The sequence below is a fragment of the Caulobacter sp. FWC26 genome, from assembly GCF_002742645.2.
Lineage (GTDB): Bacteria > Pseudomonadota > Alphaproteobacteria > Caulobacterales > Caulobacteraceae > Caulobacter.
In genome coordinates, this window is the sequence record NZ_CP033873.1 from 1 (window position 1) to 225026 (window position 225026).

The following is a 225026-nucleotide window of genomic DNA, read 5'->3' on the forward strand; positions in this document are numbered from 1 at the left end:
CGAGTGTCACGTCGCTACATTCTCACGCCTCGCCAGCGCGAGTGCTTGTCCGAGGCCCGGAAGGGAAAGACCGCCGCCCAGATCGCCCACAAGCTCGGCATCTCCGAGCACACCGCCAACAGCTATCTTTCGGAGGCCTATCGCCGGCTTGGCGCGCGCAATCGCGCCCACGCCGTCGCCCTGGCGGTCAGCCTCGGCGAGATCTGACGCCGCATCTGGCCAGCGTCGTTCGGCGCCGCGCGATCGTGGCGAGAAAATTCTGAGGTCGTGACGCTGCGCCTCGTCAAACGCTGCTCGCAAACCCATGATCCTGAGCCGGGCGGGAGCAGCACGTGAAGGACAACGCTGACGACGAGGGCCGCGCCGGGCGGGTCGGCCGCCATGTGGGCGCCAGGGTGCGCTTGCGGCGCAAGCTGTTGGGCCGCTCCCAGGCCCGGCTGGGTCAGGCGCTCGGCGTCAGTTTCCAGCAGGTCCAGAAATACGAGCGCGGAACAAACCAGCTCAGCGCGGCCAAACTGCAGGCCCTGGCCGAAGCGCTCGATACGCCGATCAGCTATTTCTTCGAGGGACTGGGCCAGGCGCGGGACGTCCGTCCGGAGCCTGACCGGAGCGCCAGCGCACAGGAGTTCCTGCTCGAACCCGAGGGCGCGGACTGGGCGCGCGCCATCATGGCCATCAAGTCCCCGGCGCTGCGCCGCAAGATCCTCAATCTGATCGAGGCGATGGCGCTGGCGGAATGATCGTCGGGGGCGTTTGTTACGCTCAAGTCCCGTGGGTTCTTACCCGCGAAATCCTCCAGATTGCGGCGCAAACAGAGGCTGTGCACGGTTTGCGGGTCAACCGCGAGGACCTGGCCATGCGAACGCCCACCTTCCCATCGCGCCCCTCCCCTCGCCTGCTGCGCCTCCTGCTTCTTGTCGGGGTCCTGGCGCTGGCCGCCGAGCCGGCGTTGGCGGCCGGCGGCGGGGGCGCGGCCATGCCCTGGGACGACAAACTGAGCGCCGTCGCCGATTCCATCACCGGGCCGGTGGCCAAGGCGATCGGCGTGATCGCCATCGCTTTGACGGGTCTGGGCGTGGCCTTTTCCGAGGGCGGCTCCTGGGTCCGGCGCGGACTCAGCGTGATCTTCGGCCTTTCGATCGCCTTCACCGCGTCCTCCTTCGCCCTGTCGTTCTTCAACTTCACCGGCGGGGCGGGGTTCTAGGATGGAGCGCATCGAGGGCTTCGAGATCGATTTCCATGGCGCCCTGGCCGAGCCGATCACCCTGGGCGGCGTCCCGCGCGGTCCGGCGGTGTTGATCGGCACCCTGACGGCGATCCTGGCCCTGGGTCTGCAGGCGCCGCTGATCGGGGTTCCACTCGGTCTTGGCCTCTGGGCGGGCGCATACGCCCTGGCCCGTCAGGACCCCTACGTCTTCGACATCCTCCGCCGGCACGTGCGCCAGCCGGCCTGGTTCGAGGCCTGAGGCGGACGCTATGCTGTTCCTCGGAGAGTACCGTCACAAGTCCAGCCGCCTATTCGACCACCTGCCCTGGGCGTTGCTGATCGCGCCGGGCGTGGTGCTCAACAAGGATGGGGCGTTCCAGCAAACCCTGACTTTCCGCGGCCCGGACCTGGCCAGCGCCACCGACATCGGCCTGGTGGCCGCCCGCGCCCAGATCAACAATGCCCTGCGCCGGCTCGGCTCGCGCTGGTGCGTCCATGTCGAGGCGGTCCGCTCGCCCTCGCGGGCCTATCCGGCGACAGCCTGTCCCGACCCCGTCAGCCACCTGGTCGATGAGGAGCGGCGGCTCGATTTCGAAGCCGAGACCGCTCACTTCGAAAGCCGCTATTTCCTGACCCTGACCTTCCTGCCGCCGGAGGCGGCGGTGGGGACCGTGCGCAGCCTGCTGGTGGAGAACCTGCCGGACGGCAAGGGTTCGGCCTCGCTCTATCGCGCCGCCCTGGAGGAGTTCCGCGCCGCGGTGTCGAGCTTGCGCGACATTCTCGCCGGGGTGCTGCCGATGGTGCGGCCGCTCGACGACGCCGAGACCCTGACCTATCTGCATGCCTGCGTGTCCACCAAGGTCCATCGGGTCGCCTCGCCGCCGGTTCCGGCCTATCTCGACGCCTTCCTCACCGACGATGATCTGCAGGGCGGTCTCTATCCGCGGCTGGGCCAGCACTACCTGCGAACCCTGTCGGTGCGCGCCTATCCGGCCGCCTCCTGGCCCGGAATCCTCGACCAGCTCAATGGCCTTGGCCTGTCCTATCGCTGGGTCACCCGTTTCCTGCCGCTGGACAAGGAGGACGCGCGCAAGGCCGTGACCACCTTGCGCAAGCGCTGGTTCGCCAAGCGCAAGGGCGTCCTGGCGCTGCTGAAGGAGGCCATCACCCGCGAGCCGTCCGTACTGGAGGATCCGGATGCGGCCCAGAAGGCCCAGGACGCCGACGCGGCCCTGGCGGTGCTCGGTGATGATCTGGCGGCCCTGGGCTATGTCACGCCCACCATCACCCTGATGGATCCCGACCCCGACGTCTTGGCCGCCCAGGTCCGCCAGGTCGAGAGCATCGTCAACCGCGCCGGCTTCGTGGCCAAGGTCGAAGACCTCAATGCCGTCGAGGCCTGGTTGGGAAGCCTTCCGGGCCAGGCCTATGCCGATCAGCGCCGGCCGCTGGTCAGCACCCTCAACCTTTGCGACCTGTTGCCGGTCTCGGCGATCTGGCCGGGCCCCGACCATAATCGCCACCTCAGCGGCGAATGCGCCAAGCGCGGCTTTGCGGGTCGCCAGCCGCCGCTGATGCACGCCCTGACCGGGGCGGCCACGCCTTTCCGGCTGGATCTCCATCAGGGCGATGTCGGCCACACCCTGATCGCCGGCCCGACCGGGGCGGGCAAATCGGTGCTGCTCAACATGCTGGCGCTGCAGTGGCGACGCTATCCCGAGGCGCAGGTGCGCATCTTCGACCGGGGCGCCAGCGCCCGGGCCGCGACCCTGCTGGTCGGCGGCGATTGGCATGACCTGTCCGCCGGGTCGGCCCTGGCTTTCCAGCCGCTGGCCGATATCGACCAGGCCGAGGAGCGGGTCTGGGCTCAGGGCTGGATCGAGGACCTGCTGGCCGCCGGCGGGGTCCAGATCGATCCGGCCGCGCGCGAGAGCGTCTGGACGGCGCTGCGAAGCGTGGCGGCTGGTCCGCGCGAACAGCGGACCCTGACGGTCCTGGCCGCCACCCTGCAGGACAGGACGCTGAAGGCGGCGCTGGCCCCCTTCACCCTGGCCGGACCGCACGGCCGCCTTCTGGACGCGGCCAGCGCCAACCTGAGGACCAGCGACTGGCAGGCCTTCGAACTGGGCGAGATCCTGGCCAGCCGCGCGGCCGCCGGCCCGGTGCTGACCTATCTCTTCCATCTTCTGGCGCGCGACTTCGATGGTCGGCCCACCTTGTTGGTGCTCGACGAGGCCTGGCTGCTGCTGGAATCGACCGCCTTCGCCGCCAAGATCCGCGAGTGGCTCCTGACCCTGCGCAAACGCAATGTCGCGGTGCTGTTCGCCACCCCGAGCCTCAAGGCGGTGCTGGACTCCAGCGTCGCTGCGGCGCTGATCGAGGGCTGTCCAACCCGGATCTTCCTGCCCAATCCCGACGCCCGCTCGGCCGAGTTGGCCAAGGCCTACGCCGCCTTCGGCCTCAACACCCAGCAGGTGGCGATCATCGCCGGCGCCAGCCCCAAGCGCGAGTACTACTATCAGAGCGTGGCCGGAAACCGCCTGTTCGAGCTGGGGCTTGGTCCGGTAGCGCTGGCCGCGGCCGGCTCGGCCTCGCCCGGCGACCAGGCGCTGATCTCCCGGCTGTTGGCCGAGCACGGCCGCGACGGGTTCGCGTCGGCCTTCTACCGCGCCAAGGGCTTGGCCGAGGTCGCCGATTTCCTGGCCGAGACGCGCCATGCAGCCTGATCCACGCCTGGGGCCCTGGGGGCGGCTGCCGGCCGCCTGGACGGCTAGCCCCCGCCGGCGGCGGCTCGCCTTCGTCGCCCTTTTGCTGCCGGGCGCGGTCATGGCCGTGAGCGGCGCCCAGATCCTGCAGAGCCCGCCGATGCTCGCGGTCGGCGTCGGCTGGCTGGCGGCCGCCACCGCCGTGCGCTGGGCGTCGGAACCGCGCTTCCTGGCCCGCGAGGCCGAGGACGACGAGCCCGTCGAACCCCAAGAGGAGACCGCCTCATGACCCCGACCCGTCGCCGCCTCCTGGCCTTAGTCCCGTTCGCCCTGGGGCCGGTGCTGTCGAACGCCATGGTCGCACCGGCCTGGGGCCAGGTCACCGTCTACGACCCGGCGGCCGTCGCCCAGATGATCAGGCAGGTCAGCCAGGGCCTGCAGCAGATCCAGTCCCTGCAGGCGCAACTGACCAACTCCGAGCGCATGCTGCAAAGCCTGGGGCTGGACGTCACCGGCCCGCTGCGCGACATCGCTGGTCAGGCCACGGCCCTGCTCCGCCAGGCCCAAGGCCTGGGCTATTCGGCCGCCGATCTCAGTCGCGATTTCGCCGCCCTCTATCCGGGCGATCTGGCCGGCCTGACGCCCGCGGCCCTGGCCGACAAGCTGCGCGCCTGGGGACAGGCCAGTCGCCAGACCCTGCAAGAAGCCCTTCAAGTCCAAAATCAGATCGCCCAGGCCCAGGGCGCGACGGCCAACGCGGTGGGCGCGGCGGTGGACGCCTCCCAGGCGGCCTCGGGGCAGACCGCCGCCGTGCAGGCCACCAACCAACTGCTGGCGGCCCTCTCCACCCAGCTGACGCAGTTGCAGACGCTGCTGATCACCCAAGGGCGCCAGGCTCAGACCTATGAGGCCGAACGGCGCGCGCTCGTCAGTAAGGGCGAAGCCGACCGTCAACGCGCGTCGGTGCTTCCCGCCCCGCCCTCGCCCAGCCCCCGGACCAGCTTCTGATGCGTCTCCTCCCTGCTCCCCGTCTGCTCTCGCTCGTTGGGCTCCTCGCCCTGGCCAGTTGCGAACAGCACGCCCCCGCTGGCCCCCAGGCCGTGGGCTGCACCGCCGAGGAGATGCGAACCCGCCAAGCCCGCACGCCGGCCTGCCAGGCGCAGTTCCAGGCGCTTCTGGACAAGGCCGAGGCCGATCGCCAACGCGCCTCGGCGATCAAGCCGGCGGCGCCCGCCCCATCCCGTGACCGGTTCTGAGACCGGCGATGTCGACCGCCTCGCCCGCCGCCATCGACGACCTGCTCGACCGCTACACCACCCAGGTCGGTTCGGGGTTTGGCCTGATCCAGGGCGACGTGCAGACCACGTTCGGCATCCTGATGATCATCAGTCTGGGCCTGTCGGCCCTGCTCTGGGCGCTGGACGAGCACCAGAACATTCCCGCCGCCCTGGTGCGCAAGATTCTGCTGTTCGGGTTCTTCGCCTGGCTGATCTCGGGCTGGAAGACCCTGGCCCTGACCGTGGTCAACGGCTTTGCCGCCCTGGGCCTGAAGGCCGGCGGCGGCGCCTTGACCGTCGGCGAGCTGATGCAGCCGTCCAAGGTGGCCATCGACGGCCTGAAGGTGGCCTTCGACCTGCTCAAATATATAGGCCGCCTGGCCAGCGAGGGCATGGGGGTGGGCTTCTTCACCCACATCGACGCGATCCTGATCACCGCGGTCGTGGCCATCGGCGTCATCCTGGCCTTCATGGTGCTGGCCGTCGAAATCGCCGTCACCATCGTCGAGTTCTACATCGTCACCCTGATCGGCTTCGTCACGGTGCCGTTCGGGATCCTGACCCAGACGGCGTTCATGTCCGAACGCGCCATCGGCTACGTGGTCTCGGTCGGGGCCAAGGTCATGGCCCTGGCCCTGGTCGTGTCGATCGGCGAGCAGATCTTCGCCGGCTACACCGTCTCGGCCGAACCCACCTGGGCCGAGTCCTGCGGCCTGCTGCTGGCCGCGCTGCTGATCGTCATGCTGGCCTTCAAGGTTCCGGCGATCGCCGCGGCCCAGATCACCGGGGGTCCCCAACTGAGCGCCGGCTCGGCCGCCGCCGGAGCGGTCGGCCTGGCCGCCACCATCGGGGGCCTGGCCCTGGCCGGCCGCTGGGCCATGGGCGCGGGGGCCGCGGCCGGCTCGACCTCGGCGGCGCGCTCGGCGTCGCGCCTGCCCAGCGCCGGAGCGACCGGCGGGGGCGGCGCGTCGGGGGGCGGCGGCGCCAACACAAGTCCGCCCGGCGGCGCGGGCCAGACCGGGGCCGGACGGCGGGCCGCCGCGACCGGCGCGGTCGTTCGGCGGGCTCGAAAGACCTATGGGCCCGGAACCGCGGCCGCCCCCGGCGGGGCCAGCGATCCTCCGACCGGGACCGGCGCCGCCGAACCGGCGCCGCCCGAGGCCGAGGAACCCGATCCGCCCCCCGCCCCCAACCCTTGAGGCAAGCCCATGCCATCCAACGCCTTCCGGCGTCCGCAGGACCGCTACGGCGACTCCACCCCGGTCGAGACGCCCTACCAGCGGGCAGGCCAGGTTCATGACGATCGTGACGGCGCCAAGCTCGTACAGGCCCGTAACTGGCGGCTGATGGCCTTCGGATGCCTGGCCTTGGCGACGATCAGCACCTCGTCGTTTCTCTACGTCCAACTGCGGCGGCCGATCGCGACCTATGCCATTCCGTTCGACCGCTACGGCAGGCCCGGCCGCGTGGAACTGGTCGACCGCGCCTACAAGCCCGACGACGCCATCAAGGCCAGCTTCGTCGCCGATTTCGTCCAGCGCGTGCGCTCCAAGAGCACCGACCTCGTGGTGCTGCGGGAAAACTGGGCCCACGCCACGCGCATGACCAACCAGGCCGCTCGCGCCAGCCTCGTCCAGTACGGCCAGGACCATGACCCCGCCGCGCGCCTGGGCCAGGAGGCGGTCGCCGTCGAGATCGCCTCGGTGCTGCCGCGCAGCCCCACGACCTTCCAGGTCCAGTGGCGCGAGACGACCTACCTGCAGGGCGTGGCCGGACCGCCGGTGCGCTGGACGGGCTTGTTCAGCCTGGCGGCTCGGGCGCCCACGACCGAGGACGAGCTGCTCGACAACCCCCGGGGCCTGGAGATCACCAGCTTTCAGTGGAGTCGCGACCTATGACATCGTCATCCTTTCAAAGGACCCGCGGCCTTGCCCTTCTGGCGCTTCTGGCTTGCGCGCCGCTGGCGGCGGCGTCCGCCGCGCCTGACCGTCCCGCCATCTTGCCGCCCGCCCCAGCGAGCCGGGCGGCCCCGCCTCCCAAGCCGGCATCATCGTCCGCGACGCTGTCGACGCCCTCGACGCCTCCGACGCCGGTAACGACAAGCGCGGCCAGGACGGCGCCCGAGGCGACCCGTTCACCGTCCGCGCGCCGCCCGCGCCCTCGTCGCCCGCGTCCGCTCAGCCAGCCGCTGGCCACCCTGCAGCGGGCCAATGCCGAGGCGCGCGAGGGTCCGGCCAGCGGTGTGTTCGTCAACGCCGCGCTCTATCATCCGTTCGAGCCGGGGCGGCTCTACGCCATCCACACCAGTCCGCGCTTTCTGACCGCCATCGCCCTGCGGCCGGGCGAGAAACTGATCGCCAAGGCCGCCGGCGACACCGTGCGATGGGTGCTTGGCGAGACCGAAGCCGGGGCGGGCGAGACCTTGCAGGTGATCGTGCTGGTCAAGCCGATGCGCGGCGGCCTGCGCACCAACCTCGTGCTGACCACCGACCAGCGCACCTATCTGATCGATGCGGTTTCGACCGACAGCGGCGCCTATACCAGCGTCCTGTCCTGGACCTATCCGCAGGAAGAAGCGCGGGCGCGAGCCCAGGAGGCGTCCCAGCGCGGCCAACAGGTCCTCCCCGTCCAGGTCGCCGCGCCGGTCGAGCAACTCGACTTCCGCTATGCGATCACCGCGCTGAAGGGCCGGCCGCCCGCCTGGACCCCCGTCCGGGTCTTCAACGACGGCGCCAAGACCTATATCGAGTTCCCGCCCGACCTGGCGGTACGCGAGGCGCCGCCGCTCTTCCTGCTGGACGCCGACGATCAGCCGCAACTGGTCAATACGCGGCTGGCCGGCCGCTATCTCGTCGTCGATCGCCTGATCGACCGAGCCGAACTGCGCCTGGGCGACAAGCGTCCGGCGGTCGTTCGGCTGACCCGGCAGGGCGTCCGGCCATGAGCGCCGATCCCGCCGGTCCCGATCGCCCGCCACAGCCCCAGCCCAAGCGATCGAACGACGGGGTTCTGGTCGCGCCGCGCAGGCCAATCACTCGCTATCGCCCAGTGGTCATCGCCGCGGGGGTGGCGGGCGTGGTGCTCGTGGTGGGCGCCGGCTTTATCGTCGGACTGGGCCAGGGCCAGGCCCGGCGCAACCCAGAGCCGCCGCCCGCGCGTCCGGCCGAGGGCCCCACGCCGGTCGAAGACCGTCTGCCGGCGCGCTACGACGATCCCGCCGCCCTCCCCCCACCCCGAGGCGCGGCCGCGCCAGGGAGCGTGGCGGCTCCGCTGCCGGCCTCGACATCGCCGCCGCCCGTGTCGCCCGAGGTCGAGCGCGCCAGACGCGAAGCCTTGGCCGCGCGCGCCTCGCCGCCGTTCTTCGCCGGGACGGCCGACGCTGCGCGGGGCGCCAGGCCAACCCAGCCGGTCGGCCTGGCGCCGGAAGGGGTCTCGCCGGGCGGGGGTCTCGCCAAGACGTCCAGCGTCGCGGCGCCGGGACCCGCTTCGGCCCGGGAACAGTTCATCGCCGCGGCCGCCGCGCGCGGACCGCAGGCGCCGATCCTGGCCAGGCCACCGCTGTCGCCTTACGAAATCAAGGCCGGGGCGCTGATCGCCGCAGCCCTGATCACCGGCATCAACTCCGACCTGCCGGGCCCGGTGATCGCCCAGGTCACCGAGCCGGTGTTCGATCATCTGACCGGGCGCCATGTGCTGATCCCGCAGGGCGCGCGGCTGCTGGGCCGCTACGACAGCCAGGTCGGCTATGGCCAGGACCGGGTGCTGGTGGTCTGGACCCAACTGGTCTTTCCGAACGGCCTCAGTCTCGACCTGGGCGCCATGGTGGGACTGGACGCCGCCGGGGCCAGCGGCCTGACCGGCAAGACCGACCGGCATCTGCCGGTCCTGGCGCGGGCGATCGGTCTTTCCACCCTGATTTCGGTCGGCGGGGCGGCCGCCCAGAACAGCGCTGGCCGGCGCGACGACCGGGTGGTGTTGCAGGATGTCGGCGGGGGCGTCGCCGCCGCGGCGAGCCAGACCGGGCAGAGACTTGTCGAGCGGGACCTGCAGCGCCCGCCCACCTTGCGCATCGCGCCCGGCCAGCTGGTCCGGGTGCTGATCGATCGCGACCTGATCCTGCCGCCGCCAGCGTCTCCATCGCCTTGAATTGGCGAAGCAACTGACGAGTGTCCGATTCCCATGCAGATCAAGGGTCTTTATTCGCTTGAGGCGGGTGTTTCGCCGTTCACCTTTATTAGTTGGGCGGCTGGAATCGCGATCTTATCGGCGGCGCCATGAAGACCGCTCATGATCTTGCATACCAGGCTGAATACCAGAAGCGCCTTCGCGCCCAGGCCCGTGCGGCCGGCAAGGCGCAGCTGAACGGCATGGTCGGCAAACGCTTCATCGAAATGCTTGACGCGATGAAGGCCGAGCAGGGCTTCGCCAATCGGATGGACGCCCTCGAGCACGTGTTCGAGGTCTTCTTCGAGCGGGGCGACGATGAAAGGAAACACGCCGTGAGCGCATAGAAAAACCCGGCTCGCTGTAACGCGCCGGGTTCTCCAGGTCATTCGCTAGACGGGACGGCAATCCCGACCGAGCTCCTAGTTCCTGCTCTTTCTAACCGAATCACCGACATCGCTGCAATCCAAAAACGCGCGTTCGCGCGACGGGAACCTGTGTGCCTGCGGCCTCCCCAAGGAGGAGCAGAAGATGCAGACCGTCTCGAACGGGATAGGAGACGTGCGCCGTCAGGCCGACGCCCAGTGGGCGGCCGCCCGGCTCGCCGCCACCTATCAAGGCCTTCCGGAGGGGATCTCCAAGGCCATGCTGCTTGACCGGTTCGAGCGCGCCGCGCCCCGCCTGGGGTACGGCGACGGCCTCGTGCGCCTGATCCGCGCCCTGGTGCGGGTGACCGCCGAGCAGGACTGGACGGGCCGCACCCATCCCCTGGCCTGGCCCTCCAACGATGCGCTCTGCGAAGAGCTGCAGCGCTCGCGCAGCTGCGTCCAGGGCCTGATCCGCCTCGCCGTCCGCGCCGGTCTCGTCCATATGAAGGACAGCGGCAATGGCAAGCGCTGGGGCTATCGCGACGAGCGCGGCGTCATCGTCGAGGCCTTCGGTTTCGACCTGGCCCCCATGGCCGCCCGCTGGGACGAGTTCGCCGATCACGCCGCCGCCCGCGGCCTGGAACAGGCCCAGCGCCGGCATCTCAAGCGCAAGCTCGGCGAGATCCGTCGCGAGATCCGCACGGTCTGCGCCGATGCTGTCTACCGCGGCTTTACGACCTACGACTGGGCCGGGGCCGTCGACCTGGCCCTCGGCCGCCTGCCCCGCACCCCCAGCCTCGCCGAGCTCGCGGCGCTGCATGAGACGTTCCAGGCGTTGTTGGCGGCCGTGGACGCGGCCTGGGTCAGGGCTCGGAAATCCGATGAATCTGAGCCCAGGGGCTTCTCGGACGAAGCCCATAAAGAACCTACAACCCAGCCTAGATCCGCAGGAGCAACGTATTCTTCTCTTCGACAAGAGGTAGTCGAGCCCGCCGCGCCCCGGCCCGAACGCGCTGTGGCCGCTGAACGTCCCGAGGTGGAGGCGGCGATCAGCGAGGAGATCATCCCGCTGTCCCTGGTGCTTGAGGCCATCCCGGAACTGGCCGACTTCCTGGAGGACCCGGCCGCCGCCCAGTGGGAGGACCTGGTCGACGCCGTCGGTCGGGCCGCGCCGCTGATGGGGATCAATCTTTCGGCCGTGCGCGAAGCCCGCGACGCCATGGGCAAGAACCGGGCGGCCATCGCGCTGGCCACCGTTCTGGCCCGCTGGAAGGATGGTGAGATCCGCAGTTCGGCCGGCGGCTATCTGCGCGCCATGTGCGAACGCGAACGGTTCGGTGGGCTGAAGTTGCTGCCCAGCCTCTACGGCCTGAAGGAACGCTCGGACCCGCCGAGACCTCACGCCAGGCGCACGGGCCGGGCCGAGTAGCATGACGGGGGGCGCTGTGCGCGACAGCGGCGATTTTGGGCAGGCCTTGGACGCGGGGCCACGCTGGAGCGGGAGGCAGGGACCGGTGGGGCGGCCGCGTTCAGGCGGCCGAGGAGTATCCGGCCATGTCCCTGCGCGCCATCGTCCGCCGCCTGGGCGGCGACCTCTATGACGGAGGCCGCCGCGCCAACATCCCCGCCCCGGGCCACAGCCGGCGCGACCGATCGGTGTCGCTGCTCGAACACGATGGGCGCGTGGTCGTCCACACCTTCGGCGATGGCGACTGGCGGGAGGTGCGCGACCACCTTCGCAGTCTCGGACTGCTGGACGAGGCGGGGCCGGCGCGGTTGGCCCAGGCGGCGGTCGAGGCCGCCGCCGATCAGGGGCGGTTGGCGCGGCGTGAGACCGCCACGCGCCTGTGGAACGAGGGGCGCACGCTGGCCGGCACGGTCTCGGCCCGCCACTGCCGCGGTCGGGGTGTTCTGGGGCAATTGCCGGGGCCGCAGGCCCTGCGCCATCATCCCGCCGCCCCGCTTTCGGTCTATCGACCGACCAGCTCGACCCGCCCGGCGCTGATGGCCGGGGTGCTCGACGCGGCCGGGACGATCACCGCCGTCGAACTGACCTATCTGACGCCCGGCGGACGCCGGGCTTTCGACCTGGCGCTGCCGCGCAAGACCGTGGGCCTGGTCCCGGCCGGAAGCGCCGTGCGGCTCGATCCCGCCGCGCCGGACATGCTGGTGGCCGAAGGGGTGTTCACCGCCCTGGCGGCCCGGCGACGATTTGCGCTGCCGGCCTGGGCGCTGCTCTCGACCTCGAACCTTCGGCGCTGGCGGCCGCCCCCGCTCGTTCGTTCGGTGCTGATCGCGGGTGATCGCGGGACCGACGGCGAGGCCTCGGCCCAGCGCTTGGCCGAGGGCCTGGCGGCCGAGGGGGTGGCCGCGCGGATCGTGCTGCCGCCGCCCGGCAGCGGCGATTGGGACGAGGCGGCCAGCGCCGGCGATTGAGAAAGGCAGGAGGCAGGGCTGGCGCGGGCGCGCCGAGGATCCGGGATGGGCCTGGCCCGGCGCGGGAGTTACGACATGACCAAGACCCGCACCAAGGCCGCCTCGGCCGCCGCCGCGCCCAAGATCGCCGAGCCGTTGTTGGTGACGCCTCCGAGCGCCAAGCTGCAGGACGGTGACTCGATCCGCGTCCGGCTCGGCGATCTGGGCCTGGCCCCCGAGAACCTGCGGTTCGACGAGCCGGTCGACGAGGACATCCCGCAGTTGGCCGACACCATCGGCGCGGCCGGGGTGCTGATCCCGCCGATCGTTCGGCCCGGGCGCAAGGATGAGGCCGCGTTCATGGCGCTGGACGGTCGCCGGCGTCGGATGGCCCTGCTACTGCGGCGCGAGCGTGGCGAAATCGACGACGACGATCTGATCACGTGCAAGGTGGCGGTGAGCAAGGCCGCTCAGGCCGCCGCCCTGGTGCTGCCCAATACCGAGCGCGCGCCTGTCCATACCGCCGCGGTGATCCTGGCGATCGGCAAGTTCCGCAAGGCCCGGATGGATACAGCGGCCATCGCCAAGGCCCTGGGCTACGACGTGGTGGAGATCCGTCGCCTCGAGGCGCTCGCTGGCGTTCACGCCAAGGTGCTCGACGCCTTTCGGGCCGGCCGCCTGACCCTCAAGCAGGTCAAGCTCTTCGCCCGCATCGACGACAAGGCCCAGCAGGGCCAACTCGCCCAGGCTGCGCTCGACGGCCATCTCCAGGACTACCAACTCCGGGCCCGCGTCGAGGGCGGTCGGGTTACGGTCCGGGACCCGCGCGTTCTTCTCGTCGGCATGGCCCGCTATGCGGCCGCCGGCGGCGTCTCGAGCAGCGACCTCTTCGGCGAAATGCCCGACGTGCTGCACGATCCGGACCTGCTGCAGCGCCTGTGGCAGGAACGGGCCGACGCTCTGGGAGAGAAGCTGGGCGGTCTGGGGCTCAGCGTGTTCACCGGGCCGGACGGCGGGGTGGCCGCCCCCGACGGCTTCGAGAGCCTGCCCTACGTCTATCACGGTGATCTGACCGAGGCGCAGAAGGCCGCGCGCGCAGGCGCCCGCGAGACGGTCGACGCGGCGGTCGCGCGGCTCAAGGCCTTGGCCCTCGACGGCGACGCGGCCCTGGAAGTGATGGTCGAGGTGATCGCCGCTTGGGCCGCACTGGCCGCCGCCGGACTGTCGCGGGGCGAGCTGGGCGCGATGATGCTATCGCCCAGCGCCGATCTTGGCCTCGAGGTCCGCTTCTTCCGCAAGGACGTCGAAGAGACGCCGGACGAGGAGGATGAGGACGATGTCGCGCCGGCGGCGCGCAGGATCGCCTCGGCCGAGCCGCCCGATGTCGCGCAGGCCAAGGTCAGCGTCGAACTTGACGGGGCTGGCCACAGCCTGCACGAGACGCGCACCGACATCGCCACCCGTGGCCTGATCCGCGATCTGGCCGACAATCCGGCCGCGGCGCTCACCGCGCTCCTGGCTCAACTCTTCAAGCTCGTGGCCCTGCGCGGGATCAATCGGGTCAGCGAGTCTGCTCTGGCCATCGAGGCGGCCGCCTACGCCCGCAGCGGCGCGCCGCCGATGCCGGCCCTGGATGGGGAGGTCTTCGAACGCCTGGCCGCACGACGCGAGGCCTACCTCGCTTCTGGCCTGCGGCCGATCGGCTTCGTCGACGGCTTGCCCCATGGCGAGAAGATGGCGCTTCTGGCCGAGTTGGTCGCGGTGTCTCTCGACCTGAAGGAGGTGCGCAACACCCTGATCCGGACGAGCGCCCGCGCCGAGGCCGTCGAGATCGCCGCGCTCTGCGACGCGGACCTGTCGGCCCACTGGTGCGCCGACGCCGCGTTCCTGGCCCTGCACTCCAAGAAGCAACTGCTGGCCATGCTGGCGGCGATGGAGGTCGAGGACGAACGAGCCGCCAGCCTGAAGAAGGACGACCTCGTCACCCTGGTCGGCGACGCGGCCGCCGAACGGCGCTGGGCGCCGTCCGCCCTGTCCTGGACGTCGGTCGAGGCGCAGATCGAGGCGGCCGATGACGATGCGGAGACGGCGGCCGGCGACGGCTCGGACCTCGGCGTCGCCGACGCGCAGGAGGTCTCCACGGCCAAGGCTGCAGCGACCGAAGTCGAACCGGGCGCTGAACACCGGGCTGATGAAGTCGAGGCTCAAGCGGCCGAGGGCCAGGTTCGTCCGATCGCGGCTTGACCGGGGCGAGCCCCCGCCGTCAGGGCGGGGGCTCGTGCTCTTCGGTTGGCCGCGAGCAGGGTTTTACCCCGTGTGGCCGCTCGGGTGACGCTCGTCATACAGAGCCTGGGCTGCTTCGACGTCCTGGCCATAACGCGCCGTCCATCTGTAGAGGGAGGCGAACGGCTCCTCCAGCGTGCGGCCAAGCGGCGTCACACGATATTCCACCGCCACGGGGGCGATGGATTTTACTTCTCGTTCCAAAATTCCGTTCCGTTCCAGACGCCGGAGCGCCTGGGTCAGCGCTTTCTGGGAGATGCCCGGAAGACTGCGCTTGAGCGAGTTGAAGCGCAAAGGCCCCTGACAGACCTGGGAGAGGATGAGGATCGACCATTTGTCGGCGATCTGATCGAGGAGAAGGCGGTTGCCGGTTTCGTGTCCAGTCTCGTGGCCAAGCGGCATCGCGGTTACCTCGACTATACTAGGGGGATTTCAGGTGCGTAATTGACTGTAGGTTTCCGTTGGATACCTGGGGCGGGTCTACATGCGGAGCATCGTCATGACCAGCCTTGTGAACAGCGCCATTTTCCATCCCTTAAAACTCAAGCACCTGCACCTTAAGAATCGCGTCGTCATGGCGCCGATGACACGCAATTTCGCCGTCGACGGTGTGCCGGGCGATGACGTGGCGCAATACTATCGCCGGCGCGCGGCCAACGAGGTCGCGCTCATCATCTCAGAGGGCACTGTGGTGGATCGGCCGCGGGCGCTCAACGACCCGCGCGTGCCGCTCTTCCATGGCGAAGACGCGCTGCGAGGCTGGAGGCATGTCGTGGACAATGTCCATGCGGCCGGCGGACTGATGGGACCACAGCTTTGGCATGTCGGCGCGTTCGCGGCCGCTCTGGAGGGCTCGCCCGCCGCCGATGAAATGGAAAGCCCGTCCGGACTGGCTGCGCCCGGCAAGCGGATCGGCAAGGTCATGACCGACGAGGATATCGCCGACACCATCGCTGCTTTCGGCAAGGCGGCCGGGGAGGCTCGGCGGCTCGGCTTCGATGTGGCGGCCGTTCATGGCGCGCATGGATATCTATTCGATCAGTTTTTCTGGGAGGCGACCAACAAGCGCGACGACCGATATGGCGGACGCTCGATCGGCGAACGAACCCTTTTCGCCGTGGAGGTCGTCCGCGCCATGCGCGAGGCGGTCGGACCCGACATGCCGCTGATTTTCCGCATCAGCCAGTTCAAGACCTTCCACTACGACGTCAAACTGGCTTCTACCCCTGACGAGCTTGCCCAATGGCTTGAGCCGCTCGTCGCAGCGGGCGTGGATGTGCTCGATTGCTCGCAGCGTCGGTTCTGGGAGCCCGAGTTTCCCGACCATGACGGCCCGAATGGTCTGAACCTTGCGGGATGGGCCAAGAAGTTGACCGGCGCGGTGACCATGAGCGTGGGGTCGGTCGGCCTTTCCGGAGATGTCATCGGGGCGCTGTTCGATGGCGAGGGATCGCAAACGACCAGCTTGGACGAACTGGAGCGCCGTTTGGAGCGCGGGGAGTTCGATCTCATTGGCGTCGCGCGTGCGGTGCTCAACGATCCCGAATGGGTCCGGAAGGTAAAGGCCGGCAACATGGCCCAGCTTCGCGACTTTGATCCGGCGTCCATGGCCGCGCTGTTCTGAGGCAATCGGACGGGTGTGAGGCAAGACCAGAGCGGATTTGCCCGCCTGAACTGAACGGGCTCTTGTCCCACGGACAGGGGCCCGTGCTTTTGGGCTGTGTTCGCAGGCCTTGCCTCCTCGGGGGGCCCTGGTGTCGCGCGTGAGAGGAGAAGAGAGGACCAAGGCCGGGCGAGCCCGCTGGGTCTGGAAGGAGGAGCCTTCCGCGGCGGGTGAGCAAGGCCCCGTCCATGACCGCTTCGTCCCTTTCTCGCCTGTCGCTGTTTTCCGCCGACACCAGCGACGCCGTCGCCAATCTGCTGGCCGCCGCCCGCGCCCTGGTCCCGCATCTCAACCGCTCGCGGCGTCTGGATCGCAAGCTGCTCGCCTCTGTGATGACCCTGGCCTTCGGGGCCGACGACGCCGAGGGCGCCTGGTCCTGGCGCGACGCCTACGACGCCTGCGAGGCCGCCCTGGTGCTGCAGGTTCGCCGGCTGTCGGCCCAGGTGGCGCGGCTGGAGGACGCGCCGGCCGAGATCTGCGCGCTGCTGGCGGGCCTGCACGGCCTCTGCCCCACCCAGACCCGACGTGACGACGAGCAAGTGGCGCTCGACCAGTTCTCGACTCCGCCACAGATCGCCGCCCTTGCGGCCCTGGCCGCCCAGGTTAGGACCGGCGACCGGGTGCTCGAACCCTCGGCCGGCACGGGTCTTCTGGCGATCCTGGCCGAGGCCTGCGGCGCGACCTTGACCCTCAACGAGCTCTCGCCCCAGCGCGGGGGTCTTCTGGACGGCCTCTTTGCGACCGCGCGACGCTCGCGCCACGACGCGGTCGAGCTAAAGGACCGCCTGTCCGGCGCGGGCGGCTTCGACGTGGTGCTGTGCAATCCGCCGTTCGGGCCCCTGGACGCGCATCTGCACGCCGCGCTCGACACCTTGGCCGAAGGCGGGCGTCTGGTCGCGATCGTTCCGTTACGTCTGCTCGAGGCCGAAGCGAAACTGGCCGGCCTTGCCCGGCGCGGCGCGATCGTCGGCCGCGTCGCCCTGCCCTCTCGCGCCTTCGCCGGCCAGGGGACGTCGGTAGAGACGGGGCTTTTGGTGCTCGACCGCGGTCCGGCCGCCCCGATCGCGCCGCTGTCGACCGGTGAAGACCTGTCCGACGTGGCCGTCCGGGTCGCCGCCTTGCCCGCGCGGCCCAGCGCCAAGCCGCGCGTCTTCCGCACCGTCGTCCAGCCGGCCGCCTTCATCCCGCGCGAACGCGCAGCCGCCGGACCTGGCCGGCGCTTGTCGCTGCTGGCCGAAACCCGCACCCTCGACTACGCGGTGATCGACTGGCGGGGCGAGGGCCACGACGTGGGCCTTTACCAGGCCTATCGCTTGGGCCGCATAGAGATCGCCGGGGCCGCGCCCCATCCCTCGCAACTGGTCGAGTCCGGGCCGATGGCCTCGGTCGCGCCGCCCGTTCCAACCTATCGGCCTGTCCTGCCGACGCGCCTGCTCGACGAGGGCTGTCTGTCGGACGCCCAGTTGGAAACGCTTGTCTATGCCGGCGAGGCCCACGCCCAGACTCTGCCGGGTCATTGGCGGATCGCCGCCGCCGCCCACCAGGCCGTGTGCGTCGACGCCGAGGCCGAGGATGCGGTGAGCTTCCGGCGCGGCTTTTTCCTGGGCGACGGCACCGGCTGCGGCAAGGGCCGTCAGATCGCCGGCGTCATCGCCGACAACATGGCCCAGGGACGTCTGCGCGCGGTGTGGCTCTCCAAGAACGACGCCCTGCTGGAGGACGACCGCCGCGACTGGAGCGCGATCGGCGGTCAGGGTCACGACATCGTTCCACAAAGCGGCTGGAAGCAGGGCGAGGCCATCCGCCTGGAGCGGGGCGTGCTCTATTCGACCTACGCGACGCTGCGCCAGCCGGCCCGGGGTGACCGACCCTCGCGCCTGGACCAGATCGTCACCTGGCTGGGCGTGGACTTCGACGGGGTCATTGTCTTCGACGAGGCCCACGCCATGGCCAACGCCGCCGGCGGCGGAAAGGGCGGGCGCGGTCCCAAGAAGGCCTCGCTGCAGGGCCAGGCGGGGCTGGCGCTGCAGAACCGCCTGCCCAACGCCCGGGTGCTCTATGTCTCGGCCACCGGCGCGACGACGCCGGAGAACCTGGCCTATGCTGGCCGCCTGGGTCTCTGGGGCGGGACCGAGGCGCCGTTCACCACCCGCGAGGCCTTCCTGGAGGCGGTCGAGGCCGGCGGGGTGGCGGTCATGGAGTTGATCGCGCGCGAACTGAAGGCGCTGGGGCTCTACATCGCCCGCTCACTGTCCTTCGACGGGGTCGAGTACGAGGCCCTGCCCCACGCCCTCACCCCCGACGACATCGTCATCTGGGACCGCTGGGCCGACGCCTACCAGCTCATCCACCGCAATCTTCGCCAGGCCTTGAAGGCGACCGGCGTCCTGGACGCCGACGGGGCCGCGCGCAGCGGCCAGGCCGCCTCGGCGGTGATGTCGGCGTTCGAAGGAACCAAGCTGCGCTTCTTCGGTCACCTCCTGGCCGGGCTCAAGGCGCCCAGCCTGATCGCGGCGATCCGCGCCGATCTGGCCGCCGGTCGCTCCAGCGTCGTTCAGGTGGTCAGCACCAACGAGGCGGTGATGGAACGGCGCCTGGCGCAGATCCCGCCCGAGGAATGGAACAATCTTGCTGTCGACCTCACGCCCAAGGACCAGGTCCTCGATTACCTGATGGCCGCCTTTCCGATCCAGGCGATGAGCGCCATCGACAACGACGACGGCTCGGTGAGCCTCGTGCCGATGGTCGAGGACGGTCGGCCCGTCTACAGCCAGGAAGCCCTGGCCCTGCGTGAACAGCTGGTGACGGAACTGGCCTGCCTGCCGGCCGCGCCGGGCGTGCTGGATGCGGTGCTCGACGCCCTGGGCCCGGACGTCGTCGCCGAGGTCACCGGCCGGGGTCGCCGGATCGTCCGGCGCGAGGACCGGCGGGTCGTCGAGCGGCGCGGCGCCTCGGCGGCGAAGGCCGAGACCGACGCCTTCATGGCGGGCAAGAAGCGGGTGCTGGTGTTCTCGGACGCCGGCGGCACGGGCCGCAGCTATCACGCCGACCTGTCGGCGGCCAACCAGCAGCGGCGTGTCCATTATCTGGTCGAGCCCGGCTGGCGCGCCGACGCGGCCATCCAGGGCCTGGGCCGCTCGCATCGCACCAACCAGGCCAGCGCGCCGCTGTTCAGGCCGGTCACGACCGACATCCATGGCGAAAAGCGCTTCCTGTCGACGATCGCGCGGCGTCTCGACAGTCTCGGGGCTCTGACCCGGGGCGAGCGGCGCACCGCCGGGGCCGGGCTCTTCCGGGCCGAGGACAATCTGGAAAGCCCGTTCGCCCATCGCGCCCTGCAAGCCTTCTATGTCGCCCTCCACCACGGCGAGGTGGCGGCGATGGACCGACCAGCGTTCGAAGCCAAGACGGGCTTGAGCCTGCTCGATGGCGACGGAAATCTTCGGGCCTCGGACGACCTGCCGCCGATGAACACCTTCCTCAACCGCCTTCTGGCCCTGCGCATCGCCGACCAGAACGACCTTTTTGCCGCCTTCGACGCGATCCTGGCTGGGATCCTGGAACGGGCGACGGCGTCGGGCGCGCTGGACCGGGGCGTGGAGGACATCGTCGCCGACGAACTGGTGGTGCTCGGCGAGGAGACGATCCGCACCGACGTCATGACGCGGGCCGAGACACGCTTGGCGCGCTTTTCGCTGCGCACCCGGCGAACCCTGTCCAGCGTCGAGGACGCCCTGGCCGGCCATGACCCGGCCGCCTTGCTCTACTGCGTCAATCGCAAGTCTGGCCGCGCGGCCCTGGTGGTCCAGGGCCTGACCACGACCGATGACGACGATCGGCTGACGCCCGCTGTGCGGCTCGTTCGGCCCGACAAGCGGTCCACCACGCCGCTGAAGGTCTTCGAGGAATCGGCCTGGGAGAGCGTCGACGCGGCGATGTGGTCGGCGGCCTGGCGCGCCGAGCTGGCCGCGGCCGATCCGTTCACCACCCGCGAGATCGTCCTGGTGACGGGACTCCTGTTGCCGGTGTGGTCGAGCCTGCCCAGTCGCCAGGCCAGCGTCCGCCGCATCAAGGCTCCCGATGGGCGCCGGTGGCTGGGCCGCGTGCTCGACCCGCTGCAGGTGCCGCCCCTGAAGCTGGCCCTGGGTTTGGGCGACGCGGCCCAGACCATCGGCGAGCCGCAGTTCGCGCTGCGGTCGGTGCTGCAGGACGGCGCCTCTCTAGCCCTGGCTGGCGGCCTGTGGCTTCGGCGGGCCAGGGTGATGGATCGCTGGCGCATCGAAGTCGTGGGGGCGGCCGCGCAGCGGCAGGCCTTCGTCAACCTCGGCTGCTTCGTGGAAATCATCGCCTACACCCCGCGCGTCTTCGTGCCGGTCGACAAGCCAGCGGTTCTGGGCGCGGTTCTGGCGCGCTGGCCAGCCCAGAGTCTGCTGCCGGCGGCGGCTTGAAAGGACGAGGCAGGGCGAGGGGGGCGAGCGATCCGGGCATGGGGTCCGGCGCCGTCAGATCGGAGGACGCCATGTCCGCCTCCCCTGCCCTCTCCCCCGTTCTCGCTGTTGATCCGGCTGGTTCCGCCGAGCCTGGCCTGGCCCTCCAGGAGGCGGCCGTCGCCGACGCCTTCTCCCGCTGGGCGCCGTCGCGCGAGCGCGTTCTGGACTTGGTCGCCCAGCTTGGCGCCGATGTCATGCAGGATGCCGAGATCGTGCACTTGCAGATGGCCGGCGACGACCGCGCCGAGAGTTTCGACCTGGCCCGGCGCCTGGTGGAGCGTTTCGGGGGTCTGGCCGGCGTGCTCGCCGCTGATCGCGCCGAACTGCGCCGCCACGTCGGCGAGGCCACCATCCTCAACTTCAAGATCCTGCGCGAGGCGGCCGGGCGCGTCAGCCTGGCGGCCCTGGCCTCGCGGCCGGTGCTGTCCTCGTTCGGGGCGGTCGCCGACTTCTTCCGCGCCAAGCTGCGCGGCGTGCCGCGAGAGGAATTCTGGGTGGCTTTCCTGGACAAGAAGAACCAGCTGATCCTCGCCGAGGTCATGAACGTGGGCACCGTCGATCACGCGCCGGTCTATCCGCGCGAGGTGCTGCGCCGGGCGCTGGAGGTTGGGGCCACGGCGCTGGTCCTGGCCCACAACCATCCCTCCGGCGATCCCGAGCCGTCGCGGCCGGACATCGGCATGACCAAGGTCATCGTCGAGGCCGGCAAGGTGCTGGGGGTGCTCGTGCACGATCACCTGATCATCGGTTCCGAGAAGATCGAAAGCTTCCGGGCCTTGGGCCTGCTGTAGGTCCTGAAAACGCCATCCCCCAAGATTCACGGGTGAATTTCGGGGAGATGCGTTCCCGACCGGATGCACCCATCCTCCCGACCTTTTGGCGGGCCGCTAGCGCGTCGGATCGCGCTGGGGGCCCGCCTTTCGGTTGCTGCGTTGCGTGGCGTTCAGGAGTGGGCCTGATGATCGATCGGCTTGGAACCGGCGAGCGTGTCTACCTTTCGATCAAGACCTACCTGCTCTCGGAAAGCGCCCTGCGACCCGGCGAGCGGATAGACGTCCCCGATCTGTCGCGACGGTTCGGGGCCAGCGCCACGCCGGTACGCGCCGCCCTGCACCGGCTGGTCGGGGAGCGGCTTCTAACGGCCCTGCAGGGCGAGGGCTTTCTCGTCCCCCGCCTGACCGAACCCGACCTCTCCGACCTCTATCAGTGGAACGCTGCTCTGCTGGTCAACGCGGCCCGGTCGGCGGGCGGGGAGCCGGCAATGCCACCGGAACCGCCGACCGGCGACGGTCCGATCGCCGCCCTTGAGGACCTCTTCGCCCGCCTGGCAGTGCGCAGCGGCAATGTCGAGGTCGAGTGGGCCGTGGCCGGCGCCAGCGACCGACTTCACCGACCGCGCTGCGCGGAACTGACCCTGATCCCCGAGTTCGAAGACGAAGCGCTAGAGTTACGGCGCCTTGCCGCCTCCGGCGCGTCGGGCGGCCTACGACAAGCGATCGTGGCCTATCATCGCCGGCGCCTGCGCCTGGTCCCGGCGATCGTTCGCAGCCTTCACGGCCTGAGCGATCGCGATCCGCGACGCCCGGCGGAATAATCGGAAAATCCTGGCGTTATTCCCTCGGAGTTCTCCACCTCCGGTCGCACCGTACAACCGTCACGGTGGGCGTGACTTGAGAAGGAGACCGTCATGGAACGGATCGAAGACCACATCGAAGACGCCCTGATCGACCTGGGCGCCGTCAGCGAAGAGACCAAGGGCCAGCAGGCCGAGATCCCCGAGTTCTCGCTGGACCGGGTCAAGACCGGCCTGTCGGCGGATTGACCGACGCCGTGGACCTGGCGGGCGATCGGCTTGCCAGGTCCATACCCTCGTCCGCCGCCGAAGGCGGCGTTCAATCACTTCTAGGGAGGGGTCAACATGGACCGTTCCGAACCTGAAATCCGCGAGCCGCTGATCGATCTGGGCGCCGCCGTCGTCGAGACGCGTGGCGGCCCGGCGACCATGCCCGAGCTCTCGCAAGAGCACGTGGTCGGAGGCCTGTCGGACGACTAGGCCCTGCTGGCGGGCTTGGCGGCCACGCGCTGTCAGGCTCGCCGAGCGACCGATTCTATAGCGACCCGGAAAAGGAGCGCAGTCGTGGAACTACCCCCTTCTGAGGAGTTCGAGGTCCTCATCGACCTCGGCGCGATCACCGTGGAGACGCGCGGCGGTCCGGATTTTATTCCCGAGTTCTCCTGCGAACGTCCGGTCGACGGCCTGGTGGAGGATTGAAGCCAGCGAAGGTGTGGCCGGTGTGCCATCCCAACGCAGCTCACACGCGCGATGGCTTACTTGATCGGACAAGATCTTGGCCTCTGCTTCGTGGCCGACCGGGCCGTTGCGCTCGACCTGCGGAGCGGACGCTACCGAGGCGTGGGTCCTCGGCGCGCCATGGCGCTCAAGAACGCCATGGAGTCCGGCGAAGGCCAGATGCTCATGGGTGAACTGCGCGCCGCCGGCTTGATCGGCATGGAGGAGTCCGTCACCGCTGAACCGGTGCCGTGGACAGCGCCCAAGCGCAGCGCCAGTGAAGAACAAAGCTTCGCACGCCCCTCCCCGATCCTAGCCCTTGAGGTGGCGTGGGAGGTGACCCGCACCTGGATCACGCTCCACGTCAAACCCTTCTCGTGGATCGTGGCCCAGCGACGGAAGCTACGGCTCGCCGGTCCGTCGGACGTCGCCGTCTCGCCTGACCGAGTGAGGGAACTGGCGCAACAATTCCTCCGGGTTCGACGCCTTGCGCCGATCGACCCGATCTGCCTTCTCGACTCTCTGGCGCTTGCGGCCTTCCTGGCGCGCCGAGGCGTAGATGTCGACGTGGTGCTGGCGGTCGATCTCAACCCGTTCGAGGCCCATGCCTGGGTGCAGCGAGGCGACTGGGCGCTGAATGAGACGGCCCATCGTGCCGGCATGCTAACCCCGATCCTGGTGATCTGATGGCCTATCTGATCCTGACCTGGCCGGGGCGACCACGACCGGGGAGCTACGACGCGATCTTGGCCAAGGCCTCCGATCAGGGGCTCGTGGTGGCGCACTCTGGCCGCTGCTGGACGCTGCTCGCCGACGGCCGCGAGCGTGTGGGCGCCTTAGGGAATGAGGGCCTAGTCCTTGGCGATCTGTTCCGTCGAGATGGCCACCGCGCAGGTCTCGACCGGATCGGTTGGCCTCCCGGCACCGCGGTGGAAGCCATTGGAAGGGATTTGGCGCGGGAATTCTGGGGCCGATATCTCGTGCTGGCCGCGGGCGAGGATGGAGGCGACCTGCGGTTCTTTCGCGATCCGTCAGGCGGCGTCCCGTGCCTGCATGCCAGAAGCGACGGCTATGATGTCGTGGCATCCGATATGGCGGCCAGCCTTGGTCTTGGTCTCTTCCAGCCGGAGATCGACTGGGCCTATGTCGCGCACCATGTCGCCTACAATGGCGCTCGATCCCAAAGAACCGGACTCGTCGGAGTGAACGAGCTGCTTCCTGGGCAGGTACTCGTCGTTTCCGGACAGAACGTGGAGATCACCTCCTACTGGCGCCCGGCGGACGTGTTGCGGCACAAGCCCTTCTCGGAGCCTCGACAAGCCGCTGAAGCCCTGTTCTCGGCGATCGAGCGCACGGTCGGCGCCCTCGCTGGCGTGGAATCCTCAATCGTCATCGAGCTTTCGGGAGGCATGGACTCGTCGATCATCGCCATGGCCCTGCGTCGCCGCGCTCGCACGTTTGCGGTCAACTGCGCGACCCAAGGACCCGAGGGGGACGAGCGCCGCTATGCGCGGCAGGTCGCCGATGCTGCGGGCTTTCCTTTGACCGAGCACGAACTGAACCCTGCGGACATCGATTTCACGCGACTGCCGGCGCCGTGGATGGCGCGGCCAGGCCGCACGACGGTGCTTCAGTCCGTGGATGCGGTGTTTGGCGAGGAAGGGCGGCGCGTCGCGGCCAGCGCCTTCTTCAACGGTACAGGCGGTGACAGCATCTTTTTCTACACCCAGTCCGCCGCGCCGGCCACCGACCGGCTGTTCGCTGAGGGTCCAGGGATGGGCTTCTTCGAGACGGTCGGGGACGTGGCTGATCTGACCGGCGCCAGCGTTTGGCGGGCGGGGTACGCCGCCATCAAACTCGCCCTAAAGGGCCGATCAGCCTACCAGCCCTCGGGTCACCCGGAGCTCATCGCGGAACGCTACCGGCCAGACGAGCCCGAGCCTCACCCTTGGCTCGAAGGGCTTGAGAAGGCCTCGCCTGGCCGGTTGCGACACATCCGAGGGATCGTCGCTGTCCATGGACATGTCGACGGTCACGATCGTAATCAGGTCGCCCCCGTCATCGCCGCCCACGCCGGTCAGCTCGTCCTCGAAGCTGTTCTCAAGACGCCGACCTGGATGTGGGTCGCCCAAGGGCGGGATCGCGCCATCGCACGGGAAGCCTATGCGGGCCTGCTTCCGCGGGACATCTATAACCGGCGATCCAAGGGGCGCATCAACCGCTTCATCACCGAGGCCTACGAGGCGAACCGATCGGTGATCCGAACGGTCCTGCATGATGGTGTCCTGGCGCGGCATGGGGTCATCAACCTGACCGCCGTCGACAAAATCCTGGCCGCGCCCCTTGTGCTCGACGACACTGCGTTCATGGGGCTGATCCGTCTCGTCGATGTCGAGCTATGGGCTCAGGGCTGGACACGGGCGATCGCCTGACTGGCGTCGCGGCGAGCCTTCATCTCTCGCCATCGCGCATACTGATCGGCTTTTTTCGGATCCGGATCGCTCTCCTCGAGGAGCCAGAACCGGAACCAGTCGAGGTTGCGCTGGTAGGTCGACAGCTTGTGCGCGGGCTGGGTCTTGTTGTGCGGTTCGTTGGGGAACACGTAAAGCTCCACCGGTGTCGTCGTCTGCGCCAGGCGCGCGAAGAGCTCGAAGCTGAGCCGATACTCCTGTTCAGGCAGTTGCATGAGCAGGGGCGCGTGGAGGCTGTCGGCGTTCATGGCGGGCGAAAGCAGCTTCCACCGCTGTGGTGTGTCCTCGGGCGCGCCAAGACCCCAGCTCTTGGCCAGGACGGCGTGATTGTCGCGACCAGGCGCCCCGTTCAGCCAGTAGTAGGCGGGCTCGATCTGGGTCGAGGCGATGGCCGTCGCCGCGAGGAGGTCGGTGTGGATCGCCACCCACATGGTCACTTCGCTGCCGAAGCTAAAGCCGCCCATCCCGACCTTGCGCGGATCGATGACCCCTTCATGGTCGAGCATGGCGATGGCCGACGAGATTGCTGACGTCGCCAGGCGGTAGTCCGCGGCTGCGTCATAACCCTCACCCGGCGGAGAGACCTTGTTGATGCAGAGGCTCGCGATCCCGGCCTGGGCGAGCAGGGCGAAAGGGTATTCGTCGCCGACACCGCCCCGAAGATACCCTTCGCACAGGTAGTAGTTGATGAAGAGCGGCGCGCGGCGCCCGGTCCGGCGAGGAGGTTCGAAGAACTGGCCGGTGACGTGGGTCCCGTCGGCAGTCATCCAGGAGAGCACGCGCGGCGCTACAGGCGGCTTGAGGCGCAGGGTCGCGTTGGGTTCGGCCAATGCGCGGTTTGCGCCGGTCTCGAGATTGATCGCGACCAGTCGAGGGGGCTGCTCTGGCGATTGCTCGACGCAGACCGCTTCGCTGACAGCGAGCGCGCAGGGCGTTGATGGCTCCCCGCCGCTCAGGAGGCCGGGGCTTTGGATCAATCGCTGAACCCGCTTCTGCGTCAGATCCCAAAGGTAGAGGGATTGGCGGCGGGCGGGATCGCCCATCGCGACGACCAACTGGTCGTGGCCGGGACGCCAGGCAGCCCAAATGGCTCGCCCCAACGGCCAGTTGTGAGGCGCCGACATCGGCGATTGATCTGCCCCCCGCACTGTCAGCGTTCCCGCCTTGATTTCGAAGGTCGCGCGAGGCGGCGGAAGCGCAGCGCTGTCGGCGGGGGACGTGTGGTCAAGCGCCACCGATTTGGTTGTCAGCGGCGTGGACGCCAGGAGGCCGGCGCGCTGAAACCACTTTCCCGTCAGCCGCTGGGCGGCCAGTCGGCCGTTGATCTCCACGGCCTCGAACAGGTTCTGCGCCGGGTCGACGGAAGCGTCTATTCTAACGCCCGCGTCGCGCGAGGCTCTTTCCGCAGCCAGAATGTCCGCGCGCGTCGCCCCGACCTCATAGGTCAGCCCCGAGCCATCGGCGTTGACGGAGATGGAAACGACGTCGGCGGCGTCCTTGGTTACGGCCTGGGGGACCCGGCCGTCGATCGATGCACGCCAGACTTGGACCTCGCCGTCTATCAGCGCGCGGTAGAACAGGCCTAGCCCATCGGCCGACCATTGCGCGGGTTCACCGTTTAGGGTGCCAGCATGCGTCCAGAGCGCCTGGCCACCATCCCCGATCAATCGAGGTCTGGCAGGGCCATGCAGGTCAGCAACCCACCAGGAAAGGTCCTTGCTGTTGCGATCCAGAGACGAGGCCTGTTGCCGAAAGGCGACCTGGCGACCATCCGGCGACAGGCTCAGGCTTGAGATGTCAACGATCTGCACCAGGTCTCGGATCGACACCTCGTCCCGAACGGGGGCCGCGGTGACCGCGACCCCCACGGCGAGCAGCGCCCACCTCACCATGACTTGGTCAACTGCACTGCGATGGCCCGGCCGATCGGGCTGGCATTGTCGCTGTCGAACCCGATGCCCGACGCCGAGGTTCTGAGATTGGCGAACGGCGGATCGCGGTCGAACAGGTTGCTGATCGCGATCGAGGCCTTGAGGTCCTTGTACGGGCCCTGTTGCTGATCGAAGCGGTATCCGAGGTTCAGGTCGATCGTCGTCCAGGCATTGATGTGCGTGTTCGGCGTCACGGTCTGGTTGGTGTAGCCGTCCGTGAAATTGGCGAAGGCGGCGAGATCGAAGTTTCCCCTGGTCCAGCCGGCGCGCGCCCGGGCGCGCAACCTGACTGGATTGCCGACGGTGCCAACGGTCTGCGCGCGCGGCGACAGCGCCGTGACAGCCTGCTTGACGTTCAGCACGTAGGTGGCCGCCAGCCCCAAGGAAATCTGCCCGATCGAGGTCTCGCGGCGGTAGTCGACGTCGATGTCGACACCGTCTTCGTTGACGATCGCCAAGTTCTGGACACGTGCGTCGACGATGACCTTCACGTCGGACGCGGGGATGTTGAACGGGTTCGAGAAGTACGGGCTGGCGTAGTAGTTGGCCACGACGTTGGCCGCGGGCGCGTCGGTGAGCAGGGCCGCATAGATCGGCCGGCTGATCAGGGCGTTGTAGATGTCGCCATTGATGCTGGCGATCCGGTCCCGATAGCGCACGTCGAAATAGGTCGCGGTCAGCTTCAGCCCCGGCGCCAAGGACGGCTTCCATTCGGCGGTCGTCGTCCAGGTTTTCGCGCGCTCGGGGCCAATGCCCGGCATGTTGCCGATCAGGGCGAGCACGACCGTGCTACCGGTCGGCGAGTTCGGATCGCTCAGCGGCGCGGGTTGGTAGAGCGTCGAGGACAGGCCTTGGCGCTGATCATTGAAACTCGGCGCCCGGAACGACGTGCCGTAGGCGGACTTCACGACCAGGCCTTCAACCGGCGACCAGTTCAAGCCGATCTTGGGATTTTGGGTGGTGCCGAAGTCGCTGTACCGCTCGATGCGGCCGGCGATCGAAAGGTCCAGCCGCCGTACGCCTGGAAGGGCATTGTCCTCACTGACCAGCGGCGCGAGCATTTCGGCGTAAGCCGCGTCGATGCGCCGGGGGCCGGGAAGGTCCAGCGGGCTCCTGACCGGCGCGGGCGTGCTCACATAGTTGTAGCTCGCGAACCGATAGCGCTCATCCCGGTGTTCCACACCGACGGCCAGACGCACCGTCCCGGCGGGAAGGTTGAAGAGCGGGCCATCGGCCTTGAAATCCGCCGACCAAGCTTCAAAAGCGCCCTTGTTCGAGGCGAACCCCCTCACCTGATCGATGGTGGCGGGATTAGTCGAGCCGGCGTCGCCGAACAGATTGTAAGCGGTCGCCGGATTGGTGTCGGCGATCGCGAGCCCGAGCCGGTAGGTGTTGAGGTAGTTCTTGGTGAGCGTGGCTTCGGCCTGGCGACCATAGCTGGCGCTCGCGGACAGGGTCCAGGGACCGATCCGGTGACGAACGCCGGCCAGGCCGTCATAAGCCCGCACATGGCCGTTGTAGACCTGCGCTCCGAGATCACGCACGAAGCTGTATTGCACGCGTACGGGCTGGCCTGTGCCGATCGGGTCCACGTAGAAGGGGTTAGCGCTGGTCACCGTCACCGCGCTTTGCGAGCCGGTCGAGGATCTCACCGAGAAGCGCCGGTCGGCCACGAGGACGCGAGAGAACACTTCCGTGTTCGAACCGATTTGCTGCTCGGCGTTGATGTAAAGCGCTTGGCGGGTCTGTCTGGGCAGCAGGTCGGTGTCGAGGCGACTGTCTTCCCGATTGGTGACGCCACGCAGGAGTTGCGACGGCCGCAAGCCGACCCCGTTTTGGCCGGCGGGAATGGCGAAGGTTTGCCCGCCCGCGATGATCGTGCCGGGGCTTGCGTAGATCGAGCGATAGTCCGCCCCGCCGAGCGCACGCAGGTCCGAGTTCGCGTAGGCGCGCTTGGACGAGGCGAGCGCATCGCGGCGCGCGACCTCATAGCCCAACACTAAGCTGCCGCTGCCCCAGCGCTTCCCGGCCAGAAGTCCGAACAGGCCCTCCTCGGCGCCGCCCTTGGCCCCGCCGACGCGCACCTGGGTGGATAGGCCGTCGAAATGATCGCGGAAGACGACGTTGACGACGCCGGCCACGGCGTCGGAGCCATAAAGGGCCGACGCACCATCGGCGAGCACCTCGATGCGATCGACCGCCAGCGCCGGGACCAGCGACAGGTCGGCGAAGACCCCGGTCCGGCCGCCCATGGGAGGGCGCGAGCCATCAAGTAGAACGAGTGTCGAACTCGCCCCGAGACCGCGTAGGTTCACGCCAGCTCCGAACGCCAGGTTGGCCCCGCTGCCGTTCCGCCCCGTGCCGACAACCGTACCTTCGTTGGGACCGCCGCCGTAGTTCTGCGGTAGCGATTGGATGATTTGCTGGGTGGTGGCGTAGCCGCTGGCTTCGATGTCGCGGCGGGTGATCGAAATCAGATTGGAGCCTACGGGACCTGCTCCACGGATCCGCGTGCCGGTGACGACGAGTTCCGACAGGGTGTCAGCGTCGCCGGCCTGGGGCTCCCCCGAGGCCGACGTGGTCGCCTCCGCGTCGGCGGGCTGGACCACGAGGTTGACGCCGACCGAGACGAGTTTCAGCCCAGAGCCCGACAGCAGGGCCGCATAGGCCTGGTCTGCCGTGTAGCGACCCTTCAGCGCCGGGGCGGTCTTGCCACGGGCGAGGCTGGTGGAGACGACGATCGGCCGGCCGCTGATGCGGGCGACCTCCGACAGGGCGGTGGCGAGCGGCTGGGCCTTCAGGTCGTAAGCTTGGTGCTCGGCCTGGAGCAGCGGTGGCGCGGCCAGAGCCGGCGCGGCGGCGGTGAGGACGACGGCGGCGACCGTGGCCATCAGGCCGCGGCGGAAAACGGAAGCGTGGCGATACATGAGGGCCCCCAGAACCCGGACCGCGCCTGTCGCGGTCGTTCGGGGGGCTTTGACGAGCTAGGTGCGCGTCACCTGAAGAAAAACTTTCATCGGAGTGTCGCGTGACCGTCAGGCGTCGGTGCGGGTCAGGATCAGGTCGCCGGCCGGAGCGCTGGACACGGTCAGACCCAGGGCGGCTGCCAGGGCTCGGGCCAGGCCGTCGGGATCGGTCACCTTGAGACCGCCGCTGACCTGCAGGCGGGCAAGCGCCGGGTCGGCCAGCCGGATCTTGCGGGCGCCATAGCGGTTGGCCTCGGCGATGACCTGGCCCAGCGGCGCGCCGTCGAACACCAGAAGGCCGGTCGGCCACTGGCGATCGCGCATCGGCGCCGGCATGGCCTCGCCCTGGCGACCGCCGGTCAGGATCAGGCGCTGGCCAGACTCGATCCGCGTCCGGGTCGGCCGCAGCATCCCGCGGCTTTCGGCCTGCACCGCGCCGCGCAGCGCGGAGATCTCGACGGCCTTGCCGTCCTGCCGGTTCAGGTCGAAGGCGGCGTGCTCGGCGATCACCCGGGCGCCGTCTGCTTCGATGTCGAGCGGGCGTTCTGACTCGACCCGTACTCGACCGCGCTCCAGCATCAGATGCGTGCGGGAGCCCCTGGTCGAGGCGGTCAGAACGGTGTCGGTGTCGAGCACCACGGTGAGGTCGGGGGCCAGATCGAGGGTGCGGATCTGCCCGGGCGCGGAGACGTATCGCTCGGCCGGCGTGGCGCTTGGAGCGGGCGCGCGGAGCGTCTGGGAGATCGCGATGGCGCCCAGGACGAGACCGGCGGCGGCCGTCCACCACACCGCCGGCGCGGGTCCCCGGCGCGAGGCGCTGGTGCGCAGGCGCAGGGCCGATAGCCTGGAGTGGCCCAAGATCTCCGACTCGTTGAAGCGCTGGACCAGTCGATCGTAGGTCGCCTGGCGCTGCGGATTGGCCCGCCAGGCGTCGAACTCCGCGCGCGCGGCCTCAGCGCCGGGCCCGCGCATGCGCGCGAACCAGCTGGCCGCTTCCTGGCGAAGGTGCTCGTCGTGCCCCACAGTCATCCGGTGATCTTAAGGCCGGCCGAGGTGGCGGTCGATGGCGGCGATCGCCGCGATCATGTACTTCTCGATGGAGCTGACGCTGAGGCCCATGTCGCGCGCGATCTCCGCATAGGGCTGTTCGTCGACGCGATGGCGCAGGTAGATTTCGCGCTCCTTCGGTTTCAGTTTCAGGACCGCGGCCTCGTGTCGCTCAAGCAATTGGCGGGCCTCGAGCATCAGGTGCGGATCGCCGTCGTTGGCCGCGTGAAGTTCGGGTTCCAGGACGGCGTGGGTGCGTTCGCGATGACCCGAGACGCTCTTGGCGCGGTCGCGAAGCAGGTTGCGGGCGATCCTGGCGAGATAGGCTTCAGGTTTCTGCAACGGCCGGCGGTCGGCCGCGCGCGTCAGCCTCAGGAAGGCCTCCTGGGTCAGGTCCAGGGCGTCTTCCCGGTTCGTCCGGCGACTGAGGAAGCGCATCAGGGCGGGCGCCTTGCGGCGGAAGAGCGCGTCGAGCTGGCGGCGGGTGTCGGTCTCGGCCTCGCCCAGGACCGGGTCGATCGTATCCATCGTCATCGGCGCAGGATCCCGCACCGATAATCGTCTGTCCGAAGTCTGCTCTCTGTTCGCCTAGTCACGTCCGCCTCCAGGAGAGGCGTCGGATCCGGCGGGGCCGGTTCCCTGAGACCAAGCTTGAGTGTGGAGCGGCCGTCATCGACGGCGCCGCCGGCGCAGCACACCGGTCGCGCCGGGGCGGAGCCGAACGCGAAGCGGTTGGTTCAAGCGAGGTTCTCACGCCTCGACGCCGCGCTTTCAGCGGCGTGGGTCGAGTCTAGAACGCGGTTCGGTCAGATGGCAAGGCGGGGGCGGCGGCGCCGACGGAGCGGCAAGCGGCTGGTTCGACCGTTGCAGGCCAGGTCGGCATGGGTTCAACTTCACCTTCGAGCCACCGTAGTCCCCGATCACATGGTCCAATCATTGTCCCGACCGACCGAGGCCACGCTGAAGCGCCTCTTCGCCATGTCGGGAAATCGCTGCGCCTTTCCCCGTTGCTCCACGCCGCTCGTGGAGGGCGACATTATGATCGGCGAGGTCTGCCACATCCGGGCGGCCAGCACTGGCGGACCGCGCTTTGACCCCCTGCAGAGCCCTGACGAGCGGCATGGGTCGGCCAATCTCATTCTCTTGTGTGCCAACCATCACACCGTGATCGACGACGACCTGATCGCCTACCCGGTCGACCGCTTGCTGGCGATGAAGGCCGATCACGAGCGGGGAACCCGGCTTCTGGATGACGAAACCGTGGCGCGGGCGGCGGCGGTGTTCTCGGTCGGACAGTCGGGTGGCATTACTGCCCACACCGTGACCGTCCACAACGCCACCTTCACCGCTGGCCAGGGCGCCGGGGTGCTGGCGCTGGCGGAGTTGTCCAGGACGCTGCTGGCGCCGGAGCTTGGGCGCATCCTTGCCCATCAGATCCATGCCCTGGATCGGGCGGCTGCCAATTTCGTGTCGGTCTCCTGCGGGCGCGAGGCGCTCGCCGACCATTGGGACATCTTCCGGCCGAGGCGACCGTCTCTCTATCCCGGTGCGAGCCAAGTTCGCGACCTGCCAGCTGAGGAGCTGGCCCTGCTGGCGGAATTCTATTCGCAGCTGGAGGACATCGAGGCCATGCTGGGCGGCTGGCGTCAGACCGGCGAGCCCTGGGACGTCAACGCCTGGAACGTCCTGATGCAGAAGACGGGCGCGTCGGTGACCGCCGGGGTCGCGGCCTCCGACCGGTTCTGCGCCGATCGCCTCTATGATCCCGTCGCCCCGGTGCTGGGCACGCTGGCCACCAGGGCTGAACACAGCCTGTCGAACATGAGACAGGGCTTGCAGGCCCATATCGACCGCTACCAGTCCGGCAAGGGGCTCTCGCCCCTGCCGCGCGGGCCACGCTATGCGCCGGCCGGCTGGGACCCCGCGCCAGATCCTGTCGATGTCGAGGGGCGATTGCGCGCGGCCTGGTGGGACTTCTTGAACGCCCGCCTTCCCTTGCGCGACCTACCCGTGGTGGTCAGCCTCCCCAGGGTGCTGGTCCACCTGACCCCGAAGGCGGCGATCCTCGATGGCGCGACCCTGGACCATGTGGCGGTCGACGGCGCGCGCGAGGTCCTGCAGCTGCCTGGGGTCGTCGGACGCGGCCAGAACACGCGCGTGTGGTGGGCGCATGGCGCCAGCGCCGGTGTCGGGATGGCCCTGCCCGAAACCACCTGGACCTCCTGCGTCTACCGATCGGGCGTGGTGGAGTGGGAGCTCAATCTTGGCGGACGCGGGAGCGAAGGCGCGCCGGCGACCGTGCCCCTGGACCTGGCCGAGGCGCTGATCGTCGACGCCCTTGATCGGGGGCTAGCCTTCTTGCGGACGCTGGGCCTGAACGGGCCGGTGCTGGGTACGGCGGTGCTCTACGGCATGGACCTGGCCCAGGTGGTCCTGACCGATCGACCCGGCCAGCGCTTCGCCGCCCAGAGCTTTCCCTGCCCTGCCGTCCTGCTTCCAGACGTCGCGGCCGGGGCGGCCGACCATCTCAAGCCGATCTTCGACTGGCTGTGGCTGGAGGCGGGCGCGCCGCTGGGGTCCCCGAACTTCGCCGCTGGTCGCTGGCGTGGTGCTCACACGCAGGGTCCGGGGAACGCGAGCGCCGCGCCGGGGCGTCGGCGACAGCCGGATGTTGAGAACACGTGAACCCGTGCGTCGGCGCCTTTAGCCCCGAGGGCTTGGACATGCGCGCCGGCCATCCGGCCATGGTGACAATCAGGTCCCGGCGCTTCGGCTCAGGGTCGTTATGTCGCAGGGCGCAACTATGGTCGCAATGGCGGGGGCGGCATTACCCGAGAAATCGGGGTAAGCAGGCGCGGCGAGAGGTTACGAGCCCAGCAGGCCCGCCAGCGCCGGCAGGAAGGGCGTGAGCACGGTCATATGGTCGGCCGCGGCGGTCACGAACCTCTGGTAGGCCGACAGGAAACCCGGTTGGCCCTGTGAGGCCTTCATCTCGCGCGTCAGGGCGATTAGCTGCTCTCGGGCGGCGGCGTCCTTGATCCCGGTGACAGCGTCCTCGATCTCGGCGAAGAGCTGGCTCTCGCCGGCGATGGTGTTGGTCGAGCTGTCCTGGGAGCCCTGGTTCAGGCGGGCGCCAGTTCCGGTGATGTCGCCGGTATTGAGGTTGCCGCCGTTCATCGCGCCGATATTGATGGTCATGGTCGCCGCTCGCTTTTGCTCGTCCGTCGTGAAGTTCAGTTCCGATCCGACCACCCCATTGGCCTCCAGCGCCATCGCCCAATCCAGGACGATGTCGCGGACGCGATCGACGACGCCGAAGGCGACGCTGCGGTGGACCTGCAGGCCCATAACCGGCAGGTTCATGGGAAGTGACATCTGCTGGTTTAACCGGGCGATCAGGTCTGGCGAGTAACGGAAGAACAGCGGGCCCGCGCCCTTTGTCAGCTCTTCGAGGCTGCTGATCGACTGGGTGACTGGCCACAAGCTGATCGACTCAATCACCCGAGGCGGCGCGCTGATGGGCATGTAGTCGCCGCGCACCGGATTTTGCGCCACTGGCGCGCCCCGGATGATCCTGTAGTCGGGATAGGCCTGACCTGGGCCGGTGTAGCCGCCCAACTCCTGCTCGGCCCAGGCCACGCCCTCCTGTAGCTGCAGCTTAAACGCGGCCAGCTTCACCTTGCGCAGCAACTGCGAGATCGGGGTCGCCTGGTCGAGGGCCTCGCGCTGCATCTGTTGGACCAAGCTGGCCATCGGGTCTCCGGATCGGCGGCCGGGCTCGGCCCGGCGGCGGGGTGGAAGGTGGCACGCGGCGGCGGGACTTGAACCCGCGACCTCCCTGCCCATAGTCTGGGGTGTCACCGCCCAACCTATGTCGAAAACAGGGGCTCTATCCTGGCTGAGCTACGCCGCGTCAGGTGAAGGGCTAGTCGTCGTCGACGTCGGACTTCACGAGTTTGAGTTTGGGCTTAGGCGCGCCCTTGCGGGCCGCCTTTGCCTTTTTGATCGCGCGGCGCTCCTCGATCTCGGCCAGCTTCTCCTCGGCGAAGGGCTGGGCCGCCTCGATCAGGCCGTCGAGATGGTAGACGTTGGTCTTGCTGCCGGTAGGGGTTTCGCGGCGCTCCTCGCGGCGGATCAGCCCCGCAGCCTCGAGTGCAGCGATGCGGCGCTGGACCGTGCGCGGATCGACGTTCATCGCCAGGGCGATCGTCCCCTTCGACGGGTAGGGCTTGCCGTCGGCGTTCCACCATTTGGACGCCAGATGCAGCAGGATGTTGACGTCCATGGCATCCAGGCCCAGCTGGCGCTGGTTCTCGATGATCACGCTGGGGAACACCGTCCAGCCGGCGTCCATCAGCGGCTTGGACCACTTCTTCTCGTTGGTGCGCAGGTCCGCTTCGGCGGACGGGCTCTTGTCCTTGGCGCTCATCGCTTCGGCTCCGTTTTCTTGAAACCGATATGAGCCCGAGATGGGCAGTTCGCAACTTAGAGGGGGAGGCGCTGGTGTCTCCCGCCTCTCGGGATCTGGGATAATACGACAGGGAATGTGGGCCTGAGGAGGGATGCAGGTTGACCGGCATCCTACATAGTCAGGCGCCAGAGTCCCCCGCCCGGGCGACACCAGGGCCTGGGGCGTGGGAGGCAGCAAGGTCGCCCGCGGGAGGCGCTAGCGCCCTGGGGGCATCGGAAATAGGCCCCCAAGTCCGCTGTGCGCACCGATTTAGACCCAATTTTCGGGGGCGTCGCCAGCACATTTGGCCGAGTTGAACTAAGGCTCGGGCGCTGCGCCCTGATCGGTTGCGGCTCGCCAGGGGCTCGCCTTTGCAGCGCAGCTATCGCCATACTGCGAATCGAGCGCGCCGCGGACGAACCGGCGCCGGTCTTTGGGGAGAACGGGGTGTATCTTGCTGAGCTTCGGATCCGAAATTTCCGCAAGCTCAAGGATGTGGCGCTTGAGTTCCAGCCGGGCCTAAACATCCTGGTGGGGCCCAACAACACAGGCAAGACCGCCGTGGTCGACGCGTTGCGCGCCTTGTTGGGCGGGATCGACGAGCCCTATCCGCGGATGACCACGGAGGACATTCATCGCCCCAAGGTCGGGGCGGCCGACGGCGACATCCTCTTCGAATACGTCTTCGCCAACCTGGATCTGGATGACGAGTCCGAGTTCATGCCCGCCATCCGGCCGGGCCGGGACGGCGCCATGCGCGCGCATTTCTCGGTCAGTTATGGCTCGGCCGACAAGACCGGGCGGCTGCAGGCCAAACGCTGGTGCGGCGAGCACAAGGAGAACGGACTGACCACGGAGATGGCCGATCATCTGCGCGGGGTCTATCTGCCAGCCCTGCGCTACGCCTCCCAGGGCCTCAAGCCCAGCCGGGGCAGCCAATTGGCCCGACTGCTGCACATTCTGGCTGATGACGACGGCCGCGCCGGCATCAATGACGCCTTGGTCGAGTTGGACACGGCGCTGAGGAAGCATCCGCCGATCCTCCAGACCCAGGCCGCCATCGCCGGCCGCCACGCCACGATGCTGGGCGAGCAGCTGGCCCAGGTGTTGGAAATCGGCCTCAGCGTCAGCGACTTCCAACGCCTCGCCGCGCGGCTTTCGATCTCGGTCGACGCGCTGGAACTCGATCAGAACGGTCTGGGCTTCAACAATCTGATCTTCATGGCCGTGGTGCTCAGCGAGATGGCCAGGAACACCGACGCGGCGTTCCGAGGTCTGATCATCGAGGAGCCCGAAGCCCACCTGCATCCCCAGCTGCAGGCGGTGCTCTTGCGCTATCTCACCGACATCCAGACCGCAGTGGAGGGCGAAAAGGCGGTTCAGATTTTCGTCACGAGCCATTCGCCCAACTTCGCCAGCATTGCCGAGCTGAAGACCTTGATCTGCCTGGTCGATCGCGGCGGCTTCGTCGAGCCCTTCCTTCCGAGGCGGGTGAACTTCGGCAAGGGAAAGCGCGAGAAGCTGGAGCGCTACCTCGACGTGACCCGCGCCGAAATCTTCTTCGCTCGTCGGATCATCTTCGTGGAGGGCGCGGCCGAGCTGATGCTGGTCAATGTCCTGGCCCAGAAGGCGGGCTTCAAGCTGCGTGATCATGGTGTCAGCGTCATCAGCGTGGAGGGGCTCAACTTCGACTGCTTCTTGCCCTTGTTCGGCGAACAGGCGCTGCGCGTGCCCGTCGCGATCGTCACGGACGCCGATCCCGTCGACGCCGACGGCGCGGCGCTCTATCCGGCCGTCGGTGACGCCGTAACCGTGTCGGCCAACACCGCCAAGATGCTGCAGAGCCAGGACGGTCTTGTGAAAATCTGCCATGGCCTGAAGACGCTCGAGTACGATCTGGCGCTGGAGCCTGAAAATGTCGCGACGATGCTGGCGGCGTTGACGGACATCCATCCGGGCATCGGGGCGGACCTGACCAAGACCGTGACGGCGCGGGACCCTGGCCAAGCGCGCGCAGAGGCGCTCTTCCGCGGCATGTTTGAGCGCCCACAGAACAACGTGCAGAAAGGCCGCTTCGGCCAAGCCCTGGCCCAGGCGTTCTTGGGCGAGGGCGCGACCTGCGCCGTTCCACAATATATCCGCGACGCCATCGAGCATGTTTGCCAGGTCGAGGTTGGATGACTGGGCTTTCAGGCGAGCAGCAAGCCGTCCTCACCGCCGACCTGCAGAGCTTGGCCGTTCTGGCCTGCGCTGGAAGCGGGAAGACCCGCACGGCCGTGCATCGGCTGCTGGAAGTGCGACGCCGGTTAGAACGGCCCCGGGGACGCGTGGCCCTGTTGTCCTTTTCAAACGTGGCGGTCGACACCTTCCGCAAGGACTACGCGGCCCTCTGCCAGGCCCGATCGATCTCGGCGCTGGGCCGCGTCGACATCGACACGATCGACGCCTTCATCACCGCCAATATCCTACGCCCACACGCCTATCGAGTGATGCAAGCACCACGGGCGGCCTTCCTGGTCAGCGGCTCGGAGCCGTTCCTGAAAGGCTTCACCCTCCCGCCGCCGGCCAAGGGCGCGCCGCCGATCAGCGTCAAGGACATCCACGTCAAGGTCGTGGGCCGTCAGTTCGTGTTCTATCTGGACCACTTCGGACATCAGCAGGAGCTCGATCGGACCGAGGCGAAGGCGCTGGTCGAACGGCTCGGGCGGGTCGGCGGTTACACCCACGAACTTGGCCGCTATTGGTGCTGCCGGGCCCTCGTGCAGGAGAAGCGACTGCGCGAGGTCTTCGCTCATCGCTACCCGCAGATCCTGGTCGACGAGGCCCAGGACATCGGCTCGGCTCAGCAGACGGTGCTGACCGCCTTGAGCACGGCGGGATCGGTTATCACCCTGATCGGCGATCCCAATCAGGGGATCTACGACTATGCCGGCGCCGACGGCGCGTACTTGAGGGGGCACAGCGCCAAACCCTACGCCTTGTCGACAAACTACCGATCGATCCCGGCCATCACCGCCGTTGCCCAGGCCTTGAGCGGGGTCGCCGGCGGCACCGATCGTGCGGGGCGACCGGCGCCATTCGGCGCCTACGCTGTCGCCTGCGATCCCGATCAGCTCGACCTTGTCATCGAGCAGTTTCGGCAGGCCGTGGAAACGAGCGGTCTGGACCCGGCCAAAAGCGCAGTCCTGTGCCGGGCCAGCAAGCTGGCCAACACCTTGTCGGGGGACACCGCGTCGGTCGGCGCCGGTGCGGTCCGGCTGATGGCGGCGGCGGCCACCGCGCGCGACGGCGTCGGCGACGTCCATCGCGCCTTCAAGCTGGCGGCGGAGGCCTTGGAGCAGTCGCTGCTCGATGATGCGCCCAGGGGCTTGGCGGTCCAGCTGTCCGACCCGGCGCGGCACGCTGATCTGCGCCCGGTTCGGCGCTTGGTATGGAAGTTCGCCCGATCACCGGTGGATGGCCTTCCCGGGGCAAGCTTGCAAGCCAACACTGAGTGGATCGTGCGCCTGCGCGAGGTGGTCGAGGCGCTGCTGGCCCAGATCGAAGCGGTAAGCGGGCTCAAAGCCGCCCCGAACTTGGCTATGCGGCTGGCGGCCAAGGCTCTGCCTGCCGCGCCGGTATCGACGCTCCGGCCCGCCGCCGCCAGGGCCCTTCGAGTCGACACGGTCCACGGCGCGAAGGGGGAGAGCCTCGACGCGGTGCTCTACATTGTCACGAAGGCTCACCTGGACGCGTTGCTCGCGGGCGTGGGAACCGAGGATGGAAGGATCGGCTATGTCGCCGTGACCCGGCCACGCGACCTCCTGTGGGTGGGCGTCCCTCAGAAGATCCTTCCGACCTATCGGGCAGCCCTAACGGCGGTCGGACTGCTTCCGCTGCCCGACGCGGGGACGCCCGTCCGGGCTTGATCGGATCGGGCGCGCGTGCGCCACTGGGATCTTCGACTTCAATGATGTGGCGCGCACCTTGGCCAGACTCCTGCTGCCTCTCAGCGACTACAATCGCGTTTACCAGGTGGTCCACGGCGTGATCCGCGACCTCGGCACGGCCGAACGGTCCTGCATCCATTTCGCCACCATGGGCGCGTACCTACTGAACAAGCATTACAAGGTTCCGGCTCGGGTCGTCGCCGGCGCCTTTGGCCTGTGCGTGAACGGCGGCGCTATACCCGACGTTGCGTTCTTCGGCCGTCAGGACGCGGGTTTGCTAAGTTCCGATGGGTCCGGATTCCACATGTGGATTCAAACTGAGACCCATCTGATCGACTTCATGGCCCCGATCTTCCCCGAGGCCTTCGCCGAGCACGGGGCCACCTTCGGGACGCCGCGCAAGATGCTCCAACGCCCGCTGGCCGAGGAAGCGGCGGCGCTCGCCAACCTGGCCACGCCCGGGGACTTCTACGCCATGCCCAATCTGGACCTGACGCAGGAACTGGCCGACGAGTTCTTCGACCGGGTGGTGAACGGGGACCTGATGAAAGTCGCCGACGCCTGGTTCGGCAAGCGCACCGGAAAGCAGAAGCCGTCGATCATGATGGGCGACAGCCACGGGCCGCCGATCCGCCTTTCTCTGCCTAGCACGATCGCGACCGGCGCCTGGTAGCGCGCGGCAGCGCCCGCGACGGCGCTTCGGTGACAGTTCCCTCGCGTTCACGCCCGCTCTGAGAACCGCTCGAAGGCGGTGAGGCGCCTGGGGGTGAGGCCTGGATCGTAGCCGTAGATCTCCTGGGTCAGGAAGAGTAGCTCGGCCTCGCGGTCGGAGTCGGCGACGTCGGTGAACCAGGCCTTGGGGCCGGCGGCCTCCTCGCCGTTCCAGCGGTAGCCGCGGGCCTTGAGCTTGTCCTTCATTTCGAAGGGCGAGCGTTCGGCGACGATCCGCCAGGCGGGCGCGCGGGCGGCTTCCAGCAGGTGGGCCAGGGCGGTGCGGCCGTCCTGGAGGGGGCGACCGAGGATTTCCAGCCCGGCCAGGCAGTCGTTCTCGGCCCGGTGGCCGTCGAAGAAGAAGCCGGCCTGGCCGGCGAGGTAAGAAAGCTTCGTCCCCTCGAACCCCTGCCCTTTCCAATCGACCTGGCTCATCGAGCAGGCCCAGCCCTTGTGCTTGAAGGCCTCGGACAGGCGTTCGGCGAACAGCCGGTCGAAAGCGGCGTTGTGGGCGATGATGATCACCGCCGAGGCGATGAAGGCGGCGACTTCGCCGGGATCGATCGCCTGGCCTTCGACCATGGCGTCGGTGATGCCGGTGATCTTGGTGATTTCCGGCGGGATGGGCTTGGATGGCTGGTTCAGGGCCACGAACGGGGCGTGGACGGCGCACAGGCGGCCCTCCGGATCATAGTCGAACGGCACCATGGCCAGCTCGAGGATCTCGTCCTTGCGGCCGTCCGTGCCTGTGGTCTCGGTGTCCAGATAGACGCCGCGCTTGAGCGTAGAGGGGGCGTCCGCCGGATGCAGGGTGCAGGTCTCGAACCGGCGCAGCAGGCGGTAGCGGCCGCTGGCTTCGAGCTGAGCGGCCATGGCCTCCAGGGTGGCGAGGTCGGGTTGATCTGGAGGGGGCGGCGCGGCGTCAGGCATGGGCGTCCGGGAGAATCGTCGGGTCATCCTGCCATACCGGCGGGGTTAAAGCGTGCGGCGCCGCCAACCAGGAGTTTAGACTTAGCTGTGTAGACGGCTGGTCCAACTCGAGTTGATGGATGGGAGGGAGCTTCGATGGCCGATATCGAGAAGGTGACGGACCTGACCAGCGACAAGTTGCTGGGCTATTTCGAGTCGATGAGATCCTGCTTCTACGTGAAGCTGGGCATGCTCACCTGGCTCGAGGGCGGCAATCTGGAAAAGCACCGGGCCCTTTCGGACGCGGCGTCATCGGTTGCCCTGGAACTGGGCGACAAGACCGCAGCTCGGACGATGGCGACAATCCAGGACAAGGTCGTCGAGAATTTGAAGGAAGACGCGGTCACGGCCTTGCTCGTCGCCGGATGGTCGGTGTTCGAGCTGGTCATCAAGGACCTGACGGCGCCGGACTATGCGACGCAGTCAACGATGCTGTCGCTGGACTTCCACAACGGCATTCTGGGCTTCACGCTCGCCGAGCGCGAAGAGATCACGCTCTTCTATCACCTGCGCAACGCCGTCGTGCACTACAACGGGGCCTATCATGCCTACAGGGTCGTGGACGCCACCTACGATGGCCAGCACTTCAAATCCGTCGGCCATTTCGGCGAGAAGATCGAGATGACGCTGGGTCTTGTGGTCAAGATCGTCAACGACTTGGAGAAGTACGCCATGAAGGCATGGGCCCACCTAGGCAGGCCCTAGGGTTTGGTCCACCTGGTCTTGGCCGGCGGGCTAGTCGCGCTTCAGCAGACCGCTGGACCGGCGCAGCACCTGGTCCAGGACGGCGAACAGCGTGGGCAGCACGATGGCGAACAGCCCGATCCACACCGCCGGCTTGACGGGAGCCAGGGCCGGAAAAGCCCGCACCACCTCGCCCACGGGAAGCCCGTCGAACCGGAAGCCGCCAGCCGCGAAGAACACGAGCCCGACGATCAGGCTGAAAGCGATGTTGGAAAGCACGGTGCGGCGCATGGTCCAACTCTAGCCTGTCGATCGGCTTTGGCTAGCCGGGCCGGCGCCGCCGAGCGTCCATGCGAGGTTGTGGCCTGCTGGCGATAGCCGTCATTGACCGTTGGCCACCGCCCGAAGGGTCTCAAGAAGCGACTCCGGAACTCTGAGCGCCACAGCCGGCGTGGCCGCGAGGATCAGGCGGGCATGGTCGGCGCTGGTCTCGACCTTGGCGGCGGCGGCCAGGATGGCCGGGCCATGCAGCCTTGGATTTTTGAGGGCGAAGGCGCCGCTCTCCACCCGTCTGCGCCAGAGGTCGGCCGAGGCCTTGCCGATCTGAGGCCCGACCACCTCGATGAAGGCGCTGACCTGGAGCCATTCCTGAACCCTCAGGCAGGCGGCGAGCAGCAGGTTCTCGTCCGGGAACGGGTCGGGGCCGAACAACACCGACAGCGCCGGAACCAACCCGTGCTCTTCGGCCACGCGGATCTCGAGTTCTCCAGGTCGCAGGGCCACGAAGGGGGTCAGAACGGCCGTGGCCGGATCGGCGGCCAGGCGTGTTCCCAGGTGCTCAAGGACGTCCCAGCGGCCTTCGGCTGCCGCGCGCATGGCGAACGAGGTCACCGCCACGCGGCCGGCGATGAACTGCGCCTTTTCCGATAGGTCCAGGACGAACGCCGCCCAAGGCGGCTCGGCGACGATGGCCGTCACCCGCTCCTCGGCCGCTGTGGGAAGCGCCACCTTGGCGGCGGTGTCTCGGCAATAGGGCGACAAGAGATCCAGGAAGGTCTCCAGATCGACCTGGCCGATGGCGTAGGACAGCGACTCGCGCAGTTCCATGCCTTCGAAATAGGGAGACACACCGTTCGCGCGGTGCTCGTCCAGGCGCGACTTGGCGCCCAGGTCGACCGCCAGGACCCGCTCGACCTGGCGCATCTGGTACCAGAGCAGCAGGGGCGTGATCCGGATTCCCGGCCAGGGTGGTGCGGGGATCGGCCCGCTGGCCACGCCATGGTCGGGGATATTCTGCGCGACGCCGCAGAGCATGCTCCACACCCACGCGGCCGCGCCGGCTACGCCGCGGAGCCGGTACTGCTTTTCGGGATCTTCGGGGTCGACTGTCTCGATCAGTTCGACGGCCCGCATGAGGCTCTTGCCCGCCGACACGGCTTGACCGAGGCGCAGCTGGACCACGGCGAGGTCGGCGTGCAGGGCGCCGGCCATGTCCCGCAAGGTCGGGCCGCGTTCGGCCGTGAGAGCCGCTTCGGAGAAGCGCATGGCAGCCAGCGGCAGGTCTCCGTCCTTGGCAGCGCCAACCGCCAGATCGCGCAGGATGTGGAAGCGTTCGACGACATCGGCGTCGACGGTCTGGGTCAGCACCTTCTCGAGAATCGGGGCGGCCTGGGCATGGTCGCCCGAGCGGATCATCAGCTTGGTGCGCTCTCGCTGAAGGCGGGGATGATCGGGGAAGCGTGGCTCGGCCGCGTCGAGAAGCGCCAGGGCCGCCTGAGGCTGTCTGGCATACTCGGCCAGCAGCACGACCCGGCTGCAGATGCACTCGACCACCAGGTCGGGCGCGTTCCAACTTTCGGCCATCGCCTGCAAGGTTTCGTAGCGTTCAGCGATCTTGGCCGGCGCGAAGCTCTCCAGATTCGATTCATGCACCCAGGCGGGTTGGACCAGACTGCGAAGGCCCGTGGACGGGTCGGCGAAGGCGGCCAAATAGTGGGCTCGCACCTGCGGAAGGGCCGTGTCCAGGACCCCAAAAATACCCTCCAACTCGCCGACCGACTCGACGTGGTGGGCGCGCCATAGGAACAGCATCTGGGCCTGGTCGTCGACGGGCGGCGTGCGACCGGCTTCGGGCGCATCGGCCACCGCCGTGCCCTCGAACCCTCTCACCAGGTCGAACCACTCCGCCACCGGCATTGGGTTGCCGGGTATCATGAGAACCGAATTGATGGCCGCCTTCCGGAACGGAGCGGCCTTGGCCTCCGGAGCGCCTTCCAGCTCCGCCAGGCAGCGGCGGTAGACCGCGAGAGCTTGAGCCGGCGGGCCGCCGCGCGCACAGAGTTTCAGCTGCGCCATCCGAACGAGCCACGAGACACGCGGTTTGTCGGGCAGGATCAGCCTGTTGAGGGTCAGGAACCGCAGGCCCAGGAGATGATCGGCGAGGATCCCTTGAGTTTCCCAGTTCGCCATGATCACGGCCGTCGCCAGGCCGGAAAGGGCTTCAGGGTCTTTGGCGATCAAGGCCGAGATCATCAGCTGGTCCAGCGTGCGCGGATCCAGGGGCCTGCGGCTGACCAGATCTCGGCTGACCGCGGCGTGAACGGCCAGGAGTTCGGCTCCCGACAGGGCGTTGGCGCCGCTCTGGGCCACCAGCGGCGAGACCCGCATGCGGTCTTGGCCCCGCCGTTCCACCCAGGGACCCAGCAGGATGTCCAGGGCCTCGCCGGGCAAGCTGATCTCCGGGGCGACGGCGGCGGTGGCCAGGGCAAGGCGACGGTCGAACCCGAGGCTGGGCACGGAGAGGCGATAGAGCAAGATCTTGGCGTGATCGGGCAGCTCGCGCACCAGGCGGGCGTGGATGGACGCCCGTTCGGCTTCGACGTCGTCGGTCGACGCACCCAGGCCCAGTCGGTCGTTCAGGTCCGCCGCCGGCCACCCCCGGCGCTTGAGGCCCTGGATGCGCGCGGCCACGAACTGGGGCTGTCCACCGCCGCAATAGAGGTGCGTGGGTGTGGCCCAGAGCTCGGGGGTGCCGCCTTCACGTGCGACATAGGCGGCCACGTCCGCTTCGGTGAAGTATGGCGCTTCGCGCACCGGATCACCGCCAGGGGCGAGCTGCTGAGCCAGGGTCGGCGGGGGCGGATTGTAGGCCGTCACCACCACACCGCCGTCGGCCAGTTGTGCTGCGTGCGCCAGACGGCGCAACGCCATGGCCGCGCGCGGGTCGAGGCCCGAGGGCAGGTCGTCGAGAATGAACCCGCCAAAATCAGGATCGAGCGTCAGGCGCTGGACCCGGCGCAGCCGGTCGGCGACCCGGTTCGACGCGGTCTTGGCGTCGAACTCGACCACCCACCAGCGACCATTGCGGCGGGCCGCCAGTTGCAGGGCCAGGCCCGTCTTGCCAAGGCCGCTGGCCCCTGTCAGCCAGAGGACGCCCGTGGCGGCCAGGCGCCGCGACAGGTCCTCGATCAGGTCCGCCCGCTCGACCACCAAGTCCTCGATGGGCAGCTCGCGCGCATCGATGGCGCCGTGGTCGGGTTCGACGGCCGGCGGCTGGCCCGTGCTCCATTGCGCGAGGGCTGCGTTGGAGACCCGCGAGGTGCCGGCCAGCTCGAGCAATTCATGGAGTTGGCCCCGGGTCACGGCGCGCTCGCCGTCCTGCGCGGCCAGGCGCATCAGATGCAGCACGACCCTGGGAGCGGCGTCGCGGCAGTCGCTGGGCGCAAGGCCAAAGCGCGCCCCGACATCGACCAGGGCTTCGGCGACAATGGTGTCCAGCGCGTCCAGGCGCGGCTCGCCGCAGGCGAAGCGGATCGGCTTTAGGAGCTTTTCGCGCACCTCTTCGTCGGAGGCCTTGGCCAGAAAATCCAGGAGATCGGGGTCAAGGTCGAGCGTGGCCAGAAGGCCGCGCAGCGGCGCGAGCGGTGCTTGCGCGGCGGCCTTTCGCCAGTAGTCCAGGCCCGGCGCGCCAAGGCCGAAAGGCGAACCCTGTTCGACGCCAGGCGGGGATGTCGTCAGGTAGATCATGTCCGTGGCGCGGCCGGGATTGGCCTTGGCCAGGCGCCAGAACCGGCTGAGCAGCGTGACCACGCCGCTCGATCGCAAGGTCACGGCGCCGGATCCCTCCGTGGACTTGACCTCGGCCCCGCTGAGCGCGTCGGCGGCGACCGTCATGTAGTCGCCGCCGCGCTCGACATGAAGGGTCGCGTCTGGTCCGAGGCGCGCCCAGGCCTGGGCCGTCGCGTAGAGCTGGTAAACATAGCCGCGAATGGCGTGCATGGCCTCGCGCGCCAGATCGACTTCGGGAATGCGCACCGGCTCGGGGTCTGCCACGCCGTTTCCTCTTCTCAAGCGAGCAAGGCTAGACCGAGTCGCCTTTGCGGGTCCTTTGGCGGACGCGCGCTTTTCCTGAGCGATCACTTGACGATGCTGGTCCGTCACTCGCGGACGTCGGCTTGCAGTGGCGGGCCAGCTGGGTCGGGCTTTTAGAGTTGGACTGACCGGGGCGGCCGCCAAGCCCCGAAATCGGCTGACCCGCAGTTGACTCTTCGCGCTGCTGGAATGAGAACATTTCACGAACACGGAGATTGCCATGCCGCCCCCACGCGTTGGACAGCGCGCGACCGCGCACGCCCCTAAACCCGAACGGATCATCAGCCGCATGACCGTCAAGCTGCGGCGCGTGCGCCAATACGGCGGCGCCGAGCCTGGCCGGACGCTGATGTTCACCTTCGAGGGCGGGACCCGGCGCGCCGAGCGCAGCCTCAATAGCTTCATCGACAAGGATCGCGTGCCCGAGTTCGAGGGCGAGGAGGCCTGGTTCGAGGTCGAGGAGGTCAGCGGCAAGCCTTGGGCCTTCTGGCGGGCGGTGAGACGGGTGGAGCCGCCGGGCGATGCCTGAACTGTCCGACCAGCAGCGGCGCCGGATGACCGAGCTTGACCCTCGGTTCGCCGCGCTGCGCCTGGTCGACGCCCTGGAACGGAAGATGGAGATCGTCTTTCGATGCACGGCCTGTGGGACCTCGCGCAGCTGGCGGCGCGACGTCATGCTGGGGCGGGCCCGGCCCTTGTTGGGCCTGACCATGGCGCAGATCCAGAAGCGCACCCCCTGCCCGCGCTGCGGCTATCGCATGCCCGCCATGGCGCCCAGCGGCGGCGTGCTCGAGCCAGGGGACTTGGCCGAGCAGTTCCGCTGGGAGGTGATCACCGCCCTGTCCGAGGCGGGCCTCAATCCCGCCGACTATGGCTATGGCTGGCGGCCGCCGGCGACGCGGGGCTGAGCCGGGATGGGCGAGGAGGGCTTGGGCCGCCGCGACGCTGGGCTCGTGGACGCCGGGCTTGTGGATGGGCAAAGGATCGGGATGATCGGTTGGCCGCCGGGTCCGGCTCGAACAGGGAGGCGCCGTGCTCTTGGACGATCATCGGGATGATCAGCAGGACGAGGCCGAGGCGCTGCTCGCGCGGATCATGATGATCCGGGACGACCTGAAGGCTGGCCGGCTGACGTGGGCCCAGGTCGAGGCCTATCGCCGTCTGGGCCGGACGGTCGAGCGGATCACCCGCCAGATGGACGCCGCGCCCGATCTTGAGACCGCCGACGCGCTCTGGCGGGAGGGGGTGAAGATCATCAGGACCTATCTGGCCGAGCACTTCGCGGCCCCGACCTGCCACTAGGGGCGTGGATCTGCTCCGGATTGAACGGTGGCGAGGGTTCGGCCAACCTGGCCTTAACAGCACGGTTTCGGAGCGAACGGTGGCGGAGACGGCGGCGCGGTACGTGGTGCGGTTCGACGATGACTTTCCCCTCGCCGACGTCGAGGCGCTCGCGGCCGAACTCATGGCCTCGGGTGTGTTGGCGCCGGGCTTCATCCCGCCGCCGGCCGGCCTCCTGAAGCCGGAGGCGATCGTCTACGCCAAGGACGAGCAGGGCTACGACACCGTCGTCCTTCCCGACCGTAACCTCGTCTCGCGCATGGCCCGGGTCGCCGAACAGGGCCACGCCGACCTCAAGGACCAGACAAGCCGCACCGCCCTGGCGTTGATGGCCTATTGCCAGGCGATGAACCTCGATTTCGAGCCGTCTCTCGCCTACCACGAGCTGGGCGTCGTCAGCGGCAACAGCCGCGCGCGCGAGGAGCTGGGGTGGTTTCGCGCGGCCGATCGCGGCGCGGCGCGCGATTGGGTGGCTCTGGCGGCGGGGCGCCAGGCGCGCGTCGATCTCGGCGGTCCGACCAAAGCGCCGCCGCACGACTTCGCCAAGGTCCTCGGGCGTTGGCGGCGCAACTATATCGTGGCGCTTCGAGTGGCCCGCCTCGAGTTATCGCCGCGACCGCCGATCGAGCGGCTCAAGGCGCTGGTCGAATGGATGTACGAGGACTTCATCTTCGCCGGTCCCGCCACCCTCTATGCGTCGATGTATTTCGGCCCCCGGGCTGAACGGGGCGGCCTCTTCAAACGCTTGCGGTCGAAAGATCCCGAGGCGCGTATCGCCGGCGTCCGCAGCGCCGCCTGGGACATGACCCACCTGAGCGACTTCGTTCGTCGGGTCGGCGCCGCCGAGGCCGAGAAGAGGCGCTATGTGTTCGCCAGCGGCGACCTTGGCCTCGTCCAGATCGCGACCTGTCTGTTTCTCGGGCCAGAACCGGCCGACGGATGGCCGAGCCTGTCTGAGGCCTTCGAGGCCTGGTGGCTCCCCAAGCAGGCGCAGCAGGCGGCCGCGGTGATCTTCGATTGCATCGATCGCCTTCGAGCCTCGGATCGCCCGCTGCCCAATCCGGCGCCGGATCTCGTCGGGCGCTTGATCGCGGACGGCGAGGCCTGGCTTCGCGCGGCGCCGGTCGACTAGAGGGGCGGCTCGGCCATCAGCGCCGCGTGGACGCGGCGCGAGAGGTCGTCATAGACCGCGCGGGCGGCAGGCTTTTGCTGGCTCCAGCGGAAGAAGCCGGCCAGGTCTTCGTTGGAGACCGGGACGGTCCACAGCACGCGCAGCCAGGCGACGGCCTCATCAAGGGCGTTCTTGTCGGGGCGATCGGTGGGAGCTTGGGTCCGCATGGTGGCTTCGATCCACGGGGAGGCGACCGCTGTGCGCGGCGTGGGGTATACGCACCCGCACGATGAGCCCAGGCGGTCGGCGGTTCAAGCCCGTGGAAGGGCCCGTCTTCGGCAGCGCAAGCTCGGCAACAGCGGTTGCGGCGCCTAGGGTGAAGCTGACATCGTTTGGGCATGTCGTACTTTGAACCCGAGACTTGGCGCCCCGCGACCCGCCAGGAGTTCCCGGACTATCTGGCGGAACGTCGGGCGCCTCGGCGCGACGACGAGCGCTCGGGCGATATCCTCGTCATCCGTAAGACTATTTCCCCCTTCGACCTCTACACCTACCTCAAGGCGCGATTTGGCGAGCCCAACGGGCTGATGACGCGGCTGGCCAGCGACGATTCCGACAACCTCTTCCACTGGGACTACCTGCTCTACGCTGGCGATCAGTTGCTGACCTTCACCGGCGCCACGCGCGAGGTGCATGTCAGCGTCGAGCGTCGGCTCGACGACGCCGAATGGCTGGCGTTCATCCGCAGGCTCCGGACCGACTTTGGCCGGGTTGGCCAGGACAAGGGCCGGGTGGCGGGCGAGCTGGAGAAATGGAGCGTTTTTCCCAACCGCTTCCTGGCCATCGCCAACCGATGCGCCGACCTCTTCCATGATCTTTCCGAGGCCCTCCCCAAGCTCCAGCGCGCGTTCGAGCGGGACGACGCCCGCCCCGGCCGGGAGGACTATGCCCGGCAGGCCGAGCGCCAGGCCGCGCTCGTCGCCAAGATCACCGCCGCGGCGCTGGAGCTGCCCATCCTCACGCCCGTGCTGTTCGAGTGCTTCCTGGGCCTGGTCGTCGGGCTCCTGGTCCGCCCGGAGGTCAAGGCCGATTTGGGTCGTTTCGACGCTTTCAGCCGGGGGCGGCTCAACGACAAGATCCTGTCGCTGCATGACCACTGCCGTGGCTTCGCGCGCGGCCTGTTGCCAGACAATGAGGCCCTGCAGCGCTTCTGGCCCGTGGTCGCCCGCCGCAACGATCTGATCCATGGCAACCTGGATCCAGTGCGAGACGCCGTCGAGATCGTCTATTTCGACCGCAAGCGGCCCCTGCACACCAGCGGCGGGGCCGGACACCGGTCCTACTGGGACAGCCTGATGGTGCAGTACCGACCTCAGCGGGTGATCGACGACTATCTGGCCATGCACCACGTGATCCACGAAATCCTGGAACACATGGAGCCGCAGGTTCGCGCCACGATCACAGCGGTCATGGGCGATACCCAGCCCGGCTGGGACCAGCGCCGCCGAAAGATCGGCTTGCTGTTTCCCGGCCATGTCGTCGGCGCCGTCATGCCGGGGCTGCGCTACGACAGTGAATTGCGTGCGCCGCGTGGGCGTTCGCGCACGGCTGCGGCGAAGGCGGTGGACTAGACAGCACGCTGGGCGCGTGGGCGTCCCGCCTGCGGCGGCCGGGCTCTAGGCGGCGGGGCCGCCCCGAGCCCCCTCCCCTCTCCGCCCATGTCGGTTCGGTCCAGGGTCTCGGCCCATGCGGGTTGCGATCCCTGACGCGGGGCGGTGGAGCGGTTGGGATGGTCCGGTCAGGCCGACGCGCCGGCCTCGGCGGTCAGCTGCGTCAGGCGCGCGTCGCAGACGGCGCGGACCAGATCGATCAGGGCCTCGGCCGTCTGTTTCAGGTCCTCGAGTTCGGCGGCGGTGATCTTGTAGGTCGCCTGATTGTAGCGGGCGTCGACATAGGCGCGCTTGAGCTTTTCGAACGGCTTGCGCATCGCCCGCGTCTCACGCGGCCAGGCGGCCGTCAGGGATGGGGCCTTGGCCTCGGCCTGGGCGCGCAGGAATTTGATGTTGTGCGAGCGCGGCGCGTAGAAGCCGGTCAGCAGCAGCACGGCGATATAGGCCGCTTCGACCGTCTGGTGCAGGTTGAAGGCGGCTTTGTGCGGATAGTCCTTCAGTTCGCCTTTCGACATCGCGTAGGTGGCGAGATCGAGCGAGGTCTCGATCGTGTCGAACACCTCCTTGTAGTGCCTCTGGCCGAGCGCCAGGGCCGCTTGCGGCGTCAGGGGCTTCAGCGGGCTGAAGGCGTGGCCGGGGGTCTCATAGAGGACGATCCCCTGCTCGATCACCTCGCGGAAGAAGTAGAGGCCCGCGTCCAGGCCCTGGTTGATGTCGTCGAGATCGTTGACCAGCAGGTTGACGATCCGGCCGATGGCCGGGTCGTGCAGGATCTTCTGCTCGGTCTCGAACCAGTAGTCGGCGATGTCGGTCAGCTTCTCGTCGCTGACCACGACCAGGATGTCGAAATCCGACAGGTAGCCGTTCTCGGGTTCGTCGACGAAGTCGCCGCGCGCATAGCTGCCGAACAGGATGATCTTGTAGATCTTGGCCCCGCGTCGCCAGCCCTGCGTGCCGCCGGCCACGGCCGCCTCGAACCCGCGCAGCAGGTGGCCGGTGATCGCCTCCAGCTCCTCTTGCTGGCGCTCGGGCAGATGATCGAGATTCGACTTCATGGGTAGGGAGTCTCGCCGAGCGGGCCTGGAGGGACAAGGTTTTTGCGGCGGTGGCGGGCGGTTTCCAGGGCTGCCATACCGCTGAGGGTCTGTTACGGATACGCGTAATCAGATGTCCAGTTTACGGATATATGTAAGTGGTTGGCTTGCGTCATCCCGAGTGATGAATTACGTATCTGCGTAATCGCAAGTTCCACTTACGGATATCCGTATGCGTGATCCCATTTTGTCGCCGATCGGGGCGGCCATTCGCGCCACGCGCCATCGGCGGGGCTTTGGCCAGGCCGACCTGGCTGCGCGCGTCGGCCGGCCCGTGCCGCGGATCTCCGAACTGGAGACCGACCTACTGCGCGAGCGCATCGGCCGCGACCGGCTGTCCCTGCTGGCCGAGGTCTGCGACGCCCTGGACCTGGCCCTGGTCGCCGTGCCGCGCGAGGCCCTGCCTCGGGTCGAGGCGGCGATCGAGGCTGCGCCGCGGCGCGCGGTCCATCCCCACCAGGCCTCAATGTTCGACGAGATGTTCGTCGACCTTTCGGACGATGACGCCCTGGCCGCCGAGGCCGCCGAAGTCGACGAGCCTTCGGACCGGCCCGGCTCGGATCGGGGGGACGGCTGATGGCCAAGCCGGCGGCCGTCCTGGGGGTGCATCTGTTCGACGTCGACGGCGTGGCCGTCCGCGTCGGGACCCTGTCGCGGGATGCGGTGGGGGCCACGGCCTTCACGCCCGACGAGGCCTATCTGCGCGATGCGGAGCGGCCGATCCTCAGCCTGAGCTGGCATGTGCCCGGAGATCCCGAGGCGACCCGCGCGCGCCTGGCCGCGCGCACCGACAAGATCGCCCTCTACGGCGGCCTGCCGCCCTGGTTCGAGGGAGTACTGCCCGAGGGGGCGCTGCGCGAACTGGTCGCCGCCGAGATGGGGCCTGGCGATCACGGCTCGTTCGACGTCATCACCCGCCTGGGAGCCGACCTGGCCGGCGCGGTGCTGGTCGTGCCCGAGAACGCCGAGGCCCTGGACACGGCCGGCCCCCTGGACCTGGCCCGGGTGGCTGGGTTCCGCGCGCCCGTGCCCAAGGGCTTCGTCAAGTTCTCCCTGGCCGGGGTGCAGCTGAAATTCACCTCCAGCCTGCGCAAGGACAAGTTCGCCGCCCCGGCCCGGGCCGGCGAGGGCCGCTACATCGTCAAGCTGGACAGCGAGAAGTACCCTCGCCTGCCCCAGGCCGAGTTCGCCGGCATGACCCTGGCCAGCCTGGCCGGCGTGCGCACTGCGCCGTTCTCGCTGATCGACCGGGCCGCCATCGCCGACGTGCCCGCCAACCTGATCGTCGGCGACCACGCCCTGGCCGTCGAGCGCTTCGACCGGCCCGGCGAGGGCCGGCGGATCCACATCGAGGACATGGCCCAGATCCTCGGCGCGGCCGGCGACCAGAAATACACCAAGGGCAACAGCGAGATGATCCTGCGGATGATCCAGCGCTTCAGCACCGACTGGCGCGACGACGTCCTGCAGGGCTTTCGCCGCCTGGTCGTCGATGTGATGCTAGGCAACGGCGACAACCATCTCAAGAACTGGTCGTTCATCTTCCCGGAACCGGGTCAGGTGCGGCTCTCGCCCGCCTACGACATCGTCCCCACCGTGCTCTATGGCGACACGACCCTGGCCCTGCCCTTCGCGGGCATTCGCCGCTTCTCGCGCCTGTCGCTGCACCAGTTCGATCGCGCCGCCTCGTATCTGCGCCTGGATCCGGCCTGGATCCGCAAGGAGGTCAAGATGACCGTACAGCGGGCGCTGGACCTGTGGCCCGCGGCGCTGGCCGACCTGCCCCTGGACCCCGCCGACCGTGACCGGCTGATCGGCCGCTGGGCCAACCTGACCCTGGTGGCCGAAGCCAGGGCTTGAGCAAAGCCGGGCGTTGAGAACGCGTGAACCACGCGCGCCGGCGCCTTTGGCCCGAGGGCTTGGACATAGCGCCGACCACCCGGCCGGGGACCGCCAAGATCGCCGGGCGGCGCGGTGAGTCTCTTGGGGGCGAGAGCTGCGTCGCGTCGGTCGATTTCGTCGGCTTGTGCGTCGATAGGTTGCAAATCCGGCTGGTGCAATACCCGATTTCTAGGGGGTTGGAAAAGGCCGGAGCCAGGGACTGGAGCGGGCGCGCCGATCGGGCGCGCTATGCGGAGGTTCCGCCATGTCATCGTCTGTCTCGACATCGTTGCCTGAGGGTTCGGGCTGGTCTGAGGTCCGGGTCGCAAGGCTCAAGGCCCTGTGGGCCGAGGGGCTGAGCGCCAGCCGCATCGCCGCTGTCCTTGGCGCGGTCAGCCGCAACGCCGTCATCGGCAAGATCCATCGCCTGGGCCTGGCCGGGCGCGTCCCGCCCGCGCCGCCCGGAGGCCGGGCCACCATACCGCCCCGGGTCCGGCGGCCGGGCAAGCGCCCCTCCCCGCCCCGGCCGCCAGCGGGTCCCAGGCCGCCCGGCGGCGCGCCGGCGCGCTCGGCGGCCAGGCCGCGCGCGACCGCCGTCCTGGTCGAGGCCGTCGGGCTGGCGGCCGACCTCTGCGCCCTGCCCCGCGGCGGCTGTCATTGGCCGCTGGGCGATCCCAAGCATCCCGACTTCAGCTTCTGCGGCCAGGCCGCGCCCAGGCCGCCGTACTGCGCGGCCCATCGGGCGCGGGCCTATCGCTGCGCCCCCGCGCCGGCAAGGGGCGGCCGGGTTCGGCGCGCGGCCTGAAGGCCGGCAAGCGTCCTGCGGCGCGGACCCGGCCCTTGGCTCGAACGACCTCGCCACCTCCCGGCGGCCGGCGCAAGGGACGCTGCGCTCAAAGCCCCTGCGCCGGCCGCTGGAAGGCGGCGCGGGGGGCGGTCGCGAGCCGAAGGGCTCGTTCCTCGACCCCAGACCGGGAGCCTTCCCATGACCTTCCAGCCCCCTCCCCTCTCCGCCCCCCTGACCGGCCGTCTGACCCCGCTCGAGGCCCAGGCCCTCGACCTGGACGATCCTCGCCCGCATCCGCCCGAGGACGCCCTCGTCCAACTGGGCCAGGCGCTGATGACCGAACTGCTCGACGTCGTCGGCGACACCGCCCTGCAGGACTTCCAGGGCGTACTCTGCGAGGCGCTGATCGGCGCCTTCCATTCGGCCTCCCAGCGCATCGATCGCGACGCTGATCGCGGCCGCGACGAGATCAATCGGCTGCTGCGCGACTTCGACGCCTCGGAGGTGGCCGACAGCGACCTGCAGGCGGCCATGGCGCGGACCCGGGCGGCCGACGTGGCCGTGCTGGCCGCCGACTTGGTGCGCGACGCCGCCGCCGAGGCCTATCGTGTGGCCACCGGCGAGGTCTGGACGCCCTGGCGCGGCAGCGTGCGGCCCTCGCGCGTCACCGCCGCCCAGGTCGAGGCCCGCGAGGCGATCCGGGCCATGAAGGCCCGCCGTCACCAGGCCGTCGATCCGGGCAGCGCCGTGGTGGCCTTCCGCGCCGCGCCGGGGGCCGACAGCGCCCTGGACGGCGGCCGGATCTTCGACGCCCTGAACTGGGCGCGGGCCACCTGGCCGGACATGGCCCTGGCCACCAGCGGCGCGCGCGGCGGCGAGAAGCTCGCCGTCTCCTGGGCCAAGCAGAAAGGCGTGCGCCTGGTCCTGGCCAAGGCCGATTTTGACCGCGACGGCCGGGCCGCGCCGTTCCGGGCCAACGAGGCGCTCCTGGCCCTGGAGCCCGTCTGCGTCCTGACCCTGGCGGCCAGCCTGCAACCACACCCCGAGGGCGAAGGCCGCCCCTTCGGGCCGGCGCTCAATCTCGCCCAGAAGGCCGCCGAGCGCGGCATCCGCTGCGTGCCGATCCGCGCGGGGCGGTGAGCGCGCGGCCGGCGCGGCGGCCTGCGCCGCGCCGGTCTGGTTCTGGCGGCCGGAATGAACCCGGAACGAACATCCAGATGTTGCGGCCGCCGCCTCGGACGCCACGACGCCTTGGGGTTGGCGATTCGTTCGTGCGACGGCTGTGCTGGGTGCACCGGACGACGGTTTCGGGGCGTCTGGCCGGTCCTGTGGCGCGCTCGGCGATCGGCTCGACGTTCCCCGTGACCCTTGGGGGAACGACCTTGCGCGCCCGGCCCGGTGACGCGGACCCTCGTCATGGGCGCAGGCTGGCGAGTGGCCGCGCGATGTCGTTGGCGGCGGAGGCGTGGCGGCGACCCGCAAAGCGCCCGCTTTCCCGAGGTTGGCGCAAGACCCCTGCCCCGCGGCGCATCCGTCGGTCGCGCCGTGTCCAGCACGAACCGGTCCGTCCTGGCCGGAGGGCCGACGGGTCTTGGCCCTCACCGCGATCGATCACGTCGTCCCTAGGGCGGGGCGGGCCGGGTCCAAGCCGACCTGGCCAAGGCCAGGCGCTCTGGCCGGACCCTCCGGCCTTCCTCCGCCTTGCTGCGTGCAGGCCGGCTTCCAGCCGTCGCGGGCTTGGGCCCGTCCCTGCGCCCCGCCCTCGCAGGGCCCGTGATCGCGGCGAGGGCCGCGGCCCGCCGGGGCTTCTCCCGGCGGGAGACGGAGAAAGACCATGCTGAACAAGGCTCAACTGATCGGCTTCACCGGCGCGGACAGCGAGATCCGCACCACGCTCAAGGGCAAGAAGTACGCGGTGCTGCGGGTCGCCACCAGCCGCTACACCAAGAAGGACAACGAGCGGCAGGACTTCACCACCTGGCACCAGGTCGAGATCTGGAGCCCGGGCACGGTCAAGTGGCTCGAAGGCCGGGTCCTGGCCAAGGGCTCCAAGGTCTATGTCGAGGGCGAAATCCGCAACGAGCGCTACACCGACAAGGACGGCAAGGAGCACTACTTCACCAAGATCGTCGTGGCTGGTCCCGGCCATGAGCTGAAGTCGCTCGATCGTCCCGAGACCAACCCCGAGGCCGAGCCCGAGCCGGGCGAGGAAGGCTGATCCGGCAGGCCCGCCCCGATCACGGGGCGGGCCATTGCGGTCACCGATCCCCCGATGATCCGCGGCGCCGGCCAGGATGGGCGGCCGGCGGCCGGGGTTTGTTGTCAATTGACAACAAGGGCGAGCGGCGCGCGGCGCATCGCTGGACGTCAGGCCTCTTCAGCGCCCTCGCCCGGCTCGTCCTCGTCCTCGTCCTCGTCCGACAGGTGCTCCTGGCAGAGGCGGCGGACCAGGGTTGTGGCGTCGTCGGCCGAGAGCGTCCGCTGCGTGCGCAGGACCTCGGCGAAGGCCGCCACGACGTCCCAGATCTTGCCCTTCAGGGCCTCGGCGATATCGACCTCGTAGTCTTCCAGTAGCCAGTCGTCGCCATGGCCGGCGATCTGCGCCAGGACGGTTCTGGCCAGATGATAGTCGACGACGGTGGCCTGGCGGGTTTCCGCCGCGGTGAGGGGAATGTCCCACAGGCTCGCGGCGTGGGTCTCGGCGACCCCGCCGGCCACGAACGCCCAGATCAGGACCTGCCGCGCCTTGACGGCGTCATAGGCGCCGGCCGCCTTCAGCGCGTCCCGGCGCGCCTCGTCCAGACTGATGGCGGCCGCCCCGAAGCCGCGGCCGGCCAGGGTCACCGCGTCGGCCAGCCTGACCGGCTGCTCTTCGTCGCCGATCGCGAAGACCGCGTGCGCGGCTTCGTGGATCGCGGCCAGGCGATCGTCTTCATCCTCGGTGCGAGGGCGTGGCGACATGGGATGCTCCTGGGTGAAAGGCGCGCGGCGTCTAGCGGCGAACGCGAGGGGGCGCAAGCCACGCCGCGTCACGCAAACCCCGAGCGCCGCAGCCGGGCGCTGCGTTTGTTGTCAATTGACAACAAGGCCCCGAACACGCCGAGCCCTTTGCCTCGGCGACCGTGTCGGGCGCACAATGGCGCGATGTCCAAGCGCGCGATTCGTAATCAAGAGTTCGACCTCTTCATCCCGCAGGTCGCGGACCTGGCGTGGAAAGACCAGCGCGAGCTGATGGAGCGGCCGTTCTTCTCGCTGGGCAAGCGCAAGCGTCTCAAGCCGATCGAGTATGTCAGCCCCGACGGCGACGTTTCCGTGCGGGTCAGCGCCAACCCCCAATTCGGCATCGCCACCATCTGGGACGCCGACATCCTGATCTGGGCCACCTCGCACCTGAACAAGCTGCGCGAGCGTGGCGACAACGACATTCCGCGCACCATCCACACCACCTCCTACGACCTGCTCAAGGCGATCCACCGCGACACCGGCGGCGCCGGCTATCGTGAACTGCAAGCGGCGCTGGAGCGGCTGCAGTCGACGACGATCGAGACGAGCCTGCGCGCGCCCAAGCGCAACAAGCGCGCCCAGTTTGGCTGGCTCGACGAGTGGCAGCTTGAATCCGATCCGGTCACCGGCGCGCCGCGCGGCCTGACCCTGACCCTGTCCAACTGGGTCTATGAGGGGTTGATGCGCGACCGGGCGCTGCTGACCCTGCATCCCGACTATTTCCTGCTGACCGGCGGGCTGGAGCGGGCCATCTACCGCATCGCTCGCAAGCACGCCGGCGACCAGCCGGCTGGTTGGACGTGCCGGGTCAAACTCCTGCACGAGAAGTCGGGCAGCGAGGGCCCGCTCAAGCAGTTCACCTACCTGCTCAAGAAGATCATCGCCGCCGACAGCCTGCCCGACTACGCCATGGCCCACGTCACGACCCGGGACGGGGAGGCGGCCGTCCACTTCATCCGGCGCGATGCAGCCGAGCGCGCCCGAATCAAGGCCGAGCTCGACGCCCTGGCCGAGGCTGATTCTCGGCGGGTCCGGGAGGACGAGCGCGCCGAAGCGATGGACGCACTGCTGGAACGCCGACGTCGACCGTCGGGGGATCGGTGACCTGTTCCTCGGGGGATCGGTGACCGGCCCTTCGGGGTAACGGTGACCGGGGTGACGGGGGATCGGTGACCGCTCGTTCTCGCAAAGCCTTGTGGCGTAAGGCCTCGCGCGCCTCTTCAGGCCGCTTAACCTTCTTAACTTGGTCCCATAACGATTTCTTCTAACGGCGGGCGGGGAGTCGTCGCCAGCGCGACGCGCCTCGAGCCTTTGAGGGCTCGACGCGACGCTTACGGGTTAAGGTTTTGTTTACGCTCTCAGCCGACAACTTTGCAAAATTCGTCTAGTCTCATCGAAATTTGCAAAGTGGAGGGGTGATGACCGCGACCGCCTTGGCGACCGAAGCCACCGGACCCGTGCTGCTCGACGCGCTGACCAATCTGACCACGCGGGCCGACGACGTGATCACCCGCCTGAGGGCGTCGGTGTTCGCGCCGGGGATCGAAAAGATCGTCGACACCCGCTTTCCCATCAGCAAGGCCGCCGAGATGGTTGGTAGGACCCCGGAGGCCATACGCCAGGCCGAGGCCGAGGGCCGTCTGCCCACGCCGCGTATGACCGACACCGGGCGCCGCGAGGGCTACAGCCTGGCCGAGGTCAACACCATGCGCGACCTGTTCGGCACCCGTCCGCGCCGAGCCGAGGGCGACCCGCCGATCGTGCTGGCGGTGCAGAACTTCAAGGGCGGCGTCGGCAAGTCCACCCTGACCTGCCACATCGCGCAGTATCTGGCGCTAAAGGGCTATCGCGTCGCGATTATCGACTGCGACAGTCAGGCCTCCTCGACGACGGTGTTCGGCTTCAATCCCGACATCGACATCGACGACGACCACACCCTGCTGCCGTTCTTCTGGCATGGCGGCGAGCCGACGCTCGACTATGCCATCCGCCCGACGGCCTGGACCGGCATCGACCTGATCCCGGCCAACCTGGGGCTCTACCAGGCCGAATACGAGGCCGCCGCGCGCATGAAGGGTAGGCCCGAACTGCTCGATCGCCTCCGCAATGGTATAGCTGGTATTGCCGACCGGTATGACGTGGTCCTGCTGGATCCGCCGCCGGCCCTGGGCATGATTTCGCTTGCGGTTCTGCGGGCGGCCAACGCCCTGCTGATCCCCACGCCGCCGTCCACCGTCGACTTCGCCTCGACCGCCCACTTCCTGCGGATGATCGTCGACACCGTCGGGTTGCTCGACCAGTACGGCCTCAGCAAGAACGGCTACGAGTTCTTGCGCGTGGTGACCACCAAGGTCGACGAGGCCAAGAGCGCCCATGTGCAGATCCGCGAGATGATGGCGGCGGTGTTCGGCGCGGACATGCTGACCAATTCGCTGCTCGACTCGGCCGAGATCGACAACGCCAACGTCCAGCTGCGCACCGTCTACGAGGTTTCCGGCGGCGGGCGGGTGCATGAGCGCTGCCGCAACAACCTCGACCGGCTCAACAGCGAGATCGAGATCCTGATCCGCAAGGCCTGGCCGAGCCATCGCGCCGAACTGCGCCGTCTGGGCGTCGGCTAGGGGAGGGGACCATGGCGTCGACCACGAGCAAGAACCGCAACATCCTGGGCAACCTGATCGGCGAGGCGCCGGCGCCGACGGCGGTCACCAATCCCCCGACGGCTACGGCGGCGGCGGTCGCGCCGGCCGCCGCGGCCGAGCTAGCGCCCGCCGCCATACCGCCGCGGGTCAACGACCGCATGATGGGGCTCTCGCGGCTGGCCTCGGGCGACTATGTCGAAAAGACCCTTCGGCTGGTCGATCCGGCGCGCTGCCGGATGTGGGCGCGTCATAACCGCAAGTACGCCCTGCTGACGCCGGAGAACTGCCAGGAGCTGCTGGAAGGCCTGCGCGCCCAGAACAAGCAGGAGTTCCCCGCCATTGTCCGCCGGGTCACCGATGATCCGGACTTCGATTTCGAGGTGATCGCCGGGGCGCGGCGCCACTGGGCGGTGTCCTATCTCCGCGACGTCGAACATCGCGAGATCAAGTATCTCGTCGAGGAGCGCGAGCTGGACGACGAACAGGCCTTCCGCCTGGCCGATGTCGAAAACCGCGCCCGTAACGATCTTTCCGACTATGAGCGGGCGGTTGACTATCTCGACGCGATCGAGCGCTATTACGGCGGCGTGGCCGTGCGCATGGCCGAGCGACTGGATGTCGACCGGGCCTGGCTTTCGCGCTTCCTGGACCTGGCCAAGCTGCCGCAGGACGTCGTGGCCGCGTTCGGGGATCTCCTGCAACTGCGCGAATCCCATGCCCGGCAGTTGAAGGCCTTCCTGCTCCAGGGACCCGAGAAGGGGCGGATCATCTCGGCGGCCAAGACCATCAGCGCCGACCAGCAGGCCCGGCGCGAGGCCGGCGAGCCCTATCTGGAGGCCCACAAGGTCGTGGCGGCTCTGAAGAACGCGGCGGTGGCCAAGGCGCCCGCGCCGCCGTCGCCACAGCCGCGCGTGGTGCGACAGGGCGAGGTGACCTTGTTCACGGTCAAGCCCAAGGGGCCCAAGCGGGCGGTCGTCGAGCTTGAGCTCGACGCGGGCGCGACCAACGCCGAGTTCATCGCCGCCCTGCAGGCCGAGATCGATCGGTTGCGCCCCAATCGCTGATCCTGGCGCAGGATCGTCAGACCAGCCCCGCCCGCCGACCCGGCGCGGCGGGGTTTTTCATGCGCGGGAGACGCCGGCGCGGTCACCATTCCTCCGATCTGGGACCGGGCGGGGCGGCGAGGCGGCCTTGTTGTCGATTGACAACAAGCGCCTCGAGCCGAAGGGCTCCGGGGCTCGGCCGGCCTGATCACGGCCGTGCGGGGCGTGTTGTCAATTGACAACAAAGGCCCCTGCGCGGGCCGCAGGGCACGGGGGATCAGTGACCGCGGGTTCCCACCACACCCTCGGGCGTCACCCTAATTCTGAGGGATTGCGCTGCGCGCGGCGACGGCGCCAGGCTTGGGCCATGCGCCTGGCTGATCGTCTTCTTCTGGCCGCCGCCGCCCCAGCGTTGCTGGCGCTGGGCGGTCTGCTGGTCGATGCGCCGCTGCTGCTGTTCAACACCTCGTCCAGCGAGCCGGTGGGCCTCTACCGCCGGGTCGCCGCCGCGCCGGCGCCGGGCGCGTTGATCGCCTTTCGACCGGTAGGCGCGGCCAAGGCCTATCTGCTGGGCGCGCAGCCGGGCCGGGCGCGCGGCAGCATCCTCAAGGGCGTGGCGGCCGGGGAGGGGGCCTTGGCCTGCGCCGGGTCGACGCTGAGCGTCGACGGGCGCGCCCTGGGCCCGATCGCGACGCGGGATGGTGCGGGGCGGCCCTTGCCGCGCTGGCGCGGGTGCCGACGCTTGGCGCGCGGCGAGTTCATCGTCTTCTCCGACCGCATCCCCAACAGTTTCGACAGCCGATACTACGGGCCGATCCAGGCCACGCAGATTCTCGGCGTCTACGCCCCTTTGTGGACGACGGGGGCATGAGGTCGTTCCGAGCGCTTGGCGGCCTTCTGGGCCTGCTCCTGGCGCTCGGCGGCGGGGTCTCGCGCGCCCAGCTCCTGGCCAGTCCCGCTGGCGACGACGTGGCGAGCGCCGTGGCCGCGCCGGGGGCGCGGGAAGCCATCGCCCGGGTGGCGGTCGCCGAGGCCGCCAACCAGGGCGACAGCGGCCTCCTGGCGGTCGTCTACACCATTCTCAACAGGGTGGCCGACGGACGCTGGGGGCGCAGCATCGACCAGGTGCTCAACGCCCGCGCCCAGTTCGAGCCGGTCTTGCGGGCAGGCGGCGACTGGCGCGGCCTGCCGGCCGCCAGCGCGGTGCAGCGGGCCCGTGTCGACACCCTCATCAACCTGGTGGTGGACGGGCGCGCGCCCGACCTCACCGGCGGGGCGCTCTACTTCCAGAATCCGCGCATCGTCGCCGACCGCGCCGCCTCAGGCCAGGTCTCGCCTCGGCTCGTTCATTTCGGGGGGCGCACGCCGAGCGCGGTGATCGGCGACCATGCGTTCTACCCGCCTCTGGAGCCGCCTCGCGCCGCGCCGGCGTCCGAGCCGGCGGCGATCTTCGTGCCCAGGTCGCCGGCGGGCGAGGCGGGCGCCGCCGAGGCGACGGACCCGCCGCGCCAGGCGGGCGTGCGGGGGATCTTCGTGCTGTCGGATGGGCGGACCGTCGAGAGCCGCCGATAGGGGAGGGACCCCAAGAGGCGGTGACCGCGGTTCTCACGGGCGTGGGGCCGCGCGCCTGTCGGCCGCGTCCCGCCGCGCCCATCGAAACGTCGTCTGGCGCGTGGGCCGGCCGTCCTGACGAGATCTCCATGAGATCTCGCCGCCGTCGTCTGGCGACGGCGTAGGCCGGCCTACTGAGCCTGGGGGCGACGTCGTCCCATCGTGTCACGGCGCCCCGCCGGTCAACGGCTGCGCCGTTCCCCTGCGCGGCCGCATGGCCGCTCCGGTGACAGGCGGGGACCCCGCCGTGTCCCGCCGGGTCAACGCCGCTCATCGGGAGCGGCCTGACGGAGGCTTTCACGATGTTCAAGCTGATCGACACGCTGATGCGGATGCTGGGCGGCGCACCGCGGGTTCGGCTTGGGGAGCCGGCCGACGGCCATGTGGAGGCCTACTGGGACCACGTGGACCGCCAGATTTGGCAGCAGGAAGAGGCCGAGTGGGTCGCCGCGCGCGCGGCGCGGGAGGCCGAGTGGAACGCCCTGCCCGAGGCCGAACGCGAGGCGGTCATCGCCTGGTGCGACGATCGCAACGCCGAGGGCAGGCTGGAGGATCACCGGTTCTACGCCCAGTGGCTGGCGCTGCGGATGCAGGGCTATGTCGGCGACTGAGGCGGGGGGCGTAAGGCCCCCCTTTTTGTCCCTGGACGTGGTGAGGCAGGACCGGGCGGTCCGCGCGCCCTGGCGGGCGATGCGCGGGCGGCCCTACGGATGGGCCGGCGCTCGCCGTCCTCCCGGGCGCTGGCGCCCGCCGATGGCGGTCTGCCTTGGCGCCCGTCGGCCTGGCGTCCAGCGGCGGGCCCGGCCGTCCTGACGAGATCTCCACGAGATCTCGCCGCCGTCGTCTGGCGACGGCGTAGGCCGGCCTACTGAGCCTGGTGGCGACGTCTTCCCATCGTGTCACGGACGACCCGAAGTCAACGGCTGCGCCGTTCCCCTCCACGCCCGCCTGGCGGGCGCTGCGGTGACTGCGGGACCCCGTCCGTGGCCCTCGGGTTCAACGTCGCTCACCCGGAGCGGCGGCCTGGAGATTTCACGATGTTCAAGCTGATTTTCAACCTGACCGCCCGCCCGGCGCGGCGCGCGCCCCTGGTCCTGACCGCGGCCGTGCCTGTCCTGGGTGATCGCGCCTTCGACCATCACGTCCGGGTGCGGGACGACCACTTCGAGACCCTTTACCTGGCTGAACACGGGCGGCAGGCTCGCGGATCACATGTTCTTCGACCAGTGGCAGGCGATCCGCAGGCGGGGCGCGGATCGCGACTGACCCGGGGGGCTTGGCCCCCCTTTTGTCGCCATCGACACGCCGCGCTCGCTCCCCGGCCCGGCGGTCGGGGCCTATCGGCGCCCCCGACCGGCTGGGCGCGGTCGCGTCCTCCGCAAGCTTAGCGACCGTGTCGCTGGACCGGGTCTTCGACCAGGTCGCCGCCGATCCGGACGGATCGGCGCTCGGGGCGCCGGCGTCGCCGGCGCAAGTAGGGCTGGCGCAGGGTGGGGCCGGGGGCGCGACCTGCGGCGCGCGGACCCGGACTGAAAGGCCGAGCGCGCTTGCCTCTCCGGGGCCGGCGCGGCGCGCCAGGCCCTGGTCGGCGCGCGTCTGGGGGAGGGCCCGGCCGGGCTGACACGATCGCCGCGCGATCGCGCCGCCGTCGTCCGGCGACGGCGTAGCCCGGCCTACTGAGCCTGGGGGCGCCTCTTCCCATCGCACCCTGTCACCCGAGCCCGTCAACCCGCTGACGCGGGTTCCCCTTGGGCGCGCGGCGCGCGCCCTGCGGTGACTGGCCGGGACCCGACAGGGGCAGGGGGGCAAGGCGCTCGCTGGGAGCGTCGTTCGGAGATCAGATCCATGACCTTCTCACAGACGGAAAAGCGTGTTGTCGCGATCGGGATCAAGCTGTCGATCGTCCTCGGTTTTGTGGCCTGCCTGGGCCTCGTCGGCTCATGGTTCATGGGCCGACCGATCGGACCCAAGGTGATGGCGGGCTGCGGCTGCGGGCTGTCCTTGGCCCTGGTCTCGGCGCTGTATCTGGGCGTCTGCCAGTTCGTCATCGACGCTTGCGGCAAGAGGGAGGGGGCGTGAGCCCCCTTTTTGCGCCGGTGTCGCCAGGTGCGGTCCCCGGGGGCGCGACCTGCGGCGCGCGGACCCGGACTGACAGGTCGCGCTCGCTTGCCTCCACGGCCCTGGCGCGAACGCGCAGGGTCCGGTCGGCGCGCGTCGGCCGGAGGGCCCGTCTCGCTGGCGGTCGCCCTGAAGGGCGACCGTCGCCGTCGACTGGCGACGGCGCGGCGTCGACTACTGAGCCTGGGGGCGCCTCTTCCCATCGTATCCTGTCACCCAGCCCGTCAACCCGCTGGCGCGGGTTCCCCTCCAGGATCGCGCGGGCGCGATCCTTCCGGTGACGGGCCGGGGCCCGACAGGACCACAGGGACAAAGGCGCTCAAAGGGAGCGTCGGGAAAGCGGAGTGTCCCATGTCCTTCTCGCCCCATTTCGACCTGATCGACCGCGAGCTGATCGAGGCCCACATCGCCAGCGGCCAGCCTCGCTACAGCGTCACGCTCCACCTGGCGCGGGGCGGGTTCATCCGCCGGTGGAGCAACGATCGTGACGAGGCCCTGGCCGAGCATGGCGCGGCGATCAAGAGTCCGGACCTGGGCTGGGCCGTTACGTTCGACCATCTTGGCCTGGACTCGATCGCGGTCGATTTCCCGCCCGATGGCAAGACGGCCGAGCAACTGAGGGCCGAGTGCGACGCGGCGCTCGACGCGATGCTGGACCGCTGGGCGGCGCAGAGCCAACACTAGGGAAGGGGGCGTCAGCCCCCTTTTTTGCGCCGGCGAACCCCTGGCTTCGCCTCGGCGCCGGGCGCCTCGCGCGCCAGTCGATCGGCGGCCAGGGCCTCGAAGTCGGGCAGGGCCGGGACCTCGCGCGCCTTCACCGGCGCGATGGCCAGGCCCAGGGTCTCGGCGATGGCCAGGCGGTCGCGGGGCCGATGAACGCGGCTGTCGACGATGGCCATCAGCCGGGCCAGCAACGGGTCGTCCGGGTCGGCTGCGGCCTCGGCCAGCAGGGTCGTCCCCAGTACGATCTTGGCCCGGGTCTCGCGCTTGCGTTCGGTCTGGTCGAGTTGAGCTTCCAGCCGCTCGACCCGGGCGCGCCAGACGGCGAGGCGCTGATCGTCGTCCTCGATCTTCGCCAGAGGCTTGACGTTTGTTCGGTCGCGCGACGCCGAGCCGCTGATCCCGGCCAGCCGTTCGCGAGCCCGATGTTCGCGATCAGCCAGGGCCACGGCCTGGGCCAGGAGACGGCGCGTCCTGGCGGCGTCGCTCTCGGGTTTGCGGTGGGGGACGGCGGCGGAGGGCATGGGGTTAAGCCGGGCGGGGTGGATGGAGGAGCGACTTGATCTTGGACCGGCATGAGGGTACGCCTAACCCGTCGGTGATGACAAGGGCGCAGTTATGCATTGCAAGCAATGCCTGCGGCCGGGGTCGTCCCAACGACCCCGGAAAGCCAAGGGGCGAGCCCCTTAGCGATCCCCAGCGCCAAGGCGCCAGGCAGAGGAGAAAGCGTGGCCCAGTTCCGGCTCGAGGTGCAGGCGATCAAGCGCGCGGACGGCCGTTCAGCCGTCGCCGCCGCGGCCTATCGCGCCGCCACGAGCCTGCACGACGCTCGCCTGGAGATGACCTTCGACTACACCGCCAAGGGCGGGGTGGTGTTCGCCGGCGTCATGGCGCCGGAGGGCGCGCCGGCGTCGTTTCTGAACCGCGAGACGCTGTGGAACGCCGCCGAAGCGGCCGACAAGCGGGCTGACTCCCGTACCGCCCGCGAAGTGCTGATCTCCCTGCCGCACGAACTGAGCGACGATCAGCGCCACGATCTGGTGCGCGCCTTCGTGGCCGACAGCCTGGTGGCGCGCGGCATGATCGCTGACTACGCCATCCACGATCCGGACGCCCATGGCGACCAGCGCAATCATCACGCCCATATCCTGGTCACCACCCGCCGAGTGGCCCCCGAGGGGTTTGGCCTGAAGGGTCGCGAATGGGACAATCCCGACGCCGTCGCGGCCTTGCGCCTTGAGTGGTGCGCCATCCAGAACCAGCATCTGCGCGAGCGTCTTGGTCCTGACGCGCCTCAAGTCTCGCACCTGAGCCTGGACCGCCGGGGCGAAGACCAAGAACCGACCATCCATCTGGGGCCAGCGGCCTCGGGCATGGAGCGGCGCGGCGAGGCCACCGACCGCGGCGACATCAACCGCCGGATCGAGGCGCGCAACAACGCCCGCAAGGAGGGCCCCAAGAAGGTCCGCGATCTGGAGGACCGCATGGCCCAGGGCTTGGAGCGGGGGCCCTATCCGATTGGCGCGGTGATCCGCGAGTTCGAGACCATCCATGCCACTATGGTCCAGGAACGCGACGGCTGGGCGCGGGCGCTGGGCGGCCTGCAGCGTCCGGCTCCGCCTCGCGCCAGCGAGATCGTGCGGGAAATCCTGGCGGAGGCGGGGACGGCGCGAGCGGCGGCCAAGGCCAGGCTGGCGGCCACCGAGCGTCGGATCGCGCGCGGACGGACGCGGCGCGCCAGCCTGCTGCGTTGGATCAACAATCCGGCGCGGATGATCTGGGCGGCGCATGCCGAACTCAATGCGCTGGTCCGCGACCGACAGGCCGCGCGCCTGGCCGAGATCCGCTACACGGTGCGCCGAGACTGGCTGGGCGGAACCGACGGGCGTTCGTACCTGGCCGCGCGCCTCAATCCCGAGAAGCAGGCCGCCGAGACGGCGCGCCGCGACGCGCGGACCCTCGAGCGCAAGATCAAGCGGGCCGACAAGCGCATCGAGGCGGTCTCGCGCACCCGCACCCGACTGCTGGTCGCCCAGGCGCTCGGCGAGCAGACCCTGGTGGCGCCGGCGCAGATGGGGCTGGGCGTGGGGCAGGCGGTGCGGGAGGTCGATCGGCGCGCGGTCGAGGCCATCGCCCGGCATCCGCTCGCCGACCAGCAGAAGGGCCTGCAGCAGGTGCTGGCGCTGGCGCGCGGCAAATCACCGTTCCCAGGACCCGAGCCATCGGGTCCCGGGCGCTAGGCGTCAGCGCCAATCGGCCGCGAAATCGGCCGACAGGGCCTCCAGTTTGCCTGGCAGGACGGACCCGCTCGTCGTCAGGCCCAGATAGGTCGCCGCCCGGGTGGCCCCGACATAGAGGTACTTGTCGAAGAGTTCAGGTTGCGCGCGGGCCAGGTCATCGACCCCGACGAAGAACACCGCCTCAAACTCCAGGCCCTTGATGTGCTGGACATCGAAGACCCGAACGTCGCGGTCGCGGCCGCGCACCAGACCTCGCGGGCAGGGTTCGCAGTTGACGTTGATCGCCTCGAGCGCTCGGTTCAGCGCCTCGGCCAAGGGGATGACCTGGGCTTCGCTGTTGACGAGGACGGCCACCGACGGCAGGTCGCCGGCCAGGGCGCGGTTGATCTCGCCGATCCGCGCTGCCAGCCAGGAGACCAGGGCCTCATCGGCCAGGTCACGGCCCACGACCGGCGAAAACCCGTCGTTGGGCATGTCGTCGGGCAGGATGGCCGCATGGGTGTGGTCGCTGGCGAGGTTGGCGGCCAGGGCGGCCATCTGCCGGCTGTGGCGATAGCTGCGCACGATGGGGCGGATGTCCAGGTCGGGAAACACCCACTTCAGGTCCTCGGCCGAGCGGCTGCCCCAGGCGGTGATGCGCTGGTTGAAGTCGCCGCAGGCGACGAAGCCGTTGGTGGCCGGGTCCGACAACTGAGCCATGCAGGCCAGTTGCAGCGGCGAGAAGTCGGTGGCCTCGTCGACGACGATCTGGACGCGGAACAGGTCCCTGATCGTCGCCAGGATCGAGAACCGCGGTTCGTCGGCCAGGGCGGCGATGCGCGCGTCGCTAAGCAGGGTGCGTCCGGCCGAGAGCATGGCCAGGATCAGCGCGTCGACCTCGAGCGGCGAAAGATCATTGGGGCCGAACGGCGTGGCGGCGTACCAGCGTTGCTCGGCTAGGCGCTCGCGCCGGAACTTGCGGTACCGCCGGGGCATGCCCTCGATGTAGAGGCGCAGCGGATTGGCGAAGCCGCGCAGCGCCGCCAGCACGAGCACTGATTGGCCGATGCTCTGGCGCTGGGCTTCGTCCAGTCCGCGGTCACCCAGCCACTCGAGGATCCGGCCGTTGGGCGTGCGCCGGCCGATCGAGCGCTTCTGGACGCTGGCGCGGGCCTGGGCGCGGACGGCCCGGGTATAGGCGGCGAAGGCCTCGGTCAGGGCGCCCTTGGCGACCGGGACTTCCTCTTCGTCCTCGTCGTCGGCGTCGGGATCTTCCGTGGTCTCGCCGACATCGTCGAGGGTGGCCAGGAAGGCCAGCAGCGCGTTGGGCAGGCCCGGATCGGCGCGCATGCGATCGGAGAAGGCCTTGCGCAGGGTCTGCTCCAGGTGCGCGCTCAGGCGCGCGACCTGCTCGCCGAACGCTTCGCGCAGGTCGGCGATCGCGGCGAAGGGTTCGGCGCTGAGGCGCGCGCCGCCGCCGGCCAGAACCTGCTCGACCCGGCGCCCCAGCCGCGCGATGTCCGGCTCGTCGGCCGCCGACAGCAGGGCCGCCCGCCGCGCGAGCTCGGCCCAGAAGTCGCCAGCCTGGTGGGCCTGGAAGTCGGCGTACCAGCCGGTCTGGTCGGCCAGGGTCTGGGTCGTCAGATTTTGCAGATCGTCCTTCTGGAACGGGCCGCGACCGCTGGCGCCCAGAACGCCGAGGCGTTGACGGGCCAGTTCTCGCCGCTGTTCGCCCCAGGTGCGGATGCGCAGGTCCGAGGCGGCGATTTCCTCGCGGTTGAAGGCCTCCTTGACGTACTGGCGCAGCAGTTCTGTGGGCGTGAACATCAGCCAGCTGGACGCCAGGCCGGCAAGGCCCGCGACGGTCCTGGTGACGGCCTGCCGCTCGTCGGCGAGCAGGTGGTCGGCGTCGAGCTTCAGGCCCAGCCGCTTGATTAGGGTCGTGGTCTTGCCGGTGCCCGGCGGGCCCAGGATCGCCAGGCGCGCGCCGAGTGGTTCGCGGAAGATGTCGTCCTGGTAGCGATCGAGCAGCGGGCGGTCTCGCAGACCCATCTTGGTGATGACATCGCGCATGCGGCCATCGACCACGATGCGCGCGGCCGCCTCGGCCCGCAGTTGCGCCTCGAACGCGTCGAGGACTTCGTCGTCCAGCGCGAAGGCGGCCAGGAATTCGCGCAGGGAGGTGATGGTGACCGGCCCGGCGTCCTGGCTCTTGAACACCGTGCGCAGGGCGTCCCACTGGCCGGCGGAGAGGACCGGGCGAAGCTCGGCCCGCTCGACGACTTCCAGGGTCTTGGTCGCCCCGCCGATCCGCACGTCCAGGTCGTCGCCGATGTCGAGCGTGGCCAGTCGTCCCAGTGGCGAGCGGTAGCTGGCGGCCAGGGCGCCGGGGAAGCCGGTGGGCTGGGGCGAGGCGCGGGCGATGAAGATCGTCTCGCGACGACCTTCCGCATCGATCGCGACGATGCGGGCGATGGCCGGCTCCTGGGCGAGGCGCTGAAGATTCTGGCGGGTGTCGTCGCTGATGCTGGCCAGATTGCGTTGGGCCGCACCCGAGGTCATGGCGTTGGCCTGGATCAAGGCGCCGGCGCCATCGACGCCGCGGTTTTCGAGCGTCTTGGTCGCGCTCGCGGCCGTGGCTTCGAAGAAGCTCAGGGTCTGGTTGGCGACGGGCTTGAGCGCCTCGTGCAACTGCTCGGTATCGGTCTGATCAGTCGGATCGCCCAGCGCCACGTGCCTGCCTCGAACTCTGCTTTGCGGCCCCTCCCGGCCGGGCCCGGGAGGCTGGCCGAGGACGGCCGGGCGGTCAACTGAAGCTTGAGCTTATTTTGAGGATCGCGGGATGGGGGCGCTCGCCCATCCCCCTAGAATTGGCGGGTTGCCCCACCGGGCGCGGCTTGCTCGATTGCCTGGGGGGGCTTGGAGGCGATGGATGGCCAAGGGGCCCAAGGCGCTCGCGATCCTGGTCCTGGCGGCTCTGGGCCTGGCGCTGGGCATGGCGGCGGCCACCCAATCGACGGCCCATCAGTTCGGCTATCCCGCCGCCTTCGGAGACGGGTGGGCGCGGCTGGGAAGCGTCCGGATCTACCCGCCTTGGGCGTTTCTTCAGTGGTACGGGGGCTACGCAGGCGCCTATCCGCAGGCCTTCGACCAGGCGAGCCTTCTGGGGCTTGGGGTGTTTCTCTGGCCGCTGTTGATCGTGATCGGCCTGACGCGCCGGTTCGTGGCCCGGCCCCGTCCGTTCGGGCAGGCCGCCTGGGGCGGGCTGGCCGATGCGCGCAAGGCCGGGCTCGTGGCGGGCCCCAGGTTGACTGGACGGGTCCTGGGCCGGCTGAAGAACCGGATCCTGACCTTCCGAGGCCCCGAGCACTGCATCATCGTGGGCGCTTCGCGCTCGGGCAAGGGCGCGGGCCACGTGGTGCCCTCATTGATCAGTTGGGGTCAAAGCGCCTTCACCTACGACCGCAAGGGCGAGCTTTGGCATATCACCGCCGACCATCGGCGCACCTTCTCACACACCTTCTACTTCGCGCCGACCGACCCCAACACCGCGCGCTGGAACCCGTTGTTCGAGGTCCGGAAGGGCGCGATGGAGATCGCAGACATCCAGAACATCGTCGGCATCCTCGTCGATCCGATCGGCCTGAAGGGCGGCAATCTCGACTTCTTCGACCAGAGCGCGGCCAACTTCTTCACCGGGGTCATCCTGCATTGCCTTTATGCCGAGCCCGACGAGCACAAGACCCTGGCCCATGTCCGCCGACTGCTGATCGACATCGAGCCGACCCTGGACGCGATGCTGGCCACCAAGCATCGCTGGAAGCCCGATCTGGCCGCCGCCGATGGCCTGGCGCGCGACGCCGACGGCGCAACGATCGCCGAGACGCATCCAGAGGTGTGGCTCGGCGCGACGGCGTTTCGGGGGATGGAGCCCAGGGTGCGGTCCAGCGTCCTGGCGACCGCCCAGAAGTCTCTGGCCCTGTGGGCCGACCCCCTGGTCTGCCATGCGACCGGCGCCTCGGACTTCTGCATCGGCGACCTGGTCTGCGCCGAGGCGCCGGTCAGCCTCTATCTCATCACGCCCCAGGCCCATGCCGACCGTCTGGCCTTCCTGGTGCGGGTGATGCTGCGCCAGAGCCTCAACAGCCTGATGGAAGCGGTCGACACCGACAGTCGCGGGCGGCCCAAGCTCCACGGTCAGATGCTGATGCTGGACGAGTTTCCCAAGTTGGGACCGTTGCCCTTCTTGGAGAACGCCGTGGGGGAGATGGCCGGCTACGGGATCTCGGCCCACCTGATCTGCCAGTCGTTCAATGACGTCTTCAAGTACTACGGCGTCCACACCTCGATCTTCGACAACTGCCACATCACGGCCGCCTTCGCGACCTCGGAGCCGACCAGCATCGAGCGGGTGGTCAAGCGGGCCGGCCGCGCTCTGGAGATGCGTGAAAGCTTCAGCGATCCCCGACTGGCGTTCGGCAAGGGCCATCGCAGTCGCAGCCAGGCCGAGGTCGAGCGCTACATTCTCGGCGAACAGGACGTGCGAGGTCTGCCGGTCGACAAGCAGTTCCTGTTCGTCAACAACGCCAAGCCGTTCGTCGCCGACAAGCTGCGCTATTACGACGAGCCGGTGTTCCAGGCCCGCACGCGCAATTTCTACGCCGGCGAACGGGCCAAGTTCGTGCAAACGCCCGAAACGCTGGATGTGCCGGGTCCGCCGCCGATCGACTGGCTGGGGGTCCGGGCCGTCGAGCCGTGCGGCGCGCCCCTCAAGCCTGTTCCTCCAACCAAGACGGCCGCGCCGCCGATCGCGGCGCTGTCGGTGGCCGACCTGACCTTCAGCTTCGAGGATTGACCATGGACGCTCCGGATCCGGCGACCGAGGCGCGCAAGACCGAGGCGCTGTTACACGCGCTGGGTCCGACGATCGGCGCGGCCCTGACCGAGCCGGCGGTCGAGGAGGTGATCGTCAACGCCGACGGGGCGATCTGGATCGATCGGCGAGGATCGGGCCGCCTCTTCAGCGGCGTGACCATGGCGCGAGCCGACGCCGAGCGCGTCCTGCGGCTGGTCGCCGATCACGCCGGCGAGGTCGTGACCCATGACCAACCGTTGATTGGGACGTCCCTGCCGGGAGGCGAGCGGTTTCAGGGCGTCTATGGACCGGTCGCCAAGGGGCCCAGCTTCGTCATCCGCAAGCGATCGTCGGTGATCCTCACGCTGGACGACTATGTCGATCAGGCCGTGATGACCAGGAGGCAGGCGCAGGTGCTGGCCGAGGCGTCCGAGGCTTGCGAGAACATCCTGATCGCCGGCGGCACCGGGTCGGGCAAGACCACCCTGGCCAATACGGTTCTCGATCTACCCGCCTTCAGGCGGGACCGCGTGGTCGTGCTCGAAGACACAGAAGAACTGCGATGCGCCGCCCCCGACCATTTGGCGCTGCTCACTCGACGGGCCGATCCGGCCGTGACCATGGCCGACCTCGTGAAGGTCTCGCTCCGCCTGCGGCCCGATCGGATCGTGATCGGCGAGGTGCGCGACGGCAGCGCGCTGGATCTGCTCAAGGCCTGGAACACGGGCCATCCTGGAGGCTTGGCGACGCTGCACGCCAACAGCGCCGCCGAGGCCCTCGATCGGCTGGAGGATCTGATCGGCGAGGTCAGCCAGACGATCCCGCGACGGGCGATCGGCCAAGCCATCGGTCTGATCGCCTACCTGACGCGTGCGCCGGCCGGCCGCGTCCTTCAACGTCTTGTCCGGGTCAAAGGCTGGCGGGAAGGAACGGGCTACGAGCTCGAAGAGGTCGAGACCGGTGCGCCGGCCTGACTCCGGCGCGGGGCCCTAGAGCAGGGTGAGGGTGACGTTGATGTTGCCCTGGGTGGCGTTGGAATAGGGGCAGACGACGTGTGCGCGGCGCACCAGGTCTTCGGCCAGCGCGCGATCGAGGCCGGGGAGCGAGATCCGCAGCTCGGCCTCGATCCCGAATCCTGTCGGGATCGGACCGATGCCGACGCGGCCCTCGACGCTCGCCTCGGCGGGTAGTTTTTGGCGCTGCTGGTTGGCGACGAAATTGAGCGCCCCCAGAAAACAGGCCGAATAGCCGGCGGCGAACAGTTGCTCGGGATTGGCGCCGGGCGCGCCATTGCCGCCCAGCTCGCGCGGCATGGTCAGTTTGACGTCGAGCACGTGGTCGTCGGTATGGGCACGCCCTTCGCGTCCGCCGCTGGCGCGGGCTTGGCCGACATAGAGGACGGTTTCAACAGGCATGGGAAACACCTTCCGGGGCAGGCCCCGCGTGCGCCGGCTCGCCTTGAGCGACGAGCCGGCTGTGGACAGCAGAAGCGGGACGAGGTGACGATCAGCGGGTCGGGCGAGCGACGCCGAACGGATTGTCGATGGCGTAGATCCACGTGCCGTCGGCGCGGCGACGCACCACGTCCGCGCCGGTGCCGGCCGCGGCCGAGGCGGCCGACAAGCGCGCGGACTCGCGCACCGCTCGCGAGATCCTGGTGTCGCTGCCCCACGAGCTGTCCGACGATCAGCGCCACGGCCTCGTCCGCGCCTTCATCGCCGAGAGCCTGGTGGGCAAGGGCATGATCGCCGACTACGGCATCCACTATCCCGACGCCCACGGCGACGAGCGAAACCATCACGCCCACATCCTGGTGACGACCCGCCGTGTCGGGCCTGAAGGCTTCGGCTTCAAGGCTCGGGAGTGGGACAACCCGGACGCAGTGAAAGCCCTGCGCCTGGAGTGGGAGCAGATCCAGAACCTGCATCTGCGGCAGCATCTTGGTCAGGAGGCGCCGCAGGTCACCAGCCGCAGTCTGAACGATCAGGGCCTGGACCAGGAGCCGACCATCCACCTGGGGCCGGCCGCCTCGGGGATGGAGCGGCGCGGGGAGGCGTCCGATCGCGGCGATATCAACCGCCGGGTCCAGACCCGCAACGCCGAGCGCCAGACGCGCCCCGTTCAGGTGCGCGAGCTCGAGGACCAGATGGCGGCCGGACGTCCGCGCCAGGCCTATCCGATCGATGCGGTGATCCGCGAGTTCGAGGCCATCCACCAGACCATGGTTCGCGAGCGCGACAGCTGGGCCCGCGCCCAGGCGCGCGTCACCGCGCCGATCGAGGTTCCTACGGCCCGGTCCGTGGTGAGCGAGGTGATGGGCGAGGCCCTTTCGCGACGGGCGGCGGCGGCCCGGCGACTGGACTGGACCCAGAACCGCATCGAGCAGGGCAGGGCGCGTCGCCAGACCCTGGTGCGATGGGTCCGCAACCCGGTCCGGATGATCTGGGCGGCGCATGCCGAGATGAACGCGGTCGATCGGGCGCGCGCGGCGGACCGGCGCGCGGAGGTCGATCTGAAGGTTCGCCAGGAGTGGCTGCGCAGCGAGGCCGGCCGGGTCTATCTCGCCTCCCGCCTGGATCCTCCGCGGCAGGCGGCGGCGGATGCGCGGCGCGAAGCTCGGACCCTTGAGCGCAAGATCAAGCGCGCCGACCGCCGCATCGAGGCGGTCGCGCGCACCCGAGTGAAGCTACTGGTGGCCCGGGAGCTAGGGCATGACAAGATGGTCGCGCCCACTCGCATGGACCTGGGCGTGGGGCAGGCGGTGCGCGAGGTCGATCGCCGGGCGGTCGATGTCGTCAAGGCGCACGCGCCGCTCGCCCAGGAGCGGGCGCTGAGTAAGGTCATGGCGCTTGTGCAGGGCAAGGTCCCAGGGATCGGGCCAGATCGCTGAGAGTGCGCGTTAGGTCGGCGCTGTTCGCATGGCCAAGACCCAATCACGCAGTTTCCCGCGGTCGATCGCCTCCACCGGATAGGCGCGCGCCTGGCGCACGCCGTCGGTCCCGGGAGACAGCTCCGTGGTGGTGACGATCAGGCCTGACCCAGCCTTCTCCCAGAGCACGTCGGCATAGACCGACTTGAGCAGGGTCTTGCCGATCTTGCGCTTCTCACGCTTGCACTGGACGATGATCAGGGGCGGGAGGCTCGGATTGTCGTCCTTGGGAAAGACGCGGACGTCTATGCCGTCATCGTTCCGACCCGGCCCGAGCTCGACGCGAAAGCCCTGCTTCTCGAAATGCTCGGCGGTCAGCGCCTCAAACTGGCGCCAATGGACGTCGTCGATCTCCTCGTCGAAGTTGCGGGCGATGTAGTCGATGAAACGCTGGTCGAAGAACTTGCCGTACAACGTCTCGAGGTTTTCGCTTTTGAAGAGATCCTCGAGCTGGCGCGTATCGGCCCAGTCGGTGCGACGGATGCGCGTCCAGGGATCGATCTGCTGATTGACGTCGATTCCGCGCAGGTAGGCCATGGCGACGTCGAGCCCGGGCCCGCCGAATTTCTCGGCCGCGCGCTTCATGAACGGGGTCGGGTCCAGGCCGCTGGCGGGCGCCGGCCCGGACAGAGCCGTGTCCATCCATTCCACCAGCATCTCGCCGATCGGGCCGGTGAGCTTCCCGCGGACCGGATCGCCCTTGTATCGATGATAGACCCCGCGACCGGCGGCAGGACCGTCGGGGTGGCCACGTATCCGACCTTGTACAGCAGATAGGTGGCCGCCTCCTGATAGGTTGTCGATTCCACGCGCATCAGGCGCGCCTCGGGCCACACGAGCCGCTCCGCCAGCTTGACGTCGTAGTCCTTGAGCATCGCGCCGATCCGCGTACGCGAGAGCGCCAGGCCGGCCTTGAAGCCTACGACTTCGGCCAGGCTGTCGGCCAGATCGTGGTTATCCATCCAGATGCCGCCCATCGACGTCTCCTGCTCGGCTCCCCGGACCTTAGCCGGCAAGGGCGGGGCCGGCGCAAGCGCCCAGACCCTTGAGAAATGCGGAATTGGCCCGCCGCGCCGCCTGGGCTCTGCTGACCATATGAGCATGTCCGTCAAGGCCCGCTGGCTCGCGCCCCTATGCCTGTTGCTGGCGCTGATCGGGCTTTGGGCCGCGACCCAGACGGCGGCCCATCTCTTCGCCTATCCCAGACCGTTCGGGGCGGGTTGGGGCGAACTTGGCCCGATAAGGATCTATGCGCCCTGGTCGATCCTGACCTGGTATGGCCGTTGGGCCGCGAGGCACCCGCAGGCCTTCGATCAGGCGGCGCTGGTCGGCCTCTGCGTGTTCGTCTGGCCGATCCTTTTGATCGCCGGCTTGACGCAGCGGTTCGTCGCTCGGCCCCAGCCCTTCGGGACGGCGGCGTGGGGCGGCTTGGCCGAGGCCAAGGCCGCGGGCCTGCTCAATGGCGAACGGCTCACCGGCCGGGTGCTGGGACGGCTTAAGGGCAGGCTCCTCACCTTCACCGGGGTGGAGCATTGCATCTTGGTGGGCGCATCGCGGTCGGGGAAGGGCGCGGGCCATGTGGTGACATCTGAGACCGCCTGGGGCGAGAGCCAGTTCACCTACGATCGCAAAGGCGAGCTCTGGCATATCACCGCCGATCATCGCCGCAATTTCTCCCACACCTTCTACTTCGCGCCGACGGACATCAACACCGCCCGCTGGAACCCGCTGTTCGAGGTGCGCAAGGGGCCCATGGAAATCGCCGACATCCAGAACATCGTCGGCATTCTGGTCGATCCGATCGGGCTCAAGCAGGGCAATCTCGACTTCTTCGACCAGAGCGCGGCCAACTTCTTCACCGGGGTGATCCTCCACGCCCTCTACACCGCCCCCGACGAGCTGAAGAACCTCACCTACGTCCGCCGGCTGCTGATCGACATCAACGCCACCTTGGACGCCATGCTGGGGACCAAGCATCGCTGGCGCCCCGATCCGCAGGCCGCCGACGGCCTGGCGCGGGACGCGGACGGCGAGCCGATCGCCGAGGTGCATCCGGAGGTGTGGCTAGGAGCGACGGCCTTTCGCAGCATGGAACCCCGGGTGCGCTCCAGCGTCCTAGCCACGGCGCAGAAGTCGCTGGCCTTGTGGGCCGATCCCCTGGTCTCCCACGCCACGTCCTGGTCGGACTTCTGCATCGGCGACCTGGTCTGCGCCGAGGCGCCGGTCAGCTTCTACCTGATCACGCCCCAGGCCCATGCCGATCGCCTGGCGTTTCTCGTGCGGGTTATGCTGCGCCAAAGCCTCAACAGCCTGATGGAGACCATCGACGCCGACAGCCGCGGCCGCAAGAAGCGCCATCGGCTGCTGATGATGTTGGACGAGTTCCCCAAGCTCGGAGCGCTGCCATTCCTGGAGAACGCCCTTGGCGAGATGGCCGGCTACGGGGTCACCGCCCATCTGATCTGCCAATCGTTCAACGACGTGTTCAAGCACTACGGCGTGCACACTTCGATCTTCGACAACTGCCACATCACCGCCGCCTTCGCGACCTCCGAGCCGACCAGCATCGAACGGATCATCAAGCGGGCCGGGCGCTTCTTGGAAATGCGCGAGAGTTTCAGCGATCCGAGACTGATGTTCGCCAAGGGACACCGCAGCCGCAACCAGGCCGAGGTCGAGCGCTATGTCCTGGCCGAGCAGGATGTTCGGGCCCTGCCAGGTGGTAAGCAGTTTCTGTTCGTCAACAATGCCAAGCCCTTCCTGGCCGACAAGATCCGCTTCTGGGAAGAACCATTGTTCTCGGTCCACTGCCGCGACTTTTTTCACGGAGAAAAGGCCGGGTTCGTCCAGACGCCCGAGACCCTGGACGTTCCAGGAAAGCCCCCAATCGACTGGCTGGGCGTGCGCGCCATCGAGGAATACGCCCCGCCCATGCGCGGCGCCGATGTCGCCATGACTCTCGCCTGCGCGGACGGGCTCAGCATCCTCGACCTCGTCTACAACGAGGAGGACTAGGCGTGACGTCTTCGTCCCAGGAATCGCTCGACCGCAAGCATACGGCCCTGCGGCAAGCCATGGGGCCGGTGATCGCCGCCGCCCTGGCCGAGGCTTCGGTGGTGGAGGTGATGGTCAATCCAGACGGCGCGATCTGGGTCGAGCGGATCGGCCAGGGCCGGGTCTTCAGCGGGGAGCGCATGGCGCCGGCCGACGCCGAGCGGATCCTGCGGCTGGTGGCCGACCATGTGGGAGAGGTGGTCACCCGTGACCAGCCCTTGGTCAGCGCCACCCTGCCCAGGTCAGGCGAGCGCTTTCAGGGCGTGTTCATGCCGGTGTCGACCGCGCCGGCCTTCACCATCCGCAAGCGGCCGGAGGTGATCTTCACCCTCGACGACTATGTGAAGACGGGCGTCATGACCGACGCGCAGGCCCAAGCGCTGCGCGCGGCCGCCGAGGGCCGCGACAACATCCTGATCGCCGGGGGCACGGGCAGCGGCAAGACCACCCTGGCCAATGCGGTTCTGGCTGAGCCCGCCTTCGCCGCCGATCGGGTGCTGATCGCCGAGGACACGCCTGAACTGCAGTGCTCGGCCAAGGATCAGATCGCCCTGCTGACCAAGCGCACGGAGCCGGCGGTGACCATGGCCGATCTGGTTCGAGCCGCGCTGCGCCTGCGCCCGGACCGCATCATCATCGGCGAGGTCCGCGACGGCAGCGCGCTCGACATGCTCAAGGCCTGGAACACCGGGCATCCCGGCGGCCTGGCCACGCTTCACGCCAACAGCGCGCGAGAGGCGCTCAGCCGCCTGGAAGACCTGATCGGCGAGGTCGCGCCGCGTGTGCCCCATCGGGCGATCGGCCAGGCCGTCAACCTGGTGGCGTTCATCCGTCGCGCGCCGGCCGGCCGGTGTCTGGAGAGCCTCGTTCGGGTCGAGGGCTGGATTGACGGCGATTATCGCCTAACGCCCGTCGCGCAATGACGTCCGAAACTTGTATACAAATTTCGGACGCTCTGTGGGTTGCCAATGTCCGAAATTTGTCTACACATTTCGGACATGACCAGCGGCCGATCACAACTGACCTCGACCATGGACGACCGGATCGCCAAGGCGGCCGGCCGCCAGGTGTGGACGCCGTCGGACTTCACCGACCTCGGCGGTCGCGACGCTGTGGACAAGGCGCTGCAACGCCGGCTGGCGCAGGGCGTGCTGCGCCGGATCGACCGGGGACTCTACGACAAACCCAAGCTCAACAGCCTGACCCAGCAGCTGAGTCCGCCCGACCCGGCCGCCGTGATCGACGCGGTGGCCCGCCGCGACCACATCCGGCTGCTGATCGACGGCATGACGGCGGCCAACGACCTGGGCTTCACCAACGCCGTGCCGGCCAAGATCGTGGTCCATGCCGACGCGCGGCTGCGGTCGATAAAGCTTGGCCAGATGGCCATCACCTTCCGGCCGACCGCGGCCAGCAAGCTCTATTGGGCCGGCCGGCCAGCCATGCGCCTGGTCCAGGCGCTGCACTGGCTGCGCGACACGCTTGGCCAGGACGACGTCGGCCAGGACTACGCGCGGCGGGTGGGCAATCTGCTCGCCGATCCCAAGACGGGGCCGGCACTGCGCCGGGACCTGGCCGACGGATTCGCCGCCCTGCCCAGCTGGATGCAGGACCTGATCCGCCCGCACATCGCCGATGAGTTGGCCCAGGCGCCGGCGCCATGATGAATCCAGCCTTCGATCAGGTCATCGGCGCCGACGCCGAAACGCGCCTTGGGCCTCGGACGCCAGTGCGGTGGAACATCGGCCTAGCCAGAGATGGCTTTTGGGGACGCCCGGGCCGGTGCCGCTCAGCGAAGTCCTCTCAGCGCTGAGGCGCCTGGACCGCGACACGTTCTCCTAAGCGTAGGGGTGGTCGGCCGGCCAGCGGAGGACCGGCCGCCACTTCGTCATTCTACTGTTTCTGCGTTGTAGCCATGCCTTGCTTTGTCTTTGTCGCGCCGTCGGGAGACGGCTGGATCGTTCGCGGCGATTTCGACGACGGCCCCCTGGAATTCGCTACCGGCGTCCGCGCCGAGCAGGCCGCGCGTGATCTTTGTCACCGATTGTCCGACGCGGGCGAGCCGGTGGTTTTGGAAATCCGCCTGCGCAACGGCGAACGCGCTGGACGTTTCCTCTTTCCAGCCTATCTGGCCGAACCCACGATGCCCGTGGCGCTGCGGGCCTAGCCTGGTCTAGGCGGCCACCCGCCAAGTCGTGACCTATGAACTGAAGCTGCCCAACGAGGCCGTTGTGGCGGCGGTCGGCGCGCCTGACCAGCTGCGTGACGCGCGCGACCAACTGCAGCTCGTCGTGGCCCTGACCGGCGGGGCGGTCGCGAAGTTTCCCTGCGGCCTGATCGCTCGCGTGTCGATGCCGGCGGTCGGCCGGTTCGAGACCTTGGCCAAGCCGCTGCTCGAAGCCTTCCTGGTGGCGATGCGCCTTGACGAAGCCCCCTGCGCCTAGCACCCGAGGGCGCCCAACGAGGATCGCCGCCGATGCGGTCAGGCGGGCAGCTCGATGGAGTCGGCTTCCTGGGCCAGGCGTTCAGACGTCTTAAACTCGCGGCGCTTGAACGCCGCCGTCGCCGCTCGGCGCAGCAACTGATGCGCGGCGACCGGAAAACGACGGCGCAGCTTGCCCGCCCAAAGCTCGGCCTTTTCGGCGTCGACCTTGATGTCGTCGGGCCGGCTCAGGATCATGCGGCTGGCCTCGGCCAAGGCAGGCCATTGCATCAGAAAGTACAGGCCCCGCTCGAAGTCGGCGTGCTGGGCGGCGTAATCAAAGGCCTGGGCTTCGGCCGCCACGTCGTCGAAATCGTCGAGCGCCCCGGCGAAGGCCTTGGCCCGACCGATGTCGAGGGTTCTCTGAAACGAGGCCCAGCGGATCGCCTGGGCGGCTTCGGCTTGGCCGGCGGCCTGAAGATAGTCGATCCAGGCGGTCTCCCAGTCGAAGTCCGGCGCAGGGACCGACCCAGAAGGCCCGGCTTGGGCGCGGCTTGGCGCAACGCCTCCCCGGCGTCGTCGAGCTCGCCGACCGCGAGATGGCGTCGGGCGATCTGGACCGCGACCGCCGGGGTCTTCAGGGCGGCGGGACTATAGGTCGACTTGACCGCCTCGATGTCGCCGGCGGCGTCGGCGAGATGGCGCAGGACCAAGGACCAGCCCGGCGCACTGACCTTCAGGGCCAGGGCCTCGACGAGCGCCAAGGCGGCTGTGGCGGGTAGCACCGGTTCGAGAGCGGCGGGCAGCCATCGGGCCCAGCCCTGGGGGCGGGCCGCGGCGGCTTCGACCAGGGCGTTGGCGGTCAGTTGGGGATCGCGCAGAGCCAACAGGTAGCCAAGGTCGGCGGCCGCCCGAAGGTAGACGGCCTCCACGGCGTCCTCGCGCTCGCGAAGGCGGCGTCCGACCTGGGGCTCGGCGGCTAGGAAACGCCACAAGCGTTCGGCGGCGGCGTCGGGTTCGCCGCGCGCCAGACGGACGATCAGCGCGCGCAGGGCGTCGAGGTCGCGGATGAAGGCCGGCTTCTGGCGCCAGGTGATCTGGCCCTTGCTGGTCTCGAAAGCCTGGAGCCGCTTGTAGATCTCGGGAACGAGGTGTTCGGGACCAAGATCGGCGGCCAGCTCCATGCGCAGCCGGCGCTTGAGGTCGACGCGCGTCTCGGCCACCTCGGCCAGGATTTCGGCCAGGCGCTCGGCCCCAAGACCGATGAGGTTCTCAGGCGTGACCTTCTTGAGGCTGGCGGCGGACGGCTTCTTCATTGTGGCGAGGTGCGCGGCATGGCGGGATAACGCCCGCGCTAGCGCGCCGTTCAGCGCCTACCGCAGCTGGCTGTCCTTGCTGCCCCGACGGTTGATGGCGCTGAACACCACACGAGCGTCGCGTCCTGATTGGCACTCCACGCAGGTGCGCGCCCCGGGCAGGGCCTTGCGCCGCGCCTCGGGGATCGGTTCACCGCACTCGTCGCAGAACGCCGCGCCGTCGCCGGACGGCAGACGCGCGCGCGCCGACAGGACGCCGTCGGTGATCGTGTCGGTAATCTGGTCAAGTACGCCGTCGGCATGCGTCCAACCGGTCGCCATGGTCGTCGAAATCCTCTTTGTGGTGAGCCACTTAGATAGGAAATCTGAACCGGCGGACCAGGGGCTGGGGACCGGCGAATTGCCGCAGCGACGCTCATGGGTCAGCAATCCACCGACCTGCAGTCGCAACCAGCGGGTCCGGTCAGGATCCTCCGGCGGGTGCGCTGACGCCGTTCTCGGTCTTCAACCAGATCCTGGCATGCCACCAGCCGCGTGGCGCGGCCTCGGGATGACCCACGGCGTCGACGAACATCTCCACACACTCGGCCCGGGGATGCTCGGTCAAGGCCTGGCACGGTTTGCCCGGTCCATTCAGCTCGACCTCCGGCGGCCGCTCTGGCGCCTGGGCGATGCGCGTCAGAGGTGCGTCGATGGCGTCGTCGATGAAGACCCTAAAGCCACCGTCGACAAGGGCCTCGACGTGGCGCACCCACGGGTGGGTGGCGAGAAATCGAGGATCGCCGAGGCCGCTTCAAGCTCCACGGCGGTCAGCGGCTCGGCGGTGACATGGCGGACGTGTTCTGTGGAACAAATATAGAACAAAATATTTCAGAGGGGGAGTCTCGTCCAGACCGACGCCACCGCTATCGGTCCAGATGAATCCAGGCGGGCGCATGGTCGCTGGCGTCTTCCTGCCAGCGGACCCAGCGATCGACGCCGGCGTCGGCCAGCTGATCGGCCAGGTCAGGGGTCAGCAGGAGGTGATCGAGGCGAAGGCCCTGGTCGTTGGGCCAGCGGTTGCGCAGATAGGCCCAGAACGTCCAGGGCGGGGCTTTTGGGTGCTGGGCCTGAAGCGCGTCGGTCCAGCCCTGGTCCAGGAGGCGCTGGTAGGCGGCCCGCACTTGAGGCTGCAACAGGGCGTCGTCCTGCCAGCGGTGCGGCTGGTAGATGTCGGCCTCCGTGGGCACGACATTGTAGTCGCCGGCCAGGATCACTGGGGCGCCGGTCGCTCTTAGCTCGGCGGCGTGGGCGATAAGGCGCTCGAACCACGCCAGCTTGTAGTCGTACTTGGGGCCAGGCCTGGGATTGCCGTTGGGCAAGTAAATCGAGGCGACCAGCACGCCGTTCACCGCCGCCTCGATGTAGCGAGCCTGGTTGTCGGTGCGGTCGCCGGGCAGGGCGGTCCGGGTCACGACCGGCGCGGCGCCGCGCGCCAGGATCGCTACGCCGTTCCAAGTCGGTTGGCCTTTCCAGGCCGCGTGATAGCCAAGCTGCTCCAGCGGCTCAGCTGGAAAGGCTTTGTCCTCGGTCTTCAACTCCTGCAGACAGACGATGTCGGGCTCGGACTCGGCCAGCCAGTCGATCAGGTTGTCCAGCCGTTTGCGGACGTTGTTGATGTTGAAGGTGGCGATGCGCACGCCCCCTAAATCGCAAGGCAGGCCAGACGTTCCGGCCTTAACCACCGGTCTGTCGTAAACGTGACCGATGAAGCTTCGGACCTTTGCTAAGCTCAAGCATGGCTTACGTGGAGACCTTCACCTTCGTCTGCCTGGCTCCTAAACAAGAAGCCACGCACGTCGATATCCAGACCCTGACGCGCGACGCGGTTCGGGCTCATGCCTTCGGCCTGCTGCGAGAGCACGCCAGCGCCGAGACAATCGAGGTCTGGCGGGAGGACGCCATCGTGGCGGCCATCGACCGCGACGGCGTGCGTACCTGGCCCCCGGTTCTCGATCCGTCCCGAACGACCATGGCCGCCGACGAAACCCGGCAGGATCAATCCTCGTAGGGATAGGTGACCTGCGAGAGGCGGGCGGCCGGCGTGTCCTTGATCTCCCGCCATAGGCGCTCGAGCAGCAGACCTTGATAGATGGCCTGTTCCCGGGCAGCCGGACCCATTTCCAGGCTGGCGGACAACGCCTCGCGGGCGGCCCATGCGGCAGAGCTGGACTCCACGGCGATCAGCTTGTGGATCTCCATGGCGGCGTGGGCGGCTCGGCGCACCGATCCCTCCTGCGGGGCCACCAGCTCGGCCATCATCCAGGTTTCGCCGCTGTGCCGGCCAGATTAAGCTTGGCCTGCACGACGGCCTCTGGAACGCGCCTATCAAGACTTGGCGCGGGTCCAAGGCCGGCGTCCGTGACCGGGTGCTCGCCGACCTGATCAAGGACCCGAGAACCGCCATCTGACGATCGACAGCATCTGGTCCGCGCTCGCCAACAGACCGCGACCAAGAAGGGTGGCCCGGATCAGGCTCTAGGGTGCTCCCGAAGCGAGCGGGCCATCAAGAACCATCGGGCGAGCCGATGCCGCAGGCCAATGCAACCGTTTGCCGCCGACGCTAGGCCGGAGCGGCAACGCTGGCGCGCGGACTTCCAGTCCCAGACGGTGTTGACTGGCACAGCCTACCATCCTGTCGTTGAGGCGTGCGATGCGCGGCAACAGCTTCAGCTTAGCGAGTGTCCGTTGAGCCTCAGTTCGTCGGTTCGGCCTTGTCCAGCACCGGCGCGCCCGCTGCAGGCTGGTGCGAGCGCAGGGGCAGGGCCGGGATGAACAGGATCGTCACCAGGCCGGCGGCGATCACGAACAGAGCCGCGACCATCACGCCGCTGACCGCTTGGATCAGGGCGCTTTGCAGGAACGGATCAGCATGAGCCGCTTGACCGGTGGCGGCGGCCTTGATCGCCATTCCTTCGAGCTTTCCCAGATCCAGGCCCCCGCCCGGTAAGTTGGCCAGGCGCGCGGTCAGCAGGGTCCCGGCCAGGGCCGCGCCGACGGTCGAGCCGATCTGGCGGAAGAACTGGTTGGAGCTGGTGGCCACGCCGATATCGCGCGGATCGACGGCGTTCTGGGTGGCGATGTTGAACAGGCTCTGACCCGGCCCGAGGCCCAGGCCCACGAAGGCCAGCAGCAGGCACAGCAGGCCCAGGTGCGTGATCCTCGACAGGTCGTGCAGCATGAAGACGCCGATCAGCAGAATGACCGCGCCGCCGATCATGAACGGTTTGTACTGGCCGGTTTTGGTGACCATCTGGCCGGCGATCGTGCTGCCGGCGATCAGCCCGGCCATCAGCGGCAGCATGGTCATGCCGCTGACCGTGGCCGGCACGCCCCGACCCAGCTGCAGGAACAGCGGCAGGAACATCACCACGCCCATGAAGGCCATGGAGATCAGGAAGCCGGCCAGGTTCGCCGTGGTGAACACCCGGTTCTGGAACAGGTGCATCGGCAGGATCGGGTTGGAGACCTTGGTCTCGACGAAGACGAACGCGGCCAGCGAGGCGGTGGCCAGGGCGAAGAGCCCCAGGCTCTGCGGCGAACTCCAGGCGAAGTCGTGGCCGCCCAGGCTGAGCGCCAGCAGCAGCGGCACGAAGGCGGCGATCAGCAGGGCCGCGCCCAGGAAGTCAATCTTGCCGGAGCGGCGATGCTCCAGCGGCGGCATCTTCACGATGACCATGAACAGCGACAGCAAGCTGAGCGGCAGGTTGACGTAGAACACCCAGCGCCAGCCGGCGACCGTGTGGGTCCCGATCTGCACCGTGCCGTGGTCGGTGAAATAGCCGCCGATGATGGGCCCCAGCACGCTGGCCAGGCCGAACACCGAGCCGAAGATGCCGGCGAACTTGCCCCGCTCGCGCGGCGGATAGAGGTCGGCGATGATGGCGAAGGCGGTGGTGAACAGCGCCCCGCCGCCGATGCCCTGCAGGGCTCGGAAGACGATCAGCTGCACCATGCCGGGCATGCCCAGGATCGTCCCGAACTCGCCCGACAGGCCCGATAGCCACGAGCCGGCCAGGAACAGGCTGATGCCGGTGATCAGCACGGGCTTGCGGCCGAAGATGTCGCCCAGCTTGCCCCAGATCGGCACCATCACCGTCGAGCTCAGCAGATAGGCCGTCGTCACCCAGGAATAGAGGTTGAGGCCGTTCAGCTCGGAGATGATGCGCGGCATGGCCGTCGAGACGATCGTCTGGTCCAGCGCGCTGAGCAGGAACACGATCATCAGCGCCGCCAGGGTCAGGCGGCGATCCGCATCGGTGAAGGTCTGGGAAGTCATCAGTTCCTCGAGCGGAGATAGGTCGAGACCCGCTGTGAGACCAGGCGGCCGGGGCCGCCGGAGACGCCGCCGCCGGGGTGGATGCCCGCGCCGCCCAGGAAGAAGCCCGGCACGAGAGGTGCGGGGCCGCCAAGGCCCACCGCCGGTCGGCGACTACCACTGCGCAGGGCGCCGAAGTCGACATGGGTGACGCAGCCTTTGGTGACGTTGGCGCGCACCGCACGTTCTGGGCAGGTTTCGAACCAGCGGCCCAGCTCACTTTCGAAGCCGTCATAGAATTCCGCCGCGCGCGCGATGATGGCTTCGGCCGCGGGAGCCTTGGCGACCGCCCACCCCTCGTTCACCTCCACTGGAAAAATGGGCAGGTAGATGTAGGCGGTTCCCTGTCCCGCAGGCGCCTGGCTCGGGTCCCAATTGGTCGCGGCCGAGACGGAGAAGACGGGCGACGAAGGGGTAAGGCCACGCCGGGCCTGCGCCAACGCTAAGCGAAGTTCGTCGGCGGTTCCGATCAGACCCACCGCCTGGTTAAGATCGACGCCATCATGACGTTGATCTTGGTGCCGTTTCAGGCGGAAGGGGCGGGACGAAGCCAGGTTGATCAGAGAGGGTCCAACATTGGCGCGGTGCGCCGGGGCGTATTCTAGGCGGGTCCGGGTGACGCGATCCAAACCGCCTGGCGTGGTCAGTCGCGCCGCCGTCTGAGGGTCGCAGGTAGCGATGACGGCCATGGCTTCAAGGCGGCGCCCGTCCGCCAGGCGGACGCCACGCGCCTCGCCGTCGCCGATAATTATCTCGGTCACCTCCGCGTCCAGAACTAACTCTCCGCCGCTGGCGGCGTAGGCTCGGACGAGCGTGTCGGCCAGCATACGCATGCCGCCGATCGGCTTGGAGACACCGACGCGGTGCAACAGCCCGAACAAGGCATAGGCCACAGCGTTGCCATCGGTGTCGAAGGGACCTGCGCCGGCGACCACTCCCAGCAGCAGGGCCTGAGCCGCGTCGCTCTCAAACCACTCGGCCGCGAGCTGGTCGGCGGGCGCGGCGCTGATTAGCTGCAACTTATCCTTCAATCGACGATTGCGGATGGCCGCCTTGGCGATGTCCAGATATTTGCTTGGTTTCGTGACGCCGGGATCGCCTTTGTTCATCGCTCCGGCGAAGTCGAGCAAAGCGTCGATGAGGCCGATAAATTCAAGATAGGCCTTCGCGTCCTTCCTTGAAAACCGCGCGATATCCTCGGCTGTGCGCCTAGGATCCCTGAACAGCGCTATCGAGCCGCCGTCCGGCGCCAGGTAGGCATAGGTCGGATCGGTCTCGACCGTGTTCCAGCCGTGTTGGCGCAGGTCCAATTCGTGCATCACCGGCGAGGCGCGGATATGGATCAATTCCACCGCCCCCGTGTTGATCATATGGCCGGGCGCTTCAGGAATAACGGGATCGGAGCGTGACAAACCGCCGGCGACGGCGCTGCGCTCGAGCACCACCACCTTGCGGCCCGCCTTGGCCAGATAACTGCCGGCGACCAGACCATTGTGACCGCCGCCAACGATGATGACGTCGTACTTATCGGTCATGGCTTGTGCGATACGGCGTCGTAGGGGATCGACAAGTCCTGGCCAGCGATGAGGCTCATGAAATGTCGGATCCAGGTCCGTTACGGGTGTTACCGTTGCGGCGATCGGTTTCGCCCCAAGCCATCCAATGCGAAGGCGTGCGCGTGTCGCCGACCCGCCGCCACCGGCCCTCCTGCTGGGCCGTGATGGGAAAGCCACCGATGAAGTCCACCATACGCCCCTTAGGATCGGGCAGGAATTCCCACTCCTCGTTGTCCTCTAGGACAATACGGGCGTCCTCGGCGAAATAGCTGTCGGGCGCATGTCGTGAGACGCCCTCGATCTTGGTGGTGGTGCGCACCTCGCCCTTCTCATTCTGGAAGATGGCGTAGCCGAGGTTCTGGTGACCGACGATGAAGGAGCCCACGTCGTAGCTGCCGTCATCGTAAACGGTGGCGAAGTTCCACCAGATGACGTGCATCCCGTTATTCACCACCAGATCCTTCTGGTAGTGGATCGCCCCGCCCTCGGCCAGATAGGCCTGGTCGATCGAGATGACGCCCTTGACCGGTCTGCCGAGGCAATGACCGGTGACTTCGTACATCTGAGCCACATAGAAGGTGCCCCAATCCACCCCCGGAAGGTACCATTGCATGCCGCTACCGAGCAGGCGGCCACCGACCTCGAACAGGCCTTCTTCGACCCAGTCCATGCGCGCGCCCGAAGCCGAAAGTCGCCAAGGCGCGCCGGCGTCCTCGGGCTGTGACCGCCAGGTGCAGATATCGCCTTCCAAGGTTTGAATGGGGCGGGCGGTTTGGGCCTGGGCGGCCATCCGCGGCCGATCCATTTTCAAGTTCGCGCCGTCAAGCCGTGTGGACTGGTAGAAGAAGGTCGTGGGGTTGGGCGTGCCGCTGGGCGACATGACAGAGCGAACCGCAGCGTAGATGTGGCCTTCGTCGTCGCGCAGGCAGCCGAACGGAATGGTCTTGTTCAAGACCAGGCCAAAGTAGCCCCGGACGCTATTGAGCGCTTCGCCGCTGACTTTGTGAGGCCCAACCAGAACCTGGTAGCCGAAATCCGCGCGCGGCGGAATTTGGCGATGATAACGCATCCTGGCTCTGCTCCTCTGACCGGCCGCGAACCGGCCTTGTTTCTGGGCCGGCACCATCCCCGTCGTCACTAACCGCAGCAACCTGTTCCATTTGACCGCGGGTCAAACCGTGTGCATCTCTGCGCACCAAACAATGTACGGCGACCGTCTGGTGACGACCGACAACATCAATCTGGGAGTGAAGGCGCGGGGGCGATCTTCGAGCAAGGCCGACACCATCGCGCGGCTGCTGGAGGCCGCGCGGCGTGAGTTCGCCATCAACGGCATCGCGCGCGCGAACATGGAAACCATCGCCCGCTCAGCGGGCGTGACCAAACAGCTCCTCTACCAATACTACGAGAGCAAACACCACCTGTTCTCCGCAGTGCTTGATCAGACCTCGGGTGTGGTCATGACCGAGTTGCTGGCCACCAATTTTGACGATCTACCGCCGGTACAGGCGCTGCAGGCTTTCACCGACGCGGTGTTTGATCAATATCGCGTGGACCCGCTGCTGGGCCGCCTGGCCCGCGAGGGATTGGGCTTCCACGAAGATCACCACTCGTCCCACAATCGGTTCATCCAGCTGAAGCCAGCCCTAGCGCAAAAGCTCGAAGGCATTTTGCGGCGGGGCGAGGCGTGCGGCGACTTCCGCCAAGACCTGGATGTGCGCGCGACCCTCGCCTTGATTTCGCTCGTCATGACAGGAGGCTTCACCAACAGCTACCTGTTGTCGGTCATCCTCGAGAGAGACACCGCGACAGGTGAGGGTAGGGAAGCTTGGCGGCGCATGGCCAGCGAGTTTGTCCTCGAAGCCATCCGCCGCAAGGCCTAGTAGGCCCGCTAGAGGTCCAGAGCGATGTCTCGTGGAGCGCGCCAAGCCGAGATCAGGAAAAAGACGACCGCCAGGGCATTGAGCGACATGCCCGTGAGGATTGCCCAGCGCAAGGAGTTGGGACCGCCGTAGAAGTCGCTGAGCATCCCCACCAGAAAGGGCCCGAGGCCGGCGCCGACGAGGGAGGCGATCATCTGCAGCCCTCCCACGACCTGGCCGCGCATGCGTGGACGAAGCAAGGTGACGATGAAGGCGTTGGCTGGACCGTTATGCGCCAGCATGAGCCCGCACCACAGCAGCATGGCGCCGATCGCCACGGCAGGGTTGGGGCTTAGGGCGGCGAGTGATCCGGAAATGACCACGCCGGTCATCGTGCAGGCGCTGAGCAGCGGGAGCCGGCCCGGCCGGGACCCCGCCTTCGGCGCGGCGAAGTGGTCGCCGAAGATGCCCGCCGCGAGGGGGATGACCGTGCCGAACCCGGCGAAGGCCAGGGCGATCCACATCGCCGCGACCGGCAGATCGACATGGTGGACGCGGACCAGAAAGGACACCGACCAGAGGCCGAACGCCGAACTCATCGCACCACCCATGACGATGGACGTCATGGCGCAGAGAACTGACGGCCGACGCAGCACGAATAGCAGGGACTCGCGGGGCGTGGCCGGCGCCTCGTCTCCCGGCTGTGGCGATGCCTCGACCTTAAGTGTCTCGGCCGCGCCGCGACGGGGCTCACGCACGCTCAGGAGCAGGATGAGGGCCACCAGGAAACCGGGTAGGGCGGCGACGAAAAACACCGTGCGCCAACCGAACGTCTTGGCCAGGAAGCCACCGGCAAGGAATATGATGCCGGTGCCGACGCCAGCGCTGAGATACCAGATGCCCAGCGCCGTGGAGCGGTTCTTGGGGCCGAAGAAGTCGGACACCATCGACATGGCCGTGGGTGAGCCTCCGGCTTCGGCGGCGCCGACGCCCATGCGCGCAAACACCAGGTGAGCGAAGTTGTTGGCCCCCCCGCCCAGCGCCGTCATGCCGCTCCAAATCGCCAGAATCGCGGCCAGCAGGTTGCGACGACTGACGCGGTCCACGAGATAGCCCATGGGCAGGGCTGCGACCGCGAAGGCGATGGCGTAGGCCAGGGTGCCCATCAGACCCACCTGGGAATCGGTGAGGTGAAACTCTGCGCGGATGGGCTCGGCCACCACCGAGATGACGTTGCGATCGATGTGATGGCACGCTTGGGCGGCGGTAAGCACCGCCAGCGCCCACCAGCGGTTGGTCATGCCCCGGCTCGCGGCGCTTCCGTCCGGGGTGGCCTCCAAGGTCACTAGCGTTCTCCACCGATCACAGATTGCACGTCATTGAACCGGCGTCGGGACGTAGAAATAGCGAATGAAAAGCCGGCCTTCTTCGAAGCGATAGGTCTCGATGCTGGGATTGACCACGCCGCTGGCGAGGCGAAGGTTGCGGTGGTGGCAAGCGCCTTCCGAACCGTTGACCAGCATCAGATCTACCTCGACACGGACCTTGCCGCCGAAGGTGTCCCACATGTGTTCGAAGGTCCGCCAACCATCGCCGACGGGCTGGCCGACATATTCGATCACCAGCTCCTTCGCGGCGAAGCGGCGGTAAAGAGCAGTCTGCTCCTCGCGCTTTCCAGCGTTCCACAGTTCGATCTGCTCATGGAGGAAGTGGCGGATCTCGTCTTCGGTGGGAACGGCCATGGGTGTGATCTCAGAGTTGCGATTGAATGTACTGGGCAAGGTCGTGGGTATGCGGCTGGTGGGCCAAGGACCCGCCATTGCAGCAGATGGTCTCGCCGTTGATGAAGCCGGCGTCCTCCGACGCCAGAAAGGCCACGACCGCCGCGACGTCCTCGGGTGTGCCCAAACGCGGCGTCAACACGTGATTGGAGATCATGCTGATCAGTTCGGGGACGCCCTGCTTAGACGCCTCGGTGAGGATCAGTCCGGGAGCGACGGCGTTGCATCGGATCCCCTGGCGACCGTACTGGGTGGCGACGTGGCGGGTCATGGCCACGGCCCCCGCCTTGGAGGCGCCATAGGCGATGCGGCTGAGATCGCCGGTGAGGCCAGACCCCGACGCGGTGTTGATGATCGCCCCGCCGCCATTTCTTAGCATGACCGGGATGACGTATTTGCACCCGGCCAGATAGCCGCGCAGATTTACCGCCATGACCCTGTCCCAGGTCTCGAAGGTAATGTCGGCGGCGGTGGTGTCCTCGCGTTGAATCTGCGGCGTGGTGATGGCGGCGTTGTTGAGAAGGATATCGACACGACCGTGCCGCCGCACCGTTTCGGCCACCATGGCCTCGATCGTTTCGACCTTTTCGGCGTCATAGAAAAGCGCGCTGGCGTCCCCGCCGATCTTGGCGGCGGCCGCCTCGGCCCTGGCAAGATCAATGTCGGCCAAAACCACCACGGCGCCTTCGTCGGCAAGCCGGCGCCCGGTGGCGACGCCGATACCACCAGCGCCTCCGGTCACGATGGCGATTTTGCGCTCGAGCCGTCTCATGGCGCGCTATTCCGGTCCGTAGAAATTGTTGAGAAACTCACTCTGCCAAACCACTCGCTCGCGGCGCAGGCGGCGAGAGAGAAGAGGGTTGTCGTCATTGTCCAAGGCGTTCAGCACCACGGTGGGGCCATCGCCCAGAGCGCCTAACCCCACCCGAGCAACTTCCGCAGGCGGGGTCAGCGGCACGGCGTCGTGGGCCAAGCCATTCTTGGCGAAGACGGTGCGCAGTTTGGGCGTGTCCGTGGCGCCGATCAGGAGGTTGAGCACGTCTACGCCCTTGGGCTTGAGCTCGCGCCACAGGCTTTCGCCGAGGTTCAGGGCATAGCCCTTGGTGGCGGTGTAGAGCGCCAAACGGCCGATCCCCTGAAGGGCGGCTTCCGAGCCGACCAGAACAATGCCACCTCGGCCGCGGTCGACAAAGTAGCTCGCGAAGCGGTGACAAGCCTCGGTCAGAAGGTCGATGTTGCGCTGAAGCAGCACGCGCCACTGCTCATAGCTGCTGTCCAAAAAGCGCCCGCCGACACTATCGCCGCCCGCATTGAAGACCACGAGACCCAAATCCTTGCCGGCGGCCGCCGCCTGAAGCGACGCCGCTGCCCCCGGTAGCGATAGGTCGATGGACTGGATGGCGACTTCGACGCCGTAAGTGTCTTGTATCGTCGCGGCCAACTCCTCGAGCTTGTCCACGCGGCGAGCGACGAGGATGACGTTGGCGCCCCTGGACGCAGCCTGTAGCGCGAACGCGGCGCCGGTGCCTTCCGAGGCGCCGGAAACCAGCACCCACGGTCCGTAGCGTTCAAGGAATTTCGCGTCGCGTTCGGAGGGGCTCACCGGCTGTCCTTCAACTACGGGCGGCGCGGAAGATCGGCGGTCGGCGAAGCCGCAGCCTCGCACTGTCCTCCCCCTCGCCGGCTTCGGTCGGCTCTTGTTTCGGTCTTTGGCGTAAGGGGATCGCCTTGAACCGGCAACGATCGCGGTTTGACTGGCAGTCAAGCGGGCCTCGCCCGGCTCCTGGCGGGGGACGCCCAATCGGACGCGGCCATGCGCTTTACTGGCGAGCGGGCGGGCATGGCCTGACGGTCGGATATATCGCCGACCGCACCCCAGCCGGCGTGGACGAGACCTGGGCTAAGCTCCGCCTTACAGCAGAGCACGCAGACCCGAGGCGATCTCGCGGGCGCCTTCTCCCAGCTTGACCTGACGGCGCGGGGCCTTGCCACGTGTCAGCCCCTCGATCGTGCCGTAATCCTCCATGGCGCTGAAGAAGCGCTCCACCATGGCGAGGCCCCCCTGGCCCCATTGATCGACATTGGCCAGCCAAGCCTGGGCGCCGTAGACCGGCCAGCGCCGCACTTGTTCAAACGCGGCGTCTTTTGCGAGCACGCCGCGAGCGCCCGTGGCCGTGAGTGCTTCACAATAGTGGGTCACCAGGTCGCGGTCCCATCGCCGCCGTTCCTCCACGGTCAAGGCGCCCAACATGAGATAGGTGACGTCGCGCCAGGGACGGCCCTTCCGAACAAGCTGCCAGTCGTGCCAGACCCGTTCGCCATCGGTCCGAAGGAAGCTGTTGCCTTGGTGGGCGTCACCATGAACCAGGCAGCGGGGCGTCGTCTGGGCCCTCTCGAAGGCCGCGAGTTCATCATAGGCGTGGCTGAACAGCTCGGGTGTCTCGTACAGCCAATGAGGCAAAACGGCCCTGTACTCGGGCTTTGGGAGGTTCAGCCCGATGTAGTTGTACATGCGCAGGAGTTGGTCGGTATCGACTGGAGTGTCCATGGAGGCATGCAGCCAGGCCTGCTCGTCCAGCTGGGGGCTGTCCCACAGGGCGCCGTGCAATATGGCAAGACTTTCCAAGGCCTTGGCGACCCCATCGACGCCTAGATGATGCGAACTGTGACCGAACTGCCCGGGGGACGCGCCCAGGTCTTCCATGATGACAAGGCCGCGCCCGCCACCGTCGCCATCCCAGTCGGCATAGTAGCTCCGTACGACGGGTGCGCTGAGCTGCTCGCGCATGAAATAGTAGAACCGGGCTTCCAGTTCGCAAATGTTCCCGCTCTCGAAACCCTCAGACCAGTTTGACTTAAGGCAGACCTGGCGAGGGACACCGGCCGCCCGCCCGACAGCGTTCAGCTGCAGCTCCAAGCGCAGCTTGGTGGTGTGGCCGTTCCTGACCTCGACTATTTTGGCGGCCTCGACCACGAGACCGGGATAACGGTGCGACATCAGGCCGGTGAGCCAGGGCGCCGTCACTTCTTCCAGGTGGCGCGGCAAGCGCCCCTCGCGGGCGGGGTAGGGACGATCGCTGCTGGAAGGTGCGGCCATCAGTCTTCCTGTTCTGTGTCTGGCGCGCCGGGTGGGGCGTCGTTTGTTTTCCAGATGAGGCCCGACGTCACTTCCGCGCAGCCGAGCCCAGGTTGACTCGCGGTCAAGCCGAGCCGCCGCAGGTGGCGTTGTCGGTGATCGGGCGACATGGAACCTTCCGATCATTCACCAGCGCTTCACGAGCGCTCAAGCGACGGCGCCTCCGCCCTGGCTGGCGCGCCCTGCGGTCGCTGGCGGGGTCGGCAACCACCCCGAACGATAGGAGGACGACATGGGCGCGAAACAGGAAGCCGTGGTGCGGGAGATGCTGGGCGCATGGGGTGAAGGGGCCTACGAGCCGGATGTTGACCGGATCGTCGCCTGCTTTGCTCCCGAAGCGGTGTGGACCCTCTACATGCCCGACGGTCCCTCCATCCGCGGGCGGGAGGCCATTCGCCAAGAGATCGAGCGGCAATTGCAGTACGTCGGAGGCTTCATGTGCAAGATCCTCCATATCGCGTCGAGCGAGGACACCGTCATCGCCGAACGCGAGGACTCCTTCATCCGCAACGGCAAGCCTCTGACGCAATACATCGCTGGAGTGTTCGAGGTGGATGAGGACAATCTGATCACCGCCTACCGCGACTATTTCGACCTGAAGGATTTCGTCGAGCATACGGGCGCCAATATCGACGCCGTATCAGGCCTAGAAGGTGCGGCGGAGAGCTATCGACCGGTTCCCGAGGCGAGCGAGGGCGGCGCGATCACAGCGTCCCTGCAGTCTCCCGCCACGTCCGAACAGCGGTTCGTGCAGGATTTCTGTGATGCGTGGGGCGATGGTTCGGACGCCAGCAGTGTCAAACGGCGTCCAAAGCTGACCCCCAATATGCGTCCAAAGTTGACCCCTCTACGCTCTGTTCCCGGACCGGCGGCGAGGCGCGTAGCGGTCAGCTAGCGCAGCGCGTCGCCGCCTAGTGAGCCACTGATCTTTCAGCTGCCCGGAGGGGGTCTGGGGGAGGTTGAACAAGTTGTGGATGACGCTGGGCGCGCCGGTCAGGCGCGGTTCCTGAGCCGCCAGCTGTCATTGCCGGTCTCGACGATGTCGCAGTGATGAGTCAGGCGGTCGAGCAGCGCCGTGGTCATCTTGGCGTCGCCGAAGACGGTGGGCCACTCCCCGAAGGTCAGGTTGGTGGTGATGATCACCGAGGTGCGCTCGTAGAGCTTGCTGATCAGGTGGAACAGGCGCTGGCCGCCGGACTGGGCGAACGGCAGGTAGCCCAGCTCGTCGAGCACCACGACGTCCAGACGTGAGAGCTGGGCGGCCAAGGCGCCGGTCTTGCCGCGCCGGGCCTCGTCCTCAAGGCGGTTCACCAGATCGACGGTGTTGAAGTAGCGGCCACGGGCGCCGGCCCGCACGACGTTGGCGGTGATGGCGATGGCCAGGTGGGTCTTGCCGGTGCCCGTGCCGCCGACCAGGACGATGTTGCGGTGATCGGCCAGGAACGAGCCGCTGTGCAGGGCGCGGACCAGGCCCTCATTGATCGGCGAGCCGTCGAAGGTGAAGCGCGCCAGATCCTTCATCGCCGGCAGCTTGGCGGCGGTGATCCGGTAGCGGATGGAGGCGGCCTGGCGGTGCGCGGTCTCGGCCTTGAGCAGGTCGGCCAGCATCTCCAAGGCGGTGCGGTTGCGCTGCAGGCCCGTGGTCACCGCGTCGTCGAACGCGGCGGCCATGCCCTTCAGGCCCAGCTGACCCAGGGCCTCGATCATCTCATGCCGCTGCACGGGGACCTCGCAGCAGGTCGTAGCGGGCGCAGTCGGCGATCGGCGGATGACGCAAGGCCAAGGCCTGTGACGTGGTGATCGCCTCGGGCCTGGGCGGTTCGCGCCGTCGGGCCAGGATGTTGAGGATCACCTCGTCACTGGCGGCGCCGGCGTCGAGGGCCTCGCGGACCGCGTCGTCCACGGCGTCCAGGCCGTCGTCGAGGACGCTGGCCAGCACCCGAACGAAGCGCCGATCGGCCTCGTCGCCCGAGCCCAGTCGCTTGCGCAGCCGGGTCAGGGCGGGCGGCAGAGACCAGTCCTGGAACGGCGCGCCGTTGCGCAGCGCCCCAGGCTTGCGTGCCAGGACAGGCAGATAGTGCCAGGGGTCATAGACGGTGTGGTCGCGCCCAAAGCCGCGGGGATGATCGGCCACGACCTCGCCGTCGCACAGGACCATGACCCGGTCGGCATAGGCTCGGATCTGCACCGCCCGGCGCGCCGCCCTGGCCTCCACCGAGTAGCGGTTGCGGTCGAAGTTGATCAGGCAGGTGGCCTGGGCGACGGCCTCGACCTGGTGGAAGCCGTCGAAGGGCCCTACGAACGGCGCCAGGAACGGCCGCTCAGCCTCGAACACCTCCTGGACTGTGCGGTCGCGATACTCGGGGTGACGGTCGTTGCGGGCCCGGCGCTCGCACTCGGCTTCCAGCCAGCCGTTCAGCTCCTCCAGGGTCCTGAACCGAGGGCGCGGCTTGAAGATGTTGTCGCGGGCGTAGCCGACCTGGTTCTCCACCTGGCCCTTCTCCCAGCCCGAGGCCGGGGTGCAGGCCACAGGCTCGATCAGGTAGTGGGAGCACATCTGCTCGAAGCGCCGGTTGAAGCGCCGGGTCTTGCCGGCGAACACCGCCTCCACGGCGGTCTTCATGTTGTCGTAGATGCCCCGCCGGGTGACACCGCCAAACAGCGCGAAGGCCCGGGCATGGGCGTCGAACACCATCTCCTGGGTCTCGCGCGGATAGGCCCGGATGTAGAAGCGGCGGCTGTGGCTGAGCCGCAGGTGGGCCACCTTCACCGTCAGCGGCGTGCCGCCGATCTCCACCTGGTCGTGGCTCCAGTCGAACTGGTAGGCGTCGCCCGGCGCGAAGCTCAGGGGCACGAAGGCCTCGACCGGCGAGCTGACGCCCCGGCGCTGATCAGCCCAGCGGCTCGCGTAGCGCCGAACCGCATCATAGCTACCGTCGTATCCCTCACGACTTAGTAGGTCGGCGATCCGTGTCAGCGTCAGCCGGTCTTTACGAGGGCCCGAGGCATTGGCCTCCAACATGCCCTCCAGGCGCTCGATGAAGGTCCCAAGCTTGGGGTGCGGCTGCTCGCGCCGCTCGTAGACCAGAGAGGTCTCTCCCGATCTCAAGACCTTGCGCACCGTGTTGCGCGCCAGGCCCATCTCCCGCGCGATCGTCTTCACGCCCTTACCCCGCGCGAAATGCTCGCGCCGGATCTTCGCCACCGTCTCCAATACCAACATCCCTGTCTCGATCCGCAGCTCCACAAGCCGCCGATCTGGCCATCAAAGCCTCAAGGATAGGGGGTCAACTTTGGACGCCTATCTCCCCGAGAAGGGGGTTAGTTTTGCAAGCCGGAACACACGCCAGCAGGCCTGACGTCGAACGCATCGTAGCGATGATGGCGCCCGACGCGGAGTGGCGTCTTTGGATGCCCGGTGGTCCGGTGGTCCGGGGGCGCGAAGCCCTCCGCGCGGAAATCCTGCGCCAGATGCGATACGCCTCGAACAACAAGTGTAACACGCTGCGGGCGGTCTCGACCCCCAGGGTCGTGCTGCAGGAACGCTCCGACTGGGCGGTGATGCGCGGCGGCGCCTGTCCCCATCAGATGGTCGCCGTCTACGAGCTGAATGAAGACGGCCGCATCAGCCGATGGCGCGAGTACATCAACATGGCCGATCTCGACCGCAAACGGGGTGTGGCCGCTGTGGACGCTCACCTGGCCTAGCCTGCGCCAAGCTTAGGATCCGTTCAGGGAGGCCGCGCTCATGTCTCGGATCGCATCCGACTTGGTCGCGCAACGGCTATCGATCGGTGCTTTCGACGGAACTGGCTGCCAAGCCGGACAATCGTTCAGCAGCGGCGATAGCCGCACGGGCGTCGCGGTCAAATACGGCCTGGGCGAGCGCGATATACGCGGTTTTCCACTCCTCGCGATTGGAGTCGTATCGGCTCAGCACGCCGGGCTCCGAGAGCGAGATGTAGCGGAATACGCGCAAGAACAGCGCCAAGGGAGCGTTTCCGGCCAAGCTCGCCATCTGATCGGTGAGCCGTTCGGCCACAACGATGAAGGCGTCGCGGCCGAGAGATTCCTCAGAACCGCGCCACTCTTCCAGCATCTCCCCCAGGCGGGCCCGTTCCGCATCATTGTCGGAGAGAGCCGCGCGCTTCAGTACTTCGGCGTTGATGGCCTGAGCGGCGCTATAGACCTCCTCGATCGGAGTGTTCTGTAGGTTGAGGAACAGGGCGGCCGAGCGCGCCACTGTTTCGGCGCTGGGGCGACGGCCGAAGAAGCCGCCGCCGACGCCCCGACGAATGACCAGCAGTTCCTCATGTTCGAGCAGTCGCGCGGCCTGTCGCAGCGTTGGCGCGCTGACGCCGATGCGGGCGATCAATTCGGTTTCCGAGCCGATAAAAGCGCCGGCCGGAAGCCGCAAGATAATGTCGCGCAGTACGGGGAGGGCCCGTAGCACCGCTGAGCGGCCAATGTCAGCCATAAGTCCTCATCGCCCTTGCAAACCTCGCATAACCGAGAAGTCGGCGCCAGACGAGGGTTGAATTGACTAATTGGTATATAGGATTAGACATTGGGAAAGCGCCACCGGCAGCAGTGGCCGCCGAGCGAATCGAAAGGCTCGGATTTTTTAAGGGGGAAATCCATGGATCCGCACCGGCGACAGCTGCTGCAAACCAGCCTCTCCGCGCCGGTTCTCGGGCTCGCAGGACAGGCGCTGGCCGAGGCGGCGGAGCCCCGCTCCCGCAACAAGGCTCTGGTGAAGGCTTACATCGAAGCCACCGATCGCGGTGATATAGCGGCCGTCGAAGCCCTGGTGTCTCCAGAAGTCAAATGGTGGATCGTTTCGCGTGGCGACTTCGACCGAGCGACGATCATGGCCATCAATCGTCGCCGTTTCGACCAGGCGATCAGCCGCAAGTCTTCGATCCTTGGCATGGCGGCGCAGGATGACCGGGTCGCGGTCGAGTATGAGACCGCGACCGTGGAAAACGGCGAGCCCATCTTCATCGTCTATCACCACCTGTTCCAGGTGCGGGACAACCATATCGTCTCGGTGCGCGAGTGGACCGATCCGCGCGCGCGGCCCCCGCGTTTCAAGGTCTCCCAGGCGGTTCCTCCCGGCCTTGATCCCTGGCCCGCGGCCCGTCCCGACGATATCGATGAGGCCAAGACCCGCGCCGTGGCCGAGGCTTTTCTCGCCCCAGGTCCGACCAACCTGGCGCGGGAGCTCACCGCACCCGGCTTCCGTTGGTGGGTGAACGGCCGCGGCTATGACGACATGTTCGATTTCTTCGCCAAGCTGATGCCGAAAATGGCCGCCATGGGCCCGCCGGTCTCCCCGGTGCGTTACAGCAAGGTGATTTCAGGCATGACGGTTGAAGGCGACAGGGCGTCGGTCCTGATCAACACCGACGTCATCTACCCCACCTACGACTACATCAATCGCTTTCACTGCGTGGCGATCGTGCGCGGCGGCAAGATCATCGAGATGCACGAGCACACTGATCGTAACGCCTCGATAAAGGCTGGCTTTCCGGAGATCTGACCGTGATCAACCCGCGGCGCGAAGGCGCTCGCGGGGGGCATCGGCCTCGACCGGCGCTTTCCCAAGATAAGTGGCCAGCTGTCTGGCGCCCTCGGCCGAGACAAGCGGCAGGAAGGCGCGTTCAACCAGCTTCATCACGTCCACCGCCTTTTCGTCGCCGTAGAGCAAGCCATAGACCACCGGCTCGTAGGCGGTCACCGCCATGACGGTGTAGACGATCAGATGCGGCTCGAGGGGGCGAATGACCCCGCTCTCGACGCAATGAACGACCTCGGCCTGTAGGAGCCGGGCGACCTCGCCGCACTGTTGGTGCGCCAACATGTCGATCAGGGGCGATGCCAGATCGATCTGGGAACTGATCGCTCTGACCGCGCCGCGCCGGACCGGATTGGCCAAGGCTCGGATGCGGGCTTCGGCGAAGCTCAGCAGAATATGGAGTGACGGCCGCTGCTCAGGGGAGGGGCGAGGGGCGGTGGTCTTCAGCAGATGAGACATCGCGTTCAGAAACAAGGCCTCCTTGTTTCCGAAGACCGCGTAAATGGTGGAGGTCGAACACCGCGCGACCTCTGAGATCTCGCTGATCGAGACATCGTTGAACTTGCGACAGGCGAAGGCCTCGCCAGCCACCTCGATGACGCGTTGCAGCGACCGAACTTTTTTGTCCGACATTGGCGACCACGCTGTTTCCTCGCCTCGCGGCTCTTGTGGCCGCTTCAGCTATTACCCCACGATAGACCTTGGACGCGAACGCACAAGACCTAACGGGCGGCGCGAGAATATCTGACGAGTTGATCGCGTTGGGCTGGCGCTATCGTATTTCGCGATACTCCGATGTCGTTCTATCTTTACGGTGCGCTTGCCGTTATCTGCGCTTCGATATCCGCCAGATCCCAGTATTCGCGCCAATAGTGGATCTTCCCGTTGTCGTCGATATCGAAGACAGCGCAGACCAGCACGGTCACGTTACGGTCGTCCTTGCGCATGGTCACGGTGTCGGCCCGTTCGGTGAAGACTTGCGCGCCGTTGGACGCCACGGACAAGATTTGGCAGCGACAATCGCGATAGCGTGAAAATTGACTGCGCAGTTCCTCTTCGATCGCCGCCCGCCCCCGCAGGGGCTCGGCGTGCCTTACGCGGCTAAAATAACGCGCGTCGGCGCTGAAGTAGGCCATCAGCCGCGCCAAGTCCGGCTGCTCCATATCTAATTGGGACAGAAACTCGGCGACGGTGTCTTCGGCTCGTGCGGGCATGGGCAATCCCTGATGATGTCGGCGGCAATGGGTCCGCTAGGGCGCGCTCAGGCAATAGATAAAAAGAAATATGGGTTTTACGATTTTGCCCCCGCGGACCCCGGCGCAGGGCTATCAAGGACAGACGCCTAAGGCGATCGACTTACGAAGCATAAGACGGGCCGTCCAAGGTGCGTCAGGGGGAAACGATGACGAAGCAATGGTTGCAGGCGGCCAGCCTATTGGCGCTCGCGATGGGGACCTCGGCTTTCGCCGGGGCTGCATTTGCCCAGGCCAAGCCCCAGAACAACGAGTTGGAGGAGGTGGTCGTCACCGCCCGCCGGGCTGAGGAGCAGGCCCAGTCCGTACCGGTCACTGTGACCGCCATCTCCGCTGAGAGCCTGCAGAAGAATGTTATCCAGTCCGGCCTGGATCTGCAAAAGATGGTGCCGACGCTCAGCGTCGTGATGGGCACCCAGGCCAATGGCGCATCCTACTCCTTGCGGGGGATCCGCACCGGGGTCGTCACCTATCTCAACGAGGTGCCCACACCCAGCGGCCAGGCGGGCGCCTCGGCGGTGAACCTGCAGCTCTACGACCTATCCTCCGTCCAGGCCGTCTCAGGTCCGCAAGGGACGCTGTTCGGCCGCAACTCGACGGGCGGCGCCATTCTCTTCACGCCCAAAAAGCCGACCGACGTCTTCGAAGGCTCGGTCGCTGGCGAACTGGGCAACTATGATCGGCGCCAGTTCACCGGCGTGCTGAACATCCCGGTCAGCGACATGCTGAAGGTACGCCTGGGGGCCCAGATCACCGATCGCGGCGGCGTGGTGGAAAACACGCTCGGCGATGACGCCCAAGACATTGTTCGCCAAGCCTATCGGGTTGGCGTGCTGTTCACGCCTACCGACAAGATCAACAACTACACGTTGGCGGACTACGGCAAGACCGGCGGCCATCTCTTCGCGGCCATCACCTACCACTATCCCGGCGGCGCTTGTCCTGCGACCTACGCGGCGTGCGTCTACGGCCCCACCCTGCTGGTTGGCCTCCAGCAGCAACAGGAAGCATTCGGCATACGTAAGATCGCCAGCGCGTTTCCGGCCTATTCGCACGGCGAAGAGGTCGGCTTCCAGAACGTCTTGACCTATGACCTGACCGACGACCTGAGCCTGAAGTACATCGCATCCTATCGGAAGAGCCAGAGCAAGAACCTCTCCAACAAGACTTCGTTCAACGTCCCGTTCGTCTATGGTCAGGACTACAATCGGACCCACGAGTGGATCCAGGAAGTCCAGGGGCGGGCCAAGCTGCTGGACGGTCGACTCGACCTCGTCGGGGGCGTGTTCCTAAGACATGTGATTTCCAACAACGAAAACTCGCTGCAGATCCTGAACCCGGTCGGCGCTCCGTTCGGTCCGGCGACGGCGCAGACCTCGCCCTCGCACGCCGACAACCGCTCAACCGCCTTCTATGCCCAAGGCAACTTCAAGCTGACCGACCGGTTGTCCCTCACCGCCGGTCTGCGGCAAACCAACGATGATCAGAAGAACGTCGCATCCAGCATCTTGCCGGGCCTGAAATGCGGGCTGAATCCGGCCGTGCCGGGCGTCAATTTCGCAGCGTGCCAGCAGCGCCAAGCGGCGAAGTTCGATGCGCTGACCTATCTGGTCTCACTAGACTATCAAGTGACGCCGGACCTGCTGGTCTACGCCACGACGCGGACGGGCTACAACGCCGGGGGCTTCAACCAGGGGATCATCAACACCGACCTTGGCAGCTACGCCCCTGAGCACCTCACGGACTACGAGGTGGGTGTCAAGGCCGACTGGCATCTGGGTGACATGCCCGTGCGGACCAACCTCGCGGCCTTCCAAGGCAAGTACAAAGACATCCAGCGCAGCGTGGTGCGCTTCGTCAACAACGTGACCATCGCGGGCACGTTCAACGCCGCAGAAGCGACCATCAAAGGCGCCCAGCTCGAGATCCAGGCGCGGCCCAGTTCGATGTTCGACGTCAATGGCTCGTTGGGCCTGCTAGACACGGTGTACGATCGGTTCGACGCCACGGCGATCTCAGGCAGCGCCACCGGCAATCGCTTCGCCCAAGCGCCAAAGGTGACCTACAACCTCTCGGGCACCTTCCACCACGACCTGTCGTTCGGCGAGCTGTCGGCCAGCCTAAGCTACGCCTACGTCGGTGATGTGACCTTCACGGACAGCAATATCGGCCAACCCTACGCCTTTACCAACGGCTACGGTCTGCTCGATCTCAATATCGAGGTTCGCAACATCGGCGGCCGCCCGATCACCGCCGGGGTTTGGGCCAAGAACCTCGCCGACAAGGACTACATCGTGAACATCAGCGACCAGTCCAAGTCGCTCGGCTTCACCTCCAACATCTACGGCGACCCGCGCACCTTTGGCGTGTCCCTGCGCTACGCCTTCGGCTCTTGACCATGGAAGATTGGGGACACGTCATGAGTGACACCACCAAGCACCCGCAATTGGCCAAGGTCCGCCTCGCGGGCGGCGCGCCGCCCCTGCTGCCCGATCTGGCGGACGTGATGCCCGCCGATCCGGCCTTGGCCGACGCCCTGGCGACGGAGTTTGCATCGACGGCGACGACCCTGTCGACGCCCCAGGCCTATTGGGCGGGCTTGAACGGCTGGATGACCGACCGTCTTTCCGGTCCGGTCATGGAGGGGAAGGTCAGCCCCGAGCAGCTCGGCGCCCAGGCTTGGGCCATCTACGCGTCCAGCTATTGGGGCGGGCTGGAGTTGCGCGAACATTGGGGCATGCCCCCGGTGATCGCCAAGATGGGGATCAAGTTCTCGCCGCCGTTCGCCGACGTGCAAATGGGCATATTGGCCCAGATGCGTCAGCGCATGGCGGCGGTGAATGCCGGCGGCGAGGCGTGCCTTGCCCTACTGCCGTCCCTGATGCGTGAAGGCGGCACCTCCGGCACAGTCTATGGCATCGCCTACAATGCCGGCGTCCAAGTGGTGAAGACCGAGGATCCGCCGATCGGTCAACGACGACCGCACCGCCAGCCCAAGCCCGCGGCGTTACGCATCAACGGTCGTGACTTCATGCGGGTCGACTACGACCTGCCGACGCCGCACTACCTGAAGGTCTGGCGCTCGGCTTACGAGCGCGCGGTCACCGCCAATCCCGAGGCCTACGAGAGGGTCATCGTCGGCGAAGCCGGTCAGACTGACCTGCGCGACCTATGGCGCAAAGGCGTTGCGTTCGGGAACACCACCTGGGGCGGGGATTCTCAGGACAATTGGACCGACGCCTATTTCGACGAAACCATTCGCTGGAGCTCGATCCTGACCTTCGGCATGGAGGCCGTCGGCCTCGCCGCGATCGCGGCTGTGATCAATCAGGATCCCGAGGCGGCCAAGCTCGCCGTAATGGGCAACGCCCTCTACCTCGGCGCGACCCCGGGCTGGCTGCTCGGCCTTATCGACACGGGCGCGCACCTTCCCACCGTGACGGCTTAGCGATCGGCTTTGGCGGACACAGCGATCAAATTCATAAGGCGACAAACATGCAATACGACAGGCGCACCATTCTCGCCGGAGCAGGCTCCGCGGCGCTGGCGATGAGCCTCCCGGCAGCGGCGCAGGCAGTGACTAGCGCCGGGGCCGCCCGGTTCGCCGGCGCCGCGCCCCTCGGTCCTGAGCTCGCCAAGGTTATGCCGGAGTCTCCGGCGTTGATGGAGGCCCTTGCGGCCGAGTTCGCTCCGACTGCGGCCCGGTTGCAGAGCCAGGACATCTACTGGCTGGGATTCAACGGCTGGATGACGGACCGTTTGTCGGCCTCGATCATGGATGGGACCTTGGACGCCAAGGATATCGGACCCCAGGCCTGGGCGATCTATGCTTCCAGCGTCTGGGGTGGGGTTGAGCTGCGGCGTTTACGCGAAAAGTGGGACAGCGCGCCCGCCATGCCCGACGCTGTCGTTCAGCAGGCCGCGGCCCGCCTGGCCAGGAGCCAGCAAGACATGGCCGAAAAGATGACTCTGCGCCTAAACGCCCTGGCCGGCGGTCCCGCCAGCTGCCTCAGCATTCTGCCAACCCTGATCCGCGATGACTCCACCACCGGGCCGGTGCACGGCATGGCCTATAATGCCGGTGTGCAGGTGGTGAAGACCGAAGATCCCCCGGTGGGCCGCCGTCGTCCGCAACGCCCGGCCAAGCCCAGTTCCGTACGGATCAATGTTCGGGATTTCATGCGGGTCGACTACGATCTGCCGTCGCCGCTCTACCTGAAGGTCTGGCGTTCCAAATTCGAAGGCGCCGTGACCGGCAATCCGGACGCCTACGAGAAGATCATTCGCGGCGAGCCTGGGCAGGAAAATCTGCGCGATCTTTGGAAGCGGGCGGTGTTGCTGGGCCTGAAGACATGGGGCGGCGAATCCAACGACAAGTGGTCCGACGCCTACTTCGAAGGCGCCTTGCATTGGAGTTCGGTGCTCAACTTTGGTCTTGAAGCCATGGGATTGGCGACCTTCGTGGCGCTGATCAATCAAGATCCCGAAGCGGCGCGCCGAGCTGTGCTCGTCAACACCCTCTATGTCGGCGCCACGCCCGGTTGGGGCGTGGGTCTCTTCGACAAGAACGCGACCTTGCCCGCGAAGGCCTGATGCAAAGGATCGTCGCCAGCTAGCGCTCGGTGACGGCGGTGTCCGTCGCCGTGCGCTAGCCAGACTTGGCGGCGCTGCAGCGTCATGTCGACCGAACCGGCCGCAACGCCCTAAGTTTCAAGAGAGAAAGGCACCGAGCGGCGTTCATGTTCGAGCACCTCGAAGGCTCGATCCACGGGCGGGAAAGCCCGTTGCGAGCAGTCGTTACGCTCGCAAATCCGACAGCTAACCCCAATCCGGGCCGGCGGACCTTTCAGGTCCAAGCCTTGTGCATAGACGAGACTGTCAGCGTACTGCACTTCACAACCTAAACCCAGCGCGTAGCGCCGATCGGGCTGTAGGTAAGCGCCCGAGGGTTTGACGACGCCCTTGGCGATGCTGACATAGCCGACGCCATCCGGCATTTCGGCCAGTTGTACGAGCCACTTGTCGGGGGTGGCGAAGGCGTCGTGCACGTTCCACAGCGGGCAGGTCCCGCCAAAGCGGGCGAACTGAAGCCGTGTGGCGCTGTGGCGCTTGGTGATGTTGCCGGCTTGATCGACACGCACGAAATAGAACGGCACGCCCCGCGCGCCGGGTCGCTGGAGCGTCGAGAGCCGATGGAAAACCTGTTCCAAGCTCGTCTGGAACATGAGGCTCAGGCGCTCAGTGTCGTGTCGCGTTGCGAGTGCGGCTTCGCGGAAACGCTCATACGGCAAGAGCATCGCGCCCGCCGCATAGTTCAACAGCGCGGTGCGGCAAACCTTGGCCGCGCCCTCGCTACGAAAGCCCGCCGCCCCCAACTCCATTTCGACCGTATCAGAGAGCGATGCGGCGACGATCTGATAGGCCATTTGGAACGATCGCGTGGCGGGGCCCTGGGGCGCGCCGAGGGTCAAAAGGCCCGCTGCCGGATCGAACCGGCGTAGAAGATCCGGCTCGGCTGATCGTGTCACGCCTATGCCCTGTTTTTCCCTCAACCAGCGCTCCAGCACCGTCTCGACAGGCTCGGGGCCATCCAAGCCGAGTTCGGCCGAGAGGGCTTCAGCGGCAACGTCCAGGCTATGAACGTAGTTGTTCTTGTAGTGGAAGAAGTCGCGGACTTCCTCATAGGGCAGGAGGGCGCTGGCCGCGCCCCGCTCGTCCAGGGATACCGCTTCCTCGGTCGTCTTGAGGCGCTCATCAAGTCGACGATAGGCGTGATGTAGCGCCAGGAAGGCCCGGGCCAGGTTCGGCGTGTTGGCGACTGCCGACTTCAGTTCCTGCAGCCCCGGAGGCTCGCCGCCGGGGATCGTGTCGGCCGTAGCCTCGCGTAGATCCGCGACCATCCGTTGGTCGTCGGCGACATCGAGGGTCGCGGCCTCGACCTCGAAGACCCGCATCACATCGATCACAACCCGCGCGGTCACCGGCCGCTGATTGGCTTCGATTTGCGAGAGATAGCTTGCCGACAAGCCAAGCCGTGTGGCGCAGGCCTCCAAATTCCAGCCTTTCGCTTGGCGCAGCAGGCGGAGCTTGGGGCCGATGAACAGTTTATCTCGCATTTTCACAACTTTGCAGCTTTACAGATTTCGCTCACTCAATCTGGCTTCAAAGCTTGATTTTGATCCGGTTTTTGTTGCCGGCAAGCGCAAAAATCGCATTTTGCAATAGAGCGATGTTTTTACAGCGTTCCTCCCACCCAGCCGGAGCCCACCTCCGGAAACCTAGGCCGCCGAGCCGCTTGTCGGCTTGGCGGCCGGTTCTTTGCGATCCCATTGCGAGAGATCCGTCGCCTTGCAGCACATTCTCGAGGAACTCGACCGCCGTCGCGAGCAGGCCAAGGCCGGCGGCGGCGCAAAACGCGTCGAAGCCCAGCACGCCAAGGGCAAGCTGACCGCTCGCGAGCGCATCGATCTGTTGCTGGACGAGGGCTCGTTCGAAGAGTTCGACATGTTCGTCGAGCATCGCAGCGCCGACTTCGGCATGCAGGACCAGAAGATCCCCGGCGACGGCGTCGTCACCGGCTGGGGCACGATCAACGGCAAGGTCGTCTACGTCTTCTCCAAGGATTTCACCGTGTTCGGCGGGAGCCTGTCGGGCGCTCACGCGGCCAAGATCGTCAAGGTCCAGCGCCAGGCCATGAAGGTCGGCGCGCCGATCATCGGCCTGTTCGACGCCGGCGGGGCGCGCATCCAGGAGGGCGTCGACTCCCTCGCCGGCTACGCCGACATCTTTCTCGAGAACGTCATGGCCTCGGGCGTCGTCCCGCAGATCAGCGTGATCATGGGCCCCTGCGCCGGCGGCGATGTCTATTCACCGGCCATGACCGACTTCATCTTCATGGTGAAGGACACGAGCTACATGTTCGTGACGGGCCCCGACGTCGTGAAGACCGTCACCAACGAGGTCGTCACCGCCGAGGAACTTGGCGGCGCCCGGGTCCACGCGGCCAAGTCGGGCGTCGCGGAAGGCGCGTTCGAGAACGACCTGGAAGCCATGACCCAGGTCCGTCGCCTGGTCGATTTCCTGCCGTCCTCCAACCGCGAGGCCGCTCCTGAGCGCCAGAGCTTCGACGAACCTCTGCGCGACGAGCCCAGCCTGGACACCCTGATCCCGGCCGACGCGACCAAGCCCTACGACATGAAGGAACTGATCCTGAAGATCGTCGACGAGGCGGACTTCTTCGAGATCTCCAGCGAATGGGCCAAGAACATCATCTGCGGCTTTGCCCGCATGGACGGCGAGAGCGTCGGCATTGTCGCCAATCAGCCCCAGGTGCTGGCCGGGGTGCTGGACATCGACAGCTCGCGGAAGGCCGCGCGCTTCGTGCGCTTCTGCGACGCCTTCAACATCCCGATCATCACCCTCGTGGACGTTCCGGGGTTCATGCCGGGGACCAAGCAGGAGTATGGCGGCCTGATCAAGCACGGCGCCAAGCTCTTGTTCGCCTATGCCGAGGCCACTGTGCCGAAGATCACGGTCATCACCCGCAAGGCCTATGGCGGGGCCTATGACGTGATGAGCTCCAAGCACCTGCGCGGCGACCTCAACTACGCCTGGCCGACCGCCGAGATCGCGGTGATGGGCGCCAAGGGCGCGGTGGAGATCATCTTCCGCCAGGAGGCCAAGGATCCCGAGGCCCTGGCCGTCCGCGAGGCCGAGTACAAGGACCGCTTCGCCAACCCGTTCGTCGCCGCCCAGCGCGGCTATGTGGATGACGTGATCATGCCGCATGGCACGCGCCGCCGGATCGTGCGGGGGCTCTGGAGCCTGAAGGGGAAGGAACTGTCCAACCCCTGGAAGAAGCACGACAACATTCCGCTTTAGGGCCGGGGATCCCCATGCAACTCAATTCCGACATCGCGGCCATTGTGACGGGGGGCGCTTCCGGCCTTGGCGAAGCCACGGCGCGACGCTTGGCGGCCGAAGGCGTGAAGGTGGCGATCTTCGACATGAATCTTGAGCGGGCTCAGATGGTCGCGGCCGAATGCGGCGGCCTCGCCTGTCGGGTTGACGTCACGAGCGATGCGGACGTGATCGCGGGCCTCGCGGAGGCTCGCGCAAGTCACGGTCAGGAGCGCATCCTCGTGAACTGCGCGGGCATCGTGATCGGCGCCAAGACCGTGTCCCGGCGAAAAAGCGATGGGGCGCTGACGGCCGCGTCGACGGATGATTTCGATCGTGTTCTTCGCGTCAATCTGGGCGGCACGTTTCGATGTATCGCACTGTCGACTTTGGGGATGGTCTCGCTTGAGCGCCTAGCAAATGGCGAGCGCGGAGTGGTCGTTTCGACGGCGTCCGTCGCATCCGAGGACGGGCAGGTCGGACAGGCCGCCTATGCGGCGTCGAAGGCGGGTGTTCAAGGGATGGCCCTTCCCATCGCCCGCGACTTGGCCAGTGAGGGCATACGAGTCAACACCATTCTCCCGGGACTTTTCGAAACGCCGATGATGGCGAGCTTGCCACCGGCCGTACGCGAAAGCCTTGCAACGAGCGTACCGTTCCCGGCGCGGCTGGGAACGGGCGCTGAATACGCCTCACTGGTCGTCGAAATCTGCAGCAACGCCTACTTGAACGCGGCGGCGATCCGGCTTGATGGCGCTATTCGGCTGGCGCCTCGATGAGAAGCGGGGCGTTGGCGGTCGACAGGTCTTGCATCATCAGCGGGACGATCGGGCCGAAAATCTCCCGCGAGGCGGATCTCAAAACTCAAGTGGGTCGCAGACGCCTGGCGGGAGCGGCGGGGATTCGCCGTGACTGAAACGACCGATCCTTCAGAACGGGACGCGCTCGGCTGGATCCTGGCAGGATATGGCGATGGCCGTTGGCCGGGAATGCTCGACGCACGGTGCGGTCGGCTCTTTCGTCTCGGCGTGTGGTGGAAGCATAGCGGCGCGTCTCCGCCAACATTCGTCGATGAGATCAACAGCCAAGTACTGATGATTAACAACCGCGTGCTGGTCATCGATGACTATGGCGACGTCGTCATGACGGTCGAAGTCGGCGCTGACGATCAGTCCTCAATCCCACCTCCAATGCCTGTCAGCGAGCGCGGTCCATGTTCGAAAAACTCCTGATCGCCAACCGTGGCGAAATCGCCGTCCGCGTGATCAAGACCTGCCGCCGCCTGGGCATCAAGACGGTGGTGGTCTATTCCGACGCCGACGCCGGCAGCCTGGCCGTCGAGATGGCCGACGAGAGCGTGCACATCGGGGCCTCGCCTGCCAATCAGAGCTATCTGGTGGCCGACAAGATCATCGCGGCGTGCAAGGCCACGGGCGCTGAGGCCCTGCATCCGGGCTTCGGCTTCCTGTCCGAGAACGCGGGCTTTGCCCAGCGCTGCGCCGACGAGGGGATCGTGTTCATCGGCCCCAATCCCGGCGCCATCCAGGCCATGGGCGACAAGATCGAGAGCAAGAAGTTCGCCCAGGCCGCCGGCGTCTCCTGCGTCCCTGGCCATATCGGCGAGATCGCCGACACCGCCGAGGCCGTGAAGATTTCGGAAGAGATCGGCTATCCGGTGATGATCAAGGCCTCGGCGGGCGGCGGCGGCAAGGGCATCCGCGTGGCCTGGAACCGCAAGGACGTCGAGGAAGGCTTCCCGGCCGTGCGCGCCGAGGCCAAGGCCAGCTTCGGCGACGACCGCATCTTCATCGAGAAATTCATCGAGAGCCCGCGCCACATCGAGATCCAGGTGCTGGGCGACAAGCACGGCAACGTCGTCCACCTGTTCGAGCGCGAATGCTCGATCCAGCGCCGCAACCAGAAGGTCATCGAGGAAGCGCCCAGCCCGCTGCTGGACGAGGCCACCCGCAACGCCATGGGCGCCCAGGCCGTCGCCCTGGCCAAGGCCGTGAACTACGACTCCGCCGGCACAGTCGAGTTCGTCGCCGGCCAGGACAAGAGCTTCTACTTCCTGGAGATGAACACCCGCCTGCAGGTCGAGCACCCGGTGACCGAGCTGATCACCGGCCTGGACCTGGTCGAGCAGATGATCCGCTCGGCCTACGGGGAGAAGATGGCCTTTGGCCAGTCGGACCTGAAGATCAATGGCTGGGCCATCGAGAGCCGCATCTACGCCGAGGATCCCTACCGCAAGTTCCTGCCGTCGATCGGCCGCCTAGTCCGCTACGACCCGCCGGAAGAGGGCGAGCACGGCGCCTACACGATCCGCAACGACGCCGGCGTCCGCGAGGGCGATGAGATCTCGATGTACTACGACCCGATGATCTCCAAGCTGTGCAGCTGGGCGCCGACCCGCATCGCGGCGATCGACGGCATGGGCCGGGCGCTGGAGGACTTCCACATCGAGGGCCTGGGCCAGAACATCCCGTTCCTGGCGGCGGTGATGGACCAGGAGCGCTTCCGCTCGGGCAAGATCTCGACCAACTACATCAAGGACGAGTTCGCGGACGGCTTCCAGGGCACGGAGCCGACGGCCGACCAGATCGACATCCTGACCGCCGTCGGCGCGGCGATGCAGCGGGTCTACGCCACGCGAGCCCGCTCCTACGCCTCGGGCCTGATCGGGCCGGCGCGTGACGAGTGGGTGGTCGCGGTTGGCCACGCCAAGCGTTCCGTGAAGGTCTCCGGCGAGGCCGACGTGATCGTCGCGCTTCTTGACGAGAACCGCGCCCTGACCCTGACCGACATCGACTGGCGTCCAGGCAAGCCGGTGTTCCGCGCCGCACTGAACGGCAAGGCCTTCACCGTCCAGGTCGCACCGGCCGCCGAGGGTTTCGACATCCGCCACCGCGCCACCAAGGCCCGGGTGCTGGTCCTGACGCCGCGCTCGGCCGAACTGCACAACAAGCTGCCCGAGAAGCAGGCCGCGGACACCTCCAAGCTGGTGCTCTCGCCGATGCCGGGCTTGGTGGTCTCGATGGACGTCGCCGCCGGCCAGCAGGTCCGCGAGGGTGAGGTCGTCTGCGTGCTCGAGGCCATGAAGATGCAGAACATCATCCGCGCCGAGCGCGATGGCGTCGTGAAGGCCGTCAACGCCAAGGGCGGCGATCCGGTCGCGGCCGACGAGGTGCTGGTGGAGTTCTCATGACGCCGGACGTCTCCTCCACCGACATGTTTCTGTCGATCAGCGCGATGGCCGCGCGACTGGGTGTGTCGCAACGCGCTCTGCGCCACTACGAGGCGGTCGGTCTTATCCAGTCGTACCGTCTCTACAAGAGCGCTCGTAGCTATGATCCTGAAACCGTCGATCGTCTAACCGTCATAGCGCTTCTGCGAAAGGCGGACGTCCCGATCGCCACCATCCGGGCGATCATGTCGCTTCGGCCTGACGAGGCCGCCTATCTGCGTGCGGTGCGTGAAGCGCTCTTGTCCGCCCAAGATCAGAAAACGCGTGAACTGGCGATGATTCGGCAGCTGCTCGGCGACTTGAAAACCGTCTTCACGGCCAGCGCCCAAGCCAGTCGCAGTCCTAGGGAAGTCCGATGAAGGTCCTGGTCCCGGTCAAACGGGTTATCGATTACAACGTGAAGGCCCGCGTGAAGGCGGACCAGACGGGTGTCGACCTTGCCAACGTCAAGATGTCGATGAACCCCTTCTGCGAGATCGCGGTCGAGGAAGCCGTGCGTCTCAAGGAGAAGGGCGTGGCGACCGAGGTCGTCATCGTCAGCATTGGTCCGGCGCAAGCCCAGGAAACCATCCGCACGGCGCTGGCCATGGGCGGTGACCGCGGGATCCTGATCACCTCCGACGCCGACCTCGAGCCGCTGGCCGTGGCCAAGCTGCTCGCGGCCGTGGTCGCCGAGGAAAATCCGAACCTGGTCCCGATGGGCAAGCAGGCCATCGACGGCGACAACAACGCCGTGGGCCAGATGCTGTCGGCCCTGCTGGGCTGGCCGCAGGCCACCTACGCCTCGGCCGTGGACATCTCGGGCTCGACCGCCAAGGTCACCCGTGAAGTCGACGGCGGTCTGCAGACCCTGGACGTCGACCTCCCGGCCGTCGTCACCGCCGACCTGCGCCTCAACGAGCCGCGCTACGCTTCGCTGCCCAACATCATGAAGGCGAAGAAGAAGGAAATCGCGAGCAAGACCGTCGCCGACTACGGCGTCGACGTCGCGTCGCGCCTCAAGGTCGTGAAGGTCACCGAACCGGCCAAGCGCTCGGCCGGCATCAAGGTTGGAACCGCCGCCGACCTGGTCTCGAAGCTCAACACCGCGGGGGTGCTGTAATGGCTGTTCTCGTCGTCGCCGATAACGACAACGCGCACCTGCGCGATGGCACCCACAAGACCGTCACCGCCGCCCTGAAGATCTCGGGCGACGTGGACGTGCTGGTCCTTGGCAGGGGCGCCAAGGGCGTGGCCGACGCCGCCGCCAAGATCGCCGGCGTCCGCAAGGTGCTGCTGGCCGAGTCCGACGCCCTGGGCCACGGCGTCGCCGAAGCCCAGGCCGACGCCGTGCTGGCCCTGGCCGGCAATTACGACGCGATCCTGGTTCCGGCCACCTCGGGCGGCAAGAACTTCGCGCCGCGCGTCGCCGCCAAGCTGGACGTCGCCCCGATCAGCGACATCATCGAGGTCGTCTCGGCCGACACCTTCACGCGCCCGATCTATGCCGGCAACGCGCTGGAGACCGTCCAGTCGTCGGACGCCAAGAAGGTGATCACCGTCCGTCCGACCGCCTTCGCGGCGGCGGCTGAAGGCGGCTCCGCCTCGGTGGAGAGCGTGTCGGGCGCCGACGCGGCCAAAACCCGCTTCGTCAGCGAAGAGATGGTCAAGTCGGACCGTCCGGAACTGGCCGCGGCCAAGATCGTCGTCTCCGGCGGTCGCGCCATGGGTTCGGCCGAGGAGTTCCAGCGCGTGATCGAGCCGCTGGCCGACAAGCTGGGCGCCGCCGTCGGCGCCTCGCGCGCGGCCGTCGACGCCGGCTACGCCCCGAACGACTACCAGGTCGGCCAGACCGGCAAGGTCGTGGCCCCGCAGCTCTATGTCGCCATCGGCATCTCGGGCGCGATCCAGCACCTGGCCGGCATGAAGGACTCCAAGGTGATCGTCGCGATCAACAAGGACGCCGACGCCCCGATCTTCCAGGTGGCCGACTTCGGCCTGGTCGCCGACTACAAGACGGCCGTGCCGGAGCTGATGGACTCCCTGACCTGACGACCGCCAAACAAAGGATATCCGGGATGACTGCTCGCGCCGACTATGTCGGACCGATCACCAAGTCGGCCGAAGCCATGTTCGCTCGCGCCGAACGCAAGACGATAGCTCGCAAACTCACTGCCCCGCCGCCGTCGGCGCTGCGTGAGATCATCACGTCTTTCGGCCTCAGTCCGACCATCATCAGGCGTTGGGAAGAGGCCGGCCTTGTCGCGTTCGAGCGGCAAGGTGGGCGCGTCGTTGTCAACGATACGACGCGAGAGCATTTGGCCACGGTCATCGAACTTCGCGCCGCCGGCTTCTCGGTCAAGGAAATCGCCTGGATCTCCGAGACCTTACCGCCGACCATCAAGCAGATGCGTGACGCGCTTGCGGCCCGCCAAGCTCAAACCGTGAGCAAGCCGTCGACCCAGCTCGGGTCGGCGTTCCGCGAGACCATCAAGGCCTTTGGCCTCAGCCTGACCGTCGTCAAGCATTGGGAAAATGCCGGTGTCGTCGCCTTCGCACGCCAAGGCGGACGCGTCGTGGTCGACGACGCCATGCGTGAGAGCCTAGCCATGGTGATCGAGCTTCGGCGCGCCGGCTTCTCGGTCAAGGAGATCACTTGGATTTCCGACACCTTGCCGCCGACCGTTTCGCAGATGCGCCAAGCCCTCCAGGCGCGCCTCGCCCAAAGCGAAGCCGCGCGCGCGCGCTCGATCGCGGGAGCGATCGTCGCGGGCTGCTCTCGGGGCTAGCCCCTTCATTTCGCCGGAGTCGACGATGTTCACCGGAACGCCGCACCCCCGCCATGACTGGACGCTCGCCGAGACGGAGGCTCTCTTCGACCTGCCGTTCATGGAGCTGGTGTTCCAGGCCGCCAGCGTGCACCGCGCCTGGTTCGACCCCTCCGAGGTGCAGTTGTCGCAGCTCCTGTCGGTCAAGACCGGCGGCTGCGCCGAGAACTGCGGCTATTGCAGCCAGTCGGCCCACTTCAAGACCGGCCTCAAGGCCGAGAAGCTGATGGCAACCGAGGACGTGGTCGCCAAGGCCCGCGCCGCCCGCGACGGCGGGGCCCAGCGCTTCTGCATGGGCGCGGCCTGGCGCGAGCTGAAGGACCGCGACCTGCCCAAGCTCGCCGAGATGATCGGCGAGGTGAAGGCCCTGGGCCTGGAGACCTGCGCCACCCTGGGCATGCTGACCGCCGACCAGGCCAAGGCCCTGAAGGACGCGGGGCTCGACTACTACAACCACAACCTCGACACCGGTCCGGACTACTACAAGGACGTGGTGACCACGCGCACCTACCAGGAGCGCCTCGACACCCTGGCCCATGTCCGCGACGCCGGCATGAGCACCTGCTGCGGCGGCATCGTCGGCATGGGCGAGCAGCGCCGCGACCGCGCCGGCCTGCTGCATCAGCTGGCCACCCTGCCGGCTCATCCCGACAGCCTGCCGATCAACGGCCTGGTGCCGGTCAGCGGCACGCCGCTGGGCGACAAGGTGCTCAGCGAAGGCAAGGCGATCGACGCCATCGAGTTCATCCGCACCATCGCCGTCGCCCGCATCGTCTGCCCGAAGTCCATGGTCCGCCTGTCGGCCGGTCGCGAGGGCATGAGCCGCGAGCTGCAGGCCCTGTGCTTCATGGCCGGCGCCAATTCGATCTTCGTCGGCGGCAAGCTGCTGACCACCCCGCTGCCGGGCCTGGACGAGGACTCAAAGCTGTTCCAGGACCTGGACCTGAGGCCGATGCACGCGGCGGGTCCGATGGATCAAGGCCTCCTTGACCTGGAGCTGCTGATGGGGATTGCGTGACCGTAGCGTCGAGGGCCTATCGGATCGGAAGGGCCGTCGTCATCTTAACCGGACCCAAGGACATGGTGGAGTTGATCTCCTGAACGGTCGGAAGGGTCAAAAGCCTGCCAAACGCCAGTTCGCGGTAGTCCTCGACATCCCGCGTGACGATCCGCAGCAAGAAGTCGAACGGTCCCATCGTGGGATGGACCTCCATCACTTCGGGGATGCGCGACACCGCCTCGATGAACTCGTTGAGATTGCTCTGGCCGTGGGCGGAGAGCTTTACGTTGGCGAAGATGTTCGTGCGCAGGCCGAGCCTTTCCGCGGAAAGGCGGGTGACCTGATCGACGATATAGCCTTCCTCCTTCAAACGGGTGAGGCGGCGCCAGCAGGGCGATTGCGACATGCCCACATGCTCGGCCAGCTCCGCTGTGGTCATCGGCGGATTGCGCTGGATGGTGTCCAGAATTTTCAGATCGGTTTCATCGAGGTCGTTCAGAAAGGCCATGAGAATCTCGCGGCTAGGCAATCATCGTTCGACGTCATTGATCCAATCTTGTGGCGAGTTTCGCAATACGAAGCGGAAAAAATGCTCGATCGCGCATCCGCCAATGCGTTTGGGTCGACATATCGTTCCAAATAGATAATCCAATTTCTGACATCAGAAGGCAGATTGGGGCACCTCATTCAGTGGCCCGTCATGAAAAATCGCCCCACGCTTCGCCTACACATCCCAGAACCGGCCGCCCGGCCTGGCGATGCGCCCTCGTTCGATCGTGCGCTGATCCCGTCGGCCGGAGCCACGCGACGGCCCGAGACCAACGCTCTCGAAGCGGAGATGCGCGATCTGCCCTTCGGCTTGGTTCGTGTCCTCGACGATGCGGGCGAGGCCACGGGGCCCTGGAATCCCAATCTCTCGACGAGCACGCTACTGGCGGGACTTCGCGCCATGCTGCTGACGCGTGTGTTCGACGAGCGACTGTTTCGCGCGCATCGTCAGGGCAAGACCAGCTTCTACATGAAGTCGACCGGGGAGGAGGCGATCGGTGCGGCGCAGTCCTTGTTCCTGGACCGTGACGACATGTGTTTCCCGACCTATCGCGTGCTCAGCTGGTTGATGGCGCGCAACTACCCGCTGATCGATCTGTGCAATCAGATCTTCTCCAACGAGAAGGATCCGCTGAAGGGGCGCCAGCTTCCGATCCTCTATTCGGCGCGGAAATACGGGTTCTATTCCCTGTCAGGCAATGTCGGCAGCCGCTTTGGTCACGCCGTCGGCTGGGCCATGGCCTCGGCGTTCAAGGGCGGCGATTCCATCGCGCTGGCCTATATCGGCGAAGGCACAACGGCCGAAGGCGACTTCCACGAGGCCCTGACCTTCGCCAGTGTCTACAAGGCGCCGGTCATCCTGTGCGTGACCAACAACCAATGGGCTATCTCCAGTTTTTCGGGCATCGCCGGGGCCAATGAAACCACCTTCGCGGCCAAGGCGCTTGCCTATGGCCTGCCGGGGCTTCGGGTCGACGGCAACGACTTTCTGGCCATCTGGGCGGCCACTGAATGGGCGGCCGAACGGGCGCGCCAGAACCTCGGCGCCACGCTGATCGAGCTCTACACCTATCGCGCGTCTGGCCATTCGACCTCGGACGATCCGACCAAATATCGACCGGCCGACGAAGCCGAGGCCTGGCCTCTGGGAGACCCGCTCGACCGCCTGAAGACGCACCTCATCGCGCTCGGCGCCTGGGACGAGGAGCGCCACGCGGCCCTGGCGGCCGAACTGGACGCCGAGGTGCGCGCAGCGGTCAAGGAGGCAGAGGCGGTCGGCACGCTCGGCAAGTCCAAGCCGAGCGTGAAGGAAATGTTCGAGGGCGTCTTCAAGGACCCCGACTGGCGCGTCACTGAACAGCGCCGCGAGCTGGGGATCTGACGCCATGCCCACCATGAATATGATCCAGGCGCTGAACTCCGCGCTCGACGTCGTCCTGACCGAGGACCCCGACACCCTGATCTTTGGCGAGGACGTCGGCTATTTCGGTGGCGTGTTTCGCGTCACCGACGGGCTTCAGAAGAAGCACGGCCTGACCCGCTGCTTTGACGCCCCGATATCCGAAGGCGGCATCGTCGCCGCGGCGATCGGCATGGGGGCCTATGGCTTGCGCCCAATCCCCGAAATTCAATTCGCCGACTACATTCTACCAGCCTTCGATCAGCTAGTGTCGGAAGCCGCGCGCCTGCGCTATCGTTCGAATGGCGAATTTTGGGCTCCGATCACGGTGCGCTCGCCGTATGGCGGCGGGATCTTTGGCGGCCAGACCCACAGCCAGTCGCCCGAAGCGATCTTCGCCCATATTACCGGCCTGAAGACCGTCATCCCGTCCAATCCCTACGACGCCAAGGGTCTTTTGATCGCATCGATCGAGGACGATGATCCGGTGATCTTCCTGGAGCCGAAGAGGCTCTACAACGGACCATTCGACGGACGTCACGACCAGGCGCTGAAGACCTGGGCCGGCGATCCGAAGGCCGAGGTCCCCGCCGAACGCTACACCGTGCCACTCGGCAAGGCCGCGATCGTGCGCGAGGGACGCGAGGCCACCGTGTTGGCTTATGGCACGATGGTCCACGTCGCCTTGGCCGGGATCGAAGACAGCGGCGTGGACGCCGAACTGATCGACTTGCGCTCCATCGTGCCGCTCGACGTTGAGGCGATCGTGGCCTCGGTCAAGAAGACCGGACGATGTGTCATCCTTCACGAGGCCTCGCGGTTCGGGGGCTTCGGCGGAGAGCTGTCGGCCCTGGTTCAGGAGCGCTGCTTCTACCACCTCAAGAGCGCCGTGCGCCGGGTCGCGGGTTGGGACACGCCTTATCCGCACGCGTTCGAGTGGGACTATTTCCCGGGACCGGCGCGACTGGCCGCGGCGCTCAAAAGCGCGATGGAGGACTAGGCCATGGGGCGCTATCTGTTCCGCTTGCCCGATATCGGCGAAGGCGTCGCCGAGGCCGAGATCGTCGCCTTGCTCGTCAAGATCGGGGACAAGGTCGAGGAAGACCAGAACGTGGCCGAGGTGATGACCGACAAGGCCACGGTCGAACTAAGCTCGCCCGTCGCGGGCGTTGTAACCGCCGTTCATGGCGACATTGGCGGCATGATGCCCGTCGGCGCCGTACTGATCGAATTCGACAGCGAGGCAGGCGAGGCTGAGCCTATCGCCGTTCCAGCGGCTTCTCCCGCCGCGCCGGTTTCCGCCAAGGCGAGCGCGCCGTCCGCCCCCGAACCCACGCGGACCGCGCCGGTTGCGCCGCCGCGTCCGGCCGCTTCGTCCGGCCGCCCGGCTGGAGAGGCGCCGCTTGCCGCGCCCTCGACCCGCCGGCGCGCGCTCGATCTGGGCGTGACGCTCGCCCAAGTGCCTGGCAGCGGCCCTGGCGGCCGGATCACGCCCGACGATCTGGACGCCTTCCTGGCGTCCGATGGAAAGAGCGTCGGCGCCTCGGGTCTGGTTGCCCGCACCGGCGTCCAGGACACGCGTATCATCGGTCTGCGCCGCAAGATCGCTGAGAAGATGCAAGAGGCCAAGCGCCGCATTCCGCACATCAACTATGTCGAGGAATGCGACCTGACGGAGCTGGAGGCGCTGCGGCTCGACCTCAACGAACACCGCGCTGAAGATCAGCCCAAGCTGACGCTGTTGCCGTTCATCATGCGAGCGATGGTCAAGGCATTGCCGGATTTTCCTCAGGTCAACGCGCTCTATGACGACGATAACGGCGTGCTGCGCGCTCACCAGGGCGTGCACATCGGCATCGCCACCCAGACGCCGAACGGCCTGATTGTTCCGGTCGTGCGCCACGCCGAAGCGCGAGACCTTTGGGATTGCGCCCGTGAGGTCGCCCGGTTGGCCAAGGCCGTCCGCGACGGCTCGGCGTCGCGCGACGAGCTCTCTGGATCGACCATCACGCTCACCAGCATGGGACCCCTGGGCGGCATCGTCTCGACGCCGGTCATCAACCATCCCGAGGTCGCCATCCTCAATCCCAACAAGCTGGTGGATCGACCGATGGTTCAAGGCTCGTTCGTCACCATCCGCAAGATGATGAACCTCTCCTCGGCCTTCGATCACCGCATCGTCGACGGCTACGACGCCGCCCTGTTCGTCCAGCGCGTGAAGCGGCTGCTCGAACATCCCGCCCTGATCTTCATGGACTGATGCGATGACCGAGACTCTCAGACCCAAGGTCCTGGTCATCGGCGGCGGCCCGGGCGGCTACGTGGCGGCCATCCGCGCCGGCCAGCTGGGGCTGGACACGGTGCTCGTCGAAAGCGGTCGGTTGGGCGGCGCCTGCCTGACGCGGGGCTGCATTCCGTCCAAGGCCCTGATCCATGCGGCCGGTCTCTATGAAGAGGCGGTAATGGCGAGCGCCGAGACGGGGAGGTTCGGCATTCACTTGAATCAGGCGCCGACCTTGCGGTTCGAGGAGACCGTCGGGTGGAAGGACGCGATCGTTGATCGGCTCAGCGGCGGCGTCGGCGGATTGCTGCGCAAGGCCAAGGTGAAGTCCGTGGTCGGTTGGGCGAGTTTCTCCGACGCCAAGACCTGCACCGTCGAAACCCCCGAAGGGCCGGTCACGATCCGGCCGGAGCACGTGATCCTGGCGACCGGTGCGACCGCCGTCGAGCTGCCGTTCCTGCCCTTTGGGGGCCGGGTGATCTCCTCGACCGAGGCGCTGTCGCTGCCCGAGGTCCCAGCGACCCTGGCCGTGGTCGGGGGCGGCTATATCGGCCTGGAACTGGGGATCGCGTTCGCCAAGCTGGGCTCGAAGGTCACGATCATCGAGGCAATGGATCGGCTCCTACCTCTCTACGACGCCCAGTTGACTGCGCCCGTGGCGCGTTGGCTCGAAAAGCATGGCGTCACGGTCTATCTCGGCGCGAAGGCCCTGGGTCAGGACCAGGAGGGCCTGCTGATCCAGACGGCGGGGGGCGAGCGCCAACTGGTCGTGCCGGCCGAGCGCATCCTCGTGACCGTGGGCCGCAAGCCCCAAACCGAGGGCTGGGGGCTCGACCAAATGGCGCTGGCGATGGACGGGCCATTCGTAAGGGTCGATGAGCGCTGTGCGACGTCCACCACCAACGTCTGGGCGATCGGCGATTTGGTCGGGGAGCCCATGTTGGCCCACAAGGCGTCAGCCCAGGGCGAGATGGTCGCCGAGATCATCGCGGGCCGCCGGCGCCGGTTCGAACCGGTCGCCATCGCGGCGGTGTGTTTCACCGAGCCGGAGATCGTCAGCGTTGGGCTGACGCCCGATCAGGCTCCTGAAGGCGTCGAGACCGTCGTGGGTCAATTCCCGTTCCAGGCCAATGGCCGCGCGCTGTCGATGCAGGCTGGGGACGATGGCGGCTTTGTTCGGATCCTGGCGCGCAAGTCCGATCATCGGATCCTCGGCATTCAGGCCGTCGGCCGCCACTGTTCGGAATTGGCCGGGGAGTTCGCCACCCTGATGGAAGTGGGCGGCGTCCTGGAGGACGTCGCCGGCGTCATCCATGTCCATCCCACCCTGGGCGAGGCCATCCACGAGAGCGCCCTTAAGGCGCTCGGTCACGCCATTCACATTTGACGCCCGGAACCTGATCATGAGCATTCCCTTCGCGCCCCAGTCGATGGAGTTCGGCTTGGGCGAAACCGTCGATATGATCCGCGATACGACCGCGCGCTGGGCCGCCGACCGGCTGGCGCCGCGCGCCGCCGAGATCGACGAAACCAACACCTTCGCGCGCGACCTGTGGCCCGAGATGGGCGCGCTGGGCCTGCATGGCGTCACGGTCGAGGAAGAGTTCGGCGGCCTGGGCCTAGGCTATCTCGAGCACGTCGTGGCCATGGAGGAAGTGTCGCGCGCCTCGGCCTCGATCGGACTGAGCTACGGCGCTCACTCCAATCTCTGCGTCAATCAGATTCGGCGCTGGGGCACGCCCGAACAGAAGCGCAGATACCTGCCCAAGCTGATTTCAGGCGAACACCTTGGATCGCTGGCCATGTCGGAGGCCGGTTCGGGATCGGACGTCATGTCCATGCGGACGCGAGCCGAGAAGAGGGGCGACCGCTACGTGCTGAACGGCACGAAATTCTGGATCACCAATTCTCCGACCGCGGACACCCTGGTCGTCTATGTGCGCACGGGGGAGGGGAGCGGTGGCGTCACGACCTTCCTGATCGAGAAGGGGATGAAGGGCTTCAGCGTTTCCAAGAAGCTCGACAAGATGGGCATGCGCGGGTCGGACACCGCCGAGCTGGTGTTTGAGGACTGCGAGGTCCCGGAGGAAAACGTCATGGGTCCCGTCGGCGGCGGGGCGGGGATCTTGATGAGCGGCCTCGACTACGAGCGTACGGTCCTGTCCGGCGGCCCGCTCGGTATCATGCAGGCGGCCCTCGACGTGGTCCTGCCCTACATCCGCGAAAGAAGGCAATTCGGCAAGGCGATCGGTTCATTCCAGCTGATGCAGGCCAAGGTCGCCGACATGTACGTCGCCCTAAACTCGGCCCGAGCCTACGTCTATGCGGTGGCGCGGGCCTGCGACGCGGGCAAGACCACGCGCTTCGACGCGGCGGGGGCGATTTTGCTGGCTTCGGAGAACGCCGTGAAGGTCAGCCTGGAGGCTGTGCAGGCTTTGGGCGGCGCCGGCTACACTAAGGAGTGGCCCGTCGAACGGCTCGTTCGGGACGCGAAGCTCTATGACATCGGCGCCGGCACCAACGAGATTCGCCGTTTCCTGATCGGCCGGGAGCTGCTGGGCTCGTGAGCGCGCCGGTCCTGACATCGTCGCTCTCGCCCCAGAGCGACACGTTCTTGGCCAATGCGCGCCATAACCGCGCTCTGGTCGACGCCCTCCGCGCCGCTGTCGGCAAGGCAAGCCTGGGCGGAGACGCGCGCGCTCGAGAGCGCCATGTCTCTCGCGGCAAGCTGCTGCCGCGCGACCGCGTCGATCGGCTCCTGGACCCCGGGTCGCCTTTCCTGGAGATCGGCCAGTTGGCCGCCAACGGCATGTACGCGACCGCCGCGGACGCCGAAGGCGCGCCAGGCGCTGGGATGATCTGCGGCATTGGCCGAGTGGCGGGGCGCCAGGTGATGATCGTCTGCAATGACCCGACCGTGAAGGGCGGCGCCTATTTTCCGATGACGGTGAAGAAGCACCTGCGCGCCCAGGAGATCGCCGAGCAGAACTATCTGCCCTGCGTCTATCTGGTCGACAGCGGCGGCGCCAACCTGCCCCATCAGGCCGAAGTGTTCCCCGACCGCGAGCACTTTGGCCGCATCTTCTTCAACCAGGCGAACATGTCCGCCAAGGGCATCCCGCAGATCGCCTGTGTCATGGGCTCCTGCACCGCCGGCGGCGCCTATGTCCCAGCGATGAGCGACGAAACGGTCATCGTCCGTAACCAGGGCACCATCTTTCTCGCCGGGCCGCCGCTGGTGAAGGCGGCCACGGGCGAGGTCATCTCGGCCGAGGATTTGGGCGGGGCCGACACCCACGGGCGCAAATCCGGCGTCGTCGATCATGTCGCCGACAATGACGAGCACGCCCTGACCATCGTTCGCGACATCGTCTCGACCCTGCCGCCGCAGGCCACGCCGCCGATCAACCTTTCGGCCGTACAGCCGCCGAAATACGCGGCCGAGGAGCTTTATGGCGTGACGCCGCAGGATGTGCGCGCCCCCTACGATGTGCGCGAGGTGATCGCCCGGATCGTCGACGGCTCGGCGTTCCATGAGTTCAAGGCGCTGTACGGCGCGAGCCTGGTCTGCGGCTTCGCCCACATCTGGGGCCTGCCCGTGGCGATCCTGGCCAACAACGGCGTCCTGTTCTCCGAAAGCGCCCAGAAGGGCGCGCACTTCATCGAGCTGGCCTGTCAGCGCAAAGTCCCGCTGTTGTTCCTGCAGAACATCTCGGGCTTCATGGTCGGCGGCAAGTACGAAGCCGAGGGCATTGCCAAGCATGGCGCCAAGCTGGTCACGGCCGTGGCCACGGCCAGCGTGCCGAAGATCACCGTCCTGATCGGGGGCTCGTTCGGCGCTGGCAATTACGGCATGTGCGGTCGGGCCTACAGTCCGCGTTTCCTGTTCACCTGGCCCAATTCGCGGATTTCGGTGATGGGCGGCGAACAGGCCGCCAGCGTGCTGGCCACCGTCCACCGCGACGCGGCCAAGTGGACGCCCGAGGAGGCCGAGGCCTTCAAGGCGCCGATCCGTCAAAAGTACGAAGACGAGGGCAACCCCTACTACGCGACCGCCCGGCTGTGGGACGACGGCATCATCGACCCGGCTCAAACGCGCGACGTGCTGGGGCTGGCCTTGGCCGCCACGCTGAACGCGCCCCTGCCCGAACGCCCCGCGTTCGGTGTGTTCCGGATGTGACGTCCATGATCGAGTCCCTGCTTATCGCCAATCGCGGCGAGATCGCCTGTCGCATCATCCGGACGGCCCGGGCGTTGGGCGTGCGCACCATCGCGGTCTATTCCGACGCTGACGGCGCGGCCCTGCATGTCCGGCTCGCCGACGAGGCCGTGCATATCGGCCCGTCGCCGGCTCGAGAATCCTATCTGCTTGGCGAGCGCATCATCGCCGCCGCCAAAGCGACCAGGGCCCAGGCCATTCACCCAGGCTATGGCTTCCTGTCTGAGAACGCCGACTTCGCCGATGCGGTGCAGGCCGCTGGCCTGATATGGGTCGGCGCGCCCGCGTCTTCGATCCGGGCCATGGGTCTCAAGGATTCGGCCAAGGCGTTGATGCTCGCCGCTGGCGTGCCCGTGACCCCCGGCTACATGGGCGACAACCAAGATCCCGACCACCTCAGAGCACAGGCCGACGCCATCGGCTATCCGGTCCTGATCAAGGCCGTCGCGGGCGGCGGCGGCAAGGGTATGCGCAAGGTCGAGGCCTCCGCCGAGTTCCTCGATATGCTCGCCTCATGCAAGCGGGAGGCGACCGCGTCGTTCGGTGATGATCGGGTCCTGATCGAGAAGTTCATCCTGTCGCCGCGGCACATCGAGGTACAGGTCTTTGGCGACACTCACGGCGACGTCGTGCACCTGTTCGAACGCGACTGCTCCTTGCAGCGACGCCATCAGAAGGTGATCGAGGAAGCGCCTGCGCCGGGCATGACGGCCGATGTACGCCAAGCCGTCTGCGCGGCGGCGGTAAAGGCGGCCAAGGCCGTCGACTACGTTGGGGCCGGCACGATCGAGTTCATCGCCGACGCCTCGGACGGCCTGCGGTCCGACCGCATCTGGTTCATGGAAATGAACACACGGCTGCAAGTCGAGCATCCGGTGACCGAGGCGATCACGGGTCAGGACTTGGTCGAGTGGCAACTGCGGGTCGCCTCGGGCGAGCGCCTTCCCAAGCGCCAGCACGAACTGCAGATCGCCGGCTGGTCCATGGAGGCGCGCCTCTACGCCGAGAACCCGACCGCCGGCTTCCTGCCTTCCACGGGGCCGCTGACAAGGCTGCGGCTGCCCGGCGATATCCGCATCGACACGGGGGTTCACGAAGGCGGTGAAGTCACGCCGTTCTACGATCCGATGATCGCCAAGCTGATCGTCCATGCGCCGACGCGCCAGGCGGCGGCCGCCAAGCTCGCCGCCGCCGCCGGTCAGGTTCAAGTCTGGCCCGTCCGTACGAACGCCGCCTTCCTGGCGCGGGCGGCGGCCGATGACGACTTCGTGGCCGGCAGAGTCGATACGGGCTTCATCGAGCGCGGCCTGTCCGCCCTGGTTCCAGCCGCCGAACCCTCCGCAGCGATCCAGGCGGAAGCCGCCTCGGCGCTCCTTTCGGCGCCCATGGGCCGCCCTTGGATTGACCTGACCGGCTTTCGAGCCAATGGGCCAGCTCAGCGCCGCGTCGCGGTCGACGTGGCGGGCTCTATTCAGCTTGCCGAGCCTGCGCCGGAGGCCAGAGGCCAGGTTACGTCGATCGATGGGCGCGACGTCCTGTTCCTCGACGGCGAAGCCTGGTCCATCGGTCCAGGCCGCGTGGACGGCGTCGGCGACGGCCGCGCGTCAGACGGCGCGATCCTCAGCCCCATGCCTGGGAGGGTGATCGCGGTTGATGTCGAAGCGGGGCAGACGGTGTTGCGTGGCCAGAAGCTTCTGACGCTGGAGGCCATGAAAATGGAACACGGCATGATCGCGCCTTTCGATGGCGTCGTTCGCACGCTGGTGGTCAAGGCCGGCGACCAGGTCGGGGAGGGGGCGCTGCTGGCGCGCATCGAGACGGGGGCGGACTGATGGCTGGGCGCCACTTCGAGGACTGGACCATCGGCGACCGCATGGCGCATGACATCCGCCGCACCGTGACCGAGACGGACAACCTCCTGTTTTCGGTCATGACCCACAATCCGCAACCGTTGCATCTGGACGCCGAGGCGGCCAGGGCGAGCGAATTTGGCCGTATCCTCGTCAACGGCACCTTCACCTTCGCCCTGATGGTCGGCCTTTCTGTGGGCGACACGACGCTGGGGACGCTTGTCGCCAACCTCGGATACGACACGCTGGTCATGCCCGCGCCGGTGTTCATCGGCGACACCCTGCGCGCCGAGACGGAGGTCGTGGGGCTCAAGGACAGTCGATCGCGACCCCTCGCCGGTCTGGTGACCTTCGCGCACAAGCTGCTGAACCAGCGTGACGAGGTCGTTTGTTCGTGCCAGCGCACGGCTCTCGTGGCTCGACGCCCATGAAATTGCGATCACTCCTATTCGTCCCCGGCGACCGGCCGGAGCGCTTCGACAAAGCCGCCGCCTCCGGCGCCGATGCGATCATCCTTGATCTTGAGGACGCCGTGGCGCCGGCGCGAAAGGCCTTCGCCCGGCAGGCGGTCGCCGACTATTTGGCCGCGGCCGTCGGTGGTGTCGTTCACTTAGTCCGCATCAATCCGGTGGACAGCCCATGGCTCCGAGCCGACCTGCAAACCGCGGCGGCAAGCCAGGGACTGGTCCTGCCCAAGGCCGAAGGCGTTGAGACCTTTGACCGCCTGGATGCGGCCGCAAAGGATCTGTCGCTGCCGCCGATCCTGCCGATCGCGACGGAAACCCCTTTGGCCGTGTTCCGAATGGCCGAGTACGTCCGCTTCGCCGATCGTCTGCTCGGGCTGACCTGGGGGGCCGAGGACCTGCCCGCCGCCATAGGGGCTGCCGGAAGCCGCGACGCCGCGGGGCTGCTCACCGCGCCCTACCAATTGGTCCGCACGCTCAGCTTGTTCGCCGCCCACGCCGCCAAAACCCTGGCGATCGAAACGGTCTATCCAAACATCCGCGATCTGGACGGCCTGGCCGCCTACGCCGCAAGGGGCGCCTTCGATGGCTTCTCGGGCATGATGGCGATCCATCCGTCTCAGGTCGAAGCCATAAACCTGGCGTTCACGCCGACCGCCGAGGCGCTTGATCAAGCCCGATCGGTTGTCGCGGCTTTTGCCGAGACGCCTGGCGCCGGCGCGGTGCAATGGAACGGACGCATGTTGGATGCGCCTCATCTCAAGCAGGCCCTACGTCTTCTTGGCGAGGCGTGAGGATGGGTCCAGATAGGCGTCTCGGAACATCAGCAGGCGCCGTGCCGGTCGGGACGCCGAAGACGCCGCGGGCGCTTGCGTCCGCCGGCGCGATGGCGGCGCAAACTATGAAAGGCGAGTCATGAGCACGGTTATCATCGGGGCGGGTCATGCGGGAGGCGCCGCCGCCGCCGTTCTTCGACAGCTCGGCCATGACCAGCCCATCATTCTGATCGGTGAGGAGCCTCACCCGCCCTATCAGCGCCCGCCGCTTTCGAAAGGGTGGCTTAAGGGCGAGGTTGGCGAGGATGGTCTGCTGCTTCGGCCCCGCGCGTGGTACGCCGAAAATCAAGTCGAGCTGCGAACCTCGACCCGCGTGGTGAACATCGATCGCCAGGCGCGACAGCTGACGATGTCGACCGACGACACCCTCTCCTACGACACTTTGATCCTGGCGACGGGCTCGCGGGCGCGAAAGCTGGTGTTGCCCGGCAGCGATCTGAAGGGCTTCCTAGAACTGCGCACGATCGAGGACGCCGAAGCCATCAAGGCCTGGTTCCGTCCGGGCTTTCAGCTTGCGATCATCGGCGGCGGCTATGTCGGCCTGGAGGTCGCGGCCTCAGCGCGCCAGCTGGGCGCCGAGGTCGACGTGCTCGAGCGCGAAGACCGCCTTTTGGCCCGGGTCGCGGGGCCGGTGATGTCGTCGTTCTTTCGCGACGTTCACGAGCAGAATGGCGTCCGTTTTCACTTTGGCGTTGCGGTCGAAGGATACGAGGGGCTGGATGGGCACGTGTCGGGGGTGAGGCTTTCAGGTCGGCCGCCGCTCCATTGCGATGCGGTGTTGGTTGGCGTCGGCGCCGTTCCAAACGATGACTTGGCGGCGGCTGCGGGCTTGGCGTGTGATGATGGCGTGATCGTGGATGGCCGAGCGCGGACCTCGGATTCGCGCGTCTTCGCCATCGGTGACGTGACGCGTCGGCCCATGACGTTCTACGACAGGACCTTGCGTCTGGAGAGCGTGCCCAATGCGCTGGAACAGGCGCGCCAAGCCGCCGCCGCCATCGTCGGCGCGCCCGAGCCAAAGCCCGAGACGCCGTGGTTCTGGTCCGATCAATACGACATCAAGCTGCAGATCGGCGGCATGCCGTTCGACGTCGACGCGGTAGTTTTGCGCGGCGATCCGGCGGCGCGCAAGTTCTCGCTGTTTCACCTCTCCAAGGGTCGTGTCCAGGCGGTGGAGGCGATCAACAGCCCGCCGGAATTCATGGTCGGTCGCCAATGGCTGGCGTCGCGGCGCGAGGTGGATCCCGCTCGCCTGGCTGACGTCTCGATCCCAATCAAAGAAGTCTAGCGCCACCCGCGCCGGGCGCTTGAAAGCTCGGCTTCCGCCGGAATAGAATTCTTATATTAGAATCGAATTCTCGCATCGACGTCGCGATGCGTGGGGAGAGCCATCAAATGAAGATCGGGATCAGCGGCGCGGGCGGCAAGCTCGGGGCCGGCGTCGTGGATGAGCTTCTGCGCCGCGGCGGCCATGACGTCGTGGGCATATCGCGCACGCCGTCGAACCTCTCCGCGCCCGAAACGCGGTTCGGCGACTATGATCAGCCGGAAAGCCTTACAGCCGCCTATGCCGGCCTTGACCGTCTGCTGATCATTCCAACGACAGCGCTCGCGCCTGGCCAACGCGCCAGGCAGAATATCGCGGCGATCGACGCGGCGAACCGAGCCGGTGTCGCGCACATCGCCTTCATGTCCTCGTCCGGCGCGAGGGCCAGGCCCGAGCCGGACGTCTGGGCTTCGTACTTCGCCACCGAGCAGCATCTGATGCGCACCGCGGCGCGCTGGAGCGTTCTGCGAATGAACTACTATATCGAATCCTTCGCGGACGAGGCGCGGCGGGCGCTCGATCAGGGCGCCCTCGTCGGGCTTGGTGAAAGCAGGGTCGCCTTCGTCTCGCGCGCGGACCTTGCCGCCGCCGCGGCCGGACTCCTGGCAGGGGCCGGACACGAGGGCGCCATCTACACCGGGACCGGCCCGCGGACATGGTCGGTCGCCGAGCGTCTGGACTTGATCGTCAGGCTCAGCGGAAAGCCGTTGGCCTCAACAGTGCTGACCCCCGAGGCGTTGCGCGCCGGCCTGAGCCAGAGCGGTCTTCCGCCGCATGTTGTCGAGGTCGCGCTGTCCATTCGGCAAGGCTTCGTCGATGGCGGTTTCGACATTGTCACCGGCGATATCGAAAGACTTGCTGGGCGTCCGCCGCAAGCCATGGAAGACGCCCTCCGCGACGCCTTCTAGGGCGCCGATCGCCTTCGATCGACAAACCGTTCAGGGCGTGTCGGGACGATCCGCGGACATCTGAGCGCGATGCCGCTCGAAATGATCCGGTCGCCTCTCGACCCAGACCCCTTCGGCCGTGGCCCGATCCTGGTGCTCGTCCTCGAGGCGCAACGCGCCCGCCATGGTGATACGCCGTCCCTCACGCGACAGGACCCGCGTCCTTAGGACGAGCGGCCGCGCAACCGGGACGGGCATGAGGAAGCTGACCGAGAGCGTGGCGGTCACACTCTTGACGCCGCGATGGGTCAGAAAACGGCCCAGGACATCGTCGAAAACGCCGGCGATCCAGCCGCCGTGCGCAACTTCCGGACCGCCGTCGAAATCGGCGGGACATTGTACGAATGCCACGCCCTCTTCGGGAGACGTGGCGTTAAATAGGTCGGCCCCGAACCGGCAGCTTCTGTCCCCGACCCGGCAGCCCCTGCAGAGCGCGATGCGTTCATCAACCAAGGCTTACCCTTCCAAAGGTTTTCGGATCGCGCTATGCGAAACGTCATTTGAATATCAGAATGTATGGAAGCGTCCCGCCGCAGCGCTGATGTTTCGCTTTCAGTATGATTCTGATAGTGAATTGCTTGAATTTGGCGGTGTTCGTCGAAGATGGAGTGCGCATGGCGCGATCAGCAGTGGGCACGGTCTCCCGCGACGATGGGGAGAGCCTTGACGGAGGGGGGGGCGACCTTTCCGAAAAGACGGTGATCGTCAAACCCGCGGCCAATGCGATCCGTATCCTGAAATTCCTGGTCGAATCGGGCGGGCCGACACGGTCGGTGACCATCTCGCGGAGCCTTGGGCTCAACGCCAGCACCTGCTTCAACATCCTTCGCACTCTGGTGCTGGAGGATGTCGTCGAGTTCGATCCGCTCACCAAGACCTATACCGTGGGCGTTGGTTTGACGACGCTGATGGGCAATCTGTTGACCGAGGGTCAACGTGTGGCGACCGCCACGCCGCAGATGCGCGACCTGGCCGATCGCTTCAACATCACCGTGACCCTGTGGAAGCGACTGGGGCCCGACAAGATCATTCTGGTCAAGAGCGTGCCGAGCCCGGCGAACGTTCGCATTGAAATGGCCGAAGGCCAGCGACTGCCTGTGCTCATGGCCTCGACGGGCCGGATCATGGCGCCGCACCTGGGCTGGACGCGAAAGGACCTGAAGACCGCGTTCAAGGCTCTGCGTTGGCAGACACCCCTGACCTTCGAGGACTACTGGGAACAGGTGGAGGCCGCCGAGAGGCGCGGCTGGGCCAGCGACCCGGGCTACTTCACCAAAGGCGTGCAGACCATCGCCGCGCCGGTGTTTGACCGAACCGGCGATGTGGCCTTCAGCATCGTTGGGGTGATGCTGCTCGGCCAGTATGAAGACGCCGCGCTCGAAGAGATTGGCACTGCCCTGCGCGACGCTGGCCGGCGCCTGACCAGCGCCCTGACCTGATCGCCGCGTCATCAACGATCGCCTAGGCCGGCTCTGGTCTTCCAGTCCGGCGGCGGGGCTTCATCGGCGGCGAAATCGAGCTCGACTTCGACGCCGTTCGGATCGAACAAAAACAGCTGCCAGAAGCTGAACGGGCGGGGCGTGCGGATCACCCGATAGGTTAGGCCCGCCGCGGCGATGCGCGCGGCGGCCGCCTGAAAGCCCTGCGCGAAGAAGGCCATGTGGTCCAATGCCCCTCGCCGCGGCTCGGGCATGCGCGTCGTCTCGACGATGTGCAAAAGCGGATGATCGCCGACATAGAGCCACGCTCCGCCGACGCCAAAATCGGGCCTTGGCCCCATCGTCAGCCCGAGCATGGCGTAGAAATCGAGAGTCTCGGTCAATCGGTCCGTCATGACGGTGAAGTGGTCCATGCGGACGATCATCGACTACCCCGCTTTTTTGCCGCCATGCCGAGATGACGATGGCAGGTATTTTCTAGACACTTTTGCGATTTTTGTTATAGAAAGAAATTCTGAATGGCGGTGGCGGTCCAAAAGCCCTGCCCGGTTGAGAGGCGGCGACAAGCCGCCCTTTTGGAAGCGAGGAAAGCCAGATGACAGTCGATGACATGATCCTTGTGAGCGTGGACGACCACGTCATCGAGCCGCCGAATGCCTTTACGCCACACTGGCCGCAGCACCTGAAAGGCCGCGAGCCGCACATCGAAGAGCGCGACGGTCGCGACGTCTGGATGTTCGAGGAAAAGGCCTCCGGCTACATGGGCCTCAATTCCGTCGTCGGCCGCCCGAAGGAAGAGTACGGCATGGAGCCGCTCAACTACGCGCAGATGCGCCGCGGCACGTGGGACATCAAGGCGCGCGTTGAGGATATGGACGCCAACGGCATCCTGGGTTCGATCTGCTTCCCGACGTTCCCGGGGTTCGCCGGCGCTCGGTTCCAAACCGCCTCGAAGCAGGATCCCGAGGTCGCCCTGGCGGCGATCCGGGCCTACAATGACTGGCACTTCTATGACTGGGCCGGCGCCGCGCCCGGCCGTTTCATCCCGCTTATGCTGACGCCGTTCTGGGACATGCAGGCGGCCGTCGCCGAAGTGGAGCGAATGGCGAAGCTGGGCGTCCACGCCCTGTCGTTCTCGGACAACCCGGCGCTTGCGGGCTGGCCCTCGCTGCATGACGCCTATTGGGATCCGCTCTGGAAGGCCTGCGCCGACAATCAGGTGGTTATCTGCTGCCACATCGGCACGGGCTCGGCGGCCGCGCACGCGTCGGACCTGTCGCCCATCGACGCCTGGATCACCTCGATGCCGATCTCGATCGCCAACTCGGCGGCCGACTGGATCTGGGCGCCGATGTGGAAGAAGTACCCCACGCTGAAGATGGCCCTTTCCGAAGGCGGCATCGGTTGGATTCCCTACCTGCTGGAACGCGCCGATTTCACCCACGGCCACCACAATGCCTGGACCAATTCGAATTTCGGCCCCGGCGTGATGCCCAGCGACATCTACAAGAAGCACATCATCAGCTGCTTCATCGAAGACAAGTTCGGTCTGGCCAACCTCGACTACATCGGCGAGGACATGGTCATGTACGAATGCGACTATCCGCACTCGGACTCGGTCTGGCCGCACTCGGCCGAGAAGCTGTGGAACGACGTTCAGCACCTGTCGCGTGAGACGATCGACAAGATCACCCACATCAATGCGATGCGCGAATTCTCCTATGACCCGTTCTCGGTGCTGAAGAAGGAAGATTGCACCGTCGGCGCCCTGAAGGCGGCGGCCGCGGCCGTCCCGGTTCATACTGATCCGCTGCTCGGCCTCGGGGGCGCTGCGCCCAAGCGGGAAGCCGGCAAGCCGGTGACCTCGGGCGACATCAACCGGATGTTCGCGAACGCTTCTGCGGAATCGACGGTCTCGGGCCGCCGCTAGACGGCCCGGCCGGAGATCAAGGCGCCCGCCGGAACAGCCACCGGCGGGCGTTCTTATGTCCGCTTTCCCTCGATCCAGCGCCCCGCGCGCCCGAGCAAGCGCACGGCGTTGCCATGCAGGCGTTGGCCGATATCCATCGGGGCCTTGCCGGCGCAGGCCCGCGCGTAGCTGCCTTCCAGGATCAAGGCCAGCTTGTAGCAAGCAAACACCCGGTACCAATTCAGGTTCGACAGATCCGAACCCGTCAGCCGGCCATAGACCTCAACCAGTTCCTCGGACTCCGGAAAGCCCTCCCACGGCTCGACGACGATCGTCGTCTGGCTCATGTCTCCGCCCGGACCCGGCCAGGTCGCCAGGAGCCAGCCGAGATCGACCAGGGGATCGCCGATCGTCGACAGCTCCCAGTCAATGATGGCTTCGATGACCGGCGCGTCCTGACGAAACAGCACGTTCTTGAGATGAAAGTCGCCATGCATCAGGCCGGGACGAAAGGTCCTGGGCCGATGGGCTTCCAACCAGTCGCCGATGGGGCCGACATCGGGCAGGCCGACGGCGCCGGGCCAGCCTGGGAACTCACCGTAGCTTTCAAGCTGCGTCAGCCAGCGACGCGCCTGGCGTTCCAGAAAGCCATCCGGTTTGCCGAAGTCGGCAAGGCCGACCGCCGCATAGTCGATCAGCGCGACGCGGGACAGGCCGTCAACAACCGACAGGCCCATAGCGCGCCGCGCCGCGGGCGACCCGGCGTGCAGGGGCGGCATGCCCACCGCGGCGTTGAATCCCTCAAGCGGTGCCATCAGGTAGAACGCCGCCCCGAGCACCGAGGCGTCGTCGCACGCGGCGATCAGGCCGGCGTGAGGCACGTCCGAGCCCTTGAGCGCCTTGAGCACGCGCGCCTCGCGCCTCATCGTATCGCTGCCGTCATGGCGCGGATTGGCGGGCGGACGGCGCAGGACGTACCCGCGACCGCTTCGGTTGAAGCGTAGCAGGACATTCTGCGAGCCGCCGGTTAATTGAGCGACGTCGACGATGGGGCCCGAACCCAAACCTTCGCCATCCATCCACGCGGACAGGGAGTCGAGGTCGACCAACTCGAGACCGTGGGGACGATCGATGGTCATGCGACCACCGCCCTCAGACCCGCCTCGCCGCCGGTCAGGCCAAGCTTGCTCAGCGCCGCCTGACGACGCGCGGGCAGATGGTAATCCGGAAAGAGACCCTGCGAACGCTTTCGGCCTCGCAGGAGCTGCTTGGCCAGGGTCACCTTGTGAATGTCGGTCGGTCCGTCCGCCAAACCGACCTGGAACGAGTCCAGCACCATCGCCGCCAACGGCGTCTCGTTCGACAGTCCCAGACAGCCGTGGACATAGACCGCGCGCGCGGCGATGTCGTGGAGCACCTTGGGCATGGCCGCCTTGACCGCCGAAATGTCGCCACGCACCTTGTTGTAGTCCTGCTCGCGATCGATCTTCCAGGCCGTGCGCAGGACCAGCAGGCGAAATTGCTCGAGTTCGATCCAGCTGTCGGCGATCTTCTCCTGAACCAGTTGCTTGTCGGCCAGCAGCTCGTTGCGCGTGATGCGCGACAGGGCGCGATCGCACAGCATGTCGAACGCTTGGCGGGCTTTTCCGATCGTTCTCATGGCGTGGTGAATACGACCGCCGCCCAATCGAACCTGGGCCACGACAAAGCCGGCGCCGCGGCCGCCCAGCATATGATCGAGCGGAACGGCGACATCGGTGAAGCGCAAATAGGCATGGGCCGGATCGCGATCGCCGTAGCCGACATTGCGAACGATCTCGAGCCCGGGCGCGCCCTTGGGAATGATGAAGACCGAAAGGCGTCGATGGGGAGGAGCGTCGGGCTCGGTAACGGCCATGACCAGAAAGAAACTCGCGTAGCGGGCGTTGGTGGCGAACCATTTCTCGCCGTTGAGCACCCATTGATCGCCCTTCAGGACCGCGCGGGTCGAAAAGGTCGTCGGGTCGGCGCCGCCCTGCGGTTCTGTCATCGAAAAGCAGGAGACGATGTCATTGGCGAGCAGGGGCTGGAGATAGCGCGCCTTCTGTTCGGCGGTGCCGTAGACCGCGAGAATTTCGGCGTTGCCGGAATCGGGCGCCTGGCAGCCAAAGACGGTCGGCGCGAAGATCGAGCGCCCCAGAATCTCGTTCATCAAGGCCAGCTTGACCTGGCCATAGCCAGGCCCTCCCAGCTCAGGGCCAAGGTGACAGGCCCAGAGACCCCGCGCCTTGACCTGTTGCTGCAGCGGACGAACGAAACGTTGGTTCAGGGGGTTGTCGACGTCGAATGGGCTTTGCAAGACGAGGTCGAGCGGCTCGACCTCATCGCGGACAAAGGCGTCGATCCAGGCCAACTGCTCGGCAAAATCGGGGTCGGTTTCGAAGTCCCAGGCCATTGGCCGTCTCCGTTCTTATTGGATTGTCAGGACAGGGTGCGGCCGCCATCGACGACGATCGTCTCGCCCACGATGTAGGAGGCCAGCGGAGACGCCAGGAAAAGCGCCACGCCCGCGACCTCCTTGGGAAGGCCCAGGCGCTTGAGGGGAATGCCCCTTAGGCGTTCCTGGAGGCGGTCGGGGTCGGAGGTGGTGACCGCGGTCATCTTGGTGGCGATCAGGCCCGGCGCGATGCCGTTGACGCGAATGGCGCGTCCGGCCCAGGCGTCGCCCAGCGTCCGCGTCAAATGGATCGCGCCGGCCTTGGACGCCGAATAGGCCGGATTGCCGCGCGTGGCGCGCAGGCCGCCCACCGAACTGATGATGATCAGGCTTCCGGCCCGCGCCTCGAGCGCCGGCGCCAGCTTCTGGGCGCAGGCAATAAGGCTGGTCAGGTTCACTTCCACCACGTGGCGGAAGGTGTCGGCCTCGAACTCCTTGCGCCGGTACTCCACCGCCCCTTGGGACAGGATCACGACGTCAACAGCCTCAAAAGGCGCGGTCCATTGGTCGATCGCGCCGGGCGTGGCCAGATTCAGGCTGGAAAATTCAAACGGCTCCAGGGCCGAAGCGCCATCGCCATAGGCGGCCTTGTTCGCACGAGTGCCCGTTATGGCGACTGTCGCGCCGCGCCTGGCGAACTCTTGCGCGCAGGCCAGCCCGATCCCGCTCGATCCGCCAATGACGAGCACGCGCTTTTCGGTGAAGTCGAGATCCACGAGAGGCCTAAAACGATTGAATGAAACGGTTGCTTTATTTCCCATGCCTGGGATAAACCGTCAATCCATGAAAGCCGACATCGCCAGGGACGCGATCAAGCGGGCCGCTCAGAGCCTATTCGCCGCGCGGGGCGTGGACGCTGTCTCCGTGCGCGAAATCCTGACGGCGGCCGGCCATCGCAACGGCGCGTCGCTGCATTACTATTTCGGGTCCAAAGACGACTTGGTTGAGCAGCTGGTCATCGACGGCGCGCGTCTGATCGATGAGCGCCGCAACGCCCGGCTCGATGCGCTGGAAGCCGATGGCGGGCCTCATGCGCTGCGAGACGTGATGGAGGTGCTGATCCTGCCGTCCACCGACCTCGGCGAGGGCGGAGGGGAGGGGGACTACCTGCGGTTCATCAGCACTTTCAGCCTGCAAAACCGAGTGGCTTTCGACGCCATCGTCGCTGATGGCTGGAACCGGGGCTATCAGCGGTGCCTGGATCATATCCGGCGGCTTTCCGCCTTGCCGCAGGAGATGCTCGAGCGCCGGCTGGTGTTCCTGAGCTTGGGGCTGCGCGCGATCATGACGGCGCGAGAAGCGGCGCTGGCCGCGCATCCCAATCATGCGTTCTGGGGCGCTGCTACGCTGGAGGATCTGGTCGAGACGCTCGTGGGCATGGTTACGCCCGAGCCCGGCGTCTAGGTGCGCGCGGTGCGCCGCATGGACTCGAAATGAGTCTTCCCGTTTAGAACTCAGAATGAAATTCGTGTATCAGATTTTTTCTTGCGATGTCTCCCGCCTCTGACTAGCATCGCGGCAGATCGCCCGATCGGGCAGATCCAATGGCTCCAACGGATTTCGCCACAGATGCGAAGACGAGAGCGGGGGAGAGATCTGAATGACCAATGCGAGAGCGAGCGTATCGCGCGGAGTCCTGGCCTGGGCCTTGGCGTCCCTGTTGTCGGCCCCAGCCCTTGCCCAGGTTCAGGCGCAGGCTCCGGCGACCGAGGAGTCCGCCACCGGTCTCGACAGTATTGTCGTCACCGCCCGCCGTCGCGACGAGGCGCCGATCTCGGTGCCGGTGTCGGTGACAGTCCTGGGCGCGGCGCAGCTCAAAGCTCTCGCTGTTGACAGTCTGCAGGACCTGCGCGCTGTGACGCCCGGCATCACCGTCGGGGAGGTGTCGGGCGGCGTCGGCGGAACGGTGGCGTTGCGCGGTGTCGGCACGACGGCGGGATCAAACCCCACCTTCGAACAGACGGTGGCGGTCAATGTCGACGGCATCCAGCTCTCGCGCGGCGGGGCGGTGCGCATTGGCCAGATCGACATGGAGAAGATCGAGGTTCTTCGGGGACCGCAGGCGCTGTTCTTCGGCAAGAACAGCCCGGCCGGCGTCATCTCGATCACCACGGCCGACCCGACCTCGACGTTGGACGCCGAGGTGCGCGGCGGCTATGAGTTCAACGCTCGGGAGCGTCAGCTTGAGGCGATGATCTCTGGACCGTTGACCAGCACGCTCGGCGCGCGCCTTGTCGTCTACGGCGCGGATATGGACGGCTGGCGCACCAATATCGCCGACAGCGCCGCCACCGCTGCGAACGCGATCCGGTCGGGCTCGGTGACCGGCTCGACGAACCGGGGGCCGCAGCAAAAATTCTTCTTCACGCGCGCCACCCTGAAGTGGCGGCCAACCGAGGCCTTCGACGCGCGGCTCAAGCTCAGCTACGCCGACAACAAGGGGATCGGCTACAATCAAGCGGGCGGGTTCCAGCGGATCTACTGCCCCAATGGCGCGCCCCAACTGGCGCCGCAGGCCACGGCCCTGAATGGCGGCGCGGCCAACCCGGCCTTGGCCGCAGCGTTGTCGGTAGACAACTGCCGCGCCGACGCGACCTACGCCAATGGCAACATCAACCCGGCCTTTCTGGTCGGCTCGCCCGAAGGGTTCACGGATCCGGACGGCGCTGGCGACTACAGCCAGCAACTCTATTCGTTGGAAATGAACTATCGGCCGAGCGATCGGGTAACCCTGACATCCGTCACCGGCTGGGCCAAGAACAAGGATTTCCGCGCCGACACCTACGCTGTCGCGCCTTCCGACGCGGTGGCGGCCAACGACTTCACCGGCAATACCGGCTACACTCAGTTCACCCAGGAGGCGCGTCTGGCCACGGACCTGTCCGGGCCGGTCAACTTCCTGGTCGGAGCCTTCTACGAGGACTCCGATCTGCAGACCTACACCCGCAACGTGCTGGCGGGCGCGCCGCTCTTCCTGCACGACATCGACGGCAAGACCCGATCGGTGTTCGGCCAGGCGATCTGGGACATCACGGGCAAGCTTGAGCTGGCCGGCGGTCTGCGCTGGAGCAAGGAGACCAAGGATTTCGCGGTGACCCGGGACGGGGCGCCGCAGCCGGTGTCGCCCGCCTCGGCGGATTTCAAGAACACCTCGCCCGAAGTGACCTTGACCTGGCGGCCGACCACACGGCTCACCCTCTACGGGGCCTACAAGCAGGGCTTCAAGTCGGGCGGCTTCGCTGCGGCCACCAATACCGGCGCCGCCTTCACGACGCCGCTGAACGCGCTCTATCTGCCGGAATCGGCCGAAGGGGTCGAAGGCGGCGTTAAGGCGCTTCTGTTTGACGGGGCGTTGCGCGTCAACACCGCCGCATACGACTACGACTATACCAACCTGCAGGTGAACTCCCTCGACAACTCTAGCGGCGTGCCGGTGATCCGCGTAAACAACGCCGGTGCGGCGACCGTAAAGGGTGTGGAGAGCGACTTCACCTGGAGGCCGGCAGGCGCGCCGGGTCTGACGATCCGCGGCGCGGCCAACTACAACGACGCCAACTACACTGACTTCCTGGCGACCTGCTACATCGGCCAGACCATCGCCGAAGGGTGCAACCTGCTGATCAACCCGACCACTGGGCGCTACACAGGCCAACAATTGGCGGGCCAGCGCATGGTGAACGCGCCCAAGTGGACCGGGTCGTTGGGCGCGGCCTACACCGGCCAGAGCGGTTTCAAGGGAATCGAATGGGGCATGAACGTCGACGGCCTCTACAAGTCCCAATACAATCCTCATCCTGAACTTCATCCTGGCGCCCTGCAGGATGGGGTGGTCTTCCTGAACGCTGGCGTTCGCGTGTTCCGCAGCGACCATCGGTGGGAGCTGGCGCTGGTGGGGCGCAACTTGACGGAAAAATATCGGGTCGACGTCGCTTCCAACGTGCCCCAGACCGGGATCTCTACCCGAACGGGGTCGGCCCTGACCGGGGGGCTCGCCGACCTGAGCGGCAACGTCAATCGCGGTCGCGAGATCATGCTGCAACTGACCGTCCGACCGTTCTGAAAGGACTGGCCGCGCCGTCCCGCGGCAGGAGAACACGCCGCGGTTCGGCTTGCAGGCCGGACCGCGCAGGCGTCTAGAACCGGCCGAATGAGGCCAACGGAGGGTGAAGCCGATGCGTTTGGTCACATTTGAATCCCAGGGCCGTCGCCGGGCGGGGGCCTTCATCGAAGGCGATAGCCGGATCGTCGACTTGGCCGCCGCGCATCAGCAGCGGCATGGAGACCATGCGGCTGAACTGGCTGATATCCTGGCGTTGATCGAAGGGGGAGACGACGCGCTCGACAAGGCGATGGAAGCGGTCAAGTCCGCGCCGGAGACGGCGATCCTGGCCCGTGCGGACGTCAAGCTGAGGGCGCCCATCCAGCCACCGCCCCAAATGCGCGACTGCAGTTGCTTTGAGCTGCACCTGCGCCAATGCTATTCGGCCGCGCGCGAGATGCGGGCCAAGGCCAAGGGCGTCGAGGTGATCGCAGACACCGGGCCCTCGCCAGCCGAACAACGGATTCTCGACCTCTTCGCCAAACAGCCGATCTATTACAAGGCCAACCGCTTCTCGGTAGTCGGCTCCGAGGAGGCGGTGATCTGGCCCTCCTATTCGCGCAGTATGGATTTCGAGCTCGAGTATGGCTGCTACATCAAGAAGCTGGCCAAGGACGTTCCGGCGGAGAAGGCCGGCGACTACATCTTCGGTTACACGATCTACAACGATTTTAGCGCCCGCGACGCGCAATCCGTTGAAATGATCGGTCAGCTGGGGCCGGCCAAGGGCAAGGATTTCGACACCGGCAACGCGATGGGGCCCTGCCTGGTCACAGCCGACGAAATGCCCAACCCCTACGACCTGACCATGATCGCGCGGGTCAATGGCGAGGAATGGGGTCGGGGTAACACCAGTACGATGCATTGGAAGTTCGAGGATCTGATCGCCTATATCTCGCGGTCGGAGACGCTGTATCCGGGCGAGTTCCTGGGATCGGGCACGATCGGCAACGGCTGCGGCCTGGAGGCCCAGCGGTTCCTGAAGCCGGGCGACGAGGTCGAATTGGACGTCGAAGGGATCGGCGTGCTGCGCAATCGGATTGTCAGGCCCGCCTAGACCAGGCCGCCATAGGCCCCGCCGTCCAGTTGCAGGTTCTGGCCGGTGATATAGCCCGCGCGATCCGAGCACAGGAAGGCGCAGGCGTCACCCACCTCCGAGGGGCGCCCGAACCGGCCAGCGGGGATCGCGCCGATCATTTCGGCGCGGGCCGCGGCCTCGTCGACCTGGCGCGCGCGGGCCAGGGATCGGGTCATTTGCGCCAGTCGATCGGTCTCGATCTTTTCGGGTAGGATGCAGTTGACGGTGACGCCGTCGCTGGCGGCCTCGCCGGCGAGGGCCTTGCAGAACGCGGTCAGTCCCGCGCGGGGTCCGGTGGACAGGGCCATCGGGAATTTCGGGGTCTTGACCATGGCCGAGGTGATGGCGACCACGCGGCCAAACCCCCTCTGGCGCATGCCGCCGATCACCGCCTGGATCAACAGGATCGGCGAGATCATCTTGGCCGCGACGACATCGCTCCAGGCCGCCTCGGTCCAGTCCGCCAGTCGGCCAGGCTTGGGGCCGCCGCTGTTGCAGACCAGGATGTCGGGCTCGGGGCAGGCGATCAGCGCCGTCGTCCGTCCTTGCGCTGTGTCGATGTCGGCGAGGATCGTATGCGGCCGCCGCCCGGTCAGGGTCTCGATCTCGAGGGCCGCCGCCTCCAGGCGATCGGCGTCCCGGCCGTTGATCCACACCTCGACGCCTTCAACGCTCAACGAGATGGCGCAGGCCTTTCCAAGGCCCGACGACGAGGCGCAGACGAGCGCGCGCTTTCCGGCGATGCCAAGGTCCATGGGCGTGCTCCAGATCGCCCTCAGAGCGTGCGGGCGATGATTTCCTTCATGATCTCGGACGTGCCGGCGTAGATGCGGGCAACGCGCGCATCCACCCAGGCGCGTCCCACGTCGTATTCGCTCATATAGCCGTAACCGCCGTGAAGCTGGAGGAGTTCGTCCAGCAACTGGCCGTGCAGTTCGGCGCTGGTCAGTTTGGCCATGGCGGCGGTCTCGGCAGTCAGCTGGCCGTCGAACAGCTTCTGCAGGCAGTCGTCGATGAAGACGCGCAGCATCTGGCTCCGCGCTCTCACTTCGGCCAGCTTGAACCGCGTGTTCTGGAACTCGAACAGCGGCTTACCGAAGACGATGCGGTCCTTGGTGTAGGCGATGGTCTTGTCGAGCATCGACTCCACCGAGGCGGCGGCGCGGATGCCGATGATCAGCCGCTCCTTGGCCAGCTCGGTCATCAGACAGCCGAAGCCCTTGCTTTCCTCGCCCAAGCGGTTTTCGACCGGCACCCGCACGTCCGAGAAGAACAGCTCCGAGGTGTCCTGGCCGCGAAGACCGACCTTCTCCAGCTTCTTGCCCTTGTCGAAGCCGGGCGTTCCCGCCTCGACGCAGAACAGGGTGATGTCCTTTGGGTTGGCTTGGCCCTCGACCTTCGCTGCGACGATCGCCAAGCCCGAATTGATACCGTTGGTGATGAAGGTCTTCTGGCCCGACAGGATGTAGTGGTCGCCGTCCCGGACGGCCTTGGTCTTCATGCCGCGCAAGTCGCTGCCGATCTGCGGTTCGGACATGGCGATGACCGCGATCAGGTCGCCGCTGATCAGGCGCGGCAGCCAGCGCGCCTTCTGCGCGTCGGTGCCGTAGTTGACCAGATAGGGCACGGCGATGTCGGAGTGGGTGGTAAAGCCGACGGCCGTGGCGTTGACCCGCGCCAGCTCTTCGATCAGGACCGCACTGTGGCCAAAGTCACCGCCGGGGCCGCCGTATTCCTCGGGCGCGGTGACGCACAGCAGACCCTGCTCGCCGGCTCGAAGCCACAACGATTGGGGCACGATGCCATCGCGTTCCCACTGAGCGTGATGTGGAACGATCTCGGTCTCGACGAACCGCCGGACCTGATCGCGGAACATTTCGTGGTCGTCGCGGAACACCTTGCGCATGGTCATGACTCGTCAGTTGTCCGTATAGGCGGCGGGACGCTTTTCGATCATCGCCGCGACCGCCTCGGCATGGTCCGACGTATGATGGGCCAGCGCCTGATAGGCCGATGACAATTCTAGCAGCGAACCCAAGCGCATATGTTGACCTTCACGCAGAAGGCGTTTGGTGAGGCGAAGCGCGTGGCCAGGGCTGCTGGCGACTCGATGGGCCAGCGCCAGCGCCGTGGAGAGGAGCGCCTCCGGCTCGGTCAGCTGGGTCACCAGCGTCCAATCCAGAGCGGTCTGAGCGCTCAGCGCGTCACCGGTCAAGGCCATATGGCTGGCGCGCGGCATGCCCACGATCCGGGGCAAGAGCCAGGCGCCGCCGTCTCCCGGGACAATGCCCAGTTTGACGAAGCTCTCGGCGAAGGTCGCCGTCTGCGAGGCGATGCGGATATCGCACATGCAGGCCAGATCGAGCCCCGCGCCGATCGCGTGTCCGTTGACGGCCGCGATGACCGGCGTCTCGAGTTCGTACAGCGCCATCGGGATGCGCTGGATGCCGTCGCGATAGCGATTGCGCAGGCGGTAAGGCGAGCCTTCGAAGATGCCGGTGCGGTCGCGCATCGCCTTGATGTCGCCGCCAGCGCAGAAGGACGCGCCCGCGCCGGTCAGCACGACGACGCGAACCGAAGGATCGCCGCGAACCTCCTCGCAGGCGTCCTCGATCTCGAACATGTCCTCGGGCTTGCTGAAGGCGTTACGCGCCTCGGGCCGATTGAGGGTCCAGATAGCCACGGGGCCCTCGCGGGACTTCAGCAGGAAATCGGTCATCAGTGGTCTCCGCAAAAGGCCGCGGTCACGAGCGGCCAAAGGCCCTCGTCGCCTCGCGCCGCGAGGATGCGTCCCAGTTGGTCGGTCCAGAAGGCGTCGGACCCATATTCGGCGCGCCAAGCCCACAGGCGACGCGTCAGGAAGTGCAGGCTGTGTTCATGGGTGAAGCCAATGGCGCCGAAAACAGCGTGGGCGATCGCTGCGCCCTCGCCCGCGGCCTCGCCGGCCACGGCCTTGGCCGAGGCGGTGGTCACGCGCTGGGCGCTGGGCGCGGCCATCAGGAAGGCGGCCTCCGATGCGGCGACGGCCGCGGCCGCTTGGGTCGCCAAAACCGCCAGCTGCTGCTGGACGGCCTGGAATTTGCCGATGGGGCGGCCGAATTGGACGCGCTCGTTGGCGTAGTCGGCGCTGAGTTCGGTCAGGCGACCCAGGGCGCCGGCCATCTGCGCCGATCGCAACAAGGCGCCGCCGAGCATCACCGTATCCGTCTCGGCCGAGGCGGCCGCCTCGGCGACCTTGGACCTGGCGGCCAAGGTGACCGTGTCGCGCGGTTCGCCCGCGACATTGTTGCCGGGCGCGACAACGGCCTCGGTCAGGGCGTGCAGCGAAATGCGCCCTGCGCGCGGGTCATGGAGCACCAGCCATTGCGCGTGGCGTCCCCAGGGGACATCGGCCAAAGGCCCGTCGGCCACGCCGCTGGCGAAGACGACGGGCCCGCTCTCGGGAGGGGGCAGCCCCGCCGCGGCCAGCAGGGCGTTGGCCAAGATAGTCTCGGGCAGGGGGACGGGCGCGGCGGCGGCGCCGCAAGCGCGAATGACGACGAAAATATCGGTCCAACTTGCGCCCGCGCCGCCCTGGTCCTCGGGCACGGCGGCGAGCGGAAGGCCTAGTTCCTCGATTTTGGCCCACAGATCGGCCGGCCAGGCGCCGGCTTCCGCCGCGCGCAGGGCGTCCGGTGTTACGGCGTCGGCCAAGAGCCGTTCAATACTGTTCTGAAGCAAGGATCGCATCACCGAACCCCCAGGCCGCGCGCGAGAATGCCGCGAAGGATTTCCCGCGTGCCGCCCCGCAACGAGAACGAGGGCGCCATGCTTTGGACAATGGCCAGGACCCGGCGCGTGGTGGCGGTCTTGGCGCCGGGCGGCAGAGAATCGATCAACCGCATCGCCACCTCGACCGTGTCCTGCTCGTAGCCGGTGCCGATATCCTTCACGCACGAGGCGGCCCAGACAGGATCGTGGCCGGCCGCCAACTGCGCGGTGACCGAGATCGACATCGACCTTAGAGCCACCAGCCAGGCCGCCAGGCGCCCGATCTCGAAAGCCTGGCGAGCGTCCGGTTCGGGACCCACCGCCGCGACAAGGCAGCGGAACAGCGTCATGGCGCTTAGAAAGCGCTCCGGACCGCTCCGCTCGAACGCCAACTCCGAGGTGGCCTGCGCCCAACCCTCGCCCTCGACCCCGATCAGGGCGTCGGCGTCCAGCCGCACGTCCTCGAAAGTGACCTCGTTGAAATGTTCGTGGCCGGACAGATCCTTGATCGGTCGTATCATCACGCCGGGAAGCGCGAGATCGACGAGAAACTGAGATAAGCCGTCATGGCGTTCGCTGGCGGCGTCGGTGCGCACCAAAGCGATCATGGCTTGGCATCGGTCGGCATTGGTGGTCCAGACCTTGCGGCCATTCAGCAGCCAGGCGCCGTCGCCCTGACGCTCAGCCTTCGTGCGCACCGAAGCAAGGTCCGAGCCCGACGCAGGCTCGCTCATCCCAATACAGAAGTACATTTCGCCGGCGCATATGGCCGGGAGAAAACGTTGCTTCTGAGCCGGCGTGCCATGGCGCAGCAGGAGAGGCGCGCTTTGCCGATCGGCGATCCAATGGGCGGTGACAGGCGCGCCCGCCGCCAGGAGCTCCTCGTTGACCACGAACCTTTCAAAAGGCGAGGCGTCGTGGCCCCCGTATTCCTTCGGGATGCTCAGGCCGAGCCAGCCTTTCGCGCCCAAGGCGCGGCTGAAATCGGGATCAAAACCCATCCACGACAGGGCGCGTTTTTCCGCCGGATAGGTCGCGCCCCATTTTGCCAGAAAGTCGCGAACCTCCGCGCGCAACGGCTCCAGGCCTGGCGGCAAAACAGGCGGGCCGAACTGATCAAGCAGGTTCACGAGGGCTCCCCAGGGACGTTGGATCGGCTCTCTTTGGAGCGACTGGACTTATACACGCTAGAATATCGTTCTGAACAGAGAATTTTGTTTGCGGCCGGGTCGAGTTTCCCCTTACTGTTCAGCGGGCGATGCGGCGGTGAATCCGTCGCGCACGGGAGGAGCAGCGTCTGACGCGACCGGCGGCGCCGGCGGTCATCGGCGCATCGGCGCTCGCGACAACGCGAGCGGTCCGGTTCAACAAGGGGAAGACATTTTGGCCAAGGTAGCAGTGGTAGGCGCTGGCCTGATGGGCGTGGGGATCGCGCACGCGTTCGCGTCCTCGGGGCACCAGGTGCGCCTGATCGATGTTTCATCCGAGCAGTTGGCCAAGGCCGAAAAGACGATCGCGGGCATTCTCGCCGACGGGGTTCGGCTTGGTAAGGTCGACGAAGGCGTCGCGGCCGCCGCCCTGGCGGCGCTGACGACCTCCGAGAGCGTGTCCGACGGGGCGGTCGGCGTCGATCTTCTGGTCGAGACCGTTTCGGAAAATCTGGCGATCAAGATCGATGTGGTGCGTAAGGCCGAAGCCGTCATGGCCCCGACGGGCCTGATCGCCACCAACACCTCCGCGCTCAGCGTGACCGAGATCGCGGCCGCCTGCCAGGACCCGACGCGGGTCATCGGCATGCACTTCTTCAACCCCGTCCAGAAAATGAAGCTGGTGGAGCTGGTTCGCGGGCTGGCCACCACGGACGAAGCCGTGGCGCTATGCCGTGACTATGTCGCCCAGCTGGGCAAGACCGCGATCGTCGTCAACGAAACGCCCGGGCTGACCACGAGCAGGATGTCGGCCATGGCCGGCAACGAAGCGATGTGGATGCTGCAAGAAGGCGCCGCGAGCGCCGAAGACATCGACACCGCCTTGAGGATGGGCTTCAACCACCCCATGGGACCACTCGAACTGGGCGACCTTACCGGCTGGGATACGCGCCTGTCGGTGCTGCACTATCTGCACGCCACCCTCGGCGACAAGTTCCGGCCCTGTCCGCTGATCATCAAGATGGTCAAGGCTGGCCGCTACGGCCGCAAGGTCGGCTGGGGCGTCTACAAGTACGAGAATGGCGTGAAGGTGCCAGGCTCGGGAATGCGCGGGAGCCAGCTGTGAACCCGGTCTATGTGGTCGCCGCGGTGCGCACGCCGATCGGCCGGTTCCGGGGTGCGTTGGCCGGGGTGCGCGCCGACCACCTGGGCGCCCACGCGCTGAATGCGCTGGTCGCCCGCGCCGGCGTGGGCGCAGAACACATCGACGACGTGATCTTCGGATGTGTCACCCAGATCGGCGAGCAGTCGGCAAACATCGCGCGGACCTCGCTGCTCGGCGCGGGCTGGCCCGAGACCATTCCAGCCATGACGGTGGACCGAAAGTGCGGATCGTCGGAAGCCGCGATCCATATCGGCGCGGCTCAGATCGCCGCTGGCGTGAGCGACCTGGTCGTCGCCGGCGGCGCCGAGGCAATGTCGCGCGTGCCGATGGGATCCAATCGAGCCATCCATGGCGAGGCGTTCGGCTGGATGGTTTCGGATCGCTACGAGACGACTTCGCAGGGCGAGGCGGCCGAGCGGATCGCTGATAAGTATGGCTTTGATCGTGACGTGTTGGACGATTTCGCCGCCGAGTCCCATCGCCGCGCCGCCGCCGCCACGGACGCCGGGCGCTTCGTCGCCGAAACCGTCGCCGTTCCGGTCGCCGAGCTCTGCGAAAAAGACTGGGAGGGGCCGCGTGACCCTCTCGAGGCCGACCAGACCATCCGCCGCGACACCAGCCGCGAGAAACTTTCGACGCTGAAAACCAGCTTCCGTGAGCAGGGGCGCATCACCGCGGGCAACGCTTCGCAAATCTCCGACGGGGCGGCGGTGGTGCTGCTCGCCTCTGAAGCCGCCGTCAAACGCTTCAACCTGACTCCGCTGGCGCGAATCCGCTCCGTCGCCGTCGTCGGGGCGGATCCGACCCTGATGCTGGAGGGCCCGATCGCCGCCAGCCGTAAGGCGGCGGCGCTGGCGGGTCTCGCGTTTGACGATATCGCGCTGTTCGAGGTCAATGAAGCCTTCGCCAGCGTGCCGATGATGTGGATGCAGGCGACCGGCGTGGACGCCGATCGACTGAACGTCAACGGCGGGGCCATCGCCTTGGGCCATCCGTTGGGCGCGACGGGCGCGCGGATCGCCACCAGCCTGATCCACGAGTTGCGCCGCACCGGCCAACGATACGGGCTGCAGGCCATCTGCTGCGCTGGCGGCCTGGCGACCGCCACCGTGTACGAAAATCTGGACGCGTCGGCCGCGCCCGCGGTCGTATGACTATGCCCAAACTCACCTACTACTATACGCCCACGACCTGCTCTCTGGCGTCCCATGTCGCGCTCGAGGAGTCGGGGCTGCCGTTCGAAGCCAGCCGGGTGCGGCTTCACGATCCCGAGGCGGTCGAGATCTGGCGACGGACAAACCCCGCGGGCGGGGTGCCCGCGCTGATGTGCGACGAGCGTCTGCTGACTGAGAACGTCGCCATCCTCCACCATGTCGCGCATCTGGCGCCGCACGCCCAGCTTCTGCCTGACGATGGGTTCGATCAGGCCAGCGCGCTGTCTCTGACCGCCTGGTTCGCGAGCACCGTCCACATCACTGGCCGGATGGCGAGAGCCCCGTTCCGCTTCACGCCTGACCAGACGACCCATGAGGCGCTGAGCGCCGAGGGGCGACGTCGGTTCGAAGCCAATCTGCGGAAGGTCGACGGGTTGCTGACCGGTCGAGACTGGCTGGTGGGCGATCGCCTCTCGGTCGCCGACGCCTATGCGCTGGTGTTCTACGCCTGGGGCGTCGCGGGCGACTATCCGATGGCCGAGTTGAAGCATTTTTCAGCGCTAGCGCGTCGCATGGCCGAACGGCCTGGCGTTCAGCGCGCCATGGCGCGCGAGAAGACGCCGCCATTTCCGTCTTGAGCAACGAAGAGGCCTGCCATGACCAATGTCGTCATCGTCACCGGAGCGTCCGGCGCCTTGGGTCGGGCCGTGGTCATGCGTTTGAAGGCCGACGGCTTCGCCGTCGCGGCCGTGGACGCCGCGCCCGTCATGGAGATCGATGCGGATCTGGTGCTGCCGAAGGTGGATCTCGCCGACGCCGCGGCGGTGGGGGCGGCGTTCGAGGCCGTGGCGTCGACCTTGGGGTCGGTGAACGGGTTGGCCAACATCGCCGGCGGCTTCGTTTGGGAGCCAATCGTCGGTGGCGAAGCCGGCACCTGGGATCGCATGTTCCGCACTAACCTTCTGACGGCCGCCCTGGCCAGCCGCGCGGCGCTTCCCAGTCTGCTGAAGCAGGGGGGCGCGATCGTCAATGTCGGCGCGGCCGGCGCCATCGATCCGGCGACCGGCATGGCGCCCTATGCCGCCTCCAAGGCCGGGGTGATGGCCATGACCCGGAGCCTGGCGGCCGAACTTCGCGGCACGGGCGTTCGCGTCAACGCCATCCTGCCGACGATCCTCGACACGCCGACCAATCGCCAGGATATGCCCGACGCCAACCCCGCCGAATGGATCAAGCCGGCCGACGCGGCGGAGGTCATCGCCTTTCTGCTGTCTGACGCCGCCGTGGCGATCAACGGATCCGGCATTACCCTGGCCGTTTCCTAGGGGCGGAGATTTTCAGCCGGCCCGGTTGTCGTCAGCGGCGCCGAGCCCCAGCGGGTTCGAGGCGTCCGGCTGGCCAGCGTCGATGGCCAGCGTCTTGGCCCGCTTGCTCTGGATTTCCCGGATCGTGATGTAGAGCGTCGAGACCACGATCACCCCGGCTCCGACATAGGTGAAGGCGTCGGGCCATTCGCCGAATACGACCAGACCCGCGATGATCGACAACACCAGCCGAGCATAGTCGATCGGGGCCAGGACGGCGGCCTCGCCGACCGCCATCCCTTTGATGAACAGCACTTGGTTGGCGGCGCTGAGCAGGCCGATCAGAAACAGCGGGATAAGATCGGCGGGGCTGGGCCAGCGCCAGTCGGCCAGGGCCAACGGCAAGCATAGCAACTCGCCCATGATACTGGACCAGACCAGGATCGAGCTCGCCGACAGATCCCGGGTCAGGGATTTCACGCCCGTGATCGTGCCGGCCAAGCACAGGGCCGAGACGAGCGCGGCCAGGTGAGGCCAGCCCAAGGCGGTGTCCGCGCCCCAAGGGCGCATGATGATGACGACGCCGATGAAGCCGACCACCACTGCGGCGATCCGGCTTGGGCCGATCGTTTCGCGAAGGAACAGCGCCGCCAGCAGCACGACCCATAGCGGCCGGGTGAACGACAGGGCGTTGGCCTCGGCCATTGGCATGGCTTCGTAGGTGTAGAGCAGCAGGACCATGCCCACCGTGGCGAGCAGTGAGCGCACGAACAGGGCGGGCATCGTCGCGCGGGGCACCAGCAGCACCTGCCGCGGGCTGCGGAGCATGAAGGGGATGGCGACGATTAGCGACCCGGTCTGCCTATAGAAGTTCTGCAGGTGCGAGGGGTAGTCGCCGCTGAGGTGCTTCACCAGGATGGTCATGCCGACGAAGGTAACGGCCGAGAGCAGCAGCCACACGGCGCCCTGAACGTTGGGCGCCAGGCGCGAGAAGGGGCCCTTCAAGCGGATGTGTCCTCATAACCCTTCAGCACATAGGTCATGCGGCCGCCAGCCAACATCAGGCCGCTGAACAGGTGGAGCTCGACGATCTGCTCTTCGCTGAAATGTAGGCGCAAATGGTCGTAGACCTCGTCGCCAAGCGAAAAATAATCGCCGGCGAAAAGTTCGGCGAAACGCAGGGCGGCCTGTTCGGACGGACTGAAGCGCGGATCGGACCAGTCGCTGCAGGCGACGACGTCAGCCTCGCTGACGTCGTCGGACTTGCGGGCGATTTGGCAGACCGGACAGGTGGTGATCGAGGCGATCTTCAGGCGGACCAATTCCCGAAGGCGGTCCGGTAAGACACCGCGCTCGTGAATCTCCGCCATCGTCGCGAGCCAGGCGTTGGCCGCGGCCGGCCGGTGAGCCCAGATCTGCACCGGTAAGGTGTTGGAAAGCATCCGCGTCGCGGTTCCCCGTTCGATCGAAGCGCTGAGCGGTTCTGGCAGGGCCTCCAGGGGCAGGGGCGCGACGCGGGCCACGATCAGCCCTCGTCTTCGCAGAATTCGAAGATCGCCCCGCCCAGTTCGGCCGGATCGACGCGCAGCAGAGCGCCGCCGACGGCCTGGCAGTCCTCGATGTGTTCGAATTTCACGCCCAGGGCGGCCAAGCGTTCAGCCTTGGCCTCAAGGCCGTTGACCGAAATGCGGATGTAGTGCGGCCCTGGCCCCCAATTGTGCAGGTAGCGGCCCGTCGGGCTGTCCCACTTCGTGGGTTGGATGACATCGAGCGTCGCGCTGGTTCCCAGATTGAAGCCGATGCGGGCGCGTTTGTAGCCCTCGCGGTCCAATTGCTCGACCGAACCGGCCGGTTGTAGATCCAGGTTCAGGTCTAGACGGCGCAGGACATCGTCGAGGTCGCGCACCAGGAAGCCACGGCCGACGACCCGCACCATGTCGCCAGGCTTGGGGTCGCGAGGGCGGGGCGGGGGGACGTTGAACGCCTCGGCCGGCATTTGAATGGCCGCCAGGGGGATAACCTCGATGCACAGCCCGCCATCGACGGACGGCTCATAGACGGGCTTTTCCGGCGTGCAGCCGACCCACAGTCGATCGAACGGCATTTCCGGCGTCAGCTGGGCCAGACGGAAGGGCTGGCCCTTGCTCTGCAGGTGCTCGATCACGCCGCCGATGTTGTCGGAGACCAGGACCGTGGCGTGGGTCTTGATGGGCCGGAACGGGCCCTGAAAATCCTCGAGACTCTTGAGAAAGCCTGGGAACATCGGATCGCCCTGATTGGGGAAGTCCAGGTGGCCCTGGGGTTCGACGCGCGTGGGCGACACAGCCAGCGATTTGTGCACCCTCAGGAAGTGGGCGATATAGGGATGACCCGGAAAGGCCTGGCGCCAGTTCGCATGGCCGTGGATTTCCAGTTTGCTGACGATCTGTTCGGCCGTCTTGTCGGCGTCGTGGACCATCAGATCGCCGCTGAGCAGCAGGTCATAGAGGCTCATCTTGTTCTCCCTTAGCGTCGGCCGCGCGGCGCGCTGGCCGTTCGTTGTCTTCAGTCCCTGACCAGCAACAGGCTGCCCGCGAGCGGCCCGCCGCCGGCGGCGCAGACCGCTACGCGCGGATCGCGGATCTGGCGTTCGCCCGCGCGCCCCCAAAGCTGGGTGCACGCCTCGTGCACGTAGCCCAGCCCGTGTGTTCGTCCGCCCGACAACTGACCCCCGTTGGTGTTCAAGGGCAGTTCGCCATCCAGCGCGATGCGGTGGCCGCCCTCCACGAAGGCGCCGCTCTGCCCCACGGGACAAAGGCCCAACCCCTCAAGCCACATCAGCGTCAGAATGCTAAAGCCGTCATAGAGCTGGGCGGTGTCCACGTCGGCGGGCTTGAAATCGGTGCGAGCCCACATGGCCGCGGCGGCGTCGGGCGCTGCGTTGGCGGTGAGATCGACCTGATCCCAGAGATAGGGCTGGTTCATCGCCGCTCCGATCGCCTCGATACGCACCGGTCGATTGCGCAGATCCTTGGCGATGTCCTTGCGCGACAAGACGATGGCGGTCGAAGCATCGCAGTGGACATCGCAGTCGAACATCCGCAGCGGCGTGGAGATCATCTTCGAGGCGAAGTAGTCGTCCATCGTCATCGGCTTGCGCATGACGGCCTTGGGGTTGAGCAGGGCGTTGCGACGGGCGTTGAGGGCGATCTGGGCCAATTGCTCGGGCGTGGTGCCGTACTTGCGCATGTGGCTGTGGGCGTACATGGCGGTGATGTTGACCACCGACAGCACGTTGAACGGCGTGCACCACTGCCACATGAAATTGCCGTCGCGCGCGCCGGACTTCGCCGCGAGACTCTGGTCCTTGCTGCCGCTCAGGCGGTTGCTCGACTCGGTGATGGTGCGAAAGACCAGAACGTTCTTGGCCAGGCCCGTGGCGATCGCCATGGCGCCGTTCATCACGCCGGCGAGCGGCCCGGCCGCCTCATAGCCGCCGCTGAACCAGTTGCATTGCAGGCCCAGCATGCTCAACACCGCCAAGGGACCGACGGGCGAGAAACTGCTGCCGTTGGCGTTGTCGCCAGGCCAGGAACAGACGCCGTCGATGTCCTTGGGAGTGAGGCCGGCGTCGGCGATAGCCTCCAGCGCGGCATCCACCGTCAGCTCCATGGCCGAACGCGACGATGGGCGGCCCACTTCGGACTGCCCTACGCCGACGATGGCGACGTCCTTTTCGAGGATCCGAGCGCCCATTAGGCTTGCGCCCTTTCGAACAGAGGCACCCAGACGTCCTCGATGTTCTCGAACACGACCGTCACGGGCATGCCGATCTCGACTGCCTGAGGCGGACAATTCACGATGTTGGACAGAAAGCGCAGGCCCGCCTGCTCCTCCAGCTCGACGATGGCGACGACATAGGGCTCGCTGAGGTCGGGAGTCCAAGCCTGGTGATTGATGGTGAACGTCAACACCCGACCGCGTCCCGACACCGCCGTGGGCGCGACGTTGAGGCTGGAGCAATGGCGACAGATCGGCGCTGGAGGGTGAAAGAATTGCGCGCAGTCCCCGCAGCGGTGCATCCGCAGTTCACCGACCTCGCCGCCGGTCCAGAACGGCTGCGTCTCGGCGTTGAGCAGGGGAAGTTTTCTCATCGCCGCGCCTCCCGAATGTGTTGAATGGCGGCCATCTAGCGGCCCGTGAAGACGGGTTGGCGTTTTTCCTTGAAGGCGGCGGCGGCTTCGCGGCGGTCGTCGGTCGACATCAGGAGGACGAATAGATCCTTCTCGAGTTTCAGTCCGGCGCGAAGATCCATTTCAAGACCATCGCGTGCGGCCTCCTTGACGTAGGCCAGAGCCGAGGCGGGCTTGGCGGCGATGCGCTCGGCCAAGACCTGGACTTCGTCGATCAGGTGATCACTCGCCGTCGCCAAGCGTGAAACCAGGCCGATGCGATGGGCTTCCGCCGCGTCGATCCGCTCGCCGGTCAGTAAGAGATCGAGCGCCCGGCCAAGGCCGACGATCCGCGGCAGGCGTTGCGTGCCGCCGCCGCCCGGGATCAAGCCGAGGCTGGTTTCGGGCAGGCCGAACACCGCGCTTGGCGCGGCGATCCTCATATCGCACGCCATGGCGATCTCGAGGCCGCCACCCAGGCAAAAGCCGTGAATGGCGCCGATCACCGGTTTGCGGACCCGATCCAAGGCCTCGATCCAGCCGGGAGTCATCCCAGCCCTGAGCGTCGGCAGGGAGGTCGCGTCGCTTTGCGCCTTGATGTCGGCGCCGGCGCAAAAGCCGCGCTCGCCAGCGCCCCGGATGACGATCACGCCCATTTCGGGATCGCTGTCCAGCTGCTCCAGCGCCTGGGTGACTTCGAGACGCAGGGCGGGATTGATGGCGTTGATCTGCCCAGGGCGGTTCAGAACGATCCAGCCCACGCGATTGACGCGCTCGATCTGGACGGTTTGTTCGATGGCTCCATCCGCCATGGTCATCATGCTCCGACGCGACCGGCCAGCCGTGCGCGGCCGCATTCGCTGTCCTGGGAATTGCGAGGTGGGAAACTCATGCCGCGGCCTCGACGGCAAAGCGCTGGGAGCGGCGAGCGGCCAGCCAGGCGGCCAAGAAATGCACGCCCGACCACAGGCTAAAGCCCATCACCGCGGCGATGCCGATCTTCAGGGAATGGGGACCGCCAACGCGATCGCTGACCACGCCGACGACCAACGGACCAACGCCGTAGCCGACAAGATTGGTCACGGCCTGCACGGCGGAGACGACAACGCCCCGCATGCGCGGCTCCACGCCGGTGACCAAGATCGCATAGGCGGGGGCCGTAAACCCGCGCGAGACGATCTCGAAGACGATGAAGGCTACAGCCACGACGGTTAGGGAAGAACCCAAGGCGAAGACGAGACCCGAAGCGCAAGCCAGAGCGCACGCGACCATTGGAGCGGCCGGCAAGGCCTGGACGCCCCAGCGACGGACAACCGCGTCCCCAACGGGACCGCCGACCAGAGAGCCCAAGGCGCCAAAGAGGCCCACGCCCAGGCCCGCCATCAGGCCGGCCTGAGGGAGGGTGAAGCCTTGGGTGCGCACCAGGAAGGAGGCGGCCCACACCGGCACGCCCGACATGGCCAAGGAGGCCAGGCCAATGCCGACGAAGGCGTGGAAGACCGCTGGGTTGGCGGAGACAAACCGCAGGGTCTGGAGAAAGGACGGCGCGGGGCCCGCGCCGCCTTGGGCCAAATCCCGTTCCCGCCGCGGCTCGCGAACAGTCAGGATGATCAGGATCGCCAAGATCAGCCCCGGTGCGCCGGCGACGAAGAAGGCGGCTCGCCAGCCATAGTGGGCGGCGATCACGCCGCCAAGCACGAGGCTGATGGCCGTTCCGAAGGCGGTGCTGGTCCAGAACACGCCCATGGCGGTGGAGCGGCGGCTCTTGGGAAAGAGGTCGGCGATCATCGACATCGCCGTGGGCGCGGCCGCTGATTCAGAGGCACCGACAGCAAGCCGGGCCAAGACCAAGGCGGTGTAGTTTTGCGCAAGCCCGCACATGGCGGTGCAAAGGCTCCAGACCGCGACGACGACCGCCAGCAGCTTGGTCCGGTTGACCCGGTCGATCAGCCATCCCATCGGCAGGCCGGTCAGCGCATAGGTTAGTCCGAAGGCTAGCCCCGTCAGCAGGCCCAGCTGACCATCCGAGAGCTTGAATTCGGCCTTCACCGGCTCGATCAGGATCGACATGGCTGTCCGATCGATCGAGTTCGAGACGTAGACGAGTGTCAGGATCACAAGGGTGTACCAGGCGCCCTTGACCAGCGCGGGAGGAGGGGACGCGTTCACGACCGCGAGCCCGCCATGCGTTGGCAACGAGGTTGGGGGGGCGTGCGTAGGCTGACGATCACGGGTATCCTCCGGACGCGGTCTGGGCAGCGTCTCTTTCGGTGACGCTAGAACGGCCGACGCAATTCGGCAAGCGAAACGCACTTCTGGTATCAGAATAATGCGATTGTTTCCCGTCGGTCCTCTGACTAGATAGAGTCCTGCGGACCATCAGGCGTTCGCGCCATTCACGCGAGGTTCCCGTGCGCGCGCTGACGAGCTTTGAGCCTGGCGGCCCTGAAACCCTGAAGATCCGCGATGTGGACGAGCCTTCGCCTGGGCCAGGTCAAGTCGCTGTCGCCGTCCAGGCCTGCGGGGTCAATTTCCCGGATCTGCTGGTCATTGAGGATAAGTATCAGCTGCGGCCGGCGCGGCCGTTTTCGCCGGGCAGCGAATTGGCCGGCGTGGTGCGCGCGATCGGCGAGGGTGTCACCGCGCCGGGCGTGGGTGATCGGGTTTCGGCGTCGCTGCCGTTCGGCGCGATGGCCGAGGTGGCCATCGTGGCGGCGGACCGGTGCACTGTTCTGCCTGACGCCATGCCCATCGAGGAAGCTGCGGCGTTGCAGGTGACCTATGGAACCGTCCTTCACGCCCTGGTGGGCTGCGCAGGCATGCGGCCGGGGGAAACGCTCCTGGTTCTGGGCGCCGGCGGCGGTGTCGGCCTCGCGGCCGTGGAATTGGGGAAGGCCCTAGGCGCTCGCGTGGTCGCCGCGGCGTCTTCGCACGACAAGCTCGAAGCCGCCCGCGCGGCCGGCGCCGATGCGCTCGTGCACTATCCGGGCGCGTTCGAGGGTGTCGCTCAGGCGAGGGCCTTTACCGAGGCCGTGCGGGCCGCCAGCGGCGGGGAAGGGGTCAATGTCGTCATCGACCCGGTCGGGGGAGCCTATGCAGAGCCGGCATTCCGCGCCATCGCCGCGCAGGGGCGGTATCTGGTCGTGGGCTTTGCGGCCGGAATCCCGGCGATCCCGCTCAATCTCGTCCTGCTCAAGGCCGCCCAGATCATCGGCGTTTTCTGGGGGGCCTACATGGCGCGCGACCCTCAATCCGGCGCGCGGGACATGAAGGCGTTGCTGGACCTCTATCAGGCGGGCAAGATCCGGCCGCGCATCTCCGAGCGCTATGCGTTGGAGGAAGGTGGAAGGGCGATCGCGCGGCTGGGCGCTCGGGGTGTGACCGGCAAGATTGTCGTAAACGTATCGAGTTCTGAAAGCAGAACGAAAGACTAATATCAGAATTGTGCTGGACCAAAGAGGCCCACCCAACTATGGGTGACCCAGTGGCCTCGCATGGCGAAGCGCGCGGGTTTGGCCCGCCTTCAGGGCAACTGAATGGCGTTGGTGCAAGTCCAGGGACGGAACGTGATGTCTGTCTCCTTCGCCGCCTGGGCTGTGGCGACGGGCGGCGGATGATCGCCAGGTGGACGGAAAGATCAAGATGACCAAGACGATCGAGGCAGGATGGCGGACTGGCCCTCGCGACACGCCGGTCGCCGCTTTGCGCCGCGCCGTCGCCGCGCATCCCGACAAGGTCTTTCTGGACTTCAGTGGCGAAAAGCACACCTACGCCGCGTTCGATCTGGCGAGCAACCGTTTCGCTCACGAGTTGAAGGCCCTGGGCTTGGCCGCCGGAACGCCGATCGTCTCGATGCTCGACAACAATGTCGACGCGGTCACGACCTGGATCGCGGCCAACAAGATCTCCGCGATCAGCGTGCCGCTGAACACCGCGCTGGTTGGGCAGTTTTTGCGCCACCAGATTGAGGACGCTGGCGCGCTCCTGCTGGTCTGCGAGGCGCGCTACCTGCAGCGCGTCCTCGATATCGAGGATCAACTGACAGCGCTAAAGACGGTGTTGGTCCGCGGCGCCTTCGAGCCCGCGCCAGGTTCGGCCCTGACGATCGTCTCGCTCGACGACCACCGGGGTGGCGACGACAGCGCGTTCGAGGATCTGCCCGATCCCGGAGCGCTCAATGCGCTGATCTACACCTCGGGGACCACGGGCCCCTCCAAGGGGTGCATGATCACCGGCAATCAGATGTGTCACTTCGCGCGCATGCTGACGCGGTCAGCGCCGTTCGGACCGGACGACATTTACTGGACGCCCCTGCCGCTGTTCCACATGAACGCTATCGCCACCGGGGTGGTGTCGGTGATGCTGGTCGGGGCGACGATTTCGTTCGCGCCCAAGTTCTCGGTCTCCGGCTTCTGGCCGGCGATCGAAGCGTCCGGCGCGACCGTTGTCTCTATCCTGGGCTCGTTGGGGACCTTGCTCGCGCGCGCCGAGGAGCATGAAGCCATGGCGCGCTGCTTTGGCCAGGTCCACACGGTGAAAGGCAATCCTTTTCCCGAAGACATCAAGCAGATCTGGCGCGAGCGCTTTGGCGCCAAGAAGATCGGATCCAACGTCTATGGTCTGACCGAGGGATTGCTGACCTCGATGCCGGCCGACGGCGCCTACGCGGAAGGCTCGTCGGGCAAGGCCGCGCCAGAGCTGGACGTGCGCATTTTCGACGACAACGACAACGAAGTGCCGGTCGGCGTGTCCGGCGAGGTTGTGTGCCGTCCGCTAATGCCGGACATCATTTTCAAGGGTTATTGGCGTCGACCTGAGGACACCCTCAAGGTCATGGGCAACATGTGGTTCCATACCGGCGATATCGGCCGGTTCGACGAGGATGGCTTCTTCTATTTCGTCGATCGCAAGAAGGACTACCTGCGCCGGCGCGGCGAGAACATCTCCAGCTTCGAGATGGAGACCTCGATCCTGGCCCACCCAGCGATCGAGCAGGTGGCCGTGCACGCCGTGCCATCGAAGCTCCAGGAGGACGATCTCAAGGTGACCGCCAAGTTGAAGCCGGGCGCCGTCTTGTCGGAGGAGGCGCTCTGCCGCTGGCTAATCGAACGCGTCCCCTACTACGCGGTGCCGCGCTACATCGAGTTTCGCGCGGAGCTGCCGGTCAATCCGCAGGGGCGGGTGCTGAAATTCCAGCTTCGCGACGAGGGCGCGACGCCAAACACCTGGGACATCGAGACCACGGACATCAAGCCAAGCCGATAACTCGAGGCCAGCCGCGAGGTATTTTATCCTGATAGCAGAATTAAATTCTCCCATCAGACTAAAGCGATTGACTTAAATGCGGAGCTGAGTTCCCTTCCGCTCATAAGGCGATCGTGCGAGTTCGTTGAAATCGTCCAGATCGCGGCCGCGCATAGCGCGCAAGGGAGGGACGATCCATGACCAATTCCAGCTGGAAATCGGCGCTTTGCGCGGGCGTTTCGCTTGTTTTCCTGCCCTCGATCGCGAGCGCGCAGGCCGCTCCTCAGGCCGCTCCTCAGGCCGCGCCCACCGGCCTCGAGGAGGTGATCGTCACGGCCCAGCGCCGGGAGGAGCGCTTGGCGGACGTGCCCGTCGCGGTGACGGCCTTCGGCGCGCGCGAGCTGGAACGGCGCCAGATCGCGGACGTCCGCGCCCTGACCGAGAACGCGCCGTCGATCACCTTCACGGCCACGCCCTATGGGAACAACGACCTGATCCTGGCGATCCGTGGCGTCGCGCCCGGCGGCGTCCTGCCCAACGTGGATCAGGCGGTAGGCACCTATGTCGACGGCATCTACTACGCCCGTCCTGAGGGCAGCAATCTGGCCATGGTGGACATCGCCTCGGCCGAGGTCCTGCGCGGTCCGCAAGGCACGCTGTTTGGCCGCAACACCATCGGTGGGGCGCTGAACATCACGACCAACAAGCCGACTTACGACTTTGGCGGGTCGCTGAAGCTGGGATACGGCAACTACAACGCCATCTCCGGAACCGGCGTGGTCAATCTGCCGATCATCGCCGACAAGCTGGCGGCCCGACTGGTCTACAGCCACGTCGAGCACGACGGATACGGCTACAATCCCACGCTCGCGAGCGATGTCGCCGATCAGAACGACGACTATATCCGCGCCAGCCTCCGCGCGGACCTGACCTCCCGGATGCGGCTTGACGTCAGCTTCGATCACTATGCCGGCGCCAACCATCAGCCGCTGTGGGTGCTCAACGCCTATCAGCCTGGCCTGACGGCCGCGCAATATGCGCCCTATGTGGCCGCGCCGAAGTCGCGCACCAGCTACGCGGGCTACAATCCCCTCAACCAGTCCAAGGTCTACGACTGGACCGGCACGCTCACCGCCGACCTCGGCTTCGCCACCCTCAAGGCGATCTCAGGGTATCGCAACATCGATTTCGAGGGCGCGGCGGACCTGGACGGCACGCCCTTCCCGACCGCTGACGTCCGCACCTTCGAATTGGACGGCCACCAGGTTTCGCAGGAGCTTCAACTCTATGGGACCACCCTCGCCGACCGGCTGACCTGGACCGCCGGGGCGTACTATTTCCGCGAGAAGATCCGCAATTCGCCCATCACCCGCGTGCCCACCGCCATTCAGGACAACACGATCCGACCGACCAATGAATCGGTCAGCCTGTTTGGCCAGATCGGCCTGGAAGTCCTGCCGCGCCTGCGTCTCACCGCCGGGCTGCGGGCGGTCAAGGACACGCGCAGCATGGTCTATACGCCCGCGCGCTTTGCCGTCTCGGCGGCCAATTCGACCAATCCCGAACCGCCCGCCTCGGCGGTGACGCCGGCGGCCTGCCCCTTTACGGCCATCGGCCTCAACGCCGCGCCCGGCGGCTGCCTCTACACGCCGCGCGACATCCACTTCAACACCGTTCCGTTCACGCTCGGCGTCGACTACCGGCTCCCTGGAGATGGTCTGCTGTATGGCAAATTCTCCAAGGGCTACCGGTCGGGCGGCTTTCAGCAGGCCAGCGGCACGACCGCCGCCTTCTTCACGCCATTCGGCGAAGAGAGCGTGGGAAGCTATGAGGCCGGCGCCAAGCTCACCTTCTTCGACAAGCGCCTCAGGATCGGCGCGAGCGGCTATTTCTCGACCTTCTCGGGAATTCAGCAGAACGCCATTCTTTCGGCCAGCCCGGTGATCATCGCCGTGCTGAATTCGGGTAAGGCCGAGATCTATGGCGGCGAGTTCGAGGCGACCGCGCTTGTGGGCCGCCTGCGCCTCAACGCGGCGCTGGGCTTGATCCATCCGGAATTCACCGACGGGCCCTACAAGGGATCGGCGGTGCCAACCGTGGCCAAGACGACCGTGGCGCTCAGCGCCGACTACCCGGTCGACCTGTCGGCCGGGCGGTTGGACCTGCATGTCGACTACAATCACCGCTCCGAAGTCTACTTCCTCAACACCGTCACCATCACTGGCGCGGGCCCGGTTCCCCTGACCGACTTTCAGCGAAATTCCGTTCGTCAGGGCGGCTACGGGCTGTTGAACGCCCAGGCGTCCTTCACGCTGGCGCGGGCGCCGGTCACCGTGGCCTTCTACGGCAAGAACCTCACCAACGAATATTTCGGCGCGCGCTCGGGATCCTTCGCCGCCAGCAACTTCAACACGGTGGTGATCGGCGCGCCGCGCACCTACGGGGCCAGTGTCTCCTACGCCTTCTGACAAAGGCGCCCGGCTCGCGCCAAACTCTGCGGCGCGGTGATCCGGGCGGACCGCGCTTCCCGGCTCGCCTGCCGATCGCAAGGAAATCACGATGCGATTGTTGTCCTTTGATCTGAACGGCGCGCCGACCGCTGGCGTGCGTCTCGGCGATGAGGTGATCGATCTGGGTGTCGCCGCGCCGGATTTGCCGCGAGACCTCCGCGGGTTGCTGGCGGCTGGTCCCCAGGCCCTGGCGGCGGCCGAACGCGCCGCCGCCGCCGCGCCCGGCCACGCCCGTCACCCGCTCGAGAGCGTGCGCCACCTGGTGCCCATCCCTCGACCGGACAAGATTATCGGCCTGGGCAAGACCTACATGAAGCACGTCGCCGAAATGAACGCCGAGGCGTCGACGTTTCCGGGCATGTTCCTGCGCGCGCCCGATTCCATGGTCGCCCACAACCGGCCTATCTGGCGGCCGGAAGTCTCCGACACCCTCGACTACGAGGGCGAACTGATGGTTGTCATTGGCCGGGGCGGGTGGATGATCCCGCGCGAAAGCGCGCTCGAGCACGTCGCCGGCTATGCCTGCCACAACGACGGCAGCGTCCGCGCCTACAACTACATCCCTTCGGCGGTCACCGCCGGTAAGAACTTCCTCAACACCGGCGGGCTCGGTCCCGAGATCGTCACCGCTGACGAGTTGCCGCCAGGCTGCAAGGGCTTGCGGCTCACCACCCACGTCAACGGCGAGCTGCGGCAGAGCGCCGACATCGCCGAAATGCATTGGGACGTCGCGCACCTGGTTCACCTGATGTCGACGATCTTCACGCTCTATCCCGGCGACTTGATCGCCACCGGAACGCCTTCCGGCTGCGCGGCGGCGGCGGCCAGCCCCCAGTGGTTGACGCCGGGCGACGTGGTGCGCGTGGAGATCGAGGGCGTCGGGACGCTGGTCAATCCGATCGTGGACGCGCCCCGGGCAGGGGCGGGCGACCAAAGCTAGCGCACCATCATCAGACCGCCATCCACCGCCAGGGTCTGGCCGGTGATGAAGCGCGAGGCGTCGCTGGCCAGGAAGACCAGCACCGGCGCCATGTCCGCGTCCGGGTCGCCGAGCCGACCGCCCAGCGGGATCATCATGGCCATGCCCCGGTCGTGGGCCTCGAGCTGCTCGGGCGACATGCCCGCGCGGGTCGTGTCGTACATCGGCGTCCACATGCCGGGCGCGACCGCGTTGACCGAGACGCCGTAGCGTCCCCACTCCTGGGCGATCGTGCGCGTCCAGGCCAGGACCGCGCCCTTCGACGCGGCGTAGTGTGCGCAGCCGCGCAGGCCCATGGCGCCGGCCGCGGACGCGAAATTGACGATACGGCCGCCGCGCGCCTTGAGGTGGGGGAAGGCGGCTTGGTTGGCGATCATCGTGCCCTTGGCGTTGACACCAACCACCAGGTCCCACTCCTCGTCGGTGATCGCCTCCGCGGGCGTGTAGCGCTGGACCCCCGCGACGTGGATCAGGACATCAAGGCCGCCCATCTCTTCGACGGCCCGATTGATGGCCGCCGTCGCCGAGGCGCGCGAGGACACGTCACACAGATCGAAGGTCAGCCGCCCAGCGTCCCTGACCTCAGGCGCGCCGGCCGCGGCGACCGAAACATCCAGACCGCAGACTCTCGCGCCGGCCGCGGTCAACGCCCTGGCGGCGCTGGCCCCGATGCCGCGCGCCGCGCCCGTGACGATGATCTTCTTTCCCGAAAGGGTGGCTGTGTCTGTCATGCCGGTCTCGTCTGTCATCCGTATGCGGGGAGGTGGGGGCTTTGATGGGCGCTTGATGAGGCTTGGCCGCCCATGTGGCGAGCGCGCGACTGATCGTCGCGTTTTGGAATGATCTTCTTATCTCAGATTTTTATTCTTGCGACAGATTTCCAATTCTGTTTAGTTTGACTGTAAATATGGCGCTCGCTGGCGGCCATAAAAATGCGGGGCGCTAGACCCCCGAGGGGAGGTTTCGATGCCGTTCAGGACCAATCAACCTGCGTGCAAATTGCTGTGGCGCGGAAGCGCGCTGGGCCTGCTGGCCTGCACGGCGCTGACCGCGCCTGCGTTCGCCCAGAGCGCCGCGCCTCAGGCCGCGCCCCAGTCGGACCAGCTGGAGGAAGTCGTTGTCACCGCCCGCCGGCAGGAGGAAAATCTCCAGAGCACGCCGGTCGCGGTCACCGCGATCGGCGCCGCCGCGCTCGAGCGCGCCCAGGTGGCCGACGTCACCGATCTGCAACGCACGACGCCCAGCCTCTCGATCGCCACCGGCGCGCCTTCCGCGTCGGGTTTCGCCTTCGTGGCCATGCGTGGTCAAGGCAACCTCCAGGCGCTGGTCTCCAACGACCCGGCCGTCGCCATCTATGTCGACGGCGTCTACATTCCGCGGCCCTCTCAAGGGCTCACCGACCTGCTCGACCTGCAGCGCGTCGAAGTCCTGCGCGGGCCGCAGGGGACGCTGTTTGGCCGCAACACCATCGGCGGCGCGGTCAACATCCTGTCCGCTGACCCGACCAGTCAATACAGCGGCCTGGTGAAGATCGAAGCGGGCAACTACGGTCAGTACGGTGCCAGCCTCGTGCTTAATGGCGGCCTGACCGACAAGATCTCCGGCCGACTGGTCGCCAACACCAAGAGCCGCGACGGGTACGGCCAGGACATTCCGCTGGGCCGCGACATCTGGGCCCAGGACAGCGATTTCGTTCGCGCCAAGCTCAAATACGAAGACGGTCCGGTTCGCCTGATCCTGTCGGGCGACTACAACAAGATCAAGGACAACGGCCAGTTCACCGCGCTGCATGCCTATGCGCCGGAGCTGTTTGGACCCACCGGCTCGTTCGGGCCGTTCGGTCTGGCTTCGACCTTGAACGCCTCCCTGCACAATCGCGGCTTCTACGACAGTTACGCGACGGGCTTCTTCGTCCCGACGAGCAATCCCAACTTCGCCAGCCTGCCGGCCAATGTCCGGGCCATGTACTCGATGCCGCTGGGCAATCGCCTGGAGGCCTATGGCTTTGGCCTCAACGGTTCGGTGGACCTGGGCGGCGTGACCCTGAAGTCGATCACTGGCTATCGCTTCAGCGATACCGGCGGCGTCGTCGACACTGACGGCACGCCCGCCCCGATCCTGACGACCTGGGCCGGCTACAGCTCCAAGCAATGGTCGCAGGAACTCCAGATCAACGGGGGCGTCGGCGAGAAGTTCACCTACATCGCGGGCGGCTATTTCTCCGATGAGAAGGGCCAGGAATTCAGCCGGTCGCAGAACTTCGGCTTCCTGCCGTATTCGGCCACCACCCGTCCCTATGCCGGCCTGGCCGGGCAAAACCTCGCCGACGTGCACAATCGCTCGGTCGGCGTCTTCGGTCAGGGCTACTATCAGCTGACCGAGGCCGTCCGGCTCGCGGGCGGGCTTCGCTGGACCTGGGACGATCGCGACACCAAGCTGTATAATTATTCCACTTGGGGCGTCGCCACGACGTGCAACCTGCCCAACCCGGATGTCGCGGGCGTATGCGCCCAGACCCAGAAGACCAGCTTCGACTATCCCGCTTGGACATTCGGCATCGACTGGCAGGTCAATGACGATGTGTTCGCCTATGTGCAGACGCGGCGGGCGTCCAAGTCTGGCGGCTGGAACACGCGCGCCGGCGGCCTTCCGGCCTTCCGGCCCGAGACCACGCGGGACGTCGAAGCGGGCCTAAAGGCCACATGGTTGGAAAACCGTCTGCGCACGAACATCGCCGTCTTCCACTCCTGGCAGTCGGACGTTCAGCGCAACGCCGCGGCGCTGACGCCGGCTGGGGCCAGCACCCAATTCATCGTCAACGCCGGCGACGCCCGGGTCTATGGCGTGGAGCTGGAAGGCGCCTACCGTCCGTGGACGGGCATGGAGCTGACCAGCAGCCTCAGCCTGATGAACGGCAAGTATAAGAGCGGATCGTTCATCGAGCAGCAGTCCGTGCCGGGCGCGTCCTTGACGGGCTGCAAGGCCGCGGGCGCCTCGTCGATCTGCCCGGTGGACCGGAGCGGCGAGGAATTGCCGCAGCTTCCCAAGGTTCAATTCAACCTGGGCGCCACCCAGACCCTGCCCACCTCGTTCGGCCGCGTGTCGCTGCACGCCGACTACGCCTATCTGGGCAAGCAGTTCTATAATCCGGTCACGCCGGCCGCCCAGCAATCGGCCACGACCCAGGGCATCTACGCGACGGCGAACGTCCTGACTCGCACGCCAGGCTATGGGCTGCTGAACGCCCGCTTCACCGTCGAATTCGACGCTCACAACATCGAACTGGCCATCTACGGCAAGAACCTGACCAAGAAGGAATACAACGTCCGCCAGTTCGCCGACGTCTATGCCGCGGGTCTTGGCTTTGCGACGGACTTCATCGGCGAGCCGCGAACCTACGGAGCCTCCCTCACCAAGCGTTTCTAATCCCGCAGTTCCGCTCGGGGCTGACTGGCCGTCGACCGCTTAACGGTCGGCGGCTTTTTTCATACGCAACGTCCGGCCGAAAAGAGTTTCGCCGACGCCAAAAGGGCCCCCATCGCGCGATGGGGGCCCTGCGCTTCGCGCCGCGGCGCAGCGGGAAATGGGGTGCGAGCGCCTAGGGGGCGTCCCACACCACATGGACCGCGTCCGGGCCGCGCAGGGAGACGCCTCGCACCTCCGGACGGGGGTGAGCCGGGTCCAGACGCAGATTGGGCAGCATGTCCAGAAGGAGACCGACCGCCTCCTCGATCTCCACCTTGGCCAGCCACATCCCGACGCACATGTGGGCGCCAAAACCAAACCCGAAGGCCGCCATCTGCTTGCGGTCGATGTCGAACGCGTCGGGATTGTCAAACACGGCCTCGTCGCGGTTGGCCGAGGCGACGCAGGCCGAAATGATCGCGCCCTTGGGGATGGTCACGTCCTGCAGCGTGACCTCGGTCTGGCACTCGCGGACCTTGAACGTGGCGACCGCGTCGTGGCGGACGCTCTCGTCCAAGACCTTCCGCATCAAGGTCCGATCCGCCCGCAGGCGCTCGAGCACCTCGGGGTGGTCGAAGAGGTGGGTCATCATGATCGCGAAGGTCCTGGAGGTGGTCTCCGACGCGGCGGGCAGCATCATCCGCACGAAATTGGTGATCTGATGATCGTTCAGGGTTCGACCCTCGAACTCGGCCCGGATCAGGCGGCTGATCAGGTCCGCGCCCTCGGCGCCGGAAGCCCGGCGGGCCTGGACGGCGGCCAGGGTCGGGTCATAGAGCTCCTGGAAGGCCTGGAAGGCCGCGCGTTTGGCCTCCGGGTCGTTGGCCATGCCGCCCAGCACCTTCAGCGCCTTGGTGGCGAAGGCTTCGAGCGTAGCGGGATCGTCGTCCTGGAAGCCCAGGACAGCGTAGACCACGTGAATGGGGAACATCACGCCGACGCTGCCGATCAGCTCGGCCTTACCCAGCGGCACGAGCGGCTCAACGAACGAGCGCTTGATTAGGGGGCGGATATAGGTCTCGCGCCATTCTTCCATGACCGCGGGCGTGAACGAGGGTTGCAAGATGCCGCGCAGCTGCCGGTGCTCATCGCCGTCCAGCCCCGTGATCATCAGCCCGTCGAGGAACGGACCCAGGCCCGTCTCCATCAGGATCCCGCTCGTGAAGGTCTTGGTGTCGCGCAACACCTTCATCACGTCGGCGTGCTTGAAGATCGTATAGATCGGCCGGCCCGTCTGGCCCGCGAAGGAGGCCGCGCCCAGCTCGGCGCAGATGTCGCCCTCCATCACGGGCAGGTTGTTTCGATGGTGGCGATAGATCGCCTCGAGGTTCTTGTCGTTGCCCGCAAACAGGGCGCCGACCTGGGCGAAGCCGTCGGCAAGATCCTTGTTGGGAGCCATCTGGGCGGTGCTCATCGGTGTTCCTTCCCGGAAGTTCGGCCCGCTGTGCGGGCTCAGATTATTTCAAATGCAGAATAGTATTCTAGAAGAGAAGTCCATAGGAATTAGGCTTAGGGTCCTTCAGTGTCCGTGGATCGCGCTGACGGCGCCCGGGTCGGTGTAGTCTCGCCATCGAACGAGCCGGCCGTCGTCGTCCAACTCGAAAACGCCCGCGATCGAGAAGGCGCCGATCTCGCGCCCGTCGGCGGCCAGGAGGCGATCAACGCGCTCGGTCAGGACGACATTGCCCGTCGCGGCGATATGCAGTGTTTCCACGATGATTGTCGCATAGCCCATGCTGGCCTCGAACTGCGCGCCCAGCGCCAGCGCCTCGTCGGCGCCGACCGTGCGCGACAGGCCCATATTGGTCCATTCCGTGTCGGCCCGAAAAAGATCGCGGATCGCCTGCTCGAGCCGCTCGGGCCCCTCGGACCAGGCGTCCAGAAAGGTCCGGATAATATCGATCGGCGCACGGCTCATCGGGCGCGTTCCTTAAGAATTCTGATGGCGGAATTTAATTTCGACGCGCGATGCCGATGGCGCTTTGCTAAGCTGCGCGCTGACGGCGGCAAGCGCCGCAGGCAATCAATGGAGTCCCCATGACCGACGCGATCACCGCCATCCCTTTGACCCGCATCGGCGGCGAACCGGACACGCTGGCCAACCACGCCGGTAAGGTTCTGCTGATCGTCAATGTCGCTTCCAAATGCGGATTGACGCCGCAATACGAGGGGCTCGAGGCGCTTTATCGCGCCAAGCAGGCCGAGGGCCTGGAGGTGCTGGCGTTCCCGGCCAACAACTTCAACGGCCAGGAACCGGGCGCCGACGACGAAATCGCCAGCTTCTGCAAGACCAGCTACGACGTCACCTTTCCGCTCTACGCCAAGATCAGCGTCAAGGGCGACGACATCCATCCGCTGTACGCGGGGCTGACGGCCTTGAAGCCGGAGGCGACCGGCGATGGGCCGATGCGCGAGCGGCTGAAAGGCTATGGTATCGCCACGGGCGGTCCGGGCGAGGTGGTCTGGAATTTCGAAAAATTCCTGGTCGGTCGTGATGGCCAGGTCATCGACCGGTTCGCGCCGGATATCGACGCGGCCGACCCGCGTCTGGTCACCGCGGTGGACAAGGCGCTGTCGGCGGACTGAGGTCCGCCGCCCATGGCGAAGGGGGGGAGGGCCCTTCGCCATGGCGCCTAGCGCACCTTCGCGGTGATCTTAGCGTGGGGGCCTGACACCTGGGCGGCCCAGGCCGCCGCGGCGTCGGCGAAGTCATAGTCGACGTAGTCGATGATCAGCTTCTGAGCCTTCTGCATCGCCAGCAGCCGCCGCCAGATCGTTTCGCGATCGGCGGGCGGGCGTTGTCCGGTGCCGATGCAGGTGAGGGTGCGAAACAGCAGGTCGCCGATGTTGAGTTCGACCACCCGGCCCGCGCCCGTGCCGATGGTGATCAGCCGCGCGCCCCACTTGGTGGCCTTGACCGCCGACAAGAACGGCTTGCCGAACACAAGATCGAGCACGATGTCGAAGCCGTCCCCGCCGCTGGCGGCCTTGAGCGCTTCGGTGTCGTTCTCACCGCCCAGGGCGACGCCGGCGTCGGCCAGGCCGCGTTCGACGAGCCGATCCAGGGCGGCTGGGTTGCGGGCTGCGGCCACGATGCGACCCGCCCCGAGGCTTCGGGCCAACTGCAGGCCGATCTGTCCCAGGACGCCCGTGGCGCCGAGGATCAGGACGCTCTCCCCGGGCTGGATATTAGCCGCTTCCAACGGCACCAAAATCCCGGTGCCGGCGATGCCCATGGTGATGGCGGTGCGATCGTCGATGTCGTCGGGAACATCCCAGACCTCCGCCGCCGGAACCAGGGTCTTTTCCGCCCAGGCCCCCCACGGTGCGATCGAGCGTTCGCCGAAATAGACCCGCCGTCCATCCTCGGCGCGGCCAACGCCCTCGCCGCGGATAACGCAAGGATATTCAACGCCGAGACGATAGGCGCCCAGGACGTCCCAGCCTCCGAGCCCGGCGGTGTCGACATCGATAAGGACCGATCCCACCCGCGCCGTCGGTTCGGGAAAATCCTGAAGGACCGGAGCGACTCCGTTGCCGGAGATGACGGCGGCGCGCATGTGGCAAATCCTGGATTGGTCTTGGAACCAAGATCGGCGACGGTCTGGTGAGCCAGACCGCCGCCGATCAGAGCTGTGTCAGCTCAGAGAAAGATGGCGAGGTTCGGGAAGCCCAGCACCGTCTGGTCGACGATGATTTCCCGCCGCGCCAACTTGAAGCTGGCGCCATGGCGTCGCAGCAGATCGTGGCGGACGCAACTGAGGAACAGCAGATTGGTTTCCTCGAAGCGGCTGCGGCTGCAGAGCAGATAGCTCCTCACCTCGAACTCGTCGGGATTGTCCGTCGATTCGACCAGAATGTTGGTGATCAGACGTCGCGTGCGAGACGGCGGATCCTCGGCCCAGGCGCTGCGGGTGTCGGTGATGCGTCCGACCCGGCCTCGGATCGAGGCGTAGGTTTCGTCGAAGTGCATCACGGTCCGGACGATGGAGGCCGCGTTCTGGCTCAGGGGCCGGGTTTGGCGCACCGGGCAGGTGTAACGCAGATCGGTGTCGAGGCGCTCGACCCATTCGGCGAGCCGGATCTCGTCGAGCAGCCAGGCCTCCTCATAGAGAAACTCGGCGATTTGATTATAGGCGGGCGAGCCCACGGGCACGCGATTGGCTCGGAAAGCGTCCGGCGCGACGGCGGTGTCGGCGGTAGCGGTGACGTCGATGGTCATGGCGGTCAGGTCCTGATGATGGCGGCGATGATCAGAGCGAGCTGTTCATCAGGTCGCGGTAGGCCAGCCACCAGTTCCACTGGGTGTCGTCCTTGGTGAAGCCTTCGTAGACCAGGGCCGGGCCGGGCCAGTCGGCCCGCGGAGGCGTGGTGCAGACGGCCTGATACTTCATCGTGATGTTGCGCGCGGCCGCGCCTTTGGCCGTTTGGGTGATGTGGGGCCAGGTGTCGGAGTCGTCCTGCTCGACCATGCCCGAGGTGCCCAGCATCCGGACCGCGAACTGCAGGGCCTTTTGCTTGTGCTCTTCGGGGGCGTCCTTCTCGGCCAGGATGAAGTTGCAGAACTCCAGCTCGTCCGGCCCCTTAGGAATATAGGTGTGCAGGGAGGTCAGGCCGATGATCTCGCCATCGGGCTGAGGCACATAGATGAAGGCGATCAGGACGTTGGGGAACATCCCGCCGACCTGCGGCGGACTGTCGACCAGCAGGCCCAGCTGTTCAGGCGTCAGGTTGCGGATCAGCTGGGGCAGCATTTCCTTGGTGATGCCGGGCGGCGGCACGATCGCCAGCTTCTCCTCGAGCGTCAGGTTCCCGTCGCGGAAGCCGGCGGCCTGCTTGAACTTGTTGGCGGCGGGCATGCACCGCAGCGCATGGCCCTGGAGCGAACTGACTTCGGTGCCGTACATCGAGGTGGTCAGGTCGCCATCGCCGAACTTGGCGAACTCGCCAAGCCAACGGTGCAGCGTCAGGGTGTGGAAGCCGTCGGCGGCCGACTGTTCGCAGGCGGTCTTCCAGTTGGCTTTAATCGTGAAGCGTTGCGGAGGGCCGAGAACTTCCAGGCCCCGATCCGTGCGCTGGAACAGCATGTCGTAGTACCACTTCATCTCGCCGAGGAACTCGTCGAACGAGGGGCCGTCGAGATTCCAGGTCGCGAAGATCAGGCCCCCGTAGAGGTGGGTGCGCGCCTGGGTCAGGCCGAGCTTTTCCTTGGGCAAAATCGTGCCGTGCATCTGCTCGGCGGCGACGGGCGCGCCAATGAAGTCGCCGTCGTTCTTGAACGCCCAGCCGTGATAGATGCAGGTGTGAACCTTGGCGTTGCCCGCGTCGCTGGTGCACACGCGCATGCCCCGGTGCGGGCACACGTTGAGCATAACCCGGATCGAGCCGTCCTTCTGACGCGTGATCAGCACCGGGTCCGAGCCCATCAGTCGCGTGATGAAGTCGCCCGAGTTCGGGATCTCGCTCTCGTGGCCCAGCAGCAGCCAGGTCTTCCCAAACACCTTGCGCATCTCGATGTCGTAGAGTTCCGGGTCCGAGATCGCCCGAAGTTGGACTTCGCGCGTCTGCACGTTGATCAAGTCGTCGATCGTCGTCCCGTCGGAAAGCGTCGTCCGTGTCCGGTCCAGCATGGGTGTCCTCCGCAGCGCTAGGCGCCATATAATTTTGAACAGAGGTGGCATTTCTGTATAGAAAATGCAACTGTTCGATTCAGTGAGGAACGACGGGCCGCTGGCCCTCCGGAGAAGCCCCAAAGGGGCGCCCGGCACGGAGGAAGGTTATGAGTTCAGAAGCGACCCCGCATCGCGTCAGGGCGGACCGAAGCGCCTGCTGCGGCTATGGCACCTGCGTGGAGATCTGCCCCGAGATCTATCAGCTCGAGGGGGGGCTTGTGGTTGTGACCACCGACATCGTGCCCGCCGAGCTGTTGGAGCGGGCGATCGAAGGCGCAGAGTCCTGCCCCCAAGGCGCCATCGTCGTGGAAGCCGTTGAGGGATGACGGCCGTCCCAGACGCCGCGAGCAGCGCGGTCGCCGCCCCAGCCCGCGCGTCCGGCCGGCCCAGGCTGCCCGGGCTATTGTCGCTGGCCTTGTTGGGCGTGCCGCTAACGGCGCTGTCGCTGCCGCTCGTCGTCATGATTCCGGAACACTATGCGACGGTTCTGGGCCTGCCGCTGGCGTTGATCGGCCTGATCTTCACCAGCGTGCGCGTGTTCGACATCGTCGTTGACCCGCTGCTCGGCGCGGCGATGGATCGAACCCACACCCGCTGGGGCCGCTATCGCCCATGGCTGGTCCTGGGCGCGCCGGCGCTCATGTTGGCCGTCTATCTGTTGTTTATGGCCAAGCCAGGCGTGGGACCCGTCTATCTGCTGGTGACCCTGACGGCCAGTTTCCTGGGGTGGTCTGTCCTGTCGCTGGCGCAACTGGCGCTCGCCTCCGGCCTGGCGGCTGGCTACGACGAGCGCTCGCGGGTCTATGCCTGGCTTCAGTTCGCCTCTCTACTGGGCATTCTGACCGTGATGGGTTTTCCCATCATCTCCGCCAAGCTTGGCGGGACCGGCTTGCCGCCCACCCAGCTCATGGGGTGGATCATCATCGTCCTGACCGCGCCGGCGGTGGCTTTGGCCGCCTGGCGCGTCCCGGAGACCCTGCTCGTCACCCAAAGACATATCGTCGGGATCAGAGCCTATCTGGCCGTGGTCGGCCGCAAAGCCGTCTTCAGGATCGCCGCCATTGACCTTCTGCTTGGCCTTGGGTTTGGCACCGCCTCGGCGATGCTGGTGTTCTTCGTGACCGCCGCTAAGGGGCTGGAGCGCAGCGCCGTCGGCGTCGTTCTGATCGCCCAGGTGGTCACGGCCATGATCACCGTACCCGCCGTAGCCTGGCTGGCGCGGCGGCTCGACAAGCATTTCGTGCTTGGAATATCGGGCGTTCTGGCCGCCATCGTCAGCGTGGCGTTCATCTTCCTGCCTGACCACAATCTGCCGGCGATGGCGGTGGGCATGATGGGCTGGGGGCTGTCGTTCGGCGCCTTCAACCTGCTGCCACGCGCGATGATGGCCGATGCGGGCGACGAACTGCGGCTCGAATCCGGCTCGGATCAAACCGCCGTGCTCTATGCGCTGTTGATCAGCAGCTGGAAGTTGGGCGGCGCCCTGGCGGTCGGCCTGGCCTTCGCCGCCCTGGCTCTGGTCGGCTACAAGCCCGCGCTTTTGGGCGCGAACACCCCGCAAGCCATCTCCGGCTTGGAAATGGTGTTCGCGGGTCCTTCGGCGGCGCTGTTTCTCCTGGGAGCCTGGCTGGCCTTCACCTATCCGCTGACGCGCGAAAAGCATGCGGCCATCCGCCTCGAGCTGGACGCGCGTGATGCGGCGAGCGGAGGACCGGCATGATGCGTCGACTGGAAGGGCGCGTCGCGCTCATCTCAGGCACGGGGGGCGGCCAGGGCCGGGCCGCGGCGCTTCGGTTCGTCGCGGAGGGCGCGGTGGTCGCCGGATGCGACGTCAACGCCGAGGCCGACGCCGAGACCGCGCGGCTGGTCGCCCAGACGGGAGGGCGCATGACCACCATGGCCTGCGATCTTGGCGACCCTGACGGCGCGCGGGCCTGGATCGACCAGGCCGTCGCCGACTACGGCAAGATCGACATTCTCTACAACAACGCCTCGGCCGCGAAGTTCGGCTCGATCACCGAGCTTTCGATCGAGGACTGGCGCTACACCCTGCGAAACGAGCTCGACCTCGTCTTCCTGACGACAAAGTTCGCCTGGCCCCATCTGGCCAAGCACGGCGGGGTGATCATCAATGTGGCGTCCACGGCGGGATGGCAGGGCTCGCGCGGCAACGGAACCATCGCCCACAACGCCACCAAGGGCGGTGTGGTGGCGATGACCCGGCAGATGGCGCTGGAGGGCGCCGCGGTCGGCATCCGCGCCAACAGCATCAGCCCCGGCTTCGTCGTCACGCCGGGAACGCGCGCCTTTGTCGAAAACCCCACCGTCCGCGCCCAGCTGACCGCCAATATTCCGCTCGGCCGTCCAGGCGAGCCGGAGGATATCGTCGGCATGGCCGCCTTCCTGGCCACCGACGAGGCGGCCTTCATCACCGGTGCGGACATCATCATCGATGGCGGCACGACCGCCTGTTAGCCAAGCGAAAAGACGAGGAACTGGACCATGGATATCCGGGGTATCGGCTATCTGGGCTTTGAAAGCCCCAACATCGAGGCCTGGCGCAGCTACGGACCCGAAGTCCTGGGTCTGGCCATCGCGCCCTCGCCGGAGGACGAGCCGGACGCGCTCTATCTGAAGATGGACGATCGGCGCTATCGTTTCGCCTTCCAGCCTGGGCCGATCGACAAGCTGGCCTATATCGGCTGGGAATGCGTCAACCGGATCGCGTTCGAAAAGGCCGTCAAGAAGCTCCAGGACGCGGGCATCGTCGTGGAGCAGGGCGGCGATGACCTCAAGGTTCGCCGCGGGGTGCGCGATGTGGTCCGGTTCAAGGATCCCGTGGGCTATCAGTACGAGCTGTTCTACGGCCAGAAGGGCGAGCCTGGCTCGTTTGTGCCGGGCCGTCGCCATGGCGGCTTCAACACCTACGGCCGGGGCTTTGGCCATGTCGTGGTGATGACCCCGGAATATGGCCCGGAGCTGGACGACTTCCTGATCAATATCATGGGCTTCCAATGGTATGGATCGGGCGCGGGCAAGGGCCGGACCGGGTTCTATCGCGCCGGGCTCAACAACCTGACCAGCCACGACATCGGCTATGGCCACGCCCCCGGTCGGATGGGCATCCAGCACATCGGCCTGTTGACCGGCGATCTTCGTGATGTCGGCGAAACCTGGGACATCGTCAACAAGCGCCAGATCCAAGTGCAGATGACCCTGGGGCAACACACCCAGGACCCGCATTTCTCCTTCTACCACTTCAGCCCTTCGGGCTTCGCCGTCGAAGTGATCGCCGAAACCCATCCCTGGCCCGGCGATCCCTTCGAACTGAACGCCGAGCGCCTGAGCTACTGGGGGCACCAGCTGGTCGGGCCCATCCTCGGCACGACCATCCGCACGCCCGAGGAGCTGCGCTGATGGGGCTGCTCGACGGCAAGGTCGCCTTGGTCACGGGCGGCGGCGGCGGCATCGGCCGCGGCATCGCCCGCCGTTTCATCCGGGAAGGCGCGACCGTCCTGGTCGCCGAATTCAACGAGGACTATTGCGCGACCATCAAGGCGGAGCTGACCGAGGAGCTGGGCGGGCGGGCCGAAGTGATTAAGGCCGATGTGCGCGTCAAGGACCAGATCCAGGGCGCGGTGCAGAAGGCGGTCGATCTGTTCGGCGGCCTCGACATCCTCGTCAACAACGCCTTCACCCTCAGCCCCAAGGTCCTGCTCGAGCAGAAGACCGACGAGATGCTGGACAGCACCCTGCATTCGGGGCTCTGGGCGGGGTGGTGGGCCATGCAAGCCGCGCGGCCCCACATGGCCGCCCGCGGCGGCGGCTCGATCATCAACTTCTATTCGATCGACGTGGAGACAGCCGCCTGGCTGAACGCCGACTACAACATCACCAAATCGGCGCTCCGCGGCCTCACGCGCAGCGCCGCCCACGAGTGGGGGCGGTTCAACATCCGGGTCAACCTGCTGTCGCCGGCGGCGATGGGCACGGTCTTTCACCGCATGGCCGAGGCCATGCCGGGCTTCGCCGAGATGGCGGCCTCGCGCAAGCCTCTGCTGCGCAACGGCGACCCTGAAGAGGATATCGCGCCCGTCGCGGTGTTCCTGGCCTCGGAGATGTCGCGCTTCGTGACCGGCGAACTAATCAACGTCGATGGCGGTCTGCACATGCCAGGCTACCAGTCGCGACCGCCGAACGTCGCGGAGATGGAACAACAAGGCGGCTAGAGCCGTCCAAGGGGAGACACAGATGGGTTTACTGGACGGCAAGGTGGCGCTGGTCACCGGCGCGGCCGGCTCTATCGGCTCGGAGACGGCGCTGGCGCTGGCCGAAAAGGGCGCTCGGGTCGTGCTGACCGACCTTCGGGCTCCGGAGCTTTCAGCGGTCACCGATCGCTTGCAGGCGCAAGGTCACGAGGTGGCCTGCAAGGTCGGGGACATCACCGACGAGGACGACATCCGGGCGGTGGTCGAGTTCGCCGTCGCGACCTTCGGCGGCGTCGACATTCTCGACAACAACGCCGGCGCGACGGGCTTTTCATCCCGCGACCTGGACATCCCTGAGATGCCCGTCGAGCTTTGGGATCAGGTCCAGTCGATCAACGCCCGCGCGCCGATGCTGTTTTGCAAGCACGCCATCCCGTCGATGCTGGCGCGGGGCGGTGGATCGATTGTCAACATCTCGTCGGGCCAGTCCCTTTCGGGCGACGTCAGCAATTTCGCCTATGCGGCGGGCAAGGCCGCGGTGAACGCCCTGACCCGTCACCTGGCGACCGCATATAGCCCCAAGGGCGTGCGGGTCAACGCCATCGCCGCGGGTCTGATCATCCAGCCGGGCATGGAGCAACGGCTGCCCGCGCACATCCAGAACATTTTCCTGAGCCATTGCCTGGTGCCGCGCCTGGGGACCCCGCGCGACATCGCCAACATGGTGGTGTTCCTGGCGTCCGACCTCAGCTCCTACGTCACCGGCCAGATCCTCTCCGTCGACGGCGGGTTCACCGCGCACCTGCCCAGCGTGGCCGACATGCGGCCCACTATCGAAGGCATGAGAAAGGCGCCCGGCCAATGGAGTTGAAGGGAAAAACCGTCGTCCTGACCGGGGCCTCCGCCGGCATTGGCGCGGCGACGGCGCTCGATCTGAGCAACGCCGGGTGCAATCTGGTGCTGACGAGCCGCCGGCTGGAGAGGCTCGAGGCGCTGGCCGCGACCTTGCCGGGCCCCAGCGCCTTGCTGGCGGCGGATATCGCCGAGCCCGATGTTCCAGAGCAACTTCTGGCGTTGGCCAAGGCGCGATTTGGGCGCGCCGACGTGGTGATCAACAATGCCGGGGTTATGGCCGTCGGAACGATGGACACCATCGATCTCGACGCCGTCAGCTACATGATCCGGGTTAACTTCGAGGCCGTGGTGCGCTCGTCCTACGTGTTCGCTCGAGAGTTTCGCGGTCAGTCGTCTGGCGCGATCATCAACGTGTCGAGCATCAGCGCCTACCTGATCTCCCGGGCGGGCGGCGTCTATGGGGGGCTCAAGCATGCGCTCGAGGCCTTCACCCAATCGCTGCGGATCGAACTGGCCGGCGCTGGCGTCAAGGTCGGATCGATCGCGCCGGGTTCGACCTCAAGCGAGATGTTCGACAGGATGATGGCGGCGGCGAAGATTGAAGATCCGGTCGCGCTCGATCCCAAAGATATCGCTCGGGCCATCCGGTTCATGCTTGAGCAGCCCGACCACGCGACCATCGCGCGCCTGGCGATCTATCCGCAAAGCGAAGCCCACTAAGCCGGGCCTCTCCAAGGCCGCGATGCGTCATCCCCGCGGCGGTGCGGGGATGACGACCCGGCGCGGTGGGGCCCTAGGCGGCGGAGGCCGCTTCGAGAGTGGCCTGACGCTCCAGCCCCATTTCCTGCATTTCGCGCTTGAGGGTGGGATAGTAGGCGATCGCGCCCTGTAGGCCGCCCGAGACATCGATCGAGGCCGCGCTCAGGAAGGTCGCAAGGTCGCTGGCCAAGAACAGGCAGACATTGGCCACCTCCTCGGGACGGCCGAACCGACCGAGGGGCACGACCTTGACCACCATTTCGAGGAACTCCTCGCGCGAGATGGACGGGGGCATCTCCTTGTAGTGGCGATCCCACTGGCCCGTATCGATCCAACCCATGTTCAGGCTGTTGACCAGGATGTTGTCCTTGGCCAGCTGCTGGCCCAAGAGCTTGGCCAGGGCGATCCCCGCGGCGCGGTTGGTCACCGAGGGAATGCCGTCCGGCGTCGGCAGGGCCCCGGCCAGGGCGTTGATGTTGATGATCCGCCCCCACTGTTGCGCGCGCATGTGAGGCACGACCGCCTGGACGAACCGGAAATGGGCGATCTGGATGTTGTTGGCGTGGTCGAGGATATCCTCGGGCTCCAAGGTTTCGAGGCTGCCGCCCTTGCCCTGGCCGGCGTTGTTGACCAGCACGTCGACGCCGCCCCAGGTTTCGGCGACCTGATTGACGAAGGCGCGAACGGCGGCGGTATTGCGCACATCGAGCGCGACCGCGATGACCTCCGCGGCGCCAAGCACGCGCATGTCTTCAGCGATGGCCGACAGCGTGTCGGGGTTGCGCGAGCAGATCGCCAGCCGCACGCCTTCGCGGGCGAAGGCCGCGGCCGTGGCCCGCCCGATTCCTCGGCTCGCGCCGGTCACAATCACCCGTTTGGCGCTCAGATCGATATGCATGTCCGATGTTTCCTCGAAGCTTCTGACGAGCTGTCCGATGTCGATATTTTCTAGTCAAAACTCCGGTTTTTGTCTCGTTTATTTTCCGAAAGCGGGCCGTACGCGGTTTGCGCGCCGAGGCGACGCAAGTTAGGCTGAAGATTGTATATCGGAGCACCCCAAGCATGACCTCCAGCGCCCGGACGGCTCGTCCGGACATCCTGGCCAGGCGCTCGGCCAGACGCGCGGAAGCTTCCGCTTCCAACGTCGCCGTTCGTCCGCGCCGACCCGACCCGAGGGCGGCCAAGACCATCGAGAACATCATCAACGCCGCGCAGAACGTGATGATGAACCATGGCACCCCTCGGATCACCGCGCAGGAGGTTTGCGACGAAGCCAGCGTCTCGCGCGGGACGCTCTATCGGTATTTCCCGTCGATGGAAGCGGTCCTGGAAGCGGTGCTGCTGCGGCTCAGGACCGAGACCGATGACGAGTTGAGCCACGCGATGGAGGGATGCGAAACGCCGGCCGAACGGTTCGGGGCCTTTCTGCGCTACAGCGTCTCCAACAATGAGACCCGCAGAGGGTCTCAGTTCCTGCACGTCGAGCCGGCGTTCGTGCTGCAGTACTTCGAGTCGAACTTCGACCATTTCATCGCGCGCGTATTGTCGGCGCTGGAAACGGTGTTCGACGCCTGGGAGAAAGATATCGGCGTCTCGGTCGATCGCAGCGCCATCGCCGAGATGATGGTGCGTCTGGCGTTGAGCGAGACCGTGGTCCCCCCCCGCGAGGGCGAGCCCTTGGCGCTACGGCTGCAGCAGACGGTCGGTAAGATCCTGGGCGCGCGCAAGTGGCGCTGAGCGCGCGTCAGCCGGCGCGGGACGCAATCTGATTTCGCAGGACGCCCACGCCCTCTAGCGAGACCTCGACCAGGTCGCCGGGATTCAGATAGCGGCCGGACGCCTGGGCCACGCCCTCGGGGGTGCCGGTGAACAGCAGGTCGCCGACGCCGAAGCTGACACGCTGATGCACGAACCGGATCAGCTCGGGAACGTCCCACGTCATGTCGGCGGTGGTGCCGTCTTGCCGGACTTCGCCATTGACCGTCGTCGACAGGCGCAAGGCCGGGTTGCCCGGCGCAAATTCATCACGGGTGACGATCCACGGGCCGACCGGCGTGGCCTTGTCCTGGCTCTTGGCGGCATAGAGGTCCATGCCGATGCCCGGCGGGCCGCTGCGCTGCAGATCTCGCGCGCTGACATCATTGCCCGCCGTGTAGCCGAGCACGCAGGCGAGAGGATCGTCCAGGTCGATCGCCGCGTCGCCGATCACCACAACGAGCTCGCACTCATAGTCCAGTTGCTCGGTCAGCGGCGGATAGCGGATCGGATCGGCGGCGCCGATCAAGGCGCCATACGCCTTGAGAAAGGCGATGGGCTGGGTTGGCGCAGCGACGCCGAATTCGACCAGGTGCTTGCTGTAGTTGGCGCCGGCGATGACGACCTTGCTGGTGTTCTCGCACGGCGCCAGCAGGCGTAGCGACGAAAGGGCGCGTACCGGGCCCTTGAAGGTGAGGGCGTCCTGGCCGCCGCCCCGCGTCACATCGGGTCCCCAGTCCGACACGCCGCCGGCGATCGGCTGAGCCGTGTCGGCGTCGGGATCGACGAGCGCCCAGAACGCGTCGCCGCCATCCGTGCATCGAGCAAGTTTCATCGGCTTTCCTCGACGTTGGCTAGGCTGAGGCGGCGGGCGCGAGCGTCCCGCCAAGGGCGTCGCGCAAATCGGCGACGATGGCCCGCGCGCGATCGCGGTCCTTGGCGGCGAACCGAGCCAGCAGGGGCGCATTGTCGAACACGCGCTCATCCCCAGGCTTGCGACCCAGCAGCATGAAATGGGTATGGGCGTTGCTGTCGCCCAGATAGATGACGGAGGTCCTTTCGAACGCCCCGGTCGCGACCAGTCTGGCGGAAAGGGCGTTGATTAACGGGCCAAGCTCGGCCGCGGCTCCATCTGACAGGAAGCCCACGCCGCGATCATGATCGCGGGTGAAGGCCATCAGCATTCCGGGGACATCCTGCATGGCCACGACGGCCCAATGCGGGCCGGCAAGCACGACGTCTTCGGTCGCCGCGGCATGCAGCATTCCACAGATCTTGCAGTCGGTCGGATGGGTCATGGGGTCCTGGACCTCGCGCCAAGCCGGCGACGGCTCGGAACGGCAAGCGGCGGCTCTTCAAGGAGCCGCCGCGCCGGAGACTGGAATTAGGCGGCGATCGATTTGGTCGCGCGACCCATCTTGTCCAGGTCGATATTCAGCAGGTCGACCGCATTCTTCCAGCGGATCTTTTCGAGATCTTCCGGAGAAATCTGCAGGCCGTCGGTAAGGTCGCCACGGATCGCGTCGCTGCCGCCGAAATTGGTGCCATAGACCAGCCGGTCCGCGCCGATGACCTCGACCAGGGCCTGACGCATCGGCAGTTCATGCAGTTCCGGATCGAACCAGAAGTTCGGCAGGTACTCCTCGAGGTCCTTCTTGTTGTGGACCACGTCCAGGTTCTTGATGGTCTGGGCCAGGCGGCCAAGCTGGTAGGGCACGAAGCCGCCCGCGTGGGTGATATAGACCTTCAGCTTAGGGAAGCGATCGAGGACGCCGCCGCAGATCAGGTACCAGAAGCACTTGGTCTCGTCATAGTTCATGCCGACGATGGCCGTCGTCTCGTATTTGTCAGTGTTGGCCTTGGACCCCCAGGTCACAGACTGATTGTAGCCGTGTACGAACATCGGCAGATCGAGGTCGCAGAGGGTCTCCCAGATCGGGTCCATGCGCGGATCGTCGAATTCGAGGCCGCCGAAGTTCGAACCGCCGGCGCTGAGGCCCTTGGCCCCCAGTTCGGTGCAGGCGCGACGGATTTCCTTGGCCGCGTTGACCGGGTCTTGCAGGGCGGCCGTGGCCCACATCATCAACCGGCCGTCCGAGCGGCTGCAGTATTCGGCCAGGGTGTCATTGACCGTGGTCGAGAACCGGTTGGCGAACTCCGGCTCGGCCCAGTACATGTAGCAGTGCGACGGCACCGAGAGGACTTGCGCGTCCTGACCCAGAGCGTCCATGCCGGCCAGGCGGTGCTTGGGATCGTTCCACTTCGACATGAACTCGGCCACTTCCATCGTCTCGCCCCGCTTGACCGCGGCGCGACGCTCGGGCGAGCCCAGAGTCAGCACCCATTCGCCGACCCGCAGGCGGATATGGCCGTCGTCATGCTTTTCGAAGAAGGGGCCCCAGTGCGGATCTTGGTTGTAGTAGCCCGGCAGCGGGGCGTGAGCGTGAAGATCGATCAGCATCTGATTTCCTCCTGCGTCGAGGCCCCCTGGCGGAGCTCTTCGAGCCATGTGCGTTCCCTGGCGCGACTATCGCATTTTTTGAACGGTTTGGTCGATAGTGTTCAGTGCATTCTCTAACGCGAACGTAATTCGGCTGTCAAAACAAACCTTGACAGCGCCGAGGCCCGATCGCCTATCGTCCGACGCGTCGCGGCCTTGAGCGCGCGAGGCGAAAGAGGCGACGTCGACTCTACGACGGAGCGCCCGGGGGCCCAAAAGGGCGTTTATCGGCGGAGGATACGGACAATGCACGGACAGGCGAGCGCGACGGCGACCGAGACGCCCTATCCCCCGATCCGCTATGCCTGGTACGTGATCTGCGTCCTGTTCGTGGCGACGTTGCTTTCGCAACTGGACCGGCAGCTGCCCGCGCTGCTGGTGCGCCCCATCCGCGCCGAGTTTGGCATTTCCGACACCGCCTTCAGCTTCCTTCAGGGATACGCCTTCGCCCTCTTCTACACCTTCGCCGGGCTGCCGTTCGGCTGGCTGATCGACCGCACGGTCCGGCGAAATCTGATCATCGTCGGCATGGTTCTGTGGAGCGTGATGACGGTTCTGTCGGGTTTTGCGCAGAGCTACGACGCGCTGGTGTTGACCCGGATGGGCGTGGGGATCGGCGAGGCCGTGCTAGCGCCGGCCGCCTATTCGATAATCGCCGACTACGTCTCGCCCGAACGGAGGGGGCGCGCGTTCAGCGTCTACTATCTGTCCTTGGCCATTGGTTCGGGCGCATCCTTGATCTTGGGCGCGCTGATCGCACGGATCATCCCCGATGCGGGTCTCAACCTGCCGGGCGTTGGGCTGATGTCGCCCTGGCGGTTGACCTTTCTGGTCGCTGGCGCGCCGGGTCTGGCGCTGGCCCTGCTCTTGCTGACCATCCGCGAGCCCGCGCGCCGGGACGCGGTGAGCGTGCTTCTGTCGAAGACGAGCGCCGGCTGGGGAGAGTTCTTCAGCTATCTCAAACGCCATGCCGCCGCTTTTTCGCGCGTGCTGACCTATCCGGGCGTGGTCGCCGTGATCGGCTATGGGACCTTGGCCTGGGCGCCGACCCTCTTTGATCGCCGCTTTGGTATTCCGACCAAGACCTCGGGCTTGATCATCGGGGTGCTGGTCGCGGCCGGCGGCCTTGTCGGGACCCTGATCAGCGGCTGGCTCAGCGATCGTTGGGCCGCCAAGCGCGTGCCCGCCGCGCGGCTTCGCGTGGCGATGCTGGCCTGGCTGCTGGTCTTGCCAACGGTGAGCCTATGGTCCCTCGTCGGCGCGCCGTGGCTCAGCTTCGCCTTGCTGACGGTGGTCGTCACCGGCTTCGCGATGGCCCAAGCCGCCGCGCCGACGGCCGTGCAGGCGATTACGCCGAACCGTATGCGAGGCAAGGCGGTGGCGATCTATCTGCTCATCGGCGGCTTGGTGGGCATCGGCTTTGGACCGATGTCGGTCGCCCTGGTCACGGATCATGTCTTTAAGGACGATGCGGGGCTGCCCTATGCGCTCGCCGTCGTCGGCGGCCCCATCGCGCTTCTCGGCCTATGGCTGACCTGGTCGGGGCTGAAACCCTACCAGCGCACCGTGGAGGCCTTGGAGGCGGCGGCGGAAGCCGATACGGCGCGGTCCTGACGGCCAGCGCCGCGGATCAAGGGGCCACGCGATCGGCGGCTGGCTTGTGCTGGGGGATCAGATAGTCGAGCTGCAGTTGAGCGAAGGGCAGAGGCGCGGTCATCCCGCCATCGCACTTGTACAGTCCGCCGTTCATGAAGGCGGCTTCATCCGAAGCCAGATAGGCGGCAAGGTTGGCGATGTCATCGGGGCGACCCAGACGCGGTGCGTTCTGCAGCTTCATGAATGCCGAATGCATCTCGGGACTGGCCCACGCCTTCATAGCCGGGGTCTCGATCACCCCGGGGATCACCGCGTTGCACCGCACGCCCTGCTTGCCGTAGTTGGTGGCGATGGTTTTGACGTACCAGTTCACCATCGCCTTTGACGCACCATAGGAAAACTGCGCGACATCCCCGCCCAGGGCGCTGGTCGAGGAGGTGAACAGGATGCAGCCGCCGCCGCGCTCGAGCATGTGCGGCAGGGCGTACTTGGAGGCCAAAACCCCGCCCAGCACGTTGACCTGAACGATCTCCTGGAAGACCGCTGGATCGAACTCCAGGAAGTCCACGTCTCGCTTGCGCTTGCCCGCCGCCGTATTGACCGCGTTGTTGAACAGGATGTCGAGGTGGCCGAACTCGGCGATGGCGCGCTCGACCATACCCTTCAAGGCCTGGTCGTCGGCGACGTCGACCGCGAAGCCCACGGCCCGTCCGCCGGCGCTTCGAATTTCCTCGGCGACGGCCTGGGCGGTGTCACCCAGGATGTCCGTGACAGCCACGGCGGCGCCTTCGGCCGCGAACTTCAGCGCCGAGGCGCGACCGATCCCCGAGCCGGCCCCGGTGATGACAGCGGTCTTGCCGGTCAAACGTGTCATGGGTCTTCCGTTCTCGTAGGGTGGTTGCTTCCGCACGTGTCCACGCGCCGCCATCGCGCACATCCCGCCATCCCTGACCGGACGCTGGCGGAGCGCGATCCCTTCCAGCGCATGGGCGGTCTCGCTCGAGGCCTGTTTGTGGCGGCGCGCCGCAGCGAACGAAACGCCTCGCGGCATGGAAGATTTATCCCTACTATAAGTCAAGTGACTTAATGGGGCGGGTTTCGGCGTCTGATCGTCGAGCGCCGGCTTTTATTTTCGCTGGCAGTCGGGCAAGGATCGAGCATGCCGAGACGTTTTCAGGAGTACCCCAAGACCGCCCAAAAGCTGATGCTGGTCGCCGAGCGCCTGTATGGTCAGCACGGTCTTGACGGGGTCTCGCTACGGCAGCTGGCTACGGCCGCGGGGCAGGCCAACAACTACGTGGTTCAGCATTACTTCGGCTCCAAGCTGGGCCTGATCCAGGCCGTGTCCGAGATGCGATTGCCGGCCATGGAAGCCCATCGCCAGACCCTGCTCGAGGTCGCGCGGGCCGAGGGCGATTTCAGCGTGCCGCGGCTGCTCAGCTGTCTGTTCTCGCCGCTCGTGACGATGTTGGAAGTACAGGCCATGAGGGACTATGCGCGCTTCACGCTCGCCGTCATGCAGCTGGAACCGGAGGAGCATCCGTTCGAACGCTCGGCCGACATTTCGCCGGCCTCCACCGAAATCCGCAGCAAATTGAGCGAAAGCCTGTCGCATTTGGGGGCGGACGTGTTTCGTCGCCGGCTCGCATTGAGCGCTAGCATATTCCTAAACGGCATTTCGGAGCTGGGCGGAAAACTGAAGTTGTCGCCTGGCGGCTATGTCAGCCACCAACAGTACCACAGCGACATCTTCGAGGCCGCCCTCGCGGTCCTGACGTGTCCCTTCTCGGCCGAGCCGCGCGCCGATTTCCGCGGTCCCCCGGCCCAGCCAGCCTTGGCCGACGACATGGCCGGCGCAAGCCGCCGGCCCGGCCGTCCGGCGGCGCCGACGGGCTGATTTCGTGACATCGACGAAGGCTCGCGGGGCGCGCCGTCCGGTGGTCCCCCGGGGATCTGGCCAGCGATGTCGACGCCCTTGCGCCGTATCGCCGGACCGACACCACCGGCTTGACGGGATCAGGCGGCCCGCACCGCCTGGCCCATATCGAGCTTGAGCAACCGCATGGCGTTGCCACTGCGGATCTTCTCGCGATCGGCTTCGGAAAGGTCGATCCCGGCGGTGAGGTCGCCATGGTCGTAGGCCCCGCCGAAGTTGGTGCCATAGAGCAGCTGGTCTGGACCGATCACCTCCACCACGGCCCGCCGCAGGGCCGGGTGGTGGACATCGAGATCGAAGTAGAAGTTCTTCATATAGTCCATGAGCGGACGCTGGTTACGCGCATCGGGGGCCATTGCCCCGTTCAATTCAGACAGCCGGCCCAGCTGGAACACCGCCATGCCGCCAGCGTGGGTGATGTAGGTCTTCAGAGTCGGGAAGGCGTCCAGGGCTCCACCACAGATCAGGTACCAGAAGAACAGGGTCTCATCGACGCAGTCGCCCACGATGGACGTCGTTTCGAACCGATCCTCGTGATGGCGCTCGCCCAGATAGATCGACTGGTTGAACCCGTGCACCATGATGGGAACATCGAGTTCAGCCAGCTTGGCCCAGACGGGAAACAGGCGCTCGTCGTAGGTTTGAAGCCCGTCGAAATTAGTGCCGCCGACACAAAGGCCCTTGGCGCCCAGAACGCGCACGGCGCGGTCGATCTCCTCGACCGCCGCATCCGGATCGGCCAAGTTGGCGTGGGCCCAGAAGTCGAACTTGTCGGGCATCACCTGGCAGAAGGCCGAGAGTTCGTCGTTGCAGATCCTGGCGTATTCGGTGCCGAACGCGCCGGCCCAGTACATGAAGGCGTGCGAAGGCGTGGACAGAACCAGCTTGTCGACGCCGCGCTGCTCCATGACCGCCAGTCTCGCCGAATGGGTCATGCGGGCCAGCAGGTTCGCTTCGGCCTCTGCGTCGTCCTTGGCCTCGGCGGGCTGCTTGGTGCCCAGGGAGAAGTGCCCGACCGTCAGGCCCTGGGGCTTCATGAAGGGGCCCCAGAACGGGTGTCGCTTCATCATGCCTGGCGTGAAGAGGTGGGCGTGCACGTCGATCAGCATGGTTTCCTCGTCGATCTGTTATTAGATTGATATTCTCACCGTCGAATGATCTGTGGCAACCCGTGCCGGCAGAATCTCGTATGGCGCGTGGGGAGGCGAGCGATGCAGCAGATCAAGCCCAGCGGCCGTCTCATGCTGGCGACCGGCATTGTCGGCGCCGCATTTTGCCTGCGCCTGGTGTTCGCCAGCCTGTCGGTGCGCTTGCCCGAGGTCGTGCATGAGACCGGAATGACCGCCTGGCAGGTCGGGCTGCTGACCACCTTGCCGGTGCTGTGTCTTGGCCTGTGCGCGCCCTTGGCGCCGCGGTTGGCCCATCGGCTGGGGACCGAGCGCGCGCTTTTTGGCGCCTTGGCGCTGATCGGGCTTGGAACCGCCGGGCGCGCGCTCGGGGCGGTGTGGGCCCTGTTTGCCTTTTCCATCCTCGCCGGCGCGGCGATCGCCATAGCCAACGTCTTGCTGCCGACCCTGGTAAAGCGGGATTTCGAGGATCGGACCGCAATCGTGACCGGCGCCTATGTCACGGCGATCTCGGGCGGCGCGGCCTTGGCGGCCGCCGTCACCGTGCCTATCGAGACCGCGCTGGGCGGTGGCTGGCGCGTGGGCCTGTCGATCTGGGCGGCGCCGGTGGTGGGGGCCTTGCTGCTGTGGTCGCTACAGCTGGGGCGAAAGGTCGAGCGCGACGATCTGGTCGTCGAACCGGTCGTGGGCCTGTGGCGCGATCGACTGGCATGGAGCGTGGCCCTGTTCATGGGCCTGCAGTCGGCGCTCGCGTTTTGCGTGCTGGGCTGGTTGGCGCCGATCCTGCGGGAACGGGGATTGGACGCGGTGACGGCGGGACTGGTGCTGTCCGTCCTGATCGTAGTCCAGTTGGCGACCTCGCTCACCGTGCCCTCGCTCGCCACGCGCAAGCCGGCTCAGTCGATGATCGCGGTCGTGCTTTCGGTGGCCGCGGCGGCCGGACTATTGGGCCTGCTGCTGGCGCCGCTTTCCGGCGTCTGGGTCTGGGCGGTCATCCAGGGGCTGGCTCAGGGGGGATTGTTCGCCTTGGCCTTGACCATGGTCCTGCTGCGCTCGCCCAACAGCCATGTCGCATCGCACCTGTCAGGCATGGCCCAAAGCGTGGGCTACGTCCCGGCCGCGTTTGCGCCGCTCAGCGTCGGGCTCGTCCGCCAGTGGACGGGCGGGTTCCAGGCCGTCGCCGGCCTAGTGGTGGTTATCGGGGCCGGTCTGGTTGTCACCGGCCTGATCGCCGGCCGCGCCAGCCTAGTCTCGGCCCAGGTGTCGCCGACCTCGATCAAGCTGGCGCGGGCCTAACGGGATGAATGCTCAGGACGGAGTCACCATGCGGTTCGCAAACAAGGTCGCCATCGTGACGGGAGCCGGCGGCGGCATTGGCAAGGTCACGGCGCTGCTGTTGGCGGCGCAAGGAGCGTTCGTCGCCGTCAACGACCTTGACGAGGCCTCCGCCCTGTCGAGCGTCGCCGACATCCGCTCGGCGGGCGGCCAAGCCCTCGCCATACCGGGCGACGCCTCCGACGAGACGGTGGCGGCGCAGGCCGTCGCCGAGGTGATGCAGGCCCGCGATCGGATCGACATCCTAGTGAACAACGCCGGCGTGTCGGTCGTCGCGCCCGCCGAGGATTTCCTGGCTTGGGACCGGGTGCTGCGCATCAATCTCTATTCGCAATTTTTCTGGTCGAAGGCGGTCGCCAAGGCGGCGATGATCCCGGCCGCGCGGGGCGCGATCATCAATGTCGCCTCCATCGCCGGCCTGGCCGCTGTGCCCCATCAACTGGGCTACGTGGTCTCCAAGCATGGCGTGATCGGCCTGACGCGGTCCTTGGCGGTCGAATGGGGACGCTATGGCCTCCGGGTCAACTGCGTGTGTCCGGGCATTACGGCCACCGACCTGACCACCGGGGCCGATGGCATGGCTTCCGAGCGGCTGCGCGCCCGGATCGCACGCGTCCCGCTCGGGCGCATGGGGACCGCGCAGGAGCAGGCCGAGGCGATCGCCTTCCTGGCCTCTGACGAAGCCTCCTATCTCACGGGGCTGATCCTCAACGCCGATGGCGGGCAGATGGCGCTCCATTCGGGGGTGATGATGTCGGCCTGAGCGGCGGCGTCCATGCAGCGCCTGGCGAGCGAGCCCGCGACGGAGTCAACGAAAAGCTGAACAAGCTTGTCAATTTCGTTCAAGATTAGAAGATCGGTTTCGAAGGCTGGCGTCGGCGGTTTCCGGCGCCGCCGCGTTCGGCGCCCGAGCGCGCAAGGAATAGGGCTTCATCATGTATCGGCGGATTGTTCTGGCCTATGACAGCACCAAGGCGGGGCGCGCGGCGTTGCGAGAGGGCGCGTTGCTGGCCAAGCGATGCGGCGCCAAGGTCTTCCTGCTATCGGTCCTGGCCGAAAGCGGCGGCTTGGCTCTCGCCGAGGGCGCGCATGTCGGCGCGGCCCACGGCCACTTGGAAGCCTATTGCGCCGTCCTCGACGAAGGGCTTCGAAAGCTGGAGATGCTGGGCTTGGATTCAACCGGCGCGCTGGTTCGCGGCGAGCCGGCCCAGCAGATCGGAGACTACGCCAGAAAGGTCCGCGCCGATTTGGTCGTGGTCGGTCACCGCAAGCGTAGCTTGCTTGAGCGTTGGTGGAGCGGCGCCAACGGGGCCTACATCGTCGATAATCTCGATTGCAGCCTGCTGGTGGCGCGAAGCGACATCAGCGATCAGGACTTCGAGGCCGAGTTTTCCAAAGCCGCCCAGCACGTAAACGCCTAGGTGAGCCGATAACGGAGCGGGGCCAGCGGCGGCGGCAGGTCGGAACGCCCGATGGCGTGAAGCTCGCGCTCAACGGTGCGCACCAGGGCGTCGAGTGGAAGGTCGTTGTCGTCGGTTCCGAACGGATCCTCCAGCTGGTCTCCCAGCGCGTCCAGGCCAAAGAAGGTGTAGCTGGCGATCAGCACCAGCAGCGGCGTCCACCAGCCTAACGCCGGCGCCAGGGCGAACGGCAGCAGCAGGCAAAACAGCAAGGCCGTCCGATGCAGCAGCAGCGAATATGCGAAGGGCAGGGGCGTTGTCTTGATCCGCTCGCAGCCGGCCTGGACCTGGCTAAGGTCCGATAGCTGACTTTCCAAAACCGCATAGTGGATGTCGGAGAGCGCCTTTTGCGCCGCCAATCGCGCGCATTGCGCGCCGACCTCGGCCAGCACCGCATCAGTGGGGTTGGGCGGTTCAGGCTCGTCGTCGGCGGCGATCCAGGGCCTGATCGCGGCGGATTCGTCCTGATCCCGCAGCCTGGCCGCAAGGCCATGGGCGAAGCCGCAGAGACCCAGCAGCAGGGGCTCTCGGACCTCGGCGTCGAGGACGGCGGTCTGGCGCGCGAAGGACCGGGCGGCGATGATCAATCGCCCCCAGAGCTTGCGCGCTTCCCACCAGCGATCATAGCAAGCGTTGTTGCGGAAGCTCATGAAGATCGACAACGCCAGGCCGATCAAGGTGAAGGGCATGGCGCCAAGGTGACCCATGGGCTCGGGCAAGGTGCGGTGGAGTAAGACCGCGCCGACTGAGATCGCCGCCAATATCAGCAGGCGGCCGGCGATCTTGGGAACGATGGAGCCGTGCATCGCCGTCAGGACCTCGCCCAGTCCTGGTCTGTCTCTGACGATCATCGACGCTCACCCTCTCAATCGATCGTGCCTTACGCGAGCAATGAGGCGCGGGCTGGGCGTCAGCCTCGGGACGGACGCCCAGCGCTTGTGAGAGCCTTCGCGTGCGCGGATGCTTGAATAGGGCGTCGGTTTTCCCTGATCTCGATATCGCGGTGCGCTGTGCGCGCGAAGCTATTTAAGCGCCCCAGTTTTTCGAAATAGTTGACCGTAGCGTCGTGATCATTTCGAAAAATGGCGAAAATTAGTGGGCTCTTTATCGGAAATCGCCAGGCGCGGTGATTGACGGAGGCGCCGGCTTGGCACTACCCGTGAGACGCGCCGGCGCCAAGGATCGGACGCATAGAGGTCACAGATTGGGGAGTGTGATGTCAGAAGCTAAATCCAGCCTCGACACCGAGGGTTACACCGTCAGAGACGCCTATTTCGGCCGGCCATACATCGATCGCGATGAGCTTCGCCAGCAGCCCTATCCCCACCGCAACGTCCACGGCGGGTTCGAAAACACCGACACGCGCTTCACCTTCTATTTTCCGGACGCGGGCGAGTGGGGCGGGCGCATGTACCACCCGCTCGAGGGCGCGCACGCGGGCCATGAAGAAGCGTTCGCCGGCGCCATGGGCGCCATTCTTGGCGGACTGGAGATGATGACCAAGCTGGGCGGCTACATGGTCGAATCCAATTCGGGCCATATCGGCGACGACGTGGATCCAAGGGCCGGCGTCGATCCGGGTCTCTATGGCTATCGCGCCAGCGTCGAGAGCGCCCGCTTCTCCAAGCATATCGCCAAGCAGGTCTACGGTCGGGAGCCGGATTTCAGCTATGTCTGGGGCGGCAGCGGCGGCGGCCGCCGCTCGCCCTTGTGCCTCGAATACTGCGACGGCGTCTATGACGGCGCCCTCCCGTTCATGGGCGGCGGCAACATCGAGCCGCACGGCACCAATTCGCGCGTGCGGAGCGAGCAGCCCTTATCGTTTGGCGCGATGTTCAACGTTCAGCGCCTGCTGCGCGGCGGCAAGCTCGAACGCGTCATCGACGCCATGCAACCCGGCGGCGGCGGCGATCCCTTCCTGGGGCTGAACACCCACGAACGCGAGGAGTTGGCCAACCTTTATCGGCTGGGATATCCCCGCGGCGACGAGTTCATGATCGCCAAGCCCATGGGCCAGATCTGGCTGTGGTCGTCTATCGCCGACATGTTGCTGGAAGAGGACGCCGATTACTTCAAGGCCTTCTGGACCCAGCCAGGCTATGTCGGTTTCGATCAGCCAGAAGCCGTGCGCGACGATCTGATCGACCAGGTCCTGCCCGTCACCCGCGTCATCACCGCTCAGGACCTGCTGAGCGGCGAGGATTTCGCGGGTCCCGAATTCGCCGACGCCAAGCCGATGGCGATGTTCATGGCCTCCTCGACGGGGCAGTTCGACATGCCCATCGGCGTCGAGGTCAAGGGCTTGGGCGAGGGCTACCGCAGCGGGACCGGCGTTCGTGTCGTTTCCGGCGCCGCGCAAGGACGTCAGCTCTACTGCACCAAGTCGATCGGCGACATGCTGTTCTGTGATGGCCGCGCCGAAGCCAATCTGAAGCGGTTCCGCGGCGTCCAGGTCGGCGACGAGGTGCATGTCGACAACCACGCCTTCCTGGCCTTCTGCTACGCTTACCGGCACCACATTTCCGATGATCCGCTGAACGACTTCCTCCGGGTCGATGGCCAGCCGATCTATCCCCAGCACGGCCTACCGATGCAGTCGCCGCTTATGGGCGTGCCCTATTCGGGGCAGTACGAGGGCAAGCTCCTGTGGATCCACCACACCCACGACGCCTCGCTCTGGCCGCCTCAGGGCGTGATCTACAAACGCGCCGTGGAGCAGGCACAAGGTGCGGAAAAGGCTCGTGAACGGTTCCGGCTGCAGTGGACCCAGAACGCTGAGCATGTCCCGCCGATGCTCCTGCCTTCCGACCCCAAACGCGCCACCGCCACTTGGCTGATCGACTACATGCCCAGCATCGAACAAGGGCTGGTCGATCTCGCTGCCTGGGTGGAGAAGGGCGTGGCTCCTCCCGAGACGCAGTATAGCTTCGTCGACGGCAAGATCAGCCTGCCGCCGACCGCCAAGGCGCGCGGGGGCACTCAGCCCGTGGTGTCGGTGACCGCCGACGGCGCCTTGCGCCGCCAGATCTCGCCCGGCGGACAGGTCGAGCTGGCGGTGAGGGCCGAGGCGCCGCCCGGCGCGGGAACCTTCACGCGGGTCGATTGGGACCTGGATGGTTCGGGGAGCTTCGCCGTCAATCAGCCGATCGCGCCGGGTCAGACCGAACTGACCCTGTCGTTCGCCCATGCCTATGACCGGCCGGGTACGTATTTCGCCACGGCCCGGGTGAAGTTGAACCGCGAGGGTGACCCGACAGCTCGCCGGCAAATCGAAAACGTGGCGTCGGCTCGCATCGTCGTGAGCTAGTCCGCCGCGTCCAGTAACCCGGCCGCAGGCCGGGTTACTGGATCGAAATATTCAGAACGAGATTCTAGATACAGAACTCTTGACTGGACACCGTTCTCCAAAGGCCTCTAATGGCCAAGGGCGTGCGATCCCGAAATGGGAATTGACGTCACGGTTTAGGCCAGCCGTCGCGACGCCCCGCCAAGAATGAGCAAGCCGAACACAGTCGGCGAAACCTTAGGGAGCAAGTGGTGAAAGACAGACTGAAACTTCAGCTGGCGATCTGCGCCATGATCGCCGGCGCGGCGACGCTGTACGGGTCGCCATCCTCTGCGGCCGCCGCGGCGACGTGCGACGTGAAGGCCATCCAAGCCATCTCGCCGGCGGACACCACCATTCTTTCGGCCGTGCCGACCGCCGCGCCGACGCCGCACTGCAAGATCGACGGCTATGTGACCACGACCCATGCCGGCGGCGCGACCAACAAGGCCAATTTCCGGCTCCAGTTGCCCGACGAGGGCTGGACCAAGCGCTACTATTTCATCGGCATGGGCGGTTCGGCCGGCTATGTGCCGACCGATTCCCAAATCCCCGGCGGCAATCCCCTGGTCAAGGGTTTCGCCGTCGCCGGCACCGATACCGGCCACCAGGGCAACATGCTGGATTGGGGCTTCCTCAGCGACCCGGTGCTGGCTGAGGACCACATCCATCTGGCCGCCCACGCCACGGCCGTGGCCACCCAGCAAATCACCCGCGCCTATTACGGCGCGCCGACCTTCTATCGCTACTTCTCGGGCTGTTCGGGCGGCGGGCGCATGGCGACCGAATCCATCCAGCGATATCCGGGTGATTTCGACGGGGTCCTGCTGGGCGCGCCCGGCGGGCGCAGTTCGGCGACCATGCTGGCGTTCATCAACGCCGCCCAGCAAGCCCAGCGTGAACCGGGCGCCTGGCTGTCGCCGGCCAAGCTGGCCATGGTCGATCGCAAGGTCACGGCCGATTGCGATGAACTCGACGGCGCCAAGGACGGCGTCATCTGGGACCACACCGCCTGCCGCTTCGACTTCACCAAGATCAAGTGCGCGTCGGCCGATGGCCCCGAATGCCTGACCGCCGCCGAACTGAAGACCCTGCAGGCGATCGTGGCCGGTCCGCGCGGACCCAAGGGCGCGATCAAGGTCGGCTTCCCCGTTTCCAACATCGGCATTTGGGCCGGGTTCCTGGGCATGGTGCCGCCGCCTTGGTCGGACGCGCCGACCAACGAGAACATCGCCAAGTCCTCGGCCGGCTACGTCATCGGCAGCTCGCTGGCCAAGGTCTATTTCGGCAAGGACTTCGACGCGTTGAAGGACTTCGACTTCAACAACCAGGATCAGATCGACGCCTGGTGGAAGGCGGCCCAAAGGGTCGGCTATGGCTACCCCTATAGCGCCGATCTGCGCGGCCTGCAGAAGAGCGGGGGCAAGGTGCTGATGTGGAACGGTGTCAGCGATCCTTGCTGCATTGACACCGAAATGCAGCAGTACTACGCCGACGCCGCGGCCAAGGTCGGCGGCATGGCGGCCCTGCGTGAGTTCGCCAGCTTCTACCGTGTTCCTGGCATGGGCCATTGCGGCGGCGGCACCGGCCCGCAAGACGCCCCCGACGTGCTGCTCGACCAGCTGATCAACTGGGTGGAAAAAAGCCAAAAGCCCGGCCCGGCCGTCGCCCACCGCGGCGCCGATCGCGTGCAGCTGACCTTCGCCGATCCCAAGACCAAGCAGGTCTCCGGTGTTCTGGTGCCGCCGCCGACCGGCGACGCCCGCGACTTCCTGCTCTGCCCCTATCCGCTGGTCGCGAGTTTCGACCGCTCGAAGGCCAGCGTCCCGGGCGCGGTTGGCGAGGCCCACAACTGGTCCTGCAAGGCGCCGGTCAAGGTGGCGTCCCGCTAGATCGATCGCCGGCCCCGGCGCTCAAGCCGGGGCCGGTCCGCATCGCGCCGTGCAAGGCGGTCCCGCCACGCCGACCCCACGGTCCGGCGCGCCAGCCGACATCGCCTCACAGAACGCCTTCAGAGGCGGTCCGGACGATCGTCAACGCGCCTCCGAGCCGCCCGCCTTCCAGGCCGCCGTCAGGAACAGGCGCCGTCGGGTGGCCAGATCGCCCGCCGTAAAGGCGTCAAGGACGGCGCCGGGCTGGGTTGCGGCCTGACTTTGCTGGACCCCGAACGGCAAGAGAATCTCGACGAACAGCTCGACCATCGGGTTGGCGCACTGCGTCGCGGCGAACGTGCAAAAATCACCAAAGGCGATCGTCTCGCGGGCCTGGGGCTGTTTGCGCCCGCCAGCCAGCCTTGCCGCGCGAGCCTGGTTCAGGCCTTCCAGGATCAATTGGGTCAGAAAGGCGTGGATGTCGGCGGGAGCCGGCGCGCTGCGTGCAAGGAAGGCTGCGGCCTGGGCGATGGTCCGCGCGCGGTTGGGGGTGGCGACATAGAGCCCGCCCTTGCGGCCCCGGATGAACTCCACCGCCGAGTGCTCCTCGAGCATTCGCACGGCCTGGCGCAGGATGGTCGTGCTGGCGCCATATCGCGCCATCAATTCGGCGCCGCTGCCGATACGCTCTCCGGCTCGCCAGCCCTTGGAGCGGATCTCGCGCAGAATTTCGCGGGTCAGGCGTTCGGCTTGGTTGCCCGCGCGGTTGAACTCGGGCCGACCCGGATCGACGGTCTTCGGCGGCGAGCCCGGGTCGTGGTCGGTCTCGTTCCAGGTCGGCCACCTGGCGTGGAACATCGCCAGCATCCGGCGGCGACAGTCGAACAGCGTGGGCGTATCGCCGGCGATCAGCGCTTCAGCGGCTTCGCGCGTGATGCGCCAGGCTTCTCCGCGCTCGCTCTCAACGCTGACATTGATGCTGTAAGGCATGATGTCGCTGGCGAACTCGCTGGCCGTCCGATTGGCGAGCAGCACCGCCGGTTCGCGCGAGGCGGTCCGGATGGCCTGATGCAGTAGGCGGTGGCCCCCCACCGCCTGAAATTGGGCCTCGGCCATCCGATCGAGGCGATGGATCAGGCCCCGGATCCGCTCGCAGGCTTCTGGGCCTAGACGGGGCGCTCCATGGAGAAAAAGGTGGGTCTCGAGCGCGTAGGGCAGGACGCCCAATTGCTGGATGTCGCGGGTCAGGCTCTCGACCAAGATCGACAGCGAGCGCCCGACGAAGTCCGGATTCGGCTCGGCCACCACCAACCCACCGCCGGGGCCGCGCCGCATGTAGGCCACGCCCCGTTCCTCCAGGATGCGTACGGCCTGGCGGAAGACGGCGCGTCCTGCGCCATGCGAGGCGCGCAGGTCCTGTTGCGATGCGATCACCGTTCCGGGGGGCGAGCGCGCGCTCAGCACCTCGCGCGCGATTCTTTCCGCCAGCCGAGCGCCCGCCGAATCCGGCCCGAAATCCGCCGGTGGCGACACGGCGTCAAACGGTTCTGTCGTCAACTGCGGAGACCCCGGCCCAATCTGCCCTTCTTCCTAGTAGACAGATTGGCGTCGGATGAAAACAGGCGCCTATTTTAGCCTACTGGCCCCGCCTTCCAGATTGGCTAAGGGCGGGGCGCCTCAGCAGCGGATCGAGGGCCAAGACGCCTGTCAGCGGTCCGCCAACGCCAGCATCTCCGCGAGGGTCTGGGTCAAAAAAGTGCGCCGCCCCGGGAGGCGGCGCTCATCGCGTCGTGACGTGGCGCGCCGGCGTTGGACCGGCGCGACACAGGGATCAATGGAACGCGTAGCGAAGCTCGAAGACCACCTGGCGCGGCGCCCCGTAGAGGAAGGTCCCGACGCCGAACTGCGTTGAGAGCTGATTGTTGCTGCCCACCACGTAGTCCTTGTCGAAGGCGTTGCGGACATAGAAGGCCGCGCTGACCGGGCTTTGGCGGATATCGCGCCAGTCGACCCGCAGATCGACCCGCGTGTAGCCGGGCACATTGGCGCCCATCGCCGAGAGGGCCACGGCGGGATTACCGTTGGGCTTGTTAGCCGGATCCAGCGCCATGCCGCTTTGGTAGTAGATGCTGGCCAGGGCGCTCAGCGAGCCCCAGTCGCCGGCCAGGTCGTAGGTGAAGCGCGGCGTCAGGGTCAGCTGGTGCTTGGGCGTGTTGGGGAACCGGCTGGAGGTCAGATCGCCCTGCACCGGATCTTCGTATTTGTCGTAGCTGGCGTCCATGTAGGTGTAGATCAGCGAGACGTCGAAATGGGCCGCCAGCTGGGCCGCCACATCGACGTCGAGCCCCTTGATGCTCCCGGACGCGGCGTTGCGCGTGACGGTCGAGGCGGGGGTCGTGGGCAGGTTAATGAAGCGCTGGATGTTGGTGTAGTCGTCGTAGAAGGCGTCGACGGCGTAGCGGAAATGCATGTCGCCCAGGGTGGTTTGACCCTTCACGCCGACTTCGTGGTCGGTGACGAACTCAGGCTGGAAATACTTGTCCGCCGCCGAGAGCGCCGTGCCGTTGAAGCCGCCGGATTTGTAGCCGCGCCGCACCGTCGCATAGGCGCTGAGGTTGGGCGTGAAGGTGTAGTTGGCTGCGACGTTCCAGGTCGTGGCCTTGAAGACGCCCGACGAGGACGGGCCCGTCGCGGTGGGGCCGGTGGGCACGGGTTGTCCAGGCAGGACCAGGAAGGTCTGGGAGAACGAGCGCCGATAGTCTTCCGTCCGGCGGATCCCGCCCGTTAGGGTCAGCTTCTGGGTCGCCTTCCAGTCCACCTGGCCGAAGACGGCCTCGGACGAGTTGGAGCTGTTGCCATAGGCGATGGCCTGGATGGCGACGCCATTGGGGAAGGCCAGCGCCAAGGGCGGCGCCAGGGCGCCCAGCACGGGCGCGGAGAAGAACTGCTTGGTGTCGAAGCCAACATTGACCGGCGATTTTGTGTTCTCCCGGTAGTAACCGACCACGGTGTTGACCGCGTTCCAGCTGGTCTGGATCTGGAACTCCTCCGTCGTGGACTCGATCTTCTTACCCGGCGGGTTGGTGACGTTCAGAAGGTCGAGCGGCGTGGAGTCCAGGTCGTAGGACTGCCCGCCGGTGTAGTGACGGTTGCTGACGATGTTCTTCAGCGTGATGTGGTCGGTCAGGCGTAGGGAGGTCGAGTTGAGGATCCCGTGACCATCGCGGACCGTATAGTCGGGCCAACTGGCGTTGATGACACGCGGCCCGCGCGCCTTTTGGGCCGCCAGGTAGCCTTGCAGCTGCGACAGGATCGGGGCGTTGTTGATATTGGGCGCCACGAAGGCGAGGCTCGAGCCCGAGCCGCTCTCCTTGACCTCGTCATCCTGATAGATGGTGAGGTTCTCGAACCCGTCGAAGGGCCGCAGAAGCACGCTGGCGCGAACGCTTCGGCGGTTCTCGTCGTCGAGCTTTCGCCCATTGTAGAGGTTCTTGGTGTATCCGTCGCGATTGAGGGTCTGACCTGCGACGCGGACCATGAGCTTGTCGCCCATGATCGGGCCGCCGACGGCGAATTCAAGATCGTGCCGGTTCAGGTCGCCGACTCGCCCGACGACGTAGCCGCTGAGGGTCTCCGTCGGACGTTGCGGCGAGAACAGCACAGCGCCGCCGGTGGTGTTTCGCCCAAACAACGTCCCCTGCGGCCCTTTGAGAACCTGCACGCTCTGAAGGTCGAAGATCGCGCTCGAGAAGTCGGGCACTTCTGCGAAATAGGCGACGACGCCCGGCGAATTCTGTCCGAACGCCTGTCCCTGCCCCCGGATGGAATAGGTGACGTTGTTGCGGTTGCCCGTGGTGTTCTGGATGGAAAGGCCTGGCGCGACGACGGTCAGGTCGTTGACGTTCTTGATGTTCTTTTCTTCCAGCTGACGCTCGCTCACCGCCACCACAGCGATCGGCACGTCCTGCAGCCGCTCTTCGCGCCGGCGAGCCGTGACCACCACCTCTTCAAGCGTGTTGGCCGCGGGCGCTGTGGACGTGGTCTGGGCCAGGGCGATGGATGGCAAGGTCAGGCAACTGCTCGCGCAGAGCCAGAAAAGGCCGACCTTGCGCGCAGCGCGCACGACTTCGCCCGCGCCGAATTTCGGCTGGTTCATGTTTTCCTCCCCGTCGGCCTGAGCACCGATCACTGATGCCGGATCGCCATTTTAAGGTGCCTGACTTGAACGCATCCTATGCACATGTTTTTGAGCTGTACAAGAATGTGCTTCTCAATAGAGAAGGAACGGGCGGCAGACTGTGTCTGCCCGTCCCGGCGCGCTGGAAGCCGATGGCGTCCGCCGAAAGAGCGCGGCTCGGCCGGGCGTTCGACGGTCCGCCGGCGCCGGCGGCCTTCCATCTTGCCGTTGGCGCAGGTCACCAGGTTGCGCTTGTTCCAGGCGTCCAGTTCGTCGCGCGGATAGAGCACGGCTCTGCCGATCTTGACGAAGGGCGGACCGATCCGCTGGGTGCGCCAATTCTCCAGCGTCCCCGTCGAGATCTGACCGCGGTAGCGCTCGGAGACCTCCTCGGTGGTCAGGAACTGTCTCATCGGCGCCTCTAGGATCAGACGGCCCCGCCGCCGCCAGATCCCGGGCTTGGCTCAGGCGCGCAGCTCGCAAGGCGTGCTGCGCCAACCGGAGGCGTCAAGGTGCGACGCGACGACCTGGGCGATGGAAGCGTTCGATGTCGCCCGCGCCAAGGTCTACACGCTCGGGTCAAAGCCCGGATGCGCCAGCGACGCCGCTCCCCTGGCGTTGCCCGACGGCTATGAGGCCCAGGCCAAAGAGGCTGTCGCCCTGCAGGTGGAGCGCGCCGGCGTTCGCCTGGCTCTGCTGCTCAACGAGGCGTTCAAGTAGAAGGGCGGTGTCGCCACCGCCTCTCGATCGCCGAGGTCAGGCGGGCTTGGCGCCCGGCGCGCCGCACTTGGCGAACTTGCCCTTGGCGTCCTTGCACATGTTCGGTTTGGCCGGAGCAGCCGCAGCCGGACACTTGATGAACTTGCCTTTGGCGTCGCGGCACGGGGCAGCGGCCAGGGCCGCGCTGGATGCGGAAAGCGCCATGACCATGGCGGCGGCGAGAGCGAGGGACTTGCGCATGTTTCCTCCTGTCAGCGCGAGAGCGCGACGTCGCGCCCGATTGGTGACGCTTTCAAGGCGACCCACGATGAGCACCTCCTGGTTTTGAGTTCTCAAAACTTGCAATTCAGGCGGGAACACTTCTAGCTCTGAAGCTCAAGCTTCAGGGGAGCATGCTGCGCGCCATCGACTGGAAAATACTGTCGATAGGCGGCTGTCACCAACGCGCACGGGGGATACGCGATCCTGTCGCGGCAGGATCACGGGCGCGGCGCGTGCCGCCTCGAAGGTGAACATCAGGGTGCGGCCAGGCGGCGCCGCCACTGGCGCACGCGCTGCAGTTTGACTCTCATGCGGCGGATGATCCGCTCGGGGTTGGGGCGCGCGCTGAGGGCGCGTGAAGCGGACATGGCGACTTCGAGTTCTTGAATTGTTCTCATCCCGCGAGGCAAGAAAGTCAATCGGATTCGAAAGCGGGTTTGGCGCGGCAAGAGCGGCGGACGAGTGGGGCGATCAGCGGCTGCTTCAACGCAGCTTGGCGTCGGAACGGTCGGCGCCCAGGAGATGCCAAAGGCGTTCGGCCGGCATGATAACGCCTCGCCCCGCGTCGCCGGACGCGGGGGTTTTGTCGCGCGTCCGGGGGAGAGGCCGCTCAGTCCTTCGGCGTTCTAGATCAAGGTGAAGACGTCGCCGCAGTCCTAGCCGGCGGCGCGGCCGGGAGTGACGCTTGTAAGCGCGCGAACCGATGTCGGGATGGCTCAGGTTCAGGCTGACTGGGGGGCTCGGGGGCCTTCCCGGTGCCGCTCCAGCCGGCCCCGACCTCGACCCCGGCGCGGGACGAAATAGGCGACGCCTGGGAGATGGCCACCAAGAGCGAGCCGCCCAGAACCTTCTATCGTTTGCACCTCGACGACCCCTGTTCGACGCGCCGCTTTCACTAGCGCTCTTCATCGACGAGGCCGGCGACAACGCATAGCTCGCCTGGTCGCGCCCCAAAATGGAGAAGTGCCCGCCACCAAAGGCGAGGGAAGAGTCCGCTGGTGATGCGCCGGAGCGCTGCCAACTCGGAGAGGAGCGCGAACCGAACGAGAACCCTTAAGAGGCAAACGATCTCAAGCCTGCTTGCTTCCAGTAGTAAATCGAATAGCGTCGCCGTTCGATGATCACCGGTCTGCGCTCTGCACTCCTTTGCTCCAAGGTCGAGCACCGCCCCGATGGCTCTTCAGCCTATATCGGCATTCTTGGCGCTGACATCTATGCGGGCAGTCGACCCGGCCTCATCGAATGCTGGCTCACGGTCCAGTTGGATCTCGACCAAACGGCGACGTCGGGCGCCCTGGCCGTTGTGTGCGAGGGACTTGAGCAGGTCTTTCCATTCGAGACGCCTGATGGCTATTCCGACGCGGCTTTTGCCCTGCCGCTGATCATTCCCGTCCTTAGAGAGGGCAACCTTCAGCTCTCAATTCGTGATCTTGGAGCACCCGGCGCTGAGCGCTCGGTGACCTGGCGATTGAACTTTGCGCCGGGGGCCGAACGGATGAAGTCTCGAGGCGCTGGCGAACGCATTGTTCTCGTGGCCCAAGAGGCCGCTAGAACGGTCGCCGCGCAAATTGCCGGGCTTGGCTCAACACGTCACTAGGCGACGACGCCGCTCGGGCGTGGGCAGGCAAGTCCGCTCAGGCCGATACGCGTTAGTATGGCTACGCGGTCGTGGCTGATCATCTGCTGCGGGGCGTCGTGCAGCCGGTGTGGCCAGGCAAGATGTTTCGCAAGGGGCGAGGCGGAGATGAGCGAAGCGATAACCGCGCTCGTGAAATCCGTTTTACTCGAGATAGACTTCGCGATCTCGATCTATCTCGAAACGCTCGACAATGATCGCCGGCGGCCGGAGGCCGCGCGCGCACAGGCCGAACAAAGTCAGGCCGAAGCGGTTGACTTCGAGTGCGAAGAGGTCCGCGACGGAATCCTGCGAACGAAATCGTTCGAACTCGCCATCGTGGATCTATTCATGCCAGTGAAGGAGGGCATTTCGACCATCATGGAGAGCATCAAGCCTTTTTCCGGCGGCTCGAAAAATCTCCCGAGCGGACAGGGGCTCGACTACGCCCTTGCTCTCGGCGCGAACGACGCGATGGGCAAGCCGTTCTCCTCGGGCTGAAGCGCATCGCACAAAGCCAGGCACAGGCTGAAGGCCGCGAGCTCGATCGCCCCCTGTTCCAGGTCGACGCCGCGGATATGCTCGAGCAGCTGCTTGAGTACGGTGACGTTGATCTTTCGCCAGTCGTTGCGGCTGCGCCAATGAAGGATCAGCCGCTTATAGGCTTCAACTAGGAAGACCCCCGAGCCACAGGCCGGATCAAGGATCACTTCCTGGCGTTCGATCAACTGGAGACGCTACGCGCGGAGATCGAGCGCCTGGAACATCGGATCCTGGCTTGGCATCGGCAGGATGCGAACAGCCGGCGGCTCGCCACAATCCCGGGCATCGGGCCGATCACCGCCAGCGCCATGGCCGCCAGTGCACCCGACCCCGCACTCTTCCGCTCTGGGCGCCAGTTCGCGGCCTGGCTCGGCCTCACGCCTCGCGCTCACAGCAGCGGCGGCAAGGAGCGGCAGGGCGGGATCAGCAAAATGGGCGACGGCTAGGGAACTGCATCGCGCCTGGAGTCGATCTTGAGCCGGGCTGGGTGGCGCGGAAGCAGCACGGTCACACAGACGCCCTCATCAAGGGCGCGTGAGCCTGTATGAGAGCGGGGCCGTGATAGTGGACCAGCGTCTGCAGATGCTGCAGCAGCGCGCCCGGTGCAGCGCCCAGTAGGTCAAAGCCGATATTGCCAGGTCGAAGCAGCAGGTTGTCTCGACCGCTCAGATTCAAGCCGCACATCGACCATTGTGGAAAGAGCCTTTCGGTCGCTGGACCGGCGTCACGGACTTCGGGCGTCCGGTTTCGATCATCCGCGCAAATGCGCGAAAAACACGCTTGGACGTTCCTCTCAGGTCCTTCCAGGACCTGGACAAACACATAGCCGTCGGAAAGCAGGAAGCCGGTGATGCCATCCCGGCGATTATTGGCGTCCGATACCAGGAGAATGGCGCGCATGGTTTCATGCAGCGCCACCGCCGCCGATGCACTCGCCGTGCTGACATAGAGCAGTCGGAAGATGGGCGTCTGAACCAATTTCTCATCCCCCGGGGCTTGGCTTTCTCTCGATCACACGCGCCGTTCGACTAAACTTCGCGGGAACCAACGTGCAACGTCTCGCGTTGGCTCCCACTAGTCCGCTAAAATCCTGTTGAGTGCCCTCGCTTGCCTGCAAATTCGAAGACAAGCGCCCTTGATGCGACAGCGTATGAGCGGCTCATCCAGTCCGTCGTCGACTACGCGATCTATATCCTGGATCCGCAAGGCTACGTCGCCAGCTGGAACCCTGGCGCCGAGCGGATCAAGGGGTACGGCGCGGACGAGATCATCGGCGAGCATTTTTCGAGGTTCTATACGCCGGAAGACCGCGATGCGGGCCTGCCGGCCGAGGTGCTGAGACGCGCCGCCGCGGAAGGCCGCTTCGCCGCCGAAGGCTGGCGCGTGCGCAAGGACGGCGGGCGCTTCTGGGCGATGGTGGTGGTCGATCCTATCTGGGACGGCGACCGGATCGCCGGCTTTGCGAAGATCACGCGGGACATCACCGAGCAGCGCGAGGCCGCCCAGGCCGCCCTCGAAGCTGAGCGGCGTTTCCGGCTGCTCGTCCAGGGCGTGAGCGACTACGCCATCTACATGCTCGATCCCGAAGGCTACGTCACCAACTGGAACACTGGCGCCCAAGCGATCAAGGGCTACACCGCCGACGAGATCATCGGCGCGCACTTTTCCAAGTTCTACACGCCCGAGGATGTCGAGGCGGGGCTTCCCGCCAAGGCGCTGGAGACCGCAAGGCGCGACGGCCGCTTCACGGCGGAAGCCTGGCGCCGGCGCAAGGACGGCAGCCGCTTTTGGGCCAGCGTCGTGCTCGACCCGATCCGCGACGATGACGGGGAGCTCATCGGCTTTGCCAAGGTCACGCGCGATCTCACTGAGCGCCGCGAAATCGAGCTTGAGCTGGAGCGTTCGCAGCAAGCTCTGTTCCAGGCCCAGAAGATGGAAGCCGTCGGCCAGCTGACCGGAGGTCTCGCCCACGATTTCAACAACCTGCTGACCGGCATCACCGGCAGTCTCGAACTCATGAAGGCCAGGCTCGCCCAAGGCCGGCTGACGGACCTCGAGCGATACATGACTGCGGCCCAGGGCGCCGCCACGCGAGCGGCGACCCTTACCCACCGTCTGCTGGCCTTCTCGCGCCAGCAGACGCTCGAGCCCAAGGCGCTGGACGCCAACAAGCTTGTCGCCGGCGTCGAGGACCTGATCCGCCGGACGGTGGGCCCTGGCGTCGAGATCGAGACCGTCTTGGCGGCGGGCCTGTGGCCCTGCTTCTGCGATCCCAACCAGCTTGAAAACGCCATCCTCAATCTCTGCATAAACGCGCGCGACGCCATGCCCGGCGGCGGCCGCATAACGATCGAGACGGCCAACACCTGGGTCGACCCGGTTGGTGCGGTCGAGCGGGACATGGCCAAGGGGCAATATGTGGCCGTCAGCGTCACCGACACCGGCGTCGGGATGTCCGCGGCGACGATCGCTCGGGCCTTCGACCCGTTCTTCACCACCAAGCCCGTCGGACAGGGAACGGGTCTGGGCCTTTCGATGATCTATGGCTTTGCCAAGCAGTCCGGCGGCCATGCGCGCATCTATTCCGAGCTTGGGCAAGGAACGACGGTGAAGATCTACCTGCCCCGGCATAGGGGCGAGCCTTCGGACGCCGCCGAGGAACAAGCCGTGGTCCGCGCGCCCCGCGCGAACGGGGAAACGGTGCTGGTGGTCGATGACGAGCCCACGGTAAGGATGCTGATCGCCGACACCTTGGCCGAGCTTGGCTACGAATGCATCGAAGCCGCCGACGCGGCCGCAGGCTTGAAGGTGCTGCAATCGGACCTCGATCTCGACTTGCTGATCAGCGATGTAGGCCTTCCGGGCGGGATGAGCGGCAGGCAGATGGCGGACGTGGCCCGTACCCGGCGACCGGATCTGAAGGTGTTGTTTATCACCGGCTATGCCGAGAACGCGGCGATCTCCAACGGCCACCTGGAACCGGGAATGCACGTCATGAGCAAGCCATTCCCGATGGATGCGTTGGCGACCAGGATCAAATCCATCATCGAGGCGGGAGATTGAGAAAACGGGGTTGACGTTGAGCCCCTAGCACGACCGGGGCGTGGCGATGGACCTCGTTGAAGATCGCGTTCTTCTCGATCGGGCGGACGAATGACGAGTCCCGAGGAAAAGCCAAGTTCCGCGCCTGGCGTGGGGCGCCTAGGCGGCGCCACCCGAGCGATCAAATTGCGCGCGAGGATTGGCTCATTCAATTCTCCAGCCCGGCGGCCAAACCCGCGAGCTTCTCGGCAAGCTCGGCCTGTCGGAACGGCTTTGTGAGCCGCGGGAAGTCGGTCGAGATGCCCGCCTCTTCGGCATAGCCGGAGACAATCAGGCAGTGCAGGCCAGGGTGACGGCGGCGCGCGGCGACGACCAGCTCCGCGCCAGTCATCTCGGGCATTAGGTGGTCGGTCACCAGGATCTGTATTTCGATCTCATCCTCGAGCTTGCGGAGCGCCTGTGCGGCGCTTTCGGCTTCGACAACCCTGTATCCGAGATCAGCGAGCATGTCGGCCGTGCTGGACCTCACGAGGGTTTCGTCGTCGACGAGCAACACGGTCCCGGAATGCGGCCCAGGCGCAGACTCCGCGGCCGATGCAAGCGCGGTTGGATCGGCACCCGACAGCGGAAGCCATATCTTCACCGTGGTGCCCTCGCCAGGAGCGCTTTCCAAAGAGAGCGCGCCGCCGAGTTGAGCCGCCAGGCCATGGACCATGGATAGCCCAAGGCCGGTGCCGCGACCGATGCCCTTCGTCGAAAAGAAAGGCTCGGTCGCCTTGACCCTGGTGGCCTCGTCCATGCCCACACCCGTATCGTGGACGCAGAGCTGCAAGTACCGCCCGGGCCTCAGCTCGGACCCATGCTGGTGGTGAAAAGTCTCCATCCCGACATGGATCGTGAGCACCCCGCCCTCCGGCATGGCGTCTCGGCCATTCACCGCCAGGTTCAACAGCGCCATCTCAAGCTGGTTGGCGTCGGCCACCGCCGAGGGCAGGTCGGACTGCAAGTCGTACGAAATCCTGACCCGTGGGCCCACTGTGCTCGCCAGCAGGCTCTCCATGCCCAGGACCAGCGCCGCTAGGTCAATCGGCTGGGGTTGCAGGGGCTGACGCCGTGCGAAACCCAACAGCCGCTGCACCAGGGTCTTGGCGCGCTCGGCTGATTGGAGCGCACCATCGATCATGCGCCGCGATCGCTGATCCCCAACGCCCTTGCGCTGGAGCATGTCCAGGCTGCCGATGATCGGCATCAGGAGATTATTGAAGTCGTGGGCCACGCCGCCGGTCAGCTGTCCCATCGCGTCCATTTTCTGGCTGTGCCGAAGCATCTCGTCGCGACGGAGCTCTTCGGTGATGTCGCGGCCCACCGTATCGAAGATGCCTGATGCGGAGGCCGCGTCAGGCACCGCCGACCAGGCGAATGCGATAGCTTCGCCATCGGCCTTGAGGAGCCTGACGTGAAACTGATGCGCCGCTTCGCCTCTCGCCAAGGCGGCCACCACCTCGGCGGTCGTCCCAAGGTCATCGGGGTGGATGATCTCGGAAAACGGCCGCGTAAGCAGCTCTTCCTCCGTGCGCCCCAGAACGTGCGACCAAGCCGGGTTGACCGACTTGAGGTAGCCGTCGGTCGTCGCGACGCCGAACAAGTCTCGTGAGAGTTCGAACAGGCGCTGTCGCTGCTCGGTGTTTTGGCGCTCCGCCAGCACCTGAATGGTGGTCTCCAAGCAGGAGCAGAACATTCCTCCGATCCGCCCGTCGTCATCGCGCACCGGCGAATAGAAGAAGGTCCACCAAGTCTCCTCCAGGAAACCGCGGCGGTTCATGGTGAGCGGCAGGTTCTCGGACCAGGTGGCTTCGTCAGCCAGGGCGCGGTCCACCAGCGGCTTGATGTCATCCCAGATGTCCCACCACACTTGCTGAAACGGGCGTCCCAGCGCGCCGGGGTGCTTGTCGCCGAGAATCTCCGCGTAGGCGTCGTTGTAGAGAAACGTAAGTTCGGGGCCCCAGGCGATGAACATGGGCTGTCGAGACCCGAGCGCGATGCTCAAGGCTGTCTGGAGCGCGCGAGGCCATGACGCCATCGGCCCGATTGGCGTTGCGGTCCAATCGAACGCTTGATGGCGCTGCCTCATCAACAGCCGCTGGGTGCTCTCCGGGGCGGTCAGCTGTCCCTCCTCGTCGTTGCCTAGTTCAACGCGCAGCCCTATCGCAGCGAAGGATAAATCCAGCCCCTACTGTCTAGTTCCACCAGGGATTTGCGGCCCCATGTCCTATGCGGAGGTGAGCTCGGAGACGGTTGGCTATGTATGAATGGAAATCCAGTAAGGACCTGAGACGCCATTTTCACCCGGCCACCGACGGACTAACGTCCTTTACCTTGCTATGCGGCAGGATGCGCGGCGCGGTGGTGTCACATTTGCGCTCAAGGGTGAAGTGGAGGATGGGCCGAACAGCCCGGATCACCAGCACTGTGCTCGACGCCTGGCTTCGACGCACTTTGCCAGTCGCAGCAATTGCGATCAGCCAGTCGCACGATTGGAGTCAGAAAATCGTGAAAACCCGGAACGACGTGGCAACAGATCCAAGGCGGGCTGCGACTCGCAGCTATCGGAGTCAGGGACAACATAAAAACAAAATCCGCCAATATAACGATATTTCACGTCTAACAAAGATTATCGGAAATAAGGATTGATCGCTCAGTCTCGTCAGTTCGGTGACCTTCAAGCCGTCTCGATTCTTAGTTTTCAGACGCCGAAGAACTGCGGACTACGACTACCTTTGTGCCAGACGCGGGCCACAAACGGTCTGCGCAGCGCCGGATCCATGTTCGCGCGGGTCTCTCGACAAAGAAATGCACGGCGAACGCTGCAACGAGCGTGAGCATGAGCAGGCAGGCCACCTCCCACCACGCCAGCACGTAGGCGCTCGAGCGTTGGGTCAGAGCGGAGTTGACGCCCTTCCATCCAATCAGGATGGGCATGTGCACCAAGTACAAGGCGTAAGAGGCTTCACCTGCGGCCAACATCGACGGCAGGGCGACCGCGCGATCGGCGCCCGATTTGGACAGAAGGGCTAGGCTGAGGACCAAGGGTCCGGCTGCGGCCACCACTACCCGCTCGTCCGCTTTGAAGTGCATCAGCAGCAACAGAATGATTGCCGACAGCCAGGCCGCGCCGATCGCGTGCGGCCGAGGCAGGTGCACCCGCTGTCCCAGCCGGTAGAGACCTATCCCATAGAGAAACTCGGGTATGATCCGCAGCACGCCCATGTTCAGTTGCGCGTGGACGACCAAGTCACCAAACACCGCTTGATAGGCCAGATCCAGCGCCACGAAGACCAGTGCCGACAGGGCGAGCAGGATCCAGGGTCGACGGGCCAGGACGAGGCCGATCCAGGCGAAGGCGGGAAAGGCGAGATAGGCGAACCATTCGGCGGAAAGCGACCATGAGGGACCGTTCCATGCCGCCACGACCGTTTCCGGCAGCCAAGCATGCACCAGTAGGACTGTCGTGAGCAGGCCGAGGGGATTGTAGAGGCGTCGATCGAACTCTGCGCCGACTAGGGTTCCCGCGCCGACCATCACCAGCACGAACCCCAAAACGGCGATATGGGCCGGGTAAACACGTGCAAAGCGCGCCGCCAAGAAGCGGCGATAGTTCAACTGCCCGTCTTCTAGCGCCTGACGATAGGCATGGGTGAGGACGAAGCCAGACAAGATGAAGAAGGCGTCGACGCCGAGCCCGGCTCGATTGAAGATGCCCGTCGAGGCCATGGCGTTCCAGGGCCATTGCAATTGGTAGTGGAAGAGCACGACTCCCAGAGCCAGCACAAAGCGGACCGAGGTCAGCGCGGGTAGACTGTTGGGGAAGGACGTTGTTTCACGCCCAATCTGATCAACGATTTGCATTCTAGCCCCCGCCCTGCTGCGTATACGCGCGGGGAGCAGGTCAACCCTCATCGTCTTATTGAACCGCAATTCCACCAGTCGTCGGCACGCCAGTGACGGACGCAAATGGAGCGCGCCAAAAATCATCAGGATCGGCGAGGGCTAAGATCGCACCGAAACGTAGTGACAGGGACGAGATCGCCCTAGCTGCATCTTAGTGACCAGTCGCAGGACCTTAGACGATGACTCAATTTGACCGCCGGCAGTTGTTGCGCGGAGCAGCCGCGTTGGGCTCCAGCCTCGCAACAGTCGCTCTTCTTCCCAGTTGGGCACAGAGCGCGACGCCGGGCCTCCTCTCGACCCTGCCAACGCTGTCGGGTCAGGACATCAAGCTGACCATCGGCCATGCGCCGGTGACGATCGACGGTAAGCGTGGACACGCCGTGGCAATCAACGGCACCGTTCCTGGCCCTCTGATCCGCTTGAAGGAAGGTCAGACCGTCCGGCTCTCGGTCACCAACGCTCTAGATGAGGAGACCTCGATCCACTGGCATGGGCTGCTCGTTCCCTTCCAAATGGACGGCGTGCCGGGCGTCAGCTTTCCCGGCATTCCGCCCGGCGAAACCTTCGTCTACGAATTCCCGGTCAAGCAGTCGGGCACCTACTGGTATCATAGCCACTCGGGCCTTCAGGAGGCCGAGGGTCACTACGGCCCCCTCGTCATTGAGCCGGCCGAGCCTGACCCGATCGCCTATGATCGGGAGCATGTGATCGTGCTCTCCGATTTCAGCTTCATGCACCCCCACCTGATCTTCAAGCGCATGAAGCAGCAGGCCGGGGTGTTCAATTACCAAAAGCAGACCCTCTCCAGCCTGATGGCCGGCAAGGACCAGACGCTCCAGGAGCGGATGGAGTGGGGCAAGTGGCGGATGGACCCCACCGATATCTCAGACGTCACTGGCGCGGTCATGTCGTTCCTGGTCAACGGCCACGGCCCCACCGACAACTGGACGGGCCTGTTTACGCCCGGCGAGCGGGTCCGCCTGCGGTTCATCAACGCGGCCGCCCAGATGATGTTCAACGTGCGGATTCCCGGGCTGAAGCTGACTGTGGTCGCCGCTGACGGTCAGACCGTGAAGCCGGTCGAAGTCGATGAGTTCCAGATCGGCAATGCCGAGACCTACGACGTCATCGTCCAACCGACGCAGGACAAGGCCTTCACCCTGGTGGCCGAGGCGGTTGACCGCTCCGGCATGGGTAGAGCGACGTTGGCCCCGCGCGCCGGGATGACCGCCCCAGTTCCGCCGCTGCGCGAACGTCCGTTGGCCACCATGAAGGACATGGGCATGGACATGAGCAGCATGGACATGAGCGGCTCAGGCGCCATGGGCGGCATAGACCATGCCGCCATGGGGCACGACATGGCGGCCATGGCTGCCGCTCCTGGCATGGCCGCGCCCAAGCCGCGCGGCTCCGATGTCATGGGCGACATGGGCGGCATGAAGATGTCGATGCGCGACCCGCTGAACGCGCCTCAGATCAAGCTAGGCCCTGGCGTGCAGACCATTACACCGATGCCGATCGACCGGACCGGTGAGCCTGGCCAGGGCTTGGAAAGCGTCGGTCACCGAGTCCTGGTCTACAAGGATCTGCTGGCCCTGACGCCCAATCCCGACACCCGGACCCCGACCCGGGCCCTGGAGATCCGGCTGACCGGCAACATGGAACGCTTCATGTGGGGGTTCGACGGCCAGAAGTTCAGCGACGCGACCAAGCCCTACGCCTTCGACAAGGGCGAAAGGGTGCGGGTCACGCTGGTCAATGACACCATGATGGCCCACCCGATCCACCTGCATGGCCACTTCTTCGAGCTGACCCACGCGCCGGTCGGATTTGGACCTCGCAAGCACACAGTCATCGTGCTGCCTGGAGGCAAGGTGTCTTGGGACTTCACTGCCGATCCCGGCGACTGGGCTTTCCACTGCCACATGCTCTACCACATGCACGCGGGCATGTTTCAGGTGTTCAGCGTGCGGCCTCTCGAAGGAGGCGCGGCATGAACCGGCTCGTCGTAGTCAGCCTGTTGCCGCTCGCCTTGGCCGGGCCAGCCATGGCCCAGACCATGGATCATTCCTCGATGCCGGGCATGACCATGCCCGCCGCGCCGGCCAAGCCGGCCGCCAAACCTGCCAAGCCAGAAGCGGCGGCTCATCAGCATCAGGTGGCCCCCGCTGCAGCGACCGCGAAGCCAGCGACGCCCGCAGCCGGCGAAGCCGATCCGCACGCCGGACATGACATGTCGGCGGGAACGATGGACCATTCCGCCATGCCGGGCATGGACATGGGGGCGCCAACAGAGACCAGCACAACAATGGGTGATCTGGAGGTCCCAACGGGGCCGCCGCCGGCGGCGCCAATCGACTACGCCGCCGACCGCGTGTTCTCGCCGGCCGCCATGGCCACCGCGCGCGGCCAACTTCGGCGTGAGCATGGCGGCATAAGCAGCTCCATGGTCATAGCCAACATCGCCGAGTGGGCGCCCGGGTCAGGCAAGGACGGCTATCGCTGGGAAGGCGAGGCATGGTTTGGCGGCGACATCCATCGCCTTGTGATCAAGACCGAAGGCGAAGGCGAAGGCGTCGTCGGCGACGGCCTTGAGCAAGCCGAACTGCAAGCGCTCTATTCCCGCGCGATCGGTCCCTACTTCAATCTGCAGGTAGGGGTGCGGCATGATTTCGAGCCCAATCCCACCCGCACCTACGCGACTGTCGGATTCGAGGGCCTGGCGCCCTATTGGTTCGAGGTGAGCGGCGCGGCCTTCCTATCCGACAGAGGCGATCTCTCTGGGCGGCTGGAAGGCTCCTACGATCAGCGCATCAACCAGCGCCTGATCCTGCAGCCGCGCGCGGAGTTCAACCTCGCCGCCTCGAATGACGCGGCGACCGGGATAGGTTCTGGCCTGTCGAGCGCGGAGCTAGGCTTGCGGCTTCGCTACGAGATCCGCCGGGAGTTCGCCCCCTATATCGGCGTCACCTACGACCGAAAATTCGGGAAGACAGCCGACTACAGCCGCGCCGCCGGCGAGGATGTCGAGGATACTCGCCTGGTGTTTGGCCTTCGGGCCTGGTTCTGACCCAATATGCCGCGTGCGGCAGGAGACCCTGAGAATGAAACACCTACTTTCGACGCTTGGCGCCGGCCTGTTGCTGATCACCGGCACAGCGCTGGCTCACGAACCAGCCAAGCCTGCCACCGCATCCTCGAACAGCCTGGCCCCGGCGGCCAAGTCCGCAGCCCTGGCCGTAGACGGCTTCCATGCGGCGCTGGCGGCGGGCGACACCGAAAAAGCCCTGGCTTTGTTGGCGCCCGACGTTCTGGTGTTTGAGGAGGGCGGCGCGGAGCGATCGCGGGCCGAATATGCCAGCCATCACTTGGCCGCCGACGCGGCCTTTACCCGCGCTGTGCCCAGCACGCCGCTGTCACGGTCGGGCCTGGCCCAAGGCGACCTAGCCTATATCGTCAGCGAAAGCCGCACGACGGGTGTCTACGGCGGCAAGCCGGTGGACCGCCTGTCGGCCGAGACTATGGTCCTTCGCCACGAGCCGGCGGGTTGGAAGATTGTCCATATCCATTGGTCTTCCCGGGCCGCCAAGCCGAAATAGTCGATCGCCCCTGCCCTGCCGGAGCCCACCCGTGACCCGCTTGATCCGTCGCCCCCTCCTCGCGCGCCGCGCCCTGCTGCTGGGGGCCGGCGCCGCCACTCTACTGGCGGCCTGCGCGCAAGGCGCCGAACCCCTGGCTATCCAAGTCTACAAGACCCCGTTCTGCGGATGCTGCACCAAGTGGGTCGAGGCCTTGAGGGCAGCCGGCCTCAAGCCGTCTATCAACGAGCTGGACGATCTGACGCCGGTGCGGGCCACCTACGGCGTCGACGACACCCTGTCTTCGTGCCACACCGCACGGATCGGCGGCTACACCATCGAGGGTCACGTACCGCCGTCCGACATTCTTCGGCTGTTGCAAGAACGCCCCAAAGCGTTGGGCCTGGCGGTCCCTGGAATGCCGATCGGATCGCCCGGCATGGAAATGCCCGGAGCCGTCGCCGAGCCCTACGCGACCCTGCTGCTGCTTGACGCCAAGGGCGCGACCCGGGTTTTCGCCCGCCATGGCTGATCGGCGCCTGACACCGATTTTTGCGCTTCGCCGCGAGGGACAGGGCCCGGGCCGTGCGTATGATCTGTGGGCGACCGGGGCGTCGCACCTTGGAGACATCCGATGACTACCAAGACCACCTCCACCGTCCTGGCGATGATCGCCGCAGGCGGCCTGATGCTCGCCGCTTCCCAGGCCGCAGCCCACGCCAAGCTGGTCAGCGCCAATCCCGCGCCCGACGCCACAGTCGCCGCCCCCAAGGCGATCAGCCTGAAATTTAGCGAGAAACTCGAAGCCAAGTTCTCCAGCTTCGAAATCGCCAAGGCCTCGGGCGGTGCCGTGCCGGTCAAGATCAAGGTCGCCAAGGGCGGGATGGTCATCGACGGCGCCCTGGCCGCGCCGCTTGCGCCGGGCGCGTACAAGGTCAGCTGGCGCGCGGTCACCGCCGACGCCCATCGCATCAACGGCGCTTACAGCTTCACGGTCCGCTAAGGCGATGATCGAGTCACTCGTCGTTCTGGCGCGCCTTGTCCAATATGCCGGAACGGCGATGCTGTTTGGTGCGCCGCTCTTCTACCTCTACGGCCTGCCCGCCGACGGCCCCGGCGCGGCGCGAACCAGCGCCGGGACAAGGGGGCTGATCGTAATCGCCGGCCTGCTGACGGCGATCGGCTCTGGCCTGGCGCTACTGGCTCAGACGGCGATGATGACCGGCGCGCTTGCCGACGCCCTAGACCCACAGGCCCTGGTCATGGTGGCGACCGGCACCCAGTTCGGCGCCTCGGTCGTGACCCGCGCGGTCGCGGGCTTGGCGGCCCTGGCAGTCGCCGCGACCTTACGTCCATCGACCCGTCTCTGGCGCGCCAGCGCCGGGCTGGGCGCGGTGGCCCTGGCCAGCTTCGCCTGGAGCGGACACGGCGCTGACGGCGAAGGGGCGGCCGGCCTCTTCAAACTTGCCGCCGACGTCCTCCACCTCCTGGCCGCCGGGGTCTGGCTCGGCGCTTTGGCCGCCCTGCTCCTCCTGGTCTTGGGCGTGCGTCGGGCCGAGGCCGCCGCCGTACGGACGCTCCACGGGGCGCTGGAAGGGTTTTCCGGCGTCGGCTCCCTGGTCGTGGCCGCGCTGGTGCTGACCGGCCTCATCAACAGCTGGTTCCTGGTCGGACCCGCCCACATCCTCGCGGCGGCTACGACCACCTGGGGCGCCGTGCTCCTGGCCAAGCTCTGCGTCTTCGCGCTGATGCTGAGCCTGGCCGCGCTCAATCGCTTCGTGCTGACGCCGCGACTACAGCGAGCGCTCGCCAGCTTCGACCCCGCCTCAGCGCTGGCGGCCCTGCGGCGAAGCCTGCTGGTGGAGTCGGCCGCCGGCCTCTCGGTTCTGATCTTGGTCAGTTGGTTGGGGACGCTGGCCCCGCCGGCCTCGCTCTGACCATGGCGGGCCGCCGCTCCTTCCATCGTCAACGCCTGATGACGCCAGCGGGCGGCGGCGCTATGGTGACGCCATGCTGAGACATGCGCTCGCTTTCCTGGCCGCCCTGGCCCTCGCTTTTAGCCCGCTGGCGGTCAACGCCGCCCAGGCCGATTGCGACATGGCGGGCATGGACATGGGCGCTATGAGCATGGCCATGCCCGCGGCCGCCACGGCTTCGGACACCGCCCAGGACCCTTGCTGCGACCATGGCAAGGCGATGTCGGCCAAGGACTGCGCCCGGGCCTGCGCGACCAGTTGCGCCTTGGCTGTCGCCGCGCCGGGTGAGGGCGCGATCGACTATTCGCCGATCGCCTACCGGATCGAGACGCACTGGTCGAACACCAGCGGCCGGACCCATGATCCGGGCCAGGAAGACCCGCCTCCCAGATTGCTGATCTGACGACCGGCCAACCGCCGGTCTGACGCTCCCGTGCCCGCCGTCGTGCGTCTTCGCACGCGGCCGAACGGCGCGGTCGCTTGCCCCTTCGCGGGCTTTCAGATCACGATCTCAAGGAACGATCCCATGACTCTGCGTCACGCCCTCCTGGGCGCCCTGGCCGCCGGCCTGACCTTCGGCGCCTCGGCCGCCCTCGCCGCCACCTTCCCCGCTTGCAGCCATCCGCGCACGGGGGCCCCGCCGTCCAACCCCAAGGATGTCTTTCGCACCGCGGTCCGCGTCTGCGACATGCCGGCCGACTGCGGAATGATGCCCCGCAAGCCCGGCGCGGCCCAGCCCGCCGCCGCCTCGCCCCAAGGCTAGGGATCGGCTGAACCAGGTGGCGGGCGATCCCCTCCCGCCGCCTGGACGGCCGGCCTCGGCGGGCGGCTGCAAACGCCCCGCCGAGGCATCCCGTCTGGCCTTTTCGCCGACGTCGTTCGCACGATCCGACAGGACTCCTTCATGCGCCTTATCCTGCTTCTCGCGGGCCTAGGGCTGGCCAACGCCGCCCAGGCAGGCCCACTGACCTTCAACGCCGCAAAAGAGCTGGCCCTGCAATCGCCCGCCCTGGCCGCGACGGCGGCCGACCTCGAGGCGGCCCAGTCCCAGGGCAAGGCGGCAGGCAGGTTGCCCGACCCCAAGCTGCGCGTCGGCCTGGACAATTTCCCGATCTCCGGTCCACCGGCCGGGACCTTTGGCGGCGACAGCATGACCATGGTCAGCGTCGGCCTGATGCAGGACCGGCCCAGCGCCGCCAAGCGCGAGGCCGCGCGTCAGGCGGCCCGGGCGGAAGTCACGACCGCCGGCGCCCGCCAGGCCTTGACGGCGCGCGAGACGCAAGTGGCTGCGGCCCTGGCCTGGATCGACCTGTTCTACACCGACCAGAAGCTGGCCGCCCTGGCCGCGGTCGAACGGGCGATCACACCGCTGCGCGACACCGCGCCCGCCGCCGTCACGGCCGGAGACGCCCGTCCTGGCCAAGCCCTGGAAGCGCAACAGAAGCTGGCCGCACTGGCCGATCGACGAAGCGAACTGCTAGCCGATAGGGCCCGCGCCGCCGCCGAACTGACCCGTTGGACGGGCGAGCCTGGACCTCAGCCCATCGGGCCGGCTCCGGACTTTGTCATCAACGCCGAGGCCCTGCGCGCCGGCCTGCCAGACCATCCTGGTCTTCTCGCCCTGGACGCGGCGCGCCAAACCGCCGGCGCCCAGTTGGCCCAAGCGCGCGCCGAAGCCCACTCCGACACCAGCTGGGATCTCGCCTACCAGAAGCGCGACGGCGCCTATGGCGACATGGTGTCGGTCGGGGAGACCTTCGGCTTGCCGCTGTTTGGCCAGGCCCGGCGCGAGCCGCTGATCGCGGCCCAGAGCGCCAGGGTCCGGGGGGCCGAAAGTCAAAAGGCTGCGGGCGAGCGCCAATTGCTCGCCGCGCTGGAGACCGACCTCGCCGACCACCAGATGCACCACGAACAGTTGGCCCGCGCCCAAGAGACCTTGGCCCCACTGGCCCAGCAACGCGCCGACCTGGAGACCGCCAGCTACGCCGCTGGGCGCGCCAGCTTGAGCGATGTGCTCGGCGCCTTGCTCGACCTGGCCGAGACCAAGCTTTCGATCCTCGACCGCCAAGCCCTCGTCGCGCGCGACAGCGCCAAGATCAACCTGACCTACGGAACCGCGTCATGAGCCGCGTCACGACCCTCTCGACCCGATCCCTGATCGCGGGCGTCGCCGCCATCGCCCTTCTGGCCACGGCCGGGGGCTATGGTTTGGGCCAGTGGCGCAAGGCGCCCGCCCCGGCCGCAGGCGAAGCGCCTGACCGTAAGATCCTCTACTGGTATGATCCGATGGTCCCTGCCCAGCGCTTCGACAAGCCGGGCAAGTCGCCGTTCATGGACATGCAATTGGTCCCCCGCTACGCGGACGAGGGCGCTGGGACTAGCGCGCCCGGCGTCGCCGTCGATCCGCGCGGCGCTCAGACTCTGGGCATGCGATTGGCCCGCGCAGAGATGACGTCGCTCGCCTCCGGCTTGACGATTCCAGGATCGATCGAGTTCAACCAGCGTGACCTGGCTATCGTCCAAACCCGCACCGCCGGCTTCGTCCAGCGCGTCTATGGCCATGCCCCCGGCGACATCGTTGCGGCTGGCGCGCCGATCGCTGACCTGTTCAATCCTGATTGGGCGAGCGCGCAGACCGAATATCTGGCCGTGCGCCGCATCGGCGACCCGCGCCTGACGGCCGCCGCCCGGTCGCGCCTGACTTTGCTTGGCATGAGCCAATCCCTAATCGCCGCGGTCGAACACGGCGGCAAGGCCCAGACGACGTCCACGGTTCGCGCGCCGATCGGCGGGGTGATCCAGACCCTCGATGTCCGGGCCGGCATGAGCCTGGCCGCGGGCCAGAGCTTGGCGCAGATCAGCGGTCTTGCGACCGTTTGGCTGACCCTGTCGGCGCCTGAGACCCAGGCCGGGCAGATCAGGATCGGCCAGTCGGTCTCGGCCCAGCTGCCCGCGTTTCCTGGTGAGACCTTTAGCGGCCGTGTCAGCGCCATCCTCCCAGCCACCCAGGCCGACAGCCGTACCCTGCAGGTCCGGGTCGAGCTGGCCAATCGCGGCGGCAGGCTGCGCCCGGGCATGTTTGCCACCGCCAGTGTCGGGGGCGAGGCCGCGCCTGTCCTCGCCGTACCCACCGAGGCGGTGATCCGCACCGGGCGGCGCGACCTAGTGATGCTGGCCCAGGCCGGAGGCCGCTATCAGCCCGCCGAGGTGAGAGTCGGTCGCCAGGCCGGCGATCGCACCGAGATCCTCGCCGGCCTCAGCGCCGGTGATCAGGTCGTGGCCTCCGGCCAGTTCCTGCTGGATTCCGAAGCCAGCCTCGCCGGCTTGGAACCCCGGCCGCTGACGAACCAAGCGGCCACCGCTCCGGCCATGGGAGCGGCCGCGTCGATGATGAAGCTCGCCCCCACCGCCGCCAAGCCGCTCTTGCAGGCGAAGGGACGGGTCGAAGAGATCACCGCCGACACGATCACCCTGAGCCACGGCCCCGTGCCCGCGATCGGCTGGCCGGCCATGACGATGACCTTCAAGCTCGACCCGCCAAGCCTGGCTCGGGGATTGAAGGCGGGCGATCAGGCGGCTTTCGGCTTCGAACAACGTCCTGACGGCCCCGCCGTGCGCAGCCTGCACCGCGTGGAGGCAAGCCGTTGATCGCCGCCGTCATCCGCTGGTCGCTGGCCAACCGGTTCTTCGTGCTGCTCGGGGCCCTGGTCCTGCTGGCCGGCGGGCTTGTGGCGCTGCGCGAGACGCCACTGGACGCCCTACCCGATCTCTCCGACGTGCAGGTGGTGATCCGCACGCCGGCCCAGGGCCAGGCTCCGCGCCTGGTCGAGGACCAGATCACCTACCCCCTGGCGACCACCATGTTGTCGGTGCCGGGCGCCAAGACCGTGCGCGGCTACTCGTTCTTCGGCGACAGCTTCGTCTATGTGCTGTTCGCCGACGGAACCGATCCCTATTGGGCCCGCTCGCGGGTCCTGGAGTCGTTGAGCCAAGTCCAAAGCCGGCTTCCGGCCGGGGCCCGCCCGGCGCTGGGTCCCGACGCCACCGGTGTGGGCTGGATCTTCGAATATGCTCTGGTCGACCGAACCGGCCGCCATGACCTGAGCCAGCTTCGGTCCTTGCAGGACTGGTTCGTGCGCTATGAGCTGAAGACCCTGCCGGGGGTGGCCGAGGTGGCCAGCATCGGCGGCATGGTGCGCCAGTACCAGGTTGTGCTCGACCCGCAGAAGTTGGCGGCCTACGGCTTCACCCACCAAGCCGTGGTCGAGGCGCTGAACGGCGCCAACCAGGAAGCCGGCGGCTCGGTCGTCGAAATGGCCGAAGCCGAATACATGGTCCGGGCCAGCGGCTATCTGAGCAGTCTGGCCGACTTCGCCGCCGTGCCCATCAAGACCGCGGCCGGCGGCGTGCCCATCACCCTGGGCCAGGTCGCCACGATCCAGATTGGACCGGAGATGCGCCGGGGGATCGCCGAGCTCAACGGCCAGGGCGAGGTCGCCGGCGGGGTGGTGGTGTTGCGCTCGGGCGAGGACGCCCGCGCCACCCTCAAGGCCGTGCAGGACAAGTTGAAGATCCTCAAGACCACCCTGCCGGCAGGCGTGGAGATCGTCACCACCTATGACCGCTCGGGCCTGATCGACCGCGCCATCGACAATCTGAAGTCCAAGCTCTTCGAGGAGTTCATCGTCGTCGCCCTGGTCTGCGCGCTCTTCCTCTGGCATTTGCGCTCGGCCCTGGTGGCGATCATCGCCCTGCCGCTGGGCGTGCTGGCCGCCTTTATCGTCATGCGCGCCCAGGGGGTCAACGCCAACATCATGTCGCTGGGCGGCATCGCCATCGCCATCGGGGCCATGGTCGATGCGGCGGTCGTGATGATCGAGAACGCGCACAAGCATCTCGAGCGCTGGACGCACGATCACCCCGGCCAGACGATCGGCGACAAGGAACGCTGGGACGAGATCGCCGCCGCCGCCGTCGAGGTCGGACCGGCCCTTTTCCTGAGCCTGCTGATCATCACCTTCTCGTTCATCCCGGTCTTCACCCTTCAGGGCCAAGAAGGTCGGCTCTTCGCGCCCCTGGCCTTCACCAAGACCTACGCCATGGCCGCCGCGGCCCTTCTGTCGATTACGTTGATCCCGGTGCTGATGGGCTATCTGATCCGTGGCCGGATTCCGGCCGAGACCGCCAACCCCATCAACCGGCTGCTGAGCGCGATCTATGCGCCGGCCCTGGACTGGGTGCTCAGGCGTCCGCGCACCACGCTGGTCATCGGCGCCCTGGTCTTCACCACCACCCTGATCCCGCTTTCTCGGCTAGGCGGCGAGTTCATGCCGACCCTAAACGAAGGCGATCTGCTCTACATGCCATCGGCCCTTCCAGGCTTGTCGGCGGCCAAAGCCGGCGCGCTTCTTCAGCAGACCGATCGGCTGATCAAGACCGTCCCCGAGGTCGACAGCGTGTTCGGTAAGGCCGGCCGCGCGGAGTCAGCGACCGATCCGGCCCCGCTGGAGATGTTCGAGACCACCATCCGCTTCAAGCCGCGCGACCAGTGGCGCCCCGGCATGACCCCGGAAAAGCTGGTCGAGGAATTGGACCGCACGGTGGCGGTTCCGGGCCTCTCCAACGTCTGGGTGCCGCCGATCCGCAACCGCATCGACATGCTGGCCACCGGCATCAAGAGCCCGATCGGGGTCAAGGTGTCGGGCGCGAACCTTGATGACCTCGACCGCGTCGCCCAGCAGATCGGCCAAGTCGCCAAGACCGTGCCAGGGGTCAGTTCGGCCCTGGCCGAGCGGCTGACCGGCGGGCGCTATATCGATGTCCGCATCGACCGAGCCGCCGCTGGCCGCTACGGCCTCAACATCGCCGACGTCCAGGCTATCGTCTCGGGTGCGATCGGCGGCCAGACGGTCGGCGAGACCGTCGAGGGCCTGGCCCGCTATCCGATCAGCGTGCGGTATCCTCGCGAAGTGCGCGGCGATCTCGAAGCCCTGCGGGTCCTGCCGATCCTCACCCCATCGCTGCAGCAGATCACCCTAAGCACGGTGGCCCAGGTGGCGATCAGCGAGGGGCCGCCGATGCTCAAGAGCGAGAACGGGCGGCCGACCACCTTCGTCTATGTCGATGTGCGCGGGCGCGACCTGTCATCCGTCGTCGCCGATCTGCAGCGGGCGGTGGCCAAGGACATCAAGCCGGTCGCCGGGGTGACCATCAGCTATTCGGGGCAGTTCGAATATCTGCGGCGGGCGGTCGAGCGGCTGAAGATTGTCGTGCCGGCGACGCTGCTGATCATCTTCGTGCTGCTCTACCTGACCTTCCGCCGGTTCGACGAGGCGGCCCTGATCATGGGCGCCCTGCCCTTCGCCCTGACCGGCGGTTTCTGGGCGCTCTACTTACTGGGCTTCAATCAGTCGGTGGCCACTGGCGTCGGCTTCATCGCCCTGGCCGGCGTCTCGGCCGAGTTCGGGGTGGTGATGCTGATCTATCTCAAGCAGGCCCTGGCGGAGCGCCAGGGTGTTCTGAGCGACGCCGACCTCAGCCAAGCGATCCGCGAGGGCGCCTTGTTGCGGGTCAGGCCCAAGGCCATGACCGTGGCGGTGATCCTGGCGGGCCTGATCCCGATCCTGATCGGCCACGGCGCCGGCTCCGAAGTGATGAGCCGGATCGCCGCGCCGATGATCGGCGGAATGCTCAGCGCGCCGCTGCTGTCGATGTTTGTGGTGCCGGCCACCTATCTGTTGATCGAGCGTCGGCGGCGCCCGCGTCACGGCATCTAGGTCAGAGGGAGGGCGGGCGCGATCTACGCCCGCCCTCTCGCCTCAGGCAGGCGTCACACGGTAGCCCGCCGCCGCGACGGCGGCGGAGACGATCTCCGAGGTCGCGCCGGTGTCGATTTCGAGACTTCGGCCGGCTACGTCGGCGCGAACGATCGCGTTGGCGTCAACGCCTTGTACGGCTTTAGTGACAGTTGCGACGCAATGGCCGCAGGTCATGTTTTCGATGGTGTAGCGAAGCATCTGGCGTTCCTTGTTCGACTTCGCTGCAACAGATGGGCCTTCCCATCATGGCAAGGTCAAGAGCCGCTGATGGGAAATCGTGGCTGAGGGATCGCCTTGGGTTGACGCGTATCTTCCTGGCGTAGGTCGGCCCTCCCCGGCCCATCCGCCCCGACAGGAGACATAATTCGATGAAGACCTTTCTCGCCGCCGGCGCCTTGGCCTTGGCGCTCACGGGACCTGCCCTGGCTCAAGCCGACATGAAGATGGGCGACATGAAGATGGACGATATGGCGGGCATGAAGCATGACGCTCCGGCCGCGACCAAGACGGCCGACGGCCAAGGAGTGATCAAGGGCATCGACGCGGCTGGCGGCACGGTCACCCTGCAGCACCAACCGATCCCGGCGCTCAAATGGCCCGCCATGACCATGAAGTTCAAGGCCGCCCCCGCCCTTCTGAAGCCCTTCAAGGTCGGCCAAGCCGTGACCTTCAAGCTTAAGCCGATGGGCGCTTCGGCCGAAGTCGTGGCGATGTCGGCAAAGTAGCCCTCAACCCGTTCGGCCGCTCTTTAACGCGGCGGGCGAACGGGTCCGTTGACCTGCGATGGCTGCAAGGTGCGCGAGGGGTCGACGACCTTGAGGTTGACGCTCGCGGCTTTTGCGGGCTCACCGACGGGCTGAAGGATGAAGGCCAGGACCCAGTCGCCGCTGGTCGGAAAATCGGCCCGAAAGCGTAGTAATCCATAGTCGAGCGACGGCTCGAAAAAGGCTGGAAACACCGCCGAGCCGGTCGTGCTCACAGTGGCGTCTCGCGCCGAGAACGCGGGCATGATGCGGCCCGGCTCGACGGGGCTGACCTTTACCAGAACGGTCGTCGCGATCCCGCGGGTTAAGCTCGGTGAGGCGACTTCGAACCTGTAGTCGGCGGCCTCTACGGCGAGCGGAGCCGCGATCAGGCCAGCGCCCAACACCAAGGCCAGCCGCCAATTCAACGGAAGCCCCGCGCCGGGGCCGGCTCGCGCCGGGGCGGTTGGCCGGAGCCAAGGTCGGCCAGGATCGGACAGTCAGGCCGCTCGTCGCCCGCGCAGTCGCGCGAGAGGTCGCGCAGAGTGTCAGCCATGGCCCGCATTTCGGCGATTTTGGCCTCCAGCGCCCGCACATGACCATCGGCAATCGCCTTGACCTCGCGGCTTGGGCGGACACGGTCACGCCACAGCGACAACAGGTGGGCGATCTCCTCGACCGAAAACCCGAGCGAACGGGCGCGACGAATGAACCGCAGCTCGTTGACCTCACGCTCGCTGAAGCTGCGATAGTTGCTGTCGGTGCGGCCGGCCGGCGTGATCAGTTTGATCTGCTCGTAGTAGCGGATCATTTTGGCCGAGACCCCGGACGCCTTGGCAGCCTGTCCGATGTTCATTTGGGGGGCGTCCTTGGCTTGGCTGCAGGCAGGGGCGAGGTGAAGGCGCGCAGACGCAAGGCGTTGAACAGCACGCTGACGCTGGACAAGGCCATCGCGCCGGCCGCCACCATCGGCGAAAGCGACAGGCCAAGGGCCGGCGCCAACGCCCCCGCCGCCACGGGGATCAGGATCACGTTGTAGCCAAAGGCCCAGGCCAGGTTCTGGCGGATGTTGCGCAAGGTCGCGCGACTGAGCGCCAGGGCGTTGACGACGCCGCGCAGATCCCCGCCCATCAGCACGACGTCGGCGCTCTCGATGGCGATGTCGGTTCCCTGCCCCATGGCCAGGCCGACATCGGCGCTGGCCAAGGCCGGCGCGTCGTTGACGCCGTCGCCGACGAAGGCCGTCGGGCCATACCGGGAGCGCAAGGCCCCGATCGCCTCGGTCTTGCCCTGAGGAAGCACCTCGGCCACGACCTCGTCGATCCCCAGTATCCTGGCGACCGCGTCGGCGGTGCGCCGGTTGTCGCCGGTGACCATCGCCACCTTCAGGCCTTGGGCGTGCAGGGCGGCGATGGCGGCGGGCGTGGTCTCGCGAATGGGATCGGCCACCGCCAGAACCGCCGCCAGACGCCCGTCGATCGCCACATAGAGCGGACTCTTGCCGGCGTCGCCCAAACGGGCGGCTTCCTCGGCGAAAGGCTCGACGTCCAGCGCTAGGCGCAGCATGTAGCGATCCGCGCCAACCTCAACGCGGCTCCCTGCCACGATCCCCTGCGCGCCAAACCCTGGGGTCGAAGCAAAGTCACGCAGTGGGCCAGGCGCTGCCCCTTCGGCCTTGGCCGCGCTGACGATGGCCTGAGCGATCGGGTGCTCCGAGCGCGCCTCGACCGCCGCAGCCAGGCTCAGGACCTCGCCGCGGGCAAACCCGTCCGCGACGATCAGGTCGGTCAATTCCGGACGCCCCTTGGTCAGGGTGCCAGTCTTGTCCAGAGCCACAACCTTCGCCTCCTGCAGAGCCTGGAGGGCTTCTCCACGGCGGAACAGGACGCCTAGTTCGGCGGCCCTGCCGGTGCCGACCATGATCGAGGTCGGCGTGGCCAGGCCCATGGCGCACGGACAGGCGATGATTAGCACCGCCACCGCGTGGACCAGCGCCAGGTCCAGAGCGGGCGGCGGGCCCAACACCAGCCAGGCCAGGAAGGTCGCGACGGCCACGACGATGACGGCGGGCACAAACCAAGCCGTGATCTTGTCGACGAGGGCCTGGATCGGGAGCTTGGAGCCCTGCGCGGCCTGCACCATGCGTACGATCTGGGCGAGTAGGGTATCGCCGCCGACCTTGGTGGCCTTGAACCGCATGGCGCCGGTGGTGTTGACCGTGCCGCCAACCACGCTTGCGCCGACCGTCTTTTCCACCGGGATCGGCTCGCCGGTGATCATCGCCTCGTCGACGAACGACACGCCCTCCTCGACGACCCCATCGACCGGGATCCGCTCGCCGGGACGGATCAGGACCAGGTCGCCGGGAACAACCTCGCCGATCGCGATCTCGACCGCCTGACCGCCGCGTTCGACCCGCGCTGTCTTGGCTTGCAAGGTCATCAATCGCTTGATGGCTTGGCTCGTCGCGCCCTTGGCCCGAGCTTCGAACCAGCGTCCGACCAGGATCAAGGTGACGATGACGGCCGCAGCCTCGTAATAGACGCCGTCCGCGCCGGCCGGCAACGCGCCCGGCGCGAAGGTGGCGACCAGCGAATAGGCAAAAGCGGCGCTCGCGCCCAGCACGACCAGGCTGTTCATGTCGGGTGTCAGGCGCAGCAGATTTGGCACACCCTTGCGATAGAAGCGCAGCCCGGGTCCGAACAGGACAACGCTGGCAAGCCCTAGACTGATCAGCCGCCAGGCCTGTTCACCAACCGTCGCGGCCAATAGATGGTGAG

At 66.8% G+C, this 225026-nt stretch carries 211 protein-coding genes, 1 tRNA gene and 3 pseudogenes (1 of these 215 running past the window's edge); 132 read left to right on the top strand and 83 right to left on the bottom strand.

The window, feature by feature from the left end:
• Nucleotides 1-3: 3 nt before the first annotated feature.
• The 16 genes from CSW63_RS00005 (at nucleotide 4) to CSW63_RS00075 (ending at nucleotide 14380) form a co-directional block, all read left to right on the top strand.
• Nucleotides 4-207 carry a response regulator transcription factor gene (locus tag CSW63_RS00005; RefSeq protein WP_246842003.1) on the top strand — a complete coding sequence of 68 codons (204 nt, stop codon included), beginning with the start codon at nucleotides 4-6 and terminating at the stop codon, nucleotides 205-207.
• Nucleotides 208-332: 125 nt separating this feature from the next.
• A complete protein-coding gene (locus CSW63_RS00010; RefSeq protein WP_099504078.1) occupies nucleotides 333-740 on the top strand; it encodes a helix-turn-helix domain-containing protein in 408 nt (135 codons plus the stop codon).
• 116 nt (nucleotides 741-856) lie between these two features.
• Nucleotides 857-1204: a TrbC/VirB2 family protein gene (locus tag CSW63_RS00015; RefSeq protein WP_099504422.1), complete on the top strand. Its 348-nt coding sequence runs from the start codon at nucleotides 857-859 to the stop codon at nucleotides 1202-1204.
• A 1-nt stretch (nucleotide 1205) separates the two neighbouring features.
• Nucleotides 1206-1466 carry a VirB3 family type IV secretion system protein gene (locus CSW63_RS00020; protein ID WP_099504080.1) on the top strand — a complete coding sequence of 87 codons (261 nt, stop codon included), beginning with the start codon at nucleotides 1206-1208 and terminating at the stop codon, nucleotides 1464-1466.
• Between the two features lie 10 nt (nucleotides 1467-1476).
• On the top strand, nucleotides 1477-3933 hold the full coding sequence (gene trbE / locus CSW63_RS00025) for a conjugal transfer protein TrbE (protein WP_099504082.1): 2457 nt from the start codon (nucleotides 1477-1479) through the stop codon (nucleotides 3931-3933).
• Nucleotides 3923-4201, top strand: a complete 279-nt coding sequence (locus CSW63_RS23260; RefSeq protein WP_168193561.1) for a hypothetical protein — start codon at nucleotides 3923-3925, stop codon at nucleotides 4199-4201. Before trbE ends, CSW63_RS23260 begins: the two co-directional genes overlap by 11 nt.
• Nucleotides 4198-4920 (top strand): conjugal transfer protein TrbJ, encoded by a 723-nt coding sequence (locus CSW63_RS00030; RefSeq protein WP_246842004.1) that lies wholly within the window; start codon nucleotides 4198-4200, stop codon nucleotides 4918-4920. Before CSW63_RS23260 ends, CSW63_RS00030 begins: the two co-directional genes overlap by 4 nt.
• The gene (locus tag CSW63_RS00035) at nucleotides 4920-5168 is read left to right on the top strand and encodes a hypothetical protein (RefSeq protein ID WP_127846907.1); all 249 of its coding nucleotides are present in this window, start codon (nucleotides 4920-4922) and stop codon (nucleotides 5166-5168) included. Before CSW63_RS00030 ends, CSW63_RS00035 begins: the two co-directional genes overlap by 1 nt.
• An 8-nt stretch (nucleotides 5169-5176) precedes the next feature.
• Nucleotides 5177-6388 (top strand): P-type conjugative transfer protein TrbL, encoded by a 1212-nt coding sequence (trbL, locus tag CSW63_RS00040; protein ID WP_099504084.1) that lies wholly within the window; start codon nucleotides 5177-5179, stop codon nucleotides 6386-6388.
• A gap of 9 nt (nucleotides 6389-6397) precedes the next feature.
• Nucleotides 6398-7087 carry a conjugal transfer protein TrbF gene (gene trbF, locus CSW63_RS00045; RefSeq protein ID WP_099504086.1) on the top strand — a complete coding sequence of 230 codons (690 nt, stop codon included), beginning with the start codon at nucleotides 6398-6400 and terminating at the stop codon, nucleotides 7085-7087.
• A complete protein-coding gene (gene trbG / locus CSW63_RS00050; RefSeq protein ID WP_099504088.1) occupies nucleotides 7084-8133 on the top strand; it encodes a P-type conjugative transfer protein TrbG in 1050 nt (349 codons plus the stop codon). Before trbF ends, trbG begins: the two co-directional genes overlap by 4 nt.
• A complete protein-coding gene (locus CSW63_RS00055) occupies nucleotides 8130-9335 on the top strand; it encodes a TrbI/VirB10 family protein (protein WP_099504090.1) in 1206 nt (401 codons plus the stop codon). Before trbG ends, CSW63_RS00055 begins: the two co-directional genes overlap by 4 nt.
• 128 nt (nucleotides 9336-9463) lie before the next feature.
• Nucleotides 9464-9700 (top strand): transcriptional regulator, encoded by a 237-nt coding sequence (locus tag CSW63_RS00060; protein ID WP_099504424.1) that lies wholly within the window; start codon nucleotides 9464-9466, stop codon nucleotides 9698-9700.
• Nucleotides 9701-9884: 184 nt separating this feature from the next.
• Nucleotides 9885-11150: a plasmid replication protein RepC gene (gene repC, locus CSW63_RS00065; RefSeq protein WP_099504092.1), complete on the top strand. Its 1266-nt coding sequence runs from the start codon at nucleotides 9885-9887 to the stop codon at nucleotides 11148-11150.
• 125 nt (nucleotides 11151-11275) lie between these two features.
• Entirely contained in the window at nucleotides 11276-12157 is an 882-nt protein-coding gene (locus tag CSW63_RS00070) for a toprim domain-containing protein (protein WP_099504094.1), read from the top strand.
• Between the two features lie 75 nt (nucleotides 12158-12232).
• On the top strand, nucleotides 12233-14380 hold the full coding sequence (locus CSW63_RS00075) for a ParB N-terminal domain-containing protein (RefSeq protein ID WP_099504426.1): 2148 nt from the start codon (nucleotides 12233-12235) through the stop codon (nucleotides 14378-14380).
• Between the two features lie 63 nt (nucleotides 14381-14443).
• Here the strand turns inward: CSW63_RS00075 and CSW63_RS00080 are convergent, their stop codons facing one another.
• On the bottom strand, nucleotides 14444-14821 hold the full coding sequence (locus tag CSW63_RS00080) for a helix-turn-helix domain-containing protein (protein ID WP_099504096.1): 378 nt from the start codon (nucleotides 14819-14821) through the stop codon (nucleotides 14444-14446).
• Nucleotides 14822-14918: 97 nt separating this feature from the next.
• On the opposite strand from CSW63_RS00080, the gene CSW63_RS00085 reads away from it, so the two are divergent.
• The 9 genes from CSW63_RS00085 (at nucleotide 14919) to CSW63_RS00120 (ending at nucleotide 25294) form a co-directional block, all read left to right on the top strand.
• Nucleotides 14919-16043 carry an NADH:flavin oxidoreductase gene (locus CSW63_RS00085; RefSeq protein ID WP_099504098.1) on the top strand — a complete coding sequence of 375 codons (1125 nt, stop codon included), beginning with the start codon at nucleotides 14919-14921 and terminating at the stop codon, nucleotides 16041-16043.
• A gap of 227 nt (nucleotides 16044-16270) precedes the next feature.
• Nucleotides 16271-20530 (top strand): bifunctional class I SAM-dependent methyltransferase/DEAD/DEAH box helicase, encoded by a 4260-nt coding sequence (locus CSW63_RS00090; RefSeq protein WP_099504100.1) that lies wholly within the window; start codon nucleotides 16271-16273, stop codon nucleotides 20528-20530.
• Between the two features lie 71 nt (nucleotides 20531-20601).
• Entirely contained in the window at nucleotides 20602-21363 is a 762-nt protein-coding gene (gene radC / locus CSW63_RS00095) for a DNA repair protein RadC (protein WP_099504102.1), read from the top strand.
• Nucleotides 21364-21530: 167 nt separating this feature from the next.
• Nucleotides 21531-22166 (top strand): GntR family transcriptional regulator, encoded by a 636-nt coding sequence (locus CSW63_RS00100; RefSeq protein WP_099504104.1) that lies wholly within the window; start codon nucleotides 21531-21533, stop codon nucleotides 22164-22166.
• Between the two features lie 93 nt (nucleotides 22167-22259).
• Entirely contained in the window at nucleotides 22260-22394 is a 135-nt protein-coding gene (locus CSW63_RS00105; protein ID WP_127846908.1) for a benenodin family lasso peptide, read from the top strand.
• Between the two features lie 96 nt (nucleotides 22395-22490).
• On the top strand, nucleotides 22491-22625 hold the full coding sequence (locus CSW63_RS00110; RefSeq protein WP_127846909.1) for a benenodin family lasso peptide: 135 nt from the start codon (nucleotides 22491-22493) through the stop codon (nucleotides 22623-22625).
• An 84-nt stretch (nucleotides 22626-22709) separates the two neighbouring features.
• Entirely contained in the window at nucleotides 22710-22844 is a 135-nt protein-coding gene (locus CSW63_RS23970) for a hypothetical protein (protein WP_256371359.1), read from the top strand.
• Nucleotides 22845-22904: 60 nt separating this feature from the next.
• Nucleotides 22905-23549 (top strand): lasso peptide biosynthesis B2 protein, encoded by a 645-nt coding sequence (locus tag CSW63_RS00115; RefSeq protein WP_246842005.1) that lies wholly within the window; start codon nucleotides 22905-22907, stop codon nucleotides 23547-23549.
• Nucleotides 23549-25294 (top strand): asparagine synthetase B family protein, encoded by a 1746-nt coding sequence (locus CSW63_RS00120; protein ID WP_099504109.1) that lies wholly within the window; start codon nucleotides 23549-23551, stop codon nucleotides 25292-25294. The genes CSW63_RS00115 and CSW63_RS00120 overlap by 1 nt, the downstream gene beginning before the upstream one ends.
• Here the strand turns inward: CSW63_RS00120 and CSW63_RS00125 are convergent.
• The 4 genes from CSW63_RS00125 to CSW63_RS00140 all read right to left on the bottom strand — a co-directional run bounded on the left by CSW63_RS00125 (nucleotide 25267) and on the right by CSW63_RS00140 (nucleotide 31811).
• A complete protein-coding gene (locus CSW63_RS00125) occupies nucleotides 25267-27225 on the bottom strand; it encodes an Atxe2 family lasso peptide isopeptidase (RefSeq protein ID WP_099504111.1) in 1959 nt (652 codons plus the stop codon). The genes CSW63_RS00120 and CSW63_RS00125 overlap by 28 nt on opposite strands.
• Nucleotides 27219-30191 carry a TonB-dependent receptor gene (locus tag CSW63_RS00130; RefSeq protein WP_099504113.1) on the bottom strand — a complete coding sequence of 991 codons (2973 nt, stop codon included), beginning with the start codon at nucleotides 30189-30191 and terminating at the stop codon, nucleotides 27219-27221. The genes CSW63_RS00125 and CSW63_RS00130 overlap by 7 nt, the downstream gene beginning before the upstream one ends.
• Before the next feature lie 108 nt (nucleotides 30192-30299).
• Nucleotides 30300-31259, bottom strand: coding sequence for a FecR domain-containing protein (locus tag CSW63_RS00135; RefSeq protein ID WP_099504115.1), 960 nt, complete (start codon nucleotides 31257-31259; stop codon nucleotides 30300-30302).
• A 9-nt stretch (nucleotides 31260-31268) separates the two neighbouring features.
• Nucleotides 31269-31811, bottom strand: coding sequence for an RNA polymerase sigma factor (locus tag CSW63_RS00140; protein WP_099504117.1), 543 nt, complete (start codon nucleotides 31809-31811; stop codon nucleotides 31269-31271).
• 504 nt (nucleotides 31812-32315) lie between these two features.
• On the opposite strand from CSW63_RS00140, the gene CSW63_RS00145 reads away from it, so the two are divergent.
• Complete coding sequence (locus tag CSW63_RS00145; RefSeq protein ID WP_127846910.1) at nucleotides 32316-33962, top strand: HNH endonuclease; 1647 nt, start codon at nucleotides 32316-32318, stop codon at nucleotides 33960-33962.
• A gap of 180 nt (nucleotides 33963-34142) precedes the next feature.
• Here CSW63_RS00145 and CSW63_RS00150 read toward each other — a convergent pair whose 3' ends face one another.
• The 3 genes from CSW63_RS00150 to CSW63_RS00160 form a co-directional block, all read right to left on the bottom strand.
• The gene (locus CSW63_RS00150; protein ID WP_099504120.1) at nucleotides 34143-35030 is read right to left on the bottom strand and encodes a hypothetical protein; all 888 of its coding nucleotides are present in this window, start codon (nucleotides 35028-35030) and stop codon (nucleotides 34143-34145) included.
• A 53-nt stretch (nucleotides 35031-35083) separates the two neighbouring features.
• Nucleotides 35084-35190 (bottom strand) — tRNA-Arg (locus CSW63_RS00155).
• A 12-nt stretch (nucleotides 35191-35202) separates the two neighbouring features.
• Nucleotides 35203-35706: a helix-turn-helix domain-containing protein gene (locus CSW63_RS00160; protein WP_099504122.1), complete on the bottom strand. Its 504-nt coding sequence runs from the start codon at nucleotides 35704-35706 to the stop codon at nucleotides 35203-35205.
• A 468-nt stretch (nucleotides 35707-36174) separates the two neighbouring features.
• Between CSW63_RS00160 and CSW63_RS00165 the strand changes: the two genes are divergently transcribed.
• The 3 genes from CSW63_RS00165 to CSW63_RS00175 are packed head-to-tail and all read left to right on the top strand — an operon-like array spanning nucleotide 36175 to nucleotide 40329.
• Nucleotides 36175-37908 (top strand): ATP-dependent endonuclease, encoded by a 1734-nt coding sequence (locus CSW63_RS00165; RefSeq protein ID WP_099504124.1) that lies wholly within the window; start codon nucleotides 36175-36177, stop codon nucleotides 37906-37908.
• A complete protein-coding gene (locus CSW63_RS00170; RefSeq protein ID WP_099504126.1) occupies nucleotides 37905-39635 on the top strand; it encodes a UvrD-helicase domain-containing protein in 1731 nt (576 codons plus the stop codon). The genes CSW63_RS00165 and CSW63_RS00170 overlap by 4 nt, the downstream gene beginning before the upstream one ends.
• A gap of 58 nt (nucleotides 39636-39693) precedes the next feature.
• Nucleotides 39694-40329 (top strand): DUF2026 family protein, encoded by a 636-nt coding sequence (locus CSW63_RS00175; protein WP_168193562.1) that lies wholly within the window; start codon nucleotides 39694-39696, stop codon nucleotides 40327-40329.
• Between the two features lie 47 nt (nucleotides 40330-40376).
• Here CSW63_RS00175 and CSW63_RS00180 read toward each other — a convergent pair whose 3' ends face one another.
• On the bottom strand, nucleotides 40377-41297 hold the full coding sequence (locus CSW63_RS00180; protein WP_099504130.1) for a 3'-5' exonuclease: 921 nt from the start codon (nucleotides 41295-41297) through the stop codon (nucleotides 40377-40379).
• Between the two features lie 135 nt (nucleotides 41298-41432).
• On the opposite strand from CSW63_RS00180, the gene CSW63_RS00185 reads away from it, so the two are divergent.
• Complete coding sequence (locus CSW63_RS00185) at nucleotides 41433-42041, top strand: hypothetical protein (RefSeq protein WP_099504132.1); 609 nt, start codon at nucleotides 41433-41435, stop codon at nucleotides 42039-42041.
• A 30-nt stretch (nucleotides 42042-42071) separates the two neighbouring features.
• Here the strand turns inward: CSW63_RS00185 and CSW63_RS00190 are convergent, their stop codons facing one another.
• Both CSW63_RS00190 and CSW63_RS00195 read right to left on the bottom strand, forming a co-directional pair.
• Complete coding sequence (locus tag CSW63_RS00190) at nucleotides 42072-42311, bottom strand: hypothetical protein (RefSeq protein WP_099504134.1); 240 nt, start codon at nucleotides 42309-42311, stop codon at nucleotides 42072-42074.
• 90 nt (nucleotides 42312-42401) lie between these two features.
• Nucleotides 42402-46352 (bottom strand): ABC transporter ATP-binding protein, encoded by a 3951-nt coding sequence (locus CSW63_RS00195; protein WP_127846912.1) that lies wholly within the window; start codon nucleotides 46350-46352, stop codon nucleotides 42402-42404.
• A gap of 259 nt (nucleotides 46353-46611) precedes the next feature.
• Between CSW63_RS00195 and CSW63_RS00200 the strand changes: the two genes are divergently transcribed.
• From CSW63_RS00200 to CSW63_RS00215, 4 genes are all read left to right on the top strand, one after another.
• Nucleotides 46612-46920, top strand: a complete 309-nt coding sequence (locus CSW63_RS00200) for a hypothetical protein (protein ID WP_127846913.1) — start codon at nucleotides 46612-46614, stop codon at nucleotides 46918-46920.
• The gene (locus tag CSW63_RS00205) at nucleotides 46913-47299 is read left to right on the top strand and encodes a hypothetical protein (protein WP_099504140.1); all 387 of its coding nucleotides are present in this window, start codon (nucleotides 46913-46915) and stop codon (nucleotides 47297-47299) included. Before CSW63_RS00200 ends, CSW63_RS00205 begins: the two co-directional genes overlap by 8 nt.
• 124 nt (nucleotides 47300-47423) lie before the next feature.
• The gene (locus CSW63_RS00210) at nucleotides 47424-47693 is read left to right on the top strand and encodes a hypothetical protein (RefSeq protein WP_127846914.1); all 270 of its coding nucleotides are present in this window, start codon (nucleotides 47424-47426) and stop codon (nucleotides 47691-47693) included.
• Nucleotides 47694-47772: 79 nt separating this feature from the next.
• A complete protein-coding gene (locus CSW63_RS00215) occupies nucleotides 47773-48864 on the top strand; it encodes a hypothetical protein (protein WP_099504144.1) in 1092 nt (363 codons plus the stop codon).
• Here CSW63_RS00215 and CSW63_RS00220 read toward each other — a convergent pair.
• Nucleotides 48861-49070 (bottom strand): hypothetical protein, encoded by a 210-nt coding sequence (locus CSW63_RS00220; protein ID WP_099504146.1) that lies wholly within the window; start codon nucleotides 49068-49070, stop codon nucleotides 48861-48863. The genes CSW63_RS00215 and CSW63_RS00220 overlap by 4 nt on opposite strands.
• A gap of 171 nt (nucleotides 49071-49241) precedes the next feature.
• Between CSW63_RS00220 and CSW63_RS00225 the strand changes: the two genes are divergently transcribed.
• On the top strand, nucleotides 49242-50474 hold the full coding sequence (locus CSW63_RS00225; RefSeq protein ID WP_099504148.1) for a hypothetical protein: 1233 nt from the start codon (nucleotides 49242-49244) through the stop codon (nucleotides 50472-50474).
• Between the two features lie 167 nt (nucleotides 50475-50641).
• Here the strand turns inward: CSW63_RS00225 and CSW63_RS00230 are convergent, their stop codons facing one another.
• The gene (locus tag CSW63_RS00230; RefSeq protein WP_099504150.1) at nucleotides 50642-51568 is read right to left on the bottom strand and encodes a HEPN domain-containing protein; all 927 of its coding nucleotides are present in this window, start codon (nucleotides 51566-51568) and stop codon (nucleotides 50642-50644) included.
• A gap of 211 nt (nucleotides 51569-51779) precedes the next feature.
• Between CSW63_RS00230 and CSW63_RS00235 the strand changes: the two genes are divergently transcribed.
• The 5 genes from CSW63_RS00235 (at nucleotide 51780) to CSW63_RS00255 (ending at nucleotide 56493) form a co-directional block, all read left to right on the top strand.
• On the top strand, nucleotides 51780-52184 hold the full coding sequence (locus CSW63_RS00235) for a helix-turn-helix domain-containing protein (protein WP_099504152.1): 405 nt from the start codon (nucleotides 51780-51782) through the stop codon (nucleotides 52182-52184).
• Nucleotides 52184-53467: a type II toxin-antitoxin system HipA family toxin gene (locus tag CSW63_RS00240; protein ID WP_099504154.1), complete on the top strand. Its 1284-nt coding sequence runs from the start codon at nucleotides 52184-52186 to the stop codon at nucleotides 53465-53467. The genes CSW63_RS00235 and CSW63_RS00240 overlap by 1 nt, the downstream gene beginning before the upstream one ends.
• Before the next feature lie 286 nt (nucleotides 53468-53753).
• Nucleotides 53754-54293: a GcrA family cell cycle regulator gene (locus tag CSW63_RS00245; RefSeq protein ID WP_099504156.1), complete on the top strand. Its 540-nt coding sequence runs from the start codon at nucleotides 53754-53756 to the stop codon at nucleotides 54291-54293.
• A gap of 180 nt (nucleotides 54294-54473) precedes the next feature.
• Nucleotides 54474-55415 (top strand): DUF2493 domain-containing protein, encoded by a 942-nt coding sequence (locus CSW63_RS00250; protein WP_099504158.1) that lies wholly within the window; start codon nucleotides 54474-54476, stop codon nucleotides 55413-55415.
• A 694-nt stretch (nucleotides 55416-56109) separates the two neighbouring features.
• On the top strand, nucleotides 56110-56493 hold the full coding sequence (locus CSW63_RS00255) for a single-stranded DNA-binding protein (RefSeq protein ID WP_099504160.1): 384 nt from the start codon (nucleotides 56110-56112) through the stop codon (nucleotides 56491-56493).
• 149 nt (nucleotides 56494-56642) lie between these two features.
• Here CSW63_RS00255 and CSW63_RS00260 read toward each other — a convergent pair whose 3' ends face one another.
• The gene (locus CSW63_RS00260) at nucleotides 56643-57236 is read right to left on the bottom strand and encodes a hypothetical protein (RefSeq protein WP_099504162.1); all 594 of its coding nucleotides are present in this window, start codon (nucleotides 57234-57236) and stop codon (nucleotides 56643-56645) included.
• A gap of 183 nt (nucleotides 57237-57419) precedes the next feature.
• Here CSW63_RS00260 and CSW63_RS00265 point away from each other — a divergent pair, with 183 nt between their 5' ends.
• The 8 genes from CSW63_RS00265 (at nucleotide 57420) to CSW63_RS00300 (ending at nucleotide 65376) form a co-directional block, all read left to right on the top strand.
• The gene (locus CSW63_RS00265) at nucleotides 57420-58382 is read left to right on the top strand and encodes a replication initiator protein A (protein WP_099504164.1); all 963 of its coding nucleotides are present in this window, start codon (nucleotides 57420-57422) and stop codon (nucleotides 58380-58382) included.
• 314 nt (nucleotides 58383-58696) lie between these two features.
• Complete coding sequence (locus tag CSW63_RS00270; RefSeq protein ID WP_099504166.1) at nucleotides 58697-59899, top strand: AAA family ATPase; 1203 nt, start codon at nucleotides 58697-58699, stop codon at nucleotides 59897-59899.
• Between the two features lie 11 nt (nucleotides 59900-59910).
• The gene (locus tag CSW63_RS00275) at nucleotides 59911-60984 is read left to right on the top strand and encodes a ParB/RepB/Spo0J family partition protein (protein WP_099504168.1); all 1074 of its coding nucleotides are present in this window, start codon (nucleotides 59911-59913) and stop codon (nucleotides 60982-60984) included.
• Between the two features lie 346 nt (nucleotides 60985-61330).
• Nucleotides 61331-61834 (top strand): S26 family signal peptidase, encoded by a 504-nt coding sequence (locus CSW63_RS00280; RefSeq protein ID WP_099504170.1) that lies wholly within the window; start codon nucleotides 61331-61333, stop codon nucleotides 61832-61834.
• Complete coding sequence (locus CSW63_RS00285) at nucleotides 61831-62535, top strand: cell wall hydrolase (protein ID WP_099504172.1); 705 nt, start codon at nucleotides 61831-61833, stop codon at nucleotides 62533-62535. The genes CSW63_RS00280 and CSW63_RS00285 overlap by 4 nt, the downstream gene beginning before the upstream one ends.
• A 341-nt stretch (nucleotides 62536-62876) precedes the next feature.
• Nucleotides 62877-63185 carry a hypothetical protein gene (locus CSW63_RS00290; protein WP_099504174.1) on the top strand — a complete coding sequence of 103 codons (309 nt, stop codon included), beginning with the start codon at nucleotides 62877-62879 and terminating at the stop codon, nucleotides 63183-63185.
• Between the two features lie 1234 nt (nucleotides 63186-64419).
• Nucleotides 64420-64653 (top strand): hypothetical protein, encoded by a 234-nt coding sequence (locus tag CSW63_RS00295; protein WP_099504176.1) that lies wholly within the window; start codon nucleotides 64420-64422, stop codon nucleotides 64651-64653.
• A gap of 390 nt (nucleotides 64654-65043) precedes the next feature.
• Complete coding sequence (locus CSW63_RS00300; protein WP_099504178.1) at nucleotides 65044-65376, top strand: hypothetical protein; 333 nt, start codon at nucleotides 65044-65046, stop codon at nucleotides 65374-65376.
• Between the two features lie 11 nt (nucleotides 65377-65387).
• On the opposite strand, the gene CSW63_RS00305 is transcribed toward CSW63_RS00300, so the two are convergent.
• A complete protein-coding gene (locus tag CSW63_RS00305) occupies nucleotides 65388-65936 on the bottom strand; it encodes a hypothetical protein (RefSeq protein WP_099504180.1) in 549 nt (182 codons plus the stop codon).
• A 204-nt stretch (nucleotides 65937-66140) separates the two neighbouring features.
• Here CSW63_RS00305 and mobQ point away from each other — a divergent pair, with 204 nt between their 5' ends.
• Complete coding sequence (mobQ, locus tag CSW63_RS00310) at nucleotides 66141-67652, top strand: MobQ family relaxase (RefSeq protein ID WP_099504182.1); 1512 nt, start codon at nucleotides 66141-66143, stop codon at nucleotides 67650-67652.
• A 3-nt stretch (nucleotides 67653-67655) separates the two neighbouring features.
• Here mobQ and CSW63_RS00315 read toward each other — a convergent pair whose 3' ends face one another.
• Nucleotides 67656-70364: an ATP-binding domain-containing protein gene (locus CSW63_RS00315; protein WP_099504184.1), complete on the bottom strand. Its 2709-nt coding sequence runs from the start codon at nucleotides 70362-70364 to the stop codon at nucleotides 67656-67658.
• A 199-nt stretch (nucleotides 70365-70563) separates the two neighbouring features.
• Between CSW63_RS00315 and CSW63_RS00320 the strand changes: the two genes are divergently transcribed.
• Together CSW63_RS00320 and trbB (CSW63_RS00325) are read left to right on the top strand one after the other, a co-directional pair.
• A complete protein-coding gene (locus CSW63_RS00320) occupies nucleotides 70564-72486 on the top strand; it encodes a type IV secretory system conjugative DNA transfer family protein (RefSeq protein ID WP_099504186.1) in 1923 nt (640 codons plus the stop codon).
• Between the two features lie 2 nt (nucleotides 72487-72488).
• Nucleotides 72489-73460 (top strand): P-type conjugative transfer ATPase TrbB, encoded by a 972-nt coding sequence (gene trbB / locus CSW63_RS00325; protein ID WP_099504188.1) that lies wholly within the window; start codon nucleotides 72489-72491, stop codon nucleotides 73458-73460.
• A gap of 15 nt (nucleotides 73461-73475) precedes the next feature.
• On the opposite strand, the gene CSW63_RS00330 is transcribed toward trbB (CSW63_RS00325), so the two are convergent.
• Both CSW63_RS00330 and CSW63_RS23975 read right to left on the bottom strand, forming a co-directional pair.
• Nucleotides 73476-73901 carry an organic hydroperoxide resistance protein gene (locus tag CSW63_RS00330; RefSeq protein WP_099504190.1) on the bottom strand — a complete coding sequence of 142 codons (426 nt, stop codon included), beginning with the start codon at nucleotides 73899-73901 and terminating at the stop codon, nucleotides 73476-73478.
• Nucleotides 73902-73992: 91 nt separating this feature from the next.
• The gene (locus tag CSW63_RS23975; protein WP_256371360.1) at nucleotides 73993-74127 is read right to left on the bottom strand and encodes a hypothetical protein; all 135 of its coding nucleotides are present in this window, start codon (nucleotides 74125-74127) and stop codon (nucleotides 73993-73995) included.
• A 16-nt stretch (nucleotides 74128-74143) separates the two neighbouring features.
• On the opposite strand from CSW63_RS23975, the gene CSW63_RS00340 reads away from it, so the two are divergent.
• Complete coding sequence (locus tag CSW63_RS00340; RefSeq protein ID WP_168193563.1) at nucleotides 74144-75376, top strand: MobA/MobL family protein; 1233 nt, start codon at nucleotides 74144-74146, stop codon at nucleotides 75374-75376.
• Between the two features lie 9 nt (nucleotides 75377-75385).
• Here the strand turns inward: CSW63_RS00340 and CSW63_RS00345 are convergent, their stop codons facing one another.
• Nucleotides 75386-76057 carry a restriction endonuclease gene (locus CSW63_RS00345; protein ID WP_246842007.1) on the bottom strand — a complete coding sequence of 224 codons (672 nt, stop codon included), beginning with the start codon at nucleotides 76055-76057 and terminating at the stop codon, nucleotides 75386-75388.
• The gene (locus CSW63_RS00350; protein ID WP_099504196.1) at nucleotides 75997-76392 is read right to left on the bottom strand and encodes a hypothetical protein; all 396 of its coding nucleotides are present in this window, start codon (nucleotides 76390-76392) and stop codon (nucleotides 75997-75999) included. The genes CSW63_RS00345 and CSW63_RS00350 overlap by 61 nt, the downstream gene beginning before the upstream one ends.
• Before the next feature lie 118 nt (nucleotides 76393-76510).
• Here CSW63_RS00350 and CSW63_RS00355 point away from each other — a divergent pair, with 118 nt between their 5' ends.
• The 5 genes from CSW63_RS00355 to CSW63_RS00380 all read left to right on the top strand — a co-directional run bounded on the left by CSW63_RS00355 (nucleotide 76511) and on the right by CSW63_RS00380 (nucleotide 80913).
• Nucleotides 76511-78430 carry a type IV secretory system conjugative DNA transfer family protein gene (locus CSW63_RS00355; RefSeq protein ID WP_099504198.1) on the top strand — a complete coding sequence of 640 codons (1920 nt, stop codon included), beginning with the start codon at nucleotides 76511-76513 and terminating at the stop codon, nucleotides 78428-78430.
• A 59-nt stretch (nucleotides 78431-78489) separates the two neighbouring features.
• Nucleotides 78490-79392, top strand: a complete 903-nt coding sequence (gene trbB, locus CSW63_RS00360; protein ID WP_371415225.1) for a P-type conjugative transfer ATPase TrbB — start codon at nucleotides 78490-78492, stop codon at nucleotides 79390-79392.
• 75 nt (nucleotides 79393-79467) lie between these two features.
• The gene (locus tag CSW63_RS00365) at nucleotides 79468-80133 is read left to right on the top strand and encodes a DUF6088 family protein (protein WP_099504202.1); all 666 of its coding nucleotides are present in this window, start codon (nucleotides 79468-79470) and stop codon (nucleotides 80131-80133) included.
• 251 nt (nucleotides 80134-80384) lie between these two features.
• Nucleotides 80385-80636, top strand: coding sequence for a hypothetical protein (locus CSW63_RS00375; RefSeq protein WP_099504206.1), 252 nt, complete (start codon nucleotides 80385-80387; stop codon nucleotides 80634-80636).
• A 28-nt stretch (nucleotides 80637-80664) separates the two neighbouring features.
• On the top strand, nucleotides 80665-80913 hold the full coding sequence (locus tag CSW63_RS00380) for a hypothetical protein (RefSeq protein ID WP_099504208.1): 249 nt from the start codon (nucleotides 80665-80667) through the stop codon (nucleotides 80911-80913).
• Between the two features lie 38 nt (nucleotides 80914-80951).
• Here the strand turns inward: CSW63_RS00380 and CSW63_RS24030 are convergent, their stop codons facing one another.
• The 5 genes and pseudogenes from CSW63_RS24030 to CSW63_RS00405 all read right to left on the bottom strand — a co-directional run bounded on the left by CSW63_RS24030 (nucleotide 80952) and on the right by CSW63_RS00405 (nucleotide 83886).
• Nucleotides 80952-81380: a DUF6880 family protein gene (locus tag CSW63_RS24030; RefSeq protein ID WP_371415226.1), complete on the bottom strand. Its 429-nt coding sequence runs from the start codon at nucleotides 81378-81380 to the stop codon at nucleotides 80952-80954.
• Between the two features lie 71 nt (nucleotides 81381-81451).
• Nucleotides 81452-82207: pseudogene (locus CSW63_RS00390) on the bottom strand (DUF6880 family protein); the annotation flags it as partial.
• Between the two features lie 57 nt (nucleotides 82208-82264).
• Nucleotides 82265-82528, bottom strand: coding sequence for a DksA/TraR family C4-type zinc finger protein (locus CSW63_RS00395; protein WP_099504214.1), 264 nt, complete (start codon nucleotides 82526-82528; stop codon nucleotides 82265-82267).
• 142 nt (nucleotides 82529-82670) lie between these two features.
• Entirely contained in the window at nucleotides 82671-82958 is a 288-nt protein-coding gene (locus CSW63_RS00400; protein WP_099504216.1) for a hypothetical protein, read from the bottom strand.
• 154 nt (nucleotides 82959-83112) lie between these two features.
• Complete coding sequence (locus CSW63_RS00405; RefSeq protein ID WP_099504218.1) at nucleotides 83113-83886, bottom strand: exodeoxyribonuclease III; 774 nt, start codon at nucleotides 83884-83886, stop codon at nucleotides 83113-83115.
• A 98-nt stretch (nucleotides 83887-83984) separates the two neighbouring features.
• Here CSW63_RS00405 and CSW63_RS00410 point away from each other — a divergent pair, with 98 nt between their 5' ends.
• Complete coding sequence (locus CSW63_RS00410; RefSeq protein ID WP_099504220.1) at nucleotides 83985-84257, top strand: hypothetical protein; 273 nt, start codon at nucleotides 83985-83987, stop codon at nucleotides 84255-84257.
• On the opposite strand, the gene CSW63_RS00415 is transcribed toward CSW63_RS00410, so the two are convergent.
• From CSW63_RS00415 to CSW63_RS00430, 4 genes are all read right to left on the bottom strand, one after another.
• Nucleotides 84245-84508, bottom strand: coding sequence for a hypothetical protein (locus CSW63_RS00415; RefSeq protein WP_099504222.1), 264 nt, complete (start codon nucleotides 84506-84508; stop codon nucleotides 84245-84247). The genes CSW63_RS00410 and CSW63_RS00415 overlap by 13 nt on opposite strands.
• 433 nt (nucleotides 84509-84941) lie before the next feature.
• The gene (locus CSW63_RS00420; RefSeq protein ID WP_099504224.1) at nucleotides 84942-86525 is read right to left on the bottom strand and encodes an MDR family MFS transporter; all 1584 of its coding nucleotides are present in this window, start codon (nucleotides 86523-86525) and stop codon (nucleotides 84942-84944) included.
• Nucleotides 86525-88099 (bottom strand): NAD(P)/FAD-dependent oxidoreductase, encoded by a 1575-nt coding sequence (locus CSW63_RS00425; RefSeq protein WP_099504226.1) that lies wholly within the window; start codon nucleotides 88097-88099, stop codon nucleotides 86525-86527. Before CSW63_RS00425 ends, CSW63_RS00420 begins: the two co-directional genes overlap by 1 nt.
• Nucleotides 88100-88154: 55 nt before the next feature.
• Nucleotides 88155-89189, bottom strand: a complete 1035-nt coding sequence (locus tag CSW63_RS00430; protein ID WP_099504227.1) for a hypothetical protein — start codon at nucleotides 89187-89189, stop codon at nucleotides 88155-88157.
• A gap of 151 nt (nucleotides 89190-89340) precedes the next feature.
• Here CSW63_RS00430 and CSW63_RS00435 point away from each other — a divergent pair, with 151 nt between their 5' ends.
• Complete coding sequence (locus tag CSW63_RS00435) at nucleotides 89341-90003, top strand: TetR/AcrR family transcriptional regulator (protein WP_199170752.1); 663 nt, start codon at nucleotides 89341-89343, stop codon at nucleotides 90001-90003.
• A gap of 8 nt (nucleotides 90004-90011) precedes the next feature.
• Here CSW63_RS00435 and CSW63_RS00440 read toward each other — a convergent pair whose 3' ends face one another.
• From CSW63_RS00440 to CSW63_RS00460, 5 genes are all read right to left on the bottom strand, one after another.
• Nucleotides 90012-91283 carry an MFS transporter gene (locus CSW63_RS00440; protein ID WP_127846916.1) on the bottom strand — a complete coding sequence of 424 codons (1272 nt, stop codon included), beginning with the start codon at nucleotides 91281-91283 and terminating at the stop codon, nucleotides 90012-90014.
• A 75-nt stretch (nucleotides 91284-91358) separates the two neighbouring features.
• Entirely contained in the window at nucleotides 91359-91724 is a 366-nt protein-coding gene (locus tag CSW63_RS00445) for a hypothetical protein (RefSeq protein ID WP_099504233.1), read from the bottom strand.
• 10 nt (nucleotides 91725-91734) lie between these two features.
• The gene (locus tag CSW63_RS00450; RefSeq protein ID WP_099504236.1) at nucleotides 91735-92535 is read right to left on the bottom strand and encodes an SDR family NAD(P)-dependent oxidoreductase; all 801 of its coding nucleotides are present in this window, start codon (nucleotides 92533-92535) and stop codon (nucleotides 91735-91737) included.
• A 6-nt stretch (nucleotides 92536-92541) separates the two neighbouring features.
• Nucleotides 92542-93366 (bottom strand): SDR family oxidoreductase, encoded by an 825-nt coding sequence (locus CSW63_RS00455; protein ID WP_168193565.1) that lies wholly within the window; start codon nucleotides 93364-93366, stop codon nucleotides 92542-92544.
• A gap of 309 nt (nucleotides 93367-93675) precedes the next feature.
• The gene (locus tag CSW63_RS00460; RefSeq protein WP_199170753.1) at nucleotides 93676-94860 is read right to left on the bottom strand and encodes a phosphotransferase; all 1185 of its coding nucleotides are present in this window, start codon (nucleotides 94858-94860) and stop codon (nucleotides 93676-93678) included.
• A 271-nt stretch (nucleotides 94861-95131) separates the two neighbouring features.
• On the opposite strand from CSW63_RS00460, the gene CSW63_RS00465 reads away from it, so the two are divergent.
• Nucleotides 95132-95794 carry a nuclear transport factor 2 family protein gene (locus CSW63_RS00465; RefSeq protein WP_099504240.1) on the top strand — a complete coding sequence of 221 codons (663 nt, stop codon included), beginning with the start codon at nucleotides 95132-95134 and terminating at the stop codon, nucleotides 95792-95794.
• A gap of 98 nt (nucleotides 95795-95892) precedes the next feature.
• Here the strand turns inward: CSW63_RS00465 and istB are convergent, their stop codons facing one another.
• Both istB and istA read right to left on the bottom strand, forming a co-directional pair.
• The gene (gene istB, locus CSW63_RS00470; protein ID WP_066684304.1) at nucleotides 95893-96621 is read right to left on the bottom strand and encodes an IS21-like element helper ATPase IstB; all 729 of its coding nucleotides are present in this window, start codon (nucleotides 96619-96621) and stop codon (nucleotides 95893-95895) included.
• A complete protein-coding gene (gene istA, locus CSW63_RS00475) occupies nucleotides 96608-98122 on the bottom strand; it encodes an IS21 family transposase (RefSeq protein ID WP_066684306.1) in 1515 nt (504 codons plus the stop codon). Before istA ends, istB begins: the two co-directional genes overlap by 14 nt.
• 104 nt (nucleotides 98123-98226) lie before the next feature.
• On the opposite strand from istA, the gene CSW63_RS00480 reads away from it, so the two are divergent.
• Nucleotides 98227-98607: a nuclear transport factor 2 family protein gene (locus CSW63_RS00480; RefSeq protein WP_371415224.1), complete on the top strand. Its 381-nt coding sequence runs from the start codon at nucleotides 98227-98229 to the stop codon at nucleotides 98605-98607.
• Nucleotides 98608-98683: 76 nt separating this feature from the next.
• Here the strand turns inward: CSW63_RS00480 and CSW63_RS00485 are convergent, their stop codons facing one another.
• Nucleotides 98684-99376 carry a GntR family transcriptional regulator gene (locus CSW63_RS00485; protein WP_099504243.1) on the bottom strand — a complete coding sequence of 231 codons (693 nt, stop codon included), beginning with the start codon at nucleotides 99374-99376 and terminating at the stop codon, nucleotides 98684-98686.
• A gap of 162 nt (nucleotides 99377-99538) precedes the next feature.
• On the opposite strand from CSW63_RS00485, the gene CSW63_RS00490 reads away from it, so the two are divergent.
• Nucleotides 99539-100441 (top strand): nuclear transport factor 2 family protein, encoded by a 903-nt coding sequence (locus CSW63_RS00490; protein WP_099504245.1) that lies wholly within the window; start codon nucleotides 99539-99541, stop codon nucleotides 100439-100441.
• Nucleotides 100442-100447: 6 nt separating this feature from the next.
• Here the strand turns inward: CSW63_RS00490 and CSW63_RS00495 are convergent, their stop codons facing one another.
• The gene (locus CSW63_RS00495) at nucleotides 100448-101110 is read right to left on the bottom strand and encodes a TetR/AcrR family transcriptional regulator (RefSeq protein ID WP_099504247.1); all 663 of its coding nucleotides are present in this window, start codon (nucleotides 101108-101110) and stop codon (nucleotides 100448-100450) included.
• A 176-nt stretch (nucleotides 101111-101286) separates the two neighbouring features.
• Nucleotides 101287-101691: a limonene-1,2-epoxide hydrolase family protein gene (locus CSW63_RS00500; RefSeq protein WP_099504249.1), complete on the bottom strand. Its 405-nt coding sequence runs from the start codon at nucleotides 101689-101691 to the stop codon at nucleotides 101287-101289.
• Nucleotides 101692-101879: 188 nt separating this feature from the next.
• Here CSW63_RS00500 and CSW63_RS00505 point away from each other — a divergent pair, with 188 nt between their 5' ends.
• From CSW63_RS00505 to CSW63_RS00515, 3 genes are read left to right on the top strand one after another with little or no spacing between them, the layout of a single operon-like run.
• Nucleotides 101880-104126 (top strand): TonB-dependent receptor, encoded by a 2247-nt coding sequence (locus CSW63_RS00505; RefSeq protein ID WP_099504251.1) that lies wholly within the window; start codon nucleotides 101880-101882, stop codon nucleotides 104124-104126.
• Nucleotides 104127-104149: 23 nt separating this feature from the next.
• Nucleotides 104150-105178 (top strand): hypothetical protein, encoded by a 1029-nt coding sequence (locus CSW63_RS00510; RefSeq protein ID WP_099504253.1) that lies wholly within the window; start codon nucleotides 104150-104152, stop codon nucleotides 105176-105178.
• Nucleotides 105179-105225: 47 nt separating this feature from the next.
• Nucleotides 105226-106323, top strand: coding sequence for a hypothetical protein (locus CSW63_RS00515; RefSeq protein ID WP_199170754.1), 1098 nt, complete (start codon nucleotides 105226-105228; stop codon nucleotides 106321-106323).
• A 110-nt stretch (nucleotides 106324-106433) separates the two neighbouring features.
• Here CSW63_RS00515 and CSW63_RS00520 read toward each other — a convergent pair whose 3' ends face one another.
• The gene (locus CSW63_RS00520) at nucleotides 106434-107846 is read right to left on the bottom strand and encodes a short-chain fatty acyl-CoA regulator family protein (protein ID WP_099504255.1); all 1413 of its coding nucleotides are present in this window, start codon (nucleotides 107844-107846) and stop codon (nucleotides 106434-106436) included.
• 232 nt (nucleotides 107847-108078) lie between these two features.
• Here CSW63_RS00520 and CSW63_RS00525 point away from each other — a divergent pair, with 232 nt between their 5' ends.
• The 9 genes from CSW63_RS00525 to bioB all read left to right on the top strand — a co-directional run bounded on the left by CSW63_RS00525 (nucleotide 108079) and on the right by bioB (nucleotide 116701).
• Complete coding sequence (locus tag CSW63_RS00525) at nucleotides 108079-109611, top strand: acyl-CoA carboxylase subunit beta (protein WP_099504257.1); 1533 nt, start codon at nucleotides 108079-108081, stop codon at nucleotides 109609-109611.
• A 14-nt stretch (nucleotides 109612-109625) separates the two neighbouring features.
• Nucleotides 109626-110408, top strand: coding sequence for an SDR family NAD(P)-dependent oxidoreductase (locus CSW63_RS00530; RefSeq protein WP_099504259.1), 783 nt, complete (start codon nucleotides 109626-109628; stop codon nucleotides 110406-110408).
• A 129-nt stretch (nucleotides 110409-110537) separates the two neighbouring features.
• Nucleotides 110538-110861 (top strand): hypothetical protein, encoded by a 324-nt coding sequence (locus CSW63_RS00535; protein ID WP_127846917.1) that lies wholly within the window; start codon nucleotides 110538-110540, stop codon nucleotides 110859-110861.
• On the top strand, nucleotides 110843-112837 hold the full coding sequence (locus CSW63_RS00540; RefSeq protein ID WP_099504261.1) for an acetyl/propionyl/methylcrotonyl-CoA carboxylase subunit alpha: 1995 nt from the start codon (nucleotides 110843-110845) through the stop codon (nucleotides 112835-112837). Before CSW63_RS00535 ends, CSW63_RS00540 begins: the two co-directional genes overlap by 19 nt.
• Nucleotides 112834-113235, top strand: a complete 402-nt coding sequence (locus CSW63_RS00545) for a MerR family transcriptional regulator (RefSeq protein ID WP_099504263.1) — start codon at nucleotides 112834-112836, stop codon at nucleotides 113233-113235. Before CSW63_RS00540 ends, CSW63_RS00545 begins: the two co-directional genes overlap by 4 nt.
• Complete coding sequence (locus CSW63_RS00550; protein WP_099504265.1) at nucleotides 113232-113978, top strand: electron transfer flavoprotein subunit beta/FixA family protein; 747 nt, start codon at nucleotides 113232-113234, stop codon at nucleotides 113976-113978. The genes CSW63_RS00545 and CSW63_RS00550 overlap by 4 nt, the downstream gene beginning before the upstream one ends.
• Nucleotides 113978-114907, top strand: coding sequence for an electron transfer flavoprotein subunit alpha/FixB family protein (locus CSW63_RS00555; protein ID WP_099504267.1), 930 nt, complete (start codon nucleotides 113978-113980; stop codon nucleotides 114905-114907). Before CSW63_RS00550 ends, CSW63_RS00555 begins: the two co-directional genes overlap by 1 nt.
• 26 nt (nucleotides 114908-114933) lie before the next feature.
• A complete protein-coding gene (locus CSW63_RS00560) occupies nucleotides 114934-115644 on the top strand; it encodes a MerR family transcriptional regulator (protein WP_099504269.1) in 711 nt (236 codons plus the stop codon).
• A gap of 25 nt (nucleotides 115645-115669) precedes the next feature.
• Nucleotides 115670-116701, top strand: a complete 1032-nt coding sequence (gene bioB / locus CSW63_RS00565) for a biotin synthase BioB (protein ID WP_099504271.1) — start codon at nucleotides 115670-115672, stop codon at nucleotides 116699-116701.
• A 16-nt stretch (nucleotides 116702-116717) separates the two neighbouring features.
• On the opposite strand, the gene CSW63_RS00570 is transcribed toward bioB, so the two are convergent.
• Nucleotides 116718-117191 carry an Lrp/AsnC family transcriptional regulator gene (locus tag CSW63_RS00570; RefSeq protein ID WP_062099363.1) on the bottom strand — a complete coding sequence of 158 codons (474 nt, stop codon included), beginning with the start codon at nucleotides 117189-117191 and terminating at the stop codon, nucleotides 116718-116720.
• 192 nt (nucleotides 117192-117383) lie between these two features.
• Here CSW63_RS00570 and CSW63_RS00575 point away from each other — a divergent pair, with 192 nt between their 5' ends.
• From CSW63_RS00575 to CSW63_RS00625, 11 genes are all read left to right on the top strand, one after another.
• Nucleotides 117384-118613, top strand: a complete 1230-nt coding sequence (locus CSW63_RS00575) for a thiamine pyrophosphate-dependent enzyme (protein ID WP_062099361.1) — start codon at nucleotides 117384-117386, stop codon at nucleotides 118611-118613.
• A gap of 4 nt (nucleotides 118614-118617) precedes the next feature.
• Nucleotides 118618-119631, top strand: a complete 1014-nt coding sequence (locus CSW63_RS00580; protein ID WP_062099359.1) for an alpha-ketoacid dehydrogenase subunit beta — start codon at nucleotides 118618-118620, stop codon at nucleotides 119629-119631.
• Between the two features lie 3 nt (nucleotides 119632-119634).
• Nucleotides 119635-120891 carry a dihydrolipoamide acetyltransferase family protein gene (locus CSW63_RS00585; protein WP_099504273.1) on the top strand — a complete coding sequence of 419 codons (1257 nt, stop codon included), beginning with the start codon at nucleotides 119635-119637 and terminating at the stop codon, nucleotides 120889-120891.
• 4 nt (nucleotides 120892-120895) lie between these two features.
• Complete coding sequence (gene lpdA / locus CSW63_RS00590; protein ID WP_099504275.1) at nucleotides 120896-122299, top strand: dihydrolipoyl dehydrogenase; 1404 nt, start codon at nucleotides 120896-120898, stop codon at nucleotides 122297-122299.
• Between the two features lie 16 nt (nucleotides 122300-122315).
• Nucleotides 122316-123479 (top strand): isovaleryl-CoA dehydrogenase, encoded by a 1164-nt coding sequence (locus tag CSW63_RS00595; protein WP_062099353.1) that lies wholly within the window; start codon nucleotides 122316-122318, stop codon nucleotides 123477-123479.
• Nucleotides 123476-125092, top strand: coding sequence for a carboxyl transferase domain-containing protein (locus tag CSW63_RS00600; protein ID WP_099504277.1), 1617 nt, complete (start codon nucleotides 123476-123478; stop codon nucleotides 125090-125092). The genes CSW63_RS00595 and CSW63_RS00600 overlap by 4 nt, the downstream gene beginning before the upstream one ends.
• A gap of 5 nt (nucleotides 125093-125097) precedes the next feature.
• Complete coding sequence (locus CSW63_RS00605; RefSeq protein ID WP_099504279.1) at nucleotides 125098-126963, top strand: biotin carboxylase N-terminal domain-containing protein; 1866 nt, start codon at nucleotides 125098-125100, stop codon at nucleotides 126961-126963.
• Nucleotides 126963-127412 (top strand): MaoC family dehydratase, encoded by a 450-nt coding sequence (locus CSW63_RS00610; protein ID WP_099504281.1) that lies wholly within the window; start codon nucleotides 126963-126965, stop codon nucleotides 127410-127412. The genes CSW63_RS00605 and CSW63_RS00610 overlap by 1 nt, the downstream gene beginning before the upstream one ends.
• Nucleotides 127409-128239, top strand: coding sequence for a CoA ester lyase (locus CSW63_RS00615; RefSeq protein ID WP_099504283.1), 831 nt, complete (start codon nucleotides 127409-127411; stop codon nucleotides 128237-128239). The genes CSW63_RS00610 and CSW63_RS00615 overlap by 4 nt, the downstream gene beginning before the upstream one ends.
• A 121-nt stretch (nucleotides 128240-128360) precedes the next feature.
• Nucleotides 128361-129569: an NAD(P)/FAD-dependent oxidoreductase gene (locus CSW63_RS00620; RefSeq protein ID WP_099504285.1), complete on the top strand. Its 1209-nt coding sequence runs from the start codon at nucleotides 128361-128363 to the stop codon at nucleotides 129567-129569.
• A gap of 107 nt (nucleotides 129570-129676) precedes the next feature.
• Nucleotides 129677-130516, top strand: coding sequence for an NAD(P)H-binding protein (locus tag CSW63_RS00625; RefSeq protein ID WP_099504287.1), 840 nt, complete (start codon nucleotides 129677-129679; stop codon nucleotides 130514-130516).
• Between the two features lie 30 nt (nucleotides 130517-130546).
• Here the strand turns inward: CSW63_RS00625 and CSW63_RS00630 are convergent, their stop codons facing one another.
• Nucleotides 130547-130906, bottom strand: coding sequence for a PaaI family thioesterase (locus CSW63_RS00630; RefSeq protein WP_246842006.1), 360 nt, complete (start codon nucleotides 130904-130906; stop codon nucleotides 130547-130549).
• Nucleotides 130907-131169: 263 nt separating this feature from the next.
• Here CSW63_RS00630 and CSW63_RS00635 point away from each other — a divergent pair, with 263 nt between their 5' ends.
• The gene (locus tag CSW63_RS00635) at nucleotides 131170-131994 is read left to right on the top strand and encodes an IclR family transcriptional regulator (protein ID WP_099504289.1); all 825 of its coding nucleotides are present in this window, start codon (nucleotides 131170-131172) and stop codon (nucleotides 131992-131994) included.
• Nucleotides 131995-132005: 11 nt separating this feature from the next.
• On the opposite strand, the gene CSW63_RS00640 is transcribed toward CSW63_RS00635, so the two are convergent.
• The gene (locus CSW63_RS00640; RefSeq protein WP_062099329.1) at nucleotides 132006-132419 is read right to left on the bottom strand and encodes a VOC family protein; all 414 of its coding nucleotides are present in this window, start codon (nucleotides 132417-132419) and stop codon (nucleotides 132006-132008) included.
• A gap of 170 nt (nucleotides 132420-132589) precedes the next feature.
• On the opposite strand from CSW63_RS00640, the gene CSW63_RS00645 reads away from it, so the two are divergent.
• Entirely contained in the window at nucleotides 132590-133924 is a 1335-nt protein-coding gene (locus CSW63_RS00645; protein ID WP_062099327.1) for an amidohydrolase family protein, read from the top strand.
• Nucleotides 133925-133977: 53 nt separating this feature from the next.
• On the opposite strand, the gene CSW63_RS00650 is transcribed toward CSW63_RS00645, so the two are convergent.
• Genes CSW63_RS00650 through CSW63_RS00660 form a run of 3 tightly spaced genes read right to left on the bottom strand, consistent with a single transcriptional unit; the run spans nucleotide 133978 to nucleotide 137140 of the window.
• Entirely contained in the window at nucleotides 133978-135042 is a 1065-nt protein-coding gene (locus tag CSW63_RS00650; protein WP_099504291.1) for a phosphotransferase family protein, read from the bottom strand.
• Entirely contained in the window at nucleotides 135039-136337 is a 1299-nt protein-coding gene (locus CSW63_RS00655) for an acyl-CoA dehydrogenase family protein (protein ID WP_062099324.1), read from the bottom strand. Before CSW63_RS00655 ends, CSW63_RS00650 begins: the two co-directional genes overlap by 4 nt.
• 26 nt (nucleotides 136338-136363) lie before the next feature.
• Nucleotides 136364-137140 (bottom strand): SDR family NAD(P)-dependent oxidoreductase, encoded by a 777-nt coding sequence (locus CSW63_RS00660; protein WP_062099322.1) that lies wholly within the window; start codon nucleotides 137138-137140, stop codon nucleotides 136364-136366.
• Between CSW63_RS00660 and CSW63_RS00665 the strand changes: the two genes are divergently transcribed.
• The 3 genes from CSW63_RS00665 (at nucleotide 137112) to CSW63_RS00675 (ending at nucleotide 141535) form a co-directional block, all read left to right on the top strand.
• Nucleotides 137112-137783: a TetR/AcrR family transcriptional regulator gene (locus CSW63_RS00665; protein WP_168193566.1), complete on the top strand. Its 672-nt coding sequence runs from the start codon at nucleotides 137112-137114 to the stop codon at nucleotides 137781-137783. The genes CSW63_RS00660 and CSW63_RS00665 overlap by 29 nt on opposite strands.
• Before the next feature lie 196 nt (nucleotides 137784-137979).
• A complete protein-coding gene (locus CSW63_RS00670; RefSeq protein ID WP_062099320.1) occupies nucleotides 137980-140439 on the top strand; it encodes a TonB-dependent receptor in 2460 nt (819 codons plus the stop codon).
• 112 nt (nucleotides 140440-140551) lie between these two features.
• Complete coding sequence (locus CSW63_RS00675; RefSeq protein ID WP_062099374.1) at nucleotides 140552-141535, top strand: fumarylacetoacetate hydrolase family protein; 984 nt, start codon at nucleotides 140552-140554, stop codon at nucleotides 141533-141535.
• On the opposite strand, the gene CSW63_RS00680 is transcribed toward CSW63_RS00675, so the two are convergent.
• The 5 genes from CSW63_RS00680 to CSW63_RS00700 are packed head-to-tail and all read right to left on the bottom strand — an operon-like array spanning nucleotide 141532 to nucleotide 146436.
• Nucleotides 141532-142311 (bottom strand): SDR family oxidoreductase, encoded by a 780-nt coding sequence (locus CSW63_RS00680; RefSeq protein WP_062099318.1) that lies wholly within the window; start codon nucleotides 142309-142311, stop codon nucleotides 141532-141534. The two genes, CSW63_RS00675 and CSW63_RS00680, sit on opposite strands and share 4 nt — an antisense overlap.
• Before the next feature lie 20 nt (nucleotides 142312-142331).
• Nucleotides 142332-143462, bottom strand: a complete 1131-nt coding sequence (locus CSW63_RS00685; RefSeq protein ID WP_062099372.1) for an acyl-CoA dehydrogenase family protein — start codon at nucleotides 143460-143462, stop codon at nucleotides 142332-142334.
• Between the two features lie 12 nt (nucleotides 143463-143474).
• The gene (locus tag CSW63_RS00690) at nucleotides 143475-144275 is read right to left on the bottom strand and encodes a crotonase/enoyl-CoA hydratase family protein (RefSeq protein ID WP_062099316.1); all 801 of its coding nucleotides are present in this window, start codon (nucleotides 144273-144275) and stop codon (nucleotides 143475-143477) included.
• Nucleotides 144275-145285: an acyl-CoA dehydrogenase family protein gene (locus CSW63_RS00695; RefSeq protein WP_062099314.1), complete on the bottom strand. Its 1011-nt coding sequence runs from the start codon at nucleotides 145283-145285 to the stop codon at nucleotides 144275-144277. Before CSW63_RS00695 ends, CSW63_RS00690 begins: the two co-directional genes overlap by 1 nt.
• A complete protein-coding gene (locus tag CSW63_RS00700; RefSeq protein ID WP_082749721.1) occupies nucleotides 145285-146436 on the bottom strand; it encodes an acyl-CoA dehydrogenase family protein in 1152 nt (383 codons plus the stop codon). Before CSW63_RS00700 ends, CSW63_RS00695 begins: the two co-directional genes overlap by 1 nt.
• Nucleotides 146437-146689: 253 nt before the next feature.
• Here CSW63_RS00700 and CSW63_RS00705 point away from each other — a divergent pair, with 253 nt between their 5' ends.
• The 4 genes from CSW63_RS00705 to CSW63_RS00720 are packed head-to-tail and all read left to right on the top strand — an operon-like array spanning nucleotide 146690 to nucleotide 150098.
• Entirely contained in the window at nucleotides 146690-147580 is an 891-nt protein-coding gene (locus tag CSW63_RS00705) for a 3-hydroxyacyl-CoA dehydrogenase (protein WP_082749720.1), read from the top strand.
• Nucleotides 147577-148773, top strand: a complete 1197-nt coding sequence (locus tag CSW63_RS00710; protein WP_099504295.1) for a thiolase family protein — start codon at nucleotides 147577-147579, stop codon at nucleotides 148771-148773. The genes CSW63_RS00705 and CSW63_RS00710 overlap by 4 nt, the downstream gene beginning before the upstream one ends.
• Nucleotides 148770-149411 (top strand): glutathione S-transferase family protein, encoded by a 642-nt coding sequence (locus tag CSW63_RS00715; RefSeq protein ID WP_082749719.1) that lies wholly within the window; start codon nucleotides 148770-148772, stop codon nucleotides 149409-149411. The genes CSW63_RS00710 and CSW63_RS00715 overlap by 4 nt, the downstream gene beginning before the upstream one ends.
• A gap of 18 nt (nucleotides 149412-149429) precedes the next feature.
• Complete coding sequence (locus CSW63_RS00720) at nucleotides 149430-150098, top strand: SDR family NAD(P)-dependent oxidoreductase (RefSeq protein ID WP_099504298.1); 669 nt, start codon at nucleotides 149430-149432, stop codon at nucleotides 150096-150098.
• 12 nt (nucleotides 150099-150110) lie between these two features.
• On the opposite strand, the gene CSW63_RS00725 is transcribed toward CSW63_RS00720, so the two are convergent.
• From CSW63_RS00725 to CSW63_RS00755, 7 genes are all read right to left on the bottom strand, one after another.
• The gene (locus tag CSW63_RS00725) at nucleotides 150111-151082 is read right to left on the bottom strand and encodes a DMT family transporter (RefSeq protein WP_233206820.1); all 972 of its coding nucleotides are present in this window, start codon (nucleotides 151080-151082) and stop codon (nucleotides 150111-150113) included.
• Complete coding sequence (locus CSW63_RS00730) at nucleotides 151079-151600, bottom strand: carboxymuconolactone decarboxylase family protein (protein WP_099504300.1); 522 nt, start codon at nucleotides 151598-151600, stop codon at nucleotides 151079-151081. Before CSW63_RS00730 ends, CSW63_RS00725 begins: the two co-directional genes overlap by 4 nt.
• 2 nt (nucleotides 151601-151602) lie before the next feature.
• Nucleotides 151603-152571 carry a hypothetical protein gene (locus CSW63_RS00735; protein ID WP_062099301.1) on the bottom strand — a complete coding sequence of 323 codons (969 nt, stop codon included), beginning with the start codon at nucleotides 152569-152571 and terminating at the stop codon, nucleotides 151603-151605.
• Nucleotides 152572-152621: 50 nt separating this feature from the next.
• Nucleotides 152622-153812, bottom strand: coding sequence for a thiolase family protein (locus CSW63_RS00740; RefSeq protein WP_062099299.1), 1191 nt, complete (start codon nucleotides 153810-153812; stop codon nucleotides 152622-152624).
• Nucleotides 153812-154210: a Zn-ribbon domain-containing OB-fold protein gene (locus CSW63_RS00745; RefSeq protein WP_062099292.1), complete on the bottom strand. Its 399-nt coding sequence runs from the start codon at nucleotides 154208-154210 to the stop codon at nucleotides 153812-153814. Before CSW63_RS00745 ends, CSW63_RS00740 begins: the two co-directional genes overlap by 1 nt.
• A 35-nt stretch (nucleotides 154211-154245) precedes the next feature.
• Complete coding sequence (locus tag CSW63_RS00750) at nucleotides 154246-155040, bottom strand: enoyl-CoA hydratase/isomerase family protein (RefSeq protein ID WP_099504436.1); 795 nt, start codon at nucleotides 155038-155040, stop codon at nucleotides 154246-154248.
• Between the two features lie 76 nt (nucleotides 155041-155116).
• A complete protein-coding gene (locus tag CSW63_RS00755) occupies nucleotides 155117-156397 on the bottom strand; it encodes an MFS transporter (RefSeq protein WP_062099290.1) in 1281 nt (426 codons plus the stop codon).
• A gap of 242 nt (nucleotides 156398-156639) precedes the next feature.
• Here CSW63_RS00755 and CSW63_RS00760 point away from each other — a divergent pair, with 242 nt between their 5' ends.
• The 4 genes from CSW63_RS00760 to CSW63_RS00775 all read left to right on the top strand — a co-directional run bounded on the left by CSW63_RS00760 (nucleotide 156640) and on the right by CSW63_RS00775 (nucleotide 162922).
• Nucleotides 156640-157662 carry an NADPH:quinone oxidoreductase family protein gene (locus CSW63_RS00760; RefSeq protein WP_062099288.1) on the top strand — a complete coding sequence of 341 codons (1023 nt, stop codon included), beginning with the start codon at nucleotides 156640-156642 and terminating at the stop codon, nucleotides 157660-157662.
• Nucleotides 157663-157870: 208 nt separating this feature from the next.
• Nucleotides 157871-159493, top strand: a complete 1623-nt coding sequence (locus tag CSW63_RS00765) for an AMP-binding protein (RefSeq protein WP_062099286.1) — start codon at nucleotides 157871-157873, stop codon at nucleotides 159491-159493.
• Nucleotides 159494-159669: 176 nt separating this feature from the next.
• Nucleotides 159670-161940 (top strand): TonB-dependent receptor, encoded by a 2271-nt coding sequence (locus tag CSW63_RS00770; RefSeq protein WP_099504302.1) that lies wholly within the window; start codon nucleotides 159670-159672, stop codon nucleotides 161938-161940.
• Between the two features lie 91 nt (nucleotides 161941-162031).
• A complete protein-coding gene (locus CSW63_RS00775; RefSeq protein ID WP_062099283.1) occupies nucleotides 162032-162922 on the top strand; it encodes a fumarylacetoacetate hydrolase family protein in 891 nt (296 codons plus the stop codon).
• On the opposite strand, the gene CSW63_RS00780 is transcribed toward CSW63_RS00775, so the two are convergent.
• Nucleotides 162919-163692, bottom strand: coding sequence for an SDR family NAD(P)-dependent oxidoreductase (locus tag CSW63_RS00780; protein WP_062099366.1), 774 nt, complete (start codon nucleotides 163690-163692; stop codon nucleotides 162919-162921). The genes CSW63_RS00775 and CSW63_RS00780 overlap by 4 nt on opposite strands.
• 235 nt (nucleotides 163693-163927) lie before the next feature.
• On the opposite strand from CSW63_RS00780, the gene CSW63_RS00785 reads away from it, so the two are divergent.
• Nucleotides 163928-166387, top strand: coding sequence for a TonB-dependent receptor (locus CSW63_RS00785; protein ID WP_082749718.1), 2460 nt, complete (start codon nucleotides 163928-163930; stop codon nucleotides 166385-166387).
• 172 nt (nucleotides 166388-166559) lie between these two features.
• On the opposite strand, the gene CSW63_RS00790 is transcribed toward CSW63_RS00785, so the two are convergent.
• Together CSW63_RS00790 and CSW63_RS00795 are read right to left on the bottom strand one after the other, a co-directional pair.
• Entirely contained in the window at nucleotides 166560-167840 is a 1281-nt protein-coding gene (locus tag CSW63_RS00790) for a cytochrome P450 (protein WP_062099279.1), read from the bottom strand.
• Nucleotides 167841-167945: 105 nt separating this feature from the next.
• Nucleotides 167946-168344, bottom strand: coding sequence for a limonene-1,2-epoxide hydrolase family protein (locus CSW63_RS00795; protein WP_099504304.1), 399 nt, complete (start codon nucleotides 168342-168344; stop codon nucleotides 167946-167948).
• A gap of 119 nt (nucleotides 168345-168463) precedes the next feature.
• Here CSW63_RS00795 and CSW63_RS00800 point away from each other — a divergent pair, with 119 nt between their 5' ends.
• Nucleotides 168464-169012: a glutathione peroxidase gene (locus CSW63_RS00800; protein ID WP_062097846.1), complete on the top strand. Its 549-nt coding sequence runs from the start codon at nucleotides 168464-168466 to the stop codon at nucleotides 169010-169012.
• A 47-nt stretch (nucleotides 169013-169059) separates the two neighbouring features.
• On the opposite strand, the gene CSW63_RS00805 is transcribed toward CSW63_RS00800, so the two are convergent.
• The 3 genes from CSW63_RS00805 to CSW63_RS00815 form a co-directional block, all read right to left on the bottom strand.
• A complete protein-coding gene (locus CSW63_RS00805; protein ID WP_099504306.1) occupies nucleotides 169060-169986 on the bottom strand; it encodes a zinc-binding dehydrogenase in 927 nt (308 codons plus the stop codon).
• Between the two features lie 83 nt (nucleotides 169987-170069).
• The gene (locus tag CSW63_RS00810; RefSeq protein ID WP_062097842.1) at nucleotides 170070-170648 is read right to left on the bottom strand and encodes a 3-phenylpropionate/cinnamic acid dioxygenase subunit beta; all 579 of its coding nucleotides are present in this window, start codon (nucleotides 170646-170648) and stop codon (nucleotides 170070-170072) included.
• A gap of 31 nt (nucleotides 170649-170679) precedes the next feature.
• Nucleotides 170680-172056 carry an aromatic ring-hydroxylating dioxygenase subunit alpha gene (locus tag CSW63_RS00815; protein ID WP_062097840.1) on the bottom strand — a complete coding sequence of 459 codons (1377 nt, stop codon included), beginning with the start codon at nucleotides 172054-172056 and terminating at the stop codon, nucleotides 170680-170682.
• Nucleotides 172057-172205: 149 nt separating this feature from the next.
• Between CSW63_RS00815 and CSW63_RS00820 the strand changes: the two genes are divergently transcribed.
• The 7 genes from CSW63_RS00820 to CSW63_RS00850 are packed head-to-tail and all read left to right on the top strand — an operon-like array spanning nucleotide 172206 to nucleotide 177881.
• Nucleotides 172206-172424: a ferredoxin gene (locus tag CSW63_RS00820; RefSeq protein WP_062097838.1), complete on the top strand. Its 219-nt coding sequence runs from the start codon at nucleotides 172206-172208 to the stop codon at nucleotides 172422-172424.
• On the top strand, nucleotides 172421-173818 hold the full coding sequence (locus CSW63_RS00825) for an MFS transporter (protein WP_082749622.1): 1398 nt from the start codon (nucleotides 172421-172423) through the stop codon (nucleotides 173816-173818). Before CSW63_RS00820 ends, CSW63_RS00825 begins: the two co-directional genes overlap by 4 nt.
• Nucleotides 173818-174573: an SDR family NAD(P)-dependent oxidoreductase gene (locus tag CSW63_RS00830; protein WP_062097850.1), complete on the top strand. Its 756-nt coding sequence runs from the start codon at nucleotides 173818-173820 to the stop codon at nucleotides 174571-174573. The genes CSW63_RS00825 and CSW63_RS00830 overlap by 1 nt, the downstream gene beginning before the upstream one ends.
• A gap of 27 nt (nucleotides 174574-174600) precedes the next feature.
• The gene (locus CSW63_RS00835) at nucleotides 174601-175515 is read left to right on the top strand and encodes a VOC family protein (RefSeq protein WP_062097833.1); all 915 of its coding nucleotides are present in this window, start codon (nucleotides 174601-174603) and stop codon (nucleotides 175513-175515) included.
• Nucleotides 175515-176327: an SDR family NAD(P)-dependent oxidoreductase gene (locus tag CSW63_RS00840; RefSeq protein ID WP_062097832.1), complete on the top strand. Its 813-nt coding sequence runs from the start codon at nucleotides 175515-175517 to the stop codon at nucleotides 176325-176327. The genes CSW63_RS00835 and CSW63_RS00840 overlap by 1 nt, the downstream gene beginning before the upstream one ends.
• 22 nt (nucleotides 176328-176349) lie before the next feature.
• Entirely contained in the window at nucleotides 176350-177177 is an 828-nt protein-coding gene (locus CSW63_RS00845) for an SDR family NAD(P)-dependent oxidoreductase (RefSeq protein WP_062097830.1), read from the top strand.
• Nucleotides 177168-177881: an SDR family oxidoreductase gene (locus CSW63_RS00850; RefSeq protein ID WP_062097828.1), complete on the top strand. Its 714-nt coding sequence runs from the start codon at nucleotides 177168-177170 to the stop codon at nucleotides 177879-177881. Before CSW63_RS00845 ends, CSW63_RS00850 begins: the two co-directional genes overlap by 10 nt.
• A gap of 73 nt (nucleotides 177882-177954) precedes the next feature.
• Here CSW63_RS00850 and CSW63_RS00855 read toward each other — a convergent pair whose 3' ends face one another.
• Nucleotides 177955-178818, bottom strand: a complete 864-nt coding sequence (locus CSW63_RS00855; protein WP_062097826.1) for an SDR family oxidoreductase — start codon at nucleotides 178816-178818, stop codon at nucleotides 177955-177957.
• Between the two features lie 164 nt (nucleotides 178819-178982).
• On the opposite strand from CSW63_RS00855, the gene CSW63_RS00860 reads away from it, so the two are divergent.
• Nucleotides 178983-179657: a TetR/AcrR family transcriptional regulator gene (locus CSW63_RS00860; protein WP_062097824.1), complete on the top strand. Its 675-nt coding sequence runs from the start codon at nucleotides 178983-178985 to the stop codon at nucleotides 179655-179657.
• 7 nt (nucleotides 179658-179664) lie between these two features.
• Here the strand turns inward: CSW63_RS00860 and CSW63_RS00865 are convergent, their stop codons facing one another.
• The 3 genes from CSW63_RS00865 to CSW63_RS00875 all read right to left on the bottom strand — a co-directional run bounded on the left by CSW63_RS00865 (nucleotide 179665) and on the right by CSW63_RS00875 (nucleotide 182136).
• Complete coding sequence (locus tag CSW63_RS00865) at nucleotides 179665-180510, bottom strand: fumarylacetoacetate hydrolase family protein (protein WP_099504308.1); 846 nt, start codon at nucleotides 180508-180510, stop codon at nucleotides 179665-179667.
• 19 nt (nucleotides 180511-180529) lie between these two features.
• Nucleotides 180530-180973 carry a hypothetical protein gene (locus tag CSW63_RS00870; protein WP_062097818.1) on the bottom strand — a complete coding sequence of 148 codons (444 nt, stop codon included), beginning with the start codon at nucleotides 180971-180973 and terminating at the stop codon, nucleotides 180530-180532.
• An 86-nt stretch (nucleotides 180974-181059) separates the two neighbouring features.
• A complete protein-coding gene (locus CSW63_RS00875; RefSeq protein WP_062097816.1) occupies nucleotides 181060-182136 on the bottom strand; it encodes an amidohydrolase family protein in 1077 nt (358 codons plus the stop codon).
• 285 nt (nucleotides 182137-182421) lie between these two features.
• Here CSW63_RS00875 and CSW63_RS00880 point away from each other — a divergent pair, with 285 nt between their 5' ends.
• A complete protein-coding gene (locus tag CSW63_RS00880) occupies nucleotides 182422-183789 on the top strand; it encodes an MFS transporter (protein WP_062097815.1) in 1368 nt (455 codons plus the stop codon).
• A gap of 16 nt (nucleotides 183790-183805) precedes the next feature.
• Here CSW63_RS00880 and CSW63_RS00885 read toward each other — a convergent pair whose 3' ends face one another.
• A complete protein-coding gene (locus CSW63_RS00885; protein WP_062097813.1) occupies nucleotides 183806-184645 on the bottom strand; it encodes an SDR family NAD(P)-dependent oxidoreductase in 840 nt (279 codons plus the stop codon).
• 285 nt (nucleotides 184646-184930) lie between these two features.
• Between CSW63_RS00885 and CSW63_RS00890 the strand changes: the two genes are divergently transcribed.
• Nucleotides 184931-185668: a TetR/AcrR family transcriptional regulator gene (locus tag CSW63_RS00890; RefSeq protein WP_062097811.1), complete on the top strand. Its 738-nt coding sequence runs from the start codon at nucleotides 184931-184933 to the stop codon at nucleotides 185666-185668.
• Between the two features lie 119 nt (nucleotides 185669-185787).
• Here the strand turns inward: CSW63_RS00890 and CSW63_RS00895 are convergent, their stop codons facing one another.
• Nucleotides 185788-186816, bottom strand: a complete 1029-nt coding sequence (locus tag CSW63_RS00895; protein ID WP_062097809.1) for an amidohydrolase family protein — start codon at nucleotides 186814-186816, stop codon at nucleotides 185788-185790.
• 102 nt (nucleotides 186817-186918) lie between these two features.
• On the opposite strand from CSW63_RS00895, the gene CSW63_RS00900 reads away from it, so the two are divergent.
• The 3 genes from CSW63_RS00900 (at nucleotide 186919) to CSW63_RS00910 (ending at nucleotide 189590) form a co-directional block, all read left to right on the top strand.
• Nucleotides 186919-188130, top strand: a complete 1212-nt coding sequence (locus tag CSW63_RS00900; protein ID WP_231737534.1) for an MFS transporter — start codon at nucleotides 186919-186921, stop codon at nucleotides 188128-188130.
• A 28-nt stretch (nucleotides 188131-188158) separates the two neighbouring features.
• A complete protein-coding gene (locus CSW63_RS00905) occupies nucleotides 188159-188932 on the top strand; it encodes an SDR family NAD(P)-dependent oxidoreductase (RefSeq protein ID WP_062097807.1) in 774 nt (257 codons plus the stop codon).
• A 172-nt stretch (nucleotides 188933-189104) separates the two neighbouring features.
• Nucleotides 189105-189590, top strand: coding sequence for a universal stress protein (locus CSW63_RS00910; RefSeq protein WP_062097804.1), 486 nt, complete (start codon nucleotides 189105-189107; stop codon nucleotides 189588-189590).
• Here CSW63_RS00910 and CSW63_RS00915 read toward each other — a convergent pair.
• The gene (locus CSW63_RS00915; RefSeq protein ID WP_099504310.1) at nucleotides 189587-190480 is read right to left on the bottom strand and encodes a bestrophin family protein; all 894 of its coding nucleotides are present in this window, start codon (nucleotides 190478-190480) and stop codon (nucleotides 189587-189589) included. The genes CSW63_RS00910 and CSW63_RS00915 overlap by 4 nt on opposite strands.
• 365 nt (nucleotides 190481-190845) lie before the next feature.
• On the opposite strand from CSW63_RS00915, the gene CSW63_RS00920 reads away from it, so the two are divergent.
• Together CSW63_RS00920 and CSW63_RS00925 are read left to right on the top strand one after the other, a co-directional pair.
• The gene (locus CSW63_RS00920) at nucleotides 190846-192936 is read left to right on the top strand and encodes a PKD domain-containing protein (RefSeq protein ID WP_062097800.1); all 2091 of its coding nucleotides are present in this window, start codon (nucleotides 190846-190848) and stop codon (nucleotides 192934-192936) included.
• Nucleotides 192937-193166: 230 nt separating this feature from the next.
• Nucleotides 193167-194846 carry a tannase/feruloyl esterase family alpha/beta hydrolase gene (locus tag CSW63_RS00925; protein ID WP_082749621.1) on the top strand — a complete coding sequence of 560 codons (1680 nt, stop codon included), beginning with the start codon at nucleotides 193167-193169 and terminating at the stop codon, nucleotides 194844-194846.
• Nucleotides 194847-194987: 141 nt separating this feature from the next.
• On the opposite strand, the gene CSW63_RS00930 is transcribed toward CSW63_RS00925, so the two are convergent.
• The 3 genes and pseudogenes from CSW63_RS00930 to CSW63_RS23600 all read right to left on the bottom strand — a co-directional run.
• Nucleotides 194988-196289 (bottom strand): GntR family transcriptional regulator, encoded by a 1302-nt coding sequence (locus CSW63_RS00930; protein ID WP_127846918.1) that lies wholly within the window; start codon nucleotides 196287-196289, stop codon nucleotides 194988-194990.
• A gap of 367 nt (nucleotides 196290-196656) precedes the next feature.
• Complete coding sequence (locus tag CSW63_RS00935; protein WP_099504316.1) at nucleotides 196657-198981, bottom strand: TonB-dependent receptor; 2325 nt, start codon at nucleotides 198979-198981, stop codon at nucleotides 196657-196659.
• 254 nt (nucleotides 198982-199235) lie between these two features.
• Nucleotides 199236-199415, bottom strand: a pseudogene (locus CSW63_RS23600) (helix-turn-helix transcriptional regulator); the annotation flags it as partial.
• Between the two features lie 46 nt (nucleotides 199416-199461).
• Between CSW63_RS23600 and CSW63_RS00945 the strand changes: the two are divergent.
• Nucleotides 199462-199722, top strand: a complete 261-nt coding sequence (locus tag CSW63_RS00945; protein ID WP_231737527.1) for a S1/P1 nuclease — start codon at nucleotides 199462-199464, stop codon at nucleotides 199720-199722.
• A gap of 36 nt (nucleotides 199723-199758) precedes the next feature.
• On the opposite strand, the gene CSW63_RS00950 is transcribed toward CSW63_RS00945, so the two are convergent.
• A complete protein-coding gene (locus CSW63_RS00950) occupies nucleotides 199759-199962 on the bottom strand; it encodes a hypothetical protein (RefSeq protein WP_062097789.1) in 204 nt (67 codons plus the stop codon).
• A 1138-nt stretch (nucleotides 199963-201100) separates the two neighbouring features.
• Between CSW63_RS00950 and CSW63_RS00955 the strand changes: the two genes are divergently transcribed.
• Both CSW63_RS00955 and CSW63_RS00960 read left to right on the top strand, forming a co-directional pair.
• On the top strand, nucleotides 201101-201580 hold the full coding sequence (locus CSW63_RS00955; RefSeq protein WP_062097751.1) for a hypothetical protein: 480 nt from the start codon (nucleotides 201101-201103) through the stop codon (nucleotides 201578-201580).
• A gap of 147 nt (nucleotides 201581-201727) precedes the next feature.
• Complete coding sequence (locus CSW63_RS00960) at nucleotides 201728-202099, top strand: hypothetical protein (protein ID WP_062097753.1); 372 nt, start codon at nucleotides 201728-201730, stop codon at nucleotides 202097-202099.
• Here CSW63_RS00960 and CSW63_RS00965 read toward each other — a convergent pair.
• Complete coding sequence (locus CSW63_RS00965; protein WP_231737523.1) at nucleotides 202042-202308, bottom strand: DNA methyltransferase; 267 nt, start codon at nucleotides 202306-202308, stop codon at nucleotides 202042-202044. The genes CSW63_RS00960 and CSW63_RS00965 overlap by 58 nt on opposite strands.
• Nucleotides 202309-202320: 12 nt before the next feature.
• Between CSW63_RS00965 and CSW63_RS00970 the strand changes: the two are divergent.
• Nucleotides 202321-202584 (top strand): annotated as a pseudogene (locus tag CSW63_RS00970) (transposase); the annotation flags it as partial.
• Between the two features lie 64 nt (nucleotides 202585-202648).
• Here CSW63_RS00970 and CSW63_RS00975 read toward each other — a convergent pair.
• A complete protein-coding gene (locus CSW63_RS00975) occupies nucleotides 202649-203119 on the bottom strand; it encodes a BLUF domain-containing protein (protein WP_062097757.1) in 471 nt (156 codons plus the stop codon).
• Nucleotides 203120-203248: 129 nt separating this feature from the next.
• Between CSW63_RS00975 and CSW63_RS00980 the strand changes: the two genes are divergently transcribed.
• Complete coding sequence (locus CSW63_RS00980; protein ID WP_062097759.1) at nucleotides 203249-205204, top strand: PAS domain-containing sensor histidine kinase; 1956 nt, start codon at nucleotides 203249-203251, stop codon at nucleotides 205202-205204.
• 187 nt (nucleotides 205205-205391) lie between these two features.
• On the opposite strand, the gene CSW63_RS00985 is transcribed toward CSW63_RS00980, so the two are convergent.
• Together CSW63_RS00985 and CSW63_RS00990 are read right to left on the bottom strand one after the other, a co-directional pair.
• Nucleotides 205392-207200, bottom strand: coding sequence for a PAS domain-containing sensor histidine kinase (locus CSW63_RS00985; protein ID WP_168193567.1), 1809 nt, complete (start codon nucleotides 207198-207200; stop codon nucleotides 205392-205394).
• A gap of 719 nt (nucleotides 207201-207919) precedes the next feature.
• On the bottom strand, nucleotides 207920-209089 hold the full coding sequence (locus CSW63_RS00990) for an acyltransferase (RefSeq protein WP_099504440.1): 1170 nt from the start codon (nucleotides 209087-209089) through the stop codon (nucleotides 207920-207922).
• 221 nt (nucleotides 209090-209310) lie between these two features.
• Here CSW63_RS00990 and CSW63_RS00995 point away from each other — a divergent pair, with 221 nt between their 5' ends.
• The 11 genes from CSW63_RS00995 (at nucleotide 209311) to CSW63_RS01045 (ending at nucleotide 221461) form a co-directional block, all read left to right on the top strand.
• Nucleotides 209311-211128 (top strand): copper resistance system multicopper oxidase, encoded by a 1818-nt coding sequence (locus CSW63_RS00995; protein ID WP_099504322.1) that lies wholly within the window; start codon nucleotides 209311-209313, stop codon nucleotides 211126-211128.
• The gene (locus CSW63_RS01000; protein ID WP_099504324.1) at nucleotides 211125-212201 is read left to right on the top strand and encodes a copper resistance protein B; all 1077 of its coding nucleotides are present in this window, start codon (nucleotides 211125-211127) and stop codon (nucleotides 212199-212201) included. The genes CSW63_RS00995 and CSW63_RS01000 overlap by 4 nt, the downstream gene beginning before the upstream one ends.
• 34 nt (nucleotides 212202-212235) lie before the next feature.
• Nucleotides 212236-212730, top strand: a complete 495-nt coding sequence (locus CSW63_RS01005; protein WP_099504326.1) for a DUF4440 domain-containing protein — start codon at nucleotides 212236-212238, stop codon at nucleotides 212728-212730.
• Nucleotides 212731-212761: 31 nt separating this feature from the next.
• Entirely contained in the window at nucleotides 212762-213241 is a 480-nt protein-coding gene (locus tag CSW63_RS01010) for a DUF411 domain-containing protein (protein ID WP_246841999.1), read from the top strand.
• 102 nt (nucleotides 213242-213343) lie between these two features.
• The gene (gene copC / locus CSW63_RS01015; protein ID WP_099504328.1) at nucleotides 213344-213712 is read left to right on the top strand and encodes a copper homeostasis periplasmic binding protein CopC; all 369 of its coding nucleotides are present in this window, start codon (nucleotides 213344-213346) and stop codon (nucleotides 213710-213712) included.
• Between the two features lie 4 nt (nucleotides 213713-213716).
• Nucleotides 213717-214646, top strand: coding sequence for a copper homeostasis membrane protein CopD (copD, locus tag CSW63_RS01020; RefSeq protein WP_099504330.1), 930 nt, complete (start codon nucleotides 213717-213719; stop codon nucleotides 214644-214646).
• 73 nt (nucleotides 214647-214719) lie between these two features.
• Nucleotides 214720-215088, top strand: a complete 369-nt coding sequence (locus tag CSW63_RS01025) for a hypothetical protein (protein WP_099504332.1) — start codon at nucleotides 214720-214722, stop codon at nucleotides 215086-215088.
• A 123-nt stretch (nucleotides 215089-215211) separates the two neighbouring features.
• Nucleotides 215212-215448 carry a hypothetical protein gene (locus CSW63_RS01030; RefSeq protein ID WP_099504444.1) on the top strand — a complete coding sequence of 79 codons (237 nt, stop codon included), beginning with the start codon at nucleotides 215212-215214 and terminating at the stop codon, nucleotides 215446-215448.
• Between the two features lie 141 nt (nucleotides 215449-215589).
• Nucleotides 215590-216810 carry a TolC family protein gene (locus tag CSW63_RS01035; protein ID WP_099504334.1) on the top strand — a complete coding sequence of 407 codons (1221 nt, stop codon included), beginning with the start codon at nucleotides 215590-215592 and terminating at the stop codon, nucleotides 216808-216810.
• On the top strand, nucleotides 216807-218333 hold the full coding sequence (locus CSW63_RS01040) for an efflux RND transporter periplasmic adaptor subunit (protein ID WP_099504336.1): 1527 nt from the start codon (nucleotides 216807-216809) through the stop codon (nucleotides 218331-218333). Before CSW63_RS01035 ends, CSW63_RS01040 begins: the two co-directional genes overlap by 4 nt.
• A complete protein-coding gene (locus CSW63_RS01045) occupies nucleotides 218330-221461 on the top strand; it encodes an efflux RND transporter permease subunit (protein ID WP_099504338.1) in 3132 nt (1043 codons plus the stop codon). The genes CSW63_RS01040 and CSW63_RS01045 overlap by 4 nt, the downstream gene beginning before the upstream one ends.
• Nucleotides 221462-221503: 42 nt before the next feature.
• On the opposite strand, the gene CSW63_RS01050 is transcribed toward CSW63_RS01045, so the two are convergent.
• Nucleotides 221504-221701, bottom strand: a complete 198-nt coding sequence (locus CSW63_RS01050) for a heavy-metal-associated domain-containing protein (protein ID WP_099504341.1) — start codon at nucleotides 221699-221701, stop codon at nucleotides 221504-221506.
• A 170-nt stretch (nucleotides 221702-221871) separates the two neighbouring features.
• On the opposite strand from CSW63_RS01050, the gene CSW63_RS01055 reads away from it, so the two are divergent.
• Entirely contained in the window at nucleotides 221872-222228 is a 357-nt protein-coding gene (locus tag CSW63_RS01055) for a copper-binding protein (protein ID WP_099504343.1), read from the top strand.
• A 23-nt stretch (nucleotides 222229-222251) separates the two neighbouring features.
• Here CSW63_RS01055 and CSW63_RS23265 read toward each other — a convergent pair whose 3' ends face one another.
• The 3 genes in view from CSW63_RS23265 to CSW63_RS01070 are tightly spaced (each overlapping or abutting the next) and all read right to left on the bottom strand, a layout consistent with a single transcriptional unit that may run on beyond the window.
• Nucleotides 222252-222674: a hypothetical protein gene (locus CSW63_RS23265; RefSeq protein ID WP_099504345.1), complete on the bottom strand. Its 423-nt coding sequence runs from the start codon at nucleotides 222672-222674 to the stop codon at nucleotides 222252-222254.
• The gene (gene cueR / locus CSW63_RS01065) at nucleotides 222671-223102 is read right to left on the bottom strand and encodes a Cu(I)-responsive transcriptional regulator (RefSeq protein WP_099504347.1); all 432 of its coding nucleotides are present in this window, start codon (nucleotides 223100-223102) and stop codon (nucleotides 222671-222673) included. Before cueR ends, CSW63_RS23265 begins: the two co-directional genes overlap by 4 nt.
• Nucleotides 223099-225026 carry the 3' portion of a heavy metal translocating P-type ATPase gene (locus CSW63_RS01070; protein ID WP_099504349.1) on the bottom strand. The gene runs 562 nt beyond the window's last position, so the window shows 1928 of its 2490 coding nt (coding positions 563-2490); the start codon falls outside the window, past its right edge — the gene reads right to left on this strand; it ends in the stop codon at nucleotides 223099-223101. The genes cueR and CSW63_RS01070 overlap by 4 nt, the downstream gene beginning before the upstream one ends.

Coding starts and splice junctions, on each gene's coding strand:
- CSW63_RS00015 (WP_099504422.1), top strand. CDS start 857: ATGCGAACGCCCACCTTCCCATCGCGCCCCTCCCCTCGCCTGCTGCGC.
- CSW63_RS00020 (WP_099504080.1), top strand. CDS start 1,206: ATGGAGCGCATCGAGGGCTTCGAGATCGATTTCCATGGCGCCCTGGCC.
- trbE (WP_099504082.1), top strand. CDS start 1,477: ATGCTGTTCCTCGGAGAGTACCGTCACAAGTCCAGCCGCCTATTCGAC.
- CSW63_RS23260 (WP_168193561.1), top strand. CDS start 3,923: ATGCAGCCTGATCCACGCCTGGGGCCCTGGGGGCGGCTGCCGGCCGCC.
- CSW63_RS00030 (WP_246842004.1), top strand. CDS start 4,198: ATGACCCCGACCCGTCGCCGCCTCCTGGCCTTAGTCCCGTTCGCCCTG.
- CSW63_RS00035 (WP_127846907.1), top strand. CDS start 4,920: ATGCGTCTCCTCCCTGCTCCCCGTCTGCTCTCGCTCGTTGGGCTCCTC.
- trbL (WP_099504084.1), top strand. CDS start 5,177: ATGTCGACCGCCTCGCCCGCCGCCATCGACGACCTGCTCGACCGCTAC.
- trbF (WP_099504086.1), top strand. CDS start 6,398: ATGCCATCCAACGCCTTCCGGCGTCCGCAGGACCGCTACGGCGACTCC.
- trbG (WP_099504088.1), top strand. CDS start 7,084: ATGACATCGTCATCCTTTCAAAGGACCCGCGGCCTTGCCCTTCTGGCG.
- CSW63_RS00055 (WP_099504090.1), top strand. CDS start 8,130: ATGAGCGCCGATCCCGCCGGTCCCGATCGCCCGCCACAGCCCCAGCCC.
- CSW63_RS00060 (WP_099504424.1), top strand. CDS start 9,464: ATGAAGACCGCTCATGATCTTGCATACCAGGCTGAATACCAGAAGCGC.
- repC (WP_099504092.1), top strand. CDS start 9,885: ATGCAGACCGTCTCGAACGGGATAGGAGACGTGCGCCGTCAGGCCGAC.
- CSW63_RS00070 (WP_099504094.1), top strand. CDS start 11,276: ATGTCCCTGCGCGCCATCGTCCGCCGCCTGGGCGGCGACCTCTATGAC.
- CSW63_RS00075 (WP_099504426.1), top strand. CDS start 12,233: ATGACCAAGACCCGCACCAAGGCCGCCTCGGCCGCCGCCGCGCCCAAG.
- CSW63_RS00080 (WP_099504096.1), bottom strand. CDS start 14,821: ATGCCGCTTGGCCACGAGACTGGACACGAAACCGGCAACCGCCTTCTC.
- CSW63_RS00085 (WP_099504098.1), top strand. CDS start 14,919: ATGACCAGCCTTGTGAACAGCGCCATTTTCCATCCCTTAAAACTCAAG.
- CSW63_RS00090 (WP_099504100.1), top strand. CDS start 16,271: ATGACCGCTTCGTCCCTTTCTCGCCTGTCGCTGTTTTCCGCCGACACC.
- radC (WP_099504102.1), top strand. CDS start 20,602: ATGTCCGCCTCCCCTGCCCTCTCCCCCGTTCTCGCTGTTGATCCGGCT.
- CSW63_RS00100 (WP_099504104.1), top strand. CDS start 21,531: ATGATCGATCGGCTTGGAACCGGCGAGCGTGTCTACCTTTCGATCAAG.
- CSW63_RS00105 (WP_127846908.1), top strand. CDS start 22,260: ATGGAACGGATCGAAGACCACATCGAAGACGCCCTGATCGACCTGGGC.
- CSW63_RS00110 (WP_127846909.1), top strand. CDS start 22,491: ATGGACCGTTCCGAACCTGAAATCCGCGAGCCGCTGATCGATCTGGGC.
- CSW63_RS00120 (WP_099504109.1), top strand. CDS start 23,549: ATGGCCTATCTGATCCTGACCTGGCCGGGGCGACCACGACCGGGGAGC.
- CSW63_RS00125 (WP_099504111.1), bottom strand. CDS start 27,225: ATGGTGAGGTGGGCGCTGCTCGCCGTGGGGGTCGCGGTCACCGCGGCC.
- CSW63_RS00130 (WP_099504113.1), bottom strand. CDS start 30,191: ATGTATCGCCACGCTTCCGTTTTCCGCCGCGGCCTGATGGCCACGGTC.
- CSW63_RS00135 (WP_099504115.1), bottom strand. CDS start 31,259: ATGACTGTGGGGCACGACGAGCACCTTCGCCAGGAAGCGGCCAGCTGG.
- CSW63_RS00140 (WP_099504117.1), bottom strand. CDS start 31,811: ATGACGATGGATACGATCGACCCGGTCCTGGGCGAGGCCGAGACCGAC.
- CSW63_RS00145 (WP_127846910.1), top strand. CDS start 32,316: ATGATCGGCGAGGTCTGCCACATCCGGGCGGCCAGCACTGGCGGACCG.
- CSW63_RS00150 (WP_099504120.1), bottom strand. CDS start 35,030: ATGGCCAGCTTGGTCCAACAGATGCAGCGCGAGGCCCTCGACCAGGCG.
- CSW63_RS00160 (WP_099504122.1), bottom strand. CDS start 35,706: ATGAGCGCCAAGGACAAGAGCCCGTCCGCCGAAGCGGACCTGCGCACC.
- CSW63_RS00170 (WP_099504126.1), top strand. CDS start 37,905: ATGACTGGGCTTTCAGGCGAGCAGCAAGCCGTCCTCACCGCCGACCTG.
- CSW63_RS00180 (WP_099504130.1), bottom strand. CDS start 41,297: ATGCCTGACGCCGCGCCGCCCCCTCCAGATCAACCCGACCTCGCCACC.
- CSW63_RS00185 (WP_099504132.1), top strand. CDS start 41,433: ATGGCCGATATCGAGAAGGTGACGGACCTGACCAGCGACAAGTTGCTG.
- CSW63_RS00190 (WP_099504134.1), bottom strand. CDS start 42,311: ATGCGCCGCACCGTGCTTTCCAACATCGCTTTCAGCCTGATCGTCGGG.
- CSW63_RS00200 (WP_127846913.1), top strand. CDS start 46,612: ATGCCGCCCCCACGCGTTGGACAGCGCGCGACCGCGCACGCCCCTAAA.
- CSW63_RS00205 (WP_099504140.1), top strand. CDS start 46,913: ATGCCTGAACTGTCCGACCAGCAGCGGCGCCGGATGACCGAGCTTGAC.
- CSW63_RS00220 (WP_099504146.1), bottom strand. CDS start 49,070: ATGCGGACCCAAGCTCCCACCGATCGCCCCGACAAGAACGCCCTTGAT.
- CSW63_RS00225 (WP_099504148.1), top strand. CDS start 49,242: ATGTCGTACTTTGAACCCGAGACTTGGCGCCCCGCGACCCGCCAGGAG.
- CSW63_RS00230 (WP_099504150.1), bottom strand. CDS start 51,568: ATGAAGTCGAATCTCGATCATCTGCCCGAGCGCCAGCAAGAGGAGCTG.
- CSW63_RS00235 (WP_099504152.1), top strand. CDS start 51,780: ATGCGTGATCCCATTTTGTCGCCGATCGGGGCGGCCATTCGCGCCACG.
- CSW63_RS00240 (WP_099504154.1), top strand. CDS start 52,184: ATGGCCAAGCCGGCGGCCGTCCTGGGGGTGCATCTGTTCGACGTCGAC.
- CSW63_RS00245 (WP_099504156.1), top strand. CDS start 53,754: ATGTCATCGTCTGTCTCGACATCGTTGCCTGAGGGTTCGGGCTGGTCT.
- CSW63_RS00250 (WP_099504158.1), top strand. CDS start 54,474: ATGACCTTCCAGCCCCCTCCCCTCTCCGCCCCCCTGACCGGCCGTCTG.
- CSW63_RS00255 (WP_099504160.1), top strand. CDS start 56,110: ATGCTGAACAAGGCTCAACTGATCGGCTTCACCGGCGCGGACAGCGAG.
- CSW63_RS00260 (WP_099504162.1), bottom strand. CDS start 57,236: ATGTCGCCACGCCCTCGCACCGAGGATGAAGACGATCGCCTGGCCGCG.
- CSW63_RS00265 (WP_099504164.1), top strand. CDS start 57,420: ATGTCCAAGCGCGCGATTCGTAATCAAGAGTTCGACCTCTTCATCCCG.
- CSW63_RS00270 (WP_099504166.1), top strand. CDS start 58,697: ATGACCGCGACCGCCTTGGCGACCGAAGCCACCGGACCCGTGCTGCTC.
- CSW63_RS00275 (WP_099504168.1), top strand. CDS start 59,911: ATGGCGTCGACCACGAGCAAGAACCGCAACATCCTGGGCAACCTGATC.
- CSW63_RS00280 (WP_099504170.1), top strand. CDS start 61,331: ATGCGCCTGGCTGATCGTCTTCTTCTGGCCGCCGCCGCCCCAGCGTTG.
- CSW63_RS00285 (WP_099504172.1), top strand. CDS start 61,831: ATGAGGTCGTTCCGAGCGCTTGGCGGCCTTCTGGGCCTGCTCCTGGCG.
- CSW63_RS00290 (WP_099504174.1), top strand. CDS start 62,877: ATGTTCAAGCTGATCGACACGCTGATGCGGATGCTGGGCGGCGCACCG.
- CSW63_RS00295 (WP_099504176.1), top strand. CDS start 64,420: ATGACCTTCTCACAGACGGAAAAGCGTGTTGTCGCGATCGGGATCAAG.
- CSW63_RS00300 (WP_099504178.1), top strand. CDS start 65,044: ATGTCCTTCTCGCCCCATTTCGACCTGATCGACCGCGAGCTGATCGAG.
- CSW63_RS00305 (WP_099504180.1), bottom strand. CDS start 65,936: ATGCCCTCCGCCGCCGTCCCCCACCGCAAACCCGAGAGCGACGCCGCC.
- CSW63_RS00320 (WP_099504186.1), top strand. CDS start 70,564: ATGGCCAAGGGGCCCAAGGCGCTCGCGATCCTGGTCCTGGCGGCTCTG.
- trbB (WP_099504188.1), top strand. CDS start 72,489: ATGGACGCTCCGGATCCGGCGACCGAGGCGCGCAAGACCGAGGCGCTG.
- CSW63_RS00330 (WP_099504190.1), bottom strand. CDS start 73,901: ATGCCTGTTGAAACCGTCCTCTATGTCGGCCAAGCCCGCGCCAGCGGC.
- CSW63_RS00345 (WP_246842007.1), bottom strand. CDS start 76,057: ATGGACACGGCTCTGTCCGGGCCGGCGCCCGCCAGCGGCCTGGACCCG.
- CSW63_RS00350 (WP_099504196.1), bottom strand. CDS start 76,392: ATGGGCGGCATCTGGATGGATAACCACGATCTGGCCGACAGCCTGGCC.
- CSW63_RS00355 (WP_099504198.1), top strand. CDS start 76,511: ATGAGCATGTCCGTCAAGGCCCGCTGGCTCGCGCCCCTATGCCTGTTG.
- trbB (WP_371415225.1), top strand. CDS start 78,490: ATGGGGCCGGTGATCGCCGCCGCCCTGGCCGAGGCTTCGGTGGTGGAG.
- CSW63_RS00365 (WP_099504202.1), top strand. CDS start 79,468: ATGACCAGCGGCCGATCACAACTGACCTCGACCATGGACGACCGGATC.
- CSW63_RS00375 (WP_099504206.1), top strand. CDS start 80,385: ATGCCTTGCTTTGTCTTTGTCGCGCCGTCGGGAGACGGCTGGATCGTT.
- CSW63_RS00395 (WP_099504214.1), bottom strand. CDS start 82,528: ATGGCGACCGGTTGGACGCATGCCGACGGCGTACTTGACCAGATTACC.
- CSW63_RS00410 (WP_099504220.1), top strand. CDS start 83,985: ATGGCTTACGTGGAGACCTTCACCTTCGTCTGCCTGGCTCCTAAACAA.
- CSW63_RS00415 (WP_099504222.1), bottom strand. CDS start 84,508: ATGATGGCCGAGCTGGTGGCCCCGCAGGAGGGATCGGTGCGCCGAGCC.
- CSW63_RS00420 (WP_099504224.1), bottom strand. CDS start 86,525: ATGACTTCCCAGACCTTCACCGATGCGGATCGCCGCCTGACCCTGGCG.
- CSW63_RS00425 (WP_099504226.1), bottom strand. CDS start 88,099: ATGACCGATAAGTACGACGTCATCATCGTTGGCGGCGGTCACAATGGT.
- CSW63_RS00430 (WP_099504227.1), bottom strand. CDS start 89,189: ATGCGTTATCATCGCCAAATTCCGCCGCGCGCGGATTTCGGCTACCAG.
- CSW63_RS00440 (WP_127846916.1), bottom strand. CDS start 91,283: ATGACCAACCGCTGGTGGGCGCTGGCGGTGCTTACCGCCGCCCAAGCG.
- CSW63_RS00445 (WP_099504233.1), bottom strand. CDS start 91,724: ATGGCCGTTCCCACCGAAGACGAGATCCGCCACTTCCTCCATGAGCAG.
- CSW63_RS00450 (WP_099504236.1), bottom strand. CDS start 92,535: ATGAGACGGCTCGAGCGCAAAATCGCCATCGTGACCGGAGGCGCTGGT.
- CSW63_RS00460 (WP_199170753.1), bottom strand. CDS start 94,860: ATGGCCGCACCTTCCAGCAGCGATCGTCCCTACCCCGCCCGCGAGGGG.
- CSW63_RS00465 (WP_099504240.1), top strand. CDS start 95,132: ATGGGCGCGAAACAGGAAGCCGTGGTGCGGGAGATGCTGGGCGCATGG.
- istA (WP_066684306.1), bottom strand. CDS start 98,122: ATGTTGGTATTGGAGACGGTGGCGAAGATCCGGCGCGAGCATTTCGCG.
- CSW63_RS00485 (WP_099504243.1), bottom strand. CDS start 99,376: ATGGCTGACATTGGCCGCTCAGCGGTGCTACGGGCCCTCCCCGTACTG.
- CSW63_RS00490 (WP_099504245.1), top strand. CDS start 99,539: ATGGATCCGCACCGGCGACAGCTGCTGCAAACCAGCCTCTCCGCGCCG.
- CSW63_RS00495 (WP_099504247.1), bottom strand. CDS start 101,110: ATGTCGGACAAAAAAGTTCGGTCGCTGCAACGCGTCATCGAGGTGGCT.
- CSW63_RS00500 (WP_099504249.1), bottom strand. CDS start 101,691: ATGCCCGCACGAGCCGAAGACACCGTCGCCGAGTTTCTGTCCCAATTA.
- CSW63_RS00505 (WP_099504251.1), top strand. CDS start 101,880: ATGACGAAGCAATGGTTGCAGGCGGCCAGCCTATTGGCGCTCGCGATG.
- CSW63_RS00510 (WP_099504253.1), top strand. CDS start 104,150: ATGAGTGACACCACCAAGCACCCGCAATTGGCCAAGGTCCGCCTCGCG.
- CSW63_RS00515 (WP_199170754.1), top strand. CDS start 105,226: ATGCAATACGACAGGCGCACCATTCTCGCCGGAGCAGGCTCCGCGGCG.
- CSW63_RS00520 (WP_099504255.1), bottom strand. CDS start 107,846: ATGCGAGATAAACTGTTCATCGGCCCCAAGCTCCGCCTGCTGCGCCAA.
- CSW63_RS00530 (WP_099504259.1), top strand. CDS start 109,626: ATGCAACTCAATTCCGACATCGCGGCCATTGTGACGGGGGGCGCTTCC.
- CSW63_RS00540 (WP_099504261.1), top strand. CDS start 110,843: ATGTTCGAAAAACTCCTGATCGCCAACCGTGGCGAAATCGCCGTCCGC.
- CSW63_RS00545 (WP_099504263.1), top strand. CDS start 112,834: ATGACGCCGGACGTCTCCTCCACCGACATGTTTCTGTCGATCAGCGCG.
- CSW63_RS00550 (WP_099504265.1), top strand. CDS start 113,232: ATGAAGGTCCTGGTCCCGGTCAAACGGGTTATCGATTACAACGTGAAG.
- CSW63_RS00555 (WP_099504267.1), top strand. CDS start 113,978: ATGGCTGTTCTCGTCGTCGCCGATAACGACAACGCGCACCTGCGCGAT.
- CSW63_RS00560 (WP_099504269.1), top strand. CDS start 114,934: ATGACTGCTCGCGCCGACTATGTCGGACCGATCACCAAGTCGGCCGAA.
- bioB (WP_099504271.1), top strand. CDS start 115,670: ATGTTCACCGGAACGCCGCACCCCCGCCATGACTGGACGCTCGCCGAG.
- CSW63_RS00570 (WP_062099363.1), bottom strand. CDS start 117,191: ATGGCCTTTCTGAACGACCTCGATGAAACCGATCTGAAAATTCTGGAC.
- CSW63_RS00575 (WP_062099361.1), top strand. CDS start 117,384: ATGAAAAATCGCCCCACGCTTCGCCTACACATCCCAGAACCGGCCGCC.
- CSW63_RS00580 (WP_062099359.1), top strand. CDS start 118,618: ATGCCCACCATGAATATGATCCAGGCGCTGAACTCCGCGCTCGACGTC.
- CSW63_RS00585 (WP_099504273.1), top strand. CDS start 119,635: ATGGGGCGCTATCTGTTCCGCTTGCCCGATATCGGCGAAGGCGTCGCC.
- lpdA (WP_099504275.1), top strand. CDS start 120,896: ATGACCGAGACTCTCAGACCCAAGGTCCTGGTCATCGGCGGCGGCCCG.
- CSW63_RS00595 (WP_062099353.1), top strand. CDS start 122,316: ATGAGCATTCCCTTCGCGCCCCAGTCGATGGAGTTCGGCTTGGGCGAA.
- CSW63_RS00605 (WP_099504279.1), top strand. CDS start 125,098: ATGATCGAGTCCCTGCTTATCGCCAATCGCGGCGAGATCGCCTGTCGC.
- CSW63_RS00610 (WP_099504281.1), top strand. CDS start 126,963: ATGGCTGGGCGCCACTTCGAGGACTGGACCATCGGCGACCGCATGGCG.
- CSW63_RS00615 (WP_099504283.1), top strand. CDS start 127,409: ATGAAATTGCGATCACTCCTATTCGTCCCCGGCGACCGGCCGGAGCGC.
- CSW63_RS00620 (WP_099504285.1), top strand. CDS start 128,361: ATGAGCACGGTTATCATCGGGGCGGGTCATGCGGGAGGCGCCGCCGCC.
- CSW63_RS00625 (WP_099504287.1), top strand. CDS start 129,677: ATGAAGATCGGGATCAGCGGCGCGGGCGGCAAGCTCGGGGCCGGCGTC.
- CSW63_RS00635 (WP_099504289.1), top strand. CDS start 131,170: ATGGCGCGATCAGCAGTGGGCACGGTCTCCCGCGACGATGGGGAGAGC.
- CSW63_RS00640 (WP_062099329.1), bottom strand. CDS start 132,419: ATGATCGTCCGCATGGACCACTTCACCGTCATGACGGACCGATTGACC.
- CSW63_RS00645 (WP_062099327.1), top strand. CDS start 132,590: ATGACAGTCGATGACATGATCCTTGTGAGCGTGGACGACCACGTCATC.
- CSW63_RS00650 (WP_099504291.1), bottom strand. CDS start 135,042: ATGACCATCGATCGTCCCCACGGTCTCGAGTTGGTCGACCTCGACTCC.
- CSW63_RS00655 (WP_062099324.1), bottom strand. CDS start 136,337: ATGGCCTGGGACTTCGAAACCGACCCCGATTTTGCCGAGCAGTTGGCC.
- CSW63_RS00660 (WP_062099322.1), bottom strand. CDS start 137,140: ATGGGAAATAAAGCAACCGTTTCATTCAATCGTTTTAGGCCTCTCGTG.
- CSW63_RS00670 (WP_062099320.1), top strand. CDS start 137,980: ATGACCAATGCGAGAGCGAGCGTATCGCGCGGAGTCCTGGCCTGGGCC.
- CSW63_RS00675 (WP_062099374.1), top strand. CDS start 140,552: ATGCGTTTGGTCACATTTGAATCCCAGGGCCGTCGCCGGGCGGGGGCC.
- CSW63_RS00680 (WP_062099318.1), bottom strand. CDS start 142,311: ATGGACCTTGGCATCGCCGGAAAGCGCGCGCTCGTCTGCGCCTCGTCG.
- CSW63_RS00685 (WP_062099372.1), bottom strand. CDS start 143,462: ATGCGCAAGGTGTTCCGCGACGACCACGAAATGTTCCGCGATCAGGTC.
- CSW63_RS00690 (WP_062099316.1), bottom strand. CDS start 144,275: ATGACCGATTTCCTGCTGAAGTCCCGCGAGGGCCCCGTGGCTATCTGG.
- CSW63_RS00695 (WP_062099314.1), bottom strand. CDS start 145,285: ATGCGATCCTTGCTTCAGAACAGTATTGAACGGCTCTTGGCCGACGCC.
- CSW63_RS00715 (WP_082749719.1), top strand. CDS start 148,770: ATGACTATGCCCAAACTCACCTACTACTATACGCCCACGACCTGCTCT.
- CSW63_RS00720 (WP_099504298.1), top strand. CDS start 149,430: ATGACCAATGTCGTCATCGTCACCGGAGCGTCCGGCGCCTTGGGTCGG.
- CSW63_RS00735 (WP_062099301.1), bottom strand. CDS start 152,571: ATGAGCCTCTATGACCTGCTGCTCAGCGGCGATCTGATGGTCCACGAC.
- CSW63_RS00740 (WP_062099299.1), bottom strand. CDS start 153,812: ATGGGCGCTCGGATCCTCGAAAAGGACGTCGCCATCGTCGGCGTAGGG.
- CSW63_RS00745 (WP_062099292.1), bottom strand. CDS start 154,210: ATGAGAAAACTTCCCCTGCTCAACGCCGAGACGCAGCCGTTCTGGACC.
- CSW63_RS00750 (WP_099504436.1), bottom strand. CDS start 155,040: ATGGCGGATGGAGCCATCGAACAAACCGTCCAGATCGAGCGCGTCAAT.
- CSW63_RS00765 (WP_062099286.1), top strand. CDS start 157,871: ATGACCAAGACGATCGAGGCAGGATGGCGGACTGGCCCTCGCGACACG.
- CSW63_RS00770 (WP_099504302.1), top strand. CDS start 159,670: ATGACCAATTCCAGCTGGAAATCGGCGCTTTGCGCGGGCGTTTCGCTT.
- CSW63_RS00775 (WP_062099283.1), top strand. CDS start 162,032: ATGCGATTGTTGTCCTTTGATCTGAACGGCGCGCCGACCGCTGGCGTG.
- CSW63_RS00780 (WP_062099366.1), bottom strand. CDS start 163,692: ATGACAGACACAGCCACCCTTTCGGGAAAGAAGATCATCGTCACGGGC.
- CSW63_RS00785 (WP_082749718.1), top strand. CDS start 163,928: ATGCCGTTCAGGACCAATCAACCTGCGTGCAAATTGCTGTGGCGCGGA.
- CSW63_RS00790 (WP_062099279.1), bottom strand. CDS start 167,840: ATGAGCACCGCCCAGATGGCTCCCAACAAGGATCTTGCCGACGGCTTC.
- CSW63_RS00795 (WP_099504304.1), bottom strand. CDS start 168,344: ATGAGCCGTGCGCCGATCGATATTATCCGGACCTTTCTGGACGCCTGG.
- CSW63_RS00800 (WP_062097846.1), top strand. CDS start 168,464: ATGACCGACGCGATCACCGCCATCCCTTTGACCCGCATCGGCGGCGAA.
- CSW63_RS00805 (WP_099504306.1), bottom strand. CDS start 169,986: ATGCGCGCCGCCGTCATCTCCGGCAACGGAGTCGCTCCGGTCCTTCAG.
- CSW63_RS00810 (WP_062097842.1), bottom strand. CDS start 170,648: ATGACCATCGACGTCACCGCTACCGCCGACACCGCCGTCGCGCCGGAC.
- CSW63_RS00815 (WP_062097840.1), bottom strand. CDS start 172,056: ATGCTGGACCGGACACGGACGACGCTTTCCGACGGGACGACGATCGAC.
- CSW63_RS00820 (WP_062097838.1), top strand. CDS start 172,206: ATGAGTTCAGAAGCGACCCCGCATCGCGTCAGGGCGGACCGAAGCGCC.
- CSW63_RS00825 (WP_082749622.1), top strand. CDS start 172,421: ATGACGGCCGTCCCAGACGCCGCGAGCAGCGCGGTCGCCGCCCCAGCC.
- CSW63_RS00830 (WP_062097850.1), top strand. CDS start 173,818: ATGCGTCGACTGGAAGGGCGCGTCGCGCTCATCTCAGGCACGGGGGGC.
- CSW63_RS00835 (WP_062097833.1), top strand. CDS start 174,601: ATGGATATCCGGGGTATCGGCTATCTGGGCTTTGAAAGCCCCAACATC.
- CSW63_RS00840 (WP_062097832.1), top strand. CDS start 175,515: ATGGGGCTGCTCGACGGCAAGGTCGCCTTGGTCACGGGCGGCGGCGGC.
- CSW63_RS00845 (WP_062097830.1), top strand. CDS start 176,350: ATGGGTTTACTGGACGGCAAGGTGGCGCTGGTCACCGGCGCGGCCGGC.
- CSW63_RS00850 (WP_062097828.1), top strand. CDS start 177,168: ATGGAGTTGAAGGGAAAAACCGTCGTCCTGACCGGGGCCTCCGCCGGC.
- CSW63_RS00855 (WP_062097826.1), bottom strand. CDS start 178,818: ATGCATATCGATCTGAGCGCCAAACGGGTGATTGTGACCGGCGCGAGC.
- CSW63_RS00860 (WP_062097824.1), top strand. CDS start 178,983: ATGACCTCCAGCGCCCGGACGGCTCGTCCGGACATCCTGGCCAGGCGC.
- CSW63_RS00865 (WP_099504308.1), bottom strand. CDS start 180,510: ATGAAACTTGCTCGATGCACGGATGGCGGCGACGCGTTCTGGGCGCTC.
- CSW63_RS00870 (WP_062097818.1), bottom strand. CDS start 180,973: ATGACCCATCCGACCGACTGCAAGATCTGTGGAATGCTGCATGCCGCG.
- CSW63_RS00875 (WP_062097816.1), bottom strand. CDS start 182,136: ATGCTGATCGATCTTCACGCTCACGCCCCGCTGCCGGGCTACTACAAC.
- CSW63_RS00880 (WP_062097815.1), top strand. CDS start 182,422: ATGCACGGACAGGCGAGCGCGACGGCGACCGAGACGCCCTATCCCCCG.
- CSW63_RS00885 (WP_062097813.1), bottom strand. CDS start 184,645: ATGACACGTTTGACCGGCAAGACCGCTGTCATCACCGGGGCCGGCTCG.
- CSW63_RS00890 (WP_062097811.1), top strand. CDS start 184,931: ATGCCGAGACGTTTTCAGGAGTACCCCAAGACCGCCCAAAAGCTGATG.
- CSW63_RS00895 (WP_062097809.1), bottom strand. CDS start 186,816: ATGCTGATCGACGTGCACGCCCACCTCTTCACGCCAGGCATGATGAAG.
- CSW63_RS00900 (WP_231737534.1), top strand. CDS start 186,919: ATGCAGCAGATCAAGCCCAGCGGCCGTCTCATGCTGGCGACCGGCATT.
- CSW63_RS00905 (WP_062097807.1), top strand. CDS start 188,159: ATGCGGTTCGCAAACAAGGTCGCCATCGTGACGGGAGCCGGCGGCGGC.
- CSW63_RS00910 (WP_062097804.1), top strand. CDS start 189,105: ATGTATCGGCGGATTGTTCTGGCCTATGACAGCACCAAGGCGGGGCGC.
- CSW63_RS00915 (WP_099504310.1), bottom strand. CDS start 190,480: ATGATCGTCAGAGACAGACCAGGACTGGGCGAGGTCCTGACGGCGATG.
- CSW63_RS00920 (WP_062097800.1), top strand. CDS start 190,846: ATGTCAGAAGCTAAATCCAGCCTCGACACCGAGGGTTACACCGTCAGA.
- CSW63_RS00935 (WP_099504316.1), bottom strand. CDS start 198,981: ATGAACCAGCCGAAATTCGGCGCGGGCGAAGTCGTGCGCGCTGCGCGC.
- CSW63_RS00950 (WP_062097789.1), bottom strand. CDS start 199,962: ATGCGCAAGTCCCTCGCTCTCGCCGCCGCCATGGTCATGGCGCTTTCC.
- CSW63_RS00955 (WP_062097751.1), top strand. CDS start 201,101: ATGATCACCGGTCTGCGCTCTGCACTCCTTTGCTCCAAGGTCGAGCAC.
- CSW63_RS00960 (WP_062097753.1), top strand. CDS start 201,728: ATGAGCGAAGCGATAACCGCGCTCGTGAAATCCGTTTTACTCGAGATA.
- CSW63_RS00985 (WP_168193567.1), bottom strand. CDS start 207,200: ATGTTCATCGCCTGGGGCCCCGAACTTACGTTTCTCTACAACGACGCC.
- CSW63_RS00990 (WP_099504440.1), bottom strand. CDS start 209,089: ATGCAAATCGTTGATCAGATTGGGCGTGAAACAACGTCCTTCCCCAAC.
- CSW63_RS00995 (WP_099504322.1), top strand. CDS start 209,311: ATGACTCAATTTGACCGCCGGCAGTTGTTGCGCGGAGCAGCCGCGTTG.
- CSW63_RS01000 (WP_099504324.1), top strand. CDS start 211,125: ATGAACCGGCTCGTCGTAGTCAGCCTGTTGCCGCTCGCCTTGGCCGGG.
- CSW63_RS01005 (WP_099504326.1), top strand. CDS start 212,236: ATGAAACACCTACTTTCGACGCTTGGCGCCGGCCTGTTGCTGATCACC.
- copC (WP_099504328.1), top strand. CDS start 213,344: ATGACTACCAAGACCACCTCCACCGTCCTGGCGATGATCGCCGCAGGC.
- copD (WP_099504330.1), top strand. CDS start 213,717: ATGATCGAGTCACTCGTCGTTCTGGCGCGCCTTGTCCAATATGCCGGA.
- CSW63_RS01025 (WP_099504332.1), top strand. CDS start 214,720: ATGCTGAGACATGCGCTCGCTTTCCTGGCCGCCCTGGCCCTCGCTTTT.
- CSW63_RS01030 (WP_099504444.1), top strand. CDS start 215,212: ATGACTCTGCGTCACGCCCTCCTGGGCGCCCTGGCCGCCGGCCTGACC.
- CSW63_RS01035 (WP_099504334.1), top strand. CDS start 215,590: ATGCGCCTTATCCTGCTTCTCGCGGGCCTAGGGCTGGCCAACGCCGCC.
- CSW63_RS01040 (WP_099504336.1), top strand. CDS start 216,807: ATGAGCCGCGTCACGACCCTCTCGACCCGATCCCTGATCGCGGGCGTC.
- CSW63_RS01050 (WP_099504341.1), bottom strand. CDS start 221,701: ATGCTTCGCTACACCATCGAAAACATGACCTGCGGCCATTGCGTCGCA.
- CSW63_RS01055 (WP_099504343.1), top strand. CDS start 221,872: ATGAAGACCTTTCTCGCCGCCGGCGCCTTGGCCTTGGCGCTCACGGGA.
- cueR (WP_099504347.1), bottom strand. CDS start 223,102: ATGAACATCGGACAGGCTGCCAAGGCGTCCGGGGTCTCGGCCAAAATG.